The sequence below is a fragment of the Methylobacterium sp. 13MFTsu3.1M2 genome, assembly GCF_900112625.1.
GTDB lineage: Bacteria > Pseudomonadota > Alphaproteobacteria > Rhizobiales > Beijerinckiaceae > Methylobacterium.
The window spans coordinates 1-225,789 of record NZ_FOMM01000005.1 but is presented as its reverse complement, the minus strand read 5'-3'; the positions used below and the strand labels follow the sequence as shown (position 1 = coordinate 225,789).

197 protein-coding genes and 3 tRNA genes (1 of these 200 only partly in view) are annotated in these 225,789 nt (G+C 72.7%); 116 read left to right on the top strand and 84 right to left on the bottom strand.

Features of this window, described 5'->3' with window-relative positions:
• From BM314_RS05675 to BM314_RS05640, 8 genes are all read left to right on the top strand, one after another.
• Positions 1-19: the end of a pyridoxamine 5'-phosphate oxidase family protein gene (locus BM314_RS05675; protein WP_010686116.1), read on the top strand. The gene continues 485 nt to the left of window position 1, outside the view; only the last 19 of its 504 coding nucleotides appear in the window; its start codon lies beyond the left edge, outside the window; its stop codon occupies positions 17-19.
• Positions 20-141: 122 nt separating this feature from the next.
• On the top strand, positions 142-1,434 hold the full coding sequence (pncB, locus tag BM314_RS05670; RefSeq protein ID WP_091680394.1) for a nicotinate phosphoribosyltransferase: 1,293 nt from the start codon (positions 142-144) through the stop codon (positions 1,432-1,434).
• 277 nt (positions 1,435-1,711) lie between these two features.
• Complete coding sequence (locus BM314_RS05665) at positions 1,712-3,166, top strand: MmgE/PrpD family protein (protein WP_042675930.1); 1,455 nt, start codon at positions 1,712-1,714, stop codon at positions 3,164-3,166.
• A gap of 114 nt (positions 3,167-3,280) precedes the next feature.
• Complete coding sequence (locus BM314_RS05660) at positions 3,281-5,368, top strand: AI-2E family transporter (protein ID WP_091977335.1); 2,088 nt, start codon at positions 3,281-3,283, stop codon at positions 5,366-5,368.
• 108 nt (positions 5,369-5,476) lie between these two features.
• The gene (gene hisN, locus BM314_RS05655) at positions 5,477-6,265 is read left to right on the top strand and encodes a histidinol-phosphatase (RefSeq protein ID WP_091977333.1); all 789 of its coding nucleotides are present in this window, start codon (positions 5,477-5,479) and stop codon (positions 6,263-6,265) included.
• A 46-nt stretch (positions 6,266-6,311) separates the two neighbouring features.
• Entirely contained in the window at positions 6,312-7,439 is a 1,128-nt protein-coding gene (locus tag BM314_RS05650) for a serine/threonine-protein kinase (RefSeq protein WP_091977332.1), read from the top strand.
• An 87-nt stretch (positions 7,440-7,526) separates the two neighbouring features.
• Complete coding sequence (locus BM314_RS05645; protein ID WP_091977330.1) at positions 7,527-8,972, top strand: YcjX family GTP-binding protein; 1,446 nt, start codon at positions 7,527-7,529, stop codon at positions 8,970-8,972.
• Positions 8,973-9,000: 28 nt separating this feature from the next.
• Entirely contained in the window at positions 9,001-10,029 is a 1,029-nt protein-coding gene (locus BM314_RS05640; RefSeq protein ID WP_091680386.1) for a YcjF family protein, read from the top strand.
• Positions 10,030-10,037: 8 nt separating this feature from the next.
• On the opposite strand, the gene BM314_RS05635 is transcribed toward BM314_RS05640, so the two are convergent.
• The 3 genes from BM314_RS05635 to BM314_RS05625 form a co-directional block, all read right to left on the bottom strand.
• The gene (locus BM314_RS05635) at positions 10,038-10,265 is read right to left on the bottom strand and encodes a hypothetical protein (RefSeq protein ID WP_012319110.1); all 228 of its coding nucleotides are present in this window, start codon (positions 10,263-10,265) and stop codon (positions 10,038-10,040) included.
• A gap of 154 nt (positions 10,266-10,419) precedes the next feature.
• Entirely contained in the window at positions 10,420-10,971 is a 552-nt protein-coding gene (locus tag BM314_RS05630; protein WP_091977328.1) for an RBBP9/YdeN family alpha/beta hydrolase, read from the bottom strand.
• Positions 10,972-11,017: 46 nt separating this feature from the next.
• Entirely contained in the window at positions 11,018-12,091 is a 1,074-nt protein-coding gene (locus BM314_RS05625) for an apurinic/apyrimidinic endonuclease family protein (RefSeq protein WP_091977327.1), read from the bottom strand.
• Between the two features lie 113 nt (positions 12,092-12,204).
• Here BM314_RS05625 and BM314_RS05620 point away from each other — a divergent pair, with 113 nt between their 5' ends.
• The 6 genes from BM314_RS05620 to BM314_RS05595 all read left to right on the top strand — a co-directional run bounded on the left by BM314_RS05620 (position 12,205) and on the right by BM314_RS05595 (position 18,779).
• Positions 12,205-13,395, top strand: coding sequence for a YihY/virulence factor BrkB family protein (locus tag BM314_RS05620; RefSeq protein WP_091977325.1), 1,191 nt, complete (start codon positions 12,205-12,207; stop codon positions 13,393-13,395).
• A gap of 99 nt (positions 13,396-13,494) precedes the next feature.
• Positions 13,495-13,905 carry a peptide-methionine (R)-S-oxide reductase MsrB gene (gene msrB / locus BM314_RS05615; RefSeq protein ID WP_020095375.1) on the top strand — a complete coding sequence of 137 codons (411 nt, stop codon included), beginning with the start codon at positions 13,495-13,497 and terminating at the stop codon, positions 13,903-13,905.
• A gap of 318 nt (positions 13,906-14,223) precedes the next feature.
• Complete coding sequence (locus BM314_RS05610; RefSeq protein ID WP_091977324.1) at positions 14,224-15,216, top strand: hypothetical protein; 993 nt, start codon at positions 14,224-14,226, stop codon at positions 15,214-15,216.
• A gap of 231 nt (positions 15,217-15,447) precedes the next feature.
• Complete coding sequence (locus BM314_RS05605; protein WP_026605282.1) at positions 15,448-16,821, top strand: dicarboxylate/amino acid:cation symporter; 1,374 nt, start codon at positions 15,448-15,450, stop codon at positions 16,819-16,821.
• Positions 16,821-17,759, top strand: coding sequence for an ROK family protein (locus BM314_RS05600; protein WP_091977322.1), 939 nt, complete (start codon positions 16,821-16,823; stop codon positions 17,757-17,759). The genes BM314_RS05605 and BM314_RS05600 overlap by 1 nt, the downstream gene beginning before the upstream one ends.
• 123 nt (positions 17,760-17,882) lie before the next feature.
• Positions 17,883-18,779 (top strand): bestrophin family protein, encoded by an 897-nt coding sequence (locus tag BM314_RS05595; protein ID WP_091927527.1) that lies wholly within the window; start codon positions 17,883-17,885, stop codon positions 18,777-18,779.
• A gap of 3 nt (positions 18,780-18,782) precedes the next feature.
• Here the strand turns inward: BM314_RS05595 and BM314_RS05590 are convergent, their stop codons facing one another.
• Positions 18,783-19,364, bottom strand: coding sequence for a histidine phosphatase family protein (locus BM314_RS05590; RefSeq protein WP_091977321.1), 582 nt, complete (start codon positions 19,362-19,364; stop codon positions 18,783-18,785).
• A gap of 186 nt (positions 19,365-19,550) precedes the next feature.
• Between BM314_RS05590 and BM314_RS05585 the strand changes: the two genes are divergently transcribed.
• From BM314_RS05585 to metH, 3 genes are all read left to right on the top strand, one after another.
• Positions 19,551-20,576 carry an ArsR/SmtB family transcription factor gene (locus BM314_RS05585; RefSeq protein ID WP_020095369.1) on the top strand — a complete coding sequence of 342 codons (1,026 nt, stop codon included), beginning with the start codon at positions 19,551-19,553 and terminating at the stop codon, positions 20,574-20,576.
• Positions 20,577-20,632: 56 nt separating this feature from the next.
• Complete coding sequence (gene metF, locus BM314_RS05580; protein WP_020095368.1) at positions 20,633-21,553, top strand: methylenetetrahydrofolate reductase [NAD(P)H]; 921 nt, start codon at positions 20,633-20,635, stop codon at positions 21,551-21,553.
• A gap of 292 nt (positions 21,554-21,845) precedes the next feature.
• Positions 21,846-25,598 (top strand): methionine synthase, encoded by a 3,753-nt coding sequence (gene metH, locus BM314_RS05575; RefSeq protein ID WP_091977319.1) that lies wholly within the window; start codon positions 21,846-21,848, stop codon positions 25,596-25,598.
• Positions 25,599-25,731: 133 nt separating this feature from the next.
• Here the strand turns inward: metH and BM314_RS05570 are convergent, their stop codons facing one another.
• The 4 genes from BM314_RS05570 to BM314_RS05555 all read right to left on the bottom strand — a co-directional run bounded on the left by BM314_RS05570 (position 25,732) and on the right by BM314_RS05555 (position 30,643).
• Positions 25,732-26,736 carry an SMP-30/gluconolactonase/LRE family protein gene (locus tag BM314_RS05570; RefSeq protein ID WP_091977318.1) on the bottom strand — a complete coding sequence of 335 codons (1,005 nt, stop codon included), beginning with the start codon at positions 26,734-26,736 and terminating at the stop codon, positions 25,732-25,734.
• A gap of 51 nt (positions 26,737-26,787) precedes the next feature.
• Positions 26,788-28,518 (bottom strand): L-arabinonate dehydratase, encoded by a 1,731-nt coding sequence (gene araD, locus BM314_RS05565; protein WP_091977316.1) that lies wholly within the window; start codon positions 28,516-28,518, stop codon positions 26,788-26,790.
• Between the two features lie 16 nt (positions 28,519-28,534).
• Positions 28,535-29,842: an MFS transporter gene (locus tag BM314_RS05560; RefSeq protein ID WP_091977314.1), complete on the bottom strand. Its 1,308-nt coding sequence runs from the start codon at positions 29,840-29,842 to the stop codon at positions 28,535-28,537.
• An 81-nt stretch (positions 29,843-29,923) separates the two neighbouring features.
• The gene (locus BM314_RS05555) at positions 29,924-30,643 is read right to left on the bottom strand and encodes a ribonuclease activity regulator RraA (RefSeq protein ID WP_012319094.1); all 720 of its coding nucleotides are present in this window, start codon (positions 30,641-30,643) and stop codon (positions 29,924-29,926) included.
• A 192-nt stretch (positions 30,644-30,835) separates the two neighbouring features.
• Here BM314_RS05555 and BM314_RS05550 point away from each other — a divergent pair, with 192 nt between their 5' ends.
• The 6 genes from BM314_RS05550 (at position 30,836) to BM314_RS31245 (ending at position 36,255) form a co-directional block, all read left to right on the top strand.
• Positions 30,836-31,534 (top strand): GntR family transcriptional regulator, encoded by a 699-nt coding sequence (locus BM314_RS05550; protein ID WP_244539850.1) that lies wholly within the window; start codon positions 30,836-30,838, stop codon positions 31,532-31,534.
• Positions 31,535-31,663: 129 nt separating this feature from the next.
• The gene (locus BM314_RS05545) at positions 31,664-33,334 is read left to right on the top strand and encodes a thiamine pyrophosphate-binding protein (protein ID WP_091977310.1); all 1,671 of its coding nucleotides are present in this window, start codon (positions 31,664-31,666) and stop codon (positions 33,332-33,334) included.
• 59 nt (positions 33,335-33,393) lie between these two features.
• Positions 33,394-34,971, top strand: a complete 1,578-nt coding sequence (locus BM314_RS05540) for an aldehyde dehydrogenase (NADP(+)) (protein ID WP_091977308.1) — start codon at positions 33,394-33,396, stop codon at positions 34,969-34,971.
• Between the two features lie 82 nt (positions 34,972-35,053).
• Positions 35,054-35,128: transfer RNA gene (locus tag BM314_RS05535), tRNA-Gln, on the top strand.
• 319 nt (positions 35,129-35,447) lie between these two features.
• Positions 35,448-35,648, top strand: a complete 201-nt coding sequence (locus BM314_RS05530) for a hypothetical protein (protein WP_091977306.1) — start codon at positions 35,448-35,450, stop codon at positions 35,646-35,648.
• A 58-nt stretch (positions 35,649-35,706) separates the two neighbouring features.
• On the top strand, positions 35,707-36,255 hold the full coding sequence (locus BM314_RS31245) for an HD domain-containing protein (RefSeq protein ID WP_020095358.1): 549 nt from the start codon (positions 35,707-35,709) through the stop codon (positions 36,253-36,255).
• A gap of 53 nt (positions 36,256-36,308) precedes the next feature.
• On the opposite strand, the gene BM314_RS05520 is transcribed toward BM314_RS31245, so the two are convergent.
• On the bottom strand, positions 36,309-36,548 hold the full coding sequence (locus tag BM314_RS05520; protein WP_128083280.1) for a hypothetical protein: 240 nt from the start codon (positions 36,546-36,548) through the stop codon (positions 36,309-36,311).
• A gap of 878 nt (positions 36,549-37,426) precedes the next feature.
• Here BM314_RS05520 and ybaL point away from each other — a divergent pair.
• The gene (ybaL, locus tag BM314_RS05515) at positions 37,427-39,301 is read left to right on the top strand and encodes a cation:proton antiporter domain-containing protein (protein WP_056532444.1); all 1,875 of its coding nucleotides are present in this window, start codon (positions 37,427-37,429) and stop codon (positions 39,299-39,301) included.
• A 79-nt stretch (positions 39,302-39,380) separates the two neighbouring features.
• On the opposite strand, the gene BM314_RS05510 is transcribed toward ybaL, so the two are convergent.
• Both BM314_RS05510 and BM314_RS05500 read right to left on the bottom strand, forming a co-directional pair.
• The gene (locus BM314_RS05510; RefSeq protein ID WP_091977304.1) at positions 39,381-40,559 is read right to left on the bottom strand and encodes an acetyltransferase domain-containing protein; all 1,179 of its coding nucleotides are present in this window, start codon (positions 40,557-40,559) and stop codon (positions 39,381-39,383) included.
• A gap of 376 nt (positions 40,560-40,935) precedes the next feature.
• Entirely contained in the window at positions 40,936-41,841 is a 906-nt protein-coding gene (locus tag BM314_RS05500; RefSeq protein ID WP_091977300.1) for an AraC family transcriptional regulator, read from the bottom strand.
• Positions 41,842-41,937: 96 nt separating this feature from the next.
• Here BM314_RS05500 and BM314_RS05495 point away from each other — a divergent pair, with 96 nt between their 5' ends.
• Positions 41,938-42,684, top strand: coding sequence for an SDR family oxidoreductase (locus BM314_RS05495; protein ID WP_091977299.1), 747 nt, complete (start codon positions 41,938-41,940; stop codon positions 42,682-42,684).
• 97 nt (positions 42,685-42,781) lie between these two features.
• Here BM314_RS05495 and BM314_RS05490 read toward each other — a convergent pair whose 3' ends face one another.
• The 4 genes from BM314_RS05490 to BM314_RS05475 all read right to left on the bottom strand — a co-directional run bounded on the left by BM314_RS05490 (position 42,782) and on the right by BM314_RS05475 (position 50,284).
• On the bottom strand, positions 42,782-45,823 hold the full coding sequence (locus BM314_RS05490; protein WP_091977297.1) for a PAS domain-containing protein: 3,042 nt from the start codon (positions 45,821-45,823) through the stop codon (positions 42,782-42,784).
• A gap of 208 nt (positions 45,824-46,031) precedes the next feature.
• Positions 46,032-48,494 (bottom strand): two-component system VirA-like sensor kinase, encoded by a 2,463-nt coding sequence (locus tag BM314_RS05485; RefSeq protein WP_091977295.1) that lies wholly within the window; start codon positions 48,492-48,494, stop codon positions 46,032-46,034.
• Entirely contained in the window at positions 48,491-49,351 is an 861-nt protein-coding gene (locus BM314_RS05480) for a cytochrome-c peroxidase (RefSeq protein WP_244539849.1), read from the bottom strand. The genes BM314_RS05485 and BM314_RS05480 overlap by 4 nt, the downstream gene beginning before the upstream one ends.
• A 171-nt stretch (positions 49,352-49,522) precedes the next feature.
• Positions 49,523-50,284 (bottom strand): response regulator, encoded by a 762-nt coding sequence (locus tag BM314_RS05475; protein WP_091977293.1) that lies wholly within the window; start codon positions 50,282-50,284, stop codon positions 49,523-49,525.
• Positions 50,285-50,658: 374 nt separating this feature from the next.
• Here BM314_RS05475 and BM314_RS30085 point away from each other — a divergent pair, with 374 nt between their 5' ends.
• The 4 genes from BM314_RS30085 (at position 50,659) to BM314_RS05460 (ending at position 54,453) form a co-directional block, all read left to right on the top strand.
• Positions 50,659-50,961, top strand: a complete 303-nt coding sequence (locus BM314_RS30085) for a hypothetical protein (protein WP_139237802.1) — start codon at positions 50,659-50,661, stop codon at positions 50,959-50,961.
• Between the two features lie 110 nt (positions 50,962-51,071).
• Positions 51,072-52,355, top strand: coding sequence for a glycosyltransferase (locus BM314_RS05470; protein WP_091977291.1), 1,284 nt, complete (start codon positions 51,072-51,074; stop codon positions 52,353-52,355).
• Positions 52,346-53,635 (top strand): Bcr/CflA family efflux MFS transporter, encoded by a 1,290-nt coding sequence (locus BM314_RS05465; protein ID WP_091977289.1) that lies wholly within the window; start codon positions 52,346-52,348, stop codon positions 53,633-53,635. Before BM314_RS05470 ends, BM314_RS05465 begins: the two co-directional genes overlap by 10 nt.
• A complete protein-coding gene (locus BM314_RS05460; RefSeq protein ID WP_091977287.1) occupies positions 53,596-54,453 on the top strand; it encodes an alpha/beta fold hydrolase in 858 nt (285 codons plus the stop codon). Before BM314_RS05465 ends, BM314_RS05460 begins: the two co-directional genes overlap by 40 nt.
• Before the next feature lie 82 nt (positions 54,454-54,535).
• Here BM314_RS05460 and BM314_RS05455 read toward each other — a convergent pair whose 3' ends face one another.
• Positions 54,536-54,775 carry a hypothetical protein gene (locus BM314_RS05455; RefSeq protein ID WP_056532465.1) on the bottom strand — a complete coding sequence of 80 codons (240 nt, stop codon included), beginning with the start codon at positions 54,773-54,775 and terminating at the stop codon, positions 54,536-54,538.
• Between the two features lie 244 nt (positions 54,776-55,019).
• Here BM314_RS05455 and BM314_RS05450 point away from each other — a divergent pair, with 244 nt between their 5' ends.
• From BM314_RS05450 to BM314_RS05435, 4 genes are all read left to right on the top strand, one after another.
• The gene (locus tag BM314_RS05450; RefSeq protein WP_091977286.1) at positions 55,020-56,282 is read left to right on the top strand and encodes a cytochrome P450; all 1,263 of its coding nucleotides are present in this window, start codon (positions 55,020-55,022) and stop codon (positions 56,280-56,282) included.
• A 309-nt stretch (positions 56,283-56,591) separates the two neighbouring features.
• Positions 56,592-57,893: a glycosyltransferase gene (locus tag BM314_RS05445; RefSeq protein WP_091925737.1), complete on the top strand. Its 1,302-nt coding sequence runs from the start codon at positions 56,592-56,594 to the stop codon at positions 57,891-57,893.
• Between the two features lie 300 nt (positions 57,894-58,193).
• The gene (locus BM314_RS05440) at positions 58,194-58,439 is read left to right on the top strand and encodes a hypothetical protein (RefSeq protein WP_020092197.1); all 246 of its coding nucleotides are present in this window, start codon (positions 58,194-58,196) and stop codon (positions 58,437-58,439) included.
• Between the two features lie 8 nt (positions 58,440-58,447).
• Complete coding sequence (locus BM314_RS05435) at positions 58,448-59,404, top strand: adenylate/guanylate cyclase domain-containing protein (protein ID WP_091977284.1); 957 nt, start codon at positions 58,448-58,450, stop codon at positions 59,402-59,404.
• 62 nt (positions 59,405-59,466) lie between these two features.
• Here the strand turns inward: BM314_RS05435 and BM314_RS05430 are convergent, their stop codons facing one another.
• Positions 59,467-61,071 (bottom strand): ATP-binding cassette domain-containing protein, encoded by a 1,605-nt coding sequence (locus BM314_RS05430; RefSeq protein WP_091977282.1) that lies wholly within the window; start codon positions 61,069-61,071, stop codon positions 59,467-59,469.
• A gap of 237 nt (positions 61,072-61,308) precedes the next feature.
• On the opposite strand from BM314_RS05430, the gene BM314_RS05425 reads away from it, so the two are divergent.
• From BM314_RS05425 to BM314_RS05390, 8 genes are all read left to right on the top strand, one after another.
• Entirely contained in the window at positions 61,309-62,058 is a 750-nt protein-coding gene (locus tag BM314_RS05425) for an SDR family oxidoreductase (protein WP_091977280.1), read from the top strand.
• 62 nt (positions 62,059-62,120) lie between these two features.
• Positions 62,121-63,059, top strand: coding sequence for a sigma-70 family RNA polymerase sigma factor (locus tag BM314_RS05420; RefSeq protein WP_091977278.1), 939 nt, complete (start codon positions 62,121-62,123; stop codon positions 63,057-63,059).
• Positions 63,060-63,145: 86 nt separating this feature from the next.
• Positions 63,146-63,643 (top strand): peptide deformylase, encoded by a 498-nt coding sequence (locus BM314_RS05415; RefSeq protein ID WP_091977276.1) that lies wholly within the window; start codon positions 63,146-63,148, stop codon positions 63,641-63,643.
• Between the two features lie 129 nt (positions 63,644-63,772).
• Positions 63,773-64,540: an FkbM family methyltransferase gene (locus BM314_RS05410; protein ID WP_091977274.1), complete on the top strand. Its 768-nt coding sequence runs from the start codon at positions 63,773-63,775 to the stop codon at positions 64,538-64,540.
• Between the two features lie 187 nt (positions 64,541-64,727).
• Positions 64,728-65,846: a sensor histidine kinase gene (locus BM314_RS05405; protein ID WP_091680433.1), complete on the top strand. Its 1,119-nt coding sequence runs from the start codon at positions 64,728-64,730 to the stop codon at positions 65,844-65,846.
• Complete coding sequence (locus BM314_RS05400) at positions 65,843-66,301, top strand: response regulator (RefSeq protein ID WP_091680327.1); 459 nt, start codon at positions 65,843-65,845, stop codon at positions 66,299-66,301. The genes BM314_RS05405 and BM314_RS05400 overlap by 4 nt, the downstream gene beginning before the upstream one ends.
• A 67-nt stretch (positions 66,302-66,368) precedes the next feature.
• Positions 66,369-66,563 (top strand): helix-hairpin-helix domain-containing protein, encoded by a 195-nt coding sequence (locus BM314_RS05395; protein WP_091977272.1) that lies wholly within the window; start codon positions 66,369-66,371, stop codon positions 66,561-66,563.
• A 313-nt stretch (positions 66,564-66,876) separates the two neighbouring features.
• Complete coding sequence (locus BM314_RS05390) at positions 66,877-68,115, top strand: KpsE/RkpR family capsule polysaccharide export protein (RefSeq protein ID WP_307188536.1); 1,239 nt, start codon at positions 66,877-66,879, stop codon at positions 68,113-68,115.
• Positions 68,116-68,376: 261 nt separating this feature from the next.
• Here BM314_RS05390 and BM314_RS05385 read toward each other — a convergent pair whose 3' ends face one another.
• From BM314_RS05385 to BM314_RS05375, 3 genes are all read right to left on the bottom strand, one after another.
• The gene (locus BM314_RS05385) at positions 68,377-71,100 is read right to left on the bottom strand and encodes an ATP-binding protein (RefSeq protein WP_091977270.1); all 2,724 of its coding nucleotides are present in this window, start codon (positions 71,098-71,100) and stop codon (positions 68,377-68,379) included.
• A gap of 91 nt (positions 71,101-71,191) precedes the next feature.
• Positions 71,192-72,229, bottom strand: a complete 1,038-nt coding sequence (locus BM314_RS05380; RefSeq protein WP_091977268.1) for an HD-GYP domain-containing protein — start codon at positions 72,227-72,229, stop codon at positions 71,192-71,194.
• 53 nt (positions 72,230-72,282) lie between these two features.
• Positions 72,283-73,674, bottom strand: a complete 1,392-nt coding sequence (locus BM314_RS05375) for a TadE/TadG family type IV pilus assembly protein (protein WP_091977266.1) — start codon at positions 73,672-73,674, stop codon at positions 72,283-72,285.
• A 428-nt stretch (positions 73,675-74,102) separates the two neighbouring features.
• Between BM314_RS05375 and BM314_RS05370 the strand changes: the two genes are divergently transcribed.
• Positions 74,103-74,714 (top strand): TadE/TadG family type IV pilus assembly protein, encoded by a 612-nt coding sequence (locus tag BM314_RS05370; RefSeq protein ID WP_091680321.1) that lies wholly within the window; start codon positions 74,103-74,105, stop codon positions 74,712-74,714.
• Positions 74,708-75,295, top strand: coding sequence for a TadE/TadG family type IV pilus assembly protein (locus tag BM314_RS05365; RefSeq protein ID WP_056532499.1), 588 nt, complete (start codon positions 74,708-74,710; stop codon positions 75,293-75,295). Before BM314_RS05370 ends, BM314_RS05365 begins: the two co-directional genes overlap by 7 nt.
• An 88-nt stretch (positions 75,296-75,383) precedes the next feature.
• Here the strand turns inward: BM314_RS05365 and BM314_RS05360 are convergent, their stop codons facing one another.
• Entirely contained in the window at positions 75,384-75,605 is a 222-nt protein-coding gene (locus BM314_RS05360; RefSeq protein WP_091977264.1) for a hypothetical protein, read from the bottom strand.
• A 455-nt stretch (positions 75,606-76,060) separates the two neighbouring features.
• Here BM314_RS05360 and BM314_RS05355 point away from each other — a divergent pair, with 455 nt between their 5' ends.
• Complete coding sequence (locus BM314_RS05355; protein WP_244539848.1) at positions 76,061-76,228, top strand: hypothetical protein; 168 nt, start codon at positions 76,061-76,063, stop codon at positions 76,226-76,228.
• 60 nt (positions 76,229-76,288) lie between these two features.
• Here BM314_RS05355 and BM314_RS05350 read toward each other — a convergent pair whose 3' ends face one another.
• Together BM314_RS05350 and BM314_RS05345 are read right to left on the bottom strand one after the other, a co-directional pair.
• Entirely contained in the window at positions 76,289-76,684 is a 396-nt protein-coding gene (locus BM314_RS05350) for an energy transducer TonB (RefSeq protein WP_091680319.1), read from the bottom strand.
• Between the two features lie 87 nt (positions 76,685-76,771).
• Positions 76,772-77,521, bottom strand: a complete 750-nt coding sequence (locus tag BM314_RS05345; protein WP_020092216.1) for a sigma-70 family RNA polymerase sigma factor — start codon at positions 77,519-77,521, stop codon at positions 76,772-76,774.
• Positions 77,522-77,820: 299 nt separating this feature from the next.
• Here BM314_RS05345 and BM314_RS05340 point away from each other — a divergent pair, with 299 nt between their 5' ends.
• Complete coding sequence (locus tag BM314_RS05340; protein WP_020092217.1) at positions 77,821-78,066, top strand: hypothetical protein; 246 nt, start codon at positions 77,821-77,823, stop codon at positions 78,064-78,066.
• A gap of 37 nt (positions 78,067-78,103) precedes the next feature.
• Here the strand turns inward: BM314_RS05340 and BM314_RS05335 are convergent, their stop codons facing one another.
• The 12 genes from BM314_RS05335 to BM314_RS05280 all read right to left on the bottom strand — a co-directional run bounded on the left by BM314_RS05335 (position 78,104) and on the right by BM314_RS05280 (position 89,694).
• The gene (locus BM314_RS05335; RefSeq protein ID WP_026604783.1) at positions 78,104-78,421 is read right to left on the bottom strand and encodes a metal-sensitive transcriptional regulator; all 318 of its coding nucleotides are present in this window, start codon (positions 78,419-78,421) and stop codon (positions 78,104-78,106) included.
• 88 nt (positions 78,422-78,509) lie between these two features.
• Complete coding sequence (locus tag BM314_RS05330) at positions 78,510-79,367, bottom strand: manganese catalase family protein (protein ID WP_020092219.1); 858 nt, start codon at positions 79,365-79,367, stop codon at positions 78,510-78,512.
• A gap of 422 nt (positions 79,368-79,789) precedes the next feature.
• The gene (locus BM314_RS05325) at positions 79,790-80,071 is read right to left on the bottom strand and encodes a hypothetical protein (RefSeq protein WP_020092220.1); all 282 of its coding nucleotides are present in this window, start codon (positions 80,069-80,071) and stop codon (positions 79,790-79,792) included.
• A 123-nt stretch (positions 80,072-80,194) separates the two neighbouring features.
• Positions 80,195-80,269, bottom strand: a tRNA-Thr gene (locus BM314_RS05320).
• Positions 80,270-80,371: 102 nt separating this feature from the next.
• On the bottom strand, positions 80,372-80,806 hold the full coding sequence (locus BM314_RS05315; protein WP_020092221.1) for an NUDIX hydrolase: 435 nt from the start codon (positions 80,804-80,806) through the stop codon (positions 80,372-80,374).
• A gap of 226 nt (positions 80,807-81,032) precedes the next feature.
• On the bottom strand, positions 81,033-82,697 hold the full coding sequence (locus BM314_RS05310) for a heme biosynthesis protein HemY (protein ID WP_091977260.1): 1,665 nt from the start codon (positions 82,695-82,697) through the stop codon (positions 81,033-81,035).
• Between the two features lie 125 nt (positions 82,698-82,822).
• Positions 82,823-84,763 (bottom strand): translation initiation factor 2, encoded by a 1,941-nt coding sequence (locus BM314_RS05305; protein WP_244539847.1) that lies wholly within the window; start codon positions 84,761-84,763, stop codon positions 82,823-82,825.
• Between the two features lie 351 nt (positions 84,764-85,114).
• A complete protein-coding gene (locus BM314_RS05300; protein WP_091977256.1) occupies positions 85,115-85,822 on the bottom strand; it encodes a uroporphyrinogen-III synthase in 708 nt (235 codons plus the stop codon).
• A gap of 3 nt (positions 85,823-85,825) precedes the next feature.
• On the bottom strand, positions 85,826-86,701 hold the full coding sequence (locus tag BM314_RS05295; protein ID WP_091977254.1) for an aldose 1-epimerase family protein: 876 nt from the start codon (positions 86,699-86,701) through the stop codon (positions 85,826-85,828).
• Positions 86,702-86,777: 76 nt separating this feature from the next.
• Positions 86,778-88,529 (bottom strand): ABC transporter ATP-binding protein, encoded by a 1,752-nt coding sequence (locus BM314_RS05290; protein ID WP_091977252.1) that lies wholly within the window; start codon positions 88,527-88,529, stop codon positions 86,778-86,780.
• Between the two features lie 79 nt (positions 88,530-88,608).
• Positions 88,609-88,986, bottom strand: coding sequence for a hypothetical protein (locus tag BM314_RS05285; RefSeq protein ID WP_244539845.1), 378 nt, complete (start codon positions 88,984-88,986; stop codon positions 88,609-88,611).
• 21 nt (positions 88,987-89,007) lie between these two features.
• A complete protein-coding gene (locus BM314_RS05280; RefSeq protein WP_091977250.1) occupies positions 89,008-89,694 on the bottom strand; it encodes a DNA-binding protein in 687 nt (228 codons plus the stop codon).
• Positions 89,695-89,985: 291 nt separating this feature from the next.
• On the opposite strand from BM314_RS05280, the gene BM314_RS05275 reads away from it, so the two are divergent.
• Positions 89,986-90,651 carry a response regulator transcription factor gene (locus tag BM314_RS05275; RefSeq protein WP_020092230.1) on the top strand — a complete coding sequence of 222 codons (666 nt, stop codon included), beginning with the start codon at positions 89,986-89,988 and terminating at the stop codon, positions 90,649-90,651.
• Complete coding sequence (locus BM314_RS05270) at positions 90,651-91,976, top strand: sensor histidine kinase (RefSeq protein WP_091977248.1); 1,326 nt, start codon at positions 90,651-90,653, stop codon at positions 91,974-91,976. Before BM314_RS05275 ends, BM314_RS05270 begins: the two co-directional genes overlap by 1 nt.
• Positions 91,977-91,985: 9 nt before the next feature.
• On the opposite strand, the gene BM314_RS05265 is transcribed toward BM314_RS05270, so the two are convergent.
• Positions 91,986-93,377 (bottom strand): aminotransferase-like domain-containing protein, encoded by a 1,392-nt coding sequence (locus BM314_RS05265; protein ID WP_091977247.1) that lies wholly within the window; start codon positions 93,375-93,377, stop codon positions 91,986-91,988.
• 113 nt (positions 93,378-93,490) lie between these two features.
• Between BM314_RS05265 and BM314_RS05260 the strand changes: the two genes are divergently transcribed.
• Complete coding sequence (locus BM314_RS05260) at positions 93,491-93,814, top strand: DUF1127 domain-containing protein (protein WP_091977245.1); 324 nt, start codon at positions 93,491-93,493, stop codon at positions 93,812-93,814.
• Positions 93,815-93,865: 51 nt separating this feature from the next.
• A complete protein-coding gene (locus BM314_RS05255; protein ID WP_091977243.1) occupies positions 93,866-94,768 on the top strand; it encodes an EamA family transporter in 903 nt (300 codons plus the stop codon).
• 100 nt (positions 94,769-94,868) lie between these two features.
• Here BM314_RS05255 and BM314_RS05250 read toward each other — a convergent pair.
• Positions 94,869-94,945: transfer RNA gene (locus BM314_RS05250), tRNA-Asp, on the bottom strand.
• A gap of 371 nt (positions 94,946-95,316) precedes the next feature.
• Here BM314_RS05250 and BM314_RS05245 point away from each other — a divergent pair.
• From BM314_RS05245 to BM314_RS05140, 22 genes are all read left to right on the top strand, one after another.
• The gene (locus BM314_RS05245) at positions 95,317-95,682 is read left to right on the top strand and encodes an NADH-quinone oxidoreductase subunit A (protein ID WP_007560754.1); all 366 of its coding nucleotides are present in this window, start codon (positions 95,317-95,319) and stop codon (positions 95,680-95,682) included.
• Between the two features lie 42 nt (positions 95,683-95,724).
• Positions 95,725-96,312: a NuoB/complex I 20 kDa subunit family protein gene (locus tag BM314_RS05240; RefSeq protein ID WP_010686017.1), complete on the top strand. Its 588-nt coding sequence runs from the start codon at positions 95,725-95,727 to the stop codon at positions 96,310-96,312.
• A gap of 9 nt (positions 96,313-96,321) precedes the next feature.
• Positions 96,322-96,969 carry an NADH-quinone oxidoreductase subunit C gene (locus BM314_RS05235; protein WP_056532537.1) on the top strand — a complete coding sequence of 216 codons (648 nt, stop codon included), beginning with the start codon at positions 96,322-96,324 and terminating at the stop codon, positions 96,967-96,969.
• Between the two features lie 16 nt (positions 96,970-96,985).
• Positions 96,986-98,176 carry an NADH-quinone oxidoreductase subunit D gene (locus tag BM314_RS05230; RefSeq protein ID WP_020092237.1) on the top strand — a complete coding sequence of 397 codons (1,191 nt, stop codon included), beginning with the start codon at positions 96,986-96,988 and terminating at the stop codon, positions 98,174-98,176.
• A 10-nt stretch (positions 98,177-98,186) separates the two neighbouring features.
• On the top strand, positions 98,187-99,548 hold the full coding sequence (nuoE, locus tag BM314_RS05225) for an NADH-quinone oxidoreductase subunit NuoE (protein WP_056532541.1): 1,362 nt from the start codon (positions 98,187-98,189) through the stop codon (positions 99,546-99,548).
• Between the two features lie 9 nt (positions 99,549-99,557).
• Positions 99,558-100,859 (top strand): NADH-quinone oxidoreductase subunit NuoF, encoded by a 1,302-nt coding sequence (gene nuoF, locus BM314_RS05220; RefSeq protein ID WP_012319032.1) that lies wholly within the window; start codon positions 99,558-99,560, stop codon positions 100,857-100,859.
• A 192-nt stretch (positions 100,860-101,051) separates the two neighbouring features.
• On the top strand, positions 101,052-103,133 hold the full coding sequence (gene nuoG, locus BM314_RS05215) for an NADH-quinone oxidoreductase subunit NuoG (RefSeq protein WP_091977241.1): 2,082 nt from the start codon (positions 101,052-101,054) through the stop codon (positions 103,131-103,133).
• 13 nt (positions 103,134-103,146) lie between these two features.
• Positions 103,147-104,169: an NADH-quinone oxidoreductase subunit NuoH gene (gene nuoH, locus BM314_RS05210; protein ID WP_020092240.1), complete on the top strand. Its 1,023-nt coding sequence runs from the start codon at positions 103,147-103,149 to the stop codon at positions 104,167-104,169.
• Positions 104,170-104,196: 27 nt separating this feature from the next.
• Positions 104,197-104,685, top strand: coding sequence for an NADH-quinone oxidoreductase subunit NuoI (gene nuoI, locus BM314_RS05205; protein WP_007560744.1), 489 nt, complete (start codon positions 104,197-104,199; stop codon positions 104,683-104,685).
• A 222-nt stretch (positions 104,686-104,907) separates the two neighbouring features.
• Entirely contained in the window at positions 104,908-105,528 is a 621-nt protein-coding gene (locus BM314_RS05200; protein WP_091977239.1) for an NADH-quinone oxidoreductase subunit J, read from the top strand.
• 34 nt (positions 105,529-105,562) lie between these two features.
• On the top strand, positions 105,563-105,868 hold the full coding sequence (nuoK, locus tag BM314_RS05195; RefSeq protein ID WP_010686008.1) for an NADH-quinone oxidoreductase subunit NuoK: 306 nt from the start codon (positions 105,563-105,565) through the stop codon (positions 105,866-105,868).
• Between the two features lie 82 nt (positions 105,869-105,950).
• The gene (nuoL, locus tag BM314_RS05190; RefSeq protein WP_091977237.1) at positions 105,951-108,074 is read left to right on the top strand and encodes an NADH-quinone oxidoreductase subunit L; all 2,124 of its coding nucleotides are present in this window, start codon (positions 105,951-105,953) and stop codon (positions 108,072-108,074) included.
• 1 nt (position 108,075) lies between these two features.
• Complete coding sequence (locus tag BM314_RS05185) at positions 108,076-109,596, top strand: NADH-quinone oxidoreductase subunit M (RefSeq protein ID WP_020092243.1); 1,521 nt, start codon at positions 108,076-108,078, stop codon at positions 109,594-109,596.
• Positions 109,597-109,606: 10 nt separating this feature from the next.
• Positions 109,607-111,052 carry an NADH-quinone oxidoreductase subunit NuoN gene (gene nuoN, locus BM314_RS05180; protein WP_020092244.1) on the top strand — a complete coding sequence of 482 codons (1,446 nt, stop codon included), beginning with the start codon at positions 109,607-109,609 and terminating at the stop codon, positions 111,050-111,052.
• 7 nt (positions 111,053-111,059) lie between these two features.
• Complete coding sequence (locus BM314_RS05175; RefSeq protein ID WP_091977235.1) at positions 111,060-111,863, top strand: biotin--[acetyl-CoA-carboxylase] ligase; 804 nt, start codon at positions 111,060-111,062, stop codon at positions 111,861-111,863.
• Positions 111,864-111,879: 16 nt separating this feature from the next.
• Positions 111,880-113,553, top strand: a complete 1,674-nt coding sequence (locus BM314_RS05170; protein WP_012319023.1) for a ribonuclease J — start codon at positions 111,880-111,882, stop codon at positions 113,551-113,553.
• A 272-nt stretch (positions 113,554-113,825) separates the two neighbouring features.
• Complete coding sequence (gene mce / locus BM314_RS05165; protein WP_020092246.1) at positions 113,826-114,230, top strand: methylmalonyl-CoA epimerase; 405 nt, start codon at positions 113,826-113,828, stop codon at positions 114,228-114,230.
• 5 nt (positions 114,231-114,235) lie between these two features.
• Positions 114,236-114,562 carry a DUF1467 family protein gene (locus BM314_RS05160; protein ID WP_091977366.1) on the top strand — a complete coding sequence of 109 codons (327 nt, stop codon included), beginning with the start codon at positions 114,236-114,238 and terminating at the stop codon, positions 114,560-114,562.
• A 508-nt stretch (positions 114,563-115,070) separates the two neighbouring features.
• Entirely contained in the window at positions 115,071-116,396 is a 1,326-nt protein-coding gene (gene proS, locus BM314_RS05155; RefSeq protein WP_091977234.1) for a proline--tRNA ligase, read from the top strand.
• Between the two features lie 9 nt (positions 116,397-116,405).
• Positions 116,406-117,716 carry a lipoprotein-releasing ABC transporter permease subunit gene (locus tag BM314_RS05150; protein ID WP_091680286.1) on the top strand — a complete coding sequence of 437 codons (1,311 nt, stop codon included), beginning with the start codon at positions 116,406-116,408 and terminating at the stop codon, positions 117,714-117,716.
• 13 nt (positions 117,717-117,729) lie between these two features.
• The gene (locus BM314_RS05145; protein ID WP_020092250.1) at positions 117,730-118,443 is read left to right on the top strand and encodes an ABC transporter ATP-binding protein; all 714 of its coding nucleotides are present in this window, start codon (positions 117,730-117,732) and stop codon (positions 118,441-118,443) included.
• A 299-nt stretch (positions 118,444-118,742) separates the two neighbouring features.
• The gene (locus BM314_RS05140; protein ID WP_091977232.1) at positions 118,743-119,003 is read left to right on the top strand and encodes a hypothetical protein; all 261 of its coding nucleotides are present in this window, start codon (positions 118,743-118,745) and stop codon (positions 119,001-119,003) included.
• 173 nt (positions 119,004-119,176) lie between these two features.
• Here the strand turns inward: BM314_RS05140 and BM314_RS05135 are convergent, their stop codons facing one another.
• On the bottom strand, positions 119,177-120,445 hold the full coding sequence (locus BM314_RS05135; protein WP_091977231.1) for a glycosyltransferase: 1,269 nt from the start codon (positions 120,443-120,445) through the stop codon (positions 119,177-119,179).
• A gap of 539 nt (positions 120,446-120,984) precedes the next feature.
• On the opposite strand from BM314_RS05135, the gene dnaE reads away from it, so the two are divergent.
• Positions 120,985-124,503, top strand: a complete 3,519-nt coding sequence (gene dnaE / locus BM314_RS05130; protein ID WP_091977229.1) for a DNA polymerase III subunit alpha — start codon at positions 120,985-120,987, stop codon at positions 124,501-124,503.
• A 193-nt stretch (positions 124,504-124,696) separates the two neighbouring features.
• On the opposite strand, the gene BM314_RS05125 is transcribed toward dnaE, so the two are convergent.
• Complete coding sequence (locus tag BM314_RS05125) at positions 124,697-125,371, bottom strand: L,D-transpeptidase (RefSeq protein ID WP_020092256.1); 675 nt, start codon at positions 125,369-125,371, stop codon at positions 124,697-124,699.
• A gap of 101 nt (positions 125,372-125,472) precedes the next feature.
• Here BM314_RS05125 and BM314_RS05120 point away from each other — a divergent pair, with 101 nt between their 5' ends.
• Positions 125,473-126,384 (top strand): LysR family transcriptional regulator, encoded by a 912-nt coding sequence (locus BM314_RS05120; RefSeq protein ID WP_091977227.1) that lies wholly within the window; start codon positions 125,473-125,475, stop codon positions 126,382-126,384.
• A 64-nt stretch (positions 126,385-126,448) separates the two neighbouring features.
• On the opposite strand, the gene BM314_RS05115 is transcribed toward BM314_RS05120, so the two are convergent.
• On the bottom strand, positions 126,449-127,072 hold the full coding sequence (locus tag BM314_RS05115; protein ID WP_056532577.1) for a hypothetical protein: 624 nt from the start codon (positions 127,070-127,072) through the stop codon (positions 126,449-126,451).
• Positions 127,073-127,247: 175 nt separating this feature from the next.
• Between BM314_RS05115 and BM314_RS30475 the strand changes: the two genes are divergently transcribed.
• Positions 127,248-127,391: a hypothetical protein gene (locus tag BM314_RS30475; protein WP_020092259.1), complete on the top strand. Its 144-nt coding sequence runs from the start codon at positions 127,248-127,250 to the stop codon at positions 127,389-127,391.
• 69 nt (positions 127,392-127,460) lie between these two features.
• On the opposite strand, the gene BM314_RS05110 is transcribed toward BM314_RS30475, so the two are convergent.
• Entirely contained in the window at positions 127,461-128,156 is a 696-nt protein-coding gene (locus BM314_RS05110; protein ID WP_020092260.1) for a gamma-glutamylcyclotransferase, read from the bottom strand.
• A 20-nt stretch (positions 128,157-128,176) separates the two neighbouring features.
• Positions 128,177-128,590: a hypothetical protein gene (locus tag BM314_RS05105; protein WP_091977226.1), complete on the bottom strand. Its 414-nt coding sequence runs from the start codon at positions 128,588-128,590 to the stop codon at positions 128,177-128,179.
• Between the two features lie 136 nt (positions 128,591-128,726).
• Between BM314_RS05105 and recO the strand changes: the two genes are divergently transcribed.
• Together recO and parC are read left to right on the top strand one after the other, a co-directional pair.
• On the top strand, positions 128,727-129,446 hold the full coding sequence (recO, locus tag BM314_RS05100) for a DNA repair protein RecO (protein WP_091977224.1): 720 nt from the start codon (positions 128,727-128,729) through the stop codon (positions 129,444-129,446).
• A 175-nt stretch (positions 129,447-129,621) separates the two neighbouring features.
• Complete coding sequence (gene parC, locus BM314_RS05095; protein WP_091977223.1) at positions 129,622-131,868, top strand: DNA topoisomerase IV subunit A; 2,247 nt, start codon at positions 129,622-129,624, stop codon at positions 131,866-131,868.
• A 285-nt stretch (positions 131,869-132,153) separates the two neighbouring features.
• Here the strand turns inward: parC and BM314_RS05090 are convergent, their stop codons facing one another.
• From BM314_RS05090 to gltX, 4 genes are all read right to left on the bottom strand, one after another.
• Positions 132,154-132,402, bottom strand: a complete 249-nt coding sequence (locus BM314_RS05090; protein WP_091977221.1) for an amino acid transporter protein — start codon at positions 132,400-132,402, stop codon at positions 132,154-132,156.
• A gap of 73 nt (positions 132,403-132,475) precedes the next feature.
• Entirely contained in the window at positions 132,476-133,357 is an 882-nt protein-coding gene (locus tag BM314_RS05085; protein WP_091977219.1) for a DNA-3-methyladenine glycosylase family protein, read from the bottom strand.
• Positions 133,358-133,425: 68 nt separating this feature from the next.
• Positions 133,426-134,715, bottom strand: a complete 1,290-nt coding sequence (gene gltA, locus BM314_RS05080; RefSeq protein WP_020092267.1) for a citrate synthase — start codon at positions 134,713-134,715, stop codon at positions 133,426-133,428.
• 289 nt (positions 134,716-135,004) lie between these two features.
• Complete coding sequence (gltX, locus tag BM314_RS05075; RefSeq protein WP_056532595.1) at positions 135,005-136,432, bottom strand: glutamate--tRNA ligase; 1,428 nt, start codon at positions 136,430-136,432, stop codon at positions 135,005-135,007.
• Positions 136,433-136,625: 193 nt separating this feature from the next.
• Between gltX and BM314_RS05070 the strand changes: the two genes are divergently transcribed.
• Positions 136,626-138,953 carry a ComEC/Rec2 family competence protein gene (locus BM314_RS05070; protein ID WP_091977218.1) on the top strand — a complete coding sequence of 776 codons (2,328 nt, stop codon included), beginning with the start codon at positions 136,626-136,628 and terminating at the stop codon, positions 138,951-138,953.
• Here BM314_RS05070 and lexA read toward each other — a convergent pair.
• Positions 138,947-139,675, bottom strand: coding sequence for a transcriptional repressor LexA (lexA, locus tag BM314_RS05065; RefSeq protein ID WP_056532601.1), 729 nt, complete (start codon positions 139,673-139,675; stop codon positions 138,947-138,949). The genes BM314_RS05070 and lexA overlap by 7 nt on opposite strands.
• 250 nt (positions 139,676-139,925) lie before the next feature.
• On the opposite strand from lexA, the gene BM314_RS05060 reads away from it, so the two are divergent.
• Positions 139,926-140,375 carry a hypothetical protein gene (locus BM314_RS05060; RefSeq protein ID WP_026604787.1) on the top strand — a complete coding sequence of 150 codons (450 nt, stop codon included), beginning with the start codon at positions 139,926-139,928 and terminating at the stop codon, positions 140,373-140,375.
• Between the two features lie 18 nt (positions 140,376-140,393).
• Here BM314_RS05060 and BM314_RS05055 read toward each other — a convergent pair whose 3' ends face one another.
• Entirely contained in the window at positions 140,394-140,609 is a 216-nt protein-coding gene (locus tag BM314_RS05055) for a hypothetical protein (protein WP_020092272.1), read from the bottom strand.
• A gap of 319 nt (positions 140,610-140,928) precedes the next feature.
• On the opposite strand from BM314_RS05055, the gene fae reads away from it, so the two are divergent.
• The gene (gene fae, locus BM314_RS05050; RefSeq protein ID WP_020092273.1) at positions 140,929-141,468 is read left to right on the top strand and encodes a formaldehyde-activating enzyme; all 540 of its coding nucleotides are present in this window, start codon (positions 140,929-140,931) and stop codon (positions 141,466-141,468) included.
• Between the two features lie 146 nt (positions 141,469-141,614).
• Here the strand turns inward: fae and BM314_RS05045 are convergent, their stop codons facing one another.
• From BM314_RS05045 to BM314_RS05025, 5 genes are all read right to left on the bottom strand, one after another.
• Positions 141,615-142,241, bottom strand: a complete 627-nt coding sequence (locus tag BM314_RS05045) for a Uma2 family endonuclease (RefSeq protein ID WP_042675400.1) — start codon at positions 142,239-142,241, stop codon at positions 141,615-141,617.
• 65 nt (positions 142,242-142,306) lie between these two features.
• Positions 142,307-142,771 carry a hypothetical protein gene (locus tag BM314_RS05040; protein ID WP_091977216.1) on the bottom strand — a complete coding sequence of 155 codons (465 nt, stop codon included), beginning with the start codon at positions 142,769-142,771 and terminating at the stop codon, positions 142,307-142,309.
• Positions 142,772-142,838: 67 nt separating this feature from the next.
• Entirely contained in the window at positions 142,839-146,123 is a 3,285-nt protein-coding gene (locus tag BM314_RS05035) for an error-prone DNA polymerase (RefSeq protein WP_091977214.1), read from the bottom strand.
• Positions 146,120-147,805, bottom strand: a complete 1,686-nt coding sequence (locus BM314_RS05030; RefSeq protein WP_091977213.1) for a Y-family DNA polymerase — start codon at positions 147,803-147,805, stop codon at positions 146,120-146,122. Before BM314_RS05030 ends, BM314_RS05035 begins: the two co-directional genes overlap by 4 nt.
• Entirely contained in the window at positions 147,732-148,517 is a 786-nt protein-coding gene (locus tag BM314_RS05025; protein ID WP_091977364.1) for an ImuA family protein, read from the bottom strand. The genes BM314_RS05030 and BM314_RS05025 overlap by 74 nt, the downstream gene beginning before the upstream one ends.
• 225 nt (positions 148,518-148,742) lie before the next feature.
• On the opposite strand from BM314_RS05025, the gene BM314_RS05020 reads away from it, so the two are divergent.
• Positions 148,743-149,663 carry a collagen-like protein gene (locus BM314_RS05020; RefSeq protein WP_091977211.1) on the top strand — a complete coding sequence of 307 codons (921 nt, stop codon included), beginning with the start codon at positions 148,743-148,745 and terminating at the stop codon, positions 149,661-149,663.
• 10 nt (positions 149,664-149,673) lie between these two features.
• On the opposite strand, the gene BM314_RS05015 is transcribed toward BM314_RS05020, so the two are convergent.
• The gene (locus tag BM314_RS05015) at positions 149,674-150,891 is read right to left on the bottom strand and encodes a TIGR03862 family flavoprotein (protein ID WP_091977210.1); all 1,218 of its coding nucleotides are present in this window, start codon (positions 150,889-150,891) and stop codon (positions 149,674-149,676) included.
• A gap of 256 nt (positions 150,892-151,147) precedes the next feature.
• Between BM314_RS05015 and BM314_RS05010 the strand changes: the two genes are divergently transcribed.
• Together BM314_RS05010 and BM314_RS05005 are read left to right on the top strand one after the other, a co-directional pair.
• A complete protein-coding gene (locus BM314_RS05010; RefSeq protein WP_020092280.1) occupies positions 151,148-152,683 on the top strand; it encodes an MDR family MFS transporter in 1,536 nt (511 codons plus the stop codon).
• 272 nt (positions 152,684-152,955) lie between these two features.
• On the top strand, positions 152,956-153,990 hold the full coding sequence (locus BM314_RS05005; protein WP_020092281.1) for a TerC family protein: 1,035 nt from the start codon (positions 152,956-152,958) through the stop codon (positions 153,988-153,990).
• Between the two features lie 24 nt (positions 153,991-154,014).
• Here the strand turns inward: BM314_RS05005 and BM314_RS05000 are convergent, their stop codons facing one another.
• From BM314_RS05000 to BM314_RS04990, 3 genes are all read right to left on the bottom strand, one after another.
• Positions 154,015-154,770 carry an N-acetylmuramoyl-L-alanine amidase gene (locus BM314_RS05000; protein ID WP_091977209.1) on the bottom strand — a complete coding sequence of 252 codons (756 nt, stop codon included), beginning with the start codon at positions 154,768-154,770 and terminating at the stop codon, positions 154,015-154,017.
• Positions 154,767-155,507 carry a TerB family tellurite resistance protein gene (locus BM314_RS04995; protein ID WP_091977207.1) on the bottom strand — a complete coding sequence of 247 codons (741 nt, stop codon included), beginning with the start codon at positions 155,505-155,507 and terminating at the stop codon, positions 154,767-154,769. Before BM314_RS04995 ends, BM314_RS05000 begins: the two co-directional genes overlap by 4 nt.
• A 152-nt stretch (positions 155,508-155,659) precedes the next feature.
• The gene (locus tag BM314_RS04990; protein WP_012318984.1) at positions 155,660-155,929 is read right to left on the bottom strand and encodes a hypothetical protein; all 270 of its coding nucleotides are present in this window, start codon (positions 155,927-155,929) and stop codon (positions 155,660-155,662) included.
• A 251-nt stretch (positions 155,930-156,180) separates the two neighbouring features.
• Between BM314_RS04990 and BM314_RS04985 the strand changes: the two genes are divergently transcribed.
• Complete coding sequence (locus BM314_RS04985; RefSeq protein WP_091977206.1) at positions 156,181-156,882, top strand: urease accessory protein UreE; 702 nt, start codon at positions 156,181-156,183, stop codon at positions 156,880-156,882.
• 95 nt (positions 156,883-156,977) lie between these two features.
• On the opposite strand, the gene BM314_RS04980 is transcribed toward BM314_RS04985, so the two are convergent.
• The 3 genes from BM314_RS04980 to BM314_RS30470 all read right to left on the bottom strand — a co-directional run bounded on the left by BM314_RS04980 (position 156,978) and on the right by BM314_RS30470 (position 157,967).
• Complete coding sequence (locus BM314_RS04980; protein ID WP_091680428.1) at positions 156,978-157,403, bottom strand: GFA family protein; 426 nt, start codon at positions 157,401-157,403, stop codon at positions 156,978-156,980.
• A gap of 164 nt (positions 157,404-157,567) precedes the next feature.
• Positions 157,568-157,783, bottom strand: a complete 216-nt coding sequence (locus BM314_RS04975; RefSeq protein WP_091680256.1) for a hypothetical protein — start codon at positions 157,781-157,783, stop codon at positions 157,568-157,570.
• Between the two features lie 13 nt (positions 157,784-157,796).
• Entirely contained in the window at positions 157,797-157,967 is a 171-nt protein-coding gene (locus BM314_RS30470) for a hypothetical protein (RefSeq protein WP_157862090.1), read from the bottom strand.
• Positions 157,968-158,288: 321 nt separating this feature from the next.
• Between BM314_RS30470 and BM314_RS04970 the strand changes: the two genes are divergently transcribed.
• On the top strand, positions 158,289-159,164 hold the full coding sequence (locus tag BM314_RS04970; protein ID WP_091977204.1) for an SDR family oxidoreductase: 876 nt from the start codon (positions 158,289-158,291) through the stop codon (positions 159,162-159,164).
• A gap of 68 nt (positions 159,165-159,232) precedes the next feature.
• Here BM314_RS04970 and BM314_RS04965 read toward each other — a convergent pair whose 3' ends face one another.
• From BM314_RS04965 to motA, 3 genes are all read right to left on the bottom strand, one after another.
• Positions 159,233-160,906, bottom strand: a complete 1,674-nt coding sequence (locus BM314_RS04965) for a methyl-accepting chemotaxis protein (RefSeq protein WP_042673651.1) — start codon at positions 160,904-160,906, stop codon at positions 159,233-159,235.
• A gap of 830 nt (positions 160,907-161,736) precedes the next feature.
• Entirely contained in the window at positions 161,737-162,597 is an 861-nt protein-coding gene (locus BM314_RS04960; RefSeq protein WP_020092313.1) for a flagellar motor protein MotB, read from the bottom strand.
• Between the two features lie 22 nt (positions 162,598-162,619).
• A complete protein-coding gene (gene motA / locus BM314_RS04955; protein WP_020092314.1) occupies positions 162,620-163,483 on the bottom strand; it encodes a flagellar motor stator protein MotA in 864 nt (287 codons plus the stop codon).
• Positions 163,484-163,775: 292 nt separating this feature from the next.
• Here motA and dusA point away from each other — a divergent pair, with 292 nt between their 5' ends.
• Positions 163,776-164,834: a tRNA dihydrouridine(20/20a) synthase DusA gene (gene dusA / locus BM314_RS04950; RefSeq protein WP_091977202.1), complete on the top strand. Its 1,059-nt coding sequence runs from the start codon at positions 163,776-163,778 to the stop codon at positions 164,832-164,834.
• 21 nt (positions 164,835-164,855) lie between these two features.
• Here dusA and BM314_RS04945 read toward each other — a convergent pair whose 3' ends face one another.
• The 3 genes from BM314_RS04945 to cobS are packed head-to-tail and all read right to left on the bottom strand — an operon-like array spanning position 164,856 to position 166,643.
• Entirely contained in the window at positions 164,856-165,548 is a 693-nt protein-coding gene (locus BM314_RS04945) for a retropepsin-like aspartic protease family protein (RefSeq protein WP_091977201.1), read from the bottom strand.
• Complete coding sequence (locus tag BM314_RS04940; RefSeq protein ID WP_091977199.1) at positions 165,545-165,757, bottom strand: DUF1289 domain-containing protein; 213 nt, start codon at positions 165,755-165,757, stop codon at positions 165,545-165,547. Before BM314_RS04940 ends, BM314_RS04945 begins: the two co-directional genes overlap by 4 nt.
• A gap of 52 nt (positions 165,758-165,809) precedes the next feature.
• On the bottom strand, positions 165,810-166,643 hold the full coding sequence (gene cobS / locus BM314_RS04935) for an adenosylcobinamide-GDP ribazoletransferase (RefSeq protein ID WP_091925884.1): 834 nt from the start codon (positions 166,641-166,643) through the stop codon (positions 165,810-165,812).
• Between the two features lie 86 nt (positions 166,644-166,729).
• On the opposite strand from cobS, the gene cobT reads away from it, so the two are divergent.
• Positions 166,730-167,770 (top strand): nicotinate-nucleotide--dimethylbenzimidazole phosphoribosyltransferase, encoded by a 1,041-nt coding sequence (cobT, locus tag BM314_RS04930; RefSeq protein WP_091977198.1) that lies wholly within the window; start codon positions 166,730-166,732, stop codon positions 167,768-167,770.
• A 139-nt stretch (positions 167,771-167,909) separates the two neighbouring features.
• Here the strand turns inward: cobT and BM314_RS04925 are convergent, their stop codons facing one another.
• On the bottom strand, positions 167,910-169,502 hold the full coding sequence (locus BM314_RS04925; RefSeq protein ID WP_091977196.1) for an ABC transporter substrate-binding protein: 1,593 nt from the start codon (positions 169,500-169,502) through the stop codon (positions 167,910-167,912).
• A gap of 117 nt (positions 169,503-169,619) precedes the next feature.
• On the opposite strand from BM314_RS04925, the gene BM314_RS04920 reads away from it, so the two are divergent.
• The 4 genes from BM314_RS04920 (at position 169,620) to queC (ending at position 172,521) form a co-directional block, all read left to right on the top strand.
• A complete protein-coding gene (locus tag BM314_RS04920) occupies positions 169,620-170,297 on the top strand; it encodes a GntR family transcriptional regulator (protein ID WP_091977195.1) in 678 nt (225 codons plus the stop codon).
• A 104-nt stretch (positions 170,298-170,401) separates the two neighbouring features.
• Positions 170,402-171,355 (top strand): dihydrodipicolinate synthase family protein, encoded by a 954-nt coding sequence (locus tag BM314_RS04915; RefSeq protein ID WP_091680242.1) that lies wholly within the window; start codon positions 170,402-170,404, stop codon positions 171,353-171,355.
• Between the two features lie 100 nt (positions 171,356-171,455).
• Positions 171,456-171,812 (top strand): 6-carboxytetrahydropterin synthase QueD, encoded by a 357-nt coding sequence (gene queD / locus BM314_RS04910; protein WP_020092323.1) that lies wholly within the window; start codon positions 171,456-171,458, stop codon positions 171,810-171,812.
• On the top strand, positions 171,802-172,521 hold the full coding sequence (gene queC, locus BM314_RS04905) for a 7-cyano-7-deazaguanine synthase QueC (RefSeq protein WP_020092324.1): 720 nt from the start codon (positions 171,802-171,804) through the stop codon (positions 172,519-172,521). Before queD ends, queC begins: the two co-directional genes overlap by 11 nt.
• On the opposite strand, the gene BM314_RS04900 is transcribed toward queC, so the two are convergent.
• Complete coding sequence (locus BM314_RS04900) at positions 172,508-173,074, bottom strand: TetR/AcrR family transcriptional regulator (RefSeq protein WP_026604793.1); 567 nt, start codon at positions 173,072-173,074, stop codon at positions 172,508-172,510. The genes queC and BM314_RS04900 overlap by 14 nt on opposite strands.
• Positions 173,075-173,234: 160 nt before the next feature.
• Between BM314_RS04900 and BM314_RS04895 the strand changes: the two genes are divergently transcribed.
• The 6 genes from BM314_RS04895 (at position 173,235) to BM314_RS04870 (ending at position 178,633) form a co-directional block, all read left to right on the top strand.
• Positions 173,235-174,197: a quinoprotein relay system zinc metallohydrolase 2 gene (locus tag BM314_RS04895; protein WP_091977193.1), complete on the top strand. Its 963-nt coding sequence runs from the start codon at positions 173,235-173,237 to the stop codon at positions 174,195-174,197.
• Between the two features lie 41 nt (positions 174,198-174,238).
• Complete coding sequence (locus BM314_RS04890) at positions 174,239-175,093, top strand: quinoprotein dehydrogenase-associated SoxYZ-like carrier (protein ID WP_091977191.1); 855 nt, start codon at positions 174,239-174,241, stop codon at positions 175,091-175,093.
• 2 nt (positions 175,094-175,095) lie between these two features.
• Positions 175,096-175,692: a rhodanese-like domain-containing protein gene (locus tag BM314_RS04885; RefSeq protein WP_091977190.1), complete on the top strand. Its 597-nt coding sequence runs from the start codon at positions 175,096-175,098 to the stop codon at positions 175,690-175,692.
• A 123-nt stretch (positions 175,693-175,815) separates the two neighbouring features.
• Complete coding sequence (gene panB, locus BM314_RS04880) at positions 175,816-176,634, top strand: 3-methyl-2-oxobutanoate hydroxymethyltransferase (protein ID WP_020092329.1); 819 nt, start codon at positions 175,816-175,818, stop codon at positions 176,632-176,634.
• Between the two features lie 13 nt (positions 176,635-176,647).
• Positions 176,648-176,929, top strand: coding sequence for a DUF333 domain-containing protein (locus BM314_RS04875; RefSeq protein WP_020092330.1), 282 nt, complete (start codon positions 176,648-176,650; stop codon positions 176,927-176,929).
• 147 nt (positions 176,930-177,076) lie between these two features.
• Complete coding sequence (locus BM314_RS04870) at positions 177,077-178,633, top strand: serine hydrolase (RefSeq protein WP_091977188.1); 1,557 nt, start codon at positions 177,077-177,079, stop codon at positions 178,631-178,633.
• Positions 178,634-178,642: 9 nt separating this feature from the next.
• Here the strand turns inward: BM314_RS04870 and BM314_RS04865 are convergent, their stop codons facing one another.
• On the bottom strand, positions 178,643-179,638 hold the full coding sequence (locus BM314_RS04865; RefSeq protein ID WP_091977187.1) for an NUDIX hydrolase: 996 nt from the start codon (positions 179,636-179,638) through the stop codon (positions 178,643-178,645).
• 218 nt (positions 179,639-179,856) lie between these two features.
• Between BM314_RS04865 and thiE the strand changes: the two genes are divergently transcribed.
• From thiE to BM314_RS04850, 3 genes are all read left to right on the top strand, one after another.
• Positions 179,857-180,585 (top strand): thiamine phosphate synthase, encoded by a 729-nt coding sequence (thiE, locus tag BM314_RS04860; protein ID WP_091925902.1) that lies wholly within the window; start codon positions 179,857-179,859, stop codon positions 180,583-180,585.
• On the top strand, positions 180,582-181,397 hold the full coding sequence (gene thiD, locus BM314_RS04855; RefSeq protein ID WP_091977185.1) for a bifunctional hydroxymethylpyrimidine kinase/phosphomethylpyrimidine kinase: 816 nt from the start codon (positions 180,582-180,584) through the stop codon (positions 181,395-181,397). Before thiE ends, thiD begins: the two co-directional genes overlap by 4 nt.
• 136 nt (positions 181,398-181,533) lie before the next feature.
• The gene (locus BM314_RS04850) at positions 181,534-182,160 is read left to right on the top strand and encodes a helix-turn-helix domain-containing protein (protein ID WP_020092335.1); all 627 of its coding nucleotides are present in this window, start codon (positions 181,534-181,536) and stop codon (positions 182,158-182,160) included.
• On the opposite strand, the gene BM314_RS04845 is transcribed toward BM314_RS04850, so the two are convergent.
• The 6 genes from BM314_RS04845 to BM314_RS04820 form a co-directional block, all read right to left on the bottom strand.
• Positions 182,135-183,154 carry a helix-turn-helix domain-containing protein gene (locus BM314_RS04845; protein ID WP_091977184.1) on the bottom strand — a complete coding sequence of 340 codons (1,020 nt, stop codon included), beginning with the start codon at positions 183,152-183,154 and terminating at the stop codon, positions 182,135-182,137. The genes BM314_RS04850 and BM314_RS04845 overlap by 26 nt on opposite strands.
• Positions 183,155-183,406: 252 nt before the next feature.
• Positions 183,407-183,985 (bottom strand): ABC-type transport auxiliary lipoprotein family protein, encoded by a 579-nt coding sequence (locus BM314_RS04840; RefSeq protein WP_020092337.1) that lies wholly within the window; start codon positions 183,983-183,985, stop codon positions 183,407-183,409.
• Positions 183,986-184,106: 121 nt separating this feature from the next.
• Entirely contained in the window at positions 184,107-185,189 is a 1,083-nt protein-coding gene (locus BM314_RS04835; protein ID WP_091977182.1) for an MlaD family protein, read from the bottom strand.
• A 146-nt stretch (positions 185,190-185,335) separates the two neighbouring features.
• The gene (locus BM314_RS04830; protein ID WP_056532693.1) at positions 185,336-186,145 is read right to left on the bottom strand and encodes an ABC transporter ATP-binding protein; all 810 of its coding nucleotides are present in this window, start codon (positions 186,143-186,145) and stop codon (positions 185,336-185,338) included.
• A 10-nt stretch (positions 186,146-186,155) separates the two neighbouring features.
• Positions 186,156-187,310 (bottom strand): ABC transporter permease, encoded by a 1,155-nt coding sequence (locus tag BM314_RS04825; RefSeq protein ID WP_056532696.1) that lies wholly within the window; start codon positions 187,308-187,310, stop codon positions 186,156-186,158.
• Positions 187,311-187,358: 48 nt separating this feature from the next.
• Positions 187,359-188,534, bottom strand: coding sequence for an MFS transporter (locus BM314_RS04820; RefSeq protein WP_091977181.1), 1,176 nt, complete (start codon positions 188,532-188,534; stop codon positions 187,359-187,361).
• A gap of 145 nt (positions 188,535-188,679) precedes the next feature.
• Here BM314_RS04820 and BM314_RS04815 point away from each other — a divergent pair, with 145 nt between their 5' ends.
• The gene (locus tag BM314_RS04815; protein WP_091977179.1) at positions 188,680-189,966 is read left to right on the top strand and encodes a hypothetical protein; all 1,287 of its coding nucleotides are present in this window, start codon (positions 188,680-188,682) and stop codon (positions 189,964-189,966) included.
• A 103-nt stretch (positions 189,967-190,069) separates the two neighbouring features.
• A complete protein-coding gene (locus tag BM314_RS04810) occupies positions 190,070-190,510 on the top strand; it encodes a DUF1489 family protein (RefSeq protein WP_091977177.1) in 441 nt (146 codons plus the stop codon).
• A 69-nt stretch (positions 190,511-190,579) separates the two neighbouring features.
• Here BM314_RS04810 and BM314_RS04805 read toward each other — a convergent pair whose 3' ends face one another.
• Complete coding sequence (locus tag BM314_RS04805; RefSeq protein ID WP_091977176.1) at positions 190,580-198,049, bottom strand: apolipoprotein A-IV repeat region-like domain-containing protein; 7,470 nt, start codon at positions 198,047-198,049, stop codon at positions 190,580-190,582.
• Between the two features lie 288 nt (positions 198,050-198,337).
• On the opposite strand from BM314_RS04805, the gene BM314_RS04800 reads away from it, so the two are divergent.
• Positions 198,338-198,658 (top strand): Hpt domain-containing protein, encoded by a 321-nt coding sequence (locus BM314_RS04800; protein WP_091680223.1) that lies wholly within the window; start codon positions 198,338-198,340, stop codon positions 198,656-198,658.
• Between the two features lie 133 nt (positions 198,659-198,791).
• Positions 198,792-199,112, top strand: coding sequence for a 2Fe-2S iron-sulfur cluster-binding protein (locus BM314_RS04795; protein ID WP_020092346.1), 321 nt, complete (start codon positions 198,792-198,794; stop codon positions 199,110-199,112).
• A 169-nt stretch (positions 199,113-199,281) separates the two neighbouring features.
• On the opposite strand, the gene BM314_RS04790 is transcribed toward BM314_RS04795, so the two are convergent.
• On the bottom strand, positions 199,282-200,457 hold the full coding sequence (locus tag BM314_RS04790; RefSeq protein WP_091925916.1) for a vWA domain-containing protein: 1,176 nt from the start codon (positions 200,455-200,457) through the stop codon (positions 199,282-199,284).
• Positions 200,458-200,792: 335 nt separating this feature from the next.
• Between BM314_RS04790 and BM314_RS04785 the strand changes: the two genes are divergently transcribed.
• On the top strand, positions 200,793-201,200 hold the full coding sequence (locus BM314_RS04785) for a hypothetical protein (protein ID WP_020092348.1): 408 nt from the start codon (positions 200,793-200,795) through the stop codon (positions 201,198-201,200).
• 62 nt (positions 201,201-201,262) lie between these two features.
• Here the strand turns inward: BM314_RS04785 and BM314_RS04780 are convergent, their stop codons facing one another.
• Complete coding sequence (locus tag BM314_RS04780; RefSeq protein WP_091680219.1) at positions 201,263-203,107, bottom strand: cation:proton antiporter domain-containing protein; 1,845 nt, start codon at positions 203,105-203,107, stop codon at positions 201,263-201,265.
• A 310-nt stretch (positions 203,108-203,417) separates the two neighbouring features.
• Here BM314_RS04780 and BM314_RS04775 point away from each other — a divergent pair, with 310 nt between their 5' ends.
• The 7 genes from BM314_RS04775 (at position 203,418) to BM314_RS04745 (ending at position 210,574) form a co-directional block, all read left to right on the top strand.
• Complete coding sequence (locus tag BM314_RS04775) at positions 203,418-204,677, top strand: hypothetical protein (RefSeq protein ID WP_020092350.1); 1,260 nt, start codon at positions 203,418-203,420, stop codon at positions 204,675-204,677.
• Positions 204,674-205,315 carry a hypothetical protein gene (locus BM314_RS04770; RefSeq protein WP_020092351.1) on the top strand — a complete coding sequence of 214 codons (642 nt, stop codon included), beginning with the start codon at positions 204,674-204,676 and terminating at the stop codon, positions 205,313-205,315. The genes BM314_RS04775 and BM314_RS04770 overlap by 4 nt, the downstream gene beginning before the upstream one ends.
• A gap of 233 nt (positions 205,316-205,548) precedes the next feature.
• Positions 205,549-206,400, top strand: coding sequence for an AAA family ATPase (locus tag BM314_RS04765; RefSeq protein ID WP_091977174.1), 852 nt, complete (start codon positions 205,549-205,551; stop codon positions 206,398-206,400).
• A 64-nt stretch (positions 206,401-206,464) separates the two neighbouring features.
• The gene (locus BM314_RS04760; protein ID WP_091977172.1) at positions 206,465-207,415 is read left to right on the top strand and encodes a 3-hydroxyacyl-CoA dehydrogenase family protein; all 951 of its coding nucleotides are present in this window, start codon (positions 206,465-206,467) and stop codon (positions 207,413-207,415) included.
• Positions 207,412-208,170: an SDR family NAD(P)-dependent oxidoreductase gene (locus tag BM314_RS04755; RefSeq protein WP_091977171.1), complete on the top strand. Its 759-nt coding sequence runs from the start codon at positions 207,412-207,414 to the stop codon at positions 208,168-208,170. The genes BM314_RS04760 and BM314_RS04755 overlap by 4 nt, the downstream gene beginning before the upstream one ends.
• 18 nt (positions 208,171-208,188) lie before the next feature.
• A complete protein-coding gene (locus tag BM314_RS04750) occupies positions 208,189-209,076 on the top strand; it encodes a beta-keto acid cleavage family enzyme (protein ID WP_091977169.1) in 888 nt (295 codons plus the stop codon).
• 268 nt (positions 209,077-209,344) lie between these two features.
• On the top strand, positions 209,345-210,574 hold the full coding sequence (locus BM314_RS04745; protein WP_091977168.1) for an ABC transporter substrate-binding protein: 1,230 nt from the start codon (positions 209,345-209,347) through the stop codon (positions 210,572-210,574).
• A gap of 158 nt (positions 210,575-210,732) precedes the next feature.
• Here BM314_RS04745 and BM314_RS04740 read toward each other — a convergent pair whose 3' ends face one another.
• Positions 210,733-211,602 carry an aldo/keto reductase family oxidoreductase gene (locus BM314_RS04740; RefSeq protein WP_091977166.1) on the bottom strand — a complete coding sequence of 290 codons (870 nt, stop codon included), beginning with the start codon at positions 211,600-211,602 and terminating at the stop codon, positions 210,733-210,735.
• Positions 211,603-211,694: 92 nt separating this feature from the next.
• Between BM314_RS04740 and BM314_RS04735 the strand changes: the two genes are divergently transcribed.
• A complete protein-coding gene (locus tag BM314_RS04735) occupies positions 211,695-212,615 on the top strand; it encodes a LysR family transcriptional regulator (protein ID WP_091977164.1) in 921 nt (306 codons plus the stop codon).
• Here BM314_RS04735 and BM314_RS04730 read toward each other — a convergent pair.
• From BM314_RS04730 to BM314_RS04720, 3 genes are all read right to left on the bottom strand, one after another.
• Positions 212,599-215,760, bottom strand: coding sequence for an autotransporter domain-containing protein (locus BM314_RS04730; RefSeq protein WP_091977163.1), 3,162 nt, complete (start codon positions 215,758-215,760; stop codon positions 212,599-212,601). The genes BM314_RS04735 and BM314_RS04730 overlap by 17 nt on opposite strands.
• A gap of 411 nt (positions 215,761-216,171) precedes the next feature.
• Positions 216,172-217,950, bottom strand: a complete 1,779-nt coding sequence (locus BM314_RS04725) for a methanol/ethanol family PQQ-dependent dehydrogenase (protein ID WP_091977161.1) — start codon at positions 217,948-217,950, stop codon at positions 216,172-216,174.
• A 34-nt stretch (positions 217,951-217,984) separates the two neighbouring features.
• Positions 217,985-218,581: an LOG family protein gene (locus BM314_RS04720; RefSeq protein WP_091977160.1), complete on the bottom strand. Its 597-nt coding sequence runs from the start codon at positions 218,579-218,581 to the stop codon at positions 217,985-217,987.
• A gap of 227 nt (positions 218,582-218,808) precedes the next feature.
• On the opposite strand from BM314_RS04720, the gene BM314_RS04715 reads away from it, so the two are divergent.
• The gene (locus BM314_RS04715; protein ID WP_091977158.1) at positions 218,809-220,305 is read left to right on the top strand and encodes a LysM peptidoglycan-binding domain-containing protein; all 1,497 of its coding nucleotides are present in this window, start codon (positions 218,809-218,811) and stop codon (positions 220,303-220,305) included.
• Positions 220,306-220,315: 10 nt separating this feature from the next.
• On the opposite strand, the gene BM314_RS04710 is transcribed toward BM314_RS04715, so the two are convergent.
• Complete coding sequence (locus tag BM314_RS04710) at positions 220,316-221,650, bottom strand: aminotransferase-like domain-containing protein (protein ID WP_091977157.1); 1,335 nt, start codon at positions 221,648-221,650, stop codon at positions 220,316-220,318.
• A 104-nt stretch (positions 221,651-221,754) separates the two neighbouring features.
• Between BM314_RS04710 and BM314_RS04705 the strand changes: the two genes are divergently transcribed.
• From BM314_RS04705 to BM314_RS04695, 3 genes are all read left to right on the top strand, one after another.
• Entirely contained in the window at positions 221,755-221,949 is a 195-nt protein-coding gene (locus BM314_RS04705) for a DUF1127 domain-containing protein (protein ID WP_020092364.1), read from the top strand.
• Positions 221,950-222,036: 87 nt separating this feature from the next.
• Positions 222,037-223,959, top strand: coding sequence for an ABCB family ABC transporter ATP-binding protein/permease (locus BM314_RS04700; protein WP_091977155.1), 1,923 nt, complete (start codon positions 222,037-222,039; stop codon positions 223,957-223,959).
• Between the two features lie 72 nt (positions 223,960-224,031).
• A complete protein-coding gene (locus BM314_RS04695) occupies positions 224,032-224,268 on the top strand; it encodes a DUF6894 family protein (protein WP_020092366.1) in 237 nt (78 codons plus the stop codon).
• Between the two features lie 60 nt (positions 224,269-224,328).
• Here the strand turns inward: BM314_RS04695 and BM314_RS04690 are convergent, their stop codons facing one another.
• Positions 224,329-225,234: an NAD(P)-dependent oxidoreductase gene (locus tag BM314_RS04690; RefSeq protein WP_056532754.1), complete on the bottom strand. Its 906-nt coding sequence runs from the start codon at positions 225,232-225,234 to the stop codon at positions 224,329-224,331.
• Between the last annotated feature and the right edge of the window lie 555 nt (positions 225,235-225,789).

Genomic DNA, 225,789 nt, shown 5'->3' with positions numbered 1-225,789 from the left:
GAAGGTCGACCTCGCCTGAGGATCGGTCGTCAGGATCGGCGGTTTCGCGGGCGGTCTCCGGGCGGAGGCCGCCCGTCTTCTTGACGTGTGCGGTCCCGGCATGCGCTCTGCGCGTTCCAAGCGCGGCAGAGTGCCTGACGAATGCTCGATCTGGCAAAACGGGTCTACGATCACAGTTTCCGCATCGACCCGATCGTGCGGTCGCTCCTCGACACCGATTTCTACAAGCTCCTGATGGCGCAGACGATCCTGCGCCGGCACCCCGACATCCAGACCACCTTCGGCATCACCAACCGCACCCGCCGGATCCGGATCGCCGACGAGGTCGATGCCGGGCTGCTGCGGGAACAGCTCGACCACGCCCGGACGCTGCGCCTCAGCAAGGGCGAGATCACGTGGCTGCGGGGCAACGTGTTCCGCGGCCAGGGACGCATCCTCGGCCCCGAATTCGTCTCCTGGTTCGAGACCTTCCAGCTCCCCGAATACGAGCTCGCCGTCCATGACGGCCAGTACGAGCTGACTTTCCACGGCCCCTGGGTCGAGACCACCATGTGGGAGGTCCCGGCGCTCGCGATCCTGAACGAGCTGCGGGCGCGGGCCGTGCTGCGGGGCCTCGGCAAGCTCGACCTGCAGGTGCTCTACGCCCGCGCCATGACCCGGGTCTGGGAGAAGATCGAGCGGCTGCAGAGACTTCCGGACCTGTCGGTGGCGGATTTCGGCACGCGTCGGCGCCACGGATTCCTGTGGCAGGACTGGTGCGTGCAGGCCATGGCGGAGGGCCTGGACGGCGCGTTCCTCGGCACCTCCAACTGCCTGATCGCGGCCCGGCAGGAGGTCGAGCCGGTGGGGACGAACGCCCACGAATTGCCGATGGTCTACGCGGCGCTCGCCGAGGACGACGCGGCGCTCGCCGCCGCGCCCTACGCGGTGCTCGCCGACTGGCAGGAGGATTACGGCGGCAACCTGCTGGTGATCCTGCCCGATACCTACGGAACCACCGGATTCCTGGCGAACGCCCCCGACTGGGTCAGCGACTGGACCGGCATCCGCATCGACTCGAAGGACCCGATCGAGGGCGGCGAGGAGGTCATCCGCTTCTGGCAGGATCGCGGGCACGACCCGCGGGAGAAGCTCGCGATCTTCTCGGACGGCCTCGACATCGACGAGATCGAGCGCATCCACGCCCGGTTCCACGGGCGCATGCGCATCGGCTACGGCTGGGGCACGCTGCTCACCAACGATTTCCGCGGGCTCCTGCCGGACGGCAAGCTCGACCCGGTCTCCATCGTCTGCAAGGTCACGCAGGCCGACGGCCGGCCGACCGTGAAGCTCTCCGACAATCCCACCAAGGCGCAGGGCCCGGCCGACGAGGTCGCCCGGTACCGGCGCGTCTTCGGCGTGGGTGCGCAGGAGGCCCTCCCGGTGGTGGTGTGAAGGGGGTTCGTACCGTTTCCGGTTGATCAGATCGGTTCCGCCGTCCTTGCGAGCGGAGCGAAGCAATCCAGATAGCGCCACGCCCCCTGCTGTCCCGCAGCCCTGGGTTGCTTCGCTGCGCTCGCAAAGACGGAGCGGGCCGCACCGACCGAAGCGTTCAACCGGAAACGGTATCAGACCCGCTGCGGTGAAACACGGAGGCCGCCGACCCAGGGATGAATTCATTATCATGTCCGGCAATCGGGGCGCCTCGGGCGGCCCTGTCCGGGAGAACGCCATGTCGATGAATCGCCGCTCGCTCATCGGGGCCGCGGGCCTCGCCCTGACGGCGCCCGCCCTGCAGGGCGCGCAGGCGGCCGAGGCCGCGAAGCCGGCCGCGAAGGCAGCGCCGCCGCACGTCACGAAGATCCTCGCGCAGTGGATCCTGGGATCCTCCTACGACACCCTGCCGGAGCCCGTCCGCCGCGAGGGCGTGCGCAGCTTCCTCAACTGGGTCGGGGTGGCCATCGGCGGCTCGCACCACGAGACTGTCGACGTGGCGGTCTCGGCGCTGCAGCCCTTCTCCGGGCCGCCGCAGGCCGGGCTGTTCGGACGGACCGAGCGGTTCGACATCATGAACGCCGCCTTCCTCAACGGCGTGTCGAGCCACATCTTCGACTTCGACGACACCCACCTGAAGACGATCATCCACCCGGCCGGCCCGGTTGCCTCGGCGATCCTGGCCTACGCGGCGATGAAACCGGTCTCCGGCAAGGACTTCCTCGAAGCCCTGGTGGTCGGGATCGAGGCCGAATGCCGGATCGGCAACGCGGTCTACCCGAACCACTACGATGCCGGGTGGCACATCACCGGCACCGCGGGCGTGTTCGGGTCGGCCGCCGCCGCGGGCAAGTTGATGGGGCTCACCGAGCAGCAGATGGTCTACGCCCTCGGGCTCGCCGCCTCGCAGCCGGTGGGCCTGCGCGAGTCGTTCGGCTCGATGAACAAGAGCTTCAACCCGGGCCGGGCCGCGTCCAACGGGTTGTTCGCCGCGATCCTGGCGGCCAAGGGCTTCACCTCGTCGGACGGCATGATCGAGGCCAAGCGCGGCTGGGCCAACACGATCTCCACCAAGCAGGACTGGTCGCAGATCACCGACGGCCTCGGCACCCGCTACGAGGCGCAGCTCAACACCTACAAGCCCTTCGCCTGCGGGATCGTCATGCACCCGACGATCGACGCGGCGATCCAGATCCGCGATCAGGACCACGTCAAGCCGGAGGACATCCAGCGCGTCGACCTGAAGGTCCACCCGCTCGTCCTGGAGCTGACCGGCAAGACCGCGCCGAAGACCGGCCTGGAGGGCAAGTTCAGCATCTACCACGCCGCCGCGGTCGCCTTCGTGGAGGGTGCGGGCGGCGAGAAGCAGTTCAGCGACCGGGCGGTGAACGATCCGCGTGTGGTGGCCCTGCGCCAGAAGGTGGTGCCGGTGATCACCCCCGGCGTCGATCCCGCGCAGGTCGACATGACCGTGACGCTGAACGACGGGCGGACCTTCCACCGGCATATCGAGCACGCCATCGGAAGCGTCGAGAAGCCGATGTCGGACGCGCAGCTGGAGGCGAAATTCACCGACCTCGCCGCCGGCATCCTGCCGGACGCGCAGGCCAGGAAGGTGATGCAGCTGTGCTGGTCTCTGCCCGAGCTGAAGGATGCGGGCGACGTGGCGCGGGCCGGCGTCGCGGGGGCCTAACCTGAACGCGAAACCCTAGGGATCGATTTCGCGTCCTGTGCCGTTCCCCGTCCGCGAGGCTTCCGCCGCTCCCGGCGGCCGCCCGCGCGTGGCGTTCGGGACGTGGATCGCGGTATGGGCACGAGAACCCCGGTCGGGGTCGAACCGGCAGCACGGCCCGGGACTCCCCTGATCCCGCCGCGGCCGACCCGCGTCGCCGCGGCCGAGACGCCGCGGGCCGCCATGGCGTCGCCGGTCGTGGTCGGCGCCACCATCATCGCCGCCCTGTATTTCGGCCGCGAGATCTTCATCCCGATCGCGATCGCGCTGCTGCTGTCGTTCGTGCTGACGCCGCTGGTGAACCGCCTGCGGCGGCTGCGGCTGCCGCGGCTGGTGGCGGTGGGCGTCAGCGTGCTCCTGACCGTGGGCATCGTGGCCTCCCTGGCGACCCTGATCGGCATCCAGGCGGCCGATCTCGCGGGGGACGTCCCGCGTTACCGGGCCACGATCGAGCGCAAGATCAACGGCCTGCGCGACTCGCCCGTGGGCCACGTCACGGAATACGTCGCCAATATCGGCCGGGCGCTCCACGGCGGCGCCAAGGAGGCCGGCAGCCCGGAGGCGCAGCCGGCCGCGCCACCGCCCTCAACGGCATCGTCGCCGTCAACGTCGACGCCCTCGGCGGCTCCCGAGCCGGCCCAGGCCGCGCCCAAGCCCGTCCTCGTCGAGGTCGCCACGACCCCGCCGGGCTCCCTGGAGATGCTCTCGACCGTGCTCACGCCGGTGATGCATCCCCTGGCCACGGTCGGCATCGTCTTCGTGGTGCTGCTGTTCGTGCTGATGCAGCGCGAGGACCTGCGCGATCGCATGATCCGGCTGGCCGGATCGAGCGACCTGCACCGGACCACCGTGGCCATCGACGACGCGGCCAAGCGCCTGAGCCGCTACTTCGTGGTCCAGCTCGCCCTCAACGCCGCCTTCGGCGTGGTCATCGGCATCGGCCTCTACCTCATCGGCGTGCCGAACCCGGTGCTCTGGGCGATCTTCGCGGCCCTGATGCGCTTCGTGCCGTATCTCGGGGCGGTCCTGTCGGCGATCCTCCCGATGGCGCTCGCCGCGGCGGTCGATCCCGGCTGGAACATGATGATCGCCGTGGCGATCCTGTTCGTCGTCCTGGAGCCGCTAACCGGCCAGGTCTTCGAGCCGATCTTCTACGGGCAATCCACCGGGCTCTCGCCCTTCGCGGTTCTGGTCTCGGCCCTGTTCTGGACGTGGCTGTGGGGGCCGGTCGGCCTGCTGCTCTCGACGCCCCTGACCGTCTGCCTCGTGGTGCTCGGACGCTACGTCGAGCACCTGGAGTTCCTGGACGTGCTGTTCGGCGACCGGCCAGCGCTGACGCCGGTCCAGAACTTCTACCAGCGCATCCTGGCGGGCGATTCCGAGGAGGTGCTGGGCCATGCCGAGCTGATCCTGCAGGAATGCTCGCTCTCGTCCTACTACGACGACGTCGTGCTCAAGGCGCTGGAACTCGCCGCCCGCGATGCGGCCCGCGGGGTGCTGACCGCGCAGCAGAAGGGCGCGATGCGCGCCGCGCTCACCGAGTTGATCGCCGACCTCTCCGACCGCAGCGACGCCGTCGCGGGGGCGACGGGCGACGGCGAGGAGAGCGCCTGCAGCCCGCTCCCGATGGGGCCGCCCGCGGAGGCGCTGCCCGTCGCCTGGACGCGCGAGGGCGCGGTGCTGTGCGTGGCGGGGCGCGGCTTCCTGGACGAGGCCGCGGCCGCGATCCTCGCGCAGATCCTGGAGAAGCGCGGCCTCGGCGTCCGCACGGTCCCCTTCGCCGAGACGGCCTCCGTGCGGATCGGCCGGTTCGAGGCCGGGCCGGCGCGGATCGCCTGCGTGGTCTCCCTGGCGCTCGACGGCGAGCCGACGCACCTGCGCCGCCTGATCCGCCGGCTGCGCGGCCGGGTCCCGGGCGTGCCGATACTGCTCGGCCTGTGGCTCGCCCAGGACAGCGGGGCGAACCGCCTCGCCGGCGGGCCGGGGGGCGCCGAGGCCGACGCGCAGGTGGGATCGCTGCGCGAGGCCGTCGAGGCTATTCTGGCGGCCGCGCAGGAGGACGCGACCTGCGCGGCCGCGACGGACGCATCGGCGGACACATCGGAGGGCACTTCGGACGCCCGCGGCGAGGCGGCGCGTCTGCCCGCGCCGGCCGGGGCGTGAGTCGCGGATGCGCGGGGGCGGGGGCTTGACGGGCAGGGGCGCGCGCCGGTTTCGTCGGGACGGGCCGTTTGGCCGGGCGGCCTTCGGGCGCAACAGGGGACGGAACGGATGAGCGTCGTCGAACTCGGCCGGTTCATGGACGACCTCGCGGACGCGTCCGGGAAGGCGATCCTGCCGTTCTTCCGCGCCCAGTTCGGCCTGGACGACAAGGCCCGCGGCGGGGCGCCGTTCGATCCGGTTACCGAGGCCGACCGGGCTGCCGAGGTCGTCCTCCGGGCGATGATCGGCCAGACCTTCCCGGGCCACGGCATCCTCGGCGAGGAATTCGGCGCGGAGCGCACCGACGCCGAGTGCGTCTGGGTCCTCGACCCGATCGACGGCACCCGCGCCTTCATCGGCGGCCTGCCGACCTGGGGAACCCTGATCGGGCTGACCCGAAACGGCGTGCCGGTGCGAGGGCTGATGCACCAGCCCTATCTCGCGGAGCGGTTCACCGGGGACGGGCGCAGCGCCAAGCTCCGCGCGCCGGCGGGCGAGCGGACCCTGCGCACCCGCCGCTGCGGTGACCTCGCCCAGGCGATCCTGGCGACCACGGATCCCCGGCTGTTCGCGGCCGGCGACGAGGCCGAGCGATTCCGGGCGCTGGAAGGCCAGGTGCGGATGTCCCGCTACGGCGCGGATTGCTACGCCTACTGCATGCTGGCGGCCGGCCAGATCGACCTCGTGGTCGAGGCCGGGCTGAAGCCCTACGACATCGTCGCGCTGATCCCGATCGTCGAGGGGGCGGGGGGACGGGTCACCGCCTGGGACGGCGGCTCCGCCGCCGGCGGCGGCCGCGTGATCGCGGCCGGCGACCCGCGGCTGCACGAGGCCGCGCTCAAGGTCCTGAACCCGTGACGCGTGTCGGCATCCAGGCCGTCCGCCGCCACGAAGGCCCGACCGCGTGCTGCTGAACGCGCTCATCCTGATCACGACCCTGGTGCCGAGCGCCGAGGCCGGCGCGGACGCCCTCGCGCGCGCCCTTCCGCCCCGCGCGACGGTCGCCGCCCCGGCGGACAGCCGGCCCCCGCGCTTCGACCCCGCGACCCGCTCCGTGTCCAACTGGCACGCCCAGACCGGCGCGCAGCTGACGCCGCGGGCGCTGGCAATCACCGCCTCGCTGGCCGACGACCCGCCCTACGTCGCCCGCTGCGTGCGGCTCAACAATGGCTGGTGCATCAAGTCCGCCCGCTGGTCCGGCGAGATCGGCGCCGACGGGGAGGGCCACACCGCCTTCGCCACCCTCGACGACGGCGCCGACGCCGCCGCGAGCCTGCTGCGGCGCTACTACCGCGACTACGGCCGCCGCACGGCGCTGGCCATCGTGCGCCGCTGGGCGCCGGCCGAGTGCCGCGTCGGCGCCGCGCCCGCGCGGCCAAGCCGGGCGGTGGCGGCGCCGGTCGTCTCGGCGGCCCTCGCGCCCCGCGGCCTCGGGCGGACCCTGCGGGCGCGCTACCTCGCCGCGCACCGCCCCGGCGGCGCGCCGCGGGGCCGGGCGGCCCTGCGGGTGCAGCCCTGGTCGCCGCTCGCCCGGATGGCCGGCCGCCCGACCCGGCGCCCGGTCGCCATCCCGCGGGTGGCGATGCTCCAGCCGGTTCCCGACATCGCCGCGGGCATCTCCGCCTCCACCGGCCGCCCGGCCGGGAGCGTCGCCGACCCGTCGGCGCTGCTCGACCGGAAGCCAAGTCGCGTCCCGAGCGCCGACCGGATGGTCGCCGAATCCGCGCTGCTGCCGGCGATCGCGGCCGGCCTGCCGGTCCTCGACCTGCGCCTGCCGGCCCCGCTCTGCACCGGCGACGAGGTCCGGATCCAGGCCTACGCCAACCGCATCAGCGCCAGCGTCGGCCTGAAGCCCGGCGACGACCTCGACCTGTTCGGGCCGGACGGCGCACCGCGCGCCAATCTAGCGCCCGTGTTGCTGGCGATGTCGGCGGTGGAGCTGGGCACGCTGCGGGCCGGCCCGGACCTCGTCGCCGGGGCGATCGCCCGGCTGAGGCCGCTCACGCCGGCCGCCAACACCGCGCCGCCCTAGGGGCGGCTTCCCGGGCGGCAAGCCTTGCGGTTCCGGCCCGCCCGCGCCACCTCTGCCCGGCCCGTTCCCCTCACCACGAGCCCGCCCGTGCCCCTGATCGACCTTGCCGCGCGCGCCGGCTCGGCCGTCAAAGCCTTCGCCGAAGCCTCGCACGACCTGCTGGTCCAGCCGACCCTGCGGCTGGGCGTGACCGGGCTCGCGCGCTCGGGCAAGACCGTGTTCACCACGGCGCTGATCCACCACCTCGTGGAGACCCACGCGCTGCCGGCCTTCGCGCCCGCGCAGGAGGGCCGCCTGCGCCGCGCCAAGCTGGTGCCCCAGCCCGACGACGACGTGCCGCGCTTCCCCTTCGAGGAGCATTTCGCGACGCTCACCGAGGCGCGGCGCTGGCCGCGCTCCACCGACCGAATCAGCCAGTTCCGCCTGGAGATCGCCTACGAGCGCGCCGCCGGCTGGCGCACTGGCCCCGCGACCCTGATGCTCGACGTGGTCGACTATCCGGGCGAATGGCTCCTCGACCTCGCGCTGATCGAGACCAGCTACACGGCATGGTCCCGGGCCACGATCGGCGGTACCCGCCGGCCCGGCCGCGCCGCCGTGGCGGCGCCCTGGCTGGAGGCGCTCAAGGGCTTCGACCCGAACGGCCCCCTCGACGAGGTCGCGGCCGAGCGGGCGAGCGACGCCTTCAAGACCTACCTCGCGGGCCTGCGCGCCGGCCCCGAAGCCGTGGCGACGACGCCCCCGGGCCGGTTCCTGATGCCGGGCGACCTCGCGGGTTCCCCGGCGCTGACCTTCGCGCCCCTCGACCGGCTCACCGAAACGATCGCCCCCGACAGCCTCGCCGGGCTGATGGAGCGGCGCTTCGAGGCCTACAAGTCCAAGGTCGTGACGCCGTTCTTCCGCGACCATTTCCAGCGGGTCGACCGGCAGATCGTGCTGGTGGACGTCCTGTCGGCGGTCGATGCCGGGCCGACCGCCCTGGCGGAGCTGGAGGAGGCGCTGGACGCGGTGCTGCTCAGCCTCAACATCGGCCGCAACACGGTGCTGTCGCGGCTGTTCGCGCCACGGGCCGACCGCGTGCTGTTCGCCGCCACCAAGGCCGACCACCTCCACCAGACGAGCCACGACCGGCTCGACGCGCTGCTGCGGCTGCTCGTGTCGCGGGCCATGCGGCGGACCGAGGCCGCGGGCGCCCGGGTGGGCACCGTGGCGCTGGCCTCCGTGCGCGCCACCCGCGAGACCACCGTCCACGACGGGTCGGAGACGCTGCGGGCGGTGGCCGGCACCCCGGAGGCCGGCGAGGTGGTGGGCGACGAGGTCTTCGACGGCAACAGCGAGGCCGCGATCTTCCCGGGCGAGCTGCCGGCCCGCGCCGAGGCGGTGCTGGAGGGGGCGGTCGAGCCGGGCTCGCTGCGCTTCCCGCGCTTCCGGCCGCCGCTAATGCGCCCGGACGGGCTCGGCCGCGCGGGGCACCTGCCGCAGATCCGGCTCGACCGGGCGATGCAGTTCCTGATCGGCGACCGGCTGGCGTGACGATGTGTGCGATGCGGAGCCCGCGACCATGACCTCCGGCCAGAAACCCCGCGCCTTCCGGATCAGCCCCGAGCCGGTCGGCGAGCCGAGCGTGACCACGACGCCGCTCGGGCCCCGGCCGCCGCAGGCCCGGATCGTCGAGGAACCCTTCGAGATCCTCGACGCCGCCGACGGCGTCGCCGTGCCGGTGGCGCCGCGCTCGCGCTCGCCCTGGGGCGCCCTGTTCTTCTCGGCGGTGGGCGGCCTCGTCTCCCTGGGCGTCGGCCTGTCGGTCGAGCGGATGATCAGCGACCTGTTCCAGACCGCCCCCTGGCTCGGCTGGGTCGCCCTCGCGCTGCTGGGCCTCGCCGCGCTGGCGCTGCTGGCGATCGTGGTGCGGGAACTCGCCGGCCTGCGGCGCGAGCGCAAGATCGAGCGGCTGCGCCAGTCGGCGCTGGACGCCCTCGCCACCCGCGACCACACCGGCGCGCAGGCGGTGGTGCAGGCGCTCTCGACCTTCTACGCGGACCGCGACGCCCTGTCGGCGGGCCGCGCCCGGATCGACGCCGCCGCCGACGCGATCCTCGACGTCGACGACCGGATCGGACTGGCCGAGCACGAACTGCTCGCCGGCCTCGACCGGCAGGCGCGCAACGCCATCGCGACGACGGCCAAGCAGGTCTCGGCGGTGACGGCGCTGAGCCCGCGGGCGATCGTCGACGTGGCCTTCGTGGTGTTCGCGGCGGTGCGGCTGCTGCGCCGGATCGCCGCGATCTACGGCGGCCGGCCGGGCTTCCTGGGCTTCCTGCGGCTGGGGCGCGCGGCGCTCGCGCATCTCACGGTCACCGGCGGTATGGCGGTGGGCGAGAGCGTGATGCAGCAGGTTCTGGGGCTCGGGATCGCCGCCCGGGTCTCCGCCAAGCTGGGGGAGGGCGTGCTCAACGGGCTGATGACCGCCCGGTTCGGGCTCGCGGCGCTCAACGTCTGCCGGCCGCTGCCGTTCGTGCGGGAGGCCCCGCCGCGGCTCGCCGACGTCGCCGGCGAGCTGCTGCGCTCGGCCGAGGCCGAGCCGAAATAGGGGCGGGGCTACTTGGCGCCCGCGGCGGCGCGGCGGTTGGCGATGCGCGAGAACATGTTGCCGGTGTAGTCGGCGGTCTTCGGCTTCTCGGGCTCGCCGAGCTTGGCCTCGAAGGCCTCGATACGCTTGAGCAGCGTCACGTCGTTGAACAGCGAGCTGTTGAAGTTGCTCTGGGCCCGGGGGCCGAGGGCGGTCTGCACCGCTTCGAGTCGTTCCAGAAGCTCTTTGCGCGTCACGGTGCTCTCCAGGGGCGGCTTCGGGACGAAGAACCGCCCGTGCCGCCACTGAAGAGGGCGGTGGTAAACAGCGCGTTAATACGACCCGTGCCGGTCCCATCCCGCCGAGCCACGGGGACGCCGATCGTCCTCGCGCGCCGCAGGGCTCGCAGGCTCAGAGCCCCTTCAGGAACCCGGCGAGCCGCATCAGCCCCTCGGGCCAGGGGCCGTGCCCGCTCGCCACGTTGAGGTGGCCGGATTCGCCCGCGTCGACCGTGAGCGCCCCCCAGGCATGGGCGAAGTCGTCCGCCCGCTCGTAGGGGCAGTACGGGTCGGTACGGCTGGCGACCAGCAGGGACGGGAAGGGCAGGGGATCGCGCGGCACCGGCGCGAAGGCCCGGACCGCGTCGGGCAGGCCCGGAGCTTCCTCGACGTCCGGGAGCGCCACCAGGAGGGCGCCGCGCACCACCCCCGCGGGGAAGCGCGGCACCGCCTCGACGCACGCCACCACGCCGAGGCTGTGGGCGATCAGGATGACCGGCCGCGTCGCCGCCGCGACCGCCTCGGCGATGCGGCCGCACCACGCCTCCGGGGTCGGTTCGTGCCACTGGCCCTGCTCGACCACGCGCGCGGTGGTGAGGCGGCCCGCCCAGCGGGCCTGCCAATGGTCCTCCTCGGAGCCCCCGAGCCCCGGGACGATGAGGATGTCGCAGTCGGCGGTCTTCATACCGGGATGCCTAGTGCGGACCGACGGACGCGTCGAGACCGTCCCGTCATTCGGCCGCGATCGGCGCCGCTCCCTCGAGGGCCAGGATGTGTCGGGCGATCTGCACGGAGGCGCGGTTCTTCGCCTTGGCCTCGATCTCGAAATCCGCCCAGGCGAGGTGCCGGGCGACGAGGTCGTTCACCGCCCGGTTCCACATCATGTCGGAATGGGCCGCGAGGTCCCGGACCGCGTGGCCGGCCGCGCGCAGGGCCGGGAAGTCGGGCAGGGCGTCCGGATCGCAGGCGGCGGAGACCGCCTCGCGCGACACGCTGATATGGGCCACGGGCCGGACGCCGCGCCAGGATTCCTGCACCCGGGCGATCCGGGCATCGTCCGGCTCGAGATACTCCCCACCGCTCTCGACCCAGTGGTGGTGCAGGTCGAGCACCACGGGCACGAGGTCGGCGAGCCGCAGCACCGCGTCGAGGCCGAACACGTTCTCGTCGTTCTCGACCGTCACGAGGTCGCGCGCCACCCGGCTCGCCCGGGGCAGGGTCTCGCGGAAGCCCTCGACCCCCGGGTCGCCCGCGCCGACATGGATGTTGATATGGGCGCCGTGCGGGTGCCAGCCGCCGCCGTAGCCCATCCGGTCGAAGATCTCGGCGTGGTAGTCGAGCTCGGACAGGCCGTTCGCGATCGCCGCCGGGTTGCGACTCGCGAGCAGGCAGAACGGGCCCGGGTGGAAGCTCAGGCGCACCCCGAGCCGGCGGGCCAGCGCCCCGGCCTCGGCGAGGCCGCGCTCGACCAGCGCCGCCATCTCGGGCTCGGCGTAGAGCGCCTGCGCGATCGGGTGGGTGTAGCCCGGCAGGACGTTGCTCGCCATGCGGAGGAGGCGCTCCAGGGGCGGCCGCGCGCCGACCCAGGCGATCTGGCGGCCGAGGGCGTCGAGGTTGTGGGCGACGAGGCCGGCGAGCTTCGCCCGCCGGGCGGCGGGCTCCAGCTTGGTGAGATGGGCCATGGTCACGCTGGTGAGGTTCATGTGCAGCGTGGCCTCCCGCTCCGCCTTGAGGGTGGCGTGGGTGCCGGGCGGCTCGTCCAGGACGAACTTGCAGCAGAATCCGAGACGGGGCTGATCGCGCATAACGAGCACAACGCGCGGAGGGCCTCGGCGTCCCCGCCCGACGCGCGGAACGGCCGCGGCACGACGACGTTGGGAGTCCCGAGCGCGGCAGTTCCGCGCACTGGCCCCGATCCATGCCCCCGTCACCGTCGCGTTCGACCGGCCCCTCGGAGGGCGGCTCGATCCTCTGGATCCTGATGCTCGGTTCGGCGCTGGTCGCCCTCGCGGCGGCGCCGGCGCGGCGCCGCGTGCCGGCGGCTCTCCCCGCCGACGAGCCGCCGCTCGACCGCGATCCGTCCTGCGACGATCGGGGCCTGCGGAAGGGCGTCGCCGCGGGGGCGCGCTCGATCTCGGGGCGCGCCGCGCAGCTCACCGCCGCGACCCAGCCGGAGCGCGGCCGCGCCGCCGACAGCCCCGTCGAGATGACGCGGTCCGGCTGGAAGGACATCGTCGTCCGGGTCTACCTGGAGTTCAACAAGGACCGGGTCCTGGCGGTCGCCGCCGGGGTGACCTTCTACACGCTGCTGTCGCTGTTCCCCGCCATCGCCGCGCTGGTCTCCTGCTACGGCCTCTTCGCCGACGTGACCGTCATCAACGATCACCTCGCCCAGCTGCACGCGGTCCTGCCGTCCGGCGCGGTCGAGCTCATCGGCGACCAGGTCAAGCGCATCGCCGCCAAGGGCAGCGGCTCCCTCAGCATCACGTTCTTCTCCAGCCTGCTCCTGTCGCTCTGGAGCGCCAACGCGGCCATGAAGGCGATGTTCGACGCGCTGAACGTCGTCTACGAGGAGGAGGAGAAGCGAAACTTCTTCTGGCTCAACCTCCGCTCGCTCACTTTCACGGTCGGCGCCCTGCTGTTCATCATCGTCGCGCTCAACGTGATCGTCGTCGTGCCGGTGATGCTGAACTTTCTGGGCCTCGGCTCGACCGCGTGGCTGCTCGCGGCCCTGCGCTGGCCGGCGATCCTGATCGTCCTGCTCGGCGGCCTGTCGGTGCTCTACCGGTTCGGGCCGAGCCGGGAGCACGCCCGCTGGCGCTGGGTCGGGTTCGGCAGCGTCGTCGCGGGCCTGCTCTGGCTCGCCGCCTCGCTCCTGTTCTCCTGGTACGTCGCCAATTTCGGCACCTACAACGAGACCTACGGGTCGCTCGGCGCCGTGATCGGCTTCATGACGTGGATCTGGATCTCCTCGACGATCGTGCTGCTCGGAGGCGAGATCAACGCGGAGCTGGAGCACCAGACCGCCCGCGACACCACCACGGGCGCGCCGCTGCCGATGGGCGCGCGCCGGGCGCGGATGGCCGACACCGTCGGCGCCGCCGCCTGAACGCCGCGTCTCCGATCCCGGAGACGCCCTGCGGCATCCTCCGGGACTGCCGGATAGGGCGCGCGATCCCTATATAGCGTGGCGAGAAGGGAGATCGCCATGGCCGACACGCCGACCACCAGCCCGGAGACCCGCAGCGACGCCGAGTGGCGCTCGGCGCTGACACCGGAGCAGTACCGGGTCCTGCGCGAGCACGGCACGGAGCGGGCCGGCACGAGCTGTCTGCTCGCCGAGAAGCGGGCCGGGACCTTCACCTGCGCCGGCTGCGGTCAGCCGCTGTTCGAGCAGGGCACCAAGTTCGAGTCCGGAACGGGCTGGCCGAGTTTCTTCGAGCCCCTCGACGGCGCCGTCGAGACCACGGTGGACCGCAGCCACTGGATGGTCCGCACCGAAGTGCACTGCGCCCGCTGCAAGGGCCATCTGGGCCACGTCTTCGACGACGGCCCGGCGCCGACCGGCCTGCGCTACTGCATGAACGGCGCGGCGATGAATTTCGAGCCGGCTGAATGAATCGCGGGGGCCGCTAACCTGGGTTCGGAAACGCGGCGCGAAAGCCGGGATATCGGGGACAGGGACCGCCGGGGCCGGATCCTCGGCCGGATCCGGTCTTGATTTCGTCGCGTTTTTGCTTAGCGCTCTATAGTCTCAGGATGTCGCTGTCCGGTGATTGGCGACGGAAGTGGTCAGGCTCTGGCGAATACGGCGTGGCAGTCAGCTTATACGCCGTGCGGGCCGGCTCCACGTGCCCCCTTCCGTGCGACCCGGCGGCGCTGAGGGCTGTCCGCCGGATCGGCGCGCCGCCGACCAAGCGGGAGGGGTTTTGAGTTCATGAGCACCGTTCGCCGATTTCTGGTCGCACCATCCCTGGTCCGCCTGATCCGCAAGGAGCGGGGTGGCGCCCGCATCACCGAGGGTCACTTCGCGCCCCAGGGCGGCCGGGCCTCCTACGTGCGCGTCGACGGCCAGGTCTGCCAGCTGGTCCTGGTGAACAAGGGGCCGGACGGCGTCCCGGTCGAGGAGCGCACCGACGTCCCGCGCGCCCACGGCGACGCCCTGCTGGACGTGTGCCCCGGCAAGGCCGCCTACGACCGCACCACGCTGAATGCCGGCGGGCGCGAGATTGCCATCGACCGCTACGTCACCCCCGGCAGCCTGGACCTGATCAGCGTCACCTTCGACGATGACGGCGAGGCCGCCGGCTTCCACGCCCCGAGCTGGTTCGGCCGCGAGGTCAGCAGCGAGCCGGACTTCGAGCGGGCGGCCCTGGCCATCCAGGGCGTGCCGGCGGCCGAGGAGGTGGCGCTGAGCAACGCCGCGCTGGACGCGGTGCTGGACCTGATCGAGCCGCGCTTCGGCTTCGGCCGTTACGGTAGCAGCAGCAGCAGTCGGAGCACCGAGTCCGACGAGGGTGCGATGGGTGCTATGCGCCGGGCCGCGGCTCCCGCGGCGCTGGCCGCCGCCGCGCCGGTCGTCGCCGCCCCGCCGCCGGCTCCCGAGCCCGCCGCGGCCGCCCCGCGCCCGCCCGAGCCGGCCCCGGAGCATCACCCCGAGCCCGAGCCGCAGCCGGAGCCCGCGCCGGAAGCGGCCGCACACGCCGCGCCGGCCGCCGAGACGCCCGCCCCGCAATCCGGCAGCGGCGACGCCCTGCACGGGGATGCCCGCATCGACGACGTCATCGAGAGCCTGTCGCAGGCCCTCGGCGCGGCGATCCACCAGCAGCCCGATCCCGCCGCCGAGAACAAGGACGGGAAGAGCGAGGATCCCGCCTCGATGTTCGAGCGCTGGACCGTCCGCCCCCGCCGGACCCAGCAGCAGACCTGACCCGCGTCGCAACGACGCGAGGCACGACCGGGCCGCAGCGCAGATCGCGCTGCGGCCCGTCTGTTTTCGCGGGTCCGCGGCTCTCGGATACGAGAGATCTTCGTCCGGGAATGACAGGTTTTTGTCACGGATGGTTCCGGGCGGATAAGCGTGCAGCCGTTGAGGCGCCGGGTGATAGTCGCTAGCGTGCCGGCAAATCGGGAGGGTGCGCGGTCGTCGCACGGGATGGACATGGCACAGGCAATCCAGGCGACGGCTCCCGCCGCAGCGCCCCGCGAGCCCTGGTACAAGGTGCTCTACATCCAGGTGCTGATCGCCATCGCGCTCGGCGTCCTGCTCGGCTGGTACGACCCGGCCACCGGCAAGTCGATGAAGTGGCTCGGCGACGCCTTCATCGGCCTGATCAAGATGATGATCGCGCCGATCATCTTCTGCACGATCGTCCACGGCATCGCGTCGATCGGCGACCTGAAGAAGGTCGGCCGCGTCGGCCTGAAGGCGCTGGTCTACTTCGAGGTGGTGTCCACCATCGCGCTGCTGATCGGCGTCATCGTCGGCGAGGTGATCCGGCCCGGCGCCGGCTTCAACGCCGACCCGTCGAAGCTCGACGCCAGCAAGGTCGCGACCTACGCCAGCAAGGCGGCCGCCGATTCCACCGTCGCCCACATCCTGGCGATCATCCCGAAGAGCTTCCTCGACCCCTTCGCCACCGGCGACCTGCTGCAGGTGCTGCTGATCTCGATCCTCACCGGCGTCGTGGTGACGAATCTCGGCGAGCGCGCGGCCTCGGTGAACCACGCGATCGACACCGCCGGCCAGATCTTCTTCCGGATCATCGGCATCGTCGTGAAGCTCGCCCCCGTCGGCGCCTTCGGCGCCATGGCGTTCACGATCGGCGAGTACGGCATCCAGAAGGTCTACGACCTCGCGTGGCTCGTCGGCACCTTCTACATCACGGCAATCCTGTTCGTGCTCGTGGTGCTCGGGACGATCGCCCGGGTCGCGGGCTTCTCGATCCTGCGCTTCCTCGCCTACATCAAGGACGAGCTGCTGATCGTGGTCGGCACGTCGTCCTCCGAGACGGTGCTGCCGCAGCTCATGACCAAGATGCGCCGTCTCGGCGCCTCGGACTCGGTCGTCGGTCTCGTGGTCCCGACCGGCTACTCGTTCAACCTCGACGGCACCAACATCTACATGACGCTGGCGACGCTGTTCCTCGCGCAGGCCGTGGGCGTGGACCTGTCGATCAGCCAGTACGCGACCATCATCCTGGTGGCGATGCTGACCTCGAAGGGCGCCTCGGGCGTCACGGGTGCCGGCTTCATCACCCTGGCGGCGACGCTCTCGGCGATCCCCAACAGCCCGGTGCCGGTCGCCGCCATGACCCTGGTCCTCGGCATCGACAAGTTCATGTCCGAGTGCCGCGCGCTCACCAACCTTGTGGGCAACGGCGTCGCCTGCGTGGTGGTCAGCCGCTGGGAAGGCGAGCTCGACGTCGCCAAGCTCAACGAGGTGATGGCCCACCCGGTCGCCATCGGCACCCACATCGCCGACGAGTCGCCGCAGCCGATGGGCACCGACAGCAAGGTCGCCGCCGCCGAGTGATGGGATCGCCGACGGCGAAGAACGCGGGTCGCCCGCGTCTCGGCATCGATCTCGGCGGCACCAAGATCGCCGGGATCGTGCTCGGCCGGGACGGGTCGACCCTGGCCGAGGCGCGGATGCCCGCCCCGCGGGGCGCCTACCGGGCCACCGTCGAGGCCGTGGCCGACCTCGTCCTGCGTCTCGAGGCCGAGGCCGGCGCGCCCTGCAGCGTCGGCATCGGCATGCCCGGGAGCCTGTCCCCGGCGACGGGCCTCGTGCGCAACGCCAACTCGCACTGGCTCAACGGACACCCGTTCGCGGCCGATCTCGGCGCGCGCCTGGAACGCCCGCTCCGGATCGAGAACGACGCCAACTGCCTGGCGGTGTCGGAGGCGATCGACGGCGCCGGCGCCGGGGCCCGCGTGGTCTGGGCGGTGATCCTGGGCACCGGCGTCGGGTCCGGCATCGCCCTCGACGGTCGGGTGCTCACGGGCCGCAACGGCATCGCGGGCGAGTGGGGCCACGGCCCCCTGCCGGCGCCCCGCGACGACGAGCGGCCGGGCGCCGCCTGCTATTGCGGCCGCCGGGGCTGCGTCGAGACCTGGCTGTCCGGTCCCGGGCTGGCCGCCGACCACGCGCGGCGGCACGGCGGCAACCTCACCGCCGAGGCGGTCGTCGCCGAGGCCCGGGCCGGGAGTTCGGCCGCGCGGGAGACGCTCGCCGTCCACCTCGAGCGGCTCGGGCGCGCGGCCGCCCAGGTGGTGAACCTCCTCGACCCGGACGTGATCGTGATCGGCGGCGGCCTGTCCCGCATCCCGGAGCTGATCGCGGGCCTGCCGGCGGCGATCGCCCCCCACGTCTTCTCCGACGCCTTCGACACGCCCGTGCGAGCGAGCCTGCACGGCGACGCGTCGGGCGTGCGCGGGGCGGCGTGGCTGTGGGAGGCGGAGACCGTCTGAGACCCGTCCGCGGCCGGTCCGCGGCCCGGCCTTGGTCGATCGAACTGCCGAGCTCACAGAGACGTCGGTTGCGGGACCGGAGGGCGCAGGGCAGGACGGCAGCACCGCATCGCCGAAGTCCCGATGATCGTCCGCACCCGGCCCAACCTGCTGACCCTGCTGTTCACCCTGCGCGGCTCGATCGTGCCGCGGGTGGCGCCCAAGCTCGCGGGGATCGTCGCGGTCTCGTGCGCGGTGGTGTGGGCGGAATCGCGGTGGCCCGCGCTGTTCCCGGTCAGCGCGGGGGTGACGCCGTTCACCGTGGTCGGCCTCGCCCTCTCGATCTTCCTGAGCTTTCGCAACAACGCCTGCTACGAGCGCTGGTGGGAGGCCCGGAAGCACTGGGGCAACCTGATCGGCGAGGTGCGCAACCTCGCCCGCGCCCTCCCGGCCCTGCTGCCCGAGCGGGAGGCCGCGCTCCAGCTCCGGCGCCTGTCGGCCTTCGCGCACGGCCTCCACGCCCGGCTGCGCGACCTGGACGAGGCCGCCGCCGTCGACCGGACGAGCCCGGGATCGGACCTGTCCGGCCCGAATCCCACCGACTCGGTCCTGGCCGCCATCACCCGCGACCTCGCCGCGCTGACGCGCGCGGGCCGGCTCAGCGACATCCAGTTCGGCATCCTCGAGGCCCGGATCGAGGCGCTGTCGGGCGTGCACACCGCCTGCGAGCGGCTCGCCAACACGCCGCTGCCCTTCGCCTACACGTTGCTCGTGTACCGGACGGCGTGGCTCTACTGCCTGCTCCTGCCGGTGGGCCTCACCGGCTCGCTCGGCTGGGCGACCCCGGTCGTGGTGGCGCTCGTGGCCTACACGTTCTTCGGTCTGGACGCCCTCGGGGACGAGCTCGAGGAGCCGTTCGGCACCGAGCCCAACGACCTGCCCCTCGACGCCATGGTCCGCGCCGTGGACCGCATCGTCCACCACGCGCTCGGCGAGCCGATGCCCCAGGCGCTGGCGCCCGACGGGTACTGGCTGCGCTAGCGCCTACCCGTTCCAGGCACGCAGCACGGGCTCGGTGCGGTCGTGCTCGTAGCCGAGCACCGAGACGCTCGCGGTGCCGAGGACGAGGAGTGCGCCGCCCCGCGGCTCCAGGCCGATCCAGCGCGCGGCGAGCACGCGCAGAAGGTGTGCGCTGGAGAACACGATGAGGTCGGCGTCGCGGGCGCGGGCCCGGGCGATGACCCGGTCCGCCCGGGCACCGACATCCGCCGCCGTCTCGCCCCCGGGGCAGCCGTCGCGGAACAGCCGCCAGTCCGGCCGCTCGGCCAGGATCGCCTTCGTGGTCCGGCCCTCGTAGGCGCCGTAATCCCACTCCGCGAGATCCGGGTCGATCGCGCGGCGGTCGCCGAAGCCCGCCAGCGCGCAGGTCGTGGCCGCCCGGCCCGACGGGCTCGACCACACCTCCGCGTAGGCGCGGTGCGCCAGGCGCGGTGCGAGGGCGCGCGCCGCGTCCTCGCCCTCCGGCGTCAGGGGGATGTCGCTGCGCCCGGTATGCTGACCGGACCGGCTCCAGGCGGTCTCGCCGTGGCGGACCAGCGTGATCTGCGGGAACGGGCTCTCGGCCATGCGTGCCTCCCCGGGCACGCGGTCCGCGGCCCTGTCATCGATCCAGTCATCGACCCTGCCATCAACGCCGCCGCCGCGCTTCGGTCTCATCGGTTCGGCAATGCCGTCGGGAGCCGTCACGCGCCGTCTTGGACCCGATCAAGATCGTGCTTGCGCCCGCGGGAAAACGGACATAAACATATCTTTATGTCTATCGAACGCAGGCAAGAAGCGGGGTCGATCCCCTTTCCGGAAGCCCTGGGCGTCCTGCGTGCCGCCGCGGAGGAGACGCGCCTGCGCATCCTGGCGCTGCTCGTCGAGGGGGAGCTCTCGGTGTCCGACCTCACCGACATCCTGGGCCAGTCGCAGCCGCGGATCTCCCGCCACCTGAAGCTCCTGGTGGAGGCCGGGCTGGTCGAGCGCCACCGCGAGGGGGCCTGGGCGTTCTTCCGGCTGTCCGATGCCCGCGCCGGCCTGGCGGACCCGCTCCTGTCCGGTCTCGACCGGACCGCGCCGCCCCTGTCGGAGGACCGCGCGCGCCTCGACGCGGTCCGGGCGCAGCGGGCGGATGCCGCCACGACCTTCTTCGCCCGGCTGGCCCCCAAATGGGACGAGCTGCGCTCCCTGCACGTGCCCGAGGCGATCGTGGAGGCCGCGGTGCTCGACGCCCTGGGCGACCGCCCGATCGGCAGCCTGATCGATCTCGGCACCGGCACCGGCCGGATGCTCGGCCTGCTGGCGCCCCGGGCCGGCCGCGCCACCGGGCTCGATTCGAGCCATGCCATGCTGTCCGTCGCCCGGGCCAACCTGGAGCGCCAGGGCTTGGCAAGGGTGGACCTGCGGCAAGGCGATATCCACGCGCCGCCCTTCGCGCGGGCGAGCTTCGACCTCGTCGTGGTCCATCAGGTGCTGCACTATCTCGACGACCCGGCCCGGGCGCTGCGCGGGGCCGCGCGGCTCGTGGCGCCGGGCGGTCGCCTGCTGGTGGTGGACTTCGCGCCGCACGAGCTGGAATTCCTCCGCACCGGGCAGGCCCATCGGCGCCTCGGCTTCTCCGCCGAGCAGGTCTCCGGCTGGCTCGCCGAGGCCGGGCTCGCGACGGTCGCCACCCGCGATCTGACGCCGCGCGAGTCGGGCCAACTCACCGTCACCCTCTGGCTGGCCCAGGACGGACTGGCTCAGGACGGGTTGGCCGACACCGACACAGAACAGCCTCAGCGCGCCGTCGCCTGAGACACTGACCTCCGCAGACTTCGTCTGAACCGACCGACATAGAGGACGAGACCCCGATGCGCCGCTCCACCCACCGCGCCAGCCGCGACGGCTACCACCCGATCCGCGTCTCGATCGAGTTCTTCCCCCCGAAGACCGACGAGATGGAGAAGATCCTCTGGAACTCCATCGAGCGCCTCGCGCCGCTGCAGCCGAGCTTCGTCTCGGTGACCTACGGCGCCGGCGGCTCCACCCGCGAGCGCACCCACAACACGGTCGCCCGCATGGTCCGCGAGACCGGCCTCAAGCCCGCCGCCCACCTCACCTGCGTGGACGCCTCCCGCGACGAGATCGACGCGGTGGTCCAGTCCTACTGGGACGCGGGCGTGCGCCACATCGTGGCGCTGCGCGGCGACCCGGCCGAGGGTGTCGGCCACGCCTACCGGCCGCACCCGGAGGGCTACGCCTCGACCGCAGAGCTGGTGAAGGGGATCAAGCGGATCGGCGACTTCAAGGTCTCGGTCTCGGCCTATCCCGAGAAGCACCCCGAGGCGGCCTCCCTCGACGCCGACATCGACGCCCTGAAGGCCAAGGTCGATGCCGGGGCCGACCAGGCGATCACCCAGTTCTTCTTCGAGAACGAGATCTACCTGCGCTACCTGGACAAGGTCCGGGCCGCAGGGATCACGATCCCGATCATCCCGGGCATCCTGCCGGTGCAGAACTTCAAGCAGGCAGCGAACTTCGCCCGCCGCACCGGCGCCTCGGTGCCCTACTGGCTGGCCGCCCGGTTCGAGGGGCTGGAGGACGACGTCGAGACTCGCCGGCTCGTGGCCGGCGCGGTGGCGGCCGAGCAGGTGCTCGATCTCGTGGACGAGGGCGTCAACGACTTCCACTTCTACTCGATGAACCGCTCCGACTTGGTCTACGCGATCTGCCACCTGCTCGGCCTGCGCGCCCAGGCGCCGAAGCTGGCGGCCGCGAAGGCCGCGGCTTAAATTCTCGCGGCCGCGGTCCGTCATCGCGAGCGCAGCGAAGCGACCCAGGGCAGCGCGACCTCCGCGAGCGTGGCGCTGCTGGATTGCTTCGCTTCGCTCGCAAAGACGGCTTGTGTCCGAGACAGCAGCCAGGGCACGCACGAGAGACCGAAGATCCCCCTCCACCTCGTCCTGAGGGGCCGCGTGAGCGGCCCCGAAGGAGGGCTCCAGGGAACACCGAGATATCTGGAGGCCTCCAAGGCCTCCGCTTCGCTCCGGCACCTCAGGACGAGGTGATCTGACAGGACGCACGATGACCGATTTTGCCCCCGTCGACGGCACCGAGATCGCGAAGGCCCTGCGCCAGCGCGCCGCGGAGAAGATCCTCGTCCTCGACGGGGCGATGGGCACCGTCATCCAGCGCCTGAAGTTCTCGGAAGAGGACTTCCGCGGCGACCGGTTCAGGGATCACGGGCACGATCAGAAGGGCAACAACGACCTCCTGATCCTGACACAGCCCGACGCGATCCGGCAGATCCACCTCGACTACTTCCTGGCCGGCGCCGACGTGTGCGAGACCAACACCTTCTCGGGCACCACCATCGCCCAGGCCGATTACGGCATGGAGTCGATCATCCACGAGCTGAACGCTCAAGGAGCGCGGCTCGCCCGGGAGGCCGCCAAGCTCGCCGAGGAGAAGGACGGCCGCCGCCGCTTCGTGGCCGGCGCCATCGGCCCAACGAACCGGACCCTGTCGATCTCGCCGGACGTGAACAACCCGGGCTTCCGGGCGGTGACCTTCGATCAGGTCAAGCAGGCCTACGTTGAGCAGGTCCGCGGCCTGATCGACGGTGGCGCCGAGCTGATCCTGATCGAGACGATCTTCGACACGCTGAACGCCAAGGCGGCGGTGGCGGCGGCGTGGCAGGTCTTCGACGAGACCGGCATCCGGCTGCCGATCCAGATCTCCGGCACGATCACGGATCTCTCCGGCCGCACCCTGTCGGGCCAGACCCCAGCGGCCTTCTGGCACTCCCTGCGCCATTCCGAGCCGCTGACCTTCGGCCTCAACTGCGCCCTCGGCGCCCGCGAGATGCGCGGCCACATCGCCGAGCTGTCGCGGATCTGCGACACGCTGGTCTGCGCCTACCCGAATGCCGGCCTGCCGAACGAGTTCGGCCTCTACGACGAGAGCCCGGAGGCGATGGGCAAGCTGGTCGGCGAGTTCGCCGAATCCGGCCTCGTCAACATGGTCGGCGGCTGCTGCGGCACCACGCCGGACCACATCCGCGCCATCGCGGAGGCCGTCGCCGGCAAGGCACCGCGGCCGATCCCCGAGGTGCCGCGCCTGATGCGTCTGTCGGGCCTCGAGCCCTTCGTGCTCACGCCGGAAATCCCGTTCGTGAACGTGGGCGAGCGCACGAACGTCACCGGCTCGGCCAAGTTCCGCAAGCTCATCACCAACGGCGACTACGCGGCGGCGCTGGACGTCGCCCGCGATCAGGTGGCGGCCGGCGCCCAGGTGATCGACGTCAACATGGACGAGGGCCTGCTCGACTCGCAGAAGGCGATGGTCGAGTTCCTGAACCTCGTCGCCGCCGAGCCCGACATCGCCCGGGTGCCCGTGATGGTCGATTCCTCGAAGTTCGAGGTGATCGAGGCCGGCCTCAAGTGCATCCAGGGCAAGCCGATCGTGAACTCGATCTCCATGAAGGAGGGCGAGGAGAAGTTCATCGAAGCCGCCAAGATCTGCCGCTCCTACGGGGCCGCCGTGGTGGTGATGGCCTTCGACGAGCAGGGGCAGGCGGATTCCTACGAACGCAAGGTCGAGATCTGCACCAAGGCCTACCGGATCCTGACCGAGCAGGTCGGCTTCCCGCCCGAGGACATCATCTTCGATCCGAACATCTTTGCCGTCGCCACGGGTATCGAGGAACACAACCCGTACGGCGTGGCCTTCATCGAGGCGACCCGCACGATCCGCGAGACCCTGCCGCACGCCCACATCTCGGGCGGCGTCTCGAACCTCAGCTTCGCCTTCCGCGGCAACGAGCCGGTGCGCGAGGCCATGCACGCGGTGTTCCTGTTCCACTGCATCAAGGCCGGCATGGACATGGGCATCGTCAATGCCGGCCAGCTCGCCGTCTACGACGAGATCCCGGCGGAGCTGCGCGAGTTGTGCGAGGACGTCGTCCTCAACCGCCGCGAGGATTCCACCGAGCGCCTGCTGGAGGCCGCCGAGCGCTTCAAGACCGGCGCATCGGCCCAGGCCAAGACCGCCGACCTGACCTGGCGCGAGGCTCCGGTCGAGAAGCGGATCGAGCACGCCCTGGTCAACGGCATCACCGAGTACATCGTGGCCGACACCGAGGAGGCGCGGGCCGCAGCCGAGCGCCCGCTCCACGTCATCGAGGGCCCGCTGATGGCCGGCATGAACGTGGTCGGCGACCTGTTCGGCTCCGGCAAGATGTTCCTGCCGCAGGTGGTGAAGTCCGCCCGCGTGATGAAGCAGGCGGTCGCCTATCTCGAGCCGTTCATGGAGGAGGAGAAGCGCGCCAACGGCGGCGACGGCAAGCGCCAGGCCGCCGGCAAGGTGCTGATGGCGACCGTGAAGGGCGACGTCCACGATATCGGCAAGAACATCGTCGGCGTCGTGCTGGCCTGCAACAACTACGAGATCATCGATCTCGGCGTGATGGTGCCGGCCGCCAAGATCCTGGAGACCGCCAAGACCGAGAAGGTCGACATCGTCGGCCTGTCGGGCCTGATCACCCCGTCGCTCGACGAGATGGTCCACGTGGCCGGCGAGATGGAGCGCGAGGGGCTCGACGTGCCGCTGCTGATCGGCGGTGCCACCACGAGCCGCGTCCACACGGCGGTGAAGATCCACCCGGCCTACGCCAAGGGTCAGGCGGTCTACGTCACCGACGCGAGCCGCGCGGTCGGCGTGGTGTCGAGCCTGATCTCGAAGGAGACCCGTGGGCCGACGATCGAGAAGGTCCGGGCCGAGTACGCCAAGGTCGCCGACGCCCACAGGCGTTCGGAGGCCGACAAGCAGCGGCTGCCGCTCGCGAAGGCGCGGACCAACGCCTTCAAGATCGACTGGTCGGGCTACAAGCCGGCCAAGCCGACCTTCACCGGCACGAGGGTCTACGGCTCCTACGAGGTCGCCGACCTCGTGCCCTACATCGACTGGACGCCGTTCCTGCAGACCTACGAGTTCAAGGGCCGCTTCCCGGCGCTCCTGGACGATCCCGAGCAGGGCCCGGCCGCCCGCGCCCTCTACGAGGACGCGCAGGCGATGCTGAAGCAGATCGTTGAGGAGCGCTGGTTCAACCCGAAGGCGGTGATCGGCTTCTGGCCGGCCAACAGCGTCGGCGACGACATCGCGCTCTACACGGGCGAGAGCCGGGCGGAGCGGCTCGCCACCTTCCACGGCCTGCGCCAGCAGCTCTCGAAGCGCGACGGGCGGTCGAACACCTGCCTGTCGGACTTCGTGGCCCCGGCCGAGACCGGCATCGCCGACTATGTCGGCGGCTTCGTGGTCACGGCTGGCCTGGAGGAGGTGCGGATCGCCGAGCGGTTCGAGCGGGCCAACGACGATTACCGGGCGATCCTCGTGAAGGCGCTCGCCGACCGCATCGCCGAGGCCTTCGCCGAGCGGATGCACGAGCGGGTGCGCAAGGAGTTCTGGGGCTACGCGTCCGACGAGGCCTACGGGCCCGAGGAGCTGGTGCTGGAGAAGTACGACGGCATCCGCCCGGCCCCGGGCTATCCGGCCCAGCCCGACCACACCGAGAAGACAACCCTGTTCGACCTCCTGAAGGCCGAGAGCCGGATTGGCGTGAAGCTCACCGAGTCCTACGCGATGTGGCCGGGTTCGTCGGTATCGGGGATCTACATCGCCCACCCGGACGCGCATTACTTCGGCGTCGCCAAGGTGGAGCGGGATCAGGTCGAGGATTACGCCGCCCGCAAGGGGATGGATGTCCGCGACGTCGAGCGCTGGCTCGGCCCGATCCTGAACTACGATCCGGCGCGGTACATGCCGCAGGCGGCGGAGTAGGGGCGGGGCACCACCGTCATCGCGAGCGCAGCGAAGCGACCCAGGGCATCGCGACATCGGTCGGCGTGACGCCCCTGGATTGCTTCGCTCCTCTCGCAAGGACGGCAGGGCGGCGCGAGCCGCCCATCCAACCTCAGCAGGTCCCCGCACCCCGCGTGTTCACGTACAGTGAATAGACCGAGTGCGTGGACGTCATCAGCAGCAGGTTGCGGTTGAGTCCGCCGAAGCACAGGTTGGCGCAGCGCTCCGGCAAGCGGATCCGGCCGATCAGCTTGGCCTGAGGCGAGAGCACGATGACCCCGTCCTCGGCCTCGCTCATCCCCCAGCCGCACCAGAGGTTGCCGTCGACATCGACCCGGAACCCGTCCGGCGTGCCGGTCCCGGCATCGTAGAAGACGCGGCCGTTGGCGGTCCTGGTGCCGTTCTCGACCACGTCGTAGACGCGGATCAGCCGGTTGGGCTTCGCCCGGGCCTCGATGAGGTAGAGCTTGGACTCGTCCGGCGAGAAGCAGAGCCCGTTCGGCCCCGCCACGCCCTCGACCACGACGCTGGCCTGTCCCGTCTTCGGATCGATCCGGTAGACGTTGCCGGGAAGCTCCGGCGCGGCCATCGATTCGTGCGGATTCGGCCCGAAGTCCGGGTCGGTGAACCAGATCGCGCCGTCGGAATGGCAGACCACGTCGTTCGGCGAGTTCAGCGGCTTGCCGTCGAACCGGTCCATCAGCGTGGTCAGGCTGCCGTCGTGCTCGGTGCGGGTGACGCTGCGGGTCCTGTGCTGGCAGGTGACCAGCCGGCCCTGCCGGTCGCGGGTGTTGCCGTTGGCGTAGTTCGACGGCTTGCGGAACACCGAGAGCGCGCCGGACGCCTCCTCCCACTTCATGATCCGGTCGTTGACGACGTCGCTGAACAGCAGCGATCCCATGTCGCCGAACCAGACCGGGCCCTCGGCCCAGCGGAAGCCCGTGGCGATCCGCTCGACCGTCGCCGAGGCGAGCCGGTACTTGGCGAAGGCCGGGTCGAGGATCTCGACGGCCGGGTCCGGCACCCGCTGCGACGGCTCCCAGCCCGCCCCGGCCGCCCGCGTGGCGCCGAGCAGGGCCGCTCCGGCGAGCAGGCCCCTGCGCGCGATCGTCACCATGTTACCTCCCTGTGGTTGGGCCCGCCGCCTGTTGCCGACGGCTCGGGCCGGTCAGTGGATCTCGGGTTCCGGGATCCCCCCGGCGCCCTCCAGAAAGTCGAAGTCGCAGCCCTCGTTGGCCTGCCGCACGTGCTGGGCGAACAGCCGGTTGTAGCCCCGCGGATAGGCCCGGTCCGGCGGCCGGAACGCCTTCACCCGCGCCGCGATCTCGGCGTCGTCGAGATGCAGGTGGATCCGCCGCCCGGGCACGTCCACGGTGATGAGGTCGCCGTCGCGCACGGCCGCGAGCGGACCGCCCGCGGCCGATTCCGGCGCCACGTGCAGGATGCAGGCGCCGTAGCTCGTGCCGCTCATCCGCGCGTCCGAGATGCGGACCATGTCGCGCACGCCCTGCCGGAGCAGCACCTTGGGGATCGGCAGCATGCCCCATTCCGGCATGCCGGGGCCGCCGATCGGGCCGGCATTGCGCAGGATCATCACGTGGTCGGGCGTGACGTCGAGGTCGAGGTCGTTCACCGCCGCGCTCATCGCGTCGTAGCTGTCGAAGACCAGCGCGGGACCGGTGTGCTGCAGCAACCGCGGGTCGGCGGCCGGCGGCTTGATCACGCAGCCGTCGGGAGCGAGGTTGCCGTACAGGATCGCGGTCCCGCCCATGGCGACGATCGGCCGGTCGAGCGGCCGGATCACGTCGTCGTTGAACACCCGCATGCCGGCCAGCCCGTCGCCGATCGTGCCTCCGGTGACCGAGCGGGCGTCGAGGTGGAGGTGGGGGGACAGGCGCGCCATCAGGGCGCGGATGCCGCCCGCGATGTGGAAATCCTCCATGAGCCACTGACCCGAGGGCCGGAGGTTGGCGATGACCGGCACCTTCTGGGCGAACTCGTCGAACTCGGTGAGCTTGACCGGGATACCGGCCCGACCGGCCATGGCCACGAGGTGGATCATCGCGTTGGTGGAGCCGGCGAGCGCGTTGTGGACCACCAGCGCGTTGTCGACCGAGCGGCGGTCGAGGATGTCGGACGGCTTCAGGTCTTCCCAGATCATCTCGACGATGCGCCGGCCGCAGGCGCCGGCCATGCGCGGATGGTCGGCGTCGGCCGCCGGGATCGAGGCCGAACCGGGCAGCGATAAACCCAGGGCCTCGGTGATCGCCGTCATGGTCGAGGCCGTGCCCATGGTCATACAGGTTCCGGCGGAGCGGGCGATGCCCGCCTCCATGTCGTTCCATTCCTGCGCGGTGATGTTCCCGGCCTCCTTCTCGGCCCAGTACTTCCAGACATCCGAGCCCGAGCCCAGGATCGTCCCGCCGAAATGGCCGCGCATCATCGGTCCCGCCGGCAGGAACACCATCGGCAGGTTCATGGAGATCCCGCCCATCACCGTGCCGGGCGTGGTCTTGTCGCAGCCGCCCATCAGCACCGCGCCGTCCACGGGGTGCTGGCGCAGCAGTTCTTCCACCTCCATGGCCAGGAGGTTGCGGTAGAGCATCGTGGTCGGCTTGACGAAGTTCTCCGACAGCGACAGCGCCGGCAGCTCGATCGGGAAGCCGCCCGCCTGCCAGACGCCGCGCTTCACGTGCTCGACGCGCTCGCGGAAATGCTGGTGGCAGGGGTTGATGTCGCTCCAGGTGTTGATGATGCCGACGATCGGCTTGCCGGTGAAATCCGCCCGCTCGTAGCCCATCTGCAGCATGCGCGAGCGGTGGCCGAAGCTGCGCAGGTCGGTGGCGCCGAACCAGCGCTGGCTGCGCAGATCCTCCAGGGTCTTCTTGCGCGCGGTCATCGCTCTGTCTCCGGTCTCACGCGTTCGACCCGGCCGGGCGGCCCGCGACGAGCGTGATCGCCGCGGCGGCGAGCGCGCAAGCCGCCAGGAAATAGAGGCCGGCCTCGTAGGTCCCGGTGTAATCCTTCAGCCAGCCCAGGACGTAGGGGCCGACGAAGCCGCCGAGATTGCCGATCGCGTTGATCAGCGCGATCCCCCCGGCGGCCGCGGGCCCGGCCAGGAACTCCCCCGGCATCGCCCAGAAGGCGGGCTTGCTCCCGTAGAGCCCGATCGTGGCCACCGACATCGCCGCGAGCGCCCAGAGGCTGCCGAGCATGGGGCCGGAGACGACGAGGCCGAGGGCGGCGACCAGCGCGGCGATCGCGAAGTGCCAGCGGCGCTCGTCGCGCCGGTCCGACGACCAGCTCCAGGCGATCATGCCCAGGGTCCCGACGCCGTAGGGCACCGCCGTCGCGACCCCCGTCTCCCAGTCGGTGAGGTGCAGGCTCTTCAGGATCGGCGGCAGGAAGAAGGTGATGCCGTAGGTGGCGGTACCGATGCTGAAGTACATCGCGCCCAGCGCGAGCACGCGCCGGTCGGTCAGGACCTGCCCCAGAGTGAAGGGCCCGTGGGCCCGGACCGTGCCGTCCCGCTCCGCCGCGATCGCGGTCCCGAGCCACAACCGCTCCTCGGACGTGAGCCACGCGGCCTGTTCGGGCCGGTCGGTCATCAGCGCCAGGACCGCGAAGGCCAGCAGGATCGAGGGCGCCGCCTCGAGGAGGAACAGCCACTGCCAGCCGTGCAGGCCGAGCGCCCCGTCGAGCTGGAGCAGCGCCCCAGAGATCACCGCCGTGAGGGCGTTCGAGCCCGGGACCGCGAGGAACAGCGCGGCGACCACGCGCGCCCGGTACCGCTTCGGGAACCAGTAGGTGAAGTAGAGGATCACGCCGGGGAAGAAGCCGGCCTCGGCCACGCCCAGCAGGAAGCGCAGGGCGAGGAAGCTCGCCGGGCCGGTGATGAGCGCCATGCTGCCCGCCACCAGCCCCCAGGTGACCATGATCCGGGCGATCCAGAGCCGCGCCCCGGCGCGCTCCAGGAGGACGTTGCTCGGCACTTCGAAGATGACGTAGCCGAGGAAGAAGATGCCGGCCGCCCAGCCGTAGACCGTGGCGGAGAACCCGAACTCCCGGCTCAGCCCGAACGCCGCGAAGCCGACGTTGGTCCGGTCCATGTAGGCGACGAAGTAGATGAGGACGATCAGCGGCAGCAGACGCCGCGACACCTTGGCGACCGTCCGCCGCTCGATCTCCGGCGCCGCATCGCCCCCGCGCAACCCCGTCGCCATGGCGTCCCCCCGAGCCGAATCCGACGCGTCCCGGCCCTTTGCCGATCGCGGGCCGGGCCGGAGCGGGCCGGTGCGGCACGCTCAGCGGCCGGTCCGCGTCCGCCAGGCGGCGAAATCGGCGAGGCTCTGCTCGTCGGTGGCAGGGTAGAGGCCGAGGATTGTGCGGCCCTTGCGTACCTCCTCGGTGACGAAATCCTCGTAGGCGGTCATCTCCACGGCCTCGTCGGCGACCGCGTCAGCGAGGTGGGCCGGGATCACCGCGACGCCGTCGCCGTCGCCGACGATCACGTCCCCGGGAAAGACGGGCGCGTCTCCGCAGCCGATCGGCACGTTGATGTCGATCGCCTGGTGGACCGTGAGGTTCGTCGGTGCCGACGGGCGCGCGTGGTAGCTCGGCATCTCGAGCCGGGCGATCTCGTCGGCATCGCGGAAGCCCCCGTCGGTGACGAGCCCGGCGCAGCCGCGCACCATCAGCCGCGTGGCCAGGATCGAGCCGGCGGACGCCGCGCGCGCGTCCTTGCGGCTGTCGATCACCATCACGGCGCCGGGCGGGCACTCCTCCACGGCCTTGCGCTGCGGGTGCGCGCGGTCGCGGAACACCGTGATCGGGTTCAGGTCCTCCCGGGCCGGGATGTAGCGCAGGGTGTAGGCCTCGCCGACCATCGTCGGGCCGCCGGCCTTCAGGGGCAGAACGCCCTGGATCATCTGGTTGCGGAAGCCGCGCTTGTAGAGGGCGGTCATCAGCGTGGCCGTGCTGACGGTCTTCAGCTTGGCGCGCGTCTCAGGGGACAACCCGGACATCCGCTTCTCCTCCCCGGGCCTCGGTCTCGGCACCCGCGGACGGTGACAATCACGCGTCGCTTGCGCCGGCCTTGGCTCCCGCCCGCGCTGGGCGCGGACTGATATCCCAGCTCTTGAGTAACACGGGGCGCCGCGCCATTGTCAACCGGCGCGGGTCGCGACCGACCCGAGCGGAGATCGACGGGGAAGCCCTTGGCCGAATTGGACTTTGCGGGCGGCAGCGCCTCGACGGCGGAGGCGCGCAGGCCGCGCTCGCTGGCCGAGACTGCCTACGACGCCATCGAGCAGATGATCATCAGCCGCCGCCTCGCGCCAGGCGCGATGGTCTCCGAGGGCGAACTCGGCGCGGAGCTGGGCCTCGGCCGGACTCCGGTCCGCGAGGCCCTGGCACGGCTGAAGACGATCGGGTTCGTGGAGGTCCACCCGCGCCGCGGCGTCCTCGTCACCCAGGTCGACATCATCAGGCACCTCGAGCTGCTGGAGGTGCGGCGGCCCCTCGACGAGACCGTGGCCCGCTGCGCCATCGCGCGGGGCACCGAGGACGACATGGCGCGGCTGCTGGACCGCGTCGGCGGGCTGCGCCGCACCGCGGAGGCCCGCGACCGGGAAGCGTATTTCCGGCACAAGCGCGCCCTGCACGAGGGGCTGGTCGGCGCCGCCTACAACCCGACGCTCGCCGGCACCATGGCGGCGCTGCACGCGCAGTCGCGACGGTTCTGGTACACCTACGAGCCGACCGCGAGCTTCCCGGACTGCGCGGCGATCCACGCGGCGATCGTGTCGGGCATCGCGGCGCGCGACGCGGGGGCGGCCCTTGCCGGGATCGGGACGCTGTTCGACTTTCTCGACCGGATGACACGCCGGGCCCTCGACCGGCGCCCCCTGGTCTGACAGGTTGACCGCCCCGAACCCGCCCCTATCCTGAGACTGGGATATCAGACGCATCTCAGCGGCGGGCGGATTTACGGCCGATCCCGGCGCCACGCCCCGGACGCGGCCCGAGCGCCAGGGAGGAACGGCTTGAGCGGATTGCCCCCACGCACCGGCGCGCAGGTGCTCGTCGACCAGCTCCGCGCGCAGGGCGTCGAGCGCGTGACCTGCGTCCCCGGCGAGAGCTATCTCGCGGTGCTCGACGCCCTGCGCGACAGCGGCATCGACGTGCTGGTCTGCCGGCAGGAGGGCGGCGCGGCGATCATGGCCGAGGCCGCCGGTAAGCTCACGGGCCGCCCTGGCATCTGCTTCGTGACCCGGGGTCCCGGCGCCACCAACGCCTCCGCCGGCGTGCACATCGCCCGCCAGGATTCGACGCCGATGATCCTGTTCGTCGGCCAGATCGCCCGGCGGATGCGGGACCGCGAGGCCTTCCAGGAGGTCGACTACCGCCAGATGTTCGGCGGCGTCGCCAAGTGGGCGGTGGAGATCGACGACGCGGCGCGGATCCCGGAGATCCTCGCCCGGGCTTTCCGGGTCGCGATGCAGGGCCGCCCGGGTCCCGTCGTTGTCGCCCTGCCGGAGGACATGCTCGACGACGTCGCGGCCGTGCCGGACGCGCCGCGCGTCGTCCCGGCCGCGCCGGCCCCGTCGGGGGACGACGTCGCGCGCCTGCGGGCCATGCTGGCGGAGGCGCGGCGGCCGGTGGTGCTGCTCGGCGGCTCCCGCTGGACGGAAGGCGCCGTCGCCGTTCTGGCCGCCTGGGCCGAGCGCCACGACCTGCCGGTGGCGGTCTCGTTCCGGCGGGCCCAGCTCTTCCCCGCCGACCACCCGAACTTCGCGGGCGAGCTCGGGATCGGGCCCAACCCGGCGCTGCTCGCCCGGATCCGGGAGGCGGACCTGCTGCTGATGGTGGGCGGGCGCCTCTCCGAGATGCCGGCGCAGTCCTACGGCCTGCTCGGCATCCCCGATCCCGGCCTGCCGCTGGTCCACGTCCACGCCGACGCGGGGGAGCTCGGCCGGGTCTACCAGCCGGCACTGGCGATCGAGGCGGCGCCCGAGACCTTCTGCGCGGTCCTGCCGGAGTTCGAGGCCACCGGCACCGGCCGCGCCGCCGAGGCCCATGCCGCCTACTGCGCGTGGTCCGAGACGCCGGAGCTGAAGCCCGGCGCGTTCCAGTACGGCGCGGCGATCGCGTGGCTGCGCCAGCGGCTGCCGCCGGACGCGGTGATCTGCAACGGCGCCGGCAACTTCGCCACCTGGGTCCACCGCTATTACCGGTTCCGCGCCTTCGGCACGCAGCTCGCACCGACCTCCGGCTCGATGGGCTACGGCCTGCCCGCCGCCGTGATGGCGAAGCGCAGCCGCCCGGAGCGGATCGTCGTGGCGCTGGCCGGCGACGGCGACGTGATGATGACCGTGCAGGAATTCGCGACCGCGGTTCAGTACGGGATCGCCGTCGTGGTGGTGGTGCTCGACAACGGCATGTACGGCACGATCCGGATGCACCAGGAGCGCGAGTATCCCGGCCGCGTCTCGGCGACCGAGCTGCGCAACCCCGACTTCGCGGCGCTGGCCCGCGCCTTCGGCGGCCACGGCGAACGGGTGGAGCGCACCGAGGAGTTCGCCCCCGCCTTCGAGCGCGGCCTCGCCTCCGGGCTGCCGGCCATGATCCACTGCCTCGTCGATCCCGAGGCGCTCACCCCGACCATGACCCTCGCGGCCATCCGCGAGAAGGCCCTGGCGGCGCAGCGGGGCTGACCGCCCGCGCGCGCCGTCCCGGTGCGGCCCGCCCGCACCCCCACCGAGAGGAGCAGCTCATGACCCTGCGCGGCGAGAACCTGATCGGCGCCGAGGCGCGGCGCGGCACCGAGGCGGCCTTCCGGGCCGTCGAGGCGGCCACCGGACAGGCCCTGGAGCCGGATTTCCCGGGCGCGAGCCGGGGCGACCTCGACCGGGCCTGCGCGCTCGCCGAGGCCGCCTTCGACACCTTCCGCGAGACCGACCCGGAGGCGCGGGCCGGCTTCCTGGAAGCGATCGCCGCGAACATCCTGGAGATCGGGGACGACCTCGTCACTCGCTGCATGGCCGAGACGGGGCTGCCCCGGCCGCGGATCGAGGGCGAGCGCGCCCGGACGGTCGGCCAGCTGCGCCTGTTCGCCGGCGTCGTCCGCGAGGGCAGCTACGTCGAGGCGCGGATCGACCCGGCCCTTCCGGACCGCAAGCCGCTTCCCCGTCCGGACCTGCGCCTGCGCCGGATCGCCGTCGGCCCGGTGGCGGTGTTCGGCGCCTCGAACTTCCCGCTGGCCTTCTCGGTGGCGGGGGGCGACACCGCCTCGGCCCTGGCGGCGGGCTGCCCGGTGGTGGTCAAGGCCCATCCCGCCCATCCCGGCACCTCGGAACTGGTCGGCCGCGCCGTCCAGAAGGCGGTTGCGTCCTGCGGCCTGCCGGAGGGGACCTTCTCGCTGCTGTTCGATGCCGGCCAGTCGATCGGGCAGGGGCTGGTGGCCGATCCCCGGATCGCGGCCATCGGCTTCACGGGCTCGCGCCGGGGCGGCACCGCCCTGATGGCGATCGCGGCCGGGCGCCCGTCGCCGATCCCGGTCTACGCCGAGATGAGCAGCATCAACCCGGTGCTGCTGTTCCCCGGCGCGCTCGCCGCGCGGGGCGCCGCGATCGGCAAGGCCTTCGCGGCCTCGCTGACGCTCGGCGCCGGGCAGTTCTGCACCAATCCCGGCCTGATCCTGGCGCTGCCGGGTCCGGGTCTCGACGCCTTCCTCGAGGCGGCCGGCGCGGCCCTGCGCGAGAGCCCGGCCGCGACCATGCTGACACCCGGCATCCAGCGCGCGTACCGCGAGGCCGTGGCGCGGGTGGCCGGCCACGCCGCCGTCACCCGCATCGCCGAGGGCGCGGAGGGCGGGGCGACCCAGGGCCGGGCGACCCTGTTCGCCGCGGACTCGGACGTGTTCCTGGCGGATCCCGAGCTGCAGGAGGAGATGTTCGGCGCCTCGGGGCTCGTGGTGCGCTGCGCGGACTTCGCCGCGATGCGGGCGGTCCTGGAGCGTCTGGAGGGTCAGCTCACGGCCTCGCTGCACCTCGCGCCGGAGGATCACGCGGCCGCCCGGGACCTGCTGCCGCTTCTGGAGCGCCGCGTCGGCCGGATCCTGGTGGACGGGTTCGGGACCGGCGTCGAGGTGGCGCACGCCATGGTGCATGGTGGGCCTTACCCGGCGACCTCTGACGGGCGCACGACCTCGGTGGGCAGCCTCGCGATCGACCGGTTCCTGCGGCCGGTGAGCTACCAGGACGTCCCCGACGCCCTGCTGCCGGCGGCGCTCCAGGCCGCCAACCCGCAGGGCCTGCCCCGCCGGATCGACGGCACGCCCGAGCGCCGCTGAGCGGCGGCTTGCGGGGGCCGGGAGGCCGCGATCCGCCGCTTGCCAGGGGCGGGCGCGGCGTCTAGACAGCCTCCGCTCACCTTGGGGCGTCGCCAAGTGGTAAGGCAGCGGTTTTTGGTACCGCCATTCCCAGGTTCGAATCCTGGCGCCCCAGCCAAATTTCCCAAGGAAAACATCACCTTCGGGGCCGGGACTGAGCGGGTCCGCCGGAACGCGCGGTGTCGCCCCGCGGCACGAAAATCCGCACGGTCCCGAACGGCCCGCGGGCCGTCCGGCGCCGGTGCTCCGCACCGTGAGGCCGAGACGACCGCTGTGGAGAGCGAGACCGCGACGGCTGAGCCCTTCACGATCCCGACAGGCCACCACGTCGACGTGGCCCAGGCTATCGAAATGCGCTCTCAGGCGACGAGCCTCCGCGCCGGCGCTGCGCTGCACGTGGCCGAGAGCGCGATCAACATGAGTTTCCCGAGGACGACATGAGCGACGTGCCCGATCCGAAGCGGAAGGCGATCGCCGACAGCGTGCTGGTTCGTCTCAGCACGTTCGCGTTGGGCATCGGCCTGTACGACGGCATCGCCCGGAGCATCGTCGAGAAGGCGGTCGCCGACATGCCGGAGGCCACCGTCGAGCAGATCGCGGCGGCGGCGCGGATGATGATGCTGTTCGTGTCGGGCTGAGAGCGGTACATGGCCGGGACAGCGACCCTGCTGGCGTATCCGGTGAAGGGATGACCGCGTGATCCTGCCTCCCCTCCGCCGGACCGCGGCCGACGCGCGGACGGTGGCCACCGTCGCCCACGACGGCCAAGTCGACAAGGCCGGCAGGCCGTATATCGAGCATCTTGCGCGCGTGGCTGCCGGCGTGCTCGGGCTGTCGGAAGGGTGCCCGTTCTGGTCCGACCTGGAGCGGGACGAGGCGCTGCAGGCCGCGTGGCTGCACGATGTGGTCGAGGACACCCGCTACGGGTTCGGGGACTTGGCCAAGGAGGGCTTCAGCGACAACGTGCTGACCTCGGTCGCCATGCTCACGAAGCCCGGAGGTCGCGTCACCTACGCGGCCTGGATCAACAACATCGCGAAAGTGGGCACCCTCCGGGCGACCCTCGTCAAGCTCGCCGACCTCGAGGACAATTCGGATCCCGGGCGTCTGGCGCTCCTGCCCGCGGAGACCCGCGAGCGGCTTCATCTCAAGTACGAGCCTGCCAAGGCAATCCTGCGCGCGGCGGCGGCGGCGAAGGGCTGGCTCGGTTCACCGACGACGGTCGAAGGCAGCGGGCCGCGTTAGCCCAGCGCCTTGCCCATGCGGCGAAGCTTCGCGCGACCGGCGCCGTCCCGCTGTCACGGCCGCGGCATGCGCGGCGACCCGCGCCGCGACACCCCTGATAGCTCGGCGCCGAACCGCCCGCGCGCGTGCACCGCGACAGCGAAGCCGCCGTCGACGGTCAGATGGAGAAGCCGCTCGTCCATCTCGGTCAGCATGGGGTCGGGCTTCACGCGATCGACCAGCCCGTCATCGATCGAGGTCGGCCAGACGACGTGCACCTCCCGGAATGTCACAGCGAACAGGATCGTCAGCATGAACGGCACCCGGTGGCCGAAGCTGTCCCCGAAGAGCAGCGGCCGCCCGCGACCAAGGCCCGGACAATCGAGGGAAGGTCAAATCATCCTCTTCCTAGATCTTGGACGTGCGCCAGCGCACGCGATTTACAATGCTCGCGGTTCGCGCGCGGATGAAGAGCCGATCATGTGAACGTTAATACAAGGGGCCTCGATCTCTGGGGGCATCGCGTGAGCCGTACGTATCCGAACACTCGCAGAGGGCGAGCTTTGCTGTTCAGCCGTCAAGCTGAGCCGACCATTCGGACGTCGGATCTGGTGGGAGCCACGGCCGGGGTCGCACTCTTGGGCGGCCTGTGCTTGCTGCTCGTGGCCCTGCTCACGAGCGAGGCCCAGGGGTTCACGGATCTCACGTCGATCCTCACGGACAGCTAGAGTAATACCCGACCCTGTTGCGGCCGGACGCGCGCCCGCTTCCGGGCCGCGTGACGGTGTCGCGCATCCCGGTCAGGCTGCCGCACGTCGCGCGGGCGGCACCGCTCCCGCGGCGCGGGTCCCAACGAGGCGCCCGGTTCCGGCAGCGGCGAGGCCGCGGGTTCCAGGTCCCGGCCGTTCGTCCCGCCCCGACCCGCCTCGGCCCTCGACCGCGTGCCGGATTCCTGCACGATGGGCGATCGGGACGCGAGGACGCGGGCGGCGCCCGCCGCCCTGGCGCGGGACAGCACTCCGGAAGACCATCGCGGCTCGGCGGGAGGCGGTTTCGCGGCGCCCGAGGGGCACGCGGCGATCGCCGACGGCGGTTCGCACAGGCGTTCGGTCGGAAGAGCGTTGAAACGCGGCCGCCATTCGGAAAGGCTCGCTCCGCCCTATCCGCATCGCCCCCCGGAGGTGAAGACCCTGTGCCGCACGCGACCGAACTGATCGCCATCATCGCCCTCGGGCTGACCCTCGCCTTCATCTGCGGGATGGTCGCGCAGCGCCTCAGGCTGCCGCCGCTGGTCGGATACCTGGTCGCGGGCGTCCTCGTCGGCCCCTACACGCCGGGCTTCGTGGGCGACAGCAACCTCACGGGCCAGCTCGCCGAGATCGGCGTCATCCTGCTGATGTTCGGGGTCGGGCTGCACTTCTCGTTCAAGGACCTGATGGCCGTGCGCGCCATCGCCCTGCCCGGAGCGGTGGTGCAGATCGCGGCGGCGACCGCCATGGGGATCGGCCTCGCCTTCGCCTGGGGCTGGACCCTCGGGCAGGGCCTGGTCTTCGGCCTCGCCCTCTCCGTCGCGAGCACGGTGGTCCTGCTCCGCGCGCTGGAGGAGCGCGGCCTCCTCGACACGGACAACGGCCGCATCGCGGTGGGCTGGCTCATCGTCGAGGATCTGGCGATGGTGCTGACCCTCGTGGTCCTGCCCGCCCTCGCGCCCTCGCTCGGGGGCGAGGCCCGGGGCCTCGGGCACGGCACGGCCCACGCCCTCACGGACCTCGTCGCCCAGCTCGTCGGACCGGAGTACGCGCAGAGCCTCGCGCTCACCGTCGTTCTGACGCTCGCCAAGGTCGCGGTCTTCGCGGGGCTGATGCTGGTGGGCGGACGCCGCTTCGTGCCCTGGCTGCTCGACCAGGCGGCGCGCACCGGCTCGCGGGAGCTGTTCACCCTAGCGGTCCTGGCCCTGGCCCTGGGCATAGCCTTCGGCTCGGCGGAGCTGTTCGGGGTCTCCTTCGCCCTCGGGGCCTTCTTCGCCGGGATGGTGCTCGCCGAGTCCGATCTCAGCCATCAGGCGGCCGCCGATTCGCTGCCGCTGCAGGACGCCTTCGCGGTCCTGTTCTTCGTGTCGGTCGGGATGCTGTTCGATCCGGGGATCCTCCTGCGCGCGCCGCTCTCGGTCCTGGCGGTGCTCGGCGTCATCATGGTCGGCAAGTCCCTCGCGGCCGTCGCCATCGTGCTGGCCTTCCGGCACCCGCTCGGCACGGCCCTGACGATCGCCGCGAGCCTCGCCCAGATCGGCGAGTTCTCCTTCATCCTGGTATCGCTCGGCCTGTCGCTGAAGCTGCTGCCCGAGGAAGGCCGCAACCTGATCCTGGGCGGAGCCCTGCTGTCGATCACGCTGAACCCGCTCTTCTTCGCCCTGGCAGCGCGGATCGAGCAGGTCTTCGCTGACCGGCCGGACCTTGCCGCCCGCTTCGCGCGCAAAGGCGCGGCCGACGTCGCCATCTCGGGCGGGGAGCCGCCGCGACGGGACCACGTCGTGATCATCGGCTTCGGGCGCGTCGGCAGCAGCATCGGCGCGACGCTGGAGACCTGGGACCTGCCCTACGTGGTGGTGGAGCGCGACCGGCGCCGCGTGCTGGCCCTGCGCGCGGCCGGCACGCAGGCCGTGTTCGGCGACGCGACCGCGCCCGGCATCCTCGAGGCGGCCGGTATCGGCACCGCGCGCCTGCTCGTCGTCGCCACGCCCGACGCGCATCAGGCCCGTCGCCTCGTTGAGGCCGCGCGCGCCGCCAACCCGGGGATCGACACCGTGGTCCGCACGCACAGCGAGGCGGAACGTCGGCATCTCGAGGAGGACGGCGTCGGCCTCGTGCTGATGGGCGAGCGGGAGCTGGCCCTCGGCATGTCCTTCTACGCGCTGCGCAGTCTCGGCGTGCGCGAAGGCGAGGCGCGCGTCTTCATCGACACGGCGCGCGCGGAGAGCCGGAGCGACGCGGAGGTCACCGTCGGGCCGGTGAAGGGGACCCCCGAGCTGCGCCATCAGCACGACCGCGACGGGGCGGACCTGTCGTGACGCGGGACCGCGGGGGCGGCCCGGTCGTGGCCGCTCCCACACGGGGCAGCGGCGGATGTCGGCGGCCGGGGGGCCGCCGTCAGAGGTAGCTCAGGACCGGCGATGTCGAGGCCCGCTTCAGGCGCACCATGGCGCGGCACGCCAGCCAGAGGGGAACGCTCACGGCGGCCGCGACGAGCCAGAGCGCGAGGGGCGAGCCGGCCTCCACCCGTCCCGACGCCCCGGCGAGGCCCAGCGCCACCGCGCCGTCGTAGAGGACGCGCAGCAGCGCGAGATGGAGCAGGTAGAAGAACAGCGGCGCGCCGCCGAAGACGCGCAGGCCGCCGAGGAGCCGCTGCGGCATCACCTCGAACAGCGCCAGCAGGCCGAGACCGAGGCCGAGGGTCAGCAGCAGGAAGTCGGCCGAGGGCGGGTACTTGGTCAGGTTGACGAAGGACAGCACCGTGGCGAGCGGCGTGGCCCCCGCCTGCCACGGCACCGGCTCGCCGTAGCCGTTGAGCCCGCGCAGGACGAGGAAGCCGACCAGGGCGGCCGCCCCCAGCCCGAGGAGCCCCGCGCGTCGGCGCGCGGCGTCGACACCGCCGGCGAAGAGCGGCCCCAGGGCGTAGCCGGCCGCGATCACGCCGATCCAGGGCAGGAGCGGGTACGAGGTCCGCGCCAGCCCGCCCCAGGGCAGCGCGATCATCCCGCGCTGGTGCAGGATCGACCAGAGCACGTAGCCGGGCTCGTCCGCCCGGATCGCGACCCCGTCCAGCAGGTTGTGGCCGAGCATGAGCGCCAGGGCCCCGGCCACGAGGGCGGCCCGCGGCAGCCAGAGCAGGCCGGCCAGCGCCACCATGCAGAGACCGATCACCCAGATCACCTGCAGGTACAGGATCGGCGGCCGGACGCTGCCGGCCCAGGCGACGTTGACGAGCGTCACTTCCAGCAGGATCAGGAGCAGACCGCGCTTGAGCAGGAAGGCGGCGGTCGCCCGCGCGCCGTGCCTCTGCCCGTAGAGGCACGCCGAGAGGCCGGTGAGCAGGACGAAGACCGGCGCGCAGAGGTGCGAGGCAGCCCGTGTCAGGACCAGGTCGGGCGGCGTCGCGGCGAGGTCCATCGGGTCGCGGACCTGCGCGTGCAGGTAGAAGAACTCCCGCACGTGGTCGACGAGCATCAGCAGCATCACCAGCCCGCGCAGGGCGTCGATGGAGCCGACGCGCCGCGATGCCGCCGGACCGCCGGGTGCGGCGGCGGGCACCCAGGACGATGCGACCATCAGGAGCGCGCCGCCGTGCCGAGGGTGCCCCGCGGGGGAGCGCCGATGTCGGCTCGGACGCCGCCGGCGATCGCGCGGAATGCCGGCGTCCATCGAGCGGCGCGGTCCTGGCGGCGGCTCGCACGGGCACCGGCCTGCGCGCGGAGGGCCTGCGGATCGGTGATCAGGACGTTCTCCTGCGCGAGGGGCCGTGGCGCGTCGGTCGCGCCGCGGCGGGTGACGGGGTCGAGCGCGATTCCGGTCTCGTACCCGAACCCGGCCTCGGGGCGAAGGGCCGGCTGGCCCCGTCGATGCCGGTGCCGGACCGGAAGGAAGCCGCCTCTCCGTGTCGGGGGCACGGCCTGGGCTCGTCCGGGGCACGGCCAGCCGGCCCGGATCACGGCACCGGCCGCTCGCGGGCGTACCGGACCGGCGGCCGGCCGACGTGCCGGGCGAAGGCGACGCTGAACGTGCTCGCCGAGCTGTAGCCCACCCGCGCGGCTACCTCGGCCATCCCGACCGCCTCGCGGCGCAGCAGATCCTTCGCCAGCGCCATCCGCCACGCCAGCAGGTACTCCATCGGGGCGACCCCGACCGCGCGGCGGAACCGCTCGAAGAACGTGGACCGGGAAAGGCCCGCCTCGCGCGCGAGCGCGGCCACCGTCCAGCTCGCCGTCGGCCGGTCGTGCATCCGCCGCAGGGCGGCGGCGAGCCGGTCGTCGGCGAGCCCGCGCAGCAATCCCGAGGGCGCCGCCGGCCCGGCGGTGGCGCGCAGCGCCTCGATCAGCACGACCTCCAGCAGGCGCGCCAGGACCACGTCGCGGCCCGGCCGGTCGGCGCGGGTCTCCTCGTTCACGAGGCCGAGCAGAGTGGTCAGCCGGGCGGCGCCGCGCACATGGACATACCGGGGCAGCAGCGAGACGAGCAGATCCGCGTCGCTCGACGCGAAGACGCAGTGGCCCACGAGCATCCGGACATTCGGCGGCCCCTCGGCGTCGCCGAGCCGGAACACGCCGGGGCTCAAAGCGACGGGACGCTGCGCTGCGCGCCGCGGGGGCGGCGGCTCGAGGCTGGTGGTGGTGAACGCGTGGGCCGCGGGGATGAGGACGAAGTCGCCCTCTCCGAGCACGATCCCGGCCTCGCCGTCGATCGCGAGGCGGCACCCGCCCTCGAGCACGGCGGCGTAGAACGGAAGCCCGGAATCCGTGCGCCGCACCGCCCAGTGACCGGAGCCGGTGACGAGCTTGGACAGCGGGGCGCTCGGCCGGAGGAGGCCGACCACCTGGGTGAGCGGATCGGGCATTCTCGGACGCTCGCCAATGCGAAACGGACTTGCGCACGTATCAGGTCCGGCCCGCGCTCCCTATCACCCCGTTGCCGCTTCTGCACGGGAGTTCCCATGAACACGATCCTGATCACCGGCTGCTCGTCCGGCTTCGGCCTGGAGACGGCCCGGACCTTCCTCGAACGGGGCTGGCGCGTGGTCGCCACGATGCGCCGGCCGCGGAGCGACCTGCTGCCGCCCTCCGATCGTCTGAGCATCCTGCCGCTCGACGTGACCGACCACGACAGCATCGACCGCGCGGTCACGGCGGCCGGACCGGTCGACGCGCTGGTCAACAACGCCGGCGTCGGGCTCCTGAACGCGCTGGAGGGCGTCTCGATGGACGCCGCGCGGGAGGTGTTCGAGACCAACACCCTCGGCACCATCGCGATGACCCGAGCGGTGCTGCCGCAGTTCCGGGCGCGCCGCGCGGGCGTCGTCGTCAACGTGACGTCGAGCGTGACGCAGCGCCCGCTGCACCTGCTGTCCGTCTACACGGCGAGCAAGGCGGCGGTGAACGCCTTCACCGAGTCCCTGGCGCTGGAACTCGAACCGTTCGGCATCCGCGCCCGGCTGGTCATTCCCGGACGGGCCCCGGAGACCGCGTTCGGCGCCAACGCGCGCGCCCGCATGGGCATGGACATCCCCGAAGCCTACGCGGCGGTGGCCGCGAAGGTCTTCGCCGGCATCCAGCAGGCGGACGGGGACCTGACCCGGTCCTCGGACGTGGCGGAGGCGGTGTGGCGCGCGGTGACGGACCCGTCGTGCCCCATGCGTCTGCCGGCCGGCGCCGACGCGGTGGCGTGGGCCAAGGCGAGCTGAGGGCGGGCTGAGGGCGAGCTGAGAGCTGGCTGAGGGCGGCGGCGAACCGCGCAGGCCCCGGCCCGGAGGTCCGGGATCCCGACGCGGGAGCCCGGGCTCAGGACGGATCCGCGAGCGCGCCGGCCTTCCGGCGCGGATCCAGGGCGCGATGCAGCATGCGGCCGAGCTGCTCGGCCGAGTACGGCTTGTGCAGCAGCGTGAAGTCGTGGGCGTCCGACTGCGCGAGCACGTGGCTGTAGCCCGAAGTCAGCACCACGGGCACCTGCGGCGCGCGCCTCCGGAGCTCCTGCGCGAGCGCGACGCCGCCCATGCCGGGCATCACCACGTCCGAGAAGACCAGGTCGTATCTGTGCGCCGCCCGCCCGAGCTCCTCCAGCGCCTCCTCGGCGTTGGCCGCCCAGGTCGGCCGGTAGCCCAGATCCTCCAGGATCTGCGTCGCGAACTGCCCGACGCCGACATTGTCCTCCACGACCAGGACGCGCTGCCCGCTCCCGAGCGGCGCGAGGTCGGAATCCTGCAGGCGGTCACCCGCCGGCCGCTCCTCGGACGCCACCTCCGGCAGGTAGAGGGTGAACGCGGTGCCCGCAGCGAGGGTGCTGCGCACGTCGACGTCGCCGCCCGACTGCTTGGCGAAGCCGAAGACCTGGGACAGGCCGAGGCCGGTCCCCTTGCCCACCTCCTTGGTGGTGAAGAACGGCTCGAAGATCCGCCCGATCCGCTCGGGCGGGATGCCCGTGCCGGTGTCGATCAGCGACACGGCCGCGAAGGGCTTCCGGGACCCGGCATGGCCGCGGATGGCCGGCAGGGCCGCGCCGCAGGTCACGCGCAGGGTCAGCGTGCCTTCCCCGTCCATGGCGTCGCGGGCGTTGACCGCCATGTTGACGAGCGCGGTCTCGAACTGGCTCACATCCGCCCGGATCAGGCAGGTCGCCTCCGGCACCTCGGTCACGACCTGCACCCGCGCGCCGGTCAGCGTGTCGAGCATGTCGGCGATCGCCCGCACCCTCTGGCCGACCTCGAACACCTCGGGCTTGAGGGCCTGCCGGCGGGCGAAGGCCAGCAGCTGGCCGGTGAGCTTCGCGGCCCGCTCCACGGTCTCGGAGACCGCGTCGAGGTAGCGGCGCTTGCGGACCTCCGGCAAATCGGGCCGGCGCAGGAAGTCGACGGACGAGCGGATGATGGTCAGCAGGTTGTTGAAGTCGTGGGCGACGCCGCCGGTGAGCTGGCCCACCGCCTCCAGCTTCTGCGACTGGCGCAGCGCCTCCTGCGCCTGGGCCAGCTCGGCCTGACCGCGCAGCCGCTCGGTGACGTCCATGACGAACTGGTAGCAGCCCGTGCGCTCGCCCCGCGCGTCGCGCAGGGTGCGGAAGCTGATCTCGTAGTAGGGGCGCGCCCGCTCCGCGTCGCCGAACTCCTCGACCAGGGTGATCTCCTCGCCGGCGAGCCCGCGCCCCCACCCCGCCCGCACCTGCGCCTGATGCTCGGGCTGGTCGGCCAGCAGGTCGAGCATGTTGTCGCCCACCTTCGGCCTCACGCCGTAGATGCGCGCGAACTCGTCCGCATTCGCCTTGTTGATCGCCAGGATGTTGTAGTCGAGATCGGCCGCCATCACCATGATGTCGGTTCTCTCGACGATCGTGGCGAAGAGATTGCGCTCCGCGGTGCGCTCGGAGACCTGCAGCTCCAGGGTCTCGTTCAGGTCCTGGAGGCGGCGCTCGCTCTCGGCGAGCCGCGTCTCGGCCTCCTTGCGCCGGCTGAGATCGGCCGTGACGATCAGCAGGCTCTTGAGCCTGCCGTCCGCGTCGTCGAGGCGCCGGATGCTGCTGCTGGCCCAGATCGCGCTGCCGTCCGGGCGGAGATAGCGCTTGTCGAGGGTGACATCGCGGTCCGTCTCGAGGGCCCGCGCCAGCGCGGCCGCGCTCGGCGCCCGGTCCGCGGGATCGGTCACGTCGGCGACGCCGAGCCGCAGCAGCGCCTCGGCCGGGCGCCCGAGGATCCGGCACAGCTCGGTGTTGACCCGCAGGAAGCGCCCCGCGGCATCCACCTCGGACAGGCCGACCGAGGCGCCGGCGAAGATCGCCGCCAGGTGCTCCTCGCTCTTGCGCAGGGCCGCCTCCGCGCGGGCGCGCTCGATCGCCGCCTTCACGCGCTCGCCGACGTCGCGGATCAGGTTCCCCTCGGCGGTGGTCCAGGCGCGCGGCACCGCGCTCTGCACCGCGAGCAGGCTCACCCACTCCGCGCCGCGGAACAGCACGACGTCGACGAAGGCCGCGACCTCGCGGGATCCGAGGCCGGCGCGCGCCGCCTCGCTGAAGCGGGGATCGGCGGCCACGTCCTCGACCGCGACCACGGTCCCGTCGCGGTAGGCGGCCAGCAGGTCGGGGCCGAACGCCGCCAGGGAATGCTCCCCGACGATCGAGCCGACGCCCCGGACGTATTCCCGCTCGACCTTCATCAGGCTGCCGGCGATCTCGGCGTAGAAGACGCGGCTCGCGCCGACGCGCTCGCCGAGGCGCCGCGAGGCCACCGCGACGATCTCCGCCGACGCGGTCAGCGGACGGAGCGTGTCGCTGAGATCGAGCAGGAAGGATTGCCGCTCCTCGTTGTCCCGGCGCGACGCCTCCGTCTCGCGCGGACGGCTGGCGGCGGCCGCCTGACCGGCGATCGCCGTGCAGGTCCCGACGAGGCCGGTGACGCGCCCCGCCGTGTCCCGGACCGGCACCAGGGAGAGCGCGAAGCGCGCCGCGTCGGCACCCCCGTCGCCGTGGAGGAGGGGCTCACCCTCCGCCGTGTGGACCGGCCGGCCGGCATAGGCCCTGTCCACGAGGGGCGCGAGACCGGCCCCGACCCCGCCCCAGACCGCGAGACAGTCCCGGCCGAGGGCCGCGGGATGCCGGTCGCCGAGGATCTCCGCGTAGAGATCGTTGTACAGGAGCCGCCGCTCGGGGCCCCAGAGGATGAACGTCGGCCGGTTCGCGCCGAACATGACTCCGACGAGGGTCGTCAGCGATTCGGGCCAGGCGAACAGCGCGCCGAGGGGCGTGCTGTCCCAGTCGTGCGCGCGCAGGAGCACAGCCATCGCGCCGCCGTCGGCGAGGAAGGCCGGGTCGCAGATCGGGGCGTCAGATCTCCCGTGCATGGCGTCCTGACGCGGCTTCGACGGGCATCGGGGGTCCCTCGCGCGATGGGGTCTCGGCGAGACTCGACCCGGCCCGTTCGATCGTCGGGGCGGCATCGCGCATCTGGCCGCCCGGCATGCCAGACCGGTCCCACGTGACGCCGAGCTTGTCAAAGCCGGGATAGCGCCCGCGTGGCCGGATCGCAGGATCCTGATGCCGCCGGTGCCCTCAGGAGACGGCGGCCGGGCGACGCGCCGGGTCGGCGGAGGCGAGATGGCGCCGCAGCGTCAGCGCCAGGGCGTTCGAGCGCCACGGCCGCCGGACGATGTCGGCGACGGGAACCGCCGCGAGGAGTTCCGGCTGCACCGCGTCGGTCGACGACAGCGAGAGCACGATCGGCCGCCCGGAGATCCGCGCGGCGCGGTGCGCGAAGGCGAGGCCCGAGAGATCGGCGAGACGGTTTTCGACGATCAGCAGATCGAACCGCCCCGGCTCCCGCCGCAGGACGGCCAGGGCCGCCTCGGGGTCCGCGTAGCCGACCGGCTCGTAGCCGAGCGCCGCCAGCGTCTCCTCGTCGTCTTGGACCGACCGGCGCGTGCGCCCGACCAGCATCACGGTCCCGCCGGCCGCCGCGCCGGCCGCGGCCTGCGGGATCACGGGCAGCCACACCGCGAAGGTGCTGCCGCTGCCCGGCGCGCTGCGCACGTCGAAGGCGCCGTCGTGCTCCTGAACGAACTCGAAGGCGGTGGCGAGCCCGAGGCCGGTGCCGGCCGGGCGGGTGGTGAAGAACGGCTCGAAGATCCGCGCGAGCGTGGCCTCGTCCATGCCGCGGCCGGTGTCGGACACGCGGATCCGGACGTAGGCGCCGGGCCGCAGGGTGCCGTGGGTCAGGGCGCTCGACCGCGGCAGGGCGACGTGGTCAAGCCGCACGTCGACGGCCGCGCCCGGCGCGGAGGCCTGGACGGCGTTGCGGATCAGGTTGTGGACGACCTGCTGCAGCTGTGCCGGCTCGCCGCCGACGCGGGCGCCCGCCGCGGTGCCCGAGAGCGCGATCGTGGCCGGTCCGGCCGTGGAGGCCCGGATCTGCGCCACGGTCTCGTGGACCACCGCGTCCGCCGCGCTGGTGCACTGCGCGGAGCGCGCGGGGCGGCCGAAATCGAGGATCTGGCCGGCGATCTCGCGCGCGCGGCCGCCGGCCTGGACCAGCAGCCCGATATGCTCGGCCGCCCGCCCCGGATGGGCTGGCAGGGCGTCCCCGGCGATCTCGGCGTGGCCCAGCATGACGTTGAGGACGTTGTTGATGTTGTGGGCGACCCCGCTGGCGAAGGTCCCGATGGCCTCGAGCCGCTGGGCGCGGCGCAGCGCCGCCTCGATCTCCCGGCGCTCGGCCCAGACGTGCTGTCGCTCCAGGGCGGCCGCGAAGCTGTCGGCGACGACCTGCAGCAGGCCGCGCGAGTGCCGCAGCCAGGGCGGCAGGCCGGAGGTGGTGCGCTCGAAGCAGAGCAGGCCGACGATCCGATCGCCCCGGCGCAGCCGCGCGCAGGCCCACGAGACGACGCCGCGCTCGGCCAGGGAGCGGCGCAGGGCCGGCGGCCCGGTCTCGTCCGCCACCTCGACGAAGATGAGGTCGCTGGCGGCGGCCGCGACGTCGTGAACGAGGGCCTGCTGCGCCGCCGGCCAGCCGCTCGGCGGCGCGAGGCCGGGCCGGTTCCAGAGATGCACCGCGCCGGTGCCGTCGAGCATGAGAACGTAGCCGTGATCCGTGTCGAGCCCTTCGCCCACCATGGCGAGGACGTCCACGATGCGCGTGTCGGTCTCGTCGGGCTGGATCGCCAGGAAGCGGTTGGCCGCCTGCGCCACGACGGTCTGGAAATCCACGGTCCGGCGCAGGATCCGGGTCCCGGCACGCATCAGCACCCCCACGCGGACCACGAGGGCGAGCAGCGCGAGGGCGACGGCGTAGAGCGCGAGACGGAATCCGTCCGCCCGGGCCTGGCGCCGGTCGCGGAGGCTTCGCCGGGATTCCAGGAGCGCCTCGCGGGCCGCCTCGCTCGACGAGGCCGGCAGCGAGCGCGTGACCGCGTCGACGTGCGGCAGCAGTTCCAAGAGCTGGCGCCCGTGCAGGACGATGGCGTCGACGTCGCCGGCCCGGGCGGCCGCCCCGTCGGCTTCGTGCAACGTCTCGAGACGGGTGCGGATGTCGGCGAGGCGCGCGGGCGTCGAGTCGCGCACGAGTTCCGAGATGCGGATCTGGAGCGCGGCCACCGCGCGCGCGAGGCCGGGGGCGATGTCCGACTCGGACAGCCGGTCGCTGAGCGAGTCGAAATAGGCGATCGAGTTCTGCACCAGGGCGTTGCCGGTCTTGAACCGTTCGACCATCGCGGCCTCCCGATCCACCGCTTCGGCCAGCGCCTGGACGTCGGGATCCCCGGCATTGCTCGCCTGCAGGTCGGCCCCGGCCTTCTGCATCTCGCGCTGGTGCGCGACGATCGGGTCGTAGTTGCGCAGCAGCCCGGTCCGGGCCCGCAGCACGTCGTGCTGCATGCGCGACTCGGCCAGAGCCAGGGCATCGACCGTCCGCTGGGTCGCCAGGTAGGCGGCCTCCATCCCGCCGTTGCCGTTGATCAGCAGCCACGTGAGCAGCGCCGCGAGCAGCGCGCCGAGCGTGACGGCCTGCAGGGTCAGTCTCATAGCTGCGGCTTGCCGTCCTGAGAGGCTGCGCCGGGCGCTGGCGGCGCGGTCAGGGGCCGGCCCTCGTAGGTGCCGGTCAGGGTCCCGAGGAAGGCGACGATCCCGTCGACCTGCGCGGGGGTAAGTTCGCGGCCGAGCTGCGCCCGCGCCATGAGCCGCACCGCCTCGGGGAGCGTGGCGATCCCGCCGTCGTCGAAGTAGGGCGCCGTGACCGCGACGTTGCGCAGGCTGGGCACCCGCAGCACCTCGGCCACCTTGTTGGGGATCGTGACGAAGATCCCGACCTTCTCGAACAGGTTGCCGCCGACATTGACGCCCTGGTGGCAGGACGCGCAGCCGATCCGGCGGAACAGGTCGTAGCCCGCCTGCTCCGCGCCGGTGATGGCGTGGGCGTCGCCGCGCAGCCAGCGGTCGAAGCGGCTGTCGGGTGTGAGGAGCGTGCGCTCGAAGCTGTTGATCGCGTCGATTACCGTCTCCCGGTCGGCCGCGCGCCCGTAGGCGGCCTGGAACATCGGGGCGAGCACCGGGTCGCCGCGCACCGTGTCGAGGATCCGGGGCCAGGAACCGCCCAGGAACTCGGGCCGCGTCAGGGCGAGCTCGGCCTGCTCGCGCAGGCTCGGGATGTTGCCGGCCCAGCCCAGCCGGAAGCTGAGCGCCGCGTTGAAGGCCGTCGGCGTGTTGCGCGGAACCGGCGTGCCGTCGGCGGTCAGGTTCCGGGGCACCGCGCTCGCGCCGCTGGTGCGGATGTCGTGGCAGGTGATGCAGGCCCGGTCGCCCCCGCGCGACAGCCGCGTATCGGTGAAGAGCAGGCGGCCGATCGCGGCCCGGGCCGGGTCCGCCTCCAGGGTGTCCGGCACCGGGGTGATCAACCCCCAGCGCGTCCGCCGCCTCGGCGGAGAGCGCGGTGTCGGCCGGCCTGTCGTGGCCGGCTGGCCTCTCGTGGGCGGCCGCGGCGAGGAGCGCCGCGGCGCTGCCGAGGAGCGCCGCGACCGCGACGCGCCATCGGCCGGCCCGGAACCGGGTCACGGCTAAAGCTTCTCGACGGTCGCGGCGAGGACGTAGCCGACGCCGCGCTCGGTGACGATCAGGCGCGGCGCGCTCGGATCCACCTCCAGCTTGCGGCGCAGCCGCAGGATCTGGACGTCGATGCTGCGATCGAACACGTCCTCGTGGACGCGCGTGGCCTGCAGGAGCTGCTCGCGGCTGAGCGGCCGTTGGGGCGCGTCGAGGAAGGCCACCAGCAGGGCGTACTCGCCCTTGCTGAGCGCGACATCCGCGCCGTCGGGATTGGTGAGGCGCCGGCGACGCCGGTCGAGCACCCAGCCTTCGAAGCGGCTGCGGTGGGATTCCTGGACCCGCGCCGGGGCGGGCGCCACCTCGGCCCGGCGCAGGATGACCCTGACCCGCGCGAGCAGCTCACGCAGCCCGTATGGCTTCACGAGGTAATCGTCGGCGCCGAGCTCGAGGCCGATCACCCGGTCGATCTCGTCCCGGCGATGGCCGGTGGTGATGATCACCGGCAGGTCGCTCCGGGCCCGCAGGTCGCGCAGCAGGTCGAGCCCGTTCTCCGAGCCCAGCCGCAGGTCCAGCACGACGAGGTCGAATTCGGACTCCGCGAGCCGCTTCTCCGCCTCCGCCCGGTCGGTCGCCGCCGTCACGGCGACGTCGTGGTCGGCGAAGTGGTCCGAGACGATGCGCTGCATGCCCGCGTCATCCTCGACGAGGAGGATGCGGGTCGTGCCGGCGCGCGCGCTCCGACCCTGACCCCGGTCCAGACTGGATTCGATCATGGCCACCTCCGGTTCGCGGCGGCCCGCCGCGACGGCACGATCTCGACGCGCCGGTTCGGGGAGCGGGAGGAGCGTCCGGTCGGGCTGATAGCGCCACGCGGATGTCCTTCGCGTCCGTCGCCGGCCCGCCCCGGCGGCCAATCTGGGCGCGTCCGGTCATCGGGCCTTACACGGCTGAGTTGATACCACGCCCCCTAAAAGATTGCGCGCTTCATATTGTGCGTGACAGCACAGCGCGAGCATTCGTCCCGGCACGTACCGTATCGAACAAACGAGAACGCCACCGTTACGGCTGTAACCGAGATCATCTTGTTGAGACACCGGGATGTAACCCGCAGAAACCAGGATCGTGCCCTCACAATAGAGAGGTGATCATGACTGACGCCGCGATCCCGGAGATCGGTCCGCACCTTCACCGAAATCTCTGCAAGTCCGAGCCCGACTGTCGGAAGCCCGCTGCTGGTCTTCCCGGGCCGTCGGGACGCCCGGCGCGGGAGCGCGGCGGCCCGGCTTCGTCCCCGATCGCCGCGCCGCGACCGGCGCTCGCCCACCACGGACGATGGCTGCTCGACGCGCTGGTGGTCAGCTTCGCATTCGGCGGGTGCATTCACAGTATCCATCCGGACTACGTCGATTTTCTGCGCGATATCAGCAGTAGAACTTGGCACCGAAGCTGACGCTCCTTCCGTCGATATCTCTACGTCGTCTTTCAGCCCGCTCCAGGAAGTTCAGCCGAGTCGCGGCCTCCGCGCGCCTCTGCGCGCGATCATCTCGGGACATCCAGATCATGTCGCTCAACGTCCTCTGCATCTCGTGGGGCACCACCGGCAATCTCAGCCCCGTGCTCACGGCGGCCCGGCAGCTGCGCCGGGCGGGGCACCGCCCGCGCGTCATGGCCGACCCGGCGATGTGCGGGGAGGTCGAGGCGGCGGGCTTCCCGTTCGTCGGCTGGCGCCGCGCCCCGACCGGCCTCGACGCCGACCCGGCCGATTTCTCGGATCTCGCGGACTGGCTGCGGCGGACGATGTTCTCCCCGGCCGGCGCCTACGCGGCCGACACGCTCGACGAGATCCGCCGCCTCCCGACCGATGCCGTCCTGAGCCTCGACCTCCTGCCCGGCTGCGCCCTGGCGGCCGAGGCGGCCGACCTGCCGCACGCGGTCCTGTCGCCGCATATCAGCATCCGCCCGCTCCCCGGCATTCCGCCCGCCGCGAGCGGCCTGACGCCGCCGCGGACCGAGGCGGAGCGGGACGCGGTGGACGCGGCGACGGCTGCCATCGTGTCGGCGATGGAGCGGGGCCGGCCGGCGCTCAACGCCGCGCGGCGCGCCTTCGGGCTGCCGCCGGTCGCCAGCGCCTTCGCCCATTTCGATCGCGCCGACCGCGTCCTGCTGGCCGTCAGCCGCGCCTTCGACTTCGACACGCAGGCGCTGCCCGCCAATTACCGCTACATCGGCCCGCTGCTCGACGAGCCGGGCTGGTCCCGCGGGACGGGGCACGCGTGGTCCGGTACGGGACGGCGGCGGATCCTCGTCGCCGGCAGCACCGGCGCCCAGAACCAGACAGACCTGCTGCGGCGCGTCGCGCGCGCCGTCGGCGCGGTCGAGGCCGAGACCATCGTGACGACCGGACCGAATGTCGGGCCCGCGGACCTGGCCGCCCCCGCCGCCGTCCGGGTCGTGGCGGCCGCCTCCCACGACGCCCTCATGTCGCAGGCCGACCTGGTGGTGTGCCAGGGCGGTCACGGGACGGTCAGCCGCGCCCTGCTGCACGGTGCGCCGCTGCTGGTGATCCCCCTGGCCCGCGACCAGGCCGACAACGCCGCCCGCGTCGCCCTGCGCGGCGCCGGCCTGCGCCTTCCCGCCACGGCGGGCGAGGCCGAGATCGCCGCGGCGGCGCGCCGGCTCCTGGCGGAGCCGGGCTTCCGCAGGGCCGCCGCAGTTCTCGGGGCGGCCGTGCGGGCGGATCTCGACGCGGGCGGCCTCGTCCGCGAGATCGACGCGATGGTGGCGGCGCGCCGGGCCTCCGCGGACCGCGGCGGCGCCCCAGGCGGAGACCGGCTTTGGGCCTGATCCGCGCGCCCGCGCCGGCGCGGGCGCGCATCCGCCCCGGCTCGGCCGCCTTCTCGGCGCTCCTCGGGCTGCTGGCGGCGCTCCCGACCTTCGGGATCGACATGATCCTACCGAGCCTGTCAGACACGGCGACCGCGCTGCACGTCCCGGCCACCGCGATGGGCGCGGCCATGGGCGTCTACCTGCTCGGCTTCGGCGGCGCGCTGCTGGTCTACGGCCCGGTCTCGGACCGGCTGGGCCGCAAGCCGGCCATCGTCTGCGGCTGCCTCCTCCTCGTCGTGGGCAGCCTCGGCTGCGGCGCGGCGCGGACGCTGCCGGACTTCCTGCTGTTCCGGGCTCTCCAGGGGATCGGCGCGGCGGGACCCGGCATGGCGGTCCTCGCGATGGTCCGCGACCTGTTCGAGGGCGAGGCCGCGCGCGCCCGGATGTCCTTCGTCGTCCTCACCATCAACGTGGTGCCGATGGTGGCCCCGACCGTCGGTGCCGGGCTGATGGATCTCGGCGGCTGGCGCCTGATCCACGCCGCGCCGGTCGCCGCCGCCCTGGCGGCCCTGGTGGCGATCCGGCACATCGACGAGCCCCTGCAGCGGGCCGCGGGCCCCGGGCCGGCCTCGGGGATCCTGCGCGGCTACGGGCGGATCCTGGCGAGCCGGGTCTTCCTCGGCCACGCCCTGTGCAACGCCGCGGCCGCGGGGGCGGTCTTCGCCTACATCACCGGCTCGGCGCTGGTGTTCATCGACGCCCTCGGGCTCAGTCCGCTGGCCTACGGGCTGGTCTTCGGGGCCAGTTCCCTGTCGGTGATGGTCGGCGCCTTCCTGAACGGGCGGCTCGCGGCTCGGGGCGTCCCCCCGCCGCGGGTGATCGCCGCCGGCCTCGCCCTGGCGACCGGCGCGGCTTCCCTGCTCCTCGTCGCGGCGATCGCCCGGCCGCCCGCGGCCCTGCCGGTGGTCGCCGCGATGGTCGGCGTGGCCCTGGCCTTCGGCCTCGTCTCGCCCAACGCCGTGCACGGTGCGACGGAGCGCAACCCGGCGGCCGCGGGCGCGGCCAGCGCCGTCGCGGTCTTCCTGCAGATGCTCGCGGCGGCCGTCGCCAGCGATCTCGTCGCCCGGTTCTTCGACGGCCGGTCTGCCCTGTCGATGGCCGCCGTGATGCTCGGCTGCAGCCTCGCGGCCGCCGCCGCCCACGCGGGTCTCGCCCGGCCGGCGCCCCGCGCCCCCTCCCGACCCTACGGAGAACCCGCATGCTCTTCGATCCGCCCCCCTGGCAGCCCCTCCACCTGACGCGCGACGGCGGCCGGCTCGCCCATATCGAGGCCGGGCCGCTCACCCCCGAGGGGCAGCCGCTGCTGCTGATCAACGGCTGGACCGGCGACCACGGCATCTTCACGCCGCAGATCCGGCACTTCTCGCGGACGCGCCGCGTCGTGGCGGTCGACCTGCGCGGCCACGGCGCCAGCGACGCGCCGGAGCGCGACTACACGGTCGTGGGCTTCGCCGAGGACGTCGCGTGGCAGAGCCGGACGCTGGGCCTCGTGAAGCCGATCGTGATCGGCCACAGCTTCGGCGGCGCGGTGGCGCTGGAGCTGTGCGGCCGCCATCCCGACCTCGCCGCCGGCCTCGTCATGATCGACTCGATCGTCCTGCCGTCGGCGGACGCGGCGGGCGGCGCCGCGATCGAGGGGCTGCTGGCGGGCGTCGGCGGCGCGGATTACCGGTCCGTCGTGCGGGAGATGGCCTGGGCGATCGGCGGCGCCTACGACCACCCGGCCCGGCGGAAGGCGATCTTCGAGACCTTCATCCTCGGCCCCTGCCAGCGGACACCGCAGCACGTGGCCTACGCGGCGCTGCGCGACATGGTGCTGGCCCACGATCCCGTCCCGGCCGCGCGCGCCTGCCGGGTCCCGATGGCCTACATCTCGGCGGACGTACCGCTCGTGGCGGAGGCCCGCGACCTCGACCGGCTGCGGGAGCTCTGCCCGCAGCTCGTCACCGCCCAGACGCTGCTGGCGGGCCACTTCAACACGATCGAGGTGGCCGAGCAGGTGAACGCGATGATCGAGCGCTTCCTGGCGGTCGGCCTGCGGCCGCGCGCGCGGTAGCGGGACGCCGCGGGACCAACGCCTGTCAGGCGGGGCGGGACCCTCCGCGGAGGCCGTCCCGCGACCCGTCGCGCGGGGCGCGTCAGGACGCCCGGCCGGCCTCCGTCCGGTCGCCCAGGAGGCGCCGCGCCGACGAGATGACCTGGAGCGTCTGGGAGCTCAGCTGCTCCTGGCGCGCCCGCTGCTCGTACTGTCTCAGGCGGACGATCAGGCCGTCCTCGTCCGGGATCCCGTGGTCCATACCGCCGATCACGAAGTCCGTGATCGTCCGTCGGAGCAGCGTCTCGAAGACGTCGTCCGTATTCGCCAGCCCTGCAACCATGAGGACTTCTCCTTCTGCGAAGCGGCGCCCTTTTCGAAGGGTCAAGTTACGGCATGATTTCGGAACATCTCACACACCATCCGCGCGGTGACCGGCGTGCTCTTCCGCACAAGGCGGCCGCGGCGGCGACCGGGCCGCCGGCGCGCCGCATGTTATGGCTGTAATGTTCGACCCAGCTCCCGCAATCATCCTGTAGTCCGGGCTTCCGAGAGTTCTCGCGCAACACAGCAGCGAGAACGCACAGATGAATGCGACCGAAGATCTGACGCGACAGGCCGACCCGCCCGAAGCCCCGACCGGCACCCCGACCCGCGTCCCGACCGGCGTCCCGACGCTCACGGTGGCGGAGCTGGAGGCCGACCCGCACGGCGTCTACCGCGCCTGGCGGCCGCGGCTGCCCTTCGTCGGCCACGAGGTCGCGGGCGTCCTCGTCCTCCGCGCCCGCGACGTCGATCTGCTGATGCGCGACCCCCGCGCCCAAGCCACGGAGACGCTCTATCCGGAGTCGCGCGCGATCCCCGAGGGGGCGCTGTTCGACATCTTCGCGCACGGCATGCTCACGGCCAACGGCGCGGTCCACCGCCGGCGCCGCTCGCCCTTCACCCGCACCTTCGCGGCGCGCCTGATCGAGGGCCTTCGGCCCCGGATCCGCGTCGCCGCGGAGGGCCTCGTCCGCGACTGGCTGGGGGACGGGGAGGTCGACCTCGTCGCGCGCTACACCGCGCAGATCCCGGCCCAGGTCATCGCCGACATCCTCGGCCTGCCGCGCGACGACATCCCGCGGTTCATGCACCTCGCCTACGAGGTCTCCCGGGTGCTGAGCTTCACCTTCGGACCGGAGGACATCCCCGATCTGGAGGCGGCGGCGGTCGCGCTGCAGGACTACGTGGCCGGGATCCTCGCCGCGCGCCGGTCGGCGCCCCGCGCCGATTTCCTGTCGCGCTTCCTCGCGGAGACCGAGGCGGCCGGCGAGCTCACGCAGCAGGAGGTGGTGATCCAGCTCGTGCAGATGATCATCGGCGGCACCGACACGACCCGGGTCGCCGGCGCCATGCAGGTGGCGCTGCTGCTGCAGCATCCCGAGCAGTGGGCGGCGGTCAGCCGCGATCCCGACCTGATCCCGGCCGCGGTGGCGGAGTCGCTCCGCTACGAGCCGAGCGCCGGCTCCGCCGGCCGGGTTGCCCGGGAGGACATTCCCCTCGACGGGCACGTCGTGCCGGCCGGAAGCCTGATGCTGCTCTCGACGCTGTCGGCGATGCGGGACGAGACGGTCTACGCGCGTCCCGACACGTTCGACATCCGGCGCACCGACCTCCCGCGCCTCCACCCGGTCTTCGGCGGCGGCGCACACCGGTGCATCGGCGAGGCCCTGGCGCGGGTCGAGCTGGAGGAGGGACTGGGCGCCGTGCTGCGCCTCGCCCCGCGCCTGCGCCTGACCGGCGCGATGCCGGTCCTCCGCGGCCACAGCGGCATCCGCCGCATCGACGCGCTGCGGGTCGCCGCCTAGCGCCGTTCCCGACCGGATAGGGACGGCGGCGCTCGCCGAGCCCTTCGCCGCGCGTAGCGAGGTCCTCTCTCCCGCACGGGCGAGGGGGCCAGGGCGCGGCTGCCTCGACAGGATCGCCGCCCCTCCGGACCGCTGCGACCCTGTCGCGCCGTCTCCCGCGCGTCCGACGCGCGCCCGTTGCAGCCGTAGCCGCTTCGGCCCCGCGCCGCAGCGACGCCGTAACGGACCGCCCCCAGCCTCGCTCCCGGACGCCCCGGCGATCGCGCCGCGATCGCGGCGCCCTCACGCCCCCCACGGAAAGGACAAGCGATGAAGGTCCTCCTCTGCTCGACGCCCGCCACGGGCCATCTCAATCCCCTCCTCGCCATCGCCCACATGCTGATCGCGGACGGCCACGAGGTCATGGTCCTCTCGGGCTCGGCCTTCCGCGACCGCATCGTGGCGGCCGGCGCCCGCTTCATGGCGCTGCCGGGCGCGGCGGATTTCGACGGCCGCGACCTCCGCGCGGTCGTGCCCGAACTGGCCGAGATCGCGCCGGGACCGGACTGGCTGCGCGTCGCCATGGAGCGCGTGTTCGTCGACCGCATCCCCGACCAGGCGCGCGGCCTGCGCGCGGCGCTCCGGGCCTTCCCGGCCTCGCTGGTGATCGGCGACGACATGTTCTTCGGCGCCCTGCCGCTGCTGCTGGGGCCGCGCGCGGAGCGCCCCGCCATCGTCCTGTGCGGCACGTCGATCCTGCACTGCGCGCGGCCCGACCGGGCTCCGGCCTTCCTGGGCCTCCCGCCGGCCGAGACGCCCGAGCAGGAGGCCGCCTACGGCCGCATCGCAGAGGCCTACGAGGCGGCGGTCGACCGGCCGGTCGGGCTGAGCCTCGCCGCCAAGCTGGCGGAACTCGGCCGGGCCGCCCCGCCCTGGCCGCTGTTCGACGCGGTGGTCCGGCTCGCCGACACCTACCTGCAGCTGACCGTCCCCAGTTTCGAGTACCCGTTCCCGCTGCCGCCGACGGTGCGCTTCATCGGGGCGCTGCCGATCGTCCCGGGGCAGGCGGCGCTCCCGCCCTGGGCGGGCGACCTCGACGGCGCGCGCAAGGTCGTGCTGGTCACGCAGGGCACGGTCGCGAACCACGATTTCGGCCTGCTCGTCGGCCCCGCCCTCCGGGCGCTGGCCGATGAGCCCGACATCCTGACCGTGGTGACGGGCGGCGGCCGGGGGCTCGACGCGATCCCCGGCCCGATCCCGGCCAACGCGCGGCTCTCGCCCTACCTGCCCTTCGAGTGGCTGCTGCCCCGGGTCGACGCCATGGTGACCAACGGCGGCTACGGGAGCGTGAACCAGGCCCTGAGCCACGGGATCCCCCTCGTCGCCGCCGGCCTCACCGAGGACAAGGCCGACGTGAACGCCCGCATCGCGTGGTCGGGGGCCGGGATCGACCTCGCCGCGAACGACCCGACGCCGGAGGCGATCCGGAAGGCGGTGCGGACCGTGCTCGACGCGCCCGGCCATCGCCGGGAGGCGCGACGCCTCGCCGCCGAGTTCGCCGCCTACGACGCGAAGGCCGAGATCCTGCGGCTCCTGTCCAGCCACGGCGGCCGCGCGCGCAGCGCCGCCTGAGCGTCCGCCGCACCTGGCGTGGGACCGTCCCGGGACCGTCCCGGCGGGGACGGCCCCCGCATCCGCGCCCATCACGGCACCCGGTCCGGCGGACCGGGTGCCGTTCGCGTGTCGGGGCGACCATTGGGGCGACTGTCGGGGCGACGAGCCCGGACCCGGGTCACGACCGTCCCGGCAACGATCCCGCGCCCGTCCGTCGTTCGCGCCGCATGTCTGCTGTCATTGTTTTCCGATCCGCCGAAATCGCGGTGAAAGATCGGATTTTTACTTCGGACGCTCCACCACGAGGAGCATGAGATCATGATCTCACACCGCACACGGGCCGCCGCAGCCACCGCGCTCGGGACGATGCTGACAGTCCTGGCGGCCCCGACCGCCGCGCCGGCGCAGCCGGTCCCGCGCTTCGCGCAGCCCGACGTCCCGAGCGTCGCGGCGATCGCCCGGGCACGCCCGTTCCGGACGGATCTAGACCTCCGCTCCCCCGCCGTGGAGCGGGAGCATTCCCGGGCGCAGCGCATCATCGCCCGCGTCTGCTCGCGCTGCTGATGCCCGCGATGGCGCTGCGGGAGCCCCGCGCGGACACGGCGGACGCCTGTTCCGGGCTCGCTGGCGGTGTCGGGCGACGGGCGCGGGCCGTTCCCCTCCGCCGACACCTCGCCGTCGCGGCGGCGGGGCGCGGCCGGCTCCTCGCCGCGGCGCCGCTGCCGCTGCTCCTGGCGCTCGCGGCCACGACGACGCCCGAGCCCGTCACGGTCGGGCTCGGCGGGCTCGCCCTGGCATGGCTCTCGCTGCGGGTGCAGCGCCTGCGCGGCGCCGCGTGCGCCGCGACGCGGCAGCGGAACAACCTCGCGCGCCTGACCGCGCCGACGGTCGCCCGATGGGTCGCCGAGACGGATCGCGCCGCCCGGCGCCCCGGCTGGGAGCAGGAGGCGACGGTGCTCTTCGCCGACATCCGCGGCTTCACCCGCCTCTGCGAGGGCATGGCGCCCGGCGAGGTCGCGGCGTTCCTCGCCGCGTTCCGGTCCCGCGCCGCGCGGGCGATCGAGGCGGCGGGCGGCTTCGTCGACAAGTTCGTCGGCGACGAGGTGATGGCGGTGTTCGGCGTGCCGGACGCGGCGCCCGGGGATGCCGGTCGCGCCGTCGCGGCGGCCCGCGCGCTCGCGGCCGCGATGGCGACCTGGAGCCGGGAGCGCGGGCAGGCCGGCCTGCCACCGGTGCGGGTCGGCATCGGGCTGCATCGCGGCCCGGTCTTCATCGGCGTCATCGGGGCGGAGCGGGTCGAGTTCACGGCAGTCGGCGACACCGTCAACGTGGCCCGTCGGCTGGAACAGATGACCCGCGCGCTGCCCTGCGACTGCCTCGCCTCCGAGGCGGTCGTCCGGGCGGCGCCGTCCGGCGGGGCGCGGATCGTCGCCGTCGGGCCCGTGCGCGGCGGCCGCACCGTCCTGCGCCTGTTCACCCTCCGGCTCGATCCGGCCGGGACGCGTGCGGACCGAACCGACGCCTCCTGAAGACCCGGCGGGGCAGGGGGCGGCGACCGCGTCCCGTCCCGCCGCCGTTCCGGATGCCGCCCTCAGGCGCGGGGCCGGTCGGCGAGGTCGTCGAGGTCGATGCGCCGGGTGATCCCCAACGCGTCCAGGAAGGCCGCGTCGTGGCTGACGACGAGGAGCGCGCCGTCATAGGCCGCCAACCCGGCCTCGAGGGCCTCGACCGCGTCCAGGTCGAGGTGGTTGGTCGGCTCGTCGAGGATCAGGAGGGGCGGGGGCGCGCGGTTGCCGAGCACGCAGGCGAGGGCGGTCCGGACCCGCTCGCCGCCGCTCAGCGCCGCGACGGGGCGGTCCGCGGCCGCCGCCCGGAACTGGAACCGCGCCAGCGCCGCCCGGCAGCCGTTCGCGTCCTCCTCCGGGTTGAGACGCGCGAAGTTCTCCGCCACGGTCCGGTCGCGATCGAGGAGGTCGAGGCGCTGGTCGAGCAGCGCGGCGCGCACCCCGACCGAGACGCGGCCCGACCACGGGCTGAGGCGGCCGGCGACCAGCGCGAGCAGGGTCGACTTGCCCGAGCCGTTCCGCCCGCAGAGGGCGACGCGCTCCGGACCCGTGACCGCGAGGGACACGTCCCGCAGGACCGGCTGACCCGTCCGGTAGCCGACCGTCACGTCGGTGAGCGCGAGGACGCGCCGGTCGGCGTGGAGCCCGCTCGGCGGGAGCGCGATCGCGGCCGGCTTCACCGCCGCGATCCGGTCCCGGGCCTCCGCCAGATCGGCCTCGGCGCCGGCGCGCTGGCGCTCGGTGAGGCGTGCGCTCCCGCCCGCCGTCCGCTCCGCGTTGTCCCGGCGAACCCCGGCCAGGATCCGGGGCAGGTCGCCCTTCGCGGAGCGGCGGTGCCCGGCCGCGTCGCGGCGCTGCTGGCGCTCGACGCGCTCCTGCGCCCGGCGGTCGAGGTCCGTCGTCCGCTTCTCGGCGACCGCGAGGTCGTGCTCGGCCGCGGCGAGACGCGTCGCCTTAGCCTGCCGGAAGGCGTCGAAATTGCCCCGGTAGCGGGTCGCCTCCGCCGGCGCGAGGTCCACGATCGCGTCCATCGCGTCGAGCAGGGCCCGGTCGTGGCTGACCACGATCGCGCCGGCGCGCCATCCCTGCAGAAGTTCCAGGACCGCCCGCCGCCCGTCGCGATCGAGGTCGTTGGTCGGCTCGTCGAGGAGCAGGAAATCCGGCGCGGCGAAGATCGCCGCCGCCAGCGCCGCGCGGGCGCGCTGCCCACCGGAGAGGCGCCAGAGCGGCGTGTCGGGCCCCACCGCCACGCCCATCCGCGCCAGCGCGCCCGTCAGGCGCTCCGCGAGCGTCCAGTCGGCGACGGCGAGCTCGTCGGCCTCCGCCGCACCGGCCTCCGCGCGGCGGAGCAGCGCCAGGCCCGCCGTCGCGCCGAACAGGTCGGCGACGGTCTCGTCGGCGGTCGGGCCCGCGAACTGGCGCAGCAGGGCGACCGTGCCGTCGCGGTGGACGCTGCCGCCCGTCGGCGCGAGGCGGCCCGCCAGGAGGTTCAGGAGCGTGCTCTTGCCGGCGCCGTTGCGGCCGACGATGCCGGTCCGCTCCTGCCCGAAGCTGGCGGTGATGCCGGAGAGGACGGCGCGCCCGTCAGGCGCGGTCCACGCGAGGTTCAGGAGGGAGAGCTGTGCTGGCATGCGGAGAGACGGTCCTGGCGGCAAGGCGGGGCGGCGTTGCAGTCAGGGTCAGTCTCATCGGCGTCTCGGCTCCGGCGGGGGGCCTCCGTAGCGCCGGTCGCGGCCTCTCGCAACGCCGCGGCCGTCGCTTTTTGCGGCGGGATGTCACAAACCGGGATGCTGCATCGTCCTGTCGCCGACCGGGACGCCGGAGCGGCAGGGTGCCCCTCGGCCCGGTCCGCGCGGGAGACAGACGTCATGAAGATCGTGGTGATCGGCGGCAGCGGGTTGATCGGCCGGCATCTGACGGCCGAGCTGGAGCGCGCGGGCCATGAGGCCGTCCCCGCCTCCCCGAGCACGGGCGTCGACGCCGTGACCGGCGCCGGCTTGGCCCAGGTTCTCGTCGGCGCCGACACCGTGGTCGATGTGGCCAACGCGCCCTCCTTCGAGGAGGCGGCGGTGCGCGACTTCTTCGAGCGCTCGAGCCGCAACCTCCTCGCCGCCGGCCGGCAGGCGGGCGTCAAGCACCACGTCGCCCTCTCGATCGTCGGCGCGGACCGCGCGGACGGCAACGGCTACTTCCGGGCGAAGGTCGCGCAGGAGCGGCTGATCGCGGCCTCGGGCCTTCCCTACACCATCGTCCGCGCCACCCAGTTCTTCGAGTTCGTCGCGACGATCGCCGAAGCCTACGCGGTCGGGGAGCAGATCCTCGTACCGGACGCGGATTTCCAGCCCGTCGCGGCGGCGGACGTGGCCGCGGCGCTCGCCGCGGTGGCCGTCGGCGCGCCCGCCGACGGGACGATCGACGTCGCGGGGCCGGAGCGGCTGCCGTTCCGGGCGTTCGTCGCCCGGCGCGTGGCGGCCGCCGGCGACGGCCGCGCGGTGACGGTCGACGCCGCGGCCCGCTACTTCGGTGCCGCGCTGGCGCGAGGCTCCCTGGTCCCCGACGACGCGGCCGCGGCCCGCCTCGGGGATACGCGCTTCGAGACCTGGCTCGCGACGGCATGACGGGACCCGACCTTCCCCGCGGGCGGGCTCCGCCCCGACGGGATCAGGCCTCCGGTCCGGTCATGCCGCCGGGGCACGGGGACGGGACCGCCGCCTTCGAGGCCCACCGTCCCCGGCTCCTGCGCATCGCCTACCGCATGCTCGGCTCGCGCAGCGAGGCCGAGGACGTCGTGCAGGACGCTTGGCTGCGCTGGGTCGCGGCGGACCGGAGCGGGGTCGCGGCGCCCGACCGGTTCCTCGCGCGCGTCGTGACGCGCCTCTGCCTCGACCAGATCAAGTCGGCGCGCGCGCGCCGGGAGAGCTATATCGGCCCCTGGCTGCCGGAACCGCTGATCGAGCCGCTGGTCGAGCCGGGGGCGGACGGCGTGGACGAGGACGACCTCACGCTGACGCTGATGCTCGCGCTCGAGCGGCTGTCTCCCTTGGAACGCGCGGCCTTCCTGCTCCACGACGTGTTCGGCCTGCCGCTCGGCGACGTCGCGGAGACGCTCGGGCGGGCGGCGCCGGCCGTGCGCCAGCTCGCGGCGCGCGCGCGCCGGAACGTCCGGGCCGCGCGCCCGCGCTTTCCCGTGACCCGCGACGAGGGCGAGCGCGTCGCCCGGGCGTTCTTCGACGCCTCCGCGAGCGGCGATGTCGCGGGGCTGCGGACGCTGCTCGCCGACCGCGTGACGCTCGCCTCGGACGGCGGCGGCAAGGTGCTCGCCTTCGTCAACCCGATCCGGGGGCTCGAGCGCCTGCTCCGGCTCTACGTGGGCGCGCGGCGCAAGTGGGGCGACGGCCGGGCGGCGCTGATCGGGTTCGTGTGGATCGACGGGCTTCCGGGCTATGTCACCCGCGAGCGCGGCGGCCTCCTGCAGACGACGGCCCTCGCGATCGAGAACGGCCGGATCGACGCCATCTACATCACGCGCAATCCCGACAAGCTCCACCACGTCGCGCGCGCCGTCGCGGCCGGCCCGGGACCCGGCGACGCGGCCGGGCCTGCGGCGCGCCGGTCTTGACGATCCGCCCCGCGGCGCGGCTTGCATGGCGCGCGGCGGGCCCTCGCGGCGCCGCTGGTGAAACGACCCACGCGGACTGATCAACCATGCCGGCGCGCCCGCTCGTCCTGTTTCCCGATCCCCGCCTGACGCGCCCGGCCGAACCGGTCGACGCGTTCGACGCGGCCCTGCGGGCCCTCGCCGACGACGTCCGGGACACGCTCATGGCCGAGAGCGCCATCGGCCTGACCGCCCCGCATATCGGCGTCCCCGCGCGCCTCGTGGTGGTGCGGATGTCGCCGGACGAGAGCGCCCGCGTCTACGTGAACCCTGTCGTGTCCTGGGCGTCCCCCGACTCGGAGGTCCACGACGAGGGCAGCGTCAGCATGCCGGGGGTGCGCGAGCGGGTCACCCGGGCCGCCCGCATCCGCCTGAGCTACCGCGACCTCGACGGATCCGCCCACGAGGAGGAGACCGAGGGCTTCCCGGCCGCGGTCCTCCAGCACGAGATCGACCAGCTCGACGGCGTGTTCTGGATCGCCCGCCTGTCGCGCCTGAAGCGCGAGCGATTGCTGAAGCGGTTCGGGAAGGGCCGGCCCGCCTGATCCGGTCGGGGCTCGCGGCGGGCGTCGGCACCCCGCCGCGGCGCGCTGGCAGAGCTGGCACGGGGCGGGCTACCATGGGCGCGACCTCGCCGACCCTCCGGGCTCGCCTCCTCTGAACGGACCCTGCGCATGCATCCTGCCGTCGCCGCCGCCAACGCGTTCAGGGCGGTTCATGACGCCGGTCAGGTCCCGGACTACGAGCGCATCCTGCGGCAGGGCTACAGCCGCTTCCTCGCTCCGGGGGATGTCGTCGTCGACGTCGGCGCCCATACCGGGCTCCACCTCGTCGCGTTCGTCGACATCGTCGGCCCGACCGGCAAGGTCCACGCCTTCGAGCCGATCCCGTTCCTGATGAAGGATCTGGTGGGGCGTTTCGGCCGACGACCCGAGGTCGAGCTGCACGACGTCGCCCTCTCCGACGCGGCGGGGCGCACCGATTTCACGGTCGCGAGCGTGCCCGGCGAGAGCGGGCTCCTCGCCAGCTACTTCAGCAGTCCCGCCATCACGTCCAAGACCATCAAGGTCAGGACGGAGAGGCTCGATACCGCCCTCAGTCACGTCCCCGCGGTGGCCTACATCAAGATGGACATCGAGGGCGGGGAGTTGAACGCTCTGAGCGGCGCGGCCCAGCTCCTCCGGCGATGCCGCCCGATCGTCAGCGTGGAGTACGGCTGGGCCGGCTACTCCGCCTACGGGCACGCGCAGGATTCCCTCTACCGGTTCGCCGAGAGCCACGGCTACATCTGCGCGGACATCACCGGAAACCTGATCGACGATGTGAGCACGTGGCTCGCGGTCAGCGACTACGTGACGTGGGATTTCTTCCTCGTCCCGCAGGAGCGTCGAGCCGACTGGGCCGCCCTGTTCGCGCGCCGCCCGGAGCCCGGACCCGCGTGATATGGACCCGGGCGGAACGGCGCGGCCGGACCGTCCGCGCGGCGGAACAACGGCTCCGCATGGTGCGTTGCACGCTCCCACCTCTAGGCCGTCCGGCGCGGCCAGCCACCCACCGTGCCCAGTCCCGAAGGTCCACCAGGATCGCGCGCAGGGTATCTCAGATCAACCCGCGTGAAGGGTCGTGACCGTGCCGAACTCGCGGCAGCCGTTTCAATCCTCGTCCGCCGCCAGCGCGCCGCTGGCGAGCCTGCGGCGTGGGTCGGGCCAGCTCTTCGAGAGCGAGCGTCGCCTCAACGCGGTCCTCGACAACGCCTCGGTGTCCATCTTCCTGATGGATGACCGCCAGCACTGCATCTACATGAACCGCGCCGCCGAGCAGTTGACCGGCTGGACGCTGCGGGAAGTCCTCGCCCGCGATTGCCCGCTGCACGACATCGTCCACCACACCTACCCGGACGGAAGGCCCTTCCCGCTGGAGGAGTGCGCGATCGACCGCGCCTTCCCGGAGAACAATCAGGAGCGCGGCGAGGAGGTGTTCGTGCACAGGGACGGGCATTTCTTCCCCGTGGCGTTCACTGCCAGCCCGATCCGCGACGACGCGACCAACATCATCGGGACGATCATCGAGGTCCGCGACATCAGCGAGGAGAAGGCGGCCGCCGAGCGCCAACGCCTGCTGATCAACGAGCTCAATCACCGGGTGAAGAACACTCTCGCCACGGTGCAGTCGATCGCCGCGCAGACCTTCCGCGGGCAGACGGACCAGACGACGCGCGCCGTCTTCGACGCCCGGATGGCGGCCCTGTCCAACGCCCACAACGTGCTGGTCGAGGACAATTGGGAGAGCGCCAGCCTGCGCGGCGTGGTCGAGCGCGCGCTCGCCCCCCACCTTTTGGCAGAGGTCGATGCCGGCCGCTTCCGGTTACAAGGGCCGGACGCGCGACTGCACCCTAAGGTGGCAGTGACGCTGGCAATGGCCCTCCACGAGTTGATGACCAACGCGGCAAAGTACGGCGCCCTGTCGACGCCCGAGGGCGGGGTCGCGGTGACCTGGTCCCTTCACGATCGCGATGACGGCCGTCAGCAGCTCGACCTGCTCTGGGAGGAGCGGGGTGGCCCGCCAGTCACGCCCCCGACCCGGAAGGGGTTCGGCTCACGGCTTATCGAGCGGCAATTGCCGCTGGAGTTCGACGGCAGCGCGGCGATCACCTTCGCGCCGGCGGGCGCGACCTGCCAGATGCGGATCCCGCTGACCCGGCTCGGCTGGATCGGCCAGGAGGCGGTCGAAGGGCCGCGCGCGCCATGACGCCGCTCGCCGGACGCCGGGTCCTGCTGGTCGAGGACGAGAGCCTCGTCGCCATGCTCGCCGAGGACATGCTGCTCGACCTGGGCTGCGAGGTCGTGGTGGCGATGCGCCTCGAGCAGGCCCTGGCCCATGCCCGGACCGAGGCGTTCGATCTGGCGGTGCTCGACGTGAATCTCGGCGAGGCGCGCAGCTACCCGGTCGCCGACCTGCTGCTGGCGCGCGATACGCCGTTCCTGTTCGCCACCGGGTACGGGCAGCACGGCCTGGACGCCGCCTATCAGGCGGTTCCGGTGCTCCAGAAGCCCTACCAGGCGGCGCCGCTCGAGCATCTTCTGCTGCGCCTGTTGAGCCGTGAGGGGCCGAACCGCACGGGCCCGACCGGCCTGCCACCCGCCTGCCGCTGTCGGGCGTCCGAGCCCGCCCACGGGCAGTTCCGCGCCGATCCGATCCGCTGAGGCGCCCGGGCCGGCGCGGGACCGGAGCGACCGAGTACGGCGCCGACCGGCGCGGAAGGGCACCACCGTGATCGATCTCAACACGGCGACGGCCGAGGAGCTGGACAGCGTTCCGGCACTCAAGGGCCACGGCTTCGAGATCGTGCGCTACCGGGAGGAGCGCGGCCGGTTCACCAGCCTGCGGCAGCTCGACGAGGTGCCGGGCCTCAGCGGCAAGACCGACGGTGTCGCCGATCAGGTCACGATCGCGGACAATCCTTAGCGCCGGTCCCAACCGGTCCGGCGCGGATCTCGGTCAGGCCCGAGATCCGTCGGAAGAGGTCTGCTCTCGCGGAGCGCCCGGTCGGGGATCAGGTCCGTCCGGACGAGGCACATCCGGACCCAGCGGCTCCACGGCGCGCTCCACCTCGAAGCGTCCTGCCCCTCCCAAAACGCTCTCCGGCACGGGGGAGTGGGCACGGCGCGGCTGACATGCTTTCGCCGCCTGTCCGTGTGATGGGCTGCGCGAGCGGCGTGAAAGCCGCGCGGGTCGACGACGCCCGCGCAAGCCCGAGCTTCGAGAAGCAACGATGGACATGCAGGTCGAGAAAGCCCAGGGCCGGCCTCTGAAAGGCATCGACCGGAACAAGGTGATCGCGCAGTCGCTGCGGCAGTTCGCGCGCCTCCCGGGCCTGCCCGACACCAAGAAGGGCGTGCGCTCGTACCAGAGCCACGTCAAAAGCGACCCCTGGCTGCCGCTCCTGTTCGTCGTCTGCTTCGTCCTGCCGACCCTGGCCGCCGGGATCTACTACGGGCTGATCGCCTCCGACCGCTACGTCACCGAGGCGCGGTTCGCGATCCGGCCGACCATCGGCACCGCCGACAAGGCGACGCCCGACACGGTCGGCACGAATGCCGGTGTGATCAAGGCGACCGTCGCCCAGGAAACGCTCATCGCGCAGGAATACATCCACAGCCGGCCCATGGTCGAAGCGGTCGCGGCGGAACTCCCGATCCGCGCGTGGTTCGGTCGGGACGACATCGACATGTTCTCCCGCTTCAACCCGGAGAAGCCGGTCGAGAAGTTCCTGCGGTACTGGCGCCGCCGGGTCGACGTCGACGTCGAATCGGCGTCCGGCATCATGTCGCTGACCGTCGAGGCCTTCGATCCCGACGAGTCGCTCGCCATCACCAAGGCGGTCATGACGGATACGGAGCGGATGCTGAACGACCTCAGCCTGCCGTCCCGGAAGGACGCCCTCGACGTGAGCACGCGCGTCCTGAAGCTCGCGGAGGAGCGCGAGGCCAAGGCCAACGCCGCCCTGAACGAGCTGCGCAACCGCGAGGGCGTGCTCGACGTCATCAAGTCGAACACCGCCACCATCAAGTCGGTCTCGGAACTGCGGGAGACGCGCACCAAGCTCGCCGTCCAGCTGGCGGTGCTCCAGCGGGACCTCGGCCCGCAATCCCGCAGCATCGTCGACCTGAAGCAGCAGATCGGCGATCTCGACGCGAACATCGCGCGGGTCCAGCAGCAGCTGGCCGGCACCGCGCCGACCGAGAAGCGGCGCCTCTCGGACGCGCTCACGCGGTTCGAGGATCTCGAGCACGAGCGCGAGAATGCCGAGAAGTATCACCGCGACGTGCAGCTGGCCTATGACCGGGCCCGCATCGTGGCCCAGCAGCAGGTCGTGGCCCTGGTGCCGATCGTCGAGCCCATCAAGGCCGGATCCTCGACCGAGCCGCGCCGCATCCTGATGACGAGCATCATCACCGCCGGCGCCGCCGTGCTGTTCGCGGCCGCGATGTTCACCCGCCGCATGCTCATCACCTGATCCCGAGCCGGGTCGGCGCGCGGACGCGGTCGGGACGGTCCGCGGCCCGCCGGCAGCGCCGACGAAAAAGCCCGCCGCGGCGAACCGGGCGGGCTGAGGGAGTGCTTGGGAGGAAGCGCAACCGTACGGCGGACCCTTCTGGCATACCAGATGCCGAATCGCAGGGCAGGTCTGCGAAATCGGGCGGTCTCCCGATGGAATACTTTTCCTGAACGCCTCAATAGGCCGGGCCGACGGCCGCCGGGGTCGCCCGCGACGATCCTAGGCGGCCGCCGCCCGGGACCGCGTCCGCTCCTCGAGGCCGCGGATCGTCGCGGCGAGCAGGCTGTCCAGGGCGTCGCACGCGTCCGCCCGCTCGACGCAGGCCGCGTTCCGCGCGTCCTCCTCGATGACGCGCAGCCGCGCCACGAGGACGCGCGCGCCGACATTCGCGCTCATCGACTTGAGGCTGTGCGCGGCCCGGGCGATCGCCGGCTGGTCGGAGGCGGCGAGGGCGGCTCTCAGACCGGCGAGCGCCACCGGACCCTGCGCCCGATACAGGTCGAGGACGCGGTCGAGGAAGGCGCCATCTCCGAGGCCGAGCAGCCCGTCGATCACCTCGGCGTCGATGAGGTCGTCGGCGGCGTTCGCGACGGCCGGCGCGGCGAGCGGAGCGACCGGGGCCGGCGTCACGGTATGCGCGGCGGCGGCAGCCGGCGCGACGCGGAGCGCCGGGACCTGCGCCTGCAGCAGGTCGGCGAGTTGCCGCAGCGTGAAGGGCTTCAGGAGCGTCCCGTCCATGCCGGCCGCCGCCGCGGCGTCGGCGGCCTCGCCGAGGACGTGCGCCGTGAGGGCGACGATCGGGACGCGCCCGCCGGTGGCCGCCTCGCGCTGCCGGATCCACCGCGCGGCCGCGAAGCCGTCCAGGACCGGCATGCTGCCGTCCATCAGGATCAGGTCGAAGCGTTGCGTCTCGGCGGCCGCCACTGCCGCGGCCCCGTCCTCGACGGTCACGACATCGGTCACGCCGCAGCGGGCCAGCGCCTCGAGGGCCACCTCGCGGTTGACCGCGCTGTCGTCGGCGACGAGCACCCGCGCGGCCGGGAATCGCGGGAGCGCCTCGTCCGTGCCGGCGGGCGAGGTCGGGGAGGCGGCCGCGGCGAGGGCGTCGCCCGCGGCCAGCGCCGCCAGGACGGGCTGCCACTCCGCCTGGGTCACCGGCCAGCGCAGCACCGCGTCGGCGAGACCGGCGCGGAGCGCCGCGTCGGCCGCGCCGTCGCCCGGTCCCGCGACCGCGAGCACCCGCACGGCCCGGTCCGGCCGGCGGCCCGCCGCCACGAGGGCGGCCGCGTCGCCGATCCAGTGGTCGGCGGCGCTCCCCGGCGCGACCGGCGCGAAGCCGGCCGCGCGCAGGCCGGCCGCGAGGGCGGCGCGGGTGGCGGGACCGGCCGTGTCGAGCGCGATCGCGGCCGGCACCGCGTCGCGGCGCCGGACCGGGCAGGCCGGCTCGGCGACGGTCAGGGGGATGCGCGCCGAGAAGGTCGAGCCGGCGCCGACGCGGCTCGTCACCGCCACGGTGCCGCCCATCGCGGCGGCGATCTGCTGGGCGATCGAGAGCCCGAGGCCGGTGCCGCCGAACCGGCGGGTCGTCGACTGGTCGGCCTGCGAGAAGGCCGAGAAGATCGTCGCCAGCTTGTCCTGCGGGATGCCGATCCCGGTGTCGGAGACGGCGATCACGAGGCACCCGTCGGCGGCATCGACCGTCATCCGGACGGCGACGTGGCCGGCCTGGGTGAACTTCAGCGCGTTCGACACGAAGTTGCTCAGCACCTGCCCGAGGCGGACCGGGTCGCCGAGGATCGCCCGCGGCACCTCCGGCCCGACCTCGGCCGCGAGGTCGAGCCCGGCCGTCCGGGCCCGCTCGGCGAAGAGCGTCACCGCGGTGTCGGCGAGTTCGGCGGGGCTCACGGGCACGCGCTCGAGCTCGAGCTTGCCCGCCTCGACCTTCGCGAAGTCGAGGATGTCGTTGATGATCGCCAGGAGCGACCGGCCGGACCGGGCGATGACCTCGGCGTAGCGGCGCTGGCGCGCCGGCAGGTCGGACCCCGCCAGCAGCTCGGCCATGACCAGGACGCCGTTCATCGGGGTCCGGATCTCGTGGCTCATCGTGGCCAGGAAGGCCGATTTGGCGGCGTTGGCGGCGTCGGCGGCCTGCTTGGCCTCGCTCAGGTCGGACGTCCGGGCGCTGACCTCCGCCTCGAGGTGGGCGCTGTGGGCGGCGAGGCGGTGATCGCGCTCGTTCACCGCGGAGAGCAGGTCGTTGAAGGTCCGCGCCAGCGCGCCGACCTCGTCGTCGCCGCCCACGGGCGCGCGCTGCGCGTAGTCGTGGCGCAGGCGGACCGCCTCCATGGTGCGGGCGAGGGCGGCGAGCGGGCGCGTGACGCTGCGCTGCAGGTAGAGCGACACGCCGACGCCGATCGCGACGGCGAGCAGCGCCGCCAGCGCGGCGTTCTGCGCGGCGGCCCAGAGATGGCCGAGGATGTCGTCGGTCTCGCCGATCAGCACGACCCGGCCGACCGGGACCCCGTTCTCCACGATCGGCGCGGTCGCCTGGAGGCTGCGGGTGGCGAGCAGGTGCAGGAGCGACAGGTCCGCGCCGTCCTGGGCGGCGTCCCGGGTCAGGCGCAGGCCGATCCCCTGCTCGGCGAGTACGGACCCGTCCGGACGCTCGATCGCCCCGTAGACGATGGACGGCACCTTGCCGATCGCCCGCAGCGACGCGTCCGCCCCGTCGGCGTCGCCCGCCGCGGTGGCCCGGGCGCCGCCATGCGCGAAGACCTGCGCGACGGCCTCCAGCGCCGCCTGCTTGTCGGCGGCGTAGCGGGCGACCTCGCGCCAGACCGACAGGGCTGCCGCCAGGACGAGCGCCGCCGTGACGGCGCCGGTCACCGCCAGAGCCAGCCGGCCCGCCAGGGAGCGCCTCGGCCTCAGCCACGCGAGATGCACGCTCGGCTCCTTCAGGTGGCCCGGTCGGGCCCGATCGCGGGGGGGGAGGGGACGGGGAGGGGCGGTAAGGGCGACGGTACCGGGGAGCGGATCAGGCGGCGGCGCGCAGGCAGGTCCGCGCCACCGCGTCCCAGCCCGCGAGGAACGCCTCGACGCAGCGCGGGTCGAAGTGGCGGCCGGCTTGGTCCGCCACGAAGGCCCGCGCCCGCTCGAGCGGCCAGGCCGCCTTGTAGGGCCGCTCGGTCACCAGGGCGTCGAACACGTCCGCCACAGCCACGATGCGGCCCGAGAGCGGGATCCCCTCACCGCGCAGGCCCTTCGGGTAGCCGGTGCCGTCCCAGCGCTCGTGGTGGCTCTCGGCGATCTCGGCGGCGAGCCGCACGACGTCGGAGGTGCTGCCCTCCAGGATCCGCCGGCCGCGCTCGGCGTGCTTCTCCATCTCGGCGCGCTCCTCGGCGGAGAGCGGTCCGGGCTTGAGCAGGATCGCGTCGGGCACGCCGATCTTGCCGACGTCGTGCATCGTGGAGGCGAGCTTCAGGATCCGGATCTCCTCCGGGCCGAAGCCGAGGTTCCGGGCGATGACGCCCACGTAGCCGGCCACCCGGGCGATGTGGTCGCCGGTATCGGTGTCGCGGTGCTCGGCGGCCCGCATCAGCAGGGCGATGATCTCGCGCTCCCGCGCCTCGATGACGGCGACCGCCGCCGCGACCTCGCGGGCGAGCCACGCGGCCCGGTCCTGCTCCTGCCGGTGGGCCGCGCTGATCTTCATCAGGTTGGTGATGCGGGCCTGGATCTCCACGGGATCGCAGGGCTTGCCGAGGAAGTCGGTCGCGCCCGCGCGCAGGGCCTCGTGGCGCAGGCTGCGCTGGTCGAGGCTCGTCACCATCACGATCGGCACGTGCGCGAAGCCCGGGACCGCCCGCGCCGCCGCGATCACCTCGAGGCCCGTCAGGCCGGGCATGTCGTAGTCGGTGACGACGATCCCGATCCGGTCGACATGCGCCCGCAGGAAGTCGATCGCCGTCACGGGACACGTGAAGGCGACCGGCTCGCAGTCGGCCACGGGCTTGAGCGCCTGCATGATCAGCAGGTTGTTCATCTCGGAATCGTCGAGGATCAGCGCGAGCACCGTGTCACTCCCAGGCGACGAGTAGTCGACGCAGGATCCGCATCGCGTCCTCCCTACTGGGACAGCAGCAGCTTGCCCGAGAGGGGTCCGACCCCCTTCGGCACCGGCACGCTGGTCCCGTCGTAATTCGCGTTCAGATAGAGGTTCGGGCCCTGGTACAGGTTGACCTGCTGGGCCACGATCACCGTGTAGGCCGACTGGTCCGCGACGGGCTTGTCGGCGTCGATCACGACGCGGCCGGCCGGCAGGTAGAGCGTCCCCAGCATGGTCCGCGCGTTGTCGCTGATGATGCGGTAGGTCCGCATGGGCTTGGTCGCCGCCAGCGGCGGCGGGGTCGGCGACGGTGGCGGCGGCCCGGGCAGCAGCGGCGTGACGATCTGGTCCACCAGGCCGGCGAGGATCGCCGCGGGGTCGACGGGATCGCTGACCGTGCGCTCTTCCATCATCAGCAGGCCGGCCATGGGGCCGGTGGTCGGCGCCGACAGGCTGACCGTGGTCTTCTTGTCGAAGAGCAGACCGCCCTTGTTGCCGGTGAAGTAGAAGGCGACGTCGGTCCCCGTCATGGCGGCATTCTTGTCGACGATGAGCGGGCCGTCCTTCATCACGTAGATGCCGGCGCGCAGCGTCACGGAGGCGTTCTTGGTGATGTACAGGCCGCCGCAATAGGTGCCCGGATCGAGGGTGACGCTCTGGTCGACGATGTTGCCGGAGGTGTCGCGCTTGCTGTTCGCCGAGGACGGGATCGCCGTGCACGCGCCGACCGGCGGCGCTGCCCGGTCCTTCAGGGGGTCCTGGATCGGAGGGCAACCCGTCTGCGGCGGCGGCGCGAAATTCGCGCGGGCGCCGTCGAAGCCGCCCGCCGTGCAGATCGTCTGCGCCCGGGCATAGGCGCTGTCCTTGCCGACCATGCCGCGCGGGCTCTGCGAGTTGCTGTAGAGCGAGCAATCCTGGGCGGTCACCTCGGCGCTCTTCTCCAGCTCGAACGCGCCGGCGGCGAGCGGGTCCAGCGTCAGGAGGCACAGGCGCATCTTGCCGACGACGCGGACCGTCGAGCGGACCGAGACCTTGACGGTGGGCACCCCGACGAAGCCGCCGAAAGCGAGCTTGACGGTCTCGTCGACCGTCGTGGCGACGCTGGTCTTGTCGTCCGCCACGTCGACCCGGAGGGCGTAGGGACTCTCGGGCCGCGGCGCCGCCTGGGCGTGGACCGTGTCGACCACGATGCTCTTGGCCGCCGCCGAGGTCGAGACGGCGAGCTTGAGGTAGTTGCCGGCCGCGAGGACTCCGGCATCGGCCGCGTTCTGGAGCTGGCTGCGCCGCGAGGCGAGGCGGGCGTAATCGATGCCGCCCCCGGTCAGGCCGAGCAGCACCACGGCGCTCAGGCCGAAGGTCAGGGCGACCGAGCCCGACCGGTCCGTCAGGGCCCGCGGGCCGGCGCGGAGCACTCTCCAGAACAGGGAAATGGACGCGTCTCCCAGGGCGGGACCGGATCGGCGGCTGCGGCGGCACCGGCCACCGAACCGTTGGCCTAAGGCACAGCTCCTAAAAATCCGTGGCGTCCGAGCACCGCGAAGCTATCGCCACGCGATAGTGCCGCCTTTAGCTGTGAACAACTTCTATATGCGGCCGCACAATGCCCGGCACCGTCTCGACGACTGATCGCCTCACCGGCCTGCCGCCGGATGAACACAACAGCACACAACCTCAGGGTGAATTTGCGTCCTCATCACAGATCGCGGCCGCAAAATCTTGCTGAACCCGCAATTTCTACCCAGATTTGAACCGTTTTTAAACGGCCTCATCATAGGGTTATTTCCGTCCGCGCCTCTACGGCCGGACGGCGGCAGGCACGGACCTGCAGAGTTCGTTTGGCATGATGGGCATCTTTCGGCGCGTCGCGACCGTCCGCCGTCCGGGCGGGACCGAGGGCCGCGCCGGCACGGCCGGACGCGTCCGACGGTTCGCCGGCCACCGGACCGGCGCCTCAGCGGTAGAGTTCGCGCTCCTGGCCGCGCCGTTCCTGGCTCTCCTGGGCGTCGTGGCGGAATCCGGCGTCATCGCCATCGAGCAGCAGACGCTGGATATCGCGGTCGACCGGAGCGTCCGGCAGCTGCGAACCGGCACCTTCCAGGACGGCTCCGACGGCAGCGATCCGAGCGAGCGCCTCCGCAGGATCGTCTGCACCGGCCCCTCGGCGCTGTTCCCCTGCGCCGACCTGCGCCTCGACGTCTCCCGGACGCCCTCGTTCTCGACCTCGCAGCCGGCGGAGCCGTTCGACAAGACCACGAAGACCTGGACGCCGGGCTTCGGCCAGCGCTTCGAGTGCCCGCAGGGCGGCGACACCGTCACGGTCCGGGTCGCCGTGCCGGTGATGCGGCTGTTCCAGATGCTGGATTTCACCGGCCGGATCATGGCCGACAAGACTCAGCTGCTGGTCACGACCGAGATCTTCCGGGCCGAGGATTACGAGCCCAAGCCGTGCTGAGCGGTCGCCTGCGCGCCCGCCTGATCCGCCTGATCGGCGACCGGGAGGGCGTGAGCGCGATCGAGTTCAGCGTGATCGCCCCGATCCTGCTGCTGATCCTGATGGGGTCGATCGAGCTGCCCCGCGCCTACATGATCGGGAAGCGGCTCGACAACGCGGCGGCCACGATGGCGGACCTGATCTCGCGCGGCAGCTACGCCGACCTCAAGCCGGTCTTCGCCGCGACGAGCGCGATCTCCAACCCCTACGACGTGAGCCGGGCGAGCATCGTGCTCACGGCGGCGGGCACCTACAGCGACGGCAGCTCGGCGGCGACCAAGGTCTGCTCGAGCGCCGAGTCCAACGGACAGGCCCGCACGGCGGGCTCCTCGCTCGGCGCACCGCCCGCCGGAATGACCCGGAACGGCGACCGCTTCGTCGTGTCGGAAGTCACGATGACCTACCACCCGATCTTCCCGGTCCTCTCGAACCTGACGCGGTGGACCTTCCGGTACAAGAAGATCTGGCCGGTGCGCGGCGGCGAGATCTACAACGGGCAGAGCGAGGTGGTTCTGCCCGGGGGAAAACCCTGCCCGGCCTGACGGGTAGGCTGACGCTTCGTACCGGCCCGGCTTTGCGGCCGGCGCCACCGGATGACCCGGTGACGCCGGATCGCGGACACGCCCCGCCTCAGCGAGCCGGGACCGCGGTGGCGACGACCCGGCGCGAGGCCGGGCTCGCCGGGACGAGACGCGGCGTCGTGGCCAGCTCGGTGGCCGGCCGCACGGCGGCCGTGGGACGGGCCTGCTCGCGATAGAGCGGCGGGGTCAGCGCGATGCTCTCGTCGGCGCGGGCGGCCCCGATCATCGGAACGGCAGCGAGGGCGGCGAGAACGATGGTGCGAACGGTCATGATCTGAAGTCCTCTCGTTGTCCGGGGCGTGCCCGGCTTCGAGGAGATATCTACGCTGCAGAGCAACATGATCCAAACAGATGCAATCGATTTCAATTATCGATCTTGTCAATGATGGATCGCCGGTGAAACTGCCGGTCGGCGCCGCCGTCTGCCTGGTTCGCATTCTGCATCCCCGGCCCGCCGAGCGGCCGGCGCGGAGTGGAGGCGTTGCTGGACTCGGACCGTGACCGGGTCGTCCTATGACGGACGGCCCCAGCGGACGGGCCGAGTTAATGCAAAATTAAAACCCCCCCCCGAATGTCGGGCGCGCGGTCGAAAATCTTCGAAATACCAGAGGTTTAGCGCATAAAATTTTATCTGTTCGCGCGGAAGGAGACGGCCCGTTGCTGGTTGCGGCCCTGCTTTTCGCGGTGGGCATATGGGAGGGCTGGCGGTATCGAGCATCGGTTCTGATGGCCAGCTCGATGCTGGTCACCCTCGGGTGGCTGGCCCTCTCGATCTTCGTCTGGGCCCAGTTCGACGCCGAGAAGGTGCTGCTGCTCTTCGCCTACCTCACCGCTCTCCAGGCCGGCTATCTCGTCGGGGCCTATATCGGCGCCGATACCGGCCCGAGCCGCTGACCGGTCCGGCGACGCCGCCGGGATTGAGGTCCGGCCGGCAGACGCATACTCGGCGCGGGCTCAGTGGCCGAGCGCGACCGGGATGCTGAGATCGACGATCCCGTCCACACCCAGGAGTGCGGCGGGCGGCGCGGGCGCCGGACTGATCCCCTGCACGGCGCGGAGCGCCCGTTGATCGAGCTTCGCCGAGCCCGAGCTCTCCTCGATCTCCGCGCCTTGAACCGCACCGTCCGCGGCGATCTGCACGTGGACGACCACGGTTCCGCGGCCGCGGCCCGGTCCCGGCCGCGTCCCGGCGCGGTCCGCGGCATCGATCCGCGTGACCAGGTCGGAGAGCCAAGCCCGCGCGGCGGGTCCCGGTGCGGTCCGCGCCGCCACCGCCGCCGACGAAAGGGCGAGGCCGAACACGACGGCAGCGGCGATCACGGCGCGCGGCAGCATGGGGAGCGGCGACATGGGGAACGGCGGCTCCTCGAGCCCGGGATCGGGGATCGACCCTACGCGCAGAGGCGGGTCCCTAGCGACCCCGTCCGCCGGTCGCCGTCACGAGACAGCGGTGGATTTCCGGCCCTTCGGTCCCGCGGCGGCCAGCATGATGTCGTCGCTGCCGACCTCGAGGCCGGTGTAGCCCAGCATCTCGGCGAGCTGTGTCCGGGCCCGCCAGACCCGGCTCTTCACCGTGCCGATGCGGCACTGCATGACGGCGGCGGTCTCCTCGTAAGTGAGGTTCTCGATCGCCACGAGCACCAGCGCCTGCCGCATCGGCGGCGCCAGGCGGTCGAGGGCGGCCTGGACGTCGCTCAGGTCGAGATGGCCGCCCTGCTCGGGCAGCGAGACCATCCGCTCCGCCTGCGCGCCGTCCTCGTCCTGCACCTCGCGCCCACGCTTGCGGTGCTCGTTGTAGAACTGGTTGCGCATGATGGTGAACAGCCACGCTTCCAGGTTCGTGCCCGGCGCGAAGCTCGCGCGCGAGCGCCAGGCCCGGAGGAGCGTGTTCTGCAGGAGGTCGTCGGCACCGACATGGCTGCGCAGGAGCGAGCGGGCGAAGCGCTGCAGGTTCGGCACCAGGGAGAGGAGCGAGGCCTGGAACGCCTTCTCGCGCCCGTCCTGCGCCCGGCCGAAGGCGCCGTCGAGCAGCCTCAGCAGTTCGGCGAAGCGATCCGCGATGGTCGGCTCGACGTTGTCCTGCGCGTAGGTCGCAGCGAGCAGATGGCCGAGGTGATACTGCACGCTGTCGGGGAGCCGGGGGCCCTGCGCGTCGATTGTATCAGCGTCGAGCGAGAGTTCGAGCATGATAGCCGATCACCTGAAGGGTACGAAAAATCGCGTGGCGCCATTAATCGCTGAATACGCCGCATCCGCCGCAACATAGATCAGCGGATGGGCACATCTTCGGATCAATATATGCTGGCATCCGCGACAATCGCGACAGAGATGTCGACGGAAAGAGGGAGTTCGATGACGTCATACGCACCGGAAAACTGTTCGCCGCACGGCCGTATCTGCGGCAGCGCACGCGAAGATCTCGCTGCTGCGAATGCCCGCCCCGAGCGGGGCGGCCGCAGGACGCTCTCGACCGCGGGATCGTGCCCATGACCCGGCTCTCGGATCTCGAGGACGATCCCGCCTTCCAGGAGGCCGTCCTCGCCGTTCGGGGCGCGGCCAGCACCCTGAGCGGCCGGGCCGTGACCGTCGAGGAGGCCCGGTTCCTCGTCGGCATCGCCCTGACGACCTTCGCGCATGCCGGCGGTCTCGAGGAGCCCAGCCGCAGCCGGCTGGCCCGTTTCTCGGCGCGCATCGGGCCAGGCACCGTCGTCGAGACACTGACCAAGCACTGAGCGTGGGCGCCGGGGGGTGCGGGCCGGCCGCCCGCGCCTATCCGGCCTCCGCCATGGCCGCCCGCAGAACCCGAAGGAGGTCCGCCATCACCGCCTCCCGGTCCGGATCGCGCGCCGCGAGGCGGAGCCCCGCGGCGACGTGCTGGTCGATGATCAGGAGGCCGACCTCGCGCAATGCCGCGGTGGCGGCCCGGATCTGCTGGATCTCGTCGAGGCAGTGCCTGTCGGCCTCGACCATCGCCCGCAATCCTCGAACCTGACCCTCGATCCGCGCCAGTCGCCGGACCAGCGGGGCGCGCTCCGCGTCGGTCCGGGCGAGGCAGACACGACCGTCAACGAGCGTGCCGCGTGTCACCGTCCTGCGAGCCACCTGTTCCCGTCCGCGCGCGGGTCGCGGCGCACCGGAGCGCCGCGACCTCGGGTGAGCCGTCCCGGCCGGCGGATCAGCCGATCTGCTGACTCTCGGCACCGCTGTCGGGCCGCGCCGGGCCGAGCACCGGCTCCTCGCCCATCGGCTGGTTCTGGACAACGCTGAACTCGCCCTTGCCGTCGAGCGACGGGCCCTGGGTCCAGCGCCCGGCCGGCGGCGGCGAACCGTCCGCCGACGTCGAGAAGAAGTTGTAGTTGAACTTCTGGTTCTCCTTCTCCTGCGGGAAGGAGTTCGGGATCGGCAGCGTTCCGGCGTGGCCGCCGAGTTCCTCGATCACCGCCAGCCATTGCTGCTGGTGCATCGTGTCCCGGGCGATGAGGAAGCTCCACATGTCGCGCATGCCCGCATCGTTGGTGGCGTTGTAGAGCCGCACCGCCAGGACGCGCCCGGTGCTCTCGGCGGCGACGTTGCAGTACATGTCGGCCGCGATGTTGCCGCTGGCGTAGATGTGGCTCATGTCGAAGGACTGGCCGTCGGAATTACCCGGGAAGGCGGCCATGCCGGTCGACAGCAGCGTCTTGTGCAGCATGCCCTCGGCGATGTGGCGCGGGTTCTCGCCGCCCATCACGGCACCGACGATCGCGTCGGCCGCCCCGGCCTCCTGGACCTTGGTAGGGGCGTTCTCGAGGTTCAGCGCCACCGCAGTCGCGAGCATCTCGATATGGCCGATCTCCTCGGTGGCCGTATTGAGCAGCATGTCACGGTACTTGGTCGTCGGGGCGCGGTTCCCCCAGGCCTGGAAGAAGTACTGGAAGGCGACCCGGATCTCGCCCTCGATGCCGCCAATCGCCTGCTGGAGCATGCGGGCGTAGATCGGGTCGGGGCTGTCGACCTTGACCGGGTACTGAAGCCGCTTGTCGTGATAGTACATGATGTCTGTCCCTCGCGAGAGGCACGGCGTGCTCAAGCCCACCGCACGATCGGCCGTCGGCCCGGTACTCCGTGGGAGCATCGCGCCTCGCACCCTGTCCAACCCCGCTTCGGGACCACGGTTCGATCTTTCGCGAATTTTATAACGATCAATATTTGACCGAACGCATTTTCCCGCGCCGCGCCAGGGTATTGTCGTGAAAATCCACGATCAGGGCCGCGCCTAACCGGCCAGAATTACACAATGTAAGTTAAGGGCGCTTCACCCATGTTAAGGGGGCGCCGCGAATGACCGGATCAGCGGCCCCTTTCTCTGCCCGCGATGCGCCGCGTGAGGGCACTCGGTGGTCGGACAGGGGACAGCTCTCTCGGGATCGCCGGGCGCGCGCGGCGCGGCCGCGGAACGCGCCGCTCTACGGGCGCCTACAGGAGCCCGGTGCGCCGGGCGAGCATGATCCCGAAGGCGAGGCAGGCGGCGAGGCTGACGGCCAGCATGGCGACGTTGGTCCAGAACCGGACCGGTCGGCTGGACCCGTCGATCCCGCTCGCCCGCAGCCGCACCCACGGCACGTAGAGGTAGAGGGCGATCAGCGTCAGGATCAGGAACGCGAAGGTGGCGACCCGCCCGGTGATCAGGGCCGCGCCGGCCAGGACCGCCCATCCGATGACGAGGCCCAGCATGGTGAACAGGGCTGTCGAGTTCACGTCCGCGCGTCCCCTTCAGCGGATGGTGTCGGCCGGGCAGCCGACGCGATCCTCAGTCTGCGACGAGTTCCGCTAGGGAACCGTTAGCATCGTCCGGACTGATTGCGAGATCGGGAAGGTTTCTGGTGCTGCGAGAGAGGATTGAACTCTCGACCTCTTCATTACCAATGAAGTGCTCTACCACTGAGCTACCGCAGCAGGTGACCGGGGCGCTCCCGCGGGGGCGTCTCCGTCCGGCCGAGTGGGGCCATAACGGATCGCCGCCGGGTTGGCAACGCCGTGTTGCGCTTCCGCGCCGTTTTAGGTGCGCGATGCGGCCCGGATCAGGGCGGCGAGCCCGGGCTCGGACACGGCCTCGGCGGCGTCCGAAGGGGTGAACCATCGGAGTTCCCGCTGGCGCGCCTCCGGGAAATGCTTGAGCTGCTTGCGCACCTCCAGCGGAAACACCTTCACCTGGCACAGGACGGTGTCGAGGTTCCTCAGACGCTTCTGGTAGAGGTAAAGCCCGATCGGCCGCTTGCCGACCGCACCGCGCAGGCCGGCCTCCTCGTAGGCCTCCCGCGCGGCCGCCTCGAACGGCTTGCGACCCTTCATCGGCCATCCCTTGGGGATGACCCAGCGGCGGCTCTCCCGGGAGGTCACCAGCAGGATCTTGGTCTTGCCGTCCCGCCCGTGCCGGAACGGCAGGGCCCCGACCTGCCGGCGCGGCTCGCCGTCCTCCTCGAGGACGGTCACGGGCGCACCCGGCGACGCGGGACGCCCCTCCGATCCGACCGGATCGACGGCGCGCGCGGGCTGTGAGCGGGCTGGGGGATGATCGGATCCTCGGTCGGCAGCTCACGACAAGCTACACGGCGCGCCGGCTCGTTCAACTTGCAATAGTCGAACGCCGCGGCGTGTCCGTGACCCCGCGGCGCTCCTGTCATCTCGCGCTCGGACGGCCGGCGCGCCGTGAAACCGGTCACCCGATCCGACGAACCGGCCGCCCACCCGAGCCGGAAGGCGGCAGCGCCGCGGACGCCATCCCGGCCGAGACCGGGTCGGCACCGGCCGCCTTCGAGGCGCTCGCCTTCGCCGGAAGGACGGTCGGGATCGGGCCGGTGGAGGTCGACGCCGCGGACGCGACCGAGGCCGAGGACGCGGCCTGGGCCGACGCGGAGGTCGACGCGGGTGTCGGCGACGGGACCGGAGCAGTCGCGGCGGCGGGGGACACGGTCGGAGGCGACACGGGGACCGATGAAGCGAGCGGTCTGGCGCCCGGCGCCGCGGCGTTCGGGGCCGCCGGCACGAGGGCCGGGCCGGCGGCGTCCGCCTCCGGCTCCACCGCGGCCGCGGCACCGAGCGTGTTCGGGGGCTCGCGCCACGCGAAGGCGTCGAGGCGCCCGGTCACCGGCGAGACCGGCGCCCAGGTATCGGTGGCGATGCCGTCGGCGATCCACACGCGGTCGCGCGGGGCGCGGGCGGCCCGCGCCAGCCACTCGCGGGCCTGACCGGAAGCGGCCCCGTGCTCGGCCTCCTCGATGGCCGCCATCATCAGGCAGGCCCGGGCGGTCGGACGGTCGGAGAGCAGGGGCTTCACGGCCTCGCGGGCCCGCTTGTAGTCCCGCGCGTCGAGGGCGGCCTGGCCCAGGGCGAGGCGGGATTCGGGGTCCCAGACCGACAGCTTGGCCAGGACTTCGGCGCGGGCGAGGCGGTCGCGAACCGAATCGCCGGGACGCAGGCCCAGATAGACCTTCGCGAGGTCGGGATGGGGATTTGCCTTCCAGGCCGCCTCGACGATCCGGGCGGCCTTCTTGACGTCGCCGCGACGGGCCAGGAGGCGGCCGGCGATGCAGGCCGCCGGCACGAGGTCGGGGGCGAGCTTGACCGCCTGCAGGGCCCGCTCCGTGGCGATCTCCGGCTCGCCGGCCTCGCGCTCGCCGGCGATGGCGGTGAGGAGCACAGCCCGCTGGCGCCGGGCCGCGGCCTTGTCGATCAGTCCGAGGGACGAGCGGCGCTCGATCGTCTCCAGGGCGGCCGCCCAGTCGCCGTCGGCGCTCTGCGCCTCCAGAAGGGCCTCGTTGGCCCAGGTCACGCTCGGGGCGAGGCGGGCGGCCTCGGTGGCGTAGGCGCGGGCGGCCGTCTCGTCCTCGCGGCGCCGGGCCTCGACGAACAGGCCGCGCAGGCCCAGGACCCGGGTCTCGGGATCGTCGACCATGCGCTGGAAGGCGCTCTCGGCCGCGTCCCGGTCGCCGGAGATCTGCGCCGCCTGCGCCTTCAGCAGCAGGGTCAGCGGCTCGGTGCCGAGGAGCCGCTCGGCGTCGCCCGCGAAGCGGCGGGCCGCCAGGGGATCGCCCGAGCCCACCGCCACCATGCCGCGGGAGAGGGCCGAGAGGCCCTTGGCCCGGCGCCGCTCGGCCGATCCGCGGACCAGGGCCTCGGGCAGGCCGATGACACCGCGCACGATCGCCCAGAGGACGCCCAGGACGATCGCCGCCGCGATCACGCCGACGAGGGCGACCGCGAGGCTGGTGCCGATCTGGTAGCCGTTCCAGACGACGGTGACGGTGCCGGGCCTGTCGGCGATCCAGACCGCCCCGAAGGCGGCGAGTGCGAGCAGGGCCAGGAAGGCGAGGGCGCGCCACATGGGGTCAGTATCTCCTGTCGGCGGCCGGCTGGCGGCCGTCGCGGGGTGCGGGAGGAGCGGGGCGCCTGCGCGCCCGCTCGGAGATGGTGCGGCCGCGCAGCGCGCGGATCGGGGCCCTCACCGGCCTAGCGCCCGGGGGCGGCCTGGGCCGGCTGGGCGGCGCCGACCGGCAGGGCCTTGAAGGCGCCGTCGAGCAGCGCGCGCACGGCCTGCTCGGCCTCGGCCCGGGCCTTGAGCTTGGCGCCGAAATCTCCGGCCTGCTCCCGGGCCTCGGCCGGGAGCGCCGCGAAGGCCGCCGAGGCCGCCGGCAGGTCGCCGCGGTCGAGGGCCGCCTGGACCTTGCTCTCCGGATCGTCCGCGGCCTCGGGAGCGGGTGCGTCGGCCTTGCGGATCTGCACGAGACCGTCGGCCATGCTGAGGAGCTTGGTGCGGAAATCGCCGGTCTCGGCCGCGCTCTTGGCCCGCTGCGCCTGCCGCTTGGCCGCGATCCGCTCGGCGATCGGCCGGAACGTGTCGGCAAGATCCCCGGCCGAGGGAGCACCGCCGTCGGCGAAGGGCGCCAAGGCCTTGGCCTGCGCGTCGGTCCCCGGATCGAGCTTGCGCAGGGTCGCGAGCGGCTCGGCGTAGCTCGTCCCGGATTCCAGGGCGGCCGCCACGCGGTCGGCGACGACGACCCGGAGCGCCGCCTGGACGGTGCTGGCCTCGGCGCGCTGCGCGACGCTCTTGTCCAGGGCGGCGATCTGGTCGGCCTGCTCCTGCAGCCGCCGGTCGACCGCCTTCGCGGCCTCCGCGGCCTGGGCCTGTCCGGCCTCGGCGGCGGTGCGGCTCGCCTGGGTCGCCGCCTGGACCGCCTCGGTCGCGGCCTTCACCCGCGCATCGACGGCCTGCTGCAGCGCGTCGAGGCGCTGCCCCAGGGCCGCGTCGGCCTCGGCGTTCGCCTTGGTCTTCTGCTCCACCTCGCTCTGCAGCGCCGCGACCTTGCGAGCGGCCTCCTCGGCCGCGCCCTTGTTGGCGCCGCCATCCTCCACCGCCTTCAGGCGGGTCTCGAGGTCGGCGATCTGCTTCGCGTTGTCCTGGACCACGCCGAGCTTCGAATCGGCCGGCTGGTCGCGACCGGGCTCCTGACCCGGCTCCTCCTGCAGGGCCGCGACGCGCTGGTCGAGGCTATCGAGGCGGGCGACGAGATCCGGCGGCACCGCGGGGGCCTGACCGGAGGCCTGACCGGCCGCTTGCCCGTCGGCGGTGGACGCGGGCGCCGCACCGGACTTGTCCAGGGCCTGCTTGGCGCTCGCCTCGGCGGCGGCGACGCGCTTGTCGAGCGCCGTCACGGCGTCGCGCGGGGCCTGCCCGTCGAGACGCTTGTCGAGGGACGCGAGCTGGCTGGAGAGCCTCTGGTCCAGGGCGCTCAGGCGTGGGTCGGGACCGATCCCGGCCTTCTCAGCGCCGAACAGCAGGCCGGCGCCGATCACGCCGCCGAGCAGCCCCGCGGCCGCGAGCGAGCCGAACCCGGCCCGGGCCCGGCCGGCGGGCGCGGCGGCGCTCCTGCTGGGATCGACGGCGGCCACCGCGGGGATCGGGCCTTTCGGCGGCTCCTTGCCGTCCCTGGAGGCGTCCTTGGGGGTATCCTTGAAGGTATTCTGGGCGGTGTCCCTGGAAGCGTCCTTGCCCGGCTCCTTGCCGGCGGTCGCCGGATCCGGGATCCGCTTGGCCTTCAGGTCGATGATCGGGCCGGCCGTCACCGCGCTGGCCGCCGCCGGGCCCGCGGCGCCGGGTGCGGGTCCGCCCGGACGGGGACCGCCCTGCGGGCCGGTTCCGGGCTGCGCGGCCTTCGGATCGATCTTCGCGCCGGACGTCCCGGACGCGGCGGTGGAGGCCGTCGACGACGACGAGGGGGACGCTCCGGTCCTGCCGTCGGAGGCCGACGACGCGGCGCCCGCCGTCACGGGATCGGGCTTCGCACCGGCCGACTGGGCGGCCGGGCCGGTCGACGGCTTCAGGCTGTCGGCCCCGGAGGCCAGCTTGCCGGCGTCGGCCTTCGGATCGGTCGTGCCGGGCTTGGCGGTCACGACCGGGTCGGTCGCCGGCCTGGGCGGCGTTCCGGACGCGGATCCCTGCGGCCCCCGCACGCCGCCGGCGGCGGTGGAAGAGGTGGAAGCGGACGTCGAGGCCGACGTGGAGGCTGTGGACGCCGACGTCGCGGCCGGTCGGGACGCGCCACCGGGCGGGCTGGACTGCCCGGGCTTGCCGGGCGCGGCGTCCGGCTTCCGGCCGCCGGGGCCGGGCTTGTCGGCGTCGCTGGGTGGTGGCGTCACGGGCAAGTCCTCCAACTCTTCGGCGTCGCCGCGCCCCCCTAGCACCGCGGCGGCGCCGGGCGCGAGGGCGAGATACGGCGGCCCGGCCTCCCTGTCACCGCGCGGTTAGCCCGGTCGCCCTGTCAGGGCGCCGAGCAGGTCCGCTTCGCGCGGGCGTGCCGCGACGAAATGGACCGGAACACCGGCCGCTTCCAGGGGTGCCGCAACATCCGGCGATAGGCAGTAATGCCTCAGCCGGCGGAAAGCTCCGCCGTGCTCCGATCCATCCGCGAGGGCAAGGGCGACGGCGGCGCTGCGCCGGGAATAGTGAAGGGCCGCCTCGAGGCGGTTCCCGGCGAGTTCGCGGCCGACCGCCGGCGGCAGGCGGTCCAGCGGTTCGGCCCGGTACGCCACGAAGGCCGTGACCCGGAATCCGGCGGCCGTGAGCGTCGCCGCCGGTTCCGGCTTGCGCTCGGCTCCCGTCGCGTGGAGGAGCGGCTGGCTGGGCGGCAGCGTCGCCGCCACCAAGCCGGCGAGGCCCGCGGCGTCGCCGGGGCCCTCCCGGACGGGGCCGAGACCGGCCGCGCGGGCCAGGGCGGCCGTCCGAGCGCCGACGGCGAAGACCGGGAGGCCGCGCAGGGCCGGCGCGTCGCGGATCGCCGGAACCGCGTTGGCGCTGGTCAGCAGCAGCGCGGCGAAGGGTCCCATGGGCGGGGCCGCCGCGGTCGGCCGCACGGCCAGGACGGGCGCCACGAGCGGCGCGTGGCCGAGTTCGGCCAGGGCCGTCCCGGTCCGCGTCGCTCCCGGCTCGGGCCGCGCCACCCAGATCCGCAAGGGCTAGGTCTCCAGCGTCAGGCGGACGCCGTGGCGCGCCGCGGCGCCCGGGGCGAGCAGGCGCTGCGAATCGCGCGCGGCGAGGTCGCCCGCGAAGTCCGACCAGTCGGCGTAGCCGGTCCAGCACTCAAGCGACAGGAAGGGTGCGGTCGGCTTGGTCCAGACCGCCAGGTGGGGGAAATCCGCCATCTCCATGCGGATCGATCGTCCGGGGCCGGTGAAGCGCATCCAGCGGCTGCGGGCGTTCCGGAACACGAAGGCCTCGGTGAAGAGCGCCGGATCGAGGGGCAGCGTGTCTCCGGCGAGGGGGATCGGCTGCTCGTCGCGCAGCAGCAGGCCGCCCGGGCCGACCTGCGGGGCGAAGGGCCACTCCGCCTCCTCGAAGGCGACCGCGTAGCCGCCGTCGCGGGCGCGGGTGCCGCCCGCGAAGGGCCACGGGAAGGCCGGGTGGAAGCCGAGGGCGTAGGGCAGGGGGACGGCGCCGGGATTGGCGACGGTCACGTCGAGGTCGAGCCCCGCCGGGCGGACCCGCGCGGCGATGTCGAGCCGGAACGCGAACGGGTAGTGCGCCCGCGTCTCGGGCCCGTCGGTCAGGCGCAGGGTCACCGCGTCGGCGCTCCGGTCGACCACCGCGAAGGGCAGGTCCCGGGCGAAGCCGTGCTGGGCCATCGGGTAGCGCTCGGACCCGACCGTCACGTGCCCGCCCGCCGAGGCGCCGACCACCGGGAAGAGCCAGGGCGCGTGGCGGTTCCAGTGCTCGGGATCGCCGCTCCAGAGATACTCGGTCCCGCCGACCCGCCACGAGATCGGCTCGGCCCCGTCGGTCGCGAGCGTCGCGGTGGTGCCGTCCGATGCGGTCAGCTCGATGCGCGTGGTCACGGTGCTCTCCCGGTCTGCCTCGGTGAGCCGAGGTAACGGAGGCGGGGCCGGACGCAAGGCCCCGGCGCGCGGTTGCTCAGGCCGCCGTTCCGAGCCCCGGCAGGACCGTCTCGGGCGGCCCGGAAGCGACGATCCGGCCGGCTTCCAGGACGTGGACCGCGTCGGCGCCCTCCAGGGTCGAGAGGCGGTGGGCGATCAGGATCAGCGTCCGCCGGCCCGAGAGGGCGCGCAGCGCCCGCATCACGGCCGCCTGCGTCTCGTCGTCGAGGGCCGAGGTCGCTTCGTCGAAGACGATGACGTCCGGGTCATGGTAGAGGGCCCGGGCGATGCCGACGCGCTGGCGCTGGCCTCCGGACAGCCGCGCCCCGCGCTCGCCGACCCGCTCCGCGTAGCCGTGGGGCAGGGCCGCGACGAAGTCGTGGGCGCCGGCGAGCCGCGCCGCCCGCTCGACGGCGGCGAGGTCCGGCGCGTCGAGGCCGAGCGCGATGTTCTCCGCCAACGTGCCGTCCACCAGGAACACCTCCTGCGGGACGTAGCCGATCCGGTTCTGCCAGGCGGGCAGGGTGTCGGCATCGAGGGCCCGGCCGTCCACGGTGATCCGCCCGGCGGTCGGGCTCAGGACGCCGAGGATCAGGCCCGCGAGCGTCGACTTGCCCGAGCCGGTCCGCCCGGCGAGGCCGACCGTAGCGTTGACCGGGATCGTCAGGTCGATCCCCGCGAGGGCCGGACGGCCGGTGCCGTAGTCGAAGCCGAGGCCCTCGAGCCGGATCGCCCGCGCGAAGGGCAGCCGCTCCGCGGTGCGGGGCCGGGGCTCGCGCTCGTCGGCGAGCTCGTCGACGATCACCCGCACCGCCGGCAGGGTGAAGCGCATCAGCGCCACCGAGGTGAAGATGTTCTGGAAGGCCGGCAGCATGCGGTAGCCCGCGAAGGCGAACAGGCCGAGCAGCGGCAGGATGCCGGCGACGTCGAGCCCCTGGGCGAGCGCGAACAGCACCACCACGATCACCCCGCCGAAGGCCAGGGCCTCGATGACGAAGCGCGGCATCTGGCCGGTGAGCTGGCTCGCCGCGGTGGCGAGGGCGTAGGCCCGGGCCGGGGCGTCGAACCGCGACGCGAACGCCTCCGCGCGCCCGTAGAGCTTCAGCTCGGTGAGCGCCCCGAAGGTCTCCTGCACGATCCGGAAGCGGGCCTCGTTGTCGGCGACGGTGCGGCCGCCCAGCCGCGCCAGCCGGGCGCGCATCACGAGGTAGATCCCGACATAGAGGCCGCCGAAGCCGCCCCCCAGGATCAGCGCGAGCTGCGGCGCGTAGGCCAGCAGGAAGACGATCACCGCGAGCGCCGAGCTCGCCCGCGAGGCGAGCACCGTGGCGGGGGTCAGCGCGCCGATCACCAGCCGGTCGGTCTCGGACAGCACGTTCTTGGCGAGCTCGGCGCTGTTGGCCTTCGCGAAGAACAGCCGCTCCCGGTCGAGGTAGCGGAACAGCAGCCGCCGGCTGAGGCTGTAGCCGGCCAGGTGCGTGAACCGGAGCTGCGCGTAGGTCAGCCCGGCATTCACCAGCGCGGTGACGAGGATCGCCGCGAGCGCGGCCCCGCCGGTCACCAGCAGGAAGCCGCGCTCGTCGGTCAGTCCGAGGGCGCTCCGGGCCTGGGCCAGGTAGGGGATCCGGGTCGCCGCCGACGGGTCCCCGACCAGCGTCAGGAACGGGATCACCGAGGCGACGCCCACCACCTCGAGCAGCGCCGCCGCCGCGAGGCCGAGGGCGATCAGGGCGAGCCGGCGCCGGTCGGCCGACCGCATGGCGCGGACGAGGTCGATCAGCGCGCGCATGGCATCGCGGGGTCTGGCGGGACGGCTCGCATGGTCGGGCCGGGCTTAAGCGCGCCGTCCCGGCCTGTCCACGCCGGGCTCAGTCGAGCTTCTTCAGGGAGCCCAGGTCGACCTCGCCGTCCTGGCCGGTGAAGGTCAGGGTCTTGGCCGCCCCGTCCGCCTGCGCGAAGCCGCCGATCCGGTGGTCGCCGCTGTCGTAGGTCGAGACCTGCCCGTCGCGGTCGACGAGGAGGCGGCGCTTGTCCGGGAAGAACGCGTACCTCATCCCGTTCTGCGCGCCGCTGGTCGCGGGCTCGCCGAGATCCTTCGGCCACCAGGGCTCCGCGCCCTTCATCGGTTTCATGGGCTCCATGGGCTCCATGGGCTTCATGGGTTCCATCGGCTTCATCGGCTCCACGGCGCGCACCTCCTGTCCGGCGAGAGACAGGAGGACGCGGCAGGCGCGGAAGGGTTGCACGCGGACCCGCCCGGGCCCGGCTCAGAGCGGCGGCAGCCCCGGCTCCGGGCGCTCCCGCACCTGGCCGTCGAAGCCGACATGGAGCTGGTGCTCGCGGCCGTCCCGGTCCTTCGCGGCCACCTCGACGTGGCGCGGCCCTTGACCCGTGACCCGCACGTCGCCGTAGCCCGCCGCCTGGAGCGAGGCGGTCAGGGCGGCCATGTCGGGCTTCGGCCCGAGACCGAGCCGGTCCTTGGCCCAGTCCAGGCTGCCGGTCGGAGGGCCGCCGGCCGGCCCGAGCAGCAGCGTGCGCCCGTCCCCGTGGGTCAGGACCCGGGCGCGCAGGAAGCCGGTCTCGAAGCGACCCTGCACCGTCACGGTCTCGCCCTTGGCGACGAGGCCGCCGCCCTCGCCCTCGCGGCCCGTCTCCACGAGGGCCCGCCCGGTCCCGTCCTGCACCACGAACTTGTTGCCGAAGATCTCCGCGACCTCACCCTTGATAGCGGTCGCGCCGGAGGGGGCCAGGGCCTGGATCGCCACCGGCGCGACCGGCGTCGGCTGGAACGGCGTTCCCTGCGCCAGGGACAGGCCGACGGCGCCCAGGGCCAGTGGCAGCGCCACCGCGCCCACCACCCAGGTCCGCCGCGGCACCGCCCGCGACGCCGGCTTGGCGGCCTCGGTCTCGCGGACTTCCCGCGCGGTCCCGTCGATGGTCTTGTCGTCGCTCATGATCTCATCCTCTGAAGGGTCCGGATCGGCTCGATCCGATGCCCCTTCCTAGGGAGGCGCCGGCAATCCGGTCTGAACCGCGCGGTTCAGGCCCGGTTAAACGCGCCGCCCTAGAGCGCTCCGTGTGGAACCCGTGCGGGTTCAGAGGCTTGGCAGCGGGCGTTGATGTGGGCCGACAGGTCGGCGCCCGGGCGGCCGTCCCGGGAGCCGACGTGAGACCACGGCCCTAAGTGCCGGCGGCGGCGGGCGAAACCGGCCGGCCGCCGCGGTTCAGACGGGGAGGTGAGACCGGTGAAGATCCTGCTGGTGGAGGACGACGCCGCCCTCGCGGCGGAGGTCGCCAAGGTCCTGCGCGCCGAGAACTTCGTGCTCGACCACGCCGCCACCGGCGAGGACGCCCAGCATCTCGGCGAGACCGAGGGCTACGACGCCGTCGTGCTCGATCTCGGCCTGCCGAAGGGCGACGGCGTCTCGGTGCTGCGGGCCTGGCGCGGGGCCGGCCGGACCCTGCCGGTGCTGGTGCTCACCGCCCGGGACGGCTGGAGCGACAAGGTCGCGGCCTTCAAGGCGGGGGCGGACGACTATCTCGTGAAGCCGGTGCGCGTGGAGGAGCTGGTGATCCGCCTCCGCGCCCTCGTGCGCCGGTCCCAGGGCGGGGGCGCGAGCCGGATCACCTGCGGTCCCCTCAGCTTCGATCCGGGTCTCGGCGCCTTCGAGCACGAGGGCCTGCCGCTCAAGCTCACCGGCCTGGAATGGCGGGTCCTGTCCTGCCTGATGCTGAACCGCGAGACCGTGGTGCCGCGCCCGCACCTGATCGAGCGGGTCTACGAGGGCGACGCCGACGTCGATTCGAACTCCGTCGAGGTGATCATCACGCGCCTGCGCCGGAAGATCGCGCCTGCGCGGATCGAGAGCGTGCGCGGCCACGGCTACCGCCTGCACGCGGAGCCCGCCTGATGGCGGCGACGGCGCGGCGCCGCTCGCTCCGCACACGGCTGCTCGCGTCGGCCCTGGTGCTGGTGCTGGCGGCCCTGGTGGTGGCGGGCCTCGCCATCGGGGTGATCCTGCACCGCTTCGTGCGCGGGCAGCTCGACGGCCGGCTCGACGCGCAGATCGTCGCCCTGCGGGCCGGGCTCGAGGCCGGGATCCTCCCGCAGGGGCTCGACGCGCCGCCCTTCGACCGGCCCGGCCCCGGCTGGGCCTGGGAGGTGCGCCGTGGCGCCGAGACGATCCGATCCGGCTCCCTGCGGGGCGGGGACATCCGCCTGTCCGATCCCGGACCGGACGACGATCCGGGCCGGCCGCACCCGGCCTCGGGCACGGGGCCGCGCGGCGAGCCCCTCGTCGCCCGCGTGCTGGCCGTGCCCGGGCCCGAGCCGGCGACGATCGTGGTGGCGGCGCCGGAGGGGGAGCTGCGCGGGCCGCTGCGCGAGGCGCTCACGAGCCTCGCCCTGGCGCTCGGCATCCTCGGCCTGTGCCTGCTCGCGGGCCTGGCCTTCCAGGTGCGCCTGGGCCTCGCGCCGCTGACGCGCCTGCGCGCGGACCTCGCGTCGGTCCGGGCAGGGCGGCACGAGCGCGTGCCGGCGGACCAGCCGGCCGAGATCGCGCCGATGGTGGCGGAGCTCAACGCGCTCCTCGACCAGAACGCGCAGAACCTGGAACGCGCCCGCGGCCACGTCGCCAACCTCGCCCACGCCCTCAAGACGCCGCTCGCCACCCTGTCGATGGCCCTCGCCGAGCCGGCCCGCGACCCGGACGGCGCCCTGCGCCGGCAGGTGGACGACATGGACCGGCGGGTGCGCCACCACCTCCGGCGCGCCCGGGCCGCGGCCCTGGCGGGCTCGGCCCGGGGCCGCACGGCCCTGGCGCCCCGCCTGTCGGACCTGCGCGCGGCGCTGACCCGGATCCACGCCGAGAAGGGCGCGGCGATCGACCTCGGCGTCCCGGAGGCCCTGTCGGTCTCCTGCGAGGGCCAGGATCTCGACGAGATGCTCGGCAACCTCGTGGACAATGCCTGCCGCTGGTGCCGCGGCCGCGTGCGGGTCTCGGCGGCGGCGCGCGACGGCGCGGTGGCCGTAGTCGTGGAGGATGACGGACCCGGCCTCGACCCGGCGGCGGCATCCGCCGTCATGGCCCGGGGCCGGCGCCTCGACGAGGGCGTGCCGGGCCACGGCTTCGGGCTGCCGATCACCCTGGAGCTCGCCGAGCTGTACGGCGGCGGCCTGAGCCTCGGGCGGTCGGATCTCGGCGGCCTGCGGGCGGAGCTGCGGCTGCCGGCCTGACCGGGCCCCTCAGCCCAGCGCCTCCCGGAGGATCGGCCGGATCCGCGGGTCGGCGCAGTGGGCCACATTGAAGCGCATGTAGCCGTTCCACGCATCCGACAGGCTGAACGAGGTCCCGGGCGCCAGCACCATGCCGCGGGCCAGCGCCCGGCGGGCGACGTCGGCCCCGTCGCGCCCGTCGGGCAGCCGCATCCACAGGAAGAAGCCGCCCCGGGGCTGCGCCCAGGTCTCGAGGCCGCAGGCGCGCAGCTCCGCGGAGGCCTGCACCATCGCGCCGGCGAGCCGGCGGCGGGTCTCGGCGAGGTGCCGCCGGTAGGCGCCCTCGGTGATCAGCGCGTGCACCAGCGCGGCCGTGATGTGGCCGTTGCCGAGGCTGAGGGCGAGCTTGAGATCGACCAGCGGCTCGACCCAGTCGGCCCGGAGCGCGATCCAGCCGCAGCGCGCGGCCGCCGACAGGGTCTTGGAGAAGCTGCCGATCTGGATCACCCGCTCCAGCCCGTCGAAGCCGGCGAGCCGCGGGGCGGCCTCGGGCTCGAGGTCGCCGAAGATCTCGTCCTCGACGATGAGCGTGTCGTGCGCCTCGCACAGCTTGAGGAGCCGGTGCGCCACGGTCGGCGCGAGGCTCGCCCCGGTCGGGTTCTGGAGGGCGGCGTTGGTCAGGTAGAAGCGCGGCCGGTGCTGCTCCAGCAGGGTCGCGAGCGCCTGCAGGTCCGGCCCCTCCGGCGTGATCGGCACGCCGACCACCGCCACGCGCTGCGCGCGCAGCAGCGCCAGGAAGTTGAAGTAGCAGGGATCGTCGACCAGCACGGTGTCGCCGGGCTGGAGCAGGAACCGGCAGACGAGGTCCAGCGCCTGCGTGGCCGATTCGACCAGCACGATCTGGTCGGGCTCGGCGCCGACGCCCTTCTCGCCGACCTTGCGGGCGATCTGGTGGCGCAGGGGCTCGTAGCCCAGGGGCCGGTCATAGTTGGTCATCTCGGCGAGGTCGGCCCGGGCCACCCGGCGCAGGCCCCGGCGGATCGCCTCGTGGGGCATCCAGGAATCGGGCAGCCAGCCGGCCCCGGGCTTCAGCTGGTCGGAGCCGGCCTGCTGCGCCTGCCGGGTGATCCAGAGCGGGTCGACGATCCGGTCGAGCCGCGGCCCCATCGCCTGGAGCGAGAGCGGCCGGGTCTTGCCGGCGACGTAGAAGCCCGAGCCCGGCCGCGGCACCACGGCGCCCTCGGCGGCGAGGCGCTCGTAGGCCTCCACGACGGTGGATTTCGAGACGCCCATCGTCTCCGCGAAGGCCCGGACCGAGGGGATTCGCACGCCCGGGACCAGCCGCCGCGCCGCGATCCGCTCGCGAATCTCGCCGACCACGGCCTCGACGCGCGTCCCGGGGCTTCTGACTGCGACCGCCATCCGTACTGCTCTTTCGTCCGGACAATTCTTCTGAACCGTACCGAAGTGTTCCTGTCGCCGCCAGCCCCCGCGCGCCAGGATCGCGACGCCCCGGAACATGGAGGAGGGGATCCATGACTCAGTGCCTGACAGAGACCGCCGCCCTGGAAACCCGGATCGGATCCCGGATCAGATCGCGCGGCGGATGGCTCGCCCGGATGGCCGGGCCCGTGCTGACGGTCGCCGCCGAGGTGCGCGCGGGCCTGTCGCGGGCGGCGATGAACCGTCGCGTGCTCCAGCGCCTGTCGACCCTGTCGGACCGGGAACTGAAGGATATCGGCCTGACGCGGCAGGACGTGGCCGATGCCTGCGTGCCCGGCACTTGCGACGCGATCCACCTGCTGGTCGGCCGGCGCGACGAGCGACGCCACGCTCGGGCGGCCGTGCGGCCCTGGTGATGCGGTGGTGATGCGGTGGTGACGCGGCGGCGTGCGGCGTAGGGTGCGCGCATGACGCTGCGCGACGGGCTCGCCGCAATCCTGGTGGTCACGATCCTCGGGCTGGCCTTCGTGGCCATCAAGGTCGGCCTGGAGACGGTGCCGCCGCTGATGCTGTGCGCCCTGCGCTTCGGCTTCGCGGCGCTGCCGGCGGCGCTGGTGATCCGGCCGCCCCGGGCCCCCGTCGCCCTGGTGGCGGGGTTCGGCCTCGCCCTCGGGGTCGGCCAGTTCGGGCTGCTCATGACGGCGATCCGCCTCGGCATGCCGGCCGGGCTGTCGTCGCTCCTGATCCAGGTCCAGGTCCCGTTCACCGTGGCGCTCGCCTGGGGGCTGCAGGGGGAGCGCCCGCGCCGACGACAGATCCTGGGCGGCAGCATCGCGCTCCTCGGCGTCGCCGCGGTGGCGCTCGGGCGGGGCGGAGGCGCCCCGCTCGGCCCGCTGATCCTCGTCGTCGGCGCGGCCCTGTCCTGGGCCAGCGCGAACGTCGTCGCGAAGCGGATCGGCCGGGTCGACCGCCTGGCGCTGATGGTCTGGAGCAGCCTCGCCACCACGCCGCCCCTGCTCATCCTGTCGCTGATCGTCGAGGGGCCCGGGGCGCTCACGGCGCTGGCGCATCCGAGCTGGGAGGCGATCGGATCGGTCGCGTTCCAGGCCTACCCGACGACGCTCCTCGCCTTCGGCCTCTGGAACGGGCTCCTGACCCGCTACCCGGCGGCTGCCGTGACGCCCTTCGCCCTGCTGGTGCCGGTGGCCGGCATCCTGAGCACGCATCTCGTCCTGGGCGAACCGCTGAGCGCCGACATCCTGGCCGGGGGAGGCCTGATCCTGACGGGTATCGCCCTCAGCCTGCGCGGGACGCGGCCGGGCGCGGCCGCTCCGCCGAGTCCTGCCCCCGAATCGTCGAAGGTGGCCTGACCGCACGGCCGAGCCATCACCCGTCCCGCTCGGGCACACGCGACTGCGCGTCGGCACGGTGCACCGCGAGACGAATTCTGATGATGATATCGGGGGGACGTGGCGCGGGCGACGGGGCTCGAACCCGCGACCTCCGGCGTGACAGGCCGGCACTCTAACCAACTGAGCTACGCCCGCACGGCGTGGTCGCTTCGAAGGGGCGTTTCGCCCGGCGACGGGGCGGGGTTTATGGGGCGCCCGGTGCCCTGTCAAGCGCGTCCCGCACGGATTCGCATCCGTCTCCATCCGCGACCGCCGCCGCAGGCATACCAGCCCCCCGACTCGGGCCTGCGCGCTTCCGTCGTGTTGCGCCGGCGCCGCGCAAGCCCATCTCGGACATGACCGACAGGACGACCGACAGCGCGCTTTGTGCGACGCGACAAGCCATTGTCACGGGCCGGCGGCTCGACTAAGCCTCCGGCCGCGCGCATCCTGGCATAAGAACAATTCCACGGGCGGATCCGGGTCGGCGTCGCACCGCGGTTTCACTCGTCTCGCGAGGCCCTGGCATGACCGGATTGTTGGCGGATTACCTGCCGCTCATCGTGTTCATCGGCGTGGCGCTGTTCATCGCCACGGCGCTCCTGGTCGTGCCGTTCCTGGTGGCCTTCAAGAGCCCCGATCCCGAGAAGCTCTCGGCCTACGAGTGCGGCTTCAACGCGTTCGACGACGCCCGCATGAAGTTCGACGTGCGCTTCTACCTCGTCGCCATCCTGTTCATCATCTTCGACCTCGAGGTCGCGTTCCTCTTCCCCTGGGCGATCACCTTCGGGGACCTGGGCTGGTTCGGCTTCTGGTCGATGATCGTCTTCCTGGGCGTGCTGACCGTCGGTTTCGTCTACGAGTGGCGCAAGGGCGCCCTCGAATGGGATTGATCTCCCGCCGCTCGCCGCCCGCACCGAATTCTTGAGTCGCCGATGGCCCTGATCACAGACACCAACCGCGCCCCCGCGATCGCGCCCCAGCCGAAGGGGATCATCGATCCCAACACCGGCCGCCCGATCGGCGCGGACGACCCGACCTTCCTGTCGATCAGCGACGAGCTGGCCGACCGGGGCTTCCTGCTCACCACCACGGACGAGCTGATCAACTGGGCCCGCACGGGCTCGCTGATGTGGATGACCTTCGGTCTCGCCTGCTGCGCGGTCGAGATGATGCAGATGTCGATGCCGCGCTACGATTGCGAGCGATTCGGCTTCGCACCCCGCGGCTCGCCGCGCCAGTCCGACGTGATGATCGTCGCCGGCACGCTCACCAACAAGATGGCCCCGGCTTTGCGCAAGGTCTACGACCAGATGCCCGAGCCGCGCTACGTCATCTCCATGGGCTCCTGCGCCAACGGCGGCGGCTACTACCACTATTCCTACTCGGTGGTGCGCGGCTGCGACCGGGTGGTGCCGGTGGACATCTACGTGCCCGGCTGCCCGCCCACCGCCGAGGCGCTGCTCTACGGCGTGCTGCTGCTGCAGAAGAAGATCCGCCGGACCGGCACGATCGAGCGCTGAGGAGCGGCCATGACGAACGGCATCTCGATCCTGCCCCACACCCAGCCGGCCTACGGCGACGACGCCGTCTCGGCCCTGGCCGAGCGCGTCCTCGGCGCCCTCGGCCCGGCGGTCGTGTCCCACACCGTCGCGTTCGGCGAGCTGACGCTGGTGGTGCAGGCCTCCGACATCGTCTACGCGCTGACCTACCTGCGCGACGATCCGGCCTGCGCGTTCCGCAACTTCATCGACATATGCGGCGTGGACTACCCGCAGCGCGAGAAGCGCTTCGACGTGGTCTATCACCTGCTCTCCCTGCGCCATAACCTGCGCATCCGGGTGAAGGTGCAGACCGACGAGGTGACGCCGGTCCCCTCGGTGATCGAGGTCTTCCCGGCGGCCAACTGGTACGAGCGCGAGACCTACGACCTCTACGGGATCCTGTTCTCGGGCCATCCCGACCTGCGCCGCCTGCTCACCGATTACGGCTTCGAGGGGCACCCCCTGCGCAAGGACTTCCCGCTCACCGGCTTCGTCGAGGTCCGCTACGACCAGGACCAGGCGCGGGTCGTCTACGAGCCGGTGCAGCTGACGCAGGAATTCCGGAACTTCGACTTCTTGTCCCCGTGGGAAGGCACCGACTACGTGCTCCCCGGCGACGAGAAGACGTCGGCTTGAGCCGCGGAGAGCGTCCGTGACCGAACACAACATCCGCAACTTCGCGATCAACTTCGGCCCGCAGCACCCGGCGGCGCACGGCGTGCTGCGCCTCGTGCTGGAACTCGACGGCGAGGTGGTCGAGCGGGTCGACCCGCATATCGGGCTGCTCCACCGCGGCACCGAGAAGCTGATCGAGTACAAGACCTACCTGCAGGCGACGCCCTATTTCGACCGGCTCGACTACGTGTCGCCGATGAACCAGGAGCACGCCTTCTGCCTGGCGATCGAGAAGCTCGCAGGGATCGAGGTGCCGCGCCGCGCGCAGCTGATCCGTGTGCTGTTCTGCGAGATCGGCCGCCTGCTGTCGCACCTGCTCAACGTCACCACGCAGGCGATGGACGTCGGCGCCCTCACGCCTCCGCTCTGGGGCTTCGAGGAGCGCGAGAAGCTGATGATCTTCTACGAGCGGGCCTCCGGCGCCCGGCTCCACGCCAACTATTTCCGGCCCGGCGGCGTCCACCAGGACCTGCCGCCAAAGCTCATCGACGACATCGACGCGTTCTGCGACCCGTTCCTGCAGGTCGTCCAGGACCTCGACGACCTCGTCATGGCCAACCGCATCTTCAAGCAGCGCAACGTCGATATCGGCATCGTGTCGGTCGACGAGGCGATGGAGTGGGGCTTCTCGGGCGTGATGGTGCGCGGCTCGGGCATCCCGTGGGACCTGCGCAAGGCGCAGCCCTACGAGTGCTACGAGGAGATGGAGTTCGACATCCCCGTCGGGAAGAACGGCGACACCTACGATCGCCAGGTGATCCGCATGGAGGAGATGCGCGAATCCGTGCGCATCATGAAGCAGTGCGTCGCCAAGCTGCGCGAGCCCGCCGGCCAGGGGCCGATCGCCTCCGTCGACGGCAAGTTCGCGCCGCCGCCGCGCCGGGAGATGAAGCGCTCGATGGAGGCGCTCATCCACCACTTCAAGCTCTACACCGAGGGCTTCCACGTACCCGAGGGCGAAGTCTACGCCGCGGTCGAGGCGCCGAAGGGCGAGTTCGGCGTGTACCTGGTGTCCGACGGGACCAACAAGCCGTATCGCTGCAAGATCCGCGCGCCGGGCTTCGCGCACCTGCAGGCGATGGACTGGATGTGCCGCGGGCACCTCTTAGCCGACGTGTCCTGCGTGCTCGGCACGCTCGACATCGTGTTCGGCGAAGTGGATCGGTAAGACACAAGCGATGGCAAACCGCAGACTCGCCCCGGCCTCGGAGCAGCCCGAGAGCTTCGCGTTCTCCCCCGAGAATGCCGAGTGGGCCAAGACCCAGATCGCCAAGTACCCCGAAGGCCGCCAGGCCTCGGCGGTGATCTCGCTCCTGTGGCGGGCGCAGGAGCAGAACGGCGGCTGGCTGCCGCGGGCGGCCATCGAGGCGGTGGCGGCCGAGCTCGGCATGCCGAACATCCGCGTGCTGGAGGTCGCGACCTTCTACACGATGTTCGCCCTCGAGCCCGTGGGCCGCTTCTGGATCCAGGTCTGCGGCACGGTCCCGTGCGATTCCTGCGGCGCGCGGGGCCTCAAGGAGATGCTCCAGGCCCGTCTGGGCCCGGCCGGCCACGTCTCGGCCGATGGCAATTTCTCGTGGCTCGAGGTCGAGTGCCTGGGCGCCTGCTGCAACGCGCCGATGGTGCAGATCAACCAGGACTACTACGAGGACCTGACGCCCGAGTCCCTCGGCCAGCTGATGGACGACCTCGCCGCCGGCCGGCCCGTGAAGGTCGGCTCGCAGACCGGGCGCGTCTCGTCCGAGCCCCAGGACGCCGTGAACACCCTCACCGACCCGACGCTGTTCGACGGCTCGCGGGTCGGCGCGTGGCGCAAGCGCTTCGAGGAGGCCGGCAAGGCGGAGGAGCCGGCCGCCCAGACCGGTGAAGCCGCGTCCAGCACGCAGCAGGCCGCCGAGAATCCGAAGCCGGCCCGACCCGACGCCGGCCGCCCGGTCGAGCGTCCCGTGAGCGACGCCCCGGCCCAGCGCGCTGCCAACGGCGAGAGCCCGGTGAAGCCCGAGGATCGCGCCGACGCGGCCGAGCGCGGCCGCTCCACCGCCAAGCACGGCGCCGCCCGGCCGGGCGACGCGGACGTGCTCGACACGCCGGCCAAGCGCGTCGCCGAGGGCGAGCCCGCCGCCGGCGAGCAGGGCCATCAGGCGGTGCCGAACCGCGACGCCGTCCCGCAGCAGCCGGAGGCCTCCGGCGCCAGCGAGGGCGAGGTGGCGGCCGAGACCGAGGAGGCGCGCATCGCCGGCGCGCTCGCGGCCCTGCCGAAGGACGCGAGCCCCGAGCAGAAGGCCGACGCCGTGGGCAAGCGGCCGCCGGGGCTGGAGGCCGCCCGCGCCGGCAAGCCGGACGAGCTGACGCGCATCAAGGGCATCGGCCCGGGCAACAGCCAGCGCCTGAACGGGCTCGGCATCTACCATTTCGACCAGATCGCCGCCTGGTCCCGCGACGAGATCGCCTGGGTCGGCACCTACCTCGCGTTCCCGGGTCGCATCGACCGGGAGAACTGGGTGGGGCAGGCCAAGGCCCTGTCGGCGCCGGCTCAGTGAGGACCTGACATGCTGTCGGATCAGGATCGCATCTTCACCAACCTCTACGGCCTGCACTCGCCGGGCCTGGAGGCCGCCAAGAAGCGCGGCGCGTGGGACGGGACCAAGTTCCTGCTGGAGCAGGGCCGCGACTGGATCATCGAGGAGATGAAGGCCTCGGGCCTGCGCGGCCGCGGCGGCGCGGGGTTCCCCACCGGCCTCAAATGGTCGTTCATGCCCAAGAAGTCCGACGGGCGCCCGCACTACCTCGTGGTCAACGCCGACGAGTCGGAGCCGGGCACCTGCAAGGACCGGGAGATCATGCGGCACGACCCGCATCTCCTGATCGAGGGCTGCATGCTGGCCTGCTTCGCGATGAACGCGCATGCCTGCTACATCTACATCCGCGGCGAGTACGTCGCCGAGAAGCACGCCCTCCAGAAGGCCGTGGACGAGGCCTACGCGGCCCGCCTCGTCGGCCAGTCGAACGTCCACGACTACCCGTTCGACATCTACGTCCACCACGGCGCCGGCGCCTATATCTGCGGCGAGGAGACGGCGCTCATCGAGAGCCTCGAGGGCAAGAAGGGCATGCCGCGGCTGAAGCCGCCGTTCCCGGCCAATATGGGCCTCTACGGCTGCCCCACGACCGTGAACAACGTCGAGTCGATCGCGGTCGCCGGCACGATCCTGCGCCGGGGCGGCGCGTGGTTCGCCGGCCTCGGCGGCAAGAACAACACCGGCACCAAGCTCTTCTGCGTCTCCGGGCACGTGAACAAGCCGTGCAACGTCGAGGAGGAGCTCGGCATCACCTTCCGCGAGCTCATCGACCGCCATTGCGGCGGCATGCGCGGCGGCTGGGACAACCTGCTGTGCTCGATCCCGGGCGGCTCGTCGGTGCCGCTGGTGCCGGCCGAGCAGATCGTCGACGCCAAGATGGACTTCGACACCCTGCGCAACCTGGGCTCCGGCCTCGGCACCGCGGCGGTGATCGTGCTCGACAAGTCCACCGACATCGTCGCGGCGATCACCCGGATCTCGTACTTCTACAAGCACGAATCCTGCGGCCAGTGCACGCCCTGCCGCGAGGGCACCGGCTGGATGTGGCGCGTCATGCAGCGCATGACCGAGGGCCGCGCGCAGAAGCGCGAGATCGACATGCTGTTCGAGGTCACCAAGCAGATCGAGGGGCACACGATCTGCGCGCTGGGCGACGCCGCGGCCTGGCCGATCCAGGGCCTGATCCGGCACTTCCGCCCCGAGATCGAGAAGCGCATCGACCGCTACACCGCCAACCCGCACAGCGAGCCTGTGCCGATGGCCGCCGAGTAAGGGCGCTATGCCGGTGTCCAACCCACAGCCTCATCCTGAGGTGCCTGCGTCAGCGGGCCTCGAAGGAGTCTTCCAGAGATCGCGAGGCGGGCTGGACATCTCCTTCGAGGCTCGGCTGCGCCTCGCACCTCAGGATGAGGGCGTGGGTGGGATCCGGCCTCGCGCGTTTGGGCCAGTTTACGAGACGATCCGATGACAAAAATCCTCGTCGACGGCACCGAGGTCGACGTCCCCGCCGATTACACGCTGCTCCAGGCCTGCGAGGCCGCGGGGGCCGAGATCCCGCGCTTCTGCTTCCACGAGCGCCTGTCGATCGCCGGTAATTGCCGCATGTGCCTCGTCGAGCTGAAAGGCGCGCCGAAGCCGGTGGCCTCTTGCGCCTACGCGGTGAAGGATTGCCGCCCCGGCCCGAACGGCGAGCCGCCTGAGGTGCTGACGCGCTCGCAGGGCACCAAGAAGGCCCGCGAGGGGGTGATGGAGTTCCTCCTCATCAACCACCCGCTCGACTGCCCGATCTGCGACCAGGGCGGCCACTGCGACCTGCAGGACCAGGCCATGGCCTACGGGGTCGATTCGACCCGCTACACGGAGAACAAGCGGGCGGTCGAGGAGAAGCATATCGGCCCGCTGGTGCGGACCGCGATGAACCGCTGCATCCACTGCACCCGCTGCGTGCGCTTCCTCGCCGAGGTGGCGGGCGTGCCCGACCTCGGCGCCATCGGCCGCGGCGAGGACATGGAGATCACGAGCTACCTCGAGCAGTCGATGGCCTCGGAGCTCCAGGGCAACGTCGCCGACCTCTGCCCGGTGGGCGCCCTCGTGCACCGGCCGCAGAGCTACAACGTCCGGCCGTGGGAGCTGAACAAGACCGAGTCGGTCGACGTGATGGACGCGGTCGGCTCGTCGATCCGCATCGACACACGCGGCCGCGAGGTCATGCAGATCGAGCCGCGGATCAGCGAGGAGATCAACGAGGAGTGGATCTCCGACAAGACCCGCTACCACATCGACGGGCTGCGGATGCAGCGCCTCGACCGGCCGTACCTGCGCGAGAACGGCCGGCTGCGGCCCGCCTCCTGGGGTGAGGCCTTCCAGGCCATCGCCGCCAAGGTGAAGGGCGCGGATCCGAAGCGCGTCGGCGCCGTGGTCGGCGACCTCGCGGGCGTCGAGGAGATCTTCGCGCTCCGCGAGCTGATCAGGAGCCTCGGCTCGCCGAACCTCGACTGCCGCCAGACCGATGCCGGCCTCGACCCGGCGCTCGGCCGTGCCTCCTACATCTTCAACCCGACCATCCCGGGCATCGAGGCGGCGGACGCGATCCTGATCGTCGGCGCCAACCCGCGCACCGAGGCCTCGCTGCTGAACGTCCGCATCCGCAAGCGCTGGCGCATGGCCCCGCTGGCGGTGGGCGTGATCGGCGAGCCGGTCGACCTGACCTACCCGAGCCACTACATCGGCGCCGGCCCCGACTCGCTCGCGGCGCTCGCCCGCGGCGAGCACAGCTTCCTCGACGTACTCAAGGAGGCGAAGGCGCCGCTCGTCATCGTCGGCGCCAACGCCGAGCCGGCTGTGCTGGCCGCGGCGGCCACGCTCGCCAAGGAGATCGGCGCGGTCTCGGCCGAGGGGAACGGCTTCGGCGTGCTGCACACGGCCGCCGCCCGCGTCGGCGCGCTCGATCTCGGCTTCGTGCCGGGGGAGGGCGGCCTGACCTTCGCGCAGATGCTGGAGCCGGGCGCGCTCGACGTCCTGTTCAACATCAGCGCCGACGAGCGCGACGTCGCCCCGGGCGCCTTCGTGGTCTACCAGGGCAGCCACGGCGACCGCGGCGCCGCCCGCGCCGACGTGATCCTGCCGGGGGCCGCCTACAGCGAGAAGTCGGCGACCTGGGTGAACACCGAGGGCCGGGTCCAGATGGGCAACCGCGCCGCCTTCCCGCCGGGCGACGCCCGCGAGGACTGGGCGATCCTGCGCGCGCTCTCGGACGTGCTGCGCAAGCGCCTGCCGTTCGACTCGCTGACCGCGCTGCGCCGCGCGCTCTACGCCGCCCACCCGCATCTGGCGGCGGTCGGCGCCGTCGAGCCGGGCAACGTGACCGAGGCGGTCGACCGGCTCGCCGGCCTCGGCGGCACCGCGACCGGTCCGGCCTTCGCGTCGCCCGTGACCGACTTCTACCTCACCAACCCGATCGCCCGCGCCTCGCGGATCCTCGCGGAGTGCTCGCGCCTCGCCCGGGAGCGCGCCGCCGAGGCGCGGCCCCTCGCGGCGGCCGAGTAGGAGCTCAAGACCGATGACGCCGCTCGAAATCCTCGGGACCGTGCTCCTGATCGTGCTGAAGAGCTTCGTGCTGCTCTCGGCACTGCTCGTCTTCATCGCCTACGCGCTGCTCGCCGACCGGAAGATCTGGGCTGCCGTGCAGCTCCGGCGCGGCCCGAACGTGGTCGGGCCGTTCGGCCTGTTCCAGTCCTTCGCCGACCTGATCAAGTTCGTGATCAAGGAGCCGGTGATCCCGGCGGGCGCCAACAAGGCGATCTACCTGCTGGCGCCGCTGGTCTTCGCGATGCTCGCCCTGTCGAGCTGGGCGGTGATCCCGCTCGCGGACGGCTGGGCGATCGCCGACATCAACGTCGGCATCACCTACATCTTCGCGATCTCGTCGCTCGGCGTGTACGGCGTCATCATGGGCGGATGGGCGTCGAACTCGAAATACGCCTTCCTCGGCGCCCTGCGCTCGGCGGCCCAGATGATCTCCTACGAGGTCTCGCTCGGCTTCGTGATCATCTGCGTGCTGCTCTGCGCCGGCTCGCTCAACCTCTCGCGCATCGTGATGGCGCAGGACACCAGCCTCGGCCTGTTTGGCTGGTACTGGCTGTGGCTGTTCCCGATGTTCGTGGTGTTCTTCGTCTCGGCGCTCGCCGAGACCAACCGCCCGCCCTTCGACCTGCCGGAGGCGGAGTCGGAGCTCGTGGCCGGCTACATGGTCGAGTACTCCTCGACGCCGTACCTGCTGTTCATGCTCGGCGAGTACGTCGCCATCATGAGCATGTGCGCCCTCGGGACCATCCTGTTCCTGGGCGGCTGGCTGTCCCCGATCCCGTTCGCGCCCTTCACCTGGGTGCCGGGCGTGATCTGGTTCACCCTGAAGGCCAGCTTCCTGTTCTTCCTGTTCGCGATGGTGAAGTCCATCGTGCCCCGCTACCGCTACGACCAGCTCATGCGCCTCGGCTGGAAGGTCTTCCTGCCGATCTCCCTGATCTCGGTCGTCGTCGTCGCCTTCGTGCTCAAGCTGACCGGCCTCGCGCCGGGCGCCTGAGCCCCCCTTCGCATCGGAGATCCGGGCATGAAGCTCGATCAGGTCGCCAAGAGCCTTCTCCTGAAGGAGTTCGTGTCCGGGATGATCCTCGGCATGCGCTACTTCTTCAAGCCGAAGGCCACGATCAACTACCCCTTCGAGATGGGCCATCGCGGTCCGCGCTTCCGGGGCGAGCACGCGCTGCGCCGCTACCCGAATGGCGAGGAGCGCTGCATCGCGTGCAAGCTCTGCGAGGCGATCTGCCCGGCGCAGGCGATCACCATCGAGGCGGGCCCCCGGCGCAACGACGGCACCCGCCGCACGACGCGCTACGACATCGACATGGTGAAGTGCATCTACTGCGGCATGTGCCAGGAGGCCTGCCCGGTGGACGCCATCGTGGAAGGGCCGAACTTCGAGTTCTCGGTGGAGACCCGCGAGGAGCTCCTCTACGACAAGCAGAAGCTCCTGCTGAACGGTGACCGCTGGGAGCGCGAGATCGCCCGCAACATCGCGATGGACGCGCCGTATCGCTGAGCCATCGTCCCGGACACCGGTCGCCGGTGCCCGGCAGAAGATGACGCGGAAACAAGGCTCTAGAGCATCGCACCGGTTCCCGGTTCCGGTGGGATGCTCTAGAGCCATGCCGGGGGCGCTGTTGTGCCCCCGTCGACCGGGTTCTATAGACGGGCCGCCCGCCGCGGACCGTCTCCACGCACGGCAGAAGGGGCCGCTCCGGCGGCCGATCCCGATCAGCGCATGACCGCAGCAGCCGCCTTCTTCTATCTGTTCGCGAGCATCACGGTCGCGTCGGGCTTCATGGTGATCGCCTCGCGCAATCCCGTCGCCTCGGTGCTGTTCCTGATCCTCGCCTTCGTGAACGCCGCCGGACTGTTCGTCCTGATGGGCGCCGAGTTCCTCGCGATGATCCTCGTGGTCGTCTACGTCGGCGCGGTCGCGGTGCTGTTCCTGTTCGTGGTGATGATGCTCGACGTCGATTTCGCCGAGCTGCGCCAGGGCTTCCAGCAGTATCTCCCGATCGGCGCCCTGATCGGCGCGGTCTTCCTGGTCGAGATCCTGCTGGTCGTCGGCTCGTGGAGCATCGACCCGGGCCTCGTCCAGGCCCCGCTCGGCAACGTCGCCTCGGCCGAGAACCTCACCAACGCCCAGGCGCTGGGCCGCGTGATCTACACGGACTACGCCTACTTCTTCCAGCTCGCCGGCCTGATCCTGCTGGTCGCCATGATCGGCGCCATCGTGCTGACGCTGCGCGACCGGCCGGGCGTCAAGCGCCAGAACATCGCGGTCCAGAACGCCCGCACCCAGGCCATGGCGGTCGAGACCCGCAAGGTCCCCTCGCGCCAAGGTGTCGAGGTCTGATGCGCGCGCTGATGAGAGCCGGAGGAATCGAACGATGATCGGCCTGAGCCACTACCTCACCGTCGCGGCGATCCTGTTCACGCTCGGCGTGCTCGGCATCTTCATCAACCGCAAGAACATCATCGTCATCCTGATGTCGGTCGAGCTGATCCTGCTCTCGGTCAACATCAACCTCGTCGCCTTCTCGACGCAGCTGAACGACATCACCGGACAGGTCTTCGCCCTGTTCGTGCTGACCGTGGCGGCCGCCGAATCGGCGATCGGCCTCGCCATCCTGGTGGTGTTCTTCCGCAACCGCGGCTCGATCGCGGTGGAAGACGTCAGCATGATGAAGGGCTAGGGCCTTCCCCTTCGCGCGCCCCGAGTGACATCCGGACGCCGCCGCTTCGCGGCCGGCCCGGAGGACGGACTGCAAGAGAGCGATGTATCACGCGATCGTCTTCTTCCCGCTCATCGGCTTCCTGATCGCCGGCCTGTTCGGCCGGTACATCGGGGCGCGGGCCTGTGAGTACATCACCACGTCCTTCCTCGCCTTCACGGCGCTGATCGCCTGGGGCGTGTTCATCGACGGCGGGCCGGCCGAGCGCGTGCAGGTGGCGTCCTGGTTCGCGGCCGGCGACCTCCAGGTCGACTGGGCCTTCAAGGTCGACACCCTGACCCGGGTGATGCTGGTCGTCGTGACCACCGTCTCGACCCTCGTGCACCTCTACTCCGTGGGCTACATGGAGGAGGATCCGCACCGGCCGCGCTTCTTCGCCTACCTGTCGCTGTTCACCTTCGCCATGCTGATGCTGGTGACGGCCGACAACCTCGTCCAGATGTTCTTCGGCTGGGAAGGCGTGGGCCTCGCCTCGTACCTGCTGATCGGCTTCTGGTACGAGAAGCCCTCGGCCAACGCCGCCGCCATGAAGGCGTTCATCGTCAACCGCGTCGGCGATTTCGGCTTCTCGCTCGGCATCTTCCTGGTCTTCGTGCTGACCGGTTCGGTGGCGTTCGACGCCGTCTTCGGCAAGGTCGACGCGATCAAGACGCTCAGCTTCCACCTCCTCGGCTACGACTGGAACGCCCTGACGCTGGCCTGCCTGCTGCTGTTCATGGGCGCCATGGGCAAGTCGGCGCAGTTCCTGCTGCACACGTGGCTGCCCGACGCCATGGAGGGCCCGACCCCGGTCTCGGCGCTGATCCACGCCGCCACGATGGTCACCGCCGGCGTGTTCATGGTCGCCCGCCTGTCGCCGCTCTTCGAGGAGGCTCCCAACGCGCTGATCGTCGTGACGGTGATCGGCGGCATCACGTCCCTGTTCGCGGCCACGATCGGCCTCGTGCAGAACGACATCAAGCGGGTGATCGCCTACTCGACCTGCTCGCAGCTCGGCTACATGTTCGTGGCGCTCGGCGTCGGCGCCTACGCGGCCGGCGTGTTCCACCTGTTCACCCACGCCTTCTTCAAGGCGCTGCTGTTCCTCGGCGCCGGCTCGGTCATCCACGCGATGCACCACGAGCAGGACATGCGGAACATGGGCGGCCTGCGCCGCTACATCCCCTACACCAGCGCCATGATGGCGATCGGTTCGCTCGCGCTGATCGGCTTCCCTTACACCGCCGGCTACTACTCGAAGGACGCGATCATCGAGGCGGCCTACGCCTCGACCCGCCCCGGGCACACGCTCGCCTTCCTGTGCACCGTGGTGGCGGCGTTCTTCACCTCGTTCTACTCCTGGCGCCTATTCTTCATGACCTTCGAGGGCCCGGCCCGCTGGGGCGCCCACGCCGCCCACGATCAGCACCACGCGCCCGCGGTCGCCCACGCGACTACGGCCCACGCGACCATGGCACACGAGGCCGACGGCGCGCCCGGGCACACCGAGGGCGTCGCCCACGACGACAAGGGCCACGACATCGAGCCGGCCCACAAGAGCGACCTCGTCGCCGACGACCACCACGGGCACGGCCACCACGGCGACCACACGCCCCACGAGAGCCCGCTGGTGATGACGATCCCGCTCGCGGTGCTCGCCTTCGGCGCGCTATTCGCCGGGATCATCTTCCACAACCGCTTCATCGGCGAGGGGATGGAGGCGTTCTGGGGTCACGCCCTGGCGCACGGCCCGAACAACCACATCATGCACGAGATCCACGACGTCCCGGCGCTGGTCTCGTACTCGCCGCTGATCATGCTGATCCTCGGCTTCGTCGTGGCCTACTGGATGTACATCCGCCGGCCGGAACTGCCGGGCGCGCTCGCCGCGCAGCAGCCGTCGCTGTACCGGTTCCTGCTCAACAAGTGGTACTTCGACGAGATCTACGACCGGATCTTCGTCCGCCCGGCCAAGGATTTCGGCCTGTTCCTCTGGAAGCAGGGCGACGGCCGGATCATCGACGGCCTCGGTCCGAACGGGATCGCGGCGCGCGTCGTGGACGTGACCCGCGGCGTCGTCCGTCTCCAGACCGGCTACGTCTACCACTACGCCTTCGTCATGCTCATCGGCGTCGCCGGCCTGATCAGCTGGTACCTGATGTCCGGCCTGCCCAAGGGTGCACACTGACATGCTCGGCCTCGGCATCCTCTCCGGCCTGCTGATCGTGCCGCTCTGCGGCGCGGCCTTCATCCTCACGCTGAACGGCGACGAGGAGTCGGTCGCGCGCAACAGCCGCTGGGCCGCGCTCGCCACCACGATCGTCACCTTCCTGCTCTCCCTGGTGGCGTGGAGCCGCTACGACACCGCCTCGTCGAGCTTCCAGCTCGTGGAGAGCCACGCGTGGCTCACCGAGACGATCCGGTTCAAGCTCGGCGTCGACGGCTTCTCGATGCCGCTGATCCTGCTGACCACGTTCCTGATGCCGTTCTGCATCGGCGCCTCGTGGCACTCGATCCACTTCCGCGTGAAGGAGTACTTCGTCGCCTTCCTCGTCCTCGAGACGACGATGATCGGCGTCTTCGCCGCCCTCGACCTGGTGCTGTTCTACCTGTTCTTCGAGGCCGGCCTGATCCCGATGTTCCTGATCATCGGCATCTGGGGCGGCGCGCGCCGGGTCTACGCCAGCTTCAAGTTCTTCCTCTACACCCTGCTCGGCTCGGTGCTGATGCTGCTCGCCGTGATGGCGATGTACTGGCAGGCCGGCACCACCGACATCCCGACCCTGCTGCAGTACCGCTTCCCGGTGCAGATGCAGACTTGGCTGTGGCTCGCCTTCTTCGCCTCCTTCGCGGTGAAGATGCCGATGTGGCCGGTCCACACTTGGCTGCCCGACGCCCACGTGGAGGCGCCCACCGCCGGCTCGGTGATCCTGGCGGGCATCCTCCTGAAGATGGGCGGCTACGGCTTCATCCGGATCTCGCTGCCGATGCTGCCGGTGGCGAGCCACGACTTCGCGCCCTTCGTGTTCGCGCTGTCGGTGATCGCGATCATATTCACGTCGCTCACCGCGATGATGCAGACCGACATCAAGAAGCTGATCGCCTACTCGTCGGTGGCCCATATGGGCTTCGTGACGTTGGGCTTGTTCACCCTGAACGAGCAGGGCATCCAGGGCGCGCTGTTCCTGATGATCTCCCACGGCATCGTGTCGGGGGCGCTCTTCCTCTGCGTCGGCGTCGTCTACGACCGGATGCACACCCGCGAGATCTCGGCCTATGGCGGCCTCGTGAAGCGGATGCCGCTCTACGCCGTGGCCATGATGGTGTTCACGATGGCCAATGTCGGCCTGCCGGGCACCTCGGGCTTCGTCGGCGAGTTCCTGGCCATGCTCGGCGCCTTCAAGGCGAACCCGAACGTGGCGTTCTTCTCGACCTTCGGCATCATCCTGTCGGCGGCCTACGCCCTGTGGCTCTACGCCCGGGTGATCTACGGGAAGCTGGAGAAGCCGAATCTCCAGGGCATCCTGGATCTCGACACCCGCGAGAAGATCATCCTGGCGCCGCTGGTCGTCCTGACGATCTACTACGGCGTTCACCCGGCCCCCGTGCTCGACGTGTTCGCGCCCTCGACCGACGCGCTGATGGCGAGCATCAAGACCGCGCTCTCGAACACCCAGACGGCCGCCGCGGCGCTGCCGATCCCGCGCTGAGGCGGACACCATGACAACCGTCCACTCCGTCCTGCCCTCGCTGGCGCCGCTCATGCCCGAGCTGATCCTCGGCGTCGGCGTCATGGGCCTGATCCTCTACGGCGCGTGGCGCGGCGACCGCTCCGCCGAGACCGTGAGCATCGGCGCCCTCGCCCTGCTCCTCGTCGCCCTGTCGGTGGTGATCTCGCAGCCGGTGCACGGCCGGGTCACGACCCTGTCGGGCGCGTTCGTGTCCGATTCCTTCGCCAAGGTGATGAAGTCGCTGGTGCTGCTCGGATCCGCGGCGACGATCCTGCTGGCGCACGACTTCTTCAAGCGCGAGCGCATCGACCGGTTCGAGTTCCCGGTCCTGATCGTGCTCTGCACCATCGGCATGATGGTCATGGTCTCGGCCAACGACCTGATCGCGCTCTACCTGGGCCTGGAGCTGCAGTCGCTCGCCGCCTACGTGATCGCCGCCTTCCACCGCGACGACGTGAAGTCCACCGAGGCCGGCCTCAAGTACTTCGTGCTCGGCGCGCTCTCCTCCGGCATGCTGCTCTACGGCGCCTCGCTGGTCTACGGCTTCACCGGCACCGTCTCGTTCCCCGGCATCGTCTCGGCGCTCAACGAGAATGCCGGGTTCGGCATCGTGCTGGGCATCGTGTTCCTGGCGGCCGGCGTGTGCTTCAAGCTGGCGGCCGTGCCGTTCCACATGTGGACGCCCGACGTCTACGAGGGCTCGCCGACCCCGGTGACGGCCTTCTTCGCCTCGGCGCCCAAGATGGCCGCCGTGGCGATGACCGTGCGGGTGTTCATCGGCGCGATGCCGGACGTGACGGCGATCTGGCAGCAGATCTTCATCTTCGTCTCGATCGCGTCGATGGCGCTCGGCTCGTTCGCGGCGATCGGGCAGACCTCGATCAAGCGCCTGATGGCCTACTCGTCGATCGGCAATATCGGCTACGCGCTGATCGGCCTGGCCTCCGGCTCGGAGGAGGGGATCAGCGGGCTCGTCACCTACATGATCATCTACCTCGCGATGACGCTCGGCACCTTCGCGATCATCCTGTCGCTCCGGCGCCGGGACGTGATGTTCGAGAAGATCGAGGACCTGTCGGGCCTGTCGCGGACCCATCCGTGGCTCGCCTTCTGCCTCGCCGCGATGATGTTCTCGCTGGCCGGCATCCCGCCGCTCGCCGGGTTCTTCGCGAAGTTCTACGTCTTCGCCGCCGCCATCAAGGCGGGTCTCGTGACGCTGGCGGTGATCGGCGTGGTGACCAGCGTGGTGGGCGCCTACTACTACCTGCGCGTCGTGCGGATCATGTACTTCGACGAGCCGAAGGAGCCGTACGAGGCGATGGCCCCGGGCCTGCGCATCGTGCTCGCCCTGTCGAGCGTCGTGGTGGTGCTGTTCTTCCTGCTGCCCGGGCCGCTGGTCGGCGCCGCCGGCCGGGCCGCGAAGTCGCTGTTCTAGGACGGCCTTGACCTACCGACTCGGGCCCTCGGCGCGCGCCGAGGGCCACCGCCTGCACGTCCACGACACCCTCGGCTCCACCAACACGGAGGCCGTGGCGCGCGCGCGCGCCGGCGAGACAGGCCCGCTCTGGGTGGTGACGCACCGCCAGGAGGCGGGCCGCGGTCGGCGGGGCAACAGCTGGTCCTCGCTCCCCGGCAACCTCGCGGCGAGCGTGCTCTGGCCGGTCGCCGGGGTCGCGCCGGACCACCTCGCCGAGTTGGGCTTCGTGGCCGGCCTCGCCCTGATCGAGGCGATGGAGGCGGCCTGCGGCACCCTGCCGGATACCGGATCCGGCGCCGGGGCCCGATCTTTTCAGCTCAAATGGCCGAACGACGTGCTGCTCGGCGGGGCGAAGCTCGCCGGCCTGCTCCTGGAGGCGGAGACGCTCCCGGGCGGGCGGCGCGCCGCGGTCATCGGCTTCGGCGTGAACGTCGCGGCGGCGCCGGAGGGCCTCGGGGCCGCGAGCCTGGCGGCGGCGGGTTACGCGTGCGGCGCCGAGGCGCTACTGGAACATCTCTCGGACCGGGTGGCCGCGCGGGCGCGCGCCTGGGACCGGGGACGGAATTTCGCTGACCTGCGCGCGGCCTGGCTCGCGCGGGCCGCGGGTCTCGGATCGGAGATCGCGGTGCACAGCGGCGGTCACATCCTGCGGGGCGTGTTCGAGACGATCGACGAGGGGGGGCGGCTCGTGATCCTCGCCCCCGACGGGAACCGGCATACCGTGACGGCGGGCGAGGTGCATTTCGGATCGGCCGCGACGGCGGCCTGAGTTTGGACGACGACAGATGGTTAAGGGACAGGAGGAGCTGGTCTTCCTGCCGCTCGGCGGCGTGGGCGAGATCGGAATGAACGCGGCGCTCTACGGGTTCGGCCCGGAGAAGGGCCGGAAGTGGATCATGGTCGATTGCGGCATGGGCTTCGCCGGCGAGGAGCAGATGCCGGGCGTCGACCTGATGTTCCCCGACCTCTCCTTCATCGAGGAGCGGCGCAAGGACCTGCTGGGGATCTTCATCACCCACGCGCACGAGGACCATATCGGGGCGATCTCGGAGCTGTGGCCCCGGCTCAAGGCGCCGGTCTACGCGACCCGTTTCGCCAAGAACCTGCTGGAGACCCGGCGCCTGTCCGAGCCCGGCGCCCCGAAGGTCGAATTGCGCGAGGTGAAGCCCGGCCGGCGCGTGACCGTCGGGCCGTTCGAGCTCGAGTACGTGCCGGTCTCGCACTCCATCCCGGAATCGAACGCCATCGCCATCCGCACCGCGGCGGGCCTCGTCCTCCACACCGGCGACTGGAAGATCGACCCGACCCCGGTGGCCGGCTCGGTGACGTCGCCGGAGGCGTTCACGGCGCTCGGGGACGAGGGCGTCCTCGCCATCGTCTGCGACTCGACCAACGTCGTGCGCGAGGGCTTCTCGCCGAGCGAGAAGACCGTCGCCGAGACGCTGAAGACGCTGATCGCGGACGCGCCGCACCGGGTCGCCGTGACGACCTTCGCGTCCAACGTGGCGCGCATCCGCGCGGTCGCCGAGGCCGCCGCCGCCTGCGGGCGCGAGGTCATCGCGGTCGGCCGCGCCATGGACCGGGTGATCGACGTGGCCCGCGAGTGCGGCTACCTCGACGGCCTGCCCGAGTTCCGCCGCTCCGATTCGTGGAAGAGCCTGCCGCGGGAGCGCGTCGTCGCGCTGCTCACCGGCTCACAGGGCGAGCCGCGGGCGGCGCTCGCCCGCGTCTCCCGCCGCGACCACCCGGATATCAGCCTCACCGCCGGTGACCAGGTGATCTTCTCCTCGCGCGCCATCCCGGGCAACGAGCGCGATGTCGGCTCGATCATCAACGACCTGATCGAGCAGGGCGTCGAGGTGATCACCGACCGCACCGACCTCGTCCACGTCTCCGGCCACCCGCGCCGGGACGAGATGGTCGAGATGTACCGGTGGACCCGCCCGGGCACCGCGATCCCGGTCCACGGCGAGGCCCTGCACCTCGACGAGCACGCCCGCTTCGCGCGGGCGCAGGGCGTGCAGAACGTGGTCAAGGCCCGCAACGGCAGCCTGATCCGCCTGAGCCCCGGCAAGCCCGAGGTGATCGACCACGTGAAGGCCGGCCGCCTGTTCAAGGACGGCGACGTCCTGATCGACGAGAAGGACCGGGCGATCCCGGAGCGGCGCAAGCTGATGCAGGCCGGCCTGGTCTCGGTGGCGATCGCTATCGACGAGGACGGCGTCGTGCTCGGCGAGCCGGCGGTGGACATCATCGGCCTGCCGAACCGCGGCCGGTCCGGCGAGCCGCTGATCGAGACCGTGGTGGACGCGGTCTCCCGCACCCTGTCGGGGATGTCGCGGGGCAAGCTCAAGGACTCGGAGAGCGTCGAGAAGACGGTCGACCGGGCGGTGCGCACCGCGGTCAACGAGGTATGGGGCAAGAAGCCGGCCTGCCACGTGCAGGTGGTGGAGGTGTGAAGCTGGCTGCCGATAGCGGTTGGCTGTAATCTAGACGGAGCCGAAGCAGCCGATCATCCGATCGGCTGCCGGACAGGACCCGGGTTCCCTCTCGCGCACGGGAGAGGGACAGGGTGAGGGGGACAGGTTCTGCCGGAGAGGGCTCGTCCCTCACCCCAACCCTCTGCCGCACGGGAGAGGGGGCCGGTCGCGTCCGCGCGTACGGGCGGAGCCTTCCCCGCGAACGAACGAAGCTCCCGGACAGGGGGCCAGAACGCCGGGGAGGAAACATCATGATCGGCCGTCTCAACCACGTGGCCATCGCCGTGCAGGATCTCGACGCCGCCTGCGCGGTCTACCGCGACACGCTGGGCGCGACGATCACCGCGCCCCTGCCGCAGCCCGAGCACGGCGTCACCGTCGTGTTCGTCGAGCTGCCGAACAGCAAGATCGAGCTGATGTCGCCCCTGGGCGAGGGCTCGCCGATCGAGTCCTTCGTGGCCCGCAATCCGGGCGGCGGCATCCACCACGTCTGCTACGAGGTCGACGACATCCTGGCCGCGCGCGACCAGCTCAAGGCGCAGGGCGCCCGGGTGCTAGGCACCGGCGAGCCGCGGATCGGCGCGCACGGCAAGCCGGTCCTGTTCCTTCACCCCAAGGACTTCCTCGGCACCCTGGTCGAGCTGGAGCAGGTGTGAGCCGGATGATGAACACGCTGGCCCGCTCGACGCCGGTGACCCTGGCGGCGATCACCGTCCTGATCGCCGCCTTCGTGGCGGCGGCGGTGAGCCTGTTCAAGCTGACGGTGGGCGGGGCGATCGCCCTCTACTTCGTGGTCTGGTGGACGCTGCTCTTCGCGGTCCTGCCCCTGCGGAACCAGCCGGAGACGCGGCCCAGCCACGTGGTTCCGGGCCAGGATCCCGGCGCGCCGGCGGCGCCGCGACTGCGCGAGAAGGCGATCTGGACGACGCTGGTCGCGGGCGCCGCCTTCCTGATCGCCCTGGCGGTGTTCCCGCTGACCGGACTTTAGGACGGCTCTGAGCGGCGATCCGGGAGACGCCCCGCGTCGGGTCACGGCCCGGGAAACCAGATGGGCGCGGGCCCTCCCGGTGGTCCGACACGGCCGCGCCGACCGGACCCAAGAATAAAAAAAGCAAGGCCCGAGGCCTTGCTTTCAAGCTTTACTGGCTCGACCTTGAAATATCCCTCGCATTGGCTGCGGGGCGGTCGCTTTTCCTCCCGAGACTCGGACCTTGCGCCACCTCTTCCGGGCGTCGCAAACATCGCCGGACGCTTATAGGAACAACAATTCGTGTTGTCACCGGGTCTGCGAGAAAAATCTGCGCTTTCTTGCCGGCAAATGGGCATACCGCTTTCCGCCTAGGCAGCGGCCTCAGCGCGGCCGGGCCGCCGCCTCCGGTTCGCCGCGATTACGCCCCGCCGTGGTCGCGCAGTGCTTGTAATTTGCGTCTCCGGCGTGTTGTGTGCCGGCGCGCCGCGGCTCCTCCCGGCCGATCCTCTTCCAAGACTCTGACGACATGCGTCTCTCCCGCTATTTCATGCCGACCTTGCGCGAGACGCCCAAGGAAGCCGAGATCGTCTCGCACCGGCTGATGCTGCGCGCCGGCCTGGTCCGCCAGGAAGCCGCCGGCATCTACGCCTGGTTGCCGCTGGGCCTACGGGTGCTGGAGCGCGTCTGCGCGGTGATCCGGCGGGAGCAGGACCGGTCCGGCGCCGTCGAGATCCTGATGCCGACGGTGCAGTCCGCCGAGCTGTGGCGGGAATCCGGCCGCTACGACGCCTACGGCAAGGAGATGCTGCGCCTGAAGGACCGGCACGACCGCGAGATGCTCTACGGCCCCACCGCCGAGGAGATGGTCACCGAGATCTTCCGGGCGAGCGTGCGCTCCTACAAGGACCTGCCCAAGAACCTCTACCAGATCTCGTGGAAGTTCCGCGACGAGGTGCGGCCGCGCTTCGGCACGATGCGCTCCCGCGAGTTCCTGATGAAGGACGCCTACTCGTTCGATTTCGACCAGGCCGGCGCGCGCCACGCCTACAACCGGATGTTCGTGGCGTACCTGCGGACCTTCGCGGGCCTCGGCCTGAAGGCGATCCCGATGCGCGCCGATACCGGCCCGATCGGCGGCGACCTGTCCCACGAGTTCATCATCCTGGCCAAGACCGGCGAGAGCGAGGTCTTCTGCGACAGGGCCTATCTCGACTTCGACATCCCGCCGGCGACCGTCGATTTCGACGACGTCGCCGCCCTCCAGGGCATCGTCGATGCCTGGACCTCGCACTACGCGGCGACCGAGGAGATGCACGAGCCCGCGGCCTTCGCGGAGGTCCCGGAGGACAACCGCATGGCGGCCCGCGGCATCGAGGTCGGGCACATCTTCTACTTCGGCACCAAGTATTCCGAGCCGATGGGCGCCAAGGTCGCCGGTCCGGACGGGATCGAGCGGCCGGTCCATATGGGCTCCTACGGCATCGGGCCGAGCCGCTTGGTCGCCGCCATCGTCGAGGCCAGCCACGACGAGGCCGGGATCATCTGGCCGGACTCGGTCGCGCCGTTCGACGTCGCCCTGATCAACCTCAAGGTCGGGGACGCGGCCACCGACGCCGCCTGCGCGCAGATCCAGTCCGACCTCGAGACCGCCGGCCTGTCGGTGCTCTACGACGACCGCGACGAGCGCCCCGGCGCTAAGTTCGCCACCGCCGACCTGATCGGCTTGCCCTGGCAGGTGATCGTCGGGCCCAAGGGCCTGGCGGAGGGCAAGGTCGAGCTGAAGCGGCGTGCCGGCGGCGAGCGCGAGAGCCTCGCGACCGTCGATCTGCTGGCACGCATCCGGCGCGTCTGAGGCGTGCCGATGGCCGCCTCAGCGAAGCTGGACCGGGTTCGGACCTTCGCGGCCTCGTTCGCGGCCTCGTTCCGCCAGGGCACCGCGCCCTTCGCGCCGTTCGAGTGGATCCTCGCCGGCCGCTACCTGCGCGCCCGGCGCCGGGGCGGCGGCGTCTCGGTGGTGGCGTTCTTCTCGGTGCTCGGCATCGCGCTCGGCGTCGCCACGCTGATCATCGTCCTGTCGGTGATGAACGGCTTCCGCGCCGAGCTGCTGTCGAAGATCGTCGGCATCAACGGCCACCTGTTCGCGACGCCCATCGACCGGCCGTTCAACGACTGGACCGACCTGTCGGAGCGCCTGTCGAAGGTGGCGGGCGTGCGCGCCGCGGTGCCGCTGGTCGAGGGCCAGGCCTTCGCCTCGTCGCAGTACGGCGGCTCGGGGGTCATCATCCGCGGCGTACGGGCGGCCGACCTCGACGCGCTGGCGGCCGTGTCCTCGGCGATCCGCGGCGGCACCCTCGAAGGTTTCGACGACGGCACCGGCGTGCTGATCGGGCGGCGGCTCGCCGACACGCTGGGCCTGCAGGCCGGCGACACGATCACGCTGGTCACGCCCAAGGGCTCGTCGACGCCCTTCGGGACGGCGCCGCGCACCAAGAGCTACACGGTCAAGGCGGTGTTCGAGGTCGGCATGACCGAGTTCGACCAGACCTTCGTGTTCATGCCGCTCGCCGAGGCCCAGGCGTTCTTCAACAAGGACGGCGACGTGAGCATGATCGAGATCTACGTCGACGATCCCGACCATGTCGGCGACATGCGCGAGCCCCTGGAGATGGCGGCCGAGCGCCCGATCCTGCTCACCGACTGGCGCCAGCGCAACCGGACCTTCTTCGGGGCCCTGGAGGTCGAGCGGAACGTCATGTTCCTGATCCTCAGCCTGATCGTCGTGGTGGCGACCCTCAACATCGTCTCCGGCCTGATCCTGCTGGTGCGCGACAAGTCGAGCGACATCGCGATCCTGCGCACCATGGGGGCGACGCCGGGCACGATCATGCGGGTGTTCCTGATCAACGGCGCGCTGATCGGCGTCGTCGGGACGCTCAGCGGGCTCGGCCTCGGCATCCTGATCACGCTGAACATCAAGCCGATCCAGCACGTGCTGTTTCCGGGCGCATGGGACCCGACGGTGCGGTTCCTCGCCGAGATCCCGGCCCAGATGAACCCGAAGGAGATCACCGCCGTGGTGATCACCTCCCTGCTGCTGTCGCTCGCGGCGACGCTGTATCCCTCCTGGCGCGCCGCCCGGCTCGATCCGGTGCAGGCCCTCCGCTACGGCTGACGGGCCGCATCCGATGAGCGATTCGAGCCAGACCGCCGGCGACCAGCCGGTGCCGGCGCTGTTCTTCTCCCGCGTCGAGCGGCGCTACGCTCAGGCCGAGGGTGCCCTCGAGATCCTGCGCGGGGCCGACCTCGCGATCTGGCCGGGGGAGTTGGTCGCGCTGGTGGCGCCGTCGGGAGCCGGCAAGTCGACCCTGCTGCACCTCGCCGGCCTCTTGGAGCGGCCGGACGGGGGCGAGATCTATATCGGCGGTCAGCCCACGGCCGCGATGGCGGATTCCGAGCGCACGCGCCTGCGGCGCGAGGAGATGGGTTTCGTCTACCAGTTCCACCACCTGCTGCCGGAGTTCTCGGCGCTGGAGAACGTGGTGATGCCCCAGCTCATCCGCGGCCTGAAGGCCCCGGAGGCGAAGGCCCGCGCCACGGAACTTCTGAGCTTCCTCGGCCTCAAGGAGCGGCTGCCGCACCGCCCGGCGGAGCTGTCGGGAGGTGAGCAGCAGCGCGTCGCCATCGCCCGGGCGGTGGCCAACGGCCCGCGGCTGCTGCTCGCCGACGAGCCGACCGGCAACCTCGATCCCGGGACGGCGGGCCACGTCTTCTCGATCCTGATGGCCCTGGTCCGCGCCTCGGGGCTCGCCGCCCTGGTCGCGACCCACAACCTGGAATTGGCCGCCCGCATGGATCGGCGGGTCACCATCCGGGACGGGCTGATCACGCAGCTCGACTGAGCGGGCCACCCGCTGAGCAGATCTCCCGTGTGCCGGCGCAGCGACGGCACGCGCGGCAGCGCGCCCCTTACACGCCGCGCCGCGGCAGCCTCGATCAACCACAGGGCGCATCGCTCCCGGCCCGCGACGCCAGCCGGCCCGCAGACCTCCGAGCCCCGCAAGTGCACGCGATCTTTAATCCGTCGCGCCGCGTGCGACGCGTCACGTCGCGGAAGACACGGGGCCCCTATCTTGTGATCACGCAAGACAAAACAGAGCCGAACAACCGGTCTGTACTGCGTTATCTCTGGAGCCTGACCATGAAGACCCGTATCGCCGCAGCCGTCACCGCACTTGTCCTTGGCGTTGCCCCGATCTCGTCCTCTCTGGCGGCGAACGGCGCCCGCTGGACGGGCCTCGCTCCCTACGAGGTCGAGACCACGGGCTCGCTCGGACTGGGGGTCCACGACAATCCCAACTACGTCGGCTGCCCGCTGAGCTCGGCCGCCGAGGGCAACGCCGACCAGCAGACCCGGCCGGTGAAGCAGTACGGCCAGACCTCCGGCGGCTACCGCTGCTGAGCCGACGCGAGGACGGATGAAGCTCAAGGCTCTCTCCTACGTCATGATCGGCGCCTTCGTGAGCGGCCTGCTCATGACGTTCGTCGGTTCGGCCACCGCGCTGCTCGGGCAGTAATCGAAAGGGCGCCGCTTCCGTCGGAGGGGGCGCCCCCCGCGTTCGGGCAGCCGGCGGGTCAGGACGCGCGGGACGGGCCGGGACCGGACTCGGCGGCCGGCAGCCGCTCGACGTAGTCGCAGGCGTCGAGGACGGCGTCGCGGCCGTCCGCCATCCGCGCCCGGGCCGCCGCGCAGGCCCGCGTCACCGCGGGGTCGGCGAGCAGCCGGCCGAGGACCCGCGCCGCCCGCGCGGGCCGGAAGGCGCGGCGGCTCAGGGTGGCGCCGAGAGCCCGATCCTTCAGCCGCCGCCCCTCGTCGAAATGGTCGAAGGCCACGGGCACCACCAGCTGCGGGACGCCCGCGGCCAGCGCCTGCGCGACCGTGCCGACGCCGCCGTGGTGGACCAGCGCCGCGCTGCGCGGCAGCAGGGCGCTCAGGGGGGCGTAGGGCAGGTGGATGATCCCGGCCGGCAGCGGCTTCGGGATCTGCCCCCCCTGCGGGGCGAGCAGGACGCCGCGCCGGCCCATGCGCCGGCACAGCCGCACCGCGGTGTCGAAGAAGCCGGCGCCCTGGCGCATGGCCGAGCCGTAGGTGAACACGATCGGCGGGTCGCCCGCCTCGAGGAACGCTTCCAGCTCCGGCGGCATGGACGCCACGTCGCCGAACCGGTCGACCAGCGGGAAGCCGAGCTGCACCGCCTGGCCCGGCCAGTCGGCCTGCGGCTCCGCGTACCAGTCGGGGAACATCAGGAGCATGCCGGTCGGGCTGTTCCACCAGTGCCGCAGCCGGTAGACCGGATCGAGGCCGAGACGCGCCCGCAGGGCGTTCAGCGGCGGGAGGGTGAACGGGCCGACCGCCACCTTGTCGACGCCGAGATTCACGTAGGCCCGCAGGGCGGCCGGCAGGACGCGCGGCAGCGGCAGGCCCGGCAGGCGCGGCGGATCGTACCGGCTCTCGATCAGGAACGGCATGACGTGCAGCGTCGCGGTCGGCAGATCGTAGAGGTCCTGCGCGAGCCGCGCCCCCCAGCCCAGCGGCGAGGCGACCACCCGCAGGTCGATCCCCCGGGCGCGGGTCGCGCCGAGCCACAGGCAGGCCGGCTCGGCCACCCGCAGGGCGTAGTCGAACATCGGGCGGAACCCCTGCTGCGGGTGCCACAGATCCGGCTGGCGGATCACCGCCTCGTAATCGGCGACCGTGCCCAGGGGCTGGAAGGCGAGGCCGGCCCGGCGGGCCATCGCCTCGAACGGGGCCGGGGCCGCCAGCGAGACGCCGTGGCCGCGCTTCAGGAGTTCGTGCCCCAGCGCGATGAACGGAAGCACATCGCCGTGTGTGCCGACGGCCACGAGGGCGACGTCGAACCGTTCGACCGTCCGGTGCTCGGGAATGGCTTGCTCCTTCGAACTCCCCAGCCGGTGACGAGCTCGTCTCGAAGGCGGGGGCATGCCAGCCCGCCCGATCCGCATCAAGACACTTTTTACCCTGTCGAAGAAACGGGGCCGCCCTGTGACCCGCAGACCCTTTCCATAGAACAAAACATGAACATACTAGGGCCGGAACACAGGAGGCAGGTCGATGCTGAAGCGGGTGATCCTGACCGGAATGGTCGAGTTCATGGCGTTCGGGATGCTGTTCGCGGCGGTGGGCGCCTGGGCGATAGCCTTGGCACCGGTTCGTTAGCCGGATTTTTCCGAAGACTGCCCGGTTCCGTCCGCGGACGGGTTATGCACAGGCGATCGCCCCGTAGGCGCCGATTGCCCACAGGGCCGGGCCGAACTGGTGCTTCCGGGGCACGACCGGTGGATATCGTCCGCCGGCGGCGCGGCGCACGTCGACTTGAGGCCGGCGAGCGGGGATGCTGCCCGACCCCGGAACAAGGTCGGCCATGCCACGCCAGCTCAAAGAGGTCGGATTCGTCCACCTCCACGTCCACTCGTCCTATTCCCTGCTCGAAGGGGCGCTGAAGGTCGGCTCCCTGATCAAGGCGGCGGTCGCCGACAGGCAGCCGGCCCTGGCCCTGACCGACACCAACAACCTGTTCGGCGCGCTGGAATTCTCCGAGAAGGCGGCCGGGGAGGGCGTCCAGCCGATCGCCGGCGTGCAGCTCTCGGTGGCGTTCGAGGCCGCGGACCCGCACCAGCGTCAGGCGCCGACCAGCCACGGCATCGTGCTCCTCGCCCAGGACGAGACCGGCTACGCCAATCTGCTGCGGCTGGCGAGCCGCGCCTATTTCGACACGGCCCTCGGCGAGGCGCCGCGCCTCGATGCCGGAGCGCTCGCGGGCGCCTCCGAGGGGCTGATCGCGCTCACCGGCGGGATGGCGGGCCCCCTCGACGCGGCCTTCCGGGCGGGCCGGCCGGAGCTCGCCCTCAACCGCCTGAAGCGCCTGAAGGAGACGTTCGGCGAGGACCGGCTCTACGTGGAGATCCAGCGCCACGGCCAGTCCGAGGAGGCGCGGATCGAGACCGCGCTCCTCGACCTCGCCGGCCGCCACGGCCTCGGGATCGTGGCGACGAACGAGCCCTACTTCGCCAAGCCCGACGACTACGACGCCCACGACGCGCTGCTTGCCATCGCGGAGGGCCGCCTCGTCTCGGACGAGCGCCGCCGCCGCCTGACGCCGAGCCACGCCTTCAAGACCCGGGCCGAGATGGCCGAGCTGTTCCGCGACCTGCCGGACGCGCTCCAGGCGACGGTCGAGATCGCCATGCGCTGCGCCGTCCGTGCGCGGACCCGCAAGCCGATCCTGCCGAATTTCGGCGCCGTGGCGGCCGGCGAGACGCCGCCCATGGCGGAGGCCCTGGCGGAGGCGTCCGACGCGGGCGCGCGGGCGGTCTCGGCCGACGAGCCGACCGAGCTGCGCCGGCAGGCCGAGGCCGGGCTGGAGCTGCGCCTGAAGCAGCACGGCACGGCGCCGGGCTTCTCCGAGGAGGATTACCGCAAGCGCCTCGCGTTCGAGCTCGACGTCATCGTCAAGATGAAGTTCCCGGGCTACTTCCTGATCGTCTCCGACTTCATCAAGTGGGCCAAGGACCACGACATCCCGGTCGGTCCGGGCCGCGGCTCGGGCGCCGGCTCGCTGGTGGCGTGGTCGCTGCTCATCACCGACCTCGACCCGCTCCGGTTCGGCCTGCTGTTCGAGCGCTTCCTCAACCCCGAGCGCGTCTCGATGCCGGATTTCGACATCGACTTCTGCGTCGAGGGCCGCGAGCGGGTGATCCGCTACGTGCAGCAGCGCTACGGCGAGGGGCAGGTCGGGCAGATCATCACCTTCGGCACGCTGCTCGCCCGCGGCGTGCTGCGCGACGTCGGCCGCGTCCTGGAGATGCCCTACGGGCAGGTCGACAAGCTGACCAAGCTCGTGCCGCAGAACCCCGCCAACCCGGTGACGCTCGCCCAGGCCATCGAGGGCGAGCCCAAGCTCCAGCAGGCCATGGAGGAGGAGCCGATCGTCGGCCGCCTCATCGACATCTCCAAGAAGCTCGAAGGCCTGCACCGGCACGCCTCGACCCACGCCGCCGGCGTGGTGATCGGCGACCGGCCGCTCGAGGAGCTGGTCCCGCTCTACCGGGACCCGAAGACCGGCATGCGGGTCACCCAGTTCAACATGAAGTGGGTCGAGCAGGCGGGGCTGGTGAAGTTCGACTTCCTGGGCCTCAAGACCCTGACGATGCTGCGGTGCTGCACCGATCTGCTGAAGCAGCGCGGCATCGACATCGACCTCGCCTCGCTGCCGCTCGACGACCCGAACACCTACGGGCCGATGGGCCGGGGCGAGACGGTCGGCGTGTTCCAGGTGGAATCGGCCGGCATGCGCAAGGCGCTCTGCGAGATGCAGGCCGACCGGCTGGAGGACATCATCGCCCTGGTGGCGCTCTACCGGCCGGGCCCGATGGCCAACATCCCGGTTTATTGCGAGCGCAAGCTCGGCCGCGACGCCGGCAACGAGGCGTCCTGGTACCCGGATCCGAAGCTGGAGCCGATGCTGAAGGAGACCTTCGGCATCATCGTCTACCAGGAACAGGTGATGGAGATCGCCAAGGTGCTCGCCGGCTACTCGCTCGGCGAGGCCGACATGCTCCGGCGCGCCATGGGCAAGAAGATCCGCGCCGAGATGGACGCGCAGCGCGACCGGTTCCTCAAGGGCTGCACCGAGCGCGGCCTGACCAAGGCCAAGGCCAACGAGATCTTCGACCTGCTCGCGAAGTTCGCCGATTACGGCTTCAACAAGAGCCACGCGGCGGCCTACGCGCTGCTGACCTACCAGACCGCCTACCTGAAGGCGAACTTCCCGGTCGAGTTCCTGGCCGCCGCCATGACCCTCGACATCGACAACACCGACAAGCTGGCCGAATTCCGCCAGGACGCGCAGCGCCTGAAGATCACGGTCGAGCCGCCCTCGATCAACACCTCCGGCGAGGTGTTCGCGGTGCGCGACGGCAAGATCTTCTACGCGCTGGCCGCCATCAAGGGCGTCGGCCGCGAGGCGGTGCGGGCGCTGGTGGAGGCCCGCGGCGACCGGCCGTTCAAGGATCTCGCCTGCCTCGCCCGCCGGCTGAACCCGCGGATGATCAACAAGCGCACCCTGGAGAGCCTCGTCCAGGCCGGGGCGCTCGACTGCATCGAGCCCGACCGCGCGCGCGCCTTCGCGGCGGTGGAGCCGATGATGAAGCTCGCCGCCAGCGCGGCGGAGGCGGAATCGGCCGGCGTCACCGACATGTTCGGGGGCGTGGTGGCGGACGACGTGTCCCTGCGGATCCCGCCGCACGAGATCTGGCCGATGGCCGACACGCTCAAGCGCGAGTACGCGGCGATCGGCTTCTTCATCTCGGGCCATCCGCTCGACGAGTACGGCGACCTCTTGGACAAGCTGCGGGTGCAGAGCTGGACGGATTTCTGCCGCGCCGTGCGGGCCGGGACGTCGAGCGTCGGCCGCGTGGCGGCCTCGGTGCTCGACCGGGCGGAGCGGCGGACCAAGACCGGCAACAAGATGGGCATCGTCACCCTGTCGGACCGGACCGCGCATTTCGAGGCGATCATCTTCTCCGAGGGGCTCGGCCAGTACCGCGACATCCTGGAACCGGGCCGACCGCTGGTTCTGCAGCTCCAGGCGAACCTGGAGGGCGAGGACGTGCGCGCCCGCATCCTCTCCGCGGAACCCCTCGACCAGGCGGTCGCCCGCCACCAGAAGGGCATCCGCATCCATCTGAGCGACCCGCGCGGCGTCGCGCCCGTGCAGCAGCGCCTGTCGATGCGGGGCGAGAGCGAGGTCTCGCTGATCCTCAAGCTCGACGGCGGCGAGCGCGAGGTGGAGATCCGGCTCCCGGGCAAGTTCCAGGCGAGCCCGGCGCTCGCCGGCCAGCTCCGGACCGTGCCCGGGGTGGTCCAGGTGGATGTGAGCTGAGGGGCGGCTGATACCAAGCGCCTGTGGGTTCGGTTGGCCCGCGCCGTCTTCGCGAGCGGAGCGAAGCGATCCAGGGACGCGCCACGCTCGATGAGGGCGCGCGACACGGGGTTGCTTCGCTCCGCTCGCAAGGACGGGTGGGCTTTTGTGAGTTCTGTCGCCGGGAATTGTAGGTGCGTGCCCGTCGAGGCCCTCAGCTCGCCGCCGTCCCGCTGGCTGCCAGCACCACCGCCCGGCTCCCCACCGGCACGCGGGCGTACAGGTCGATGATGTCCTGGTTCAGGAACCGGACGCAGCCCGACGACACCATCGTGCCGATGGTCTGCGGCTCCGTGGTGCCGTGCAGGCGGTAGAGCGTGTCGCCGCCGTCCCGATAGAGGTAGAGCGCCCGCGGACCGAGCGGATTGCCGGCCCCGCCGGGCAGGCCGCCGGCATAGGGCCCGTAGCGCTCGGGCTCCCGCTTGATCATGGCCTGGGTCGGCGTCCAGCGCGGCCATTCGGCCTTGCGGGCGATGACGGCCGCGCCTCGGAAGTTGAACGCCTCATCGCGACCGACGCCCACGCCGTAGCGGATGGCGCGCCCGCCCTCGCGCACAAGGTAGGCGTAGCGTGCCGAAGGATCGACCACGATCGTGCCCGGCGGCTCGGCCGTGGCGTAGGCCACCTCCCGGCGCAGGAAGCGCGGGTCTATCGCGGACAGGTCCACCGCCGGCACGGGGAAGGGCTCGCCGTCGAGCGCGGCGTAGAGGGCCGTGTAGGCCGGGTCGACGGGCGGGCGCAGCGCGGCGACGGGGCGCGGCTCGCGGGTGACGCAGCCGGCGACGAGCAGGGGCGTGCCGGCGAGCAGGCTGCGGCGGGTCGGAAACATCGATGCTGCGCTCCAAGGTCTGGCGAAGACGCACAGAACCGCCACGCTGCCGCCCCGTCCATCGGCTATGGGGTGATCGCACCCATAACCGGATGGCATCCATGGATCTGACGCTGGCCCTGCGCGCGTTCCTCCGGACCGTCGAGCGCGGCTCGATGACCGCGGCCGCACGCGACCTCGCGGTGTCGCAGCCGGCGATCAGCAAGCATCTGCGCAATCTGGAGGCCCAGGTCGGCGCGCGGCTCCTCGAACGGTCCGCGCGGCTGGTGCGTCCGACCCAGCAGGGCCAGCGGCTCTACGCGGCCTGTCAGCCCGCGCTCGCCACGATCGACGCCGCCCTGGAAGATGCCCGCACCGAGGCTGGCCGCATCGAAGGCCGGCTGCGGCTGCACGCGCCCGCCTGCATCGGGGCGGCCCATCTGCACCGGATCGTGGCGGCGTTCCAGGTCGAGAATCCGCGGGTCACGGTCGATCTCGTGCTGGACAACCGGCTGATCGACCTCGTCTACGAGGATTACGACCTCGCGCTCCGCTACGGCCGGCCCCACGGGCAGGACGTCGTGACGCGGCGGCTCGGCTGGGTGCGCCGAATCCTGGTCGCCGCCCCGGCATACTTGGCGCGGGCCGGCGGCATCGACGCGCCCGGGCAGATCGCCGACCGGGCCCTCGTGACGACCACGTCGGCCCTGGACGACCGGAACACGCTCGTGCTCCAGCACGGGCGCGAGACGCTGAGCCTCGCCGTCCGCCCGGCCCTGCGGACCAACAGCGCGGAGGTGCTGTTGGCCGAACTGCGCGCGGGACGGTACATGGGCCCGGTCCAGCACCTGCTGGTCGCCGAGGACTTGGCGGCCGGCCACCTCGTCCGCGTCCTGCCCGCGTACGAGGTGCGCTCGACGGACGCCTATCTGGTCTACCCGTCCGTCCGCCACATGCGCCCGGTCGTCCGCGCGTTCACCGATTTCGCCGTGCCGCGCATCCGCGCCATCGAGGGGATCAGCCACGCCGGTTGACCGGCTCCGGTGCGCTGCGGCCGCGACGAACGGGCCGGGGAGGCCGACCGCCGCGATCGCGACCCTAGAACGGCGCCGCGAGGCAGCCGCTCAGGGCGCCCTTCAGCGCGGCGGCATCGGCCTCCGCCACCGTGAACGTGGCCGTCAGGGTCGCGTCCTCGCCGCGCGGACTCGCCTGCGTCCAGGTCAGCTTCGTCCCGGGCTGGACGAGGGCCAGGGCGACCCCGCGCAGCGGATCCTCGCCGCGGCGCGCGCCCGCCACCGTCAGCGTGAAGCCCGCATCGGCCCCGGTCGCGGCGCCGCGGACCGGCATGCGCACGGAACGCACGCTGCCGGCGCTGGAGACCAGGAGGCCGGTCAGGGGCTTCTCGCTGTCGGCCCCTTCGAGGCCCGCGAAATCGAAGCGCGGCGCCAGCTCGGCGAAGCGCGGCACGGTCAGCGCCGCCGACAGGCCGGTGCCGCCCGGATCGCAGGCGACGTGCAGGGTCGCCGGCCGCTGGTCCGCCGCGAGGGTCGCGGTGCCGCTCAAGTCCGCGCTGCCGCCGGGCGCCCGGGCGCTGCCGGCGAGCAGAGGGGTCCGGCCGGTCAGGATGTCGGACAGGCTGTCGCCGCGGCTCAGCGGCCCGGCAAGCAGAGCAACGGCGGCGATGACGACCACCGCCAGGGCCACGCCGATCCGGAGCCGCATCCTATCCTCCGCCTGTGGACATCACGGGCCGGCGGCATAGACGATCGCGGCCGCATCGCAACCCTCCGTTCACCACGTCCGCAGGGAATCGGCCGCCGACGCGCCAGCGTGCACCGCAGCAACTCGGTAAAAACCGATCGTTCCTACGTACCGACGCTCAACCTTGAGCGTCGCCATGCGCACGAAGATCCTGCTCGTCCTCACCCTCCTCGTCTACGTCACCACCGGCCGCGCCCCCGGCATCCGGGAGCCGCGCAATCCGGACGCGGAGCACGGCGGCGGGCGCCTCGTGGTCGCGACCAAGCGGGCCTGGATCTGAACCGCTGCCCGGTCAACGCGACCGTCCTCGCGAGCACGGCTGCACCGACGCGCTCGACAGGAGACGGTCTCACCCCCCGGGCGCGCAGGCCCTGAGGCGCGCGGCCACGAGGGCCTGGAGGCTCCAGAGGTGGCGGTCGCGGATGCCGAGGCGCTCGCAGGCCTCCACGGTCCGGAACAGGTACTCGGCGCTCGGCCCTTTGTGGCCGCAGGCCGCGGCGATCTTCTCGGCGATCTCGGAATCCGAGAGGCGTCCGGCGTAGCGGTCGCTGGCGCGGTTCGCCAGGAAGGTCAGGGCCGGGACGGTCCCGGCCTCGGTGGCGACCGGCAGCCAGCGGGCGACGTAGCCGCGGCCGCGCATCTCGCGGCGCCAAACCGGCATCAGCGCTTCGCGGATCTCCATGCCGGGCAGGCGGAAGGCCACGCCCCGGCACAGGCCGCCGCGGTCTAGCGCCAGGACGAAGCCCGGCCGTTCCGGCGTGCCGCGGAACCGCCGCTGGAGCAGGCAGAAGCGGCGGTGGAAGCCGCGCACCGTCCCGATCCGGCGCTCGGCCACCGGGAATTCCGGGTTCCACATCAGCGAGCCGTAGGCGAAGACCCAGAGGTCGCTGCCCTCGCGCCCGGCGACGATCGCGTCGAGCCCCGGGCGCAACTCGGCGTCCGACAGAACCTCGAGCGCGCTCGGGTCGTCGGGGATCGGGACGGAATGGGCGCGGGCGATCAGGTCGAGGCTGAGGTCGAGGGTGCGGACGGACGCGGCGGGCATGGGCCCTCAACGCCCGGGCCTCACGGCTTGTTGCCCAGCGCGTCGAGTTCGGGGAAGGGCCGGGTGCGGTGTCCGGTGCAGACCTCGTCGTCGTCGAGCACCGTGAGCCGGTCGTTGTCGTAGCGCAGCGCCACCCTCGGGCGCTCGGGCTTGCCGAAGGTCCGGCCGTACATCCGGCCCGACACGCAGTAGATCACCCCGCCCCCCTCCGCGATCGGCCCGGCGATCCGGCTGCCCGCGAACCGCACCGGCAGCAGCGAGACCGCGCCGAAATCGACCTGCCTCAGCGCCAGGGCGGCGATCCGCCGGAGGAGGGCCGGGGAGGGGTCGGCCTCGGCGGCGGGCTCGGCGGCGGGCTTCGGTGCGCGCGGCGCGGCCTGCGCGCCGGCGGCGAGGAGGACCAGCAGGGCGGCGAGGGCGGCGCGGAGCGGCATCGGTCATCGCTACCCGGCCAAGGTTGCCCGAGGCTGGGACCGCGCGGGGCAGCACCGGCGGCCGCGGCCCCCTATATGAGAGACAGGCGCGAAGCGCGCCTCTCACCCGATCTCTCACACGAAGACGCGACGTTCGATGCAGTGGACCGACGACGCCCTGGTGCTCGGCCTGCGCCGGCACGGGGAGACCGGCGTCATCCTCGAGGCCATGACCGAGGCCCACGGGCGCCATCTCGGCCTCGTGCACGGTGGGCGCTCGCGCCGGATGCAACCCGTGCTGCAGGCCGGGAACCGGGTCCGCGTGACGTGGCGAGCGCGCCTCGACGAGGGTCTCGGCGCCTACGCGGTCGAGCCCCTGGACTCGCAGGTCTCGCGGCTGATCGGGTCGAGCCTCGCCCTCTACGGCATGAACCACATGGCCGCGCTGCTGCGGCTCCTCCCCGAGCGCGACCCGCATCCGGCGCTCTACGCGGCGGCGGGGATCCTGATCGAGCACCTCGACGACCCCGCCATCGCCCCGCCCCTGATGGTGCGGTTCGAGCTGGCGATCCTGTCGGAACTCGGCTTCGGCCTCGACCTCACCGCCTGCGCGGCCACCGGCGGCAACGACGCCCTGGCCTACGTGTCGCCGAAGAGCGGCCGGGCGGTCAGCGCCTCGGCCGGCGAGCCCTACCGGGACCGTCTCCTGGCGCTCCCGACCTTCCTGCACGCGGGCGGTTCCCCGGGTCCCGACGGCGTTGCCCAAGGGTTTACCTTGACGGGATACTTCCTCGACCGGCACGTCTGGGGCCCCCGCGGCCTCGGGCCGCCCGAGGAGCGGGCGCGATTCGTTGCGCTCGGCCGCGAGGCCGGGTAATGTTCGTGTTCTGTTCTTAATGCCCCGTCGTCGTTCCGGGCGCCGAAGGCGCGCCCGGAATCCAGAACCACCGTCCGCGCGCACGCGCGGGACGTCGGCGGCTCTGGATTCCGGGCCCCGCTGCGCGGCCCCGGAATGACGGCGCGCGGTGAAGACGTTGTAGTGAGGAGCCGTCATGGGCCAGCCCTTCGAGCCGCCGTCCGGCGACGGGATCGAGAGCGTCGAGCTGAAATCCGCGCTGGAGGAGCGCTACCTCGCCTACGCGCTCTCCACGATCATGCACCGGGCGCTGCCGGATGCCCGCGACGGGCTGAAGCCCGTGCATCGGCGCATCCTGTACGGGATGCGGCTGCTCCGGCTCGACCCGACCACCGCGCACAAGAAATGCGCCAAGATCGTCGGCGACGTGATGGGCGACTTCCACCCGCACGGCGACCAGGCGATCTACGACGCCCTGGTCCGGCTCTCCCAGGATTTCGCCCAGCGCTACCCTCTGGTCGACGGCCAGGGCAATTTCGGCAACATCGACGGCGACGGTCCCGCGGCCTACCGCTACACCGAGGCGCGGCTCACCGAGGTCGCGCGCCTCCTGCTCGACGGGATCGACGAGGACACGGTCGATTTCCGGCCCTCCTACAACGGCGAGAAGGAGGAGCCGATCGTCCTGCCGGCGGCCTTCCCGAACCTGCTCGCCAACGGCAGCCAGGGCATCGCGGTCGGCATGGCGACCTCGATCCCGCCGCACAACGCAGCCGAGCTGTGCGACGCGGCGCTCTACCTGATCAACCATCCCGAGGCGACCTCGGGGCAGCTCGCCAAGTTCGTCCAGGGCCCGGACTTCCCGACCGGCGGCATCCTCGTCGACTCGGCCGAGTCGATCGCCGAGGCCTACCGGACCGGCCGCGGCGCCTTCCGGGTCCGTGCCCGCTGGGCCAAGGAGGATCTCGGCCGCGGCACCTGGAACATCGTCGTCACCGAGATTCCCTACGGCATCCCGAAGGGCCGGCTGATCGAGAAGATGGCCGAGCTGCTGCAGGAGAAGAAGCTGCCGCTGCTGGCCGACGTGCGCGACGAGTCGGCCGAGGACGTACGCGTGGTGCTGGAGCCGCGCTCGCGCACGGTCGACCCGGTGATCCTGATGGAATCGCTGTTCCGGCTCACGGAACTCGAGACCCGCATCCCGCTCAACCTCAACGTCCTGGTCGGCGGCCTCGTGCCGAAGGTGATCGGCCTCGCCGAGTGCCTGCGCGAGTGGGTCGACCACCGCCGCGTGGTGCTGCAGCGCCGCTCGCGCTACCGCCTCGGCCAGATCGACCGCCGCCTGGAGATCCTGGGCGGCCTGCTCATCGTCTACCTCGACCTCGACGAGGTGATCCGCATCATCCGCGAGGAGGACGAGCCGAAAGCCGCCCTCATGGCCCGGTTCGAGCTGACCGAGGTGCAGGCCAACGCCATCCTCGACACCCGGCTGCGCTCCCTGCGCAAGCTGGAGGAGATGGAGCTGAAGCGCGAGTTCGAGGCGCTCACCGCCGAGAAGGCCGAGATCGACGCGCTCCTCGCCTCCGAGCCGGCGCAGTGGAAGGCGATCCAGGCGCAGATCCGCGCGGTGAAGAAGACCTTCGGGCCCGAGACCAAGCTGGGCAAGCGCCGCACGACGCTGGCGAGCCCGCCGGATGTCGGCGGCATCGACTTCACGGCGGCCCTGGTCGAGCGCGAGCCGATCACCGTGATCGTCTCGACCAAGGGCTGGATCCGGGCGCTCAAGGGCCACGTCGCCGATCTCTCGGGCGTCGCGTTCAAGGGCGACGACACCCTGAAGATCGCCTTCCCGACCGAGACGACCCAGAAGATCCTGCTGCTCGCCACCAACGGCAAGGTGTTCACGCTCGAGGCCTCGAAGCTGCCGGGCGGCCGCGGCTTCGGCGACCCGGTCCGGCTGATGGCCGACCTCGACGACGGCACCGAGATCGTGGCGGCGCTGCCGTACCGGCCGGAGACCAAGCTGCTGATCGCCAGCTCGGACGGACGCGGCTTCGTGGCGCCCGCCGACGCGCTCGTGGCCAACACCCGCAAGGGCAAGAGCGTGCTCGGCCTCGACGGCGACGCCACGGCCGCCGTGCTGGTGCCGGCCGACGGCGACCACGTGGCGGTCGTGAACACGGAGAAGCTGCTGCTGGTCTTCCCGGTCTCCGAGGTGGCCGAACTCGCCCGCGGCAAGGGGGTCCGGCTCCAGCGCTGCCGCAGCGGGACGCTGCTCGACGCGCACGTGTTCAAGCTCGCCGACGGCCTGCCCTGGCAGGACGGCTCGGCCGAGGGCCGGCTCGCGAACGCGTCGGTGCTGGAGAAGTGGCTCGGCCACCGCGCCGAGGTCGGGCTGATGATGGCGCGCAGCTTCCCGAAATTCGAGCGGTTCGGACGGTGAGGAGCCGCGGAGGGTGAAGGATTCCCGACCCACCACCTCATCCTGAGATGCCGGAGAGGAGTCGCCACGGGGGAGACCTCCGGTCAGCCGCGCAATCCCTGGAGCCCGCCTTCGAGGCGGCTCCGCCGCCCCTCGAGATGCGGGCGCGATTGGGAGTGTCTGGAACGGCTCCCGCGGTGCGGAGGCCCAGTCCTCAATGCGCCCGCTGGGCGAGCCAGAGCGCACCGAAGGCTAGCACGCCGCCGCCGATCGGAACCGCGAGCAGGAGAAGAAGCTGAGCTGTCGTCATGGGCGAAGGTTCCGCAATGCGCGCCTCACAGCCCAATGTATGGCGCCACTCATGATCCAGCAAACCACCATGGCGATGAGCACGGGCGCGAAGTGCGGACGATCCGACAGGGCAGTCGAGATGAACGGCGCGAAACCGCCGACGGCGAAGATCGCGGCCGCGAGGCCGTTGGCGTAGGTGGCCGTGAACTTGATCCGCTCGTTCGCAACAAGCGTGTCGCGCGCTTCGCTGTCCGCTTCCGACATCGAACCTGAGCCCCCCGGCCGGCCGCAAGCTTAGCCGATATCGGCGATGCGGAACATGAACCTCTCGGTCGCCTCATCGCCCCGTCGCGGACGCTTCGTCCGCCGCCCAGAGGTGCTGCGCCGCGTAGGCGCGATACGGCCGCCACGCCTCGGCCCGGGCCAGGAGCGCCGCCGGGCTCGGACGCCCGGTGGCCCCCTCCAGCGCCCGCAGCAGCCCGACATCGCCCACCGGCAGGGCGTCCGGCAGCTTGAGCGCCCGCATGGCGATGTACTGCGCCGTCCAGGGACCGATCCCGCGGATCGCCGTGAAGCGCAGCACCGCGGCCTCGAGCGACTCCGCCGGGGCGAACAGGTCCGGATCGGCCAGCGCCGCCGCGGCCAGCGCCCGGATCGCCGCGCCGCGGGCCCGCGGCATGTTGAGCGCCAGCGCGACATCCGCCTCGACCAGATCGGTCGGCGCGGGAAACACGTGGGTCAGACCGCCTGCCGGCTCCGCCAGCGGCGTCCCGAATGCCGCCACCAGCCTGCCCGCGAGGCCGATCGCGGCCGCCACCGAGACCTGCTGGCCGAGGATCGCCCGGCAGCCGGTCTCGAACGGGTCCCAGGCCCCCGGCAGGCGCAAGCCCGGCCGCGCCGCGACGAGCGGGGCCAGGACCGGATCCCCGCCGAGGCAGGCCGCGACGGCGGCCGGGTCGGCGTCGCAGTCGAACAGGCGGCGCAGGCGTCCCGCGACGGCGTCTTCGTGCCCGGCCTCGACGCCGCGCAGCGCGACGTGCAGGCAATCCGCGCCCGGTGCCACCGTCAGGAGCCCGTGCCGCCCCGCGACGCTGATCGTGCGCGCGTAGGAAGCCGCGGGATCCGTCGTCTCGACGCCCGGGATCGCCCGCTTGGCGAGGAACGCGCGGATCGCCGGCCAGTCGTAGGGCGGCCGGACGGGCAGGCGGCGTTCGATCACCTCCGCGAACGCGAAGGGCGGCCTCTCGGCCGCCCCGCTCGACGCTTCCCGGGGCAGGTGGTCCCGCCTCAGCCGCGCTGGTCCACGGCCACGTAGTCGCGCTGGGCCGGACCGACGTAGAGCTGGCGCGGACGGCCGATCTTCTGCGACGGGTCCTCGATCATCTCGGCCCACTGGGCGATCCAGCCGACGGTGCGGGCCACCGCGAACAGCACGGTGAACATGTCGGTGGGGAAGCCCATCGCCTTGAGGGTGATGCCCGAGTAGAAGTCGATGTTCGGGTAGAGCTTCTTCTCGATGAAGTACTCGTCCTTGAGCGCGATCTGCTCCAGCTCCATGGCGACGTGGAGCAGCGGGTCGTCGGTCTTGCCGAGCTCCTTGAGCACCTGGTGCGTGGTGTTCTGCATGATCCGCGCGCGCGGGTCGTAGTTCTTGTAGACGCGGTGGCCGAAGCCCATCAGGCGGAACGGGTCGTTCTTGTCCTTGGCCTTGGCGACGTACTTGCTGACATTCTCGGGGGTGCCGATCTCCATCAGCATCTTGAGGGCCGCCTCGTTGGCGCCGCCATGGGCCGGGCCCCACAGGCAGGCGATGCCGGCCGCGATGCAGGCGAAGGGGTTGGCGCCCGAGGAGCCGGCGAGCCGCACCGTCGAGGTCGAGGCGTTCTGCTCGTGGTCGGCGTGCAGGATGAAGATCTTGTCGAGTGCCCGGGCGAAGACCGGGTTCACCTCGTACTCCTCGCACGGCACCGCGTAGCACATGCGCAGGAAGTTCGACGTATAGTCGAGGTCGTTCTTCGGGTACACGAAGGGCTGGCCGATCGAGTACTTGTAGGCCATCGCGGCGAGCGTCGGCATCTTGGCGATCATGCGGATCGACGCGATCAGCCGCTGGCTCTCGTCCGTGATGTCGGTGGAATCGTGGTAGAAGGCCGACAGGGCGCCCACCGAGGCGACCATGACGGCCATCGGGTGCGCGTCGCGGCGGAAGCCGGTGAAGAACCGGTTCATCTGGTCGTGCACCATGGTGTGGCGCGTGACCCGGTACTCGAAATCGGCCCGCTGGGCGGCGGTCGGCAGGGCGCCGAACAGCATCAGGTAGCAGGTCTCGAGGAAGTCGCCCTTCTCGGCGAGCTGCTCGATCGGATAGCCGCGGTAGAGCAGCACGCCCTCGTCACCGTCGATGTAGGTGATCTTCGACTCGCACGAGGCCGTCGAGGTGAAGCCCGGGTCGAAGGTGAAGGCGCCGGTCTGGGCGTAGAGCTTGCCGATATCGATCACGTCCGGCCCGATCGTGCCGGTTTTCACCGGCAGTTCGATCGACTTGCCGTCCACGGTGATGGTGCTGGGTGCGCTCATGGATCGTGGACCCTTCTCTGGCGACGTGGCGGATGCCGGCCTCGGGCTGCCCGAGTCGGTCCCGGGGGCCTGAGCACACGCATTATGCTGCGGGTGCTCACAGCCATGGGTTACCCAAACGGCAGTGCAGCAGCAACGGGGTCGGTGACAACCCGCCCCCGTCGCCAAGCGAATTCCGCCAACCGATTTCCACCCAACGCAATCCGGGTCGGGGCCGGCAGTTCCCTGTCCGCTCCCGGTCCGCGCGCAGCGGTCCCAGCGCCGCCTCGTCCCTGCCCTCAGCCCGGCCTCAGCCCTGCGGCGCCTGATCCCCGAGGCGCGCCAGGCTTTCCTCCCGGCCGAGCACCGCCATCACGTCGAACAGGGGCGGGGAGGTGGTCCGGCCGGTGAGCGCCGCGCGCAGGGGTTGGGCCACCTGCCCGAGCTTGCAGCCGGCCGATTCCGCGTACTGCCGCACCGCGCCCTCGGTGGAGGTCGCGCTCCAGTCGGGCAGCGCCTCGAGCACCGGCCGCACCCCGGCGAGGCGTCCGCGCCCCTCGTCGGAGAGCAGGGCGCGGGCCTTGTCGTCGAGCGCCAGGGGCCGCTGGGCGTAGAGGTAGTAGGCGCTGTCGAGGAGCTCGATCAGCGTCTTGGCCCGCTCCTTCAGGCCCGGCATGGCCTGGACGAGCTTGTCCTTGAGATCGGGCCGCAGCGGCGCCGACAGGCCGCGCTCCGGCCCGACGTTGGGCAGGATGGTCTCGATCGCCGCGACGAGGTCGGAATCGGCGCTGGTGCGGATGTAGAGGCCGTTGAGGTTCGCAAGCTTGGCGAAGTCGAACCGCGCCGCGGAGCGTCCGACCGCGCCGAGGTCGAAGGCCGCGACCATCTCGTCGGTGGAGAAGACCTCCTGGTCGCCGTGGCTCCAGCCGAGCCGCACGAGGTAGTTGCGCAGGGCCGCCGGCAGGTAGCCGAGATCGCGGTAGGCCTCGACGCCGAGCGCGCCGTGGCGCTTCGAGAGCTTGGCCCCGTCCGCCCCGTGGATCAGCGGGATATGCGCCATCCTCGGGATGTCCCAGCCGAGGGCCGAGAAGATCTGGCTCTGGCGCGCCGCGTTGGTGAGGTGGTCGTCGCCGCGGATGATCTGCGTGACGCCCATGTCGTGGTCGTCGACCACGACGGCGAGCATGTAGGTCGGCGTCCCGTCCGAGCGCAGCAGGACGAGGTCGTCGAGGTCCTTGTTGGCCCAGGTCACGCGGCCCTGGACGGCGTCCTCGACCACGGTCTCGCCCTCGGTCGGGGCGCGCAGGCGGATCACCGGCTTGACCCCGGCGGGGGCCTCGGACGGGTCGCGGTCGCGCCAGCGGCCGTCGTAGCGCGGGGCGCGCCCCTCCGCGCGGGCGGTCTCGCGCATCTGCGTGAGCTCCTCGGCGGTGGCGTAGCAGTGATAGGCGCGGCCCGCGGCCAGCAGCTCCTCGGCGACCGCGCGGTGGCGCTCGGCGCGGGCGAACTGGAAGACCACGTCGCCGTCCCAGTCGAGGCCGAGCCAGGAGAGGCCGTCGAGGATCGCGTCGATCGCCCCCTTGGTGGAGCGCTCGCGGTCGGTGTCCTCGATGCGCAGCAGCATCGTGCCGCCGGTGTGGCGGGCGTAGAGCCAGTTGAACAAGGCCGTGCGGGCCCCGCCGATATGCAGGTAACCCGTGGGCGAGGGGGCGAAGCGCGTGACGACGGCTGAGGACATCGGTCCGGTATGTTCCGGGGCTGGTCGCGGACGGGGCGCGACGGACGGCGAAGGGGCGGCGGAGCGGCGAGGGGCTCGACAGGGCGCCCGTAGCACGAAGAACCCGCTGTAGCACGGGCCGGCGGATGCGTTAAGAATCGCCCGCAGAATCGCCCGGCCCCGACGACAGGTCGCGCGGAGCGGGGCGGCGGCGATGCGGCGGATCGGCGCGAGGCGGGCGGACGGCGCGGTCGCGCTGATCGGCCCGCGCGCCCGAGCCCTTCCCGCCGCCCTCTTGGCCGCCCTCCCGGCCGCCCTCCCGGCGCTCCGCGACTGGGTCGTCGCCGGCCTCGCCCGCGAGGCCGAGCAGCGCCGGCTGTTCCCCTGGCTGGCGGTGGCCTTCGGCGGCGGGATCCTGGCCTACTTCGCGGCGGCCGACGGCGCGCCGAGCCTCGCCGCCCCCCTGATCGCGGCCGCCCTCGCGCTGGCGCCGGTCCCCGTCCTCGGCGCGCGGCCGGCGGCCCTGGCGGCGGCGCTCGCGGTGGCGGCCGCGTTCCTCGGCTTCGCGGCGGCGACCTGGCGGGTCTCGCAGGTCGCCGCACCGATCCTCACCCGCACCACGATCGGCCCGCTCGTCGGAACGGTCGAGGCCCTGGACGAGCGCGAGGTGGGCGCCCGGCTGGTGATCCGGGTGGAGAGCTTCGCCGGCCTCGCGCCGGAGGCGCGGCCCGCCCGGGTCCGGGTCTCGTTCCGGAAGACGCCGATCCCGCGTCCCGGGGACGGCGTCGCCGCCACGGCCCGGCTGCTGCCGCCCCCGGAGGCGGCCCGGCCCGGCGGCTACGACTTCGCCCGGGACGCCTATTTCCAGGGGATCGGCGCGGTGGGCTCGCTGATCGGCACCGTCACCGTCCGGGAACCGTCCGGGCCGCCGCCGCTGGGCCTGCGGCTCGCCGCTGCGCTCGACGCGGCGCGCAACGGGCTCACGCGCCGGATCGCGGAGGCCGCCGGCGGCCAGGCGGGTGCGGTGGCGGCGGCCCTGGTGACGGGCAAGCGCGGCCTCATCGGGCCGGCCACCAACGACGCGCTCCGCGCCGCCGGCATCTACCACGTGGTGTCGATCTCGGGCCTCCACATGGTGCTGGCCGCCGGCGTGGTGTTCTGGCTGGTGCGGGCGCTCCTCGCCGCGGTGCCGCTCTGCGCGCTGCTCTGGCCGATCAAGAAGATCGCGGCCGGCTTCGCCATGGTCGGCGTCACCGCCTACTGCGCCTTCTCGGGCTGGGACATCGCGGCCGAGCGCTCGCTGATCATGACCCTGATCATGCTGGGCGCGATCCTGGTGGACCGGCCGGCCCTGTCGATGCGCAACCTCGCCCTCGCGGCGCTGATCGCGCTCGCCCGGGAGCCGGAGGGCCTGCTCGGCCCGAGCTTCCAGATGTCCTTCGGCGCCGTGGCCGGGCTGATCGCCTGCGCGCGGCTGATCGACGGGCGGCTGCTCGTGCGCCCGGGGGCCGGGCGGATCGGGCGGCTCGTCGGGACCGGCCTGTCGGCGATCACCGGGACCCTGGCCACGACCCTGGTGGCGCAGGTCGCGACGGCCCCCTTCGCCACCTACCACTTCCAGACGGTCCAGCCCTTCGGCCTCGTCGGCAACGCCCTGACCCTGCCGCTCGTCTCCCTGGTGGTGATGCCCGCCGCGGTGATCGGCTGCCTCGCCTATCCCTTCGCCCTCGACCGGCCGGTCTGGTGGCTGATGGGGCAGGCGGTGGCCGGGATGCTGGCGATCTCGGACTGGATCGCCGGGTTCGAGCGGGCGGTCCTGGTGCTGCCGGCCTTCGGCGCCGGGGCGCTGGCCCTGCTGACCGCCGGCCTGCTGCTGGGGACGCTGCCGGCCTCGCGCCTGCGCTGGCTCGCCGTGCCGCCGGTCCTGCTCGGGCTCGTCCTCGCGGCCCGACCCGACCGCTACGACCTCTACGTCGACCGGCAGGGCGCGGGGGCCGCGGTGCGAGGGCCGGACGGGCGGCTCGCGGCCCTCGGCAGCCCTTCGGGCTTCGTCCTCGAGCAGTGGCTGAAGGCGGACGGCGACGGGCGGCGGCCCGCGGCGCTGATCGTCCGGTCGGGCAGCGGGCGCTGCGACCGGCTCGGCTGCACCGCCCGGCTGCCGGACGGGCGGGCGGTCGCCCTGGTCCGGGACCGGCGGGCCTTCCCGGAGGATTGCGCCCGCGCCGCGGTGCTGATCACGGGCCTCGCGGCGCCGCCCACCTGCACGGGGCCGCTGGTGATCGACCGGCGCGTCCTCGCCGCCCGCGGGGCCGTGGCCCTCCGGACCGACGGCGACGGCTTCGCCGCGCGCTACGCCTGGGACGACGGCCGCGCCGTGCCCTGGCGGCCGGCCGCCGGGCGCGGACCGGGACCGCCGCGGCCGGTCACCGCGGAGCCGGGCGACCGCCCCGCGGAGGACGGGGTCGCCGCGACGCCGGAGGCCGACGCCGCGCCGGGCGGAGACCTCGCCCCCGGCGACGCGCCGGCCGAGCCGCTTCAGTAGCGGCGGACGAGGCTCACGAGGCGGCCCTGGATCCGGACTCGGTCGGGCCCGAGCACGCGGGTCTCGTAGGCCGGGTTGGCGGCCTCGAGGGCGATCGACGAGCCGCGGCGGCGCAGGCGCTTGAGCGTCGCCTCCTCGTCGTCGATCAGCGCCACGATGATGTCGCCGGTATTGGCCGTCTCCTGCTTGCGGATGACCACGAGGTCGCCGTCCAAGATGCCCGCCTCGACCATCGAGTCGCCGCGCACCTCGAGGGCGTAGTGCTCGCCGCCGGCCACGAAGTCTGGCGACAGGGTGATGGCGTGGCTCTGGTTCTGGATCGCCGAGACGGGCGTACCGGCCGCGATCCGGCCCATGACCGGGATCGAGATGGCGCGGCCGGACTCGTCGATCATCCGCGTGCTCGCCGGGGCCGGCGGCGGCTTGGACTTACCGCCCTCGACCACGCTCGGCGTGAAGCGGCGCGGCTCGGCGGGGGCCTGAGTCGCCGGAGCGGCCTGAGTCAGGCTCTCGGGGATCCGGATCACCTCGATGGCGCGCGCCCGATTCGGAAGGCGCCGGAGGAAGCCGCGCTCCTCGAGCGCCGTGATCAGCCGGTGGATGCCGGATTTCGACTTGAGATCGAGGGCATCCTTCATCTCGTCGAACGACGGCGGGACACCGCATTCCTGCATCCGGCTCTGGATGAATCGCAGGAGGTCCAGCTGCTTGCGCGTGAGCATCGACGGGGGACTCGCGGCTTGGCGGACCGCCACGTGACGGTCTCCGAAACAAATCACGAACAGGTTAAACGTTCCGCAAGTGTTCCGCAAGAGCGGCACCGCTCGGCTCGGCGCGCCGCGGGCGCGCCCGCGGGAGAAGGTCGAGAAACGCATTGACGGCGCAAGCGGAGCCGTTTCAATGCATCGCGGCGCCCCGCCGGGAAGGCGGCGGATCCGGGGTGCGGGCTGGGACCCTCTTGGAATGACGAGGATGCGACGACCCGCAGCTCTGCTGCCCCTCGGCCTCGCCGCCCTCGGCCTCGCCGGCTGCACCACCGGATTCTCCTACATCTCGCGGAACTACGTGGCGCTCACTCCCCAGGTCGTCACGATCGGCTGCAAGGAGCCCTACGAGGTCTACGACAACCGGCAGCTGCGCCGGATGCTGATCGTGTCCAACGCCCTGCGCGAGTATACCGGCTGCAACCTGAGCGAGGTCCGGATCGATCCGGAGCCGGGCGCCACCCGGGTGAAGCGCTTCCGCACCGCCGCCCGGGCCTATCTCGACGAGACCGTGCGCGAGGATTGCCGGATCACCGGCGAGACCGTGTTCGATCCGCTGAAGACCGAGTTCGCCTACGCCTGCGACGCGCCGATCGAGAAGCGCGGCACCGTGGTCCCCCGCCTGCCGGGCCGCAATCCGGGCCTCGGCGTGCGCTGACCGGCCGGCGGCGCGTCCTCAGGCGCCCGGCTTCGGGAAGGTCCGCTCCGCGGCGTCGCCGGCGGCGGCCAGCAGGGCGCGGGCGAAGGCCCGGGCCTCCGTCCGGTCGAGCACGATCGCGGCGGTGACCGGCGCACCGCCGAGGTCGGCGAGGGCGAGTTCCAGGCGCACCCCGTCGGGCACGGCGCTCGCCTGAAGGCTCCAGCCGGAGCCCCGGTCCGTGCTCTCCGCCATCGTGTTCCTCCCGCATGCCCGGCACGGCGCCGCGCGCCCACCGGAACGGCCAGGCCCGGGACCGCTCCCGGAGCCGCGCTCCGATCTTCCCTGCCTCGCCTGTCCGCGTTCCTCAAGGCCACAGGCCGCGCAGGGGTGGAGATGCGCGCCGTCGCGGATGCCGGCGGCCGCATCGCGGCGATACGGGGCGGCACGGGGCTGCGCCCGCGCCGCGGCGCGGGCGAGGGCAGGGGCGGCCGGGATGGGGCCGGCCTCGGGGCGATTGACGCGAGGCCGCCGATGATGTCTCCCGCGGGCTCCGATCAGGTGGAGTTCGAACATGCAAGAGATCTGGTTCCGCACGGGCGAGGCCACGGTGCTGGCGGCCGAGGGCCAGTACACCGACGCCATGCCGGAGGTGCTGATCGGCTCGGTGCGCGGCCCGGTCGGTCAGGCCTTCGCGTCGATGATGGGGCAGGTCCAGGGCCACACGCGGATGTTCGTGGTGCGCGACCTCAACCAGCTCGTGCGCCCGGCCACGATGATGACCACCAAGGTCACGATCCACACGGCCGAGTATGCCGAGCTCCTCGGCGGCGTGGTCCAGGCCGCCACCGGCGACGCGATCGTGGACTGCATCATCGAGGGCATCCTGCCGAAGGACGGGCTCGACGAGCTGTGCATGATCATCATGATCTGGCTCGATCAGCGCTGCGCCGAGGACGACAACCTCGACCAGAAGGACCTCTACCGGACCAACTACGAGGCCACGAAGCTCGCCATCGCCCGCGCCCTCAAGGGCGAGCCGACGGTCGACGAGCTGATCGCCAACCGGAAGACCGTGAAGCACTACGCGCTCGACGGCGTGATCGAGTACTGAGCGGCCGCTCGGCGGGGCACGCCGCCCCGTCATCGCGCGGCGAAGCGCGTCGGGGCAGCGCGCGTTCGGTGACCGTGGCGCCGCCTGGATCGCTTCGCTGCGCTGGCAAGGAGGGGGCCAGCCCGGTTCCTTCGATGGTTTGTGGGTCAACCCGGTCCCGACGCACGCCCCACGGGCGTGCGTGCGTAGAGATCGGCCACGGCACACTCGAGGCCGAAGACGGGGAGCGCCAGACGATCATCCCCGGTGAGGCGGGTGCGGGTCCAAGTCTCACCGCTGCGCACGGAAAGAGACAGTGCGCAGCTCCTCTGCTCGATCAGAAGCACGGCCTGACAGAGCGGCAACGCCTCGTAGCCCGCGCGCTTGACGTCGATCTTCGTCCGGTGCGTACCGGGCAGCTTCCGGTGATCGCTCGGCGAGAGGATCTCGGCGGCGAGGTAACAGCCCTCGACCACGTTCTGGTCGGGCTCGATGGTCGCCGCATCGATGACCGCGACATCCGGGACGTAGGTGTGTCCCGTGAGGAACGGCCTGAGGTCGATGGCGGGATCGTGGATGGCGATCCACGACGAGCCCGACCGCTCCAGAGCCGCGTTCAGCAGGCGCTGGAAATTCACGACCACGACCTGATGGATGAGGCTCGGCCGGGCCTGCATCACGATCTGGCCCTCGATGAGCTCCCACTTCTCCTCATCGGGGCGCGTCTCGATGAAGTCCCGGAAGCCCCGATGGGGATCGGTCCTGTGGATGGGCGGGGTCTTGAGAGTCGTCATGGGCAGCCAGGGCCGAGTCGACGGAGATCGAGGATTCCGCTGACGGTTCGCCCGGTCAAGGGCGCCTAACCCGGCGGGATACGCCCCACCGAGCACAGGGTGCGCATCGTGCTGCTGCCCGGGTCGGTGTAGCAGGAGGCCGACCAGCCGTTCTGCTGGATGAACGACTTGCGCCGCTCCGCCAGCGCGGTCCGGTAGGCGGTGGCGATGATCGGCTCGACGGTCGCGGCCGGTTGGCCGACGAGGATCTCGGAGGCCACCGACAGGTCGCGGAAGAAGGTCGCCGAGGGGCTCGGCTCGGCGGAGGTCGCCTGCACGATCGGCTCGGCCCGGCAGGTCACGTCGAACTTGATCGGGCCGGCCACGCGGATGTCGATGCTGGGGCCGGCGCGCTTGCCGACCCGGCCGCCGATCGCGTCGGCGATCTGGCGGGTGAGGTCGTCGCAGCTGTCGGCCCGGGCGGCCTCCGCCAGGAGGGGCAGGGCCGCGCAGGCGGCGAGGAGGAGGCGCGGGACGGCGAAGCTCGACATCGCCGCACTCTACGCGCGGCGCGGGGCCTGTCGAGGGGCTGGTCGAGGGCCGCTCGAAGGGCCCGCCTCAGTGGAAATCCCGGCTGGGGAACACGCGCCGGTCCGGGGGCACGCCGAAATCCGTGTTCTCGGGCGGCAGCTTCATGCCGGCCTCGCGCAGGTCGCGCAGGGCGGCGGTGAGGTCGCGAAACCCCTCCGCCACGAGGTGGACCACCCCGTCCGCCCGCTGGATCCGGCCGCGCACGGCGAGGAACCGCGCCTGCATGGCGATCCGGCGGTTCGCCTCGAACACGGTCTTCCAGACGATCACGTTGGCGATACCGGTCTCGTCCTCCAGCGTCAGGAAGACCACGCCCTTGGCGGTGCCGGGCCGCTGGCGGATCAGCACGAGCCCCGCCACCGTGACCCGCGCCCCCTGGGGCAGCGCCGGATCGAGATGGGCCCGGGCCGGGATCGCGCCGATCCGGGCGAGCCGCCACCGGAAGAACGCGACCGGGTGCCCCTGGAGCGACAGGCCGGTGGCGGCGTAATCCTCGGCCACGGCCTCGGACGGGGCCAGGGGCTGAAGGTCCACCGCCGGCTCGTGCCGGAACAGGCCGTCATCGGCGTGCCACGCGAAGAGCGGCAGGGGTGCGTCGAGGAGATGGGCGCGGCGCTCGCTCGCATCGGCCTTGGCGGCCTTGCGGGATGACGTCCCCTCCAGGGTGCGGACCATCCACAGGGCGGCGCGCCGGTCGAGGCCGAGCGAGCGGAACGCGTCCGCCTCGGCCAGCCGCTCCAGGGCGTTGCGGGGCAGGGCGAGGGACGCCTGCAGGCCCTCGATGCTGGCGTAGCCGTTGGCGCGCAGCCGCACGAGCCGGCGCATCGCGGCCTCGGGCAGGCCGCGCACGACGCGCAGACCGATCCGCACGGCGTGCAGCGCCGGATCCCCGGCCGGCTCCAGGGTGCAGTCCCAGTCGCTGGCGTTGACGCAGACGCCCCGCACCTCGACCCCGTGGGCCCGGGCGTCGCGCACCAGCTGGGCCGGCTGGTAGAAGCCCATCGGCTGGGCGTTGAGGATCGCGGCCAGGAAGACGTCGGGGTGCCGGCACTTCATCCAGGCCGAGGCGTAGACGAGGAGCGCGAAGCTCGCCGCGTGGCTCTCCGGGAAGCCGTAGGTCGAGAAGCCCCGGATCTGCGCGAAGCAGCGCTCGGCGAAGTCTTGCGGGTAGCCCCGGCGGGTCATGCCGCCCACGAACTTCTCCGCGAAGCCGCCGATCGACCCGACGTGGCGGAAGGTCGCCATCGCCCGGCGCAGCCCGTCGGCCTCGGCCGGGGTGAAGCCCGCCGCCGTGATGGCGATCTGCATGGCATGCTCCTGGAACAGCGGCACGCCGTAGGTCTTCTGCAGGACCTCCTTCAGCTCGTCCGCCGGGCCGTGATCCGGGTGCGGGGCCGGGTACTCGACCGGGTCGATCCCGGAGCGTCGCCGCAGGTAGGGATGGACCATGTCGCCCTGGATCGGGCCGGGGCGCACGATCGCGACCTGCACCACGAGGTCGTAGAACTCCCTGGGCTTCAGGCGCGGCAGCATCGACATCTGCGCCCGGCTCTCGACCTGGAACACGCCGACGGAATCGGCCTTCGTCAGCATCGCGTAGGTCGCGGGATCGTCCTGCGGCAGGTCGGCCAGCGTCTCGTAGAAGGTGCCGTGATCCTTCTCCAAGAAATCGAGGCCGCGCTTGAGGCAGGTCAGCATGCCGAGCGCCAGCACGTCGACCTTCATCAGGCCGATCGCGTCGATGTCGTCCTTGTCCCACTCGATGAAGGTGCGGTCCGCCATGGCGCCGTTGCCCACCGGCACGGTCTCGTCGAGGCGGCCGCGGGTCAGCACGAAGCCGCCGACATGCTGCGACAGGTGGCGGGGGAAGCCGATCAGCTGGTGGGCGAGGTCGAGCGCCTGCCGGATCGCCGGGTTCTCCGGGTCGAGCCCGGCCTCGCGCACGTGCTGGTCCGGCATGCCGGTGCCCCAGGAGCCCCAGACCGTGTCGGCGATCGCCGCGGTCACGTCCTCGGTCAGGCCCAGGACCTTGCCGACCTCGCGGATCGCCATGCGGGGCCGGTAGTGGATCACCGTGGCGCAGAGGGCGGCCCGCTCCCGGCCGTAGCGGGCGTAGAGGTGCTGGATCACCTCCTCGCGGCGCTCGTGCTCGAAGTCGACGTCGATGTCGGGGGGCTCGCCGCGGTTCTCCGAGATGAAGCGGGCGAAGAGCAGCCGGTGCTTCGACGGGTCGACCGCGGTGATGCCGAGGCAGAAGCACACGGCGGAATTGGCCGCCGAGCCGCGGCCCTGGCACAGGATGCCCCGGCCGCGGGCGAACTCGACCACGTCGAACAGGGTCAGGAAGTAGCGGGCGTATTTCATCTTGGCGATGAGCCGCAGCTCCTCGCGCAGCGTCGCCGCGACGCCGTCCGGGACCTCGCCGCCGTAGCGCCAGCGCGCCCGTTCCCAGGTCTTCTCCTCCAGGTATTCCTGCGGCGTGCGCCCGGGGGGCACCGGCTCGTCCGGGTACTCGTAGTGCAGCTGCGACAGGCTGAACTCGCAGGCCTGCGCGATCTCGACGGTGCGGGCGAGCGCCTCCGGGTGGTCGGCGAACAGCCGCGCCATCTCGGCGGCGGGCTTCAGGTGGCGCTCGGCATTGGCCTCCAGCCGGTAGCCGGCGTCCTCGATCCGGCAGCCTTGGCGGATGCAGGTGACCACGTCCTGCAGCGGGCGTCGCTCGGGATGGTGGTAGAGCGCGTCCGAGACCGCGACTATCGGGGCGCCGGAGGCCGCGCCCAGCTCGGCGAGCAGCCCGAGGCGCCGCCGCTCGTCGCCGCGGCGCGTGTGGCTCGCCCCGAGGAAGGTCCGGCCCGGGGCGGCGGCGGCCAGCGCCTCCAGCCGCGCCCGGAACCCCTCCGGCAGGCGCCGGGCCGGCGGCATCGCGATGAACATCTGCCCCTCGGCGGCCTCCACCATCTCGGCGAAGGAGAAGCGGCAGGCGCCCTTGCGGACGCGCCGGTTGCCCAGGGTGAGCAGCCGGCAGAGGCGCCCCCAGGCGCCCCGGTCCATCGGGTAGGTGACGGCCTCGAACCCCTCCTCGGTGACGAGGCGCACCCCCGGCAGGATCCGGATCGGTGTGCCTTCCTGGTCGAGCGCCAGCGCCGCCGCGTGCGCCCGGACCACGCCGGCCACGGTGTTGCGGTCGGCGATGCCGATGGCCGCGAGGCCGTAGGACGCCGCCTGCACGACGAAGTCCTGCGGATGGGAGGCGCCGTGCAGGAAGGAGAAGTTCGTGGTGACGGCGAGCTCGGCGTAGGCGGGGCCGCTCACGCGAAGAGCCCGTGGACGTACCACGCGGCCGGGCGATCGGGGGCGTGCGGGCCGTCGCGGTAGAGCCAGAGCCGGTGCCCGGCCTCGCACTCGATGCGGTAGTAATCGCGATCCGCGCCGGGCGCGCGCCACCATTCGGCGGCGATCCGCTCCGGCCCCTCGGCATGGGCGACGCGGTGGATCCGGGCGCGCCAGCGGAAGCGCCGGGGCGGCCCTTCCGGGACGGTCGAGAGCACGTCGAGGGCGGCCTCGCCGCGGGGGAAGATCACCAGGGGGCGGGGCGGGAGGTGGTCGGGCCAGGGGGACGCGCCGGTGCGCGCCTCCTCTTCCGCCGCTAGGCCGGAAGGCTCAGCCATCACGGTTGAACGCCGAGGCTGAAGGAGCGCATCCGGCCCCCTCTCCCGTTCGGTGGCGGGGGGCGGGAGAGGCGCCCGTGGCCGGCCGACGCCTCGATCGGTCGACGGTCCGTGCCCCATTCCGGCAACCCAGACCCGGTCCCGGTCGGCCCGCTCCGGCAGGTGGCTCGCCCGCGGCTCGAGCCGCAGGAGCGCCCGCCCGAGCCGCTGCGCCAGGGCGTCGGCCAGGAACCCGACCCCGTCGCCCGCCGCCGCCGCGCCGAGATCCGTCTGGCGGGCCGGCATGGGGCCGGTCACCGTCACGGCGAGCGCCACCGTCTCGAAGCCGAAGCCGGCGTCGAGGGCGGGGCCCAGCCGGTCGAGGCGCAGGGCGACGAGGGCCGCGACCCGCTCCGGATCGCGCTCGGGCCGGGACAGGCCGAGATCGATCGCGCGCAGGGCGCCGTCGACCCGGTGCAGGCTGAGGCGCAGGGCGCAGGCGCCGAGCCCGTCCCGCTCCAGCCGCGGCGCGGTCTCCGCCATCAGGTCCCGGGCGGTCCGGACGATGTCAGACTGCCGCCCGATCGGGTCGAGGAAGCCGCGGGCGGCGGTGTAGTCGGCCGCCTCCGTCAGGGGCGCCAGCGGCTCGGGCCGGCGGCCCAGGGCCTGGTCGAGCCGCAGCAGCAGCGCCGCGCCGAAGCGGCGGGCGAGGGGCCCCCGGGGCAGGGCGTCGAGTTCGCCGATCCGGCGCAGGCCGAGCCGCTTCAGGCCCGCGACCGTGCCGGGATCGAGGCGCAGGGCGTCCACCGGGAGGGCCCGCAGGGCCTGCGAGGCCCCGCCCGGCGGCACCACGACCGGATCGGGCCCGCCCTGCCGCGCCAGCGCGAAGGCGGCGCCGGGCGTGTCGGCCAGCGCGATCCCCGCCGGTACGCGGCTCCGCGCGAGCCGGGCGGCCAGGTCCGCGACGAGGTTCGCCTCGCCGCCGCGCAGGTGGCTCGCGCCGGCGACGTCGATGTAGAGCCCGTCCGCCGCCTCGCCCGGCCCGAACGGGGCCACGTGGGGCGCGTAGCCGCTCGCCCAGCGGCAGAGCCGCAGCAGGGCGTCCCGGTCGGCCTCCGGGTCGGCCGGGTAGACCTGGAGCGGCACGCCGATCCGCGCCCGGACCCGGCCGAGGGGCTCGCCGACCCGGAGGCCGAGGGCGCGGGCCTCCGGGTCGAGGGCCACGAGCCGCAGCCCGCCGGACCCCTCGGCCGCCACCGCGAGGGGGCCGCGCTCAGGCGCGAGACCGGCCCGCCGCAGCCGTGTCACCGGCCAGTGGCTCAGGCAGATGCAGACGATGCGCGGCATGGTCCCACTCCAGAAGCCAGTCGCCGCCCCGCCCGTTGCGGCAGCGCTCGAGCCGCGCCCGCCAGCGCGGCCTGTCCAGGGTCCCGAACCGGTCCCGCGCCGCCGGGGCGGCGGCGATCCGCCAGCGCGTGGCGGCCCCGTTGGGCAGGCTGGCCGGCGCCGGCCGCAGGATCAGCAGCAGCGGCGGCGCCGGCCCTTCCGCGGCGAGCTGCAGGCGCCGGCCCGGCTTCAGCGGCAGCCCGTCCCGCAGGAGGCCGATCAGGGCCGTGAGCGCCCGCGCGTGCAGGGCCGCCTCCAGGGCGCGGAACACCTCCGCGTCGCTGCCGGCTTCCAGCAGCAGCAGGCGGCCGGGGTCGAGGCCGAGGCCGGCGAGGCCGTGCCCGTAGGGCAGGGGCTCGCCGGGCGCGGCGGCGATCAGCGCTTCCCCCGGCTCCCGGGCGAGCTGGCGGGCGCAGAGCGCCAGGGCGAAGCCCAGGGCCGCGATCGCGTCCGCGGGCTCGGCCGGCGCGATCTCGTGAGGCGGCCCGAGGGCGAGACCGCCGCCGGGCAGGTGCGCGTCGAGATCCGGAACGCCCAGCGGCAGGACCGGGGCCGGATCCCGGCCGCGATCCGGCGGCGCGAGGCGCGCCCGCAGGACCGCCAGCCGGGCCCGGGGATCGCCCCGCGCGATCGCCGCCTCGGTCTCGTCGGCAGGGTCCAGCCCCATCTCCATCGGCTCCGGTCATGCTGGACGATAGGAACATAACAGGAACATGCACAAACGGTTTCCGCGGGGTCCCGGAATCGCGCGTGGCGGCAGCGGCTTGGCCTGTGGACGGCTGTGGACGCCTGTGGAATCGGCCGCCCCCGCGGCGTCCGAGGTCGCGGTTGACCGCAATCGCAGGGCGAGACCAATGTCCGGACGCCGCGCGCGTGACGCGGCCGAACCGGACCGCGCATGCGCTCAGCCCTCAGCTCAGCCCTCACCCTGACGCTCCTGCTCGCCCTGCCGGGCGCGGCGCTCGGCCAGCAGGCGGATCCGCCGGGTGCCGCCGCCCCGGATCCGGCCGCGTCCGCACCCGCGACGGGGCGGGCGCGCCCGGCCCGCCCGCGGGTCCGCCACGCGCAGGCCCCGAGCCAGCCGATCATGGTCTACGACGCGCGGATCGAGGCCGGCGACCTGAGGATCTCGGGCTCCGTGCGCAAGCCCGGCGCGATCGTGGTGCTGGACGACGACATCTCGATCCAGGCCGACCGGCGCGGCCGGTTCACCTTCCGGCTGCCCTACCGGCCCTCGACCTGCGTGGTGACGCTGAAGGCGGAGCCGGACGAGCGCGAGGCGGTCGTGGCGAACTGCGCGCCCGAGGGTCCGCCCGGACCGCCCGGTCCCCAGGGTGCGGCGGGACCGCCCGGCGAGACGGGTCCCAGGGGCGAGACGGGTCCCAGGGGCGAGACGGGGGCCAAGGGCGAGACCGGCCCCAAGGGGGAGCAGGGCCTCAAGGGGGATCAGGGCCTCAAGGGCGATACGGGTCCCCAGGGCGAGCCCGGCCCGAAGGGGGAGCCCGGTGCCACGGGCGCGGCCGGCCCGCAGGGCGCACCGGGCCCGAAGGGCGACGCAGGAGCCTCGGGCCCGCCGGGCGCACCGGGCTCGCGGGGGCCGATCGGGCCGCAAGGCGGCCCGGGCCCGAAGGGCGAGGCCGCCAGCCTGCGGCCCGTGCGCAAGTCCGACTGCCCGGGAGGCTGCGCGATCACCTGCGGGACCGGAGAGATGCTGGTCACGGCCCACTGCCTCAAGGGCGGCGCGCCGACCTACGACGGGGAGGGCGCCAGTTGCCCGGCGGAGGCGACCGGCATCGTCGGGTTCTGCACGCGGCCGTGAACCGGGCGGGTCAGCCGCCGCTCTCGCGCAGCCAGTCGAGCATCCCGGCGGCGGCCGACCGGCCGCCCGCGAAGGCGCCCTGGAGGAGGTAGCCGCCGGTCGGCGCCTCCCAGTCGAGCATCTCGCCGGCCAGGAACAGGCCGGGATGGGCGCGCAGCATGGACCGCCCGTCCAGCGCGTCGAGCCGGACGCCGCCCGCCGTCGAGATCGCCCGCTCGATCGGCGCGGAGGCGGTGAGGGTGATGGGCGCCGCCTTGATCAGCCCGGCGAGGGCCCCGGGCTCCGCCGGGAGGGCGGTGCCGGCCGCCTCGCGCAGCAGCCCCGCCGCCGCGGGCGCGAGGCCCGCGGCCTTGCGCAGCCGGGTCGCGGCCGAGTCGCCCGGCCGGGCGCCGGACAGGCGGCGGGCGAGGGCGTCCCGGGTCAGGTCCGGGCGGAGATCCACGACGAGCCGCGCGCTGCCCCCGGCCGCGATCGCCTCGCGCAGGACGCGCGAGAGGGCGTAGACAGCCCCGCCCTCGAGGCCGGCCTCGGTGATCACGGCCTCGCCCCGCACCGTGGTGCCCGCACAGGTGAGCGCCACCCGCTTCAGCGGCGCGCCGGTGAACCGCTCCCGGAACAGGTCGGACCACGCTGCCGCGAAGCCGGCATTGGCCGGACGCAGGGGCGACACCGCCACGCCGAGCCCCTCGAGGAGCGGCACCCAGCGCCCGTCCGAGCCGAGGCGCGGCCAGCTCGCCCCGCCCAGCGCCAGCAGGGTGGCGCGCGGCCGGATGTCCAGGGGACCGTCCGGGGTCTCGAAGCGCAGGCCCCCGGCGATCCCCGTCAGCCGGTGGCGGGTCCGGATCCGGACGCCGAGGCGGTCGAGCCGCGCCAGCCACGCCCGCAGCAGGGGCGAGGCCTTGAAGCTGCGCGGGAAGACGCGCCCGCTCGTGCCGACGAAGGTCGGCTCGCCGAGATCCGCGCACCACGCCCTGAGCGCGTCGGGCGGGAAGGCCGCGATGGCCGCGTCGAGGGCGCCGCGCGGATGGTAGCGGGCGAGGAACTCCGCCCGCGCCTCGCTGTGGGTGATGTTGAGGCCGCCGCGCCCGGCGATCAGCAGCTTGCGGGCGACCGACGGCATGCGCTCGTAGACCGTGACCGCGCGGCCGGCCTCGCCCAGCACCTCGGCCGCGGCGAGCCCGGCGGGCCCCCCGCCCACGATGGCGATTGCGTCCCTGTCATCCGGCATGGGGCGGGAGAGCGACAGCCCGGCCCCCTCTGTCAAGGGCGAAGGTCGGATCGGCGCCGGGCGCCATGGGCCGGCCTCCGGCGTTGCGCTAGGAAACGGACACGCCCGAACGCACGTTCTTCCCGATCCCGGGCGCCGCGGTTACCGGTGCACCGGCCCGCGACCGCGGCCCGCCCGCGCCCCCCTCATGCCGCCCCAGGCCCCGTCCGTCCCGGACGGTCGGCCGGCACGGTCCGGATCAGAGGCTCTCAGACACGTGGCCAGTCCCGTCGCCGTCACCGAGATCCAGCCGCAGGCCCAGGCGCGGCCCGCCCCGCAGGCCGCGCTCAGCCCCGGCGAGATCCGCGCCATCGTCTACGGGCTGATGACCGCGATGCTGCTCGCGGCCCTCGACCAGACCATCGTGGCGACCGCCATGCCGACCATCGGCCTCGACCTCGGCGACGCCGCGAACCTGCCCTGGATCGTCACCGCCTACCTGCTGGCCTCCACGGCGGTGACCCCGCTCTACGGCAAGCTCAGCGACATCCACGGCCGGCGGGTCATGCTGCTGATCGCCATCGCGACCTTCGTGGTCGGCTCGCTCGCCTGCGCGCTCGCGCCCACGATGGTGGCGCTGGCGCTCGCCCGGGGTCTCCAGGGTGTCGGCGGCGGCGGTCTGATCGCCCTGGCGCAGACCATCCTGGCCGACATCATGTCGCCCAAGGAGCGGGCGCGCTACCAGGTGGTGATCGCGGGCGTGTTCGTGACGGCCTCGGTGGCGGGGCCGCTGCTCGGCGGCCTCTTCGCCCAGCACCTGCACTGGTCCCTGATCTTCTGGATCAACCTGCCGATCGGCGTCCTCGCCTTCGCGCTCACCAACGCCAACCTCAAGCGCCTGCCCCGCCACGAGCGCCGCCACCGGCTGGACTATCCCGGCGCCGCCCTGATGGTGGCGGGCTCCGTCACCCTCCTGCTGGCCCTGAGCTGGGGCGGGGTGCGCTACCCCTGGGACTCCGCGCCGGTCCTCGCCCTCCTCGCCGGGGCGGCCGTGCTGGGCGGCGGCTTCGCGGCGCGGCTCGCCACGGCGGCCGAGCCGCTGATCCCCACGGAGGTGCTCAAGGACCGGGTGGTCTACAGCGCGACGCTGGCCGCGTGCTTCGCCATGGGCACCTTCATCGGGCTCACCATCTACGTGCCGATCTTCCTCGAAGGGGTGATCGGGCTCTCGGCGAGCGAGTCCGGGGTGGCCCTGGTGCCGCTGATGATCGGCACCGTCACGGGCGCGACCCTGTCGGGCCGGTCGATGCTGCATTTCCGGCACTACAAGCGCGTGCCCCTGGCGATGATGTGCGTCAGCCTCGCCTGCTGCGCCACCATCGCCTGGCAGGGCCGGGCGCTGCCCTTCTGGCTCATGGAGGTGCTGTTCGCGCTGCTCTCCATGGGGATCGGGACGATCCTGCCGCTCTCGACCATCTCGATCCAGAACGCGGTGGAGACGCACCAGCTCGGCATCGCCACCGCCGCGATGAACTTCTTCCGCTCCCTCGGCGGGGCGCTGATCGTGGCGGCCTTCGGCACGATCGTGCTCGGCGGCGCCGCCGGCGGGGCGGGGGGAGGGGCCCACGACGTTGAGAGCCTGATCCGCGGCGCGGACCCGGCCCAGCTCGCCCTGACCTTTCGCCACGTCTTCCTGGCCGCCTGCCTCGGCCTGCTCGGGGCCTTCACGTTCCTGGCGCTGATGGAGGAGCGGCCCCTGCGCGAGCGCACATCCCCCAAGATGGCCGCCGAGACGCCGGACGCCTCCGCCTGACGGCGGCGCGGGACCGGACGCGTTCCCTCAACCCCCGCGTTCCCGTCCGGCACCGGAGGTCGCCCCGACACGCGCGCCCGCGTCGCGGCGGGGCCACGGGGAGCGGATAGCGTCACCGGACCGCGCGCCGGCCGGGCGCTCTGCCCTTGATTCGCCCGGATCACCGCTTACGTCGGCCCCATCGGCTGCGGGCCCCTCTGGCGGGCGCTCCTCAGCGCCCGTGATGTCGGAGCCGATGCTTTCCATCTGGAATCAGCATCAGGTCCCCGCACATGATGGACGTCCTCACCGTCGAATGGCTCGGCAAGCCGTTGTGGATGTGGCTCGGGTTCCACGTCCTGATCGCCTGCCTGCTCGCCTTCGACCTCGGGCTCCTCCACCGCGACAAGGAGCACGAGATCGGCGTCCGGGAGAGCTTGGCTCTCACCGGCTTCTACCTCGCCCTCGGCCTCGCCTTCGGCGGCTGGATCTGGTGGTATCTCGGGCCGTCTTCCGCCGAGGAGTACGTCACCGGCCTCGTGGTCGAGAAGTCGCTGTCGATGGACAACGTCTTCGTCATCGCCATGATCCTCACGGCCCTGGGCATCCCGCGGGCGGCCCAGCACCGGGTCCTCCTCTGGGGCATCCTGGCGGCCGTGGTGCTGCGCGGCCTGATGATCGGGCTCGGCGCCGCCCTGGTGCACGAGGTGCACTGGGTGCTCTCCCTGTTCGCCGCCTTCCTGATCTACGCCGGCCTGAAGATCCTGCTCTCGGGCGACGAGGAGGAGGGCGATTTCCAGAACAGCGCCGTCGTGCGCTGGTTCAAGACGACCTTCCGGGTCACGCCCGACCTGCACGGCCAGCGCTTCACCGTGCGCAAGACCGACCCGAGGACCGGCAAGGTCGCCCTGTACTTCACCCCGCTGGCGCTCGCCCTGGTGCTGGTGAACGGCGCCGACGTGATCTTCGCGGTCGACAGCGTGCCGGCGATCTTCGCGATCACCACCGACACGTTCGTGGTCTACACCTCCAACATCTTCGCGATCCTGGGCCTGCGCGCCCTCTACTTCGCGCTCGCCGCGATGGTCGACCGGTTCGCCTACCTGAAGACGGCGCTGGCCTTCATCCTGATCTTCATCGGCGCCAAGATCGTGGTCGCCGACACGTTCGGGCTCATCCACGTGCAGCCCTGGGTCTCCCTGGTGGTGACCCTGACGCTGCTGGCGGCGGGCGTCTTCTACAGCCTCTGGCGGACCCGGACCGACGCGCCGGTCGCGCCGGCCCCGGAGGCCGGGCACCCCCGCGAGGCCCGGGCCCACCGCGCCTGAGGGGGCCCGGCGGGCGCCCGGCCCTCAGGCCGCCGGCAGCGCCGCGATCAGGTCGCGCAGGGTGGTGATGGTGGAGGCGTCGGCCACGCCGTCCACCCGCGCCGGGCGGAAGTGGCGCTGGAACGCGGTGACCACCGCGTGGGTGCGCGCGTCGAACAGACCGGTCACCGGCAGGTCGTAGCCGTAGAGTGCGAACATCGCCTGCAGCGCCTCGACGGGCTGGCCGGCATCGCCCCGCGCGAAGAACCGGCCGTCCTGGAGGCGCGCGGGGGGCACGCGGTGCCCCACCCCCGCCGCCGCCAGACGGTCCCACGGGAAGATCTCCCCCGGATCCTCCTTGCGCTCGGGCGCGACGTCGGAATGGGCGAGCACCCGCTCCGGCGGGATCGGCCAGCGGCCGAGGACGTCCCGGGCCAGCGCGATCACCGCCTCGACCTGGGCCTCCGGGTAGGGCGGCAGGCCGCCGGCATGGCCCGGGTTCACGATCTCGATCCCGATCGACCGGGAATTGACGTCGGTCTCGCCCTTCCAGGCGCCGGCGCCGGCGTGCCAGGCCCGGCGGGCCTCCGGCACCATCTGGACGATCCCGCCATCCTCGAACACGAGGTAGTGCGCCGAGACCTCGCTCAGCGGGTCGCGCAGGCGCGCGAGGGCGGCGGCCCCGCTGTCCATCCCGGTGTAGTGCAGGATCAGCATGTCGAGCGGCCCCGCGCGGCGGGCGCCGTGGTTCGGCGAGGGCGCGACGCGGCGGGCGAGGGGGCTGTCGGGAGTCAGGCTCACCGCAGCCCGCGCTCCTGCGCGATCCGGTCATAGGCGGCGTTGATCGCGGCGAGCCGCCGCGTGGCGATGGCCACCGCCTCCGTCGGCAGGCCGCGGGCGAGCGCCCGGTCCGGGTGGTGCTCGGCCACCAGCGCCCGGTGGCGGGCCTTCACGGCGGCGTCCTCCGCCTCGCGGTCGAGCCCGAGGACGCCGTAGGGATCGTCCGGCAACCGCACGTGGCGGGCGGCGATGCGCCGGAACGCGGCCTCGTCGAAGCCGAAGATGCCCGAGACCGCGCGCAGGTAGCGCTCCTCGGCCTCGTGCAGCGCCCCGTCGGCGCCGGCGATCTGGAACAGGCCGTCGAGCACGTCCTCGAGGAGGGCCGGCTCGTCGCCGAAGGTGGTCGCCAGTTGCTGGGCGTAAGCCTCGAAGCCGTTCGTGGTCTTCTTGGCGAGGTCGAACAGGCGCTCGACGCCCGCCCGCGCGGACGGCTCCACCTGCACGACCCGGCCGAACGCCTCGACCTCCGAGGGCAGCACGACGCCGTCGGACTTGGCCATCTTGGCGGCGAGCGCCACGAGTCCGGTGGTGAACACGACGTCGCGCGGCGTCCGCCCGAAGGGCGCGCCGACGCGGTCGAGCAGGAAATGACCGGCGACCCCGCCGATCAGCGCCCCGAGGGGGCCGCCGATCGCGAGGCCGAATCCGGCGCCGCCGAGCTTGCCCCAGACGCCCTGAGTCTTGGTCGCCTGAGTCATGGGACGACCGGTCCCGGCGCTGATCCTCGGCTCGGCTCTGTCATCGGCGGCGGCGGGGTTCCGGCACCGGGACGGGCCCGGCCGAGCGACGGGATAGCCGCTCCGCACGCCGCGAGGAAGGGCCGGGGCGCGCCCGGCCCTTCCCCTTCAGCTCAGCGGCAGTACACGTTGCCGTAGGCGTCGCGATAGGTGCCGTAGGGGCAGCGCGGCGCGGTCGAGGCGCCCACGATGGCGCCGCCGGCGCCGCCGATCGCGGCACCCGCCAGGGCACCGCCCGCGCGGCCGGTGGCCGCCGCGCCGATCGCGGCACCGGTCAGGGCGCCGAGGCCGGCGCCGCCCAGAGCCCGGTCCTCCGGGGTGTTGCAGCCGGCGAGCGAGAGGGCGGCGATGGTGGCGATGGCAGCGGCCGTCAGCTTCTTCATGGTCCCCAGAACTCCCTTGTGAATCCGGTCCGGCCGGTGGCCGTGATCGTTGCGGATCGGGTCGAGCTTAGCAGGAAAGGAATGTCGGCCATACGGCTAAGGTTCCATCGGACGCGAGACGCGTTGCGAGACGAGTTGCGCCCGGTTCCCGTCTCGCCCTATGCCACGTTCGGAGGCGCTCCGGCCGCGGTGCCGCGACGCCCTATCCGGCACCACGCCCGACACCAGTCCGGCACATGTCCGAGGGTCCCATGCCGATAGCCACCACGATCGTCCGCCGGGCCGCGGTCCGCGCCGACCGCGTCGCCGACACGGTGACCCTCGACCGCGCGGGCCGGGCTGCCGTCGCCGGATCCCTGGTCGCCGAGGGCGGCCTCGGCTTCGACGTCGCGCTCACCAAGGCCGCGGCGCTCGAGGACGGCGACGCCCTGCGCCTCGACGACGGCCGGCTCGTCGCGGTGCGGGCGGCCGCCGAGGATCTCCTGGAGGTGCGCGCCGAGAATCCGGCCCGTCTGCTGCGCCTGGCCTGGCAGCTCGGCGGCAGCCACGTGGACGCCGAGATCGGCGCGGACGTGCTCTACGTGCCGGCGACGCCCGCCGCGGCCGAGCTGGTGCGCGGGCAGGGCTGCGTCGCGACCCCGGTCTCCCGTGCCTTCCGTCCCGAGCAGGCCGCCCACGATCACAGCACCTGTGGGCACGATCACGGGCACGACCATCACGCCCACCATCATCACGAGCACGGCCATGACCACGGGCATGACCACGGGCATGACCACGGGCATGACCACGCCCACGCGCACGATCATGGGCACAGCCACGATCACGGGCACGAGAAGCACGGCCACGATCATGCCCACGGTCACAGCCATGATCACGGCAATGATCACGAGCACGGGCACCAGAAGCACGGCCACGTGCACGGTCCCGGCTGCGGCTGCGGCCACGATCACTAGCGGTTGAGCCGGGCCCGATCGGGGATCCCGCACCGGGCCCCGACCGCGGACGGTCCGCCGCCGTCACGCGGCCCTCACGCAGCCCTACGCGGCCGTCACTCTGCCGGGACGAAGCGCAGCGTGCCGGCGCGCCGCGTGGGCTGGCCGGTGTCGTTCGTGTGATTGACGCCGTCCATCACCGGGACCGCCGGAAAGTCGAAGGGACTGACCCCGTCCAGGCAGGCCACGTTGACGGCGTGGACGTTCGGGTCCGACCGTCGCTGATGGTGCGTGTAGACGCCGCAGCGGGAGCAGAAGAAGTGCTGCGCCGCCCCGGTATGGAACCGGTAGGTCGTCAGCGCCTCCGCCCCCTCCAGGATCCTCACCCCGCCCGGCCGCGCCATGACGACGACGGCGCCGCGCATGCGGCAGTAGGAGCAGGTGCATCGTCGGATCGACGCGAGATCCCCGTCGAGGGCCGCCTCGAAGCGCACCGCCCCGCAGTGGCAGCGTCCGGACCGGGTCGTCGCGTCGTCCGCCATGGTGCTGGGCATCCCGTGCGTTTTCCTGCGACCGGGCGCGGCGACAGAGCCGGCCGGCACCTCGAACACTAAGTTTCCGGCACCGTGCGGACAATCACCATGTCCTCACACGATGTGTCAGGAAAACTCACGCAGGGTCTCCGGCGGGCCGAGATCCTTGCCGGTCACAGGCGCTTCGGGACGGGCCTGAGGCAGTAGAGGCGCGCCGCCTCGGCGGACAGGCTGTCCTGGGCGGCCACGCACTGGTCGAGGGTGAGGCCGATGCTGGCCGCGTAGGGCTCGTTGGGCGACAGCGCCGCGCGGGCGAGGGCCGCCAGGTACAGCAGGAACGCCGCGACCGCGACGACCAGCGCGGCGACGAGGACGCGGTTCAGCAGCATCGCCGGCGACCGCTCACGGGATCCCGACCAGCAGCAGCGCGAGCGCGAGCACCGTGAGTCCCGCTCCGATCAGCGTCACGGCGGTGTAGTCGCGTCCGGACCGCCGCGCGGGCGCGCGACCGGGCCGGATCGTGATCCGCGCCCCGGATCCCTGCGCGGGACCCGGATCCCCGGGCTGGCTCACTGCAGCAGACCCCACAGGCCCGTCGCCAGTCCGAAGGTGAGCGAGAGCATCGCTGCACAGAGCAGGACCCGGTCGATCACGCGGGCGGCCCGATCCTCCGGCTGAACGTCGATCATGGCGGGACCTCCTCGCGACCAGAGTGACGAGCGGCTGTTGCTGACCTGTGTCGGCCCCTCGCCGGCACACGGGTTCGTGTTGTCCGCGAGGGGGAAGGGCGGCGGGTGGCCTCGAACAGGGCTGTGCCGGCGGGGCGCGGCGCCAGGGCACCGGAACACCCGGGATGCCGTGCGGTTGGACCGGCATCCCCATCGGAGACGACGCGTGACCACGGATCCGCTGCACAAGTATCCCCGCCCGCCCTTCGCGGCGCAGCCCCAGAGCTTCCCCGGCAAGACCGGCCGCATGGAGCCCGAACCCGACCACGGCGAGGCGAGCTACAAGGGCTCGGGCAAGCTGACCGGCCGGGCCGCGCTGATCACCGGCGGCGATTCCGGTATCGGCCGCGCGGTCGCCATCGCCTTCGCCCGGGAAGGGGCCGACATCGCCATCTCCTACCTGCCGGACGAGCAGGCCGACGCGGAGGCGGTCGCCCAGTGGGTCGAGAAGGCGGGTCGGCGGGCGCTGCTCCTGCCGGGCGACCTCAAGGACGCCGCCTACGGGCGCCAGATCGTCGCCCGCACGGTCGAGACGTTCGGGCGCCTCGACGTGCTGGTCAACAACGGCGCGTTCCAGCAGCCGAACGAGGACCTCGCCGCGATCGACGACGCCGTGTTCGAGGACCATTTCCGCACCAACGTGTTCGGCGCGTTCTACGTGACCAAGGCGGCGCTCGCCCATCTGAAGCCCGGCGCCTCGGTGATCTTCACCTCCTCGGTGAATTCCAAGCACCCGATGCCGTCGCTCATGGCCTACAGCGCCACCAAGGGCGCCCTGAGCAACATGGTGCTCAGCTTGGCCCAGCTCCTCGCCGAGAAGGGCGTGCGCGTGAACGGCGTGCTGCCCGGGCCGATCTGGACCCCGTTCATCCCCTCCGGGATGAGCCAGGATTCGGTGAAATCCTTCGGCAGTCAGGTTCCGTTCGGCCGGCCCGGACAACCGGCCGAACTCGCCTCGGCCTACGTGATGCTGGCCTCCGAGGAGAGCAGCTACACGTCGGGCGCGCTCGTCACGGTGGCCGGGGCCATGCCGGTGTTCTGACGCGCCTCTCCCGCGCGTTTCACGGACAGACCCCGCGGCAGCGGCGCCCGCCCGGGGCGACGGCGCGCTCAGGCGGCGCGCATCTCGACGAGGAAGCGCATCACCTCGGCGCGCAGGGCCTCGGCGCTGCGGCAGACGTCGCCGGCCGCGGCACCGACCTCCCCGGCCACGCGGTGCGTCGCCTCCGCCGCCGACGAGGCCGAGACCACGTTCGCGCTCACCGCGTCGGTCCCCCGGGCGGCCTCGTCGATGTTCTGCGAGATGTGCCCGGTGGCGAACCGCTGCTGCTCGACCGCCGCCGCGATCGCGCTGGCGATCGCGTTCATCGTGTCGACGGTCCTCCCGATCGAGTGGACCGCGCCGACCGCCTCCGTCGTCTCGCCCTGGATCGCCGCGATCTGCGCGGTGATCTCCTCCGTGGCCTTCGCGGTCTGCCCGGCCAGGCCCTTCACCTCGGCGGCGACCACCGCGAAGCCGCGCCCCGACTCGCCCGCCCGCGCCGCCTCGATCGTGGCGTTCAGCGCCAGCAGGTTGGTCTGCTCGGCGATCGCCGAGATGATCCGCACGACTTCCCCGATCCGCTCCGCCGCCCCGGCGAGGCCGCGGATCTGCCGGTCGGTCCGCTCCGCCTCGCTCACCGCCTGACCGGCGATCGCGGCCGACTTGGTGACCTGCCCGCCGATCTCGCCGATCGAGGCCGACAGCTCCTCGGTCGCCGCCGCCACCGTCTGCACGTTGGCGGCGGCCTGCTGCGCCGCCCCGGCGGCCGAGCCGGCCTGCCGCGACGCCTGCGCGGCGGTGTCGGCCATCGCCCGACAGGCCTCCCGCATGCCGGCTGCGGCGGTGTCGACCCGTGCCAGGAGCTGGCTCGCCTCGGTGTCGAAGCTGCGGGTCACCGCCTCCATCCACTGGGCCCGCTCCTGCCGACGCTCCTGCTCGGCGCGCTGCTCGGTCGACAGGGTCCGCGCCTCGATCATGCTGTCCCGGAACACGCCGGCGGCCTCGGCCATCTGGCCGATCTCGTCGCGCCGGCCGAGACCCGGGATGGCGACGTCCGTCGCGCCGCCGGCGAGGCGGCGCAGGGCGGCCGTGAAGGCGCTCAGGGGGCGGGTGATGCTGCGCGCCAGCAGGAACCCGACCAGCCCGATCCCGATCGCGAGGGGGATCAGCCAGAGCAGGGTGGTGACCATCCGCGCCCGGTCCAGGGCGTGGATGTCGTCCACGTACAGGGCCGAATTGATGACCCATTGCCAGGGCTCGTAGGCGAGCGAGTAGGCGACCTTCGGGGCGGGCTCGGTCTCGCCGAGGCGGGCCCAGCGGTACTCGGTGAAGCCGCCGCCCTCCCGGGCGTGCTGGATCATCGTCCAGACGAAGGTCTTCTTCATCGCCGCGTCGTCGCGGGACCGCGTGCCCTCGATCTTGGGATCGGGATGCACGACGTTGCGGCCGATGTTGCCCGGCTCCGAGCTGTAGACGAAGACGTAGTCGCCGCCGTTGTAGCGCATGGCCCGCAGCGCCTCCGCCGCGCGCCGCCGCGCCTCGTCGGCCGAGACGGCGCCGGCCTCCGCCTGCCGGGCGAACGCCGCCACGATGCCGTGCGCCGACTCGACCTGGGCGCGGATGGCGGCCTTGCGCCCCTCCATCATCACCGCGCCGACGGACGAGACCTGGACGCCCACGATCGATATGAATGCCAGAAGGATGCTACTGATAAGACAAAATATCTTTCTACCGATCGTCATATCAAATATTCCTAACTATAAATAAAGCTACACCGCGAAGCTCGCGGATCGAATCAACTGTCCTTCGGCGCCGCGCCCGCCGATCATCTGCCGAACATTGGAATAATTCCATTCCGGCCACACATGTGAGATATGCTTCATCGCGCTCCCGGCGGAGCGGTCGGCCGGGACGATCGACCTCGTCGCGGACGATCTCGTGCCGCCGTCGCACGGCCCGCGGGCGCCGATCGGCGGGCCGGACCGCGAGCGGTCAGGCCAGTCGAAGGCGGCGACGGACGCGCCCACCGCGGCGCCGGAGCGGGCGAGGCAGGAACACGACGTTCGAGAGGTTCACGCCGCGCGACACGCGGCGGGCCAGCGAGCCGCCGGTCGTCCACGCCCGCCCGTCGACCGCGCTCGACCGGCTGCTCCGGGCGGCCTGCCGCCGGTCCGCTTCCGGGTGTCAGGGCGGGGGAGGCGGGTTGCGCGCAGGTCCCGGCGGTGAATCGTCGGACGCTGTCGCGCCCCGTGGAGCGCGCGGCGCGCGGCCCGACCGCGACATCGATTTCCGGCGTCCCGGCCGAGAGGATGCCCGGGGCTGACCCGGATCGCGCCGGTGCGGCCTCGAACCCGGAGGCTCCGAGCGCGGCGGACTCAGGGATCGCGGTGCCGCTCGCGGGCGGCGCGGGCGCTCGGCCCGGTCGCGGGCCACCCGCGCCGCCTCGACACCGCGCGCCGGAAGCGACGCGGCGGCGCGCGGTCCCGCGCGGAGCGCGTGACGCGCCGCGGTGACGTGAGGCGGCATCGACGGCGCGCCGCGTCGCGGTCCGACGCGGCGCGCCGTTCCGGCGTCAGCGGAGAAGGTTCGGGGGCACCGGCGGGCTCGCGTTGAGCAGCGTGATCGTCACCCGCCGGTTCGGCGCGAGGTAGGGATTGTCCGGGAAAACCGGCTCCGTGTCGCCGCGTCCCGACACGGAGGAGAAGTTGTCGTTGGGAACCCCGGCACCCGACAGGACCTCGCGCACGGCGAGGGCACGCCCAGCGGAGAGGTTCCAGGGCTCGCCGGCCCGCGTCGAGCCCGGGCGCGCGACGGCCGTGTAGCCGGTGATCGACAGGCGGTTAGGCAGCCGCCGGATGGCGGGCGCGAGGGCCTCCAGCACGCGACGGGTACGGTCGTAGGGCTCGACGGACCCCTCGCGGAACATGGCGCGGCCGTCCTGGTCCACGAGGGAGACGTTCACGCCCTCCTTGGTCTGCTCGATCACGATGTTCTTCGACAGTTCGGCGATGTCGGGCATCGTCTGGAGCGCCTGCCGGAGGCTGGCTATGGCGCTGAAATTGGCCTCCACGTTGGCGACCGGGCGGCTGGCATCGACGTCGCTGACGCGCCCTGGGCTGGTCGGGCGCGTGATCTCCTCCCGCTCGGCGGAGCCCCGCTCCGCGTCGCGGGGCGTGGACGGCTTGTTGCCGGACGTGTCGAGGGCGGTCCCGTACAGGATTCCGCCGGCGCCGCTGGTCGCAGGGCTCAGAGCCGCCGGCGAGAAGTACTCCGCCAGGCCGATCTTCTGCTCCTGCGTCGTCATGCTGATCAGCCACATCAGCAGGAAGAACGCCATCATGGCGGTCACGAAGTCCGCGTAGGCGATCTTCCAGGCCCCGCCGTGGTGGGCGTGGGCGGCCTTCTTGACCTTCTTGATGATGATCGTCGCCATGGACTCCCTCCCGGATGTCGGATCAGCTCTGGGCGGGCAGAGCGGCGGTCGCCGCTTCCACTTCGTTGAAGGTCGGGCGGACGTCGCTCATCAGGGACTTGCGGGCGAACTCGACCGCCATCACCGGCGGCTGGCCGGCGATGTGGGCGAGCAGCCCCGCCTTGAGCGAGAGATAGTACTTGGACTCGGCCTCGAAGAGGCTCTTGAGCGACTGCGCCATGGGCCCGAAGAAGCCGTAGGCCACGAAGACGCCGAAGAAGGTGCCGACGAGCGCGCCGCCGATCAGGTGTCCCAGCACCTCCGGCGGCTCCTTGATCGCCCCCATCGTCTTGATCACGCCGAGCACGGCGGCGACGATGCCGAGCGCCGGCGTCCCGTCGGCGAGCGACTGCATGGCCGAGACGACGCGCTCCTGCTCCTGATGGTGCGTCTCCAGTTCCTCATCCATGAGCGCGTCGATCTCGTGGACGTTGTTGGCGCCCAGCGTCACCATGCGCATGTAGTCGCAGACGAACTCGACCGCGTGGTGGTTCGCCGCGAAGGTCGGGAAGGCGTTGAACAGCGTCGACTCGCCCGGATCCTCGATGTGCGGCTCGAGCGCCATCGCACCCTTCTGCTTCGCGAGCTTGAACAACGAATACTGCATTCCCAGCAGCTCGACATAGGATTGCTGGTTGTACTTGGGGCCCTTGATCAGCGTGCCCAGCATAGCGGGCACGGCCTTGAGCACCGGCCCGGTGTTGCCGATGACGAAGGCGCCGATCGCCGCACCCAGGATGATGACGAACTCGAACGGCTGCCACAGGACCAGCAGATGGCCGCCCATCGCCGCGTAGCTGCCGAAGACGCAGGCGAAGACGATCACTGTGCCGACGATCAGCCGCATGATGTGCCATCCTTGCGCGGCGGCAGATGCACCCCGCGCGACGCTACCAATGACCTGGGAAATCACTGATCTTGGTTAACGGCGCGTTTAGAGCCGCGGCGGGCGCGCCGGTCGACGGTCCGGGCCCCGCGGTGGACCGTGCCGTCTCTTTTGACGACGATCCGGGCGTGATACCCCGTCGTCCCGTGCTTCCCCGCGGACTCGACGATGGTCCCCATCGCGCCCCCCGCGGTGGGACCGGACGGGGCCGAGCGGGCACGCCACAGCCGGATTCCGAGCAGTCCGACGCCCGATGGGGCATCGCCGAGGTACAGCACGAGAGCGACAGCAAGTGATTGCCGCAACGGAAGAACCTGGAAATCTCAGCGGATGGCGCTTCTCCGTCGCCCCGATGATGGACTGGACGGACCGCCACTGCCGGGCGTTCCACCGGTCCCTCTCGGCGCGCGCCCGCCTCTACACCGAGATGGTGACGACCGGCGCGGTGCTGCACGGGCCGCGGGAGCGCCTGCTCGGCTTCGCGGAGATCGAGCACCCGGTGGCGGTCCAGCTCGGCGGCTCGGACCCGGCGGACCTGGCGCGGGCCGCCCGGATCGCCGCGGATCTCGGCTACGACGAGGTCAATCTCAACGTCGGCTGCCCCTCGGACCGGGTGCAGGAGGGCCGCTTCGGCGCCTGCCTGATGCGCGAGCCGGCCCTGGTCGGCGACTGCGTCGCCGCCATGAAGGCCGCGGTCCCCGTGCCTGTAACGGTGAAGTGCCGGATCGGCGTCGACGACCAGGACCCCGAGGCGGCGCTCGACACCCTGGCCGACGCCGTGGTGGCGGCGGGCGTCGACGGGCTGATCGTCCACGCCCGCAAGGCCTGGCTCCAGGGGCTCTCGCCCAAGGAGAACCGGGACGTGCCGCCCCTCGATTACGGCCGCGCCGCGCGGCTGAAGCGGCGCCTTCCCGGCCTGCCGATCGCGGTCAACGGCGGCCTGCGCGACCTGGATTCCGCGCGGGCGCGGCTCGCCGAGGTCGACGGCGTCATGGTCGGCCGCGCCGCCTACACCGAGCCGGCGCTCCTGCTCGGGGTCGATCCCGACCTGTTCGGCGTGCCGGCCCCGGCCCCCGACGCCTTCGCGGCGGTCGCGGCGTTCGAGCCCTACATCGCCGCGTGCCTCGCCCGGGGCGAGCGCCTCCACGCGGTCACCCGGCACATGCTCGGCCTGTTCAACGGCCGGCCGGGCGCGCGGGCCTTCCGGCGCCACCTCTCGACACACGGCATGCGCCCGGAGGCCGACCTCGCGACCCTGCGGGAGGCGGTGGCGCTGGTCTCCCGCGCCGCCCCCGAGGCCCGCGCCGCCTGAGCGCCTTGCGCGGCGGCCCGGTCAGGGCCGGCGCAGGATCAGGCGGTCGCCCCGGACCTCGTAGCCGGAGAGCCGCGACAGGAAGGTCTGGCCGAGGAGGTTCGCCGAGAGCGCGCCCGGCTTGGCCACCATGGCGTTGATGCGCCGCTCGGTGATCGTCCCGACGCTGAGCGAGTCGAGCTGGGTCGGCGCCGCGTAGGTGATGCCGTTGGCGGTGGAGACGCGGGCGGTGAACTCGGCGGGCGCGGGCGTGAGCCCCAGCGCGGCGGCGTTCTCGGCGGTGAGCACGACGCTGCTCGCCCCGGTGTCGAACAGGAAAGGCTGCACCCGGCCGTTGACCAAGGCGTCGACCCGGAAATCGCCGTCCGCCCGCCGGGTGACGGTGACGGCGCCGTCGCCGCTCGAGGTCGCGCTCCCCGGCCGGAGATCGCCGAGCACCCGGGCGCCGACATCCTGGATCCGGTCGCGGTAGCTGTAGCCGATCACCAGGGCGAGGCCGATCAGCGCCCAGGCCAGGAGCGCCTGCAGGTTCGCGCCGAGCCGGGCCGTGAACTGCCGCCAGAACCCGGCCACCACCAAGAGCAGGATCGTGCCGGTCCAGGCGAGGTTCGCCAACTGGTCGGGCTCGATCACGCCGCCGACCCTGTCGCTGCCGTCGCTGAGGACCAGGGCGACGAGAACCAGGGCGAGGGCCGCGAGGCCGAGATAGATCATGACGGCAGCGGCCCTTCCAGGGGGGTGAGGCCGGCGGCCCGCATCCGGGCGCCGAGCCCCGCCATCACGGCGCGGCGCCGGTCCTCCGACAGCGAGCCCCAGGCGGCGATCTCGTCGCGGGTCCGGCCGCAGCCGCAGCACAGGCCGGTCGCGGCGTCGAGGACGCAGACCTTGGTGCAGGGCGAGGAGGGTTTCGGCGCGGGCGGCATCGGTGATCCTTGGCCGGGGGATCGTGGCCGGGTCAAGACGCGGCGGCCTCCCTCAATCCGCCACGCCCGCCGTCGCCGCCACCAGGGCCAGCAGGGCGGCGATCTCCGCGACCTGCTGGCAGGCGCCGATGACGTCGCCGGTCTGGCCGCCGATCCTGGCGCGCGCCAGCCGGGTCAGGCCCAGGGCCGCGAGGCCGGCGCACAGGATCATCAGAGCGATCCCGCCGACAGGCAGGCCGAGGGGCACGGCGCCGAGCGCCAGCACCGCGCCGAGGCCCAGCGCGGTGGCGAGGCTCGCCCGGCCCGGGCGGCCGACCGAGGCGGAGAGGCCGCCCGGCCGCGCCGGCGCGAGCAGCACCATCGGGGCGAGGGCGGCGACCCGCGACAGGGCGGCCGCCAGGATCAGGCCGGTCACGGCCGCGTGGCCGATCCGGTCGAGGAGCGTCGCCAGGGCGCCGATCCGCAGGGCCAGCGCCAGGACCAGGGCGGCGCCACCGTAGGCGCCGATCCGGCTGTCGCGCATGATCTCCAGGCGGCGCTCCCGGGTGGCGCCGCCGCCGAACCCGTCGGCGACGTCCGCGAGCCCGTCCTCGTGGAGGGCGCCGGTCGCCACCACGGCGACCGCCACCGCGAGGGTCGCGGCCAGGAACGGCCCGAGCCCGACGGCCCAGCCGGCCGCCAGCACCAGGGCGGCGGGCAGCGCCAGGATCAGGCCGGCCAGCGGCAGCATCCGCGGCAGGGTGGTGAAGTCGGGGCTCCGGTGCGGGTCCGGCTCGCCGGGCAGTTGCGGCACCGGCAGGCGGGAGTAGAAGCGCAGGCACCCGGCGAGGTCGTAGAGGGCGCCGCGCCCGGGCCAGTCGGCCTCCCCGCCGGTCTGCCTGTCCATCGCGGCCTCTCGCATCCGCCCGCCACCGCGCGCCGCTCCCGTATAGTCTCCCCGTCCGGAGGCGCCCACAGGAAATCATCGCCGCCATGACCGATTCGACGACCGCTCCCGAACCCGGCCCCTTCGACGACATCCGCAACCTGTTGAAGGCGATGCCGGGCCCCGACGCGGAGGCGAAGGAAGCCGTCGCGGCCCGGGACGCGACCCTGACGAAGCCCGCCGGTTCGCTGGGGCGCCTGGAGAGCCTCGTTACGTGGCTGGCGGCGTGGCAGGGCAAGGCGCCGCCGACCTTCGACCGGCCGCTGGTCTGCGTCTTCGCCGGCAGCCACGGGGTCACGCGCCGCGGCGTCTCGGCCTTCCCGGACGCGGTCAACCGCCAGATGCTCGACAACTTCGCCGCCGGGGGCGGGGCGATCAACCAGATCTGCGCGGCCTACGGCCTCGGCTTCAAGGTGTTCGACCTCGCCCTCGACATGCCCACCGGCGACATCGCGGAGGCGCCGGCCCTCGACGAGCGCGCCACGGTCGCCACCATGGCGTTCGGCATGGAGGCGGTGGCCGCCGGCACCGACTGCCTCGGCATCGGCGAGATGGGCATCGGCAACACCACGGTGGCGGCCGCCCTCTACGCCGCCCTGTTCGGCGGCGATCCCGCCCACTGGGTCGGGCGCGGCACGGGAGTCGACCGGGACGGCCTGTCCCGGAAGGTCGCGGCCGTGGAGGCGGCGCTCGCGCACCATGCCGGCCACCTCGACGACCCGCTCCAGGTCCTGGCGCGCCTCGGCGGCCGGGAGATCGCCGCCATGGCGGGGGCGATCCTGGCCGCGCGGCTGCAGCGCATCCCGGTGGTGATCGACGGCTACGTGGCGACCGCCGCCGCGGCCGTGCTGCACGCCGCCGACCCGGGCGCCCTCGACCACTGCCTCGCCGGCCACGTCTCGGCGGAGGGCGCCCACGCGGAGGTTCTGGAGCGGCTCGGGCTGGTGCCGCTGCTGGCGCTCGGCATGCGCCTCGGCGAGGCCTCGGGCGCCGGCATGGCGATGGGCCTGCTGAAGGGCGCGCTCGCCTGCCACACCGGCATGGCGACCTTCGCGCAGGCCGGCGTGTCGGGGAAGGGCGCGGGCTGAAGACGCAGACGCACCCGAGACGCCGCGTCTTCGCGAGCGGAGCGAAGCAATCCAGCGGCGCCACGCCCATCAGCGGCCCGCTGCCCTGGGTTGCTTCGCTGCGCTCGCAAAGACGAACCTTCCTCGGGAGCGCCCGGACTCAGGCGGTCTTCTCGATGTTCCAGAAGAACTGCACCGGGGCCATGACCATGCCCTTGAGCTTCGAACTCACGGCCATCGGCTGCTGCACGAGGCCTGCCAGGGCGTAGGGCACGACCGCGAAGGCCCGCTCCTCGATGCGCGCGGCGAGCGCCTTCTGCTGCGCCTCGTCGCTGGTGGCGATCCACTCGCTGCGCAGGCCCTCCAGGGTCGGGTCGTCCGGCCAGCCGAACCACGCCGCCTGACCGTTGGCGCGGATCAGCGGGTGGAGCGCCGGGTTCAGCACGTCGGCCCCCGACCAGAGGGTGTGGAACAGCGACCAGCCGCCGGCATCGACCGGCCCGCGGTTGCCGCGGCGGGCGATGAAGCTGCCCCAGTCGGTCGAGACCAGATCGACGTTCATGCCGAGCTGCTTGAGCAGGTCCTGGGTCACCAGCGACTGGTTGTAGGCGATCGGCTGGTCGGCCGGGGCCAGCAGCACCACGCGCTCGCCCTTGTAGCCGGCCTTGGCCAGCATCGCCTTGGCCTTGGCGAGGTCCGCCTGCATGGCCGCGGCCCCGCCGGCCCCGGTCGACATCGGCGAGCCCGGCGTGAAGAAGGTCTTGGCCTCCCGGTAGTATTCGGGGCTGCCGACCACCGCCTGCATGTAGTCGTCCTGCTTCATGGCCATCATCACGGCCCGGCGGATCTCGGGATTGTTGAACGGCGGCTGCGTGTGGTTGAACCGCATCAGCAGGATCAGCCCGAGCGGCACGTTGCGGATCTCGATCCCCGGCTTGCCCTTGAGGACGGGGATCAGGTCGATCGCCGGCTGCTCGTACCAGTCGACCGCGCCCTGGATCATCGCGCCCACCGCCGCCGAGGCCTCGGTGATGGCGAGCCACTCGATCCGGTCGACCTTGGCGACCTTGCCGCCGGCCGCCCAGGAGGGCGCCTCCTCGCGGGGTCGGTAGCCCGCGTGGCGGGTGTAGATCGCGTTCTGGCCGGGGATCCATTCCCGCGCCTCGAAGCGCCAGGGCCCGGAGCCCGTGGCGTCGGCGATCGGCTTGGACGCGTCCTGGAGGGCGACGCGCTCCGGCATGATGAAGGGCACGTTCGAGGACAGCTTGCCGAGCGCCGCCGGGAGCAGAGGGAACGGCTTCTTCAGCGCGACCGTGAAGGTCCGCGGGTCCTCCTGGCCGTACCCCTCCACGAAGCCCGCCAGGGTCTGGCCGAACGCGTCCCGCTTGGACCAGCGCGCGATGGACGCGATGCAGTCCTTGGCCTCGACGGGGGAGCCGTCGTGGAACGTGAGGCCGTCGCGGAGATGGAAGGTCCAGCGCAGGCCGTCGGGCGCGGTCTGCCACTCGCTCACCATCTGCGGCTGGATGCGGAAATTCTCGTCGGTGGCGAACAGCGTGTCGTAGACGAGATAGCCGTGATTGCGGATGACGTAGCTCGTGGCGACGATCGGATCGAGGGACGGCAGGGGCGTCGACGGGATGAAGCGCAGCACGCTGCCGCCGCCGGGCTGGGCCCGGACCAGGTGCGGGAGGCCGAGGCCGGCGGCCGCGCCTGCGGTACCGGCCAGGATCTGGCGGCGGGAGAGCGTCATCGCGGGCACCCTTGTCGTGATCGAGCCCGTTGCCCGATTGATTTTATACAATTTCAACACCGGAGCTCCGCCGTCAAGGGTCCTGCGGGGCATCCGGGGTCGACCGGGAGCGAGACGATGAAGAACCGGACCATCGCGGGCTCGATCGGGACCGAGATCCGGCGACGCATCCTCGACGGGCGCTATCCGGCCGGGTCGCAGCTCCGGCAGGACGGCCTCGCGGCGGAGTTCGGCGCCAGCCGGATCCCGGTGCGCGAGGCCCTGTTCCAGCTGGAGGCCGAGGGCCTCGTGCGGATCCTGCCCCATCGCGGGGCCATGGTGGCGCCGCTCTCGCCGGCGGACGCGGCCGAGGCCCTCGAGCTCCGGGGCGCCCTCGAGCCGCGCCTCCTGGCCCTCTCGGCGCCCCGCCTGACGGCCGACGATTACGCCCGGGCCGACACCCTCTTGGAGGAGTACGCCGCGGCCCTGCGGGCGGGCGCGACGGCGCGCTGGGGCGCCCTCAACACGGAGCTGCACCTCCTCCTCTACGGCCGGGCGGAGCGGCCCCGCGCCCTCGGGCTGGTCGGCTCGCTGCTGGCCGAGTGCGACCGCTACACCCGCCTCCAGCTCTCCACCGACAGCGCCGAGCTGGAGCGGGCCGACCGCGAGCACCGCGAGATCGTCCGGCTGTGCCGGAACGGCCACGTCTCGGCCGCCTGCGCCCTCCTGACCGACCATATCGACCACGTCGCCGCCGCGCTGATGGCGTTCCTCGGCGCCGCGCCGGCCCCGACCCGCGCGACAGGAATTGTATAAAATCCTTGCCAGACTCGCGCGGCGCTGCCATGGAGAGGCGTGCCGCCCCGCGAGGCCCGCGGGGCCGGCCGGGACGATCCCACCTCCCAGCAGGCGAGCCGGCGATGGCCTTCGATCGACACATCTTCTCCGGCACGATCCCGGCCCTGATGACGCCCTGCCGGCCGGACCGGACGCCCGACCTCGACGCCCTGGCGCGCAAGGGGCGGGAGCTCGTCGATGCCGGCATGTCGGCGGTCGTCTACTGCGGCTCGATGGGCGACTGGCCGCTGCTCACCGACGAGGAGCGGATGGCGGGCGTCGAGCGGCTGCTCGCCGCCGGCGTCCCGGTGATCGTGGGGACCGGCGCGCAGAACCCGAAGCGGGCGGCGGCGCTCGCGGCCCACGCCAAGGCGGCCGGCGCCCACGGCCTGATGATCATCCCGCGGGTCCTGTCGCGCGGCAGCTCGGCCGCGGCCCAGGAGGCGCATTTCGGCGGCATCCTGGAGGCGGCCGTCGACCTGCCGTCGGTGATCTACAACAGCCCCTATTACGGGTTCGAGACCCGGGCGGACCTGTTCTTCCGCCTGCGCGCCCGCCACCCGCACCTCGTCGGCTTCAAGGAATTCGGCGGCGCGGCCTCGCTCACCTACGCGGCCGAGCACATCACCGGCCAGTCCCCCGACATCACCCTGATGGTCGGGGTGGATACCCAGGTGGTGCACGGCTACGTCAATTGCGGCGCCCGGGGCGCCATCACGGGCATCGGCAACGTCCTGCCGCGGGAGGTGCTCCACCTCGTCGCCCTGTGCGAGAAGGCCGCCGCGGGCGACGTCCGGGCCCGGCGCCGGGCCGAGGAACTCGACGCCGCGCTGGCGATCCTGTCGAGCTTCGACGAGGGGACCGACCTCGTCCTCTACTACAAGCACCTGATGGTGCTGGAGGGGAACCCGGAATACGCGCTGCACTTCAACGCCACCGACGCGCTCAGCGCCGGTCAGCGCCACTACGCGGAGACGCAGCTGCGCCTGTTCAAGGCGTGGTACGCGCAGTGGTCGGAAGCCGGCGCCGGGGCCTGATCCCCGGCCGCGCCGCCGAACGCAGGGCAGCCCGCCTTTGCGCGGGACCGCCCGTCGGCGCTATGGCGGGGGCGAGATCGGCCACACCCGCGAACCGTCCATGAAGATCACCCAAGCCTTCACCTTCGAGGCGGCCCACCGGCTGCCGAACGTGCCCGAGACCCACCGCTGCCACCGGATGCACGGGCATTCCTACCGGGTCGAGCTGACGGTCGCCGGCCCGGTCGATCCCCACACCGGCTGGGTGATCGACTTCTACGACATCGAGTCGATCTTCGGGCCGCTGCTCGCCCGGCTCGACCACCACTGCCTCAACGAGATCGAGGGGCTGGAGAACCCGACCGCCGAGAACATCGCGGCCTGGATCTGGCAGCGCCTCCGGCCGGACCTGCCGGGCCTCGCGCTCGTGCGGGTCGCCGAGACCCCGATGTCCTGGGCCGAGTACGATGGCGAGTGACGCCGCCATCCCGGGGGACCGCGCCGCGCTGGTGCTGTTCTCCGGGGGCCAGGATTCGGCCACCTGCCTGGCCTGGGCGCTCGACCAATTCGACCACGTCGAGACCCTCGGCTTCGACTACGGCCAGCGCCACCGGGTCGAGCTCGACCGCCGCGCGGCCCTGCGGGCGGGCACGACCGCCCTCGATCCCGCCTGGGCGGCCCGCCTCGGCGAGGACCACACGCTCGCCCTCGACGCCCTCGGGCAGGTCTCCGAGACGGCGCTGACCCGGGAGGCCGCGATCGGCTACGAGGCGTCGGGCCTGCCCAACACCTTCGTGCCCGGCCGCAACCTCGTGTTCCTGACCTTCGCGGCGGCGCTCGCCTACCGGCGCGGGCTCCGGCACGTGGTCGGCGGCATGTGCGAGACCGACTATTCCGGCTACCCGGATTGCCGCGACGACACGATCAAGGCCCTGCAGGTGGCGCTCAATCTCGGCATGGAGCGGCGCTTCGTGCTGCACACGCCGCTGATGTGGCTCGACAAGGCGCAGACCTGGGAGCTGGCCGAGAGCCTCGGCGGGCGGGCGCTGGTCGACCTGATCGTCGAGGAGAGCCACACCTGCTACCTCGGCGAGCGCGGGCAGCGGCATCCCTGGGGCTACGGCTGCGGCACCTGCCCGGCCTGCCGGCTGCGGGCGGACGGCTACGCCCGGTTCACTGCGGCCTGAGGCCGTCGACCAGCACCGCCAGCGTCCCCCGGAAGGCGTCGGGGCTCGCGAACAGGCGCTCCATCAGGAGCGCCCCCTCCAGGGTGGCGACGACGTAGCGGGCGAGCGCCGCCGGATCCGCGCCGCCGCGCACGCTGCCATCCACCTGGCCCGCGCGCAGGATGCCTTCCAGCCACGCGAGATGGTCCGCGAAGAAGGCCGCGACGTCCCGGCGCAGGCGCTCGGGCAGGGCCTCGCCCTCGATGGCCAGCGCCGCGCAGAGGCAGCCGAGCCCCTGCTCGACGCCGCCGAGATAGAGCCGCCCGTAGGCCTCGACCCGGCCCGGCCCGTCCGGCACGTCCCGGCGGATCGCCTCCAGGGCCGCGGCGTAGCGCGCCGCGTAGGCCGCCACCAGGGCGGCGCCGAGATCGACCTTGGTGGGGAAGTGGTGGTGGATGCTCGCCTTGCGGATGCCCACCGCCGCCGCGAGGTCGGCGTAGCTGAAGCCGGCGAAGCCGCGGCCCCGCACCAGGGTCTCGGCCTGCATCAGCAACTCGGCGCGGGTATCCCTCATCGCGGCGAACGTCGCTCCAAAACTCACCCCCGTCATCGCACGAAGTCACGCGAACGTGCGGCCGCGGCGGGGACCGGCTCCCGGCGACCCCTTGACGGACGATCAATCTACCTACTTAATGGTAGACAATCAAGAACGGGCAAGATCGGGAGGTTTCGGCATGACGGCACGCGCCGTCCATCCGCGGGTGCAGACCGCCGGGCCGACGCGACGGCACGCCCTCTTCGCGGGGCTCTGCCTGTGCTGCCTGCCGACGCTGGGCCGCGCCGCCGAGAGCTTCACGATGGAGGAGGTCGGGCCGGGCCTGTACGTGCGCAAGGGCCTGATCGCCGACGCCACCCCCGACAACGCCGACGCCATCGCCAATATCGGCTTCCTCGTCGGCAGGACCGGCGTGGTGGTGACCGAGTCCGGCGGCAGCCTCGCCGACGGCCAGTGGCTGCGCGCCGAGATCGCCAAGCGCACGGACAAGCCGATCACTCACGTGGTTCTGACCCACGTCCACCCGGACCACGTCTTCGGGGCGGGGGCCTTCGTCCAAGACAAGCCGGTCTTCATCGGCCACGCCAAGCTCACCGAGGCCCTGGCGGCCCGGGGCGAGTTCTACCGCAAGCGGCTGATCGACCTGCTCGGCGAGGACCGGACCGGGCCTGTGGTCTACCCGACCATGACCGTCGCCGACACGGCCGAGATCGACCTCGGCGACCGCCGCCTGACCTTCACGGCGCACGGTCCGGCGCACACCACCTCGGACCTGTCGATGATCGATTCCGGCAGCGGCCTGCTGTTCCCCGCCGACCTGCTGTTCGTGAACCGGATCCCCTCCCTCGACGGCAGCCTCAAGGGCTGGCTCGCCGAGATCGAGCGGCTGAAGGCCATGGGTCCCGCCCGGGCCGTCCCGGGCCACGGCCCCGTCGCGGTCGACCTCGCCCCGGCGCTCGCCGACCTCTCCGGCTACCTGACCGCCCTGCGCGACGGCACCCGGGCGGCGATCGCCAAGGACGTGCCCATCGAGAAGGCCGTGACCAGCGTCGCGGCGGACCAGCGCGACAAGTGGGCCCTGTTCGACACCTACAACGGCCGCAACGTCACCGTGGCCTACCAGGAACTCGAGTGGGAATAGGTTTCAGAATCCCCATATCCAAGCCAATCGGGAGGCACGCCATGACGCACAGGATCGGACAGACCTTCATCGGACAGACCTTCTCCACCCTCGCCCTCGGTCTCGTCCTGGCGACGACGGCCCTGTCGGGACCGCTCGCCGGCGCCGCGCGGGCGGCCGGCGCCTCCGACACCGATCAGGAGCGGGCGGCCCGCTGGCAGGAGATCGCCAAGTCGATCTTCGGCGACCGCCAGATCGCCCCGACCGACAGCCTCGTGAAGATCGAGGCGCCCGCCCGGGCGCTCGACGCCGCCCTGGTGCCGATCACCCTGACCATGCCCAAGGACGGGCAGATCAAGGCGGTCTCGCTGATCATCGACGACAACCCGGCGCCCTACGCGGCCAAGTTCGAGTTCGGGCCGGCCGCCGACCCGGCCGAGCTGAAGCTGCGCGTGCGGGTCAACAACTACACCGACATGCACGCCGTGGTGGAGACCACGGACGGCAAGCTCTACGAGGCCAAGCAGTTCGTGAAGGCCTCCGGCGGCTGCTCGGCCCCGATGGGGATGAGCGACGAGGAGGCCATGAAGGGCATGGGCGACATGCGCATGAAGTTCGCCGAGACGGCGGCCGGCAAGCCCGTGGAGGCGACGCTGATGATCCGCCACCCGAACTTCTCCGGCATGCAGATGAACCAGGTGACCCGCGACTACACGCCGGCGCGCTACATCGACAAGCTCACCGTCTCGGCGGGCGACCGGAAGGTCTTCACCATGACGGGCGACATCTCGATCGCCTCGAACCCGGTGATCAACTTCGCGTTCAAGCCGGACGGCAAGCCGATCCAGGTGGCGGCCTCCGACAACCAGGGCGGCCAGTGGCAGCACAGCTTCACCGCGCCGAGCCCGACGAACTGACCATGCGGCGCCTCCGCCTGACCGGCCGGGCCGCGGCGGCCTGCGCCGCGCTCCTCTGCCTCGCCGCGGCGCCGGCCGATTCGCCGGTGAACGTGCCCGAGCCGGAGGGGCTCTACGCCGGCCCTCCGAAGGGCTACACGCCGCAGACCCTCAAGGGTGCCGCGGTGGTCGACGCCGACGCCGTCGCCGCCCTGATCGCCGGCCCCGACAAGCCGGTGCTGCTCGACGTGGCGGCTCCGGACCGCAAGCCGTCGAACTTCCCGGAGGGCCGCCTCTGGCTGCCGGTGCATCCGTCGATCCCCGGCGCCGTCTGGATGCCGGAGGCCGGCGCCGAGCCCCTGGCGCCGGCGCGCGAGGCGCTCTTCTACGCCCGCGTCGCGGCGCTGACCGGGGGCGACAAGGCGAAGCCCGTCGTGGTGTTCTGCCACGTCGAGTGCTGGGGCAGCTGGAACGCCGCCAAGCGGCTGGTGCTGAAGGGCTATACCGGCGTGCGCTGGTTCCCCGAGGGCGTCGAGGGCTGGCAGGAGATGCACGAGACCGCGAACCTGACGGTCGATCCGGACTGGAAGGCGGGCGCCGAGCCGCAGGCGGGGCGCTGACCCGCATCGCCGGGCATTGTAAGAGACGCCGCGGAACGAGGCTCGCGTGGCGGGGCGCCCCCTCTCCCGGGCGGGAGAGGGGGCCCGCGCCGCGTCCCGAGTGGCCGGAATGAGGTCTGAACCATGTCGCAGGTCGTGCAGTCCCGACGGCTCCGGGCGGTCGATATCGGCAAGCGCAAGGCCGAGGGGCGCAAGATCATCGCGCTCACCGCCTACCACGCCCACACGGCCGGCATCGTCGATCCCTATTGCGACTTCATCCTCGTGGGCGATTCCCTCGGCATGGTGATGCACGGGATGGAATCGACGATCCCCGTGACCCTGGAGATGATGATCCTCCAGGCCCAGGCGGTGATCCGCGGCACGCAGAAGGCGCTGGTCGTGGTCGACATGCCGTTCGGCTCCTACGAGGCGAGCCGGGAGCAGGCCTTCCTCAGCGCCTCCCGGGTTCTCAAGGAGACCGGCGCCGGCGCGATCAAGATGGAGGGCGGCGCCCATTTCGCCGAGACGGTGGCGTTCCTCGTCCAGCGCGGCGTGCCGGTGATGGGCCATATCGGCCTCACCCCGCAGGCGGTGAACACGATGGGCGGCTTCAAGGTCCAGGGCCGGGCCCCCGACGACGAGCGCCGCCTCCTGGAGGATGCCCGCGCCATCTCGGAGGCCGGCGCCTTCGCGATCGTGCTCGAGGGCATCGTCGAGCCGGTGGCGCGGGCGATCGCGACCTCCCCCCAGGTCACCGCCGCCACGATCGGCATCGGCGCCTCGGCGGTCTGCGACGGCCAGATCCTGGTGCTGGAGGACATGCTCGGCCTGTCCGAGCGCACGCCGAAATTCGTGCGCCAGTTCGGGAGCCTGCGGACCCACATCGAGGACGCCGTGAAAGCCTACGCGGACGAGGTCCGGGCCGGCCGGTTCCCGGCCGACGACCACACCTACGGTTAGGGCAGGGCGGCCCATGACGCGCATGATCGGACCGTGGAGGGCGCCCGCCGCGTGGCCTGTCCGCGCGCTCGCGGTCTGCGCCGCCCTTGCCGGATCGGGGCCGGCCCGCGCGCTGGAGAATCCGGCCTCGGCTTTCTGCGCGACGATGGGCGGGCAGACGATCCTCGCGAAGCTGCCCGATGGCGGCACGATCGGGCTCTGCGCCCTTCCGGGGCGGAAGATCGTCGAGGAATGGACGCTGTACCGGATGCTCCGCGGCGTGAAGCCGGCACCCGGCGCCGACCCGTTCCGCTAGCCCGGCCCGGTTCCCGAACAGTCTTCGTCCGTGTCCGTCGGGCCGGCCCGCGCATTCGCGGCGCGGCACGGGGCGGCGCGATTGATTTCGCCGGCCCGACGATGCCACTCTCGAGGTCCGAGCTCTCTCAGGCGGGATCGACGACTCATGCAGCGGGCCCGATCGCGCCGGCGCCTCGTCGGCGCGTGCCTCGCCCTCGGCGTGATCGCGGCCGGGCCCGGAGCCGGATCCGCCGGGACGCTGACGCGGGCGCAGGTCGAGGCGCAGCTGCCGGCGCTGGAGGCGCTGGCGCGGCGGGCTGTCGACGCGGGCGCGGTGCCGGGCCTCGCGGTCGCGGTCGTCCTCGGCGACGAGACGCTCCTCCTGAAGGGATACGGCCTCAGGCAGGCCGGGAAGCCCGAGCCGGTCGGCCCCGACACGGTCTTCCAGATCGCCTCCCTGTCCAAGCCCGTCACCGCGACGATCGTGGCCGCCCTGGTCGGCGACGGGGTGGTCGACTGGGATTCGCGCGTCGCGGATCTCGATCCCGCCTTCCAGCTGCACGAGCCCTACCCGACCGCGCAGGTCACGGTGCGCGACTTCCTCAACCATCGCAGCGGCCTGCCGGGGACCGCCGGCGACGATCTGGAGGCGATCGGCTTCGGCCGCGACGCGATCCTGCACCGGCTGCGCCTCGCGCCGCCCGCCTCCAGCTTCCGCGCCGGCTACGCCTACAGCAATTTCGGCTTCACCGAGGGCGCGGTCGCCGCCGCGAAACCGACCGGCCAGCCCTGGGAGGCGGTGGCCCGGGATCGGCTGTTCCGGCCGCTCGGGATGACCGCCACCGGCACGACCCACGCGGATTTCCTCAGCCGGCCCGACCGCGCGGCGCTCCACGTCCGGGCCGGCGGCGTCTGGACCGCCAAGATCGAGCGGGATCCCGACGCACAGGCACCGGCCGGCGGCGTCAGCAGCGATGTCCGCGACCTCTCCCGATGGCTGCGGCTCGTGATCGGCAAGGGCCGTTTCGAGGGCGCGCAGCGCGTCGCGGCCCCGGCCCTGGCGCAGACGCACGTCCCGCTCATGGCCCGCGGCCGCAACCCCGTGACCGGCGGCGCGTCCTTCTACGGCCTCGGCTGGAACGTCGAGTACGGCCGCCACGGCCTCGTCTGGGGCCACGCCGGCGCCTTCAGCGTCGGCGCGCAGACGCTCGTCTCGATCCATCCGGAGGCCGGTCTCGGGATCCTCGTCCTGACCAACGCCTTCCCGTCCGGCGTGCCGGAGGGGCTGGCCGACAGCTTCGCCGACCTCGTCTTCGACGGCCGCGTCGACCGGGACTGGGTGACGGCCTGGGGCGCCGCCTACGAGAACCTGTTCGCGCCCGGCATCGCCGCCGACAATGCGGCCTACGGCACGCCGCCGGCGCCGCCCGCCGCGCCCCTGGCGCTCTCGGCCTATGCCGGGCGCTACGCCAACGCCTATGTCGGCGAGGCCGTCGTGGTGGAGGCGGACGGCGCCCTGACGCTGACGGTCGGCCCCGCGGGGGCGCGCCGCTACCCCCTCCGGCACTTCGCCCGCGACCTCTTCCTCAGCTTCCCGGACGCCGAGGCGCCCGACCGCCCCTCCGCCGTCCGCTTCGCCATCGGCAGCGACGGCCGGGCCGCCGCCGTGACGGTGGACGCGCTCGACGCGAGCGGGCTCGGCACCCTGGCGCGGCGAGACTGACCGCCGCCGTCACCCCGCCCGCCGCGACGGCAGCCGCAGGCCCGGGGCCGGGCGCTCCAGCAGCACCTCCCGGCGGAAGCGCACCAGCCGCGCCGGCCGGCCGGCGGCGCCGCTGGTCACGCTCTCGGTCTCCTCCACCAGCCCCTGCTGGGCCACGAGGCGCCGGAAGTTCTGCTTGTGCAGCTGCGTCCCCGACAGGGCCTCCACGGTCCTCTGCAGCTGCAGCAGGGTGAATTCCGGTGGCATCAGCTCGAACACCACCGGGCGGTACTTGATCTTGCCCCGGAGCCGGCCGATCGCGGTCGCGAGCACCCGCCGGTGGTCGAACGCCATGGGGACGCCGGTCGGGTCGTTCGGCAGGGCCGGGCCGGGATTGCCCCGCGCCTCCGGGATCAGCCCAGCCTCGAACAGCAGCTCGTAGCGCTCCAGGACGCGCTCCTCGTTCCACGTGCCGCCGTTCATGCCGAAGGTCAGGCCGAGGCGGTCGAGGCGGCGGGTCCGGGTGGCGCAGTCCGCGGGCTCGGACGCCCATTCGGCGAGCCGCGCCTCGATGGCGTCGAGCTGGCGCGGGCGCCCCTGCCGGAAATCCTCGTAGGGCAGGTAGCGGTACCAGTTCTGCCACGCGGCCTCGGCGAGCCCCGCCGGCCGCTCCTCGCGGACGAGCGCCAGATAAGCCACCGAGAGGGAGTGCACCCCCGACAGGGTCGCCGTGCCGGAGCGGTCGCGGTCGCCGAAGGTGTAGAGCTGCTCCACGTAGCCGAGGCGCTGGTGCGTCTGCCGCTCCACCCAGGCGCGCAGGCCCCGCTCCAGCGTGGCGTGCTCGGGGACGAGGGGGCCGGCCGGCAGGCCGTCGCCGCGGCCGGGCGCCTGGTCGGGGACCCGGATGGTCAGGGCGCGCGGCTCCCCCTTGGTCGCGGCGACGATCACCGCGACGAGGCCTACGGAGGAGCGCTCCGGCGGGGCCTGCCCCCCGCGCGCGTCCGTCTGGGCCGCGGCACCCGTCATCGTTCCTCGACCGTCCGTCCCCCGGGATGCGCCGTAGCGGATCCCACCTATAGGGGGACAGGATCGCCGCGCGTCAACGCCGCCGTATGACGGAGCGGGGGGGGCCCGTCGACGCACCGCTGTCCACCCGCCGCTTGCCAACGCCGCGAGCCCTGCCCAAACAGGGGTCCGGGTAGGCCGGCACGGGACCGGCCGAGGCGGACTGAGCGACGACAGCGATGCCAGCGAGCGCGACTTCCCCCGCAGATTCCCCCTCGACCCCGACCGGCAGCCGGGCCGTCGACCTGCGGCTCTACGGGCTCCTCGATGTCGGCGTCTGCGGCGCCGACGGGGCGCGGCTGGCGGAGCTCGGCGCCGAGGCGGTGGCGGGGGGCTGCACCCTGCTCCAGTACCGCGAGAAGGACATCGCCGATGCCCGCGCCGCCCTGGCGCGGATCCGGGCGATCCTGGCGGCGGTGGGCGGCCGCGTCCCGGTCCTCGTCAACGACCGCGTCGACCTCGCCCTCGCGGCCGGAGCCGACGGGGTGCATCTCGGCCAGGGCGACCTCCACCCGGCCGACGCCCGCCGGCTGCTGGGGGAGGGCGCGATCATCGGCCTCACCCTGAAGAAGCCCGCCCAGGCCGACGAATTGTACCGGCTGCCCGTCGACTACGCCTGCATCGGCGGCGTGTTCGCCACCACCAGCAAGGACAATCCCGACCCGCCGGTGGGCCTCGACGGCTTCGCCAGCATCGCCTTCCGCGCCCGCCTCGCCCGCGGAGCCGGCCTGCCGCTCGGCGCCATCGCGGGGATCGGGCTCGACAACGCCGCCGCGGTGGTCGCCGCGGGGGCGGACGGGGTCGCGGTGATCACCGCGCTGTTCGGCGCGGAGTCGGTGCGCCAGCGCGCCCGCGACCTGCGCGCGCGGATCGACGGCGCCCTGGCGGAGCGGGCCGGCGCCCGATGAGCGGCCCCGCGCCCATCGCGGTCACGATCGCGGGCTCGGATTCCGGCGGCGGCGCCGGCATCCAGGCGGACCTCAAGACCTTCTCGGCGCTCGGCGTCTACGGCGCCAGCGTGATCACGGCGCTGACCGCGCAGAACACGACGGGGGTCCAGGGCATCCACGACGTGCCGGCGGATTTCATCGCCCGGCAGATCGACAGCGTGTTCTCCGACCTCGCCGTGAGGGCCGTGAAGATCGGCATGCTGTCGCAGACCGCGGTGATCGCGGCGGTCGCCGACGGCCTGGCGCGCCACGCCGGGTCGATCCCGGTCGTCCTCGACCCGGTGATGGTCGCCACCAGCGGCGACCGGCTGATCACCGACGACGCCGTGGCGACGCTCCGCGAGCGGCTGCTCCCGCGGGCCGACCTGATCACCCCCAACCTGCCGGAGGCGGCGGTGCTCCTCGGCGAGCCCGTCGCCGCGGACGCGGCAGCGATCGTGGCCCAGGCGCGGCGGCTGGTCGCCCTCGGCGCCCGGGCGGTGCTGATCAAGGGCGGCCACGGCGCGGGGCGCGAGAGCATCGACCACCTCGTCACGGCGGACGGCACCCTGCGGACCCTGTCGGCGCCGCGGATCGCGACGCGTAACACCCACGGCACCGGCTGCACCCTCTCGGCGGCGGTGGCGGCGGGCCTCGCCCAGGGCCTGGCCCTGCCGGAGGCGGTGGCGGAGGCCAAGGCCTACCTCACGGCCGCCCTCGCGGCGGCGGACAGCCTCGCGGTCGGGACGGGGCACGGGCCAGTCCACCACTTCCACGCCGTCTGGACTTAGAGGCCGATCCGGCCGCCGCTTTCCGGTGCGCACGCCGCCGCGCACGCCGCCCGCCGCCTTGCAACCGGGCGTCGATTGCGTTTGAAGAAGCGTACGATCGTTCGGATAATGGAACGGTGCAGGCGGATCGGGGACGATGCAGGATCAGGCGGAACGGCCCGACCGGGCGCGCGGGCGCGACCTGCTGACCGGCGCGCAGGTGCTCTCCGGCCAGCTCGGCAAGACCATCCAGCGGCTGCGCAAGGCCTACAACCTGTCGCTCTCGGAACTCGCCGAGCAGTCCGGCGTGGCCAAGTCGATCATCAGCCAGATCGAGCGCAACGAGACCAACCCGACGCTGGCGACGATCTGGCGCCTGTCCCAGGCCCTCGACGTGTCGATCGAGCGGGTGTTGGCGGCCGGCGACGAGGAGCCGTTCATCGAGAAGACCTCCCGGGCCGACACGCCGATCCTCGTCTCCGAGGACGGGAAGGTGCGGCTGGCGATCATCGGCTGGCTCAAGACGATCGAGTGGCTGCAATGGTACGAGGTCACGGCCGACCCGGGCGGCGTCCTCGACTCGGACCCGCACCAGCGCGGCTCGGTGGAGTCGCTCTCGGTCACCGAGGGGGCGTTCGAGGTCGAGATCGGCGGCGTCGTGCAGCGGGCGCGGGCCGGCGAGACCCTGCGCTACCGCTGCGACCGGCCCCACCTCGTGCGCTGCACGGACGGTCCGGCCCGGGCCACCATGGTGGTGATCATGAAGGCCGCCGTGATGGAGTGAGGCGGCCCGGTCGGCCCTCCGGCCCACCCTCGGCGCCCCGCGCGAGGGCGCGCACGCGGTAGTCGCGGGGGCTCAGGCCGTAGCGCTCCTTGAAGCGGCGGGAGAAGTGAGACTGGCTGAGGAAGCCGCAGCCATACGCCAAGGTCCCCAGCGGCATGTGGAGGCAGCCCGGATCGGCCAAGCGCTTGGCGGCCGCCTCGAGCCTGCGGTGCCAGATCCAGTCGGAGATGTGCCGGTCCTGCGCGCGGAACAGCGCCTGCAGCCGGCGCAGGGACACGCCGGCCGCGGCCGCGAGCCGGGGCGGGTCCAGGGTCGGATCGTGGAGATGGGCCTCGAGATAGGCCCGGGCGCGCTGCACCACGACGCTGTCCTGGACGGGCCGCTGCGCCTCCCGCGCGAGCCGCTCCGCGAGGCTGGCGACGATGAGGTCGAGCCCCGTGGAGACCATGCTCTCGGCCACCTGGGGCGTCAGCCGGTCGCCCAGGCTGAGCAGGTTGCCCAGGAACGACCGGGTCAGGGTCGCGGTCGGCAGATCGCCGCCGACAGTCACGCCGGCGAACAGGCGCGCGGAGCCCAGAGCCCCCTCCAGCCGCTCCCGCGGGATCCCGATGGCCAGCACCTCGCTGTAGCCGCTGTGCTCGATCGTCCAGGGTGTATTCGTATCCCGGATCGAGAAGTCGCCGACCCGATCCGTGCTCGACCGATCGTACTGATCCGCGCGGACCTGTCCCGAGAGCACGATGCTCATGAACAGGTGGTCGGTCTTGTGGTTTTCATGGCGAAGCGTGCGCGGCGTCGTGGCCGCCCGCAGGTTGCGCAGCGCGAATTTCGTGAAGACCAGGCCGCCGATACTGGCCCCCTCGATCGTCGCGTTAAAGGGCTCGTCGTTGAGACAAGTCTGCGCCATCGGAACCAAGCGATCTTCGCAGACATCTCGCCAAAGGCGAAACTTGTCCTTCTCCAATACACCTTCAGTTGAGAACAGAGTCTGCATCGCGGCAGCCGTATGACCGCGATTGCTGCGAACCGCAACCGCGCCCCGTCCACGCACGCCGCCGCGGCGCCGCGGGACACGGATTGATCGGCAGGAAATCCCGCGCGCCCACGATGGACCGTCGGGCCCGTCCCATCACCCGTGGCGCCTGTCGGGCCGTGGAGCGGATCCGCACGGCTGGCATTCGGAGGACGTTCCGTCGCGAGCGCCCCGCCCCGGCGGGGGCGTCGGCGCGGCCCGGCCGCGGGGCCGTCAGCGCCCGCTGTTCACCCAGCGCACCACGTCGGCCAGCACGATGCTCAGCGCCTGATCGAGGGCGCGGGCGCCGCTGCCGGCATCGATCTTGGACACCGGCACGCGGGCCGTGAAGATCCGCGCCGCCGCAACCCTGCCGGTGCCGTCGGCCACGAGCTTCAGCGACAGGTCGACCACCGCCTCGCCGGTCCCGGACTGCACGTCGAAGGCGCGGATTTCGCTGATCAGCTGGTAGTCGGCCACGACCTTGTCGCCGGGCCGGCTCACCGAGCGGAGCCGCCCGGAATTCTCCAGGCTCTGGATGAGCCGCGTCTGGATCAGGCGCGGCAGCCGGTCGGCCCACTGGCCGCCGCCCAGGAACGACAGGGCGCCGCCGTTCTCGCGGACGATGATCCGGTCGGCCTCGAAGGGCTGGATGCTCACCGGCTCCGAGACCGCGATCGAGCGGCCGGCCGCGATCGGCCGCCCCGCGGCCGGCAGCGCCGCGAGGTCGAAGGTGAGGGGCGCCGCGCCGCCGCAGCCACCCAGGAGGGCGGCGAGCAGCGCGGCGGCGGCGATGTGGGACGAGCGGACCATACGCATGACCTGAAGGACCCCGCCGGCGAACGGCGGAGCTGTATAAGCTATGCGGTTAAAACTAATCCGCTGCGGCATCCGTGCCGTGCGCCGGGACACATCCGCCCGGCGACGCGGCATTTCACCGGCCACCGTTGTATTCAGGCAACGAAGGCTTGCCGCCGAAGATCACCTGGCTCGGGTCGCGCTCCAGGCTGCGCACCGTGCGGTTGAGGGTGCTCAGGGTCCGCTGCCCGTCCCCCGACAGGGCCTCGACCTCCCGGCGGCCGGTGCCGCTCAGCCGGCCGAAATTGGCCGAGATGCTGGCGGTGCGCTTGTCGAGGTTCTCCGACATGGTCCGGAACGCCTTGCCGGCGTCGCGCACCGAGATCGCCGCCGCGCGGATCTCCGTGAAGGTGCTGGAGCCCTCCTGGCCGGAGGCCGAGCCCAGGAAGCTCTGGGCGCCGTTCAGCACCGCGTCGATCTTGTCGGCCGAGGCGCTGAGCTTGCCGGCGAGCAGCCGGGCGTCGTGCACGCCGGCCTCGATGTCGGGGCTGGCCTTGGACAGGGCGGCCGAGAAGCGGTCGGCGTTGTCGATCACCCGGCCGAGCTTGGCCCCGTCCACGGCCTTGACCAGCGCCGAGATGTTCGGGCCGGCATCGGCCAGCGTCTTCGAGAAGGTCTCGACGTTGGTCAGCGACCGGTTGATCGCCCCCTCGTTGGCGGAGACCAGCCGGTCGAGGCGGGCCAGCATGTCGTCGGCCCGCTGCGCCACCTGGCGCGCCAGCGCCATCATGTCCTGCATGTCGGAGGAATCGGCGAAGATCGTCGGCGGCTCGCCGTTGGCCATCGGGGTCAGCACCGGCGCGTCGGCGTTGCCGCCCGACAGGGAGATCACCGAGACGCCGGTGAGCATCGCCGAGTCGAGGCGGGCGCGGGTGTCGGCCCGGAGCGGGGTCGCGGGATCGACCTTGATCGTGGCGAGCACCCGGCGGGGATCCTGCGGGGCGAGGCGGATGTCGGTGACCTCGCCGACCTTGATGCCGTTGAAGTTCACGCTCGAGCCGCGCGACAAGCCACCGACCGAGCCGGAGAAGACGATGCGGACGAGCTGGCTGACCTGCCGCGAGGAGCCGCCGGAGAGCCACAGCACGGTGCCGAAGCCCGCCAGGATGACGGCGATCGTGAAGGCCCCGATCAGGGCGTAGTTCGCGCGGGTTTCCATGCGCTCAACCTGCGGTTCTGGCCGGCGGAGATCCGGCCGGGCCTGGAGCCCCGGCTCCCGGAGGGGAGCAGGGCGGGATCTGGGTGGGACGGCGGCGATCGGGCATCGGGTCAGGCACGGGATCAGGCACGGGATCAGGCATGGGATCAGGCATGGGCCGAGGCGCCCCCCGTCGCGATGGTCCGGGCGCGCTTGCCGTGGAAGTACGAGCGCAGCCAGGGATGGTCGCTCGCCAGCATCTCGTCGATCGTGCCGGCGGCGATGATCTGGCCGTCGCCGAGCGCCGCGATGCGGTCGCAGGCGGTGTAGAGGCTGTCGAGGTCGTGGGTGACCATGAACACGGTCAGCCCCAGCGTCTCCTTGAGGGTCGAGACGAGGTCGTCGAACTCGCCCGCGCCGATCGGGTCGAGGCCCGAGGTCGGCTCGTCGAGGAACAGGATCTCGGGATCGAGCGCCAGGGAGCGGGCGAGCGCCGCGCGCTTGATCATGCCGCCCGACAATTCCGAGGGCAGCTTGTCGGCGGCGTCGGGCTTCAGGCCGACCATCTCGATCTTGAGCCGGGCGAACTCGTCGAGCAGGCGCTCGGACAGGTTCAGGTGCTCGCGCATCGGCACCTGGATGTTCTGCTTGACGGTGAGAGCCGAGAACAGGGCGCCCTGCTGGAACAGCACGCCCCAGCGCTGCTCCATCCGGCGCCGCTCCGCGTAGGTGAGTTCGTCGACGTCGCGGCCGAACACCTCGATGGTCCCGGCCCGCTTCGGGTTGAGGCCGAGGATCGTCCGGGTGAGCACCGACTTGCCCTGGCCCGAGGGCCCGACGAAGCCCAGGATCTCGCCGGCGCGGATGTCGAGGCTCAGGCCCTTCAGGATGTTGCGGTCGCGGAAGCCGACCACGAGGTCGCGCACGCGGATGATCGGGGCGGGGCCATTCGGCGAGGCGGTCATCGGGGCATTCATCGCGGCGGCCTCAGAAATCGATCGCGGCGAAGAACACCGCGAACAGGCCGTCGAGGACGATGACCATGAAGATGGACTTCACCACCGAGGCGGTGACGTGACGGCCGAGCGATTCCGCGGAGCCCTCGACCGCGAAGCCCTCGATCGTGGCGATCACCCCGATCGTCAGCGCCATGAACGGCGCCTTGATCAGGCCGACCATGACGTGGTGGACGCCCACCGCCGCCTGGAGCCGGACGAGGAACTGGTCGAGGGTCAGGCCGCCGTAGAGCATCGCGGTGAGGCCGCCGCCCGCGAGCGCCGCGAGGTCGCCGATCAGCGTCAGCATCGGCAGGCCGATCATCAGCGCGAGCACCCGGGGCACGATCAGGATCTCGACGGGGTCGAGGCCCATGACCCGGAGCGCGTCCACCTCCTCGCGCATGCGCATGGAGCCGATCTCGGCGGTGATCGCCGAGCCGGAGCGGCCGGCGACCATGATCGAGGTGAGCAGCACGCCCATCTCGCGCAGGATCAGGAGGCCGATCAGGTTGACCACGAAGGTCTGGGCGCCGAAGCGCTGGAGCTGGAAGATGCCCTGCTGGGCGACGATGCCGCCCACGAGGAACGAGATCAGCACGATGATCGGCGTGCCGTTGAGCGCCACCTGCTGGATCTGGTTGATCAGGGCGTTGCCGCGGAACGTGCCGGGCCGCAGGGCGACGCGCCCGCAGGCGGCGATCAGCTCGCCCAGGAACGCGAGGGCGGTGACGAACTCGCGGCCGCCCTGCACGGTCCGGCGCCCGGTGGCGTCGAGCAGGCCGACGACCGGGCCGTGCCGCCGCGGCGGCGGCGCGTCCGGCTCGCGCAGCCGGACCTCGCCCAGCAGGGTGCGGTGCTCCGGGCGGGCGCCGAGATAGGTGAGGGCGCTGCCCGCCTGCTCGATCTCGGCGCGGGTCCGCTCCAGGACCCAGGCGCCGAGCGTGTCGAGGCGCTCGATCCCCGACAGGTCGACCGCCACCGGCCCGGCGCGGCCGGCCGCCGCGATGCGCGCGGCCGCGGCCTCGACGGTCGGGGCCTGGTCGGCGGTCCAGCGGCCGTCGAGCGCCAGGCGGCCGTCGGCCGACCGGTCCCGCAGCGCGGCGCCGGCCAAGGCGCCGGGAACAGTGCCCTCGCTCAGCAACACCCATACTCCTCGATCGAGGCACCACCCTGCCCGGCGGTTATGACGACATTACGGTTGACGATCCGTCTCCAACCTCACCCCCCGCGCGCGGCGGGACGCCAGGGCGAGGCCCAGGCCGGCGGCGGCGAGTGGCGCCATCAGCAGGAAGGCGAGGGGGCCGCCGGCCCGGTAGGCGACGCCGCTCCCCAGGGTCGCGACCACCGAGATCCCGGCATTGACCGCGCTGAGCGTGCCCTGCGCCCGGCCCCGCGCGCCGTCGGGGGCGTAGGCCGAGACCGCCGCCATGGCGCCGAGCTGGGTCGCCCCGAAGGTCAGGCCGTGGAGGCACTGGAGCGGCACCAGCGCGGCGAGATGGTCGCCGAGGAGGTACATGCCGATCGCCCGCAGGATCGCCGCGACGGCCCCGGCGCCGAGGAGCCGCACCGGGCCGCGCCAGGCGGCGGGCAGGGCGGGGAGGCCGGCGAACAGGGCGATCTCGGCCAGCACCCCGGTCGCCCAGAGCGCGCCGACCCAGGTCGGCGGGATGCCCTGGCCGGTCCAGTAGATGCTGCCGAACCCGTAGATCGCCCCGTGGCTCGCCTGGATCGCGGCCGCCGCGCCAATGCACAGCCAGAGCCGCCGCGGCAGCCGCGTCCGGCCGTCGCCCGCCGCCGACGGCGGCAGGGCCGCCACCGCGCGGCTGCGCCACGCCACCAGACCCGCGCCGAGGGCGAGGCCGGTCAGGAGCAGCGGCACGGCGAGCCGGCCGCCGAGCGCCGTCAGCAGCAGCCCGCCCGCGAGGTTCGCCAGCAGGAACGCGATGGAGCCCGCCATCCGGATCCGCGCGTAGGTCAGGCGGGCGTCTTGGCGCACGGCCGCGAGCGTCAGGTAGTCGATGCAGGGCACGAGCGGCGCGCCGGCGACCGCGTTGAGCACGACCAGCCCGGCCAGCAGCGGCCACCCGATCCCGGCCGCGGCGGGCATCAGCGCGTAGGTCAGGCTCAAGGCGAGGCTGCCGAGCAGGATCAGCCGCCGGGGCCCGAGGCCGCGGTCGAGGAGGCTCATCAGCGGCGCCGTGGCGGCGATCCGCGTGGCGATCGGCAGGGCGAGGAGGAGACCGATCACCCGGGCATCGAGCCCCAGGGCGTCGAGCCACAGGGGCATGAACGGCATCGCGATGCCGATCTCGGTGAACACCACGGCGTAGAGCAGCGACAGGCGCGCCGGGCCGGACGGGCGGGGCAAGGCGGGTCTCGACGAGCGGGGTGAGCAGGGAGGTGGGACCGGGAAGGCGTCCGTAAGCGCCCGTTAAAGGCCCTCTGTCAAATTCGCCGCGATTGGCGCGCATCGGGGCCGCCGCCGCGCCCGCATTCAGCGTCCAGAGAGGCCCATGTTCGGTTCCGTCAACCCGAGCGCGCACGCTTCGGCCGAGTACGAGGCGATCGAGGCGACGATCAGCGCCAGCGAGCGCGGCCGCTGGTTCCTCGCCGAGTACGCCCGGCGCAACCGGGGCGCCGAGACCGAGGTGCTGCTCGGGGCGATCGCGCGGCTGGAGCGGAGCGTCACCGCCGACCGCGGGCAGGAGGCCTTCGGGCACCTGCGCGGCAATCTCCTCGACATGGCCGACGCGATCAGCCGGACCAAGGGCGAGATCGCGGCGCTCAACACCCCGAACGGCGACGAGACCCGGCTGACGCAGGCGTCCCTCGCCCTCGACGCCATCGTGCGCGAGACCGAGCAGGCCACCTCCGACATCCTCAGCGCCGCCGAGTCGATCCAGGAGGCGGCCTGGACCCTGCGCGAGCACGGGGCCGAAGCGCAGGCCTGCGACGCCCTCGACCGCCACGCGACCGCGATCTACACCGCCTGCTCCTTCCAGGACCTGACCGCGCAGCGCACCGCCCGGATCGTCTACACCCTGCGCTACCTGGAGGACCGGGTCTCCGCGATGATCGCCATCTGGGGCGAGGACGCGGTCCGGGTGCCGCCCCACCGGGGCGCGCGGCCGGCCGGCGAGCCGGCCGATCTGAACCAGAGCGACATCGACCGTTACATCGCCATGGACGTGCCGGCCGTCACGGTGGCGGCCCTCGTGGCCCGCCCCGGCAGCCCGGCGCTGCACGAGGATCTGGTGTTCCTGCCGGTCCAGGCGGAGGCCCGGGCGCCGGAGGCCGAGCCGGAGACAGAGGTCGCGGCCGAAGCGCCGGCCGCGCCGGAGCCGGTGGCAGAGGCCGAGCCGGACGCCGTGTCCGAGCCGGGGGGAGTGGCCGCGCTGGCATTCGCCCCGGAGCCGGACCTCGCCGCGCCGGGGGACGGGTCGGAGGCCGCACCCGAGGCCGGCTTGGAGGCCGGCTCGGAGGCCGATCTGGAAGCGGACTGGGCGGTCGATCTCGAGGCCGCCCCGGAGCCGGAGCCGGCTCCGGAGGTCGCCTCCCTTCCCGTCGCCGATCCGTCCGCCGCGGACGCGCCGGAGCCCGCCACCGCGATCGAGGAGGCGTTCGAGGCGGACGTCGAGGCGGACGTCGAGGAGGACATCGCGCCGGACGTGGTCGACCTCACCTGGGGCGAGACCGTCGCGGCGGCGCCCCAGCCGGCGATGCCGCCGGAGGAGCCGGCCCTGAGCTTCGCCGAGATCGACGCGCTGACGCCGGAGCAGCGGCTCGCGCTCTTCGCCTGACGGGTCCGGCCCGGCGCCGGCGCTCCGGCGCAGTTCGACAGGCGCGCGCCGGCGCGGACCCTGCTATCAGGGGCGCCCCCGGCACCCCCGAGCACGCGCATCCGTGGCCCTGCACCTGATCAAGCTCTGCGTCGGTCCCGCCACCATCGCCGACCTCGAGGCCCGGCAGGCCCGCTTCCGCGCGGAGGCGCTCCGGGACGGACGGCAAGCGGCGCCGTTCCACGTCACCCGCACCCTGCCCAAGCGCCACCGGGAGATCACCGGTCAGGGCTCGATCTACTGGGTGATCCGCGGGACGCTGTCCTGCCGGCAGGCGATCACCGCGATCGAGCCGCTCACCGGGGAGGACGGCATCCCGCGCTGCCGGCTGGTCTTCGATCCCCGGCTCGTCCCGGTGGCGCCCCGGCCTTACCGGCCGTTCCAGGGCTGGCGCTATCTCACGGCGCGCGACGCGCCGGCCGATCTCGGGGCCGAGGCCTCGGGGGACCTCGCCGAGATGCCCGAGGCCCTGCGGCGCGAGCTGGTCGGCCTCGGCCTGCTGTGAGGGCGGGGCGGGTCTCGTCGTCCCCGGTACGACCCGCCGGCGCCGCGAGCGGCCCCGGCGGGATCGGTCCTACGCCCCGTCGAAGCGCCCGCTGGCATGGGCCAGCATGGTGTAGACCTTGCCGGTCTCCGAGGTCAGGTAGGCGTCGGTGCGCTTGGCGTCGCTGTCGTTCTTGACCACGTCGCCGAGCAGGCGCTCGAACTCGCTGACGTAGCGGTCGACGCTGCGGCGGAACTCCGCGTCGGTCCTGTAGCGGCGCTGGATCTCCGCGAAGGTGGCCCGGCCCTGCGGCGTGTAGATCCGCGGGTCGAACAGGTTCGGCTCGCCCCGGCGGTACCGCTCCCACAGGTCGACCGCGGTCCGGTGCTCGATCATCTTGGCGATGTCGGTCGAGATCGTGTCGAGGGCGATCCGCCCGGTCTCGGCGGCCGCCACCGCGGGGCGGCGGGCCGCCGGCGCGGGCGCCGGGGCGGCGGCCGGCGCGTCGGCCGCCGGCTCCTCGTCGTCGTCCAGCGAGGCGCGGGTCAGCAGGTCGGACAGCCAGCCGCGCTTGTCGCCGGCCTGCGCCGGGCGGGCGGGCGCGGACGGGCGCGGCGCCTCGATCTTGGCCGTGGCGGGCCGCGGCGTCGCCGCGGGCGCCGGCAGGGCCGGAGCCGCGGGGGCCGCCGTCGGCATCGCCGGTGCAACCGGGGCCGCGGCGGGCGCCGCCGCCGCGACGGCGCGGCCGCCGCTCTCCGCGACCCGACGCTGGGGCTGCGCCTGCGGCTGGGCGACGTCGACCGAGCGGCCGGAGCGGGAGACCAGGGACGACAGCTCGTTGAGGGCCTTGATCTGGTCCGCCACCACCCGGCGCATCTCGCCGGTGGCGTCCTGCGTCTCGCGCGGCAGCTCGAGGACGCCCTTGGCGAGCTCGGCGCGGGTCGCGTCGAGTTCGCCGCGGATCGAGCCCGCCATCTCGCGCAGGGCCGAGAAGGAATCGCCGAAGCTGGCCTGGGCCTCCTGGAAACCGCTGCGCATCTCGCGGGCCGCCTCCTCGATGACCTGCCGGACGCCCTGAGCGGCCTTCTCGCCCTCGGCGCTGGCGCTGTCCTTCAGATCGGCGAAGGCGCTCGTCACCGAGGCCCCGGCGCCCTGGGCCGACTGGGCCAGGGACTCGCCGACGCTGCGGGCGCGCTCCTCGGCAGCGCGCAGGGTCTGCTCGATGGTCTGGGCCAGGGCGGTGCCGTTCTGCTCCAGGGCGGCGGCCCGGGCCTCGAACGCGGCCAGCGCCTCGGTCAGCTTGGTCTCGCGGCCCGACAGGGCCGAGTCGAGGCGCTCCTCGATGGCCGCCAGGGAGGCCGCGGCCCGGTCGAGGGCCGCCACGTGCGCGGCGGTCTGCTCGCCAAGGGAGCGGCCGCGGCCGTCGAGGGTCTCGGCGAGGCGCGAGGCCTCGCTGAGCGCCCCGTCGGCGGCGCCGCGCAGGGCCTCGACTTGGGCCGAGACGCCGGCGCTGGCCCGGCCGGTCTCGGCGGCGATGCGCTCCAGCGCCCCCTGGACCTGCTCGATCCGGCCGGCGAGACCCTGCTCGATCGCGCCGAGGTTGGTGTCGGCGCCGGCCACGAGGTCGGTCAGCGCCGTGTTGGCGGCCTCGATCCGCTGCAGCAGCGCGCCGAGCTCGCGGCCCATCCGGTCGTTGGTCTCGAACAGCTCCGAGAGCGTGCGGCCCGCGCCGTCCTCGACGGCGGCGCGCAGCAGCTCGGCCGAGGCCCGCGACTGCACGGCCAGCTCCTCGGTCCGCTCCCGCAGGCTCTCAGCGAGCGGCATTCCGGTCTCGGCGAGCGTCCGCTCGATCGCCTCGGCCCGGTCCGACAGGGCCCGCGACAGGTCCATCATCGGCCCGTCGATGGCGCCGCGCAGGCGCTCGACATGGCCCTCCAGGCTATCGCCGACGGCGCGGCCGCTGCCCTCGACGCTGGCGAGCAGCGCGCCGCCGCGCTCCTCGATGGCGCGCACCAGGGTCTCGGCGCTCTCGGCGAGGCGGCGGGACAGGGCCTCGCCGCGGGCGTCGACCAGGGCACCGAGCGCCGTGGCGCGGCGCTCGAACCCGGCCCCGAGGGCCTCGGTGCGGGCGTCGATCAGGCCGGCGAGCGCGGCCTCGCGGCGGCTGAGCGTCTCGGCCAGGGCCGCGTTGTGGGCCTCGACCTGCTCGGCATGGGCGCGGGCCCGCTCGTCGAGGGCGGCGACCAGGGACGCCGTGCGCTCGTCCATGAGGCCCGCGAAGGCCTCGTGGCGGTCGTCGAAGGCGGTGGCCAGGGTGTCGGCGCGCTGCGCCACCAGGGTCGCGAACAGCCGCATGCGGCTGTCGATGCGCTGCGTGAAAGCGTCGGCGCGGGCGTCGACGCCGCGGGCCAGGGCCTCGCTCTGCGCCTCGACGGCCTGCGCCAGGGCCGCGGTGCGGCCCTCGACCACGCCGTCCAGCTCCCGCAGCCGGGCATCGAAGGTCTCCACGAGGGCGCCGGTGCGGCCCTCGACGGCGCCGTCCAGGGCGCGCAGGCGGGCGTCGAACACCTCCACCAGGGCGCCGGTCCGGCCCTCGACGGCACCGTCGAGGGCGCGCAGGCGGGCGTCGAACACCTCCACCAGGGCGCCGGTCCGGCCCTCGACGGCACCGTCGAGGGCGCGCAGGCGGGCGTCGAACACCTCCACCAGGGCGCCGGTCCGGCCCTCGGCGGCCGCCACCAAGGCTTGGCCGCGGTCCTCCAGCAGGCCCTCGATCGCGGCGCGCGCCTGCTCGAAGGTCGCCCGCAGGGTCTCGACGCGCGCGTCGACCCGCTCGGACACGTCGCGGCCGGTGCCCTCGACCAGGGCGCCGAGGCGGTTCTGCACCCGGTCGAACAGGGTCTGCAGCTCGCCCGTCCGCTCCTTGAGGGTCTCGGCGAGGCGGTTCTCGCGCTCCTCGAGCAGGCCGGCGATCGCCGGGTTCACGCCCTCGATCGTGGTCTGGAGCGCCTGCGTGCGGTGCTCGATCGTGCCGGCGATCTGTCGGCCGCGGGTGTCCACGAGGCGGTCGATCTCGCCCTGCGCCCGCTCGAACAGGCCCTGGAGGTCGGACAGGCGGGCGTCCAGCAGGTCCGCCATCTGGGCGGGCGCCGCGTCGAGGGTCGTGCGCAGGCCCTCGGTCCGGGCCGCGATGGCGTCGGCGACCTCCTGGCCGCGCCCGTCCACGAGGTCGCGCAGGCCGGCCTGGGCCTCCTCGAACAGGGTGTGGAGGCGCTGCGTGCGGGCGTCGAGGGTGGCGGCGAGCTGGCGCTCGCGGGTCTCCACCAGCGCCGAGACGGCGGCGGGCGCCTCCTCCAGCACCGCGCGGAGGGACTGGATGCGGGCGTCGACCGCGGCGGCGAAGCGGCCGCCGCCGCCCTCGACCACGCCGTCGAGGGCCGACTGGGCCTCCTCGAACAGGGTGCGCAGGGCCTGGGCCCGGGCGGTGAGGGTGTCGGCGAGGCGGTTGCCGCGGCCGTCGACCAGGCTCTCGAGGTGGCCCAGCCGCTCGTCGAACAGGCTGCCGAGCTGGCGGGTGCGGTCGTCCAGGGCGCCGGTGGCGGAGCCGAACGCGCCCTCCAGGGCGGCGACCATCGCCTGCCCGCGGCCGTCCAGCGCCTCGTGGATCGGGCCCATCCGGCCGTCCAGGGTGGCGGCCAGGGTGCCGGCATGGTCGTCCAGCAGGACGCGGATCTGGTTGGTGCGGTCGTCCAGCAGGGTGTGGACCGAGCGGACGCCCTCGTCGAGGAGGCCGCTGATGTCGGCCGTGCGGCTCGACAGGGTGTGGCCCAGGCGGCCCTCGCCGGCATCGAGCATCCGCTCGGCGTCGGCGATGGTCTGCTGGAGCTTGGCGAGCACACTCTCGCCGCGCTGGTCGATGAGCTCGGCCAGCGAGGTGCCGCCGCGGTCGAGCAGGCGGGCGAGCTCGGTGATCCGGCCGCCGATCGCCCCGAACACGGCGCGGCCCTTCTCGTCGAGCTCGCCCGACATGGCGGCGATGCGCTCGTCGATCAGGCGGCCGATGAGGTCGGCGCGCTCCGCGAAGGCCGCGTGCACGGCCTCGGTGCGGGCCGCCAGCGCCGCGTCGGCGTTCTCGGTGCGCTCGTCCACCAGGCGGATCATCGAATCCGCGCGGTTCGCCAGCGCGGCCTCGAGGCCGCGGGTGGCCTCCTCGATGGTGCCGGTGAGGGCGCGGACGCGCTCGGCCATGGCGCCGTCGAGGCCGCCGGTCCGGTCGGCGATCATCGCCACGAGGTCGCGGGTCCGGCCGGCCAGCTCCTCGTCCACCGCCCGGGTGCGCGCCTCGATCAGGCGGATCGCCTCGAAGGCCTGGACGCCGAAGCTCTCGTCCACGAGGCGGGCGCGGGCGTCCAGGGTCTCGGCGATCGCCTGCAGGCGGCCGATGACGCCGGTGTCGAAATGGCCGGCGCTCTCCTCGATCCGCCGGGCGATCTCGCCCGTGTGGCGGGCGATGTCCTGGCCGAGCCCGGAGGTGCGGCCCTCCAGCATCTCCATCAGGCCGCGATGGCCCTCGGCCATGACGCGGGCCATCTCGTCGGTCCGGGCGCGCAGCGCGTCGTCCACGGCGTTCGCGCGGCTGCCGAGATGGTCGTCGATCTGGCCGACCAGCGCCGCCACGGCGGCCGCGATGGCGGCGGCCCGCTCGGCCGAGCGCGTCTCCAGGCCGCCGAGATGGGTCTCGATCAGGCTGCCGGCCTCGCGGGCCCGGGTGGCGATCGTCTCGGCGACGGCCTCGCCCTTGCCGGTGAGGAGGCGGTCCATCTCCTCCAGCCGGGCGCCGACGGTCTCGCCCAGCGCGGCGGTGTCGCGGTTGATCCGGTCAGCCAGGATGTCGCCGCGGGCGATGGTCTCCTGCAGGGCGGCGAGGCGGTTGCCCAGCGTCTCGTCGATCGCCCGGACCCGGCCGTCGGCGGTCTCGGCGAAGCTCGCGCCGGTCTGGCTGAGGGTGTCGGCGATGCGGGCGCCCTGGCTCGCCACGGCGAGCACGATGTCGCGGCCGGTGCCGCTGATCCGGGCCTGGGTCTCGTCGGCGTGGCCGGCGAGCAGCTCGGCGACGCTCCGGCCGTGCTCGCCGAAGGCCGCCTCCATCTCGCCGATCCGGGCGGCGAGGTCGGCCGAGATCGCGCGGGCGGCCTCGGCGAGGCTGCCGGTGGCGTCGCCGGTCCGGGCGGCGAGCTCGCGGTTGAGATCGTCCAGGGCGGCGCGGACCGCCGCGACGGCGTCCGTGCCGCGGGCGCCGAGCTCGGTGCCGGCCCGGTCGGCGGCGTCGCGGAACCGGGCGGTGAGGATCGCGGTCTCGGCCTCGACCGCGCCGGTGACCTCGCCGGAGGCGTTGCGCAGGGTGTCCAGGGCCGCGGCGAGCCGGGCGGCGGCGTCCCGCGTCTGCGTCTCGGCGGCCTGGCTCGCCTGATCGGCGGCGGCCCGCAGCGCGGCGGCCGCCTCCTCGGTCCGCGCCGACAGGGCGGCGGCGGAATCCGCGACCCGGCGCTCGAACACCCGCACGGCCTCGAGGGTCCGGGCCTCGACCGCGCCGGTGGCGTCCTCGGCCGTGCCGCGCAGGGCATCGGTGGCCGCCTCGGCCCCGCGCCGGAGCGCCGCGACCGCCTCGGCGGTGCGGCCGTCGATCTCGCCCGACAGGCCCTCGACGGTGCCCCGCAGCGACTGGACCGCGGAGGAGGCCCCCGTCTCGAAGCCCCGGCCCAGGGCCGCGAAGGCGGCCTCGAGGTTGGCCGCGACCGTCTCGGTCCGGTGCGCGATGCTGCCGCCGGCCTGCTCGGCCGCCGCCGCGACCCGGTGCTCGAGGTCCGCGGCCCGGACCGTCACGGTCTCGTCGAGGCGCGCCGCGATGCCGTCCATCCGCTCGGCGAGGGCGCCGCCGCGCTCCGACAGGGCCTCGGCGATCCGCTCGGCGGTGCCGACGAGGTCGTCGCGCACGGCGCCCGCGCGGGCCGCCAGGGTCTCGCCGGCGCCGCTGGCGGCGAGCGCCAGGGCGGCCTGGGCGTCGCGCCCGCGGCCCTCGATCGTCTCGGCGACCGACAGGCCGGCACTCTCGATCTCGGCGCGCAGCGCGAGGCCGCGGCCGGCGATGTCCTGGGTCAGGGCCGAGCCGGTCTCGGCGAAGCGGGCGGTGATCTCGGCGCCCATGGCGCCGAAGCGCTCGGTCAGCTCCGAGCCGCGCGACAGGAAGGCGGATTCGAGCCCCGTCACGGAGCGCTCGAAGGTCTCGCGCACCGTGCCGGCCTGGCGCTCCAGCGCGTCGCTCACGCGGCTGCCGGTCTCCTCCAGGGTCCGGGTGAGGGCGCCGGCATTCTCCGACAGGCGCTCGGCCAGGGCGGTGCCGGCGGCCTGGAAGGCGCCGGTCGCCGTGCCGGCGCGGTCCTCGAAGCTGCGGGTCAGGGTCTCGCCGACCTCCTGGAAGCTGCCGCGCACCTCCTGGCTGGTGGCCGCCAGCGTGTCGATCAGGTCGCTGCCGCGGGCGGTCATCAGGTTGACCACCCGGTCGCCGGCCTCGCCCAGGGAGGCGGTGATCGCGGCGCCGCGGGTCTCCAGCGCGCCGGTCACGCGCTCGCCCGCGCCGGTCACCGCGGAGACGATCCGGTCGGAGGCACCCTCCAGGTCCTGGCTCAGGCTCTGGTGCGACCCGGTGATGGCGCTGCGCACCCGCTCGGCGTTGGTGACGATCGCCTCGCGCTGGGCCACCAACTCGTCCACGAGGGAGCGGATCCGGATCTCGTTGTCGGAATAGGCCCGCTCCAGGGTGGCGATCTCGCCGCGCACCAGGGTCTCCAGCTCGCCGGCCCGGGCGAGCGCCCGCTCGACGCCGTCGCCCACCGCCGCCACCTCGCGGCGCACGGTCTGCGACATGGTCAGGACCGCGTCGGTGGAAAAGCTCTCGGGCTCGGCCAGGCGCACCGCGACCTCGCCGACCGCGCGGGCGACGAGGCGCATCTCCTGGGCGCGCACCGCCAGCATGGCGGCGATCACGAACAGCACCACCGGGCCGAACAGGGCCGCGGCGCCGACGCTCGCCTGGAGGGCCGAGAGGCCCGACAGGACGGCGCGCAGGTCGCCGTCGGACTTCGACCACGCGATCAGCACCAGGGCGCCGATCCAGACCGCGCCGGCCGCGAGGGCGAGCAGGTAGGGCTTGGGCGAGGAGCGCACCCGCAGGGTCTGCTGCAGGATGCCGATGTTGCGCCGGTCGTCGTTGGCCACGAGCGAGCGGTCGGGGGGCAGGAGGCCGCCCTCGCGGCGGGGGCGGTCCAGGCCCGGCGGCGGCAGGTCGGAGGCGAGCGGCGGGTCGAGGTCGAGGCGCGGCGGCATGGTCCGGCCGGCGTCGAGACCGCCGTCGCGCAGCGGGTCGGCGTCACCGACATCGGGCAGGCGCGGCTCGGCGCGACCGTCGGTGCCGTTCGGCGTCAGGGCGTCGAGGTTCAGCGCCTGCTCGATCGCAGAGAGCGCGGCCTCGGCCGGGTCCTTCAGCTTCTTCTCGGTCGCCATACAACGCCTCGTTACACGGGTTCACCGGCGCCTGGAGAGGCTTGAGCCGGAGACGCAACGCCCCGTTTACCATTACAAGACTAAACTCGGGCAGCGACTGCCGATACCCGAGCCCTCGACCGGCCCCAGAAAAGGTTAACCGAATGGTTACCGGGCCCGTCGCTCGCCGCCTCCACCATCCTGCCGCAGGGGAGGGGTCTGGCGCGATCCCCACCCGGCGAATCAGGGGGTGAATTGTGTGGATCAGATCCGCAATCCCCGACGAATCCGGATGCCGGGAGCCCGAACATGCAGGCCATCGACCCCGCGGAACTCGAGGCCCAGACCGGCGGCGACGCCGACCTGGCCCGTGAGGTCCTGGAGCTGTTCGCCGGCCAGTGCCGGTCGATCCTGCCGCGCCTCGCCGACCCGGCCCTGCCGCGGGCGCAGCGCGCCGACCTCGCCCACACCCTGAAGGGCTCGGCCGCGGGCGTCGGGGCGATCCACGTGCGGGCGCTCGCGGACGCCGCGGAGACGCGCCTGCGCGCCGGCGCCGGGGCGGTGCCGGTCGACGACCTCGCGGCCGCGGTCGCGCGGGCGCTGGCGGAGATCGCGGAGGCGCGCGCCTGACGGTGTCGCCCAATGCGGCGATCGATCCGGGACCGGTGTCTAATGCCGCGCTTGCATTCCGCGTTTCCAGCCGCCAAGCAGGCACGCCGCCCGTCGGACAGATTGCGCTCGACGCGAGCCCGGAGCCCCCAGCATGCCCAAGATCACCTACGTCGACCACGCCGGGACGGAACGGACCGTCGAAGGCAGCGTCGGCGCGACCGTGATGGAGACGGCTATGCGCAACAACGTCCCGGGCATCGACGCGGAGTGCGGGGGCGCCTGCGCCTGCGCCACCTGCCACGTCTACGTGGCCGACGCCTGGATCGACACGGTCGGCAAGGCGCAGGACATGGAGCAGGACATGCTGGATTTCGCCAGCGACGTCCGCGAGAATTCCCGCCTCTCCTGCCAGATCAAGATCACGCCGGCGATGGACGGCCTCGTGGTGACGACGCCGTCCCAGCAGGGCTGAGACGGAAACCGTCTCGGTCGCGCGATCCCCGCCCGTCCTCGCGAGCGCAGCGAAGCGACCCAGGGTGGCGCGACGTCCGCGTATGCGGCGCTGCTGGATCGCTTCGCTGCGCTCGCGAGGACGGCATCGCCTCCGGTCGCATCGCGCTGTGAGGCCGTAAAGGCACCTGTCATCGCACCAGCGCCCGCGCCGCCGCGTCGAGCCCCTCCAGGGTGAGGGGGAACATCCGGCCGGCGACCAGCCGCTGCATCATGCCGATCGACTGGGTGTAGCCCCAGTGCGTCTCGGGCACCGGGTTCAGCCACGCCGCCTTCGGGAAATGGTCGAGGAGCCGCTGCATCCAGGTGGCGCCCGCCTCCTCGTTCCAGTGCTCCACGGAGCCGCCGGGCGTCGCGATCTCGTAGGGGCTCATCGAGGCGTCACCCACGAAGACGAGCCGGTAGTCGCTGCCGTAGGTGCGGATCACGTCGAGGAGCGGCGTCTTCGCCTCGTGGCGCCGCCGGTTCTCGGTCCAGACCGCCTCGTAGGGGCAGTTGTGGAAGTAGTAGTGCGCGAGGTGCTTGAACTCCGAGCGCGCCGCCGAGAACAGCGCCTCCGCCTGCTCGATGTGCCAGTCCATCGAGCCGCCGACGTCCAGGAACAGCAGCACCTTCACGGCGTTGCGCCGCTCCGGCCGCAGCTTCACGTCGATGTAGCCCTGGCGGGCGCTCGCGCGGATCGTGCCGTCGAGGTCGAGTTCCTCCGCCGCGCCGGTCCGGGCGAAGCGGCGCAGGCGCCGCAGCGCCAGGCGCATGTTGCGCGCGCCGATCTCCCGGTCGTCGTCGAGGTCCTTGAACTCGCGCTTGTCCCAGACCTTCACCGCCCGGAAGTTGCGGTTCCCGTCCTGGCCGATGCGGATCCCCTCGGGGTTGTAGCCGTAGGCGCCGAAGGGCGAGGTGCCGCCGGTCCCGATCCATTTCGAGCCGCCCTGGTGGCGCCCCTTCTGCTCGGCGAGGCGCTGCTTCAGGGTCTCGAACAGCTTGTCCCAGCCGAGCGCCTTCAGCTCCGCCCTCTCGGCCTCGGTCAGGTACTTCTCGGCGAGCTTCCTGAGCCATTCCTCCGGGATCGCGGCGGGCTCGACCGCCTCGCCCAGGGTCTCCAGCCCCTTGAACACCGTGCCGAACACCCGGTCGAACCGGTCGAGATGCGCCTCGTCCTTCACGAGCGCGGTGCGCGACAGGAAGTAGAACGCCTCGACGTCGTGCTCCGCGAGGCCACGGTCCAGGGCGCCGAGCAGGGTCAGGTACTCCTTCAGGGAGACGGGGACCTTGGCGTCCCGGAGGGCCGTGAAGAACTGCAGCAGCATGCCGGGAGAACGCGCCAGCCGGGCGTCCGGGTCAAGCCCGCGCGAATCGGTCGGCGCGCCGCCGAGCGTGGCAGGACTTTTCCGAAGGACTTCCGAGTCTTCGCCGATGGTCGACAAGATTCAGCCCCGTCGGCAGCGCCGATTCCGGCGCCCAAACGAGTCTCTCCGACCCGATGGGACTCATAACCTGGGCATAAGTCGTCGAATCTGTTGATATGTGACCGGACAAGCCTCGCCCAGTCACTCAATCGGTCATGGGAATCGCTCAACTCGGGACATCGAGTGTGTGCGGACGCGGCAGCGCGGCCGACACGGAGCTAGCGAGGAGACCTGCGATGGCGGTCATCCTGCGGAATCTGACGGAATTCAAGCGGTTTCTCGGGAAGCCGGGGGCGACGATTCAGCTGGTGCGCAACACCTTCATGGACCGCCAGCCGGAGGCGACCCGGGACGCCTACCGCGACAAGGGCATGTACGCCCCGCGGGCGGTGCAGGCCCTGTCGCGCAAGGCCGCGGTCTTCACCCTGCGGGGCTATCCCGGGACGGTCTGGCTCTACTGGGACAAGGGCGCCCGCGGCTGGCGCTTCTCCGGCGACACCGTGACGGTGCCCCTGGTCACCGGCCTCGGGCCGGCGGACGAGCTGGTCTACCGGTGCAGCTTCGCCGACGGGTTCGAGCCGGCGCCGCGCAGCCGCGCGGCGCGGCGGGCCAAGCACGAGGACGCGCACCCGGTCCTGATCTGAGCGGGGCCTCCGGGACCTCCGCTCGGATCTCCCGCCTCAGGCCGCCCCCTCAGGCCGCCCCCTCAGGCCTCCTGGCCGGCCGCCTCCTGGCGCTCGGGCTCCCGCTTGACCGGGGCCTTGCCGAGTGCCTTCCCGACGGTCCGGCGGGCCCGGAAGATCGGCTTCGACTCGCCCTCGCGCTTCTTCAGCAGGGCGCGGTACTCGTCCCGCCGCTCGTGGATCGACGCGATCACCAGCCCCATCGGCACGCCGACATCGACCAGCACGGCCTCCGACAGCTGCAGCGAGGCCTCGATCGTCTCCGGCACCGCGTCGTCGACGCCGAGCTCGTAGAGCGAGGAGGCGTGGCGGGCGTCGCGGGCCCGGGCCACGATGGTCAGGTCCGGCCGCTCGGCGCGGGCCGCCGCCACCGCCGCCTCGACGGCGCGGGGATTGTCGAGGGTGACGACCAGCGCCCGGGCCGTGGCGATGTCGCAGCGGCGCAGCATCTCGGTGTTGCCGCTGTCGCCGAAATAGACCGGCGCCCCGGCGCGGCGCTGCTCGGCCACCCGCGCGGCGTCGGAATCGAGGGCGATGTACGGGATCTTGTGCCGCTCCAGCATCTCGCCGACCTGCCGGCCGACGCGGCCGAACCCCGCGACGATCACCCGGTTCCCCACGCGCTCCGGCACCGGCTCCGCCTTGGCGGTGGCCTGGGCGCTGGCGGTCGCCCGCAGCTTGAGCCGGCGGCCGACGGCGGCGAGCGCCGGGATCATGATCATCGTGACCGTGGTCACCACGAGGGCCGCCGCGCCGACCTCCTCCGGCACCAGGCCGGTGGCCATGGCGCCGCCGATCAGCACGTAGGCGAACTCGCCGCCCGGACCGAGGAGGAGCGCCGTCTCCAGCGCCACCGGCCGGGGGATCTTCAGCACGGGGGCCGCCATCATCACCACGGCGGCCTTGATCAGGACCAGCGCCAGCGACAGGCCGATGATCGCCCCCGGCGTCGCCATCAGCTGCGCCGGGTCGAGGTTCATGCCCACCGAGACGAAGAACACGCCGAGCAGCAGGCCCTTGAACGGGTCGATCGTCGCCTCGATGGCCCGGCGGTACTCGGTTTCGGCCAGCAGCAGGCCGGCCACGAAGGCGCCGAGCGTCATCGACAGGCCGCTCGCCGCCGCGGTCAGCGCCGTGCCGACGATGACCAGCAGGCAGGCGGCCATGAACAGCTCGGTGGAGCGCGTGCGCGCCACGAGCTGGAACAGCGGGCGCAGGGCGAGGCGGCCCGCCACCACGATCAGGGCCAACGCGACGGCGGCTTGGCCCAGCGCCAGGGCGAGGGCCCAGCCCTTGTCGCCGCCGTCGTCGCGGCCGAGCACCGCGATCGCGAACAGGGCCGGGGCCACCGCCAGGTCCTGGAACAGCAGCACCGCGAAGCTCGTGCGCCCGGTCGGCGCGTTCAGCCGCTTCTGCTCGGCGAGGACCGGCAGGACCACCGCGGTCGATGACAGCGCGAGGCCGATGCCGACGATCACCGCGCCGGTGAGCGGCACGTTGAGCCCGTAGAGGATCGCCCCGAGGATCAGCGCGGAGCAGCCCACCTGCAGGGAGCCGAGGCCGAAGACCAGCCGGCGCAGCACCCGCAGGCGCTCCCACGACAGCTCGATCCCGATCATGAACATCAGGAAGATCACGCCGAACTCGGCGAGGTGCGAGATCTCGGCCCGGTTGCCGATGGTGAAGAGGTGCACGGAGGGATAGGTGTCGGCTAGCCGGCCGAGGCCGAAGGGTCCGAGCAGGGCCCCGGCGCCGATGAAGCCGAGCACCGGCGAGATCCGCAGGCGGTGGAACAGCGGCACCACGATGCCCGCTGTGACGAGAAACAGGATCGCTTCCTTGTAGGAGCCGGCGTGGACCTCTGGCATCGGCGGCGGATCGAACCTCGTCTCTCGGGGGTGGGGAGCGCCGCTCACGGCCGCGCGATCATGGGTCGGCGGCGCCCCCGGGGCAACCGGGTTCCGGCCGCGATCGACCCCGCGGATGTGCGTTCCGACACAAGCCGGATACAGGCGCGGGTGAGACATTTCGGTCACCGGCACGCGGGATGCGGACGGCATCCAAAGGAGGCATGCGGTGAAGGCGTGCAACGCGGCCCAAAATCGGCACAATGCGCGCATACACGCCTGAGTTAACCGGGGGTTAAGCTCGGCCGGGCTCGGCCCGGAACTGGACCGGATGGATGCGACGAGGCCGATGATCTCCATCAAATCGATATTTGCCGGTCCGGCAGCGCCCCCCAGCCGCGACCTCGAGCGCGAGAAGCGCGAGTGGAAGCTCGAGTCGGACCGCTGGCGGCACCAGCGCCACGTCGAGAAGGGCTACCGCATCAAGTGGGGCTACGTGGCGATCGCGTACCTCGTCGAGTTCATGGTGATCGGCGCCTCGCTCTGGGGCGCGTGGCTGTTCGCGGGCGTCTACAGCGACGGCGACTGGCACGCCTTCTACTTCATGCTGCTGGCGCCGCTGGTCTACGCCGCGGTCGAGCTGTGCCGCGTGCCGCTCGGCATCCTGGCCCGGACCCAGCGCTCCTACTTCGTGCGCGGCCTCGCCGTGCTGGGCATCATCTTCGCGGCGGGCGTGACCACCAAGTCGGTGTCGCAGCTCGGCGAGATGATGTTCCATCCCCGCCTGATGGAGGCGGCCCGGACCAAGACCGCCCTGAAGGACGCCCAGGCCGACCGCGCCACGATCGGCGACCGGATCAAGGCGGCCGACGAGCGCGTGGCGCAGTACACGGCCGAGCTCGACCAGATCGAGAAGCGCTCCGCCGACAACGCCCAGCAGCTCGCCGGCCTCCCGGCCCAGCGCTGCGAGCGGGTCTTCGGCACCAACAGCAAGGGCCGGAAGTACCAGAACCTGAAATGCGTGGCCGATCCCCGCGTCGCCGCCCTGTCGCAGGGCGTCGCCAAGGCGTCCGCCGACCGCGCCGGGATGATCAAGGACCTGGAGGAGGCCCGCAAGGCGCGCGCCGCCCTCGATCCGGGCGCCGCCGACCGGCGCGTGGCCGATGCCGAGCAGGGCTACCGGAACGCGGTCAACCGCTCGCAGCTCCACTCCTTCACCGCCATGGTCTACGGCGTCGACCCGATCGACGTGACCGAGAGCCAGGTCCACGCCTTCCTGCGGATCTTCGTGTTCCTGCCCGCGGTCTGCGCCGCCTTCGCGTCGACGATCCTGGCGCTCTGCGCGGTCTCGACCCGCCGGACCTTCATGGACGAGGACGATCTCGGCGCCGCCGTGAACCCGGAGGCGGCCCCCTACATGCTCGACGCGATCGCCGACGCCCTGCGCTCGCACCCCGAGCCGATCCTGCCGCGCGCCGCCAACGCGTCGGGCGCGGTGATCCCGATGAACCGGCCGGCCCAGGGCCAGCAGGCGCTGCCGAACCAGACCCATCCGGGCCCGACCCTCCCTGCCGCTGGAGCCGGCGCATGAACTACGTCGCGAGCGGGACCCCCGAGAACATCGCCCTCGCCCAGCAGGTGAATTCCCGCCTGCGGGCGGATTCGAGCTACGTCGCGGCCCGGGCCTTCCTGTTCCGGGCGCTGGGCTTCGGCGCCTTCGCGTGCCTCGCGGGCATCGGCGTCGGCGCGGCGGCCTACGGCTGGGCGACGCTGAACCAGTTCGACACCGCCGCCGAGAAGATCGCCGCCGCCATGCAGGCGGCGCTCTCGGACGTGACCCTGAAGACCAAGGGCGAGGTCACGCTCACCGACAACACCCTCAAGCTCGAGGGCCTGCCCAAGGCGCCGGCGACGCCGACGCCCACCAAGGCGCAGCTCGGCAACGACGCCGCCCCGGCCTCCAAGGCCGCGGTGAACACGACCTTCACGGTGTTCAAGCAGGTGCCCTACCTCGACGGGCAGATCGTGACCGGCTGGAACTTCAAGGACAGCGCCGAGCAGCCCTACCAGCAGTACTGCTACTTCTCCCGCCGCTCCAACGAGGCGAAGGGCCAGGTCGAGATCAAGATCGACCTCGCCATGGACGGCAAGACCCTGCCGCAGCCGCAGAAGTCGGACGTCAACCTCGAGATCCTCGCCCGGAACTGCGTCTGGCACGAGAAGGGCTGAGATCGCTCGCGGCGCCACCGTCCTTGCGAGCGAAGCGAAGCAATCCAGAGTAGCGCCACGCCTCCGGACGTCCCGCTGCTCTGGGTCACTTCCCTTCGCTCGTGATGACGGCGTGGACCGTTCGGTGGGCGCATCAGCCGGCACCGACTGGGACGGCCGGGAGGGCTCGGCGCTTGCGGCCCGGCGGCGCGGCGCGCTACCCCTTGGCCCGAGCCCCTCTCTCCGAGACCGCGATGCGCTTTTCCGGAACCGAGACCTACGTCGCGACCCCCGACCTCACCGCGGCGGTCAACGCCGCCGTGGTCCTGGAGCGGCCGCTCCTCGTGAAGGGCGAGCCCGGGACCGGCAAGACCGTGCTGGCCGAGGAGATCGCCAAGGGCTTGGGCGCGCCGCTGATCGTCTGGAACATCAAGTCGACCACCAAGGCGCAGCAGGGGCTCTACGAGTACGACGCGGTCTCGCGCCTGCGCGACTCCCAGCTCGGCGACCCCCGGGTCTCGGACATCTCCAACTACATCCGGCGCGGCAAGCTCTGGGAGGCGTTCACCGCGCCCGAGCGCCCGGTCCTGCTCATCGACGAGATCGACAAGGCCGATATCGAGTTCCCCAACGACCTGCTGACCGAACTCGACCGGATGGAGTTCCACGTCTACGAGACCGGCGAGACCGTGAAGGCCGGGCGCCGGCCGATCGTGATCATCACGTCGAACAACGAGAAGGAGCTGCCGGACGCGTTCCTGCGCCGCTGCTTCTTCCACTACATCAAGTTCCCCGATTCCGAGACGCTGCAGCGCATCGTCGACGTCCACTATCCGGGCATCAAGCACCGCCTCGTCGAGGAGGCCCTGCGGACCTTCCTGGCGATGCGCGAGGTCCCGGGCCTCAAGAAGAAGCCCTCGACCTCGGAGCTGCTCGACTGGCTGAAGCTCCTCGTCTCCGAGGACATCGCCCCCGAGACCCTGCGCGAGCAGGACGGCCGCAAGCTGATCCCGCCGCTGCACGGGGCGCTGCTGAAGAACGAGCAGGATGTCAGCCTGTTCGAGAAGCTGGCCTTCATGATGCGCCGGGACCAGCGCGGCGGCTGAGGCCGGACGGACGACCCGAGGATTCCCGCGAGAGGAACCCGGGGCAGGGACAGGAGCGTGCGGCATGGGCGAGATCGCGATCGTCGGCGGCGGCGTGATGGGGCACGGCATCGCCCTGGTGCTGGCGCTCGCCGGCCACGGCGTGCGGATCACCGACACGCGGCCCGAGACCCGGGCGCGGATCCCCGGCCTGATGGAATCCGCCCTCGCGACCCTGCGGGAGGCCGGCGCCGCCCCGGAGGGCTGGGATGCCGCGCGGCTGGCCCGGGCCGTCCGGGTCGAGGCGGCGCTCGACGCGGCGGTCTCGGGCGCCGGCCTCGTGATCGAAGCGATCACCGAGAACCCGGAGGCCAAGCGCGCGCTCTTCTCCGAGCTGGACCGGCTCTGCCCGGCCGACGCGATCCTCGCCAGCAACACCAGCTACCTCGACGTCTTCCCGCTGATCCCGGAGCGCCGGCAGGCGCGGGCGCTGATCCTGCACTGGTACACGCCGCCCTACATCGTCGACCTCGTCGACGTGGTGCCGGGGCCCGGCACGGACCCGGCGGTCGTCGCCGCCATGGCCGAGTTCGTGCGCGGCCTGGGCCAGGTCCCGATCGTGCTGAAGCGCTTCATCCCGGGCTACGTCGCCAACCGCATCCAGCAGGCGATCAGCGCCGAGGTGTTCCGGCTCCTCGACGAGGACGTCGCCGCGCCGCGGGACATCGACGACGCGATCGTCCACGGGCTCGCCCTGCGCATCCCGATCCTCGGCCACCTCGCCAAGGCGGACTTCACCGGCCTGGAGCTGACGCAGCGGGCGCTCGCCAACGGCAGCTACGTGCCGCCGCCCCCGCGCACCCGCTCCGAGACCCTCGACGCCCTCTGCGCCGCCGGCCGGACCGGGGTGATGGCCGGCAAGGGCTACTTCGACTGGGGCGGGCGGCCGCCGGAAGAGCTGTTCCGCGAGCGCGACCGCAAGCTCCTGGCGCTCAAGGCGGCGATGGCCGGGATCGGCCGGATGGAGGGATCATGATCGGAGCGGACCTGTCCGGACGGCGCGTCCTCGTCACCGGAGCCTCGTCGGGGATCGGGCTCGCGACCGTCGCGATCTTCGCCCGCAACGGCGCCACCGTGGCGCTGAACCACCTGCCGGACGATCTCCGCGGCCCCGAAGAGGCCGCCCGGCTCGCCGGAGCCGGATTCGCGGTGATCGCGCTGCCCGGCGACGTGTCGCGGGCGGGCGAGGCCGAGGCGATGGTTGCGGCCGGCATCGACCGGCTCGGTGGCCTCGACGTGCTCGTCAACAATGCCGGCACTTCGGGCACGACCACGCCCATCGCCTTCGAGGACCTCGACGCGATGACCGAGGATTTCTGGGCCACGATCCTGGCGACCAACCTGCTCGGGCCGTTCCGCTGCGCGAAGGCCGCGGCCGCGACCCTCAAGGCGAGCCGCGGCGCCATCGTCAACACCGCGTCGGTGGCCGGCCTCGGGCGGCGCGGCTCGTCGGTCGCCTACTCGGCGAGCAAGGCCGGGCTGATCAACCTCACCCGCAGCCTCGCCCGGGCCCTGGCGCCGGACGTGCGCGTCAACGCGGTGGCGCCCGGCCTCGTCGCCACGCCCTGGACCGAGCCCTGGTCGGAGGAGCGCAAGGCCTCGACCGTGGGGCGCACCATGCTCGGCCGCATGGCCCGCCCGGAGGACATCGCCGAGACGATCTTCTTCCTGGGCGCGGGCGCGGCCTACATCACGGGCGAGACCATCACGGTCGACGGCGGAGCGATCTGACGCGCGGGGAGCACACACATGGCGAGCACCACCGTCATCACCTGCGCCCTCACGGGCTCCTTCGACACGCCGCGGAAGAACCCGGCCGTGCCGGTGAGCCCGGAGGCGATCGCCCGGTCGGCCCTCGAGGCCGCCGCCGCCGGGGCGGCCGTGGTCCACATCCACGTCCGCGACCCCGAGACGGCCGCGCCGAGCATGGAGCTCGCCCATTACCGCGAGGTGGTGGAGCGGATCCGCGAGAAGAACGACGCCGTGATCCTCAACCTGACCACGGGGGCGGGAGGCCGGTTCGTGCCGGGCGACCCCGACCCGTCGGTCGCCGGCCCGGGCACGACCTTCGTGGGACCGGAGGCCCGCACCCGGCATGTCGGGGCGCTGCGGCCGGAGATCTGCACCCTCGACATCGCCACGATGAATTTCGGCGAGCACCTGTTCCTCAACACCCCCGGCCACCTGCGGGCGATGGCGGGCCACATCCGCGACGCGGGCGTGAAGCCCGAGATCGAGGTGTTCGATCTCGGCCAGATCGAGCTGGCCCGGCACCTGATCGCCGAGGGGCATCTGGCGCGCCCGCCGCTGTTCCAGATCTGCCTCGGCATCCCCTGGGGGGCGCCCGCGACGCCGGAGGCCCTCGTGGCGATGCGCGCCCGACTGCCGGAGGACGCGGTCTGGTCGGCCTTCGGCATCGGCCGGGAGGAGTTCCCGATCCTCGCGGTCGCCGCCGGCATGGGCGGCAACGTCCGCGTCGGGCTGGAGGACAACCTGTACCTGTCCCGGGGCACGCTCGCGCCGAGCAACGCCGCCCTGGTGGAGAAGGCGGTGAGCCTGCTGGCCCACATCGACCGCGAGCCGGCCACGCCCGATCAGGCGCGGGCGATTTTTGGACTGACGCCGCGGGGCGGTTGAGAGGCCGATCGCCGCCGCTCACCCGTCATCGCGCGCGCAGCGAAGCGACCCAGGGCAGCGCGACCTCGGCGAGCGTGGTGCTGCTGGATTGCTTCGCTCTGCTCGCAAAGACGGCGGTGCCGTCTCGGGCGGGGAGGGCTGCCCCTGACGGATCGCCGGCATCCTCACGCGCACCCGTTCCAGCCGCGGACCGCCACGGATACTCTGCCTTCGGAAGCAGCCCGAGCGGCGATCAACGCCGCCGGGTGGACACGACAGGGAGAGAGACATGACGCTCCGCCACCGCGCCGCGGCGCTGCTCGGGAGCTTGTGCGCGCTCGGCGCCGGCGCGGCGCTCGCGGCCGACCTCGTGCCGGTGAAGATCGGCGTGCTGAACGACCGCTCCGGCGTCTACTTCGACTCCACCGGCGAGGGCTCGGTGGTGGCCGCCCGCATGGCGGTCGAGGATTTCAAGCCGGAGGAACACGGGCTGAAGGTCGAGGTCGTCGCCGCCGACCACCAGAACAAGCCCGATGTCGGCGCCTCGATCACCCGGCAATGGTACGACCGCGACGGCGTCGACGCGGTGTTCGACGTGCCGACCTCCTCGGTGGCGCTCGCCATCGCGCAGATCACCAAGGAGAAGAACAAGGCGTTCATCAACTCGGGCGGCGGCACCGCCGACCTCACCGGCCCGGCCTGCACGCCCAACACCGTGCACTGGACCTACGACACCGCGGCGCTGGCCAACGGCACCGGCAAGGCCATCCTCAAGCGCGGCGGCAAGTCCTGGTACTTCATCACCGCCGACTACGCCTTCGGCCTCGCCCTGGAGCGCGACACCAAGGCGGTGGTGGAGAAGAACGGCGGCAAGGTCGTCGGCGGCGTGCGCACGCCGTTCCCGAACCCGGACTTCTCCTCGTTCCTGCTCCAGGCCCAGGCCTCGGGCGCGCAGGTGATCGGGCTCGCCGATGCCGGGCTCGACGCCGCCAACGCCATCAAGCAGGCGCACGAGTTCGGCATCCGCCAGGGCGGCCAGACCCTCGCCGCCCTGCTGATCGCCATCACCGACATCCACTCGCTGGGCCTGGACGTGGCGCAGGGCCTCGCCTTCACCGCCTCGTTCTACTGGGACCTCAACGACGGCACCCGGGCCTTCGCGGAGCGGTTCGAGAAGCGCATGCCCGGCAAGAAGCCGACCTCGTACCAGGCGGGCGTCTACGCCAGCACGCTGCACTACCTGAAGGCGGTGGCGGCCCTGCACTCGGCCAAGGACGGCGCCGCCGTGGTCGCCAAGATGAAGGAGATGCCGACCGACGACCCGCTGTTCGGCAAGGGCATGATCCGGCCGGACGGGCGCAAGATCCACCCGATGTACCTGTTCGAGGCCAAGGCGCCGTCCGAGTCGAAGGGCGCGTGGGATCTCTACAAGGTGCTGGAGACGATCCCGGCCGAGCAGGCCTTCCGCCCGATGAGCGAGGGCGGCTGCCCGATGGTGGCCGGCATGACGGCGAAGTAGGCCTCGGGTCGCTCCTTTCCGCACCGCCGTCCTTGCGAGCGGAGCGAAGCGAATTAGACGGCGCGACGCCGACCGTCGCCGCGCTGCCCTGGGTCACGTCGCTGCGCTCGTGATGACGGTGAGGGAGCTCCCAACCGAAGCGTCCGGACGGAAACCGTTCACGCCGCCCCGATCCGATCCAGCGCCGCCATCGCCTCATCCGGGAGCGCGAGCGTGGCCGCCGCGAGGTTCTCGCGGAGGTGGCCGAGGGACGACGTCCCCGGGATCAGCAGGATGTTGGGCGACCGGCGCAGCAGCCACGCCAGCGCCACCTGCATGGGCGTCGCGCCCAGCCCGGCCGCCACCGCCGACAGGGTGTCCGACTGCAGCGGGCTGAACCCGCCCAGCGGGAAGAACGGCACGTAGGCGATCCCGGCCTCCGCGAGGTCGTCGACGAAGGCGTCGTCGCCCCGATGGGCGAGATTGTACTGGTTCTGCACGCAGACGATGTCGGTGATCCGCCGCCCGTCCGCGACCTGCCGGGGCGTCGCGTTGCTCAGGCCGATCCGGCGGATCAGCCCCTGGCGTTGGAGATCCGCCAGCACCGTCAGCGGCGCCTCGATCGAGCCTTCCGCGGGGCCGTGGACGTCGAACATCAGGCGCAGGTTGACCACGTCGAGGGCGTCGACGCCGAGGTTGCGCAGGTTGTCGTGGACCGCCCGGGTGAGGTCCGCGGCCGAGAAGGCCGGGTTCCACGAGGCGTCGGCCCCGCGCCTGGCGCCGACCTTGGTGACGATCACGAGATCGTCCGGGTAGGGGTGCAGCGCCTCGCGGATGATCTGGTTGGTGACGTGCGGCCCGTAGAAGTCGCTGGTGTCGATGTGGTCGACGCCCGCCGACACGGCCGCGCGCAGCACCGCGACCGCTTCGGCGCGGTCCTTGGGCGGCCCGAACACGCCCGGCCCGGCGAGCTGCATGGCCCCGTAGCCCAGGCGCTTCACGGTGCGGTCGCCGAGTTGGAAGGTCTCGGCCTGCGCGAGATCGGTCATGGCAAATCTCCTGTTGGTGGCCCGGATGTAGACGCCCGTTTTTGCGTCGATAAGCCGTGACAATCGGCACGGCCTGTGCGGATTCCCGAACGATGTCCCAGGATCTCACGGACCTCGCCGCCTTCGTGACCGTGGCGCGGGCCGGCGGTTTTCGCGACGGCGCCCGGGCGAGCGGCGGGAGCGCGTCGAGCCTCAGCGAGGCGGTGCGCCGGCTGGAGGCGGGGCTCGGCGTGCGCCTCCTGAACCGCACCACCCGCAGCGTCGCGCCGACCGAGGCCGGAGCCCGCCTGCTGGAGCGGCTCGGCCCGGCGCTCGCCGAGGTGGAATCCGCCCTCGACGTGGTGAACGGGTTCCGCGACCGTCCCGCGGGCACGCTCCGGCTCAACGTGCCGCTGAGCGCTGCCCGGCTGGTGCTGCCGGCCCTCGTGCCGCCGTTCCTGGCGGCCTACCCGGAGATCCGCCTGGAAGTGGTGGTCGAGGACGGGTTCGTGGACGTGCTGGCGGCGGGCTGCGATGCCGGCATCCGCTACGACGAGCGGCTGGAGCAGGACATGATCGCCGTGCCGATCGGCCCGCGGCGGCAGCGCTTCGCCACCGCGGCGGCGCCCGCCTATCTCGAGAAGCGCGGCCGGCCGGACCATCCGCGGGATCTCCTGGGCCATGCCTGCCTGCTCGGGCGCTTCCCCAGCGGCGCGCTGACGGCGCCGTGGGAGTTCGAGCGCGACGGCGACATCGTCCGGGTGGACCCGTCCGGCCCGCTGATCGTGCGGGTCGCCGCCAGCGACCTCGCGGTCGAGGCGGCGGTCGCCGGCACCGGGATCGTCCACCTGTTCGAGGACTGGCTGCGGCCGCAGCTCGCGAGCGGCGCCCTGGTGCCGGTGCTGGAGCCCTGGTGGCAGGTCTTCTCCGGCCCGTTCCTCTACTATCCCGGCCGGCGGCACCTGCCGGCGCCCCTGCGCGCCTTCGTGGACTTCGTCGGCGCGCAGGCGTCGCGCGCTAGAACCGCAGGGTGAAGCGGCCCGTCACGGCCTGGTCCTGGGCGCGGGCGCCGGTCTGACCCGTGTAGGCCACGCCCAGGCTCGCGTCCGGCGCCACCGCCAGGTCCAGGCCCACCTGCGCCACCAGCGCGTCCCGGGCGATCGGAACCCCCGCGCTCAGGAAGGCCGGGCCGCCCGCCCCGAAGGCCAGCAGAGCCGTCGGCACGACGTCGCCGAACGCGCGCCGGTAGCCGACGAGACCCCGCAGCGTCACCGGCAGGCCGAGCCCCAGGTCCAGGCGCGCCTGCGCCCGCATGCCCACCGTCGCCGCGCCGAGGTCGTAGTCCCGCGCGAAGCTCGCCAGCGCCGCCGCGCCCCCGGCCTCCGCGAAGGCGCCGCGCCGGATGCCGACATAGGCCCCGCCCGCGAACGGCTCGACGAAGCGCGCCGCCGGCGTGCCCAGCGCGATCCTCCAGCCGATCTCGCCGAAGCCCTGCACCGTGGAGCCGCCGCCGTGGCCGCTCAGCGTGTCGGACAGGCCGTACAGCACCGCCCGGCGGGTGCGCGCGTCCGTGTCGGCGTAGAGCGCGCCGAGCCGCAGCGACAGCGGGCCGAGCTCGTAGCCGCCGTACAGGCCGCCGAACCCGCTCCTGAGCGTCGCGCTCTCCGCCCGGCTCGCGCCGCCCGCCCGGCCGGCGCTGTCGAGGAAGGCCTCCGTGTAGCCACCGACCGCGCCGAAGCGCAGCCCGCTGGGGAGCCGCACGTCCGCGCCGGCCGCGAAGCCGGCGATCTGCCGGTCGAGGTCGAACGCGTTGCCGCCGCCATCGGCCGTGCCGAAGGCGCCGAAGCCCTGGCCCCAGAGCCCGAACACCTGCGGGTCGAGGGTGCGCACCGGCACGGTCGCCACCACCGCAGCCCGGCCGGGCAGGTCGGCCGCGTCGGCGGCCGGCAGGGCGCCGGCGTCGAGCCCGGCACCGGGATCGCCCCAGCGCAGGCGGTCGAGCACCGCCTCGCGCACGAAGAAGGCGGTCTCGTAGGCGGTGGACACGGTGCCGGCGTGGATGTCGCCGGCCAGCGCCCGGAAGCCGCTGCCGGCCTCGTTGGCCGTGAAGGCGACCGCCGCGTCGTAGAGCCGGCCGGCGCCCATCGCCTGGATCGCGTTGGCGGCGGCCGCGCCGTTGCGCGAGGTGGCGCTGGCGGCGAAGGGCACGTCGTTGCGGGTGAGCGTCAGGTCGACCGCGTCGGTCCGGTAGCGCAGGCCTGGGGTGAGGAAGGCGAGGTTCGCGGTCACGCCGGCGAACCGGCCGGAGACGCCGCCGGCGGCGGAGAGGATCGTGTAGGTGGTGCGCGGGTTGTAGGCGCCGGAGGCGGCGCGCACCTGGACGGTGCCGCCCGACAGGGTGGCGGTGCCGGTGGCGGCGATCCGGTCGGCCCGGCCGGCGGCGTCGGCCTCGACCCGGTAGGTCGAGCCCGGCGCGAAGCCGACGTTGCCGGCGACCGTGAGCGTGCCGATGGAATTGCCCGGCGCCACCGTGGCGCCCGCGAGCGCGACGATCCCGCCCAGCGTGCCCGAGCCGCCGAGCTCGGCCCCCGGCAGCACCGACACGACCGAGTGGGCGAGGCCGCCGTTCACGACGAGCCGACCGGCCTGCACCGCGGTGGCGCCCGTCAGCGTGCTGAGCCCGGTGAGCGTGAGGGTGCCCGCCCCGGTCTTGGTGAGGGTCCCGGAGCCCGAGACGGCGTTGGCCAGCGTCCCGTCGGTCGATTGATCCACGACGAGCGCCGCGTCGTCGACGATGGCGCCCGTGCCGAAGGCGCCGGCATGGCCGACGAGCGTCCCGCCGCCGATCGTCGTGCCGCCCGCGTAGGTGTTGGCGCCGGTCAGGACCAGCGTCCCGCTGCCGAGCTTCGCGAGGCCGCCCGCGCCGCCGATGTCGTTGCGCCAGACGTCGTAGGCGGAGAAGCCGCCCCGGGCCGCGTCCATCGTGACGGTGACCGTGCCGCTGAAGGCGCCGTAGCCGTCGGCGGCGGCGAACAGGTTGATGCGGTCGTAGCCCAGCCCGTTGTCGAGGAAGCCGCCGGAGGGCAGCTCCGTGGTCGCGATCACGTCGCGGCGCTGCGCCGCCGTGAGGTAGGGAAAGCGGGTCGCGAGCAGCGCCTCGGCACCCGCCGGGACCACCGGCGGACGGTCCGTGGGCCCGACCGGCGGCAGGCCGTAGGTCAGGCGCGCCGTGTAGGCGGCCTTGTTGCGCGCGTAGTCGGAGAACCGGTCGGTGGCCGGATCCACGGGCGCGTGGGCGCACTGCTCCAGCGGGCCGCCGCAGGCCTGGCTCAAGTAGCTCTGCGCCTGCGCGAAGGCCTCGCCCAGCAGGGCCGCGTTCGCCGGGTCGTTGAGCGCCCGGATGGCGAAGTAGGTCGCCAGCACGCGCCCGCCGATCACGTCGGTGGGCGAGTGCATGCCCGCCTCGATCCGGTTGTCGCCGAGCTCGCTCGCGCGGGTGAGCAGTTCCTGGAACCGCTGCGGGACCGCGTAGGCCAGGGCCAGGGCCGACAGGTAGGCGGCGTTGGTGTGGCCGCTCGGGAAGCCGCCATCCGTCGCGGGGGTCGGGCTCTTCTCCGGCCCAAGGGAGGGCGGCACGACGAGGCCGAGGCTCTGGCCGTCCAGGCTCTGCCGCCAGGGGCGCGGATAGCTGTAGGCGTCCTTGGCCGGGCCGGTGGAGGCGTTGGTCCGGAACGCGTTGACCAGCTGCACGACCTTCCCGAGGGGCGACGTCGTCACGCCGGCACCGGTCCCCTGGTCGACGTACTGCACGCGCGACGTGGTCGCGTCGAAGGCCGGGATCGTGGTGGTCGCCCCCGATCCCGCCAGATAGGCCTGGGTCAGCGGCCCGAGGCCGTCGATGACGCTGTAGCTCTGGTTGCGGCGGTCGTCGTAATAGGCGGCGATCTCCTGCGCGCCGGTCCGCTCCCGCGCCCGCTCGGCGACGATCTGGATGTTGCGCAGCAGGAGGGGCGCCCCGAGCGCCGTGGGCGATCCGGTGTCGTAGGTCCGTCCGGGGATCCAGATCCGCCGGAAACCCGACAGGATGTCGACGCCGTTGCCGGCCGTCTGCGCCTGGGCGCCCGGACCGAGCAGCACGACCGCCAGCGCGGCGAGTGAGACCCCATATCCTCGTTTCATGACGCGCTCCCCGACACCGCCCCGTCCGGCCGGTCGCGCGCCCCATATCCAAGATCATCGACGGCAGATCGTCATAGTTCGTTCAAAATCGGACGCATTTTCGATTCGTATCCTCTGAGCAACACTCTGTGAGGCGGCTTATTTCTTATAGCTATATTTGAGAAATTAGAATTTTTACTTTTGAATTTGCCCGAACAGCACTTCTGACCGGTCATCGATCGCCGTGAGCGGCGCGGCCGCATCTGGATAGGCCCGCCCGAGGCCGGCCACCGGCGCCGGTGACGGGGTCATGCGGGACAGGAGAGGCGGCCCGGGATGCGTCCAGCCAGACCCGGCGCGGGAGCGCCCCGGAAGGTCAGGGAGATGCCGTGCGAATCGCCCGGCGGCGCGTGCGGACGCCGCCGGAGCGGCTCACTGCGGCAGTTCGAACACCGTGAGCTGCCCGCCCGGCGCCGTGTACTGCGACAGGGCCGCGTAGCCCCCCACCGCCCCCGAACCGTCCGCGGGGTCGGTCAGCCCGGCCGCCAGGCCGATCCCGGCCCAGCCGCCGACCCCGGACAGCACCGCGACGTACTGCTTGCCGCCGTGCAGGTAGGTGGTGACGTTGCCGACGATCCCGGACGGGGTCTTGAACCGGTACAGCTCGTGCCCGTCCCGCGCGTCGACGGCCTTCAGGTAGCCCTCCAGCGTGCCGTAGAAGACCACGTTGCCCGCCGTGGCGAGCGCCCCCGACCAGACCGAGAACGGCTCCGGGATCGTCCAGGCGATCCGGCCCTTCGCGCCGTCCCAGGCGATGAACGCCCCGGTCCGGTCCGAGCCCTCGGGCGGGTGCAGGGTGAGCGTCGCGCCGACATAGGGCTGGCCGGGCGTGTAGGTGACCCGGAACGCCTCGTAATCCATGCACATGTGGTTGGTCGGCACGTAGAACAGCCGCGTCTTGGCGGAGTAGGCGGCCGGCTGCTGGTTCTTGGCACCGAGCGCCCCGGGACAGATATTTTTGGTTGCTTCGTCCTCGTCGGCCTCGCCGGGGGCGTAGCGCTTGTCGACCACCGGCTTTCCGTAATCGGGCGCGGCGGGATCCACGCTGATCCGGCTGGCCCAGTTCACCGTGGGGTCGAACTTCTCCGCCACCAGCAGCGCGCCGGTGGCCCGGTCCAGCGTGTAGCCGAAGCCGTTGCGGTCGAAATGAGTCAGCACCTTCCGGGCGCGGCCGTCGATCACCTGCTCGGTGAGGATCATCTCGTTGACGCCGTCGTAGTCCCACTGGTCGTGGGGGGTCATCTGGTAGACCCAGCGGGCGATGCCCGTATCGGCGTCGCGGGCGATGATCGCCTGCGCCCATCGGTTGTCGCCCGGGCGCTGGTTCGGATTCCAGGTCGAGGGATTGCCGGTGCCGTAATAGACGAGATTCAGGTCCGGATCGTAGGAGAACCAGCCCCAGCTGCAGGCACCGCCGGTCCGCCACTGGTCGCCCTCCCAGCTGTTGAGCGAGGAATCGCGGCCGACCGGGCGCCCGAGCTCGGTCGTCGTCTCCGGATCGACCAACATGTCGGCGTCCGGCCCGGTGGCGTAGGCGCGCCAGAGCCGCCGGCCCGTCGCCTGGTCGTAGGCCGTGACGTGGCAGCGCGCGCCGTACTCGCCGCCCGCGAGCCCGACGATGAGCTTGCCGCGCACCGGCAGGACCGTGGCGGTGTTGGTCTCGCCCCGGCCCGGGTCGCCGTTCCTCACCGACCACAGCACCCGGCCGGTCTCGGGGTCGAGCGCCACCACGGTGGTGTCGGCCTGCTGGAGGAACAACCGCCCGTCCGCGTAGGCGAGCCCCCGGGAGACCGTGTCGCAGCACATCACGGCGATGACGCTCGCGTCCTGCCGCGGCGCGTAGCGCCACAGGATCCTCCCGCCCCGGTCGAGGTCGAGGGCGTAGACCACGTTGGGGAACGGCGTGTGCACGAACATCAGGTGTCCGACCACGATCGGCGCACCCTCGTGGCCGCGCAGGACGCCGGTGGAGAAGGTCCAGGCGACCTTCAGGCGCCCGACATTGCCGGCGTCGATCTGGTCGAGGGCCGAGTAGCGGGTGTTGGCGTAGTCCAGGGTCTGCAGGACCGGCGACGGGCCGGCCGCCGCCGCGGAGGCGAGGCCGGCGAGCGGCAGGGCCGCGAGCAGTGAAGCACGCATCGACGCACGCATCCTCGTGATCCTCATCGCCGCGCGGCGCGCGCACCTACATGCGCTGCTGGACGATGCTCTCGGCCTGGGGGTCCGGCTCGTGGCCGGCCGCGCGGAGCATCGGCACCACCTCGGCCGCGTCGCGCGCGACGAGGTAGCTCAGGTCGAGGCCCTCGCGGATGAAGCCGTGGCCGCGCATGTGCTCGAACAGGGCCAGCAGCGGCGCCCAGAACTCCGCCACCGAGACCAGCACCACCGGCTTCCGGTGGCGCCCGAGCTGCGCCCAGGTCAGCTGCTCGACCAGCTCCTCCAGGGTGCCGATGCCGCCCGGCAGGGTCACGAACGCGTCCGAGCGCTCGAACATCAGGCGCTTGCGGGTGTGCATGTCGGAGACCACCACGGTCTCCTGAATGTCCGCCAGCATGTGCTCGCGCGCCTGGAGGAAGTCCGGGATGATGCCGGTGACGTGGCCGCCGGCGGCGAGCGCCGCCCGCGCGACCGTGCCCATCAGCCCGACGTCGCCGCCGCCGTAGACGAGGCCCATCCCGGCCTGCGCGACCGCGGTCCCGAGGGTCTCGGCGGCCTCGCGGAAGGCCGGGTCGCGGCCGAAGCCGGAGCCGCAATAGACACAGACTGTCCTCACCGGAGCCATCCGGCGTCCTCCTCGCGCGTCCGTTGCGAGCCGTCCAGATCGCGCCCCGCGCCCAGCACTCCACGTGCCAAACTGCTGAATTCGCGTGGGATTCACCCGCCTGGGCGGCAGGACGGCTTGGTGTGGGGACCATGTACGGTATTATGGGCGGCGCCGTCGACGGCTTTTCGCGCGGGCGGACGGCCGCCCGCCGGGCGGCGGCAGGATGAGGGGAGGCCTTCGTGGCGATGTCGAGACAGGTGCGGCGCAGTCTCGCCCTGGCGCTGGCCGGCCTTCTCGGCGGACTGGGACTCGTGCTGGCGCTGTTCGGCGGCGACTCCCTGCGGCGGCTCACCGGGCGCGGTGGTCCCGAGCCGTCCGCGTCGTCGGCGCCGAGCGGCAGCCTGCGCAGCCTCGCCGATCCGGGCGCCCTGGCCGGCCGCGCCGACCCGACGATCGACTTCCGCGACGACAAGCCGGGCCGGGCGAGCCCGGCGCCGGGGGAGGGCCCCGTGGCGGCGCTCCCGCAGCCCCCCCGCGCCGGCACCCCCGGGGCGCCGCAGGCCGGCACCGCCGGGGCGCAGCAGGCCGGTCCGGGCCAGGACGCGCGCCTGCCGGATGCGGCCGAGGCGCCGCGCTTCGACATCGTCCGCGTCGAGCCGAACGGCGACGCCGTGGTGGCCGGCCGCGGCGCGCCGGACGCCGCGATCGAGATGCTGGTCGACGGCAAGCCCATGGCCCGGGCGAAGGCCGATTCCAACGGTCAGTTCGCGATCGTGCCGCCGGCCCTGCCGACGGGCGCCAGCACGCTCCGCCTGCGCATGACCGGCGCGGACGGGCGCGCGACCGAGTCGCAGCAGAGCGTCGCGGTGGACGTGGCCCCTGGCCGGGACCGCCAGCCCCTCGTGGCCCTGACCGCCCCGGACGCCGCGACCGTCGTGCTGTCGCAGCCCGGCGCGCCGGGCGCGACGGCCGACGCGAAGGGCGGCGCCAGATCCTCCGGTCCGGCTTCCGAGCCGGGTACCCGGGACGCCGACGCGGCGCGGGCCGGCCGTCCGGCCGGGGGCGGGGAGACCCGCGAGGCCGCGGCGTCCGGGCCGGGACCGACCCGGATCGCCAGCGTGGACGTGCAGGGGAACGGCCGCCTGTTCGTCACGGCCACCGGCACGCCGGGGGCGCGGATCCAGCTCTACCTCAACGACACGATGATCGCCCCGGGCAGCATCGGGCCGGACGGCCGGGCGACCTTCACGATCGGGCGCGGGATCAAGCCCGGGCAGTATCAGGTGCGGATCGACCAGGTCGATCCGGCCACCGGCAAGGTCGCCAGCCGCGCCGCGGTCCCCCTGTCGGTGCCGGAGCCGACGCAGGTCGCCGCCCGGGAGACCGCCGAGTCCGGACCGTCGCCCGCCCAGAGCGGCGCGCGGGATCGCGCCGGCCCCGATCAGGCCGCGCGCGACGGTGCCGACCGGGACCGGCCGGCCGCGGCCTCGCCGCCGGCCGCCGTCTCGAACCCCCAGGTGGCCGACATGGCGGAGCCGGACCGGGTCGGCGCGGTGTTCGTGCCGGAGATCAGCACCGCCCGGATCACCCGCGGCGACAACCTCTGGCGGATCAGCCAGCGCACCTATGGCCGGGGCGAGCGCTACACGGTGATCTACGACGCCAACCAGAACCAGATCCGCGATCCGGACCTGATCTACCCGGGCCAGATCTTCGTGCTGCCCACCGACAAGCGCGGCTGAGCGGCGGCGCCTACTCCACCACCTGGTCGTCGCCCGCGAAGGCCAGCCGGCGCAGGCCGCGCAGCGCCCGGTCGAGTTCCTCCCGCGACGGCGAGGCCAGGGCGAGGCGCACCGCGTTCGGCGCGTGGCCGGGATGGACCGCGAAGGACGAGGCCGGCAGGAGGGCGATGCCCTGGCGCAGGGCCGCGGCCGCGTAGGCCTCGGCCCGCCACGTCTCGGGCAGTTCCAGCCAGAGGTGGTAGGCCTGCGGATCGCCCACGACCCGCAGGTCGGCGAGCGCGGCCCGGGCGAGGGCCTGCCGGGCCGCGGCGTCCCGGCGCTTGGCCTCGGCCAGCGCCGCCGCCGAGCCTCCCGCCATCCAGTGCATGCCGGCCGCGAGCGACAGGCCGAGCACCGTCCAGGCGCCCTGGCGGACGGAGGCGGCGAGCCGGTCGGTGAGGGCAGGCGGCGCGGCGATCAGGCCGACGGTCAGCGCCGGCATCACCCGCTTCGACAGGCTGTCCACGAAGATCACCCGGTCCGGCGCGAGGCCGGCGAGCGGCGGCGCCTCGGCGAGGAAGCTGTAGACCGCGTCCTCGATGGCGGTGAGCCCGGTCCGATCCAGCACCTCCGCCAGGGCGGCCCGGCGCGCCGGCCCCATCGTGGCGCCGAGGGGGTTGTGCAGGGTCGGCTGGAGATAGACGCCGCTCAGCGGGGTCGCGCGGTGGGCCTGGAGCAGCGCCTCGGGGCAGACGCCCTCCGCGTCCATGGCGAGCGGGATCAGCGTGATCCCGAGCCGCGCCGCGATGCCCTTCACCCCGGGATAGGTCAGGGGCTCGCAGCCGATCCGCTCGCCGGGCGCCGCCAGGGCCGCCAGGGCGGCGGCCAGCGCCTGCCGGCCGTTGCCGGTGAACAGGATGTCGGCGGGATCGGGGGCGTAGCCCGCCCGCGCCAGGAACCCGGCGGCGATCGCCTGCGCCGAGGGCGTGCCCGCGGGCCCGTACTGGGTGAAGCCGATCTGGCCGTCGTCGCGGGCGAGCGCCGCCAGGGTCTCGGCCAGGACCGCCTCCTGCTCGGGCAGGCGCGAGTGGGTCCGCTGCAGGTCGAGGGCGGCCGGGGGCGGCTCCGGGCGGAGCAACCCGGCGCGCCCCGGCTCGCTGCGGACGTAGGTCCCGCGCCCGACCTCGCCGGTCACCAGCCCCCGGCGGACCAGCTCGGCGTAGACCCGGCTCGCCGTCGAGACCGCGATGCCCCGCGCGTAGGCGAAGTCGCGCTGCGGCGGCAGCCGCGCGCCGGGGCGCAGCCGGCCCGCCGCGATGTCGGCCGCGATCGCGTCGGCGACGGTGCGGTAATCCGCGGGGCGCATAATTGCTCCGAGGTCAATGTTTCGATTGATCCGAGATTTGTATCGGATCAATGCTCCGCCAGCAATCCCGGCCGGACTGCCTTCCCGCCACCGGATCGTCTGCGATGCAAGCCGTCACCCTGTCCTCCTCGCCCGCCGTCACGCGTCCGACCGCGCGCCCGTCCCTGCTCCGCACGTGGCTGCAGCGGATCCGCACCCGCCGCGCCCTGGCGGCGCTCCACCCCGACCAGGCCCGGGACGCCGGCCTCGAGCCCTGGGACCTGCGCGCCGAGGTCGCGAAGCCGTTCTGGCGGGCGTGAGGCGGGGGCCTGCACGCAGCGCGGGTGCTCCGGCGCGGCAGCGGGCCTATATGCGGGGCCAGGACATCCCGCCCCGCAGAACCCTTCATGACCGACAACACCGCGCCCGCGGCCGGGACGCCGATCCCGGCCGAGCGCCCCGGCCTGATCGCCACCTACCGGCGGCTCTGGCCGCATCTCTGGCCCCACGGCCGGCCCGACCTGCAGCGCCGGGTCTTCCTGGCCTTCGGCCTGCTGCTCGCCGCCAAGCTGGTGACCATGGTGACTCCGTTCACCTTCAAGTGGATCACCGACGCGCTGGTCGCGGCGGTCGGCGGCAAGGACGAGGCCGTGCCCACCGGCCTCCTCGCCGCGCCGATGCTGCTGATCGCCCTCTACGGCCTCTCGCGGATCGCCATGTCGGCGCTGACGCAGGTGCGCGACGGGCTGTTCGCCAAGGTGGCGATGCACGCGGTGCGGCGGCTGGCGCTCCAGACCTTCGAGCACATGCACCGCCTGTCCCTGCGCTTCCACCTGGAGCGCAAGACCGGCGGCCTGACCCGGGTGCTGGAGCGCGGCCGCGCCGGCATCGAGGAGCTGTCGCGCCTGATGGTGCTGACCCTGGTGCCGACCATCGTCGAGTTCGTGCTGGTGCTCGGCGTGCTGGCCTACGAGTTCAACTGGACCTACGCGCTGACCGCGTTCCTGACGGTCGCGGCCTACCTGGCCTTCACCTACAAGGCGACCGAGTGGCGGATCGCGATCCGCCGCCGGATGAACGCCTCCGACACCGACGCCAACACCAAGGCGGTCGACTCGCTGCTCAACTACGAGACGGTGAAGTATTTCGGCGCGGAAGCCCGGGAGGCCGGCCGCTACGACGAGTCGATGGCCAAGTACGAGAAGGCCTCGACGCAGACCTACGTGTCGCTGGCGGTGCTCAATGCCGGGCAGGCGGTGATCTTCACGCTCGGCATGACCGTGGTGATGTGGCTCGCGGCGCGCGACATCCTGGCCGGGCGCACGACGATCGGCGGCTTCGTGCTCGCCAACACCATGCTGGTGCAGCTCGCGATGCCGCTCAACTTCATGGGCATGATCTACCGCGAGATCAAACAGGCGCTGATCGACATCGACGACATGTTCCGCATCCTCGGGCAGAACCCCGAGATCGCCGACCGGCCGGGCGCCGCCCCGCTGGCCGTGGCGGGCGGCACGGTGCGGTTCGAGGACGTGCGCTTCGCCTACAATCCCGAGCGGCCGATCCTGCGCGGCGTCACCTTCGAGATCCCGGCGGGCCAGACCGTGGCGGTGGTGGGGCCCTCGGGCGCCGGCAAGTCGACGCTCTCGCGCCTGCTGTTCCGGTTCTACGAGCCGCAAGGGGGCCGGATCAGCGTCGACGGGCAGGACATCGCCGCGGTGACGCAGGCGTCGCTCCGGGCGGCGATCGGCATGGTCCCGCAGGACACGGTGCTGTTCAATGACACGATCGGCTACAACATCCGCTACGGCCGGGCCGACGCCACCGACGCGGAGCTGCGGGAGGCGGCCCGCCTCGCCCAGATCGACCGCTTCGTCTCGGGGCTGCCGGAGGGCTACGACACACCGGTGGGCGAGCGCGGCCTGAAGCTCTCGGGCGGCGAGAAGCAGCGGGTCGCCATCGCCCGCACGATCCTCAAGGCGCCGCCGATCCTGGTCCTCGACGAGGCGACCTCGGCGCTCGACTCCTTCACGGAGGCCGAGATCCAGGCGGCGCTCGACCGAGTCAGCCGCGGCCGGACCACCCTGGTGATCGCTCACCGGCTGTCGACGGTGGTCAACGCCGACGCGATCCTGGTCCTCGACCACGGCCGCATCGTCGAGCGCGGCACCCACGCCGCGTTGCTGGAGGCCGGGGGCGTCTACGCGGCGCTCTGGGACCGCCAGCGGGAGGCCGACGCCGCCCTGGAGGTGCTTCAGCGCGCCGACGAGCCGGTGCTCCCGTCCCGGACGGGCCACGCCGCCGTGCCGGAGACCGAGGCCGCGGAGTGACCGAAAGGCCACACGCGGTCCGCGCAACGCGGCCGGGACGCAACCGGAGGCGGTAAGCGCGGTTCTGCGGTTATGCCGCACTTCTACCTGCACATCCGGGACGGTCAGTGGCTGGTCGAGGATCTCGACGGCGCCGACCTGCCCGACCTCGACGCCGCCCGCACCGAGGCCGAGCGCTCCGCCCGGGCGCTCTTGGAGATCCAGCGGGTCGACGGCGCGGTGCTGGCCGGGCAGGTCTTCGAGATCGCCGACGCGTCGGGGCAGGTCCTGGCGGTCGTGCCGCTGAGGGACGTGCTCGAGCTGCCGTAAGATCCAGGGCGCGGGCGGGTCGGTCGGGATCGACCGCCCGATGGCCGCTACGGCCGGCCCCTACGGCCGCGACCGCACACGGACCCCGAGCAGGTCCTCGAACGGCAGCACCATGGCGCCCTTGTCCCGGTCGCCGTGGCCCTGGCGCAGGGCGGTCTGGTAGGTGGCGGTGGCGGCCGCCGTGACCGGCATCGGGAAGCCGTTCTCCGCCGCGACCGCCGCGGCGGCGACGAGGTCCTTGTAGGCCGCCCCCATCGGGTAGCCCTCGTCGAACTGGCCCCGGAGGATCCGCGGCACGAAGTACTGCGCCGCGTAGCTCCGGCTCGTGCCCGTCGTGACCACCTGGGCGACCTGATCCGGGTCGAGCCCCATGGCGACGGCCATCGGCAGCACCTCGGCCAGCGCCGCGATGTTGATGTCGTAGAGCACGTTGTTGATCGTCTTGGTGAGCTGGCCGGACCCGGCCGGACCCATGTGCAGGATTGTCGTGCCGATCCGCTCCAGGAGCGGGCGCACCCGCGCGACCGCCCCGGCCGCGCCGCCGCACATCACGGTGAGCGTCCCGGCCTCGGCGCCGGCCGGCGCGCCGGAGACGGGCGCGTCGACGAAGGCGCGCCCGGTCGCCGCCACGGCGCGGCCGACCGTGAGGGCCTTGGCGTGCGCGATGGTGCTGAGGTCGACCACGACCGCCCCCGGGGCGAGGCGCTCCGCCAGGGCGCCGTCCCCGAGGAGGGCCGCCTCGACGGCGTCGCCGTTCGGCAGGCACAGGAACAGCACGTCGGCGCCGGCGGCCTGCCCGGGATCGGTGGTGGCGACGAGGCCCGGCGCGGCGAGGCCGGCGAGGCGCGCCGGGTCGGTGTCGATCGCGACGAGCGTCTCGGCGTCGGAGCCCCGCTTGGCCGCGAGGTTGCGGGCGATGGGGTGCCCCATCGCGCCGAGGCCGAGGAGGGCGAGGCGCGCGGCCATGCGGGTGTCCTTGTTCCGAGTGTCCGGGCGCCCCCTGTCCGTGCGGGGGAGGCGCCGCGCCAGCATGTCGCCGGACGGGGCCGTCTTCCAGCCCCGGCCCTGGAATTGCGGCCGATGGTTTCTCGGCACCGACGTCCTTGCGAGCGGAGCGAAGCAATCCAGCAGCGCGACCTTGCCGATGTTGCGCCGCCCTGGGTCGCTTCGCTGCGCTCGCGATGACGGGGAGGCGCGTCGACCGCGCTGCGCCGCTCAGTTTCCCTTGACAATGTTCCTATTTTGTGCTTCCTGACCGCACCTGTCCGCGGCGGCCCGGGAGCGATCCCGGGCCGTCCTTCGGGGGCCCGCCCGGTGGCTGACCGTGCGGGTCCGGGGACGGGGCGGCGCCCGCGTCGGTGGCTCTCAGCCGCCATCGCCCCGGGCGACGGACCGGTGCGGGGCGTGCCTCGGACGCGGGCGTGAGACCGGGCGGCACTCTGCCCGGCGGGGTGAGGAAATGCCCCCGCGCCGACCCGCCTCTGGGCCGACCCTGAGCGACCTGCGGACCCGCCCACTACG

What these genes read in the sequence shown, in the direction of transcription:
- pncB (WP_091680394.1), top strand. Translation starts at nt 142, where the DNA reads ATGCTCGATCTGGCAAAACGGGTCTACGATCACAGTTTCCGCATCGAC.
- BM314_RS05665 (WP_042675930.1), top strand. Translation starts at nt 1,712, where the DNA reads ATGTCGATGAATCGCCGCTCGCTCATCGGGGCCGCGGGCCTCGCCCTG.
- BM314_RS05660 (WP_091977335.1), top strand. Translation starts at nt 3,281, where the DNA reads ATGGGCACGAGAACCCCGGTCGGGGTCGAACCGGCAGCACGGCCCGGG.
- hisN (WP_091977333.1), top strand. Translation starts at nt 5,477, where the DNA reads ATGAGCGTCGTCGAACTCGGCCGGTTCATGGACGACCTCGCGGACGCG.
- BM314_RS05640 (WP_091680386.1), top strand. Translation starts at nt 9,001, where the DNA reads ATGACCTCCGGCCAGAAACCCCGCGCCTTCCGGATCAGCCCCGAGCCG.
- BM314_RS05630 (WP_091977328.1), bottom strand. Translation starts at nt 10,971, where the DNA reads ATGAAGACCGCCGACTGCGACATCCTCATCGTCCCGGGGCTCGGGGGC.
- BM314_RS05625 (WP_091977327.1), bottom strand. Translation starts at nt 12,091, where the DNA reads ATGCGCGATCAGCCCCGTCTCGGATTCTGCTGCAAGTTCGTCCTGGAC.
- BM314_RS05620 (WP_091977325.1), top strand. Translation starts at nt 12,205, where the DNA reads ATGCCCCCGTCACCGTCGCGTTCGACCGGCCCCTCGGAGGGCGGCTCG.
- msrB (WP_020095375.1), top strand. Translation starts at nt 13,495, where the DNA reads ATGGCCGACACGCCGACCACCAGCCCGGAGACCCGCAGCGACGCCGAG.
- BM314_RS05610 (WP_091977324.1), top strand. Translation starts at nt 14,224, where the DNA reads ATGAGCACCGTTCGCCGATTTCTGGTCGCACCATCCCTGGTCCGCCTG.
- BM314_RS05605 (WP_026605282.1), top strand. Translation starts at nt 15,448, where the DNA reads ATGGCACAGGCAATCCAGGCGACGGCTCCCGCCGCAGCGCCCCGCGAG.
- BM314_RS05600 (WP_091977322.1), top strand. Translation starts at nt 16,821, where the DNA reads ATGGGATCGCCGACGGCGAAGAACGCGGGTCGCCCGCGTCTCGGCATC.
- BM314_RS05595 (WP_091927527.1), top strand. Translation starts at nt 17,883, where the DNA reads ATGATCGTCCGCACCCGGCCCAACCTGCTGACCCTGCTGTTCACCCTG.
- BM314_RS05590 (WP_091977321.1), bottom strand. Translation starts at nt 19,364, where the DNA reads ATGGCCGAGAGCCCGTTCCCGCAGATCACGCTGGTCCGCCACGGCGAG.
- BM314_RS05585 (WP_020095369.1), top strand. Translation starts at nt 19,551, where the DNA reads ATGTCTATCGAACGCAGGCAAGAAGCGGGGTCGATCCCCTTTCCGGAA.
- metF (WP_020095368.1), top strand. Translation starts at nt 20,633, where the DNA reads ATGCGCCGCTCCACCCACCGCGCCAGCCGCGACGGCTACCACCCGATC.
- metH (WP_091977319.1), top strand. Translation starts at nt 21,846, where the DNA reads ATGACCGATTTTGCCCCCGTCGACGGCACCGAGATCGCGAAGGCCCTG.
- BM314_RS05570 (WP_091977318.1), bottom strand. Translation starts at nt 26,736, where the DNA reads ATGGTGACGATCGCGCGCAGGGGCCTGCTCGCCGGAGCGGCCCTGCTC.
- araD (WP_091977316.1), bottom strand. Translation starts at nt 28,518, where the DNA reads ATGACCGCGCGCAAGAAGACCCTGGAGGATCTGCGCAGCCAGCGCTGG.
- BM314_RS05560 (WP_091977314.1), bottom strand. Translation starts at nt 29,842, where the DNA reads ATGGCGACGGGGTTGCGCGGGGGCGATGCGGCGCCGGAGATCGAGCGG.
- BM314_RS05555 (WP_012319094.1), bottom strand. Translation starts at nt 30,643, where the DNA reads ATGTCCGGGTTGTCCCCTGAGACGCGCGCCAAGCTGAAGACCGTCAGC.
- BM314_RS05540 (WP_091977308.1), top strand. Translation starts at nt 33,394, where the DNA reads ATGACCCTGCGCGGCGAGAACCTGATCGGCGCCGAGGCGCGGCGCGGC.
- BM314_RS05530 (WP_091977306.1), top strand. Translation starts at nt 35,448, where the DNA reads ATGAGCGACGTGCCCGATCCGAAGCGGAAGGCGATCGCCGACAGCGTG.
- BM314_RS05520 (WP_128083280.1), bottom strand. Translation starts at nt 36,548, where the DNA reads ATGCTGACGATCCTGTTCGCTGTGACATTCCGGGAGGTGCACGTCGTC.
- BM314_RS05510 (WP_091977304.1), bottom strand. Translation starts at nt 40,559, where the DNA reads ATGGTCGCATCGTCCTGGGTGCCCGCCGCCGCACCCGGCGGTCCGGCG.
- BM314_RS05500 (WP_091977300.1), bottom strand. Translation starts at nt 41,841, where the DNA reads ATGCCCGATCCGCTCACCCAGGTGGTCGGCCTCCTCCGGCCGAGCGCC.
- BM314_RS05495 (WP_091977299.1), top strand. Translation starts at nt 41,938, where the DNA reads ATGAACACGATCCTGATCACCGGCTGCTCGTCCGGCTTCGGCCTGGAG.
- BM314_RS05490 (WP_091977297.1), bottom strand. Translation starts at nt 45,823, where the DNA reads ATGCACGGGAGATCTGACGCCCCGATCTGCGACCCGGCCTTCCTCGCC.
- BM314_RS05485 (WP_091977295.1), bottom strand. Translation starts at nt 48,494, where the DNA reads ATGAGACTGACCCTGCAGGCCGTCACGCTCGGCGCGCTGCTCGCGGCG.
- BM314_RS05475 (WP_091977293.1), bottom strand. Translation starts at nt 50,284, where the DNA reads ATGATCGAATCCAGTCTGGACCGGGGTCAGGGTCGGAGCGCGCGCGCC.
- BM314_RS30085 (WP_139237802.1), top strand. Translation starts at nt 50,659, where the DNA reads ATGACTGACGCCGCGATCCCGGAGATCGGTCCGCACCTTCACCGAAAT.
- BM314_RS05470 (WP_091977291.1), top strand. Translation starts at nt 51,072, where the DNA reads ATGTCGCTCAACGTCCTCTGCATCTCGTGGGGCACCACCGGCAATCTC.
- BM314_RS05460 (WP_091977287.1), top strand. Translation starts at nt 53,596, where the DNA reads ATGCTCTTCGATCCGCCCCCCTGGCAGCCCCTCCACCTGACGCGCGAC.
- BM314_RS05455 (WP_056532465.1), bottom strand. Translation starts at nt 54,775, where the DNA reads ATGGTTGCAGGGCTGGCGAATACGGACGACGTCTTCGAGACGCTGCTC.
- BM314_RS05450 (WP_091977286.1), top strand. Translation starts at nt 55,020, where the DNA reads ATGAATGCGACCGAAGATCTGACGCGACAGGCCGACCCGCCCGAAGCC.
- BM314_RS05445 (WP_091925737.1), top strand. Translation starts at nt 56,592, where the DNA reads ATGAAGGTCCTCCTCTGCTCGACGCCCGCCACGGGCCATCTCAATCCC.
- BM314_RS05440 (WP_020092197.1), top strand. Translation starts at nt 58,194, where the DNA reads ATGATCTCACACCGCACACGGGCCGCCGCAGCCACCGCGCTCGGGACG.
- BM314_RS05435 (WP_091977284.1), top strand. Translation starts at nt 58,448, where the DNA reads ATGGCGCTGCGGGAGCCCCGCGCGGACACGGCGGACGCCTGTTCCGGG.
- BM314_RS05430 (WP_091977282.1), bottom strand. Translation starts at nt 61,071, where the DNA reads ATGCCAGCACAGCTCTCCCTCCTGAACCTCGCGTGGACCGCGCCTGAC.
- BM314_RS05425 (WP_091977280.1), top strand. Translation starts at nt 61,309, where the DNA reads ATGAAGATCGTGGTGATCGGCGGCAGCGGGTTGATCGGCCGGCATCTG.
- BM314_RS05420 (WP_091977278.1), top strand. Translation starts at nt 62,121, where the DNA reads ATGCCGCCGGGGCACGGGGACGGGACCGCCGCCTTCGAGGCCCACCGT.
- BM314_RS05415 (WP_091977276.1), top strand. Translation starts at nt 63,146, where the DNA reads ATGCCGGCGCGCCCGCTCGTCCTGTTTCCCGATCCCCGCCTGACGCGC.
- BM314_RS05410 (WP_091977274.1), top strand. Translation starts at nt 63,773, where the DNA reads ATGCATCCTGCCGTCGCCGCCGCCAACGCGTTCAGGGCGGTTCATGAC.
- BM314_RS05400 (WP_091680327.1), top strand. Translation starts at nt 65,843, where the DNA reads ATGACGCCGCTCGCCGGACGCCGGGTCCTGCTGGTCGAGGACGAGAGC.
- BM314_RS05390 (WP_307188536.1), top strand. Translation starts at nt 66,877, where the DNA reads ATGCAGGTCGAGAAAGCCCAGGGCCGGCCTCTGAAAGGCATCGACCGG.
- BM314_RS05370 (WP_091680321.1), top strand. Translation starts at nt 74,103, where the DNA reads ATGATGGGCATCTTTCGGCGCGTCGCGACCGTCCGCCGTCCGGGCGGG.
- BM314_RS05360 (WP_091977264.1), bottom strand. Translation starts at nt 75,605, where the DNA reads ATGACCGTTCGCACCATCGTTCTCGCCGCCCTCGCTGCCGTTCCGATG.
- BM314_RS05355 (WP_244539848.1), top strand. Translation starts at nt 76,061, where the DNA reads ATGGCCAGCTCGATGCTGGTCACCCTCGGGTGGCTGGCCCTCTCGATC.
- BM314_RS05350 (WP_091680319.1), bottom strand. Translation starts at nt 76,684, where the DNA reads ATGTCGCCGCTCCCCATGCTGCCGCGCGCCGTGATCGCCGCTGCCGTC.
- BM314_RS05345 (WP_020092216.1), bottom strand. Translation starts at nt 77,521, where the DNA reads ATGCTCGAACTCTCGCTCGACGCTGATACAATCGACGCGCAGGGCCCC.
- BM314_RS05340 (WP_020092217.1), top strand. Translation starts at nt 77,821, where the DNA reads ATGACCCGGCTCTCGGATCTCGAGGACGATCCCGCCTTCCAGGAGGCC.
- BM314_RS05330 (WP_020092219.1), bottom strand. Translation starts at nt 79,367, where the DNA reads ATGTACTATCACGACAAGCGGCTTCAGTACCCGGTCAAGGTCGACAGC.
- BM314_RS05310 (WP_091977260.1), bottom strand. Translation starts at nt 82,697, where the DNA reads ATGTGGCGCGCCCTCGCCTTCCTGGCCCTGCTCGCACTCGCCGCCTTC.
- BM314_RS05290 (WP_091977252.1), bottom strand. Translation starts at nt 88,529, where the DNA reads ATGCGCGCGCTGATCGACCTCGTCCGCGCCATGCGGTCGGCCGACCGG.
- BM314_RS05280 (WP_091977250.1), bottom strand. Translation starts at nt 89,694, where the DNA reads ATGAGCGACGACAAGACCATCGACGGGACCGCGCGGGAAGTCCGCGAG.
- BM314_RS05270 (WP_091977248.1), top strand. Translation starts at nt 90,651, where the DNA reads ATGGCGGCGACGGCGCGGCGCCGCTCGCTCCGCACACGGCTGCTCGCG.
- BM314_RS05265 (WP_091977247.1), bottom strand. Translation starts at nt 93,377, where the DNA reads ATGGCGGTCGCAGTCAGAAGCCCCGGGACGCGCGTCGAGGCCGTGGTC.
- BM314_RS05260 (WP_091977245.1), top strand. Translation starts at nt 93,491, where the DNA reads ATGACTCAGTGCCTGACAGAGACCGCCGCCCTGGAAACCCGGATCGGA.
- BM314_RS05255 (WP_091977243.1), top strand. Translation starts at nt 93,866, where the DNA reads ATGACGCTGCGCGACGGGCTCGCCGCAATCCTGGTGGTCACGATCCTC.
- BM314_RS05245 (WP_007560754.1), top strand. Translation starts at nt 95,317, where the DNA reads ATGACCGGATTGTTGGCGGATTACCTGCCGCTCATCGTGTTCATCGGC.
- BM314_RS05240 (WP_010686017.1), top strand. Translation starts at nt 95,725, where the DNA reads ATGGCCCTGATCACAGACACCAACCGCGCCCCCGCGATCGCGCCCCAG.
- BM314_RS05235 (WP_056532537.1), top strand. Translation starts at nt 96,322, where the DNA reads ATGACGAACGGCATCTCGATCCTGCCCCACACCCAGCCGGCCTACGGC.
- nuoE (WP_056532541.1), top strand. Translation starts at nt 98,187, where the DNA reads ATGGCAAACCGCAGACTCGCCCCGGCCTCGGAGCAGCCCGAGAGCTTC.
- nuoF (WP_012319032.1), top strand. Translation starts at nt 99,558, where the DNA reads ATGCTGTCGGATCAGGATCGCATCTTCACCAACCTCTACGGCCTGCAC.
- nuoG (WP_091977241.1), top strand. Translation starts at nt 101,052, where the DNA reads ATGACAAAAATCCTCGTCGACGGCACCGAGGTCGACGTCCCCGCCGAT.
- nuoH (WP_020092240.1), top strand. Translation starts at nt 103,147, where the DNA reads ATGACGCCGCTCGAAATCCTCGGGACCGTGCTCCTGATCGTGCTGAAG.
- nuoI (WP_007560744.1), top strand. Translation starts at nt 104,197, where the DNA reads ATGAAGCTCGATCAGGTCGCCAAGAGCCTTCTCCTGAAGGAGTTCGTG.
- BM314_RS05200 (WP_091977239.1), top strand. Translation starts at nt 104,908, where the DNA reads ATGACCGCAGCAGCCGCCTTCTTCTATCTGTTCGCGAGCATCACGGTC.
- nuoK (WP_010686008.1), top strand. Translation starts at nt 105,563, where the DNA reads ATGATCGGCCTGAGCCACTACCTCACCGTCGCGGCGATCCTGTTCACG.
- nuoL (WP_091977237.1), top strand. Translation starts at nt 105,951, where the DNA reads ATGTATCACGCGATCGTCTTCTTCCCGCTCATCGGCTTCCTGATCGCC.
- BM314_RS05185 (WP_020092243.1), top strand. Translation starts at nt 108,076, where the DNA reads ATGCTCGGCCTCGGCATCCTCTCCGGCCTGCTGATCGTGCCGCTCTGC.
- nuoN (WP_020092244.1), top strand. Translation starts at nt 109,607, where the DNA reads ATGACAACCGTCCACTCCGTCCTGCCCTCGCTGGCGCCGCTCATGCCC.
- BM314_RS05170 (WP_012319023.1), top strand. Translation starts at nt 111,880, where the DNA reads ATGGTTAAGGGACAGGAGGAGCTGGTCTTCCTGCCGCTCGGCGGCGTG.
- mce (WP_020092246.1), top strand. Translation starts at nt 113,826, where the DNA reads ATGATCGGCCGTCTCAACCACGTGGCCATCGCCGTGCAGGATCTCGAC.
- BM314_RS05160 (WP_091977366.1), top strand. Translation starts at nt 114,236, where the DNA reads ATGATGAACACGCTGGCCCGCTCGACGCCGGTGACCCTGGCGGCGATC.
- proS (WP_091977234.1), top strand. Translation starts at nt 115,071, where the DNA reads ATGCGTCTCTCCCGCTATTTCATGCCGACCTTGCGCGAGACGCCCAAG.
- BM314_RS05150 (WP_091680286.1), top strand. Translation starts at nt 116,406, where the DNA reads ATGGCCGCCTCAGCGAAGCTGGACCGGGTTCGGACCTTCGCGGCCTCG.
- BM314_RS05145 (WP_020092250.1), top strand. Translation starts at nt 117,730, where the DNA reads ATGAGCGATTCGAGCCAGACCGCCGGCGACCAGCCGGTGCCGGCGCTG.
- BM314_RS05140 (WP_091977232.1), top strand. Translation starts at nt 118,743, where the DNA reads ATGAAGACCCGTATCGCCGCAGCCGTCACCGCACTTGTCCTTGGCGTT.
- dnaE (WP_091977229.1), top strand. Translation starts at nt 120,985, where the DNA reads ATGCCACGCCAGCTCAAAGAGGTCGGATTCGTCCACCTCCACGTCCAC.
- BM314_RS05125 (WP_020092256.1), bottom strand. Translation starts at nt 125,371, where the DNA reads ATGTTTCCGACCCGCCGCAGCCTGCTCGCCGGCACGCCCCTGCTCGTC.
- BM314_RS05120 (WP_091977227.1), top strand. Translation starts at nt 125,473, where the DNA reads ATGGATCTGACGCTGGCCCTGCGCGCGTTCCTCCGGACCGTCGAGCGC.
- BM314_RS05115 (WP_056532577.1), bottom strand. Translation starts at nt 127,072, where the DNA reads ATGCGGCTCCGGATCGGCGTGGCCCTGGCGGTGGTCGTCATCGCCGCC.
- BM314_RS30475 (WP_020092259.1), top strand. Translation starts at nt 127,248, where the DNA reads ATGCGCACGAAGATCCTGCTCGTCCTCACCCTCCTCGTCTACGTCACC.
- BM314_RS05110 (WP_020092260.1), bottom strand. Translation starts at nt 128,156, where the DNA reads ATGCCCGCCGCGTCCGTCCGCACCCTCGACCTCAGCCTCGACCTGATC.
- BM314_RS05105 (WP_091977226.1), bottom strand. Translation starts at nt 128,590, where the DNA reads ATGCCGCTCCGCGCCGCCCTCGCCGCCCTGCTGGTCCTCCTCGCCGCC.
- recO (WP_091977224.1), top strand. Translation starts at nt 128,727, where the DNA reads ATGCAGTGGACCGACGACGCCCTGGTGCTCGGCCTGCGCCGGCACGGG.
- parC (WP_091977223.1), top strand. Translation starts at nt 129,622, where the DNA reads ATGGGCCAGCCCTTCGAGCCGCCGTCCGGCGACGGGATCGAGAGCGTC.
- BM314_RS05090 (WP_091977221.1), bottom strand. Translation starts at nt 132,402, where the DNA reads ATGTCGGAAGCGGACAGCGAAGCGCGCGACACGCTTGTTGCGAACGAG.
- gltA (WP_020092267.1), bottom strand. Translation starts at nt 134,715, where the DNA reads ATGAGCGCACCCAGCACCATCACCGTGGACGGCAAGTCGATCGAACTG.
- gltX (WP_056532595.1), bottom strand. Translation starts at nt 136,432, where the DNA reads ATGTCCTCAGCCGTCGTCACGCGCTTCGCCCCCTCGCCCACGGGTTAC.
- BM314_RS05070 (WP_091977218.1), top strand. Translation starts at nt 136,626, where the DNA reads ATGCGGCGGATCGGCGCGAGGCGGGCGGACGGCGCGGTCGCGCTGATC.
- lexA (WP_056532601.1), bottom strand. Translation starts at nt 139,675, where the DNA reads ATGCTCACGCGCAAGCAGCTGGACCTCCTGCGATTCATCCAGAGCCGG.
- BM314_RS05060 (WP_026604787.1), top strand. Translation starts at nt 139,926, where the DNA reads ATGCGACGACCCGCAGCTCTGCTGCCCCTCGGCCTCGCCGCCCTCGGC.
- BM314_RS05055 (WP_020092272.1), bottom strand. Translation starts at nt 140,609, where the DNA reads ATGGCGGAGAGCACGGACCGGGGCTCCGGCTGGAGCCTTCAGGCGAGC.
- fae (WP_020092273.1), top strand. Translation starts at nt 140,929, where the DNA reads ATGCAAGAGATCTGGTTCCGCACGGGCGAGGCCACGGTGCTGGCGGCC.
- BM314_RS05045 (WP_042675400.1), bottom strand. Translation starts at nt 142,241, where the DNA reads ATGACGACTCTCAAGACCCCGCCCATCCACAGGACCGATCCCCATCGG.
- BM314_RS05040 (WP_091977216.1), bottom strand. Translation starts at nt 142,771, where the DNA reads ATGTCGAGCTTCGCCGTCCCGCGCCTCCTCCTCGCCGCCTGCGCGGCC.
- BM314_RS05030 (WP_091977213.1), bottom strand. Translation starts at nt 147,805, where the DNA reads ATGCCGCGCATCGTCTGCATCTGCCTGAGCCACTGGCCGGTGACACGG.
- BM314_RS05025 (WP_091977364.1), bottom strand. Translation starts at nt 148,517, where the DNA reads ATGGAGATGGGGCTGGACCCTGCCGACGAGACCGAGGCGGCGATCGCG.
- BM314_RS05020 (WP_091977211.1), top strand. Translation starts at nt 148,743, where the DNA reads ATGCGCTCAGCCCTCAGCTCAGCCCTCACCCTGACGCTCCTGCTCGCC.
- BM314_RS05015 (WP_091977210.1), bottom strand. Translation starts at nt 150,891, where the DNA reads ATGCCGGATGACAGGGACGCAATCGCCATCGTGGGCGGGGGGCCCGCC.
- BM314_RS05005 (WP_020092281.1), top strand. Translation starts at nt 152,956, where the DNA reads ATGATGGACGTCCTCACCGTCGAATGGCTCGGCAAGCCGTTGTGGATG.
- BM314_RS04995 (WP_091977207.1), bottom strand. Translation starts at nt 155,507, where the DNA reads ATGACTCAGGCGACCAAGACTCAGGGCGTCTGGGGCAAGCTCGGCGGC.
- BM314_RS04990 (WP_012318984.1), bottom strand. Translation starts at nt 155,929, where the DNA reads ATGAAGAAGCTGACGGCCGCTGCCATCGCCACCATCGCCGCCCTCTCG.
- BM314_RS04985 (WP_091977206.1), top strand. Translation starts at nt 156,181, where the DNA reads ATGCCGATAGCCACCACGATCGTCCGCCGGGCCGCGGTCCGCGCCGAC.
- BM314_RS04980 (WP_091680428.1), bottom strand. Translation starts at nt 157,403, where the DNA reads ATGGCGGACGACGCGACGACCCGGTCCGGACGCTGCCACTGCGGGGCG.
- BM314_RS04975 (WP_091680256.1), bottom strand. Translation starts at nt 157,783, where the DNA reads ATGCTGCTGAACCGCGTCCTCGTCGCCGCGCTGGTCGTCGCGGTCGCG.
- BM314_RS04965 (WP_042673651.1), bottom strand. Translation starts at nt 160,906, where the DNA reads ATGACGATCGGTAGAAAGATATTTTGTCTTATCAGTAGCATCCTTCTG.
- BM314_RS04960 (WP_020092313.1), bottom strand. Translation starts at nt 162,597, where the DNA reads ATGGCGACGATCATCATCAAGAAGGTCAAGAAGGCCGCCCACGCCCAC.
- motA (WP_020092314.1), bottom strand. Translation starts at nt 163,483, where the DNA reads ATGCGGCTGATCGTCGGCACAGTGATCGTCTTCGCCTGCGTCTTCGGC.
- dusA (WP_091977202.1), top strand. Translation starts at nt 163,776, where the DNA reads ATGGGGCATCGCCGAGGTACAGCACGAGAGCGACAGCAAGTGATTGCC.
- BM314_RS04945 (WP_091977201.1), bottom strand. Translation starts at nt 165,548, where the DNA reads ATGATCTATCTCGGCCTCGCGGCCCTCGCCCTGGTTCTCGTCGCCCTG.
- BM314_RS04940 (WP_091977199.1), bottom strand. Translation starts at nt 165,757, where the DNA reads ATGCCGCCCGCGCCGAAACCCTCCTCGCCCTGCACCAAGGTCTGCGTC.
- cobS (WP_091925884.1), bottom strand. Translation starts at nt 166,643, where the DNA reads ATGGACAGGCAGACCGGCGGGGAGGCCGACTGGCCCGGGCGCGGCGCC.
- cobT (WP_091977198.1), top strand. Translation starts at nt 166,730, where the DNA reads ATGACCGATTCGACGACCGCTCCCGAACCCGGCCCCTTCGACGACATC.
- BM314_RS04925 (WP_091977196.1), bottom strand. Translation starts at nt 169,502, where the DNA reads ATGACGCTCTCCCGCCGCCAGATCCTGGCCGGTACCGCAGGCGCGGCC.
- BM314_RS04920 (WP_091977195.1), top strand. Translation starts at nt 169,620, where the DNA reads ATGAAGAACCGGACCATCGCGGGCTCGATCGGGACCGAGATCCGGCGA.
- BM314_RS04915 (WP_091680242.1), top strand. Translation starts at nt 170,402, where the DNA reads ATGGCCTTCGATCGACACATCTTCTCCGGCACGATCCCGGCCCTGATG.
- queD (WP_020092323.1), top strand. Translation starts at nt 171,456, where the DNA reads ATGAAGATCACCCAAGCCTTCACCTTCGAGGCGGCCCACCGGCTGCCG.
- queC (WP_020092324.1), top strand. Translation starts at nt 171,802, where the DNA reads ATGGCGAGTGACGCCGCCATCCCGGGGGACCGCGCCGCGCTGGTGCTG.
- BM314_RS04900 (WP_026604793.1), bottom strand. Translation starts at nt 173,074, where the DNA reads ATGAGGGATACCCGCGCCGAGTTGCTGATGCAGGCCGAGACCCTGGTG.
- BM314_RS04895 (WP_091977193.1), top strand. Translation starts at nt 173,235, where the DNA reads ATGACGGCACGCGCCGTCCATCCGCGGGTGCAGACCGCCGGGCCGACG.
- BM314_RS04890 (WP_091977191.1), top strand. Translation starts at nt 174,239, where the DNA reads ATGACGCACAGGATCGGACAGACCTTCATCGGACAGACCTTCTCCACC.
- BM314_RS04885 (WP_091977190.1), top strand. Translation starts at nt 175,096, where the DNA reads ATGCGGCGCCTCCGCCTGACCGGCCGGGCCGCGGCGGCCTGCGCCGCG.
- panB (WP_020092329.1), top strand. Translation starts at nt 175,816, where the DNA reads ATGTCGCAGGTCGTGCAGTCCCGACGGCTCCGGGCGGTCGATATCGGC.
- BM314_RS04875 (WP_020092330.1), top strand. Translation starts at nt 176,648, where the DNA reads ATGACGCGCATGATCGGACCGTGGAGGGCGCCCGCCGCGTGGCCTGTC.
- BM314_RS04870 (WP_091977188.1), top strand. Translation starts at nt 177,077, where the DNA reads ATGCAGCGGGCCCGATCGCGCCGGCGCCTCGTCGGCGCGTGCCTCGCC.
- BM314_RS04865 (WP_091977187.1), bottom strand. Translation starts at nt 179,638, where the DNA reads ATGACGGGTGCCGCGGCCCAGACGGACGCGCGCGGGGGGCAGGCCCCG.
- thiE (WP_091925902.1), top strand. Translation starts at nt 179,857, where the DNA reads ATGCCAGCGAGCGCGACTTCCCCCGCAGATTCCCCCTCGACCCCGACC.
- thiD (WP_091977185.1), top strand. Translation starts at nt 180,582, where the DNA reads ATGAGCGGCCCCGCGCCCATCGCGGTCACGATCGCGGGCTCGGATTCC.
- BM314_RS04850 (WP_020092335.1), top strand. Translation starts at nt 181,534, where the DNA reads ATGCAGGATCAGGCGGAACGGCCCGACCGGGCGCGCGGGCGCGACCTG.
- BM314_RS04845 (WP_091977184.1), bottom strand. Translation starts at nt 183,154, where the DNA reads ATGCAGACTCTGTTCTCAACTGAAGGTGTATTGGAGAAGGACAAGTTT.
- BM314_RS04840 (WP_020092337.1), bottom strand. Translation starts at nt 183,985, where the DNA reads ATGGTCCGCTCGTCCCACATCGCCGCCGCCGCGCTGCTCGCCGCCCTC.
- BM314_RS04835 (WP_091977182.1), bottom strand. Translation starts at nt 185,189, where the DNA reads ATGGAAACCCGCGCGAACTACGCCCTGATCGGGGCCTTCACGATCGCC.
- BM314_RS04830 (WP_056532693.1), bottom strand. Translation starts at nt 186,145, where the DNA reads ATGAATGCCCCGATGACCGCCTCGCCGAATGGCCCCGCCCCGATCATC.
- BM314_RS04815 (WP_091977179.1), top strand. Translation starts at nt 188,680, where the DNA reads ATGTTCGGTTCCGTCAACCCGAGCGCGCACGCTTCGGCCGAGTACGAG.
- BM314_RS04805 (WP_091977176.1), bottom strand. Translation starts at nt 198,049, where the DNA reads ATGGCGACCGAGAAGAAGCTGAAGGACCCGGCCGAGGCCGCGCTCTCT.
- BM314_RS04800 (WP_091680223.1), top strand. Translation starts at nt 198,338, where the DNA reads ATGCAGGCCATCGACCCCGCGGAACTCGAGGCCCAGACCGGCGGCGAC.
- BM314_RS04795 (WP_020092346.1), top strand. Translation starts at nt 198,792, where the DNA reads ATGCCCAAGATCACCTACGTCGACCACGCCGGGACGGAACGGACCGTC.
- BM314_RS04790 (WP_091925916.1), bottom strand. Translation starts at nt 200,457, where the DNA reads ATGCTGCTGCAGTTCTTCACGGCCCTCCGGGACGCCAAGGTCCCCGTC.
- BM314_RS04785 (WP_020092348.1), top strand. Translation starts at nt 200,793, where the DNA reads ATGGCGGTCATCCTGCGGAATCTGACGGAATTCAAGCGGTTTCTCGGG.
- BM314_RS04780 (WP_091680219.1), bottom strand. Translation starts at nt 203,107, where the DNA reads ATGCCAGAGGTCCACGCCGGCTCCTACAAGGAAGCGATCCTGTTTCTC.
- BM314_RS04775 (WP_020092350.1), top strand. Translation starts at nt 203,418, where the DNA reads ATGGATGCGACGAGGCCGATGATCTCCATCAAATCGATATTTGCCGGT.
- BM314_RS04770 (WP_020092351.1), top strand. Translation starts at nt 204,674, where the DNA reads ATGAACTACGTCGCGAGCGGGACCCCCGAGAACATCGCCCTCGCCCAG.
- BM314_RS04765 (WP_091977174.1), top strand. Translation starts at nt 205,549, where the DNA reads ATGCGCTTTTCCGGAACCGAGACCTACGTCGCGACCCCCGACCTCACC.
- BM314_RS04760 (WP_091977172.1), top strand. Translation starts at nt 206,465, where the DNA reads ATGGGCGAGATCGCGATCGTCGGCGGCGGCGTGATGGGGCACGGCATC.
- BM314_RS04755 (WP_091977171.1), top strand. Translation starts at nt 207,412, where the DNA reads ATGATCGGAGCGGACCTGTCCGGACGGCGCGTCCTCGTCACCGGAGCC.
- BM314_RS04750 (WP_091977169.1), top strand. Translation starts at nt 208,189, where the DNA reads ATGGCGAGCACCACCGTCATCACCTGCGCCCTCACGGGCTCCTTCGAC.
- BM314_RS04745 (WP_091977168.1), top strand. Translation starts at nt 209,345, where the DNA reads ATGACGCTCCGCCACCGCGCCGCGGCGCTGCTCGGGAGCTTGTGCGCG.
- BM314_RS04740 (WP_091977166.1), bottom strand. Translation starts at nt 211,602, where the DNA reads ATGACCGATCTCGCGCAGGCCGAGACCTTCCAACTCGGCGACCGCACC.
- BM314_RS04735 (WP_091977164.1), top strand. Translation starts at nt 211,695, where the DNA reads ATGTCCCAGGATCTCACGGACCTCGCCGCCTTCGTGACCGTGGCGCGG.
- BM314_RS04730 (WP_091977163.1), bottom strand. Translation starts at nt 215,760, where the DNA reads ATGAAACGAGGATATGGGGTCTCACTCGCCGCGCTGGCGGTCGTGCTG.
- BM314_RS04725 (WP_091977161.1), bottom strand. Translation starts at nt 217,950, where the DNA reads ATGCGTGCGTCGATGCGTGCTTCACTGCTCGCGGCCCTGCCGCTCGCC.
- BM314_RS04720 (WP_091977160.1), bottom strand. Translation starts at nt 218,581, where the DNA reads ATGGCTCCGGTGAGGACAGTCTGTGTCTATTGCGGCTCCGGCTTCGGC.
- BM314_RS04715 (WP_091977158.1), top strand. Translation starts at nt 218,809, where the DNA reads ATGTCGAGACAGGTGCGGCGCAGTCTCGCCCTGGCGCTGGCCGGCCTT.
- BM314_RS04710 (WP_091977157.1), bottom strand. Translation starts at nt 221,650, where the DNA reads ATGCGCCCCGCGGATTACCGCACCGTCGCCGACGCGATCGCGGCCGAC.
- BM314_RS04705 (WP_020092364.1), top strand. Translation starts at nt 221,755, where the DNA reads ATGCAAGCCGTCACCCTGTCCTCCTCGCCCGCCGTCACGCGTCCGACC.
- BM314_RS04700 (WP_091977155.1), top strand. Translation starts at nt 222,037, where the DNA reads ATGACCGACAACACCGCGCCCGCGGCCGGGACGCCGATCCCGGCCGAG.
- BM314_RS04695 (WP_020092366.1), top strand. Translation starts at nt 224,032, where the DNA reads ATGCCGCACTTCTACCTGCACATCCGGGACGGTCAGTGGCTGGTCGAG.
- BM314_RS04690 (WP_056532754.1), bottom strand. Translation starts at nt 225,234, where the DNA reads ATGGCCGCGCGCCTCGCCCTCCTCGGCCTCGGCGCGATGGGGCACCCC.